This is a genomic window from Nocardia sp. NPDC003482 (assembly GCF_053588115.1).
In genome coordinates, this window is the sequence record NZ_JBSFPI010000017.1 from 1 (window position 1) to 189566 (window position 189566).

Consider the following 189566-nt stretch of genomic DNA (forward strand, 5'->3'; position numbering starts at 1 on the left):
TTTGAAGGATCACGCGGTGACCACCCTCTACTCGGCTACGACACGCCACCACTTCGCTGGCGTCCGGTCGTACACCATCCTGCTGGACACAACCTCGACCGACCCCGAAGGCGGCCAACCCACAGGGTATGGTCTTGACCAGTGCTTGTCGCGCACGTCGCTCGGCAGTACTGCAGCTCTTCGAAGGGCCGACGCGAGCTGCGCCTGAGATGGGCTCTGTACGCAAATGAGGTTCCCCGATAACCACAACTCCTGGAATCCTGTCGAACTGGCCCGACACAAGTGATATCTGGCGCAACCATCCCTGAGATTCTGCCCTCGCACGGCAAGTGACCGAGCCAGATTTTGCAGCCAGAGTCGGGAAGCTTCAGATTTGGCAACCCCTAGGGGCCTGCGTATTGCTGTTTTGCACTTTCCGTCTGGCGTGACTCTAGCATCTGATGGACACAATCGAATAGCAACCCATCAGCATTGACAAGGCGTTCCATATAGCGCGCACTGTCAGGAGTCTTCACCAGTTTATGTTTCCATTCTCGGTACGCCAAGGGTAAAGTCCAATGTACAAAACTGCATCATCTAGGGAAATAGAATATTCAACCGCAAGAGCTTTGAAATGATAGACTTCGACCCGCTTCACTAGTGAAAACTCTTCGAGTCTAAGCCATTCCCTGATCATTACATCTTGACGACTGATCCTGAAATCGATACGCCCCACCTCTTCCAGGCAGTATTCTCGAACATAATCGGGACTGAACGTCAATATCTTTACAACCATCTCCGGGTGTGGATTGCCGTCAAATACAGCCTAATCGACTGCGCAAATCCGAAGGAATATCCAGATATCAAGAGGTTGGGCAGCTTAGTCTCGCGGCTCTTTATTTCCGCGATGACATCGTCAATATGATAGCGTTTTTTGCTCTTATGCCAAAGAAATTTACGACGGTACATGAGCGCGTCTACTAGCACTGCCGCCAGAATGACCGCCAGGAATACCGCCACTCTCAAAAATAGCGACGCCCACACCACAACTGTTGCGGGGTTGGCGACATCTGCGTTAGCCAGCGTCACTATAAATTTCACTGCAGGCTCAAAATCGCTGAAAATGAATGCAGCGATTCCACTTATTGTAACAGTCGAAGCAAGGAGAGCCCTCTTGCGGTTCATGCCTTTGATATACCCCTTGCGTTACATAGTGTTACTTGCAGCCGATCGAACTGACTCAGCCAGCGACTACACCCATGGATAGGTCTACCCGTAGCAGATTCGAGCCCATCTGTCCTTCCTGTCCATTTTTTAGACTCCCTGGGACGACCGCGTCTAGGCCCCACTCGCTCGTGGTCGCGCATCGGCCTTCGGACCCGGAATCAGTTTCGTCAACACGCCGCGCTCGCGGAATCGGTGCGGGACCGCGATCGATGGATGAAGAGGGGCACGTGAGGCAAATCGAGCACATCACCCTAAGGCACTGGCAGAAGGCACTCGCCTCGACCGACACAGGGCTTCACGTGGACCATGCGCAATCCACGAATAGCCTGGACAAGCGGCCTGCAATACTGATCGCGATAACTGAGCTGGCTGACCGGACGGTCGGCCTGACAAGAGGTCTTTGTGTCAAGCCCTATCGGCAGGAGTCTCACGAACTCGACAGGCTGCTTAACAAACTGTCACCCCAGCATGCACCGACCCCCATCGGTGGGCGCGGTGAAGTACTTGCGCAGCGTGAGCAGGTAGGCAATGGGACACTCCTGTGCGTTTGATTCTGCGAGTGCGCCTAACTCGAATTCATGCCCCGGCTCCGCCTCAGACCAACTGCAACTCCGCCATGCGGACGTCCAGTTTCCGAGCCACCTCCGACCCCGGTGCCCGAACATGGATCAACGTGCGCGCACTCTGCAACTGGCCCGACACCCGAGCAGAGCCCTCCGCCGCTCCAACCTCCACACTGTCGAGAATCGCGCTCAGTCCGGCATCCATGTCACCGGCGTCCACATAGATTCTCCCGAGCAGGATGTATGAAGCCGCTCTGTCACGAACTGCGTGCAATCGCAACGACTCTCGTGCGGCGTCGATGGCCGCGTCCAGGTCACTGATCTGGTGCAATGCCTTTGCGCGCATCCGAGCGATGTGCCCTGCCATGCAGAAGTAGGCCAACGACTCCTGCGGCGTGCGCGGAGTCGACACGTCGAAACGCTCTGCCCGAGCGATCGCCTTCCGGGCGTCGGCTCGATACCCGGCCTTCGCTTGCGCGAGCGCGGTGATGCCCGCGGTGTGCGCCCGTAGCAACGGATCTCCAGAACGAGCCGCACGCATCTCCGCCGCCGCTGCCTGATCGACCGCCACGGCGGGCTTGCCGACCTCTTCGGTCATGCCGGACCACTCGGCCATGGCCATCGCGGCCGCCGCGTCGTCGCCGATCTCGTCGGCCAGGCCTCGCGCGGTCTCGAAATGCTCCTCCGCCGAGGCGGTGCGCCCGAGGTCGAACAGCTGCCATCCCGCCGACGTAGAGATCTTGCTCTGCAGCGACTTCAGTCGGCGCTCCAGCAGATCGTTCGGCCCGGCCACCAGAGCCTGGACGATGTCGACCTGGGCGAGAATCGTCCGGATCGCCGCCTGCGGGCCGAGCCGATCATCTTGCAGCCGCGCCTGATTCAGCATCGTCTCGATATTGTCCAGGACCGCAGCGTCGGCGCGGCGGGGAGCTGCGACCGCGCGGATCGTACGTTCGACCTCGTCGGCGCTGAGCGCCGCGGTGATCGCGGGCGCCGCGGCCGTGATGATGGCGATGGCTCGCATAAGCTCTCGACGTTGCACTTCGTCAACCTCCTCGCCGTCCTCGTTCCAGCGTAGGGCAGTCTCGATACCCGTACCTTCGCTTCTGGGCCGCGAGCCTCGCCGCAGCTGTATCTCGCCCGCATACAGGGGGCATGGCCGAACAGGCCTCAGATTCGTTGGTACCCAGCGGCATTCCTTCGACCATGCGGATCGGGTGTTTGGTAGGTTTGCCCGGATAGCAGAATCTCCCTGTTTTGCACTGCTTTTCGCCATCGGTGTGCATAATTCTGTTGTGGCCCAGGTTCCGCGTGAACTCGATCCCCAATCCTCCGCTGCTGCTGCCTTCGGGGCCGAACTGCGCGATCGGAGGGTGGCGGCTGGGCATTCTCAGCGCGGGCTGGGGAAACTCGTTTTGGTGAGCGGTGCGTTGATCGAGAAGATCGAGAAGGCACAGCGGCGTCCCCATCCTGATCTTGTGGGTCGTCTCGACAATGCACTCGATGGCAACGGTGCGTTGGTCAGGTTGGCGACGGAGTTCTTGGAAATGGATGACGCCCTGAATCTTTCGCGGTTCGAGGACTTCTCGCCGGACAATGCCGAGGAGCGCCTGCGTCGCTTGATTGTCGAGGTGCGGGCCGCCGATCATACGATGGCGACCGACAGTATCCGCGACGTGGTGGCCTGTGCGGAATCGGCGGAAGCGATAGCACAAAGGGTGTCATCGCGTGAGCGCGTACAGTTGCGGCGGACCGTGGCCGAAGCTCAGCAGCTGGCCGGTTGGATGATGTTCGATCGTGGTCGGATTAAAGTCGCCGATGATCTCTTTGCGCGAGCTCGGTTTTCCGCTGAGCCGGCACAGGCGTTCGATCTGATCGCGTACATCGTCGGCCCGAATCAGGCGTTCATGCACACCTGGAGCGGGGATGCAGCCAAGGGCGCGGAACTCGCCTACGGGGCATTGCCGTGGGCCTACCGTAGCGGCAACAGGAGGCTCAGTGCCTTCGTCGCGACGATGGCGGCACGGGCTCACGCCAAAATGGGCGAATCCGCACTATGCGAGAACATGCTGTCCACGGCAGAGGCCGAACTCGAACAGCACTCGGGTGAAGACGAGGATCCCTACTGGCTCACAGTATTCGATCACGCGGCTTTGGCCGGACACCGCGGGTCCTGTTTGCTGGCACTCGGTGATCCCGCTGAATCAGTGCAGGCACTGCGGGAGCAGGAATACAGCGGCCCGGAGGCTTTCGTCAGGAACAGAATTATCTGGCAGCTCGAAAGCGCTATCGCCAGCTCGAGAATCGGTGACGCCGATGCCGCTCTTGCCGGGATAGACCGTGCGCTGGACTATGCGCGGCAGGGCTCGGTCACTCCCCGCGTGATGCGGGTGTTCCGCGCAGCCGATCACCAGTTGCATGCGGTGGTGCGCGGGTCGGCCGTCACCTCGGATACACACGATCGGCTGCACCGATTCATTGCGGTATCCGAGTGAGAAGATAAGTGGCCCAATGCAATTCGATACGTCCTTCCGTTCGCGTCACCAGCAGTAGCTCACCTCGAAATCGTCCGGCGACCGCGCGGAACCGGCCCGGCCCTTCCTCGGCGAAATGCGTGTCTGTAGCGGCGGGATCGGACGCGAGATGGGCATGTAGGCCATCGCCGCGCCAGGTGAAGACCGTCTCATCCGACTCCATCCACCAACTGCCGAGAAGTTCCGCCATTTCCGGTGGGCACGGCGGTGCGGGCGTCCATACCGCGGGCGATGGGCTCGGCTGTGTCGCGATCGCGTCGAACGTGACCTCGGCCGCGAGTGCCGCGAGATCCATGCTCCGTGTCGCGTTCGCCAGCGCGACAACGACTGTGCGCGTTGCCCTATCGAGGCTGAGTGCGGCCTGAAAGCCGGGCATCGAGCCAGTGTGTCCAGCCAAGACGTGATCCCCGTGCCGATCGAGGATCAGCCCTAGACCCCACCCTCGTTTCCAGGAAGCCGCATCGACCATGACCTGTAGCTGGTGCATCGCGTCAACCACCTCCGGCGGCACGACGTCGGGTTCACCTCCGCACAAGGCGTGTCCCCACCGCAGAAGGTCCTCACCTGTGGACCAGAGCTGTCCGCCCGCGCCCACCGCCGCTTGGTCCATGGTCGGCTCAGGGGTGATGGCGTCAGCATAGGGATCGAGTCGGTAACCGACGGCCGCCCCGGGCGGGCACGTCCACCGCGTGTCAGGTAATTCCAACGGCCGCAATAGGATTCGGTCGATAAGCGTTTCGTACGCTTCCCCTGTGACCCGTTCGATGATCTGACCGAGCAGCGCGTAACCGAGATTCGAGTAGTGCCATCGTTCACCCGGCGATGCGAGCCGCTCGACGTCGCCGAGCGCGGCCATCAACTCCGTCGCCGACGGTCCTTGCATGCTCTCCCACATCGACCCGGGAACTTCTCTTTGCAGCCCGCTGCTGTGCGACAAGAGAGTGCGGAGCGGCACATCCGCGAAGTCCAGTCCGGGCAGATATCGGCCGATCGGCGCGTCCAAGGACAAATCACCCTGGTGCCACAAGGACAAGACCGCGGCTGCCGTGAACGTCTTGGTGATCGAGCCGATTCGATAAGGAGTAGCGCTGGTCGTCGGGATTCGACCCGCGACGTCGGCGAATCCCGCCGTTGCCGAGGCGAAGCGAACGCCTCCCACGCCGACGGCGACGACCAAGCCCGGCACCCGGTGGCGTGCCTGGTCGCGGGCGACCCGTGCGTTCAGATCCGACTGGAAATCGGTGTCCATAAGTCCCTTTCCGCCTTACCCAGCATCCCATAGCTCCATGCCGACAACTCACCTGTCGGCATCGGCGCCCTACCGTCGGCCCTGGCTCTGGACCACCCTGAGAAGGGCCAAGACGCTCGTTCGATCAATTGTTGGAAAGAGGTTTTCCATGTCTCGGACTGCTTCCTTCTCATGCTTTCGACAGACCGTCACGCCCATGTGACCATCTCGTGCAATGCCACCTCGCCGTCGACTTCGGTGTCCCCGGAATACCGATACAGCACTACCGAGCCGAGGAGCACGCCGCGCGAATCTTCGCGGCCGAGGCCGAACGACAGCAGCTGGCACACGTAACGGTCGACCACGCCGTGACCTCCGACCTAAAACCCCTTCCCTACCAACGACTCTTCCTCTTCGACCCGTCGGAAATCACACGATGAAAACTGACGAACCATATTCGAATCAGAAAGGAACACAATGCCCGCACAAGGATCGACACTCGCGCTCCGAGCGCTCGGCCGACGGTTGTACACGCTGCGGAAGAAAGCCGACATCAGCCAGGCATACGCGGCGAGCATTCTCGGGATATCACCCCAAACCATGGGCAGGGTCGAAGAAGGACTCTCGGCACGCTCGGCGAGCGACCTCTACATGAACACCCTCTGCGATCTCTACAGCGCACCACAAGACGAGCGCCGACTCATCCTCGCCCTGGCACACGAAGTCCGGGTCATCGCCAAACGCGGCGGCGGATGGTGGCGAGCGCACCTGGACCGAGGCCCGGTCGAATTCGACCCTTACACCGTCGTCGAGGGCGCGGCCAACCGACTGACGACCTGGGCGGTCATCGTCCTGCCCGCTATCGTCCGCACCCCCGACTACACCCGCGCGATGACCTGGACCCGATACCCCAACGAACCGACCGACCAGGTCGAGGAACGCATCCAACGCACCCTCAAACAGCAACGCAGCCTTGACGATCCGGACGTCACCATCGAGATCATCCTGTCCGAGGCCGCACTGCGCGAAGAATGGGGCGGCCCCGCCGTCATGACCGAACAACGCCGCCACCTCGCCGAGATCGCCCAACGCCCCAACGTCACGATCCGAGTGGTCCCCTTCACCACCCGCCACCACCTCGGACCCCTGATCGGCCCGTTCTCCCTCATGGAATTCCCGCCGATGTCCAAATCACGGATGACCCATCCCCCGATCGTCCACATCGAGGGATACGCCGGAGACCTCTACCTCGAACGCCACGAAGAGATCACCCGCTACAAGGCCGCGATCCCCGAACTCCGACGCGCAGCCCTGACCGAAACCGACTCCAGGGCACTACTTCTGCACGAGAACTAACCCCAGCCGCACCCTTTGTTCGGATCCGCACCCCTTTCAGGGCCACAGAACGGGTGCGGATTCGAATAAAGGGTGCGGCTGGGTTGCCGTACCTGGGGGTTGGGTTGCCGTGCCGGGGGTCAGGAGGCTGCGGGGATGGGGTCGGGGACGATTTCTCGGGTGGGGCCGGTGCCTACCGCTGTGGCGTGGGCATCGATGTCGACGGTCTCTTCGCCGCGGATGGCGGATTCGCAGCGGCGGGCCAAGTCGTGGCGGTCGGAGCCAGGCTGTTCCAGGGGCAGCAGAACGACCTCGGCCACAACGCCTTTCGAGCGCAACACTCGGCGGGCCGAATCGAGGAAGGTGTCCACGCCGACGAAACCAGGGACAGTGGACAACTCGCCGTCAGCGTCGAGGTAGCGCAGCCGAATCGGCTGAACAGGCACCCCAGCATCCACCGCCGCCTGAAACAACGCAGGCCGCGCACGCCCATGCGCCCGCCCACACCACGTCGTCCCCTCGGGAAACATCGCCACCCGCTCCCCCGCACGCAACCGAGCAGCCATCTCCCCGATCACCGACGGCAACTGCCGCAACCGCTCACGTTCGATCGGAATGACCCGCATCCGCCGAGCAAGCCCACCCAGCACCGGCCACTCGATCAGATCGGCACGCGCCACGAAACCCATCGGCCGTACCGCCGCCAGGACGATCACATCCGTCCACCCGACATGCGGGGCAACCGTCAGCACCCCACCCTCACCCACGTCCGACGCCCCACGCTCATCGATCACCCGCAACCGAATCCCACAGAAGCGCAGCACCGCCCGCGCATAGCGGCGATGCAGCCAGGGCCGGAAACTCCGGGGAGTGGCGACGTTGACGACGGGAAAGCTCACGAACAACCCGATCACGCTCAGGATGCGGAAGCCCGTGCGAAGGCTCCCCGCCGCCGCGTCGATATCGACACAGGAAGGCCCGCACGGGCTCGACGGCATCCAAGCGTGCACCGGCGCCGCCGGTGGACACGACAGCTTCCCGGAACCAGGTAACGACTGCACTGCGAGGGTCATGATCACCGTCCGTCGAAAGTGTTTGCGGCGCTCTGCAATCGATCGAGATAACGAGTGTTGATGGTGGACAGCCCGAGCAACGCGACGAAGTCCGCGACGGCGAAGTCGGGATCGTGCGCGGGCTCGCCGCAGATCTCGGCGTTGAGCCGCAGATAGCCACGCAACAACGGCGGGATCTTCGGCCGCGCAGGCGGTTCCAGCTCGTCGAGAGTCAACCCGTCCACCACCACGGGGTTGTACGGCCGCACCCGCTGCGCCGGATCGCACGCGTGCCGGGCCATGACGAAATCCCGCACCCCGCGCACGTTCACCCCGGGCGCGTCGGCCTCGGTCTCGCGCATCGGGACCGACACGCACCCCATCACCCAGTCGTAGCCGGTGAGCTGGATGTAGTGCAGAATGCCCGCCCACATGAGGGTCAGGACCGAGCCGTTGCGGTGGTCGGGAACCACGCAGGCCCGGCCCATTTCGACGATGCGGCGGCCCTCGGGGTCCATGTCGGTGAGGTCGAATTCGGTGGCGGTGTAGTAGCCCCCGGCCGCGCGCACCTTGTCCGGCGGCAGCATTCGGTAGCACCCGACGAACTGGTCGGTCAGTTCGTCGCGGACCAGCAGGTGGTCGCAGTGCTCGTCGAAGCGGTCGGCGTCGAGGCCGTCGGCGTTGACCGGGATGTCGAATCCCGGCTCCGACGCGAACACCTGGTAGCGCAGCCGCTGTGCGGCGGTGCGATGTTCGAGATCGGAGGAGACCACCAGCGAGTACTGCGACCGGCCCGCCCCGGCGTCCGCGCGGCCCGCGGTCAGCACTGACGTAGATGTCATGACCCGATGAAGCCAGTCCGAGTCGGCCCGGGAGCGACCGCCGAGTGTCGCCCCGATGCCAGTCCGGTGAACGAGACGGCCGTCACACATACCGTTCACCGGCTCGACGATTCGGGTTCGCCCGGTCTCCCTCAGGCGTTTTCGCGAGCGAAGCTGCGCGCCCCGATCACGATCAACACCACTGCCACGGCCGCGGTGAGCCCGGTGCCGAGATACACCTCCGAGGCGGTGAAGTCGCCGCGGAACAACGCGCGGGCCGCCTCGACGGTGTGCTTGAACGGATTGACGTCGGACACCACGCGCAACCACGTCGGCCCCAGGCTCATCGGCAGCAGAATGCCCGACAACAACATGAGCGGCACCGCCACGGTGTTGAGGATCGAGGCGAGCACGTCCTCCGCCCGCGCCCACAGGGCCAGCGCGTACGAGCCCGACGCCAGCCCGGCGGCCATCACCGAGATCAGCAGCACCGAGGCCAGCAGCCCGAACACATTGGGCCGCAACGAGAACGCGATCGCCGCCACCGCGACCAGCACGAGCGCCTGCACGATCAGCACGACCATATCCTTGAGCACCCGGCCCAGCAGCAACGCGCCGCGCCGCGCGGGGGTGACCCGTTGCCGTTCGATCACCCCGGCCCGCAACTCGCCCACCATGCCGAACCCGGCGAACATCGAACCGAACAGCCCGACCTGGATGACCAGCGCCGGGGTGAGGACCTTCCAGGGGTCCGCGCCGCCGCCCAGCGACGGCGCGATCGCCTTCACCAGCGGACCGAACAGCACCAGATACAGCACCGGCTGGCTGAGCCCGATGAAAACCCAAGCGGGATTGCGCAATTGGACGCGCAGCTGCGACCAGAAGATCAGGCCGGTCTCACGGAGAAAGGTCATCGGTCCTCCTCCCGGAGTGAACGCCCGGTGACGGTGAGGAACACGTCGTCGAGGCTGGGTCGTTGGACGGTGAGCGAGCCCGGGGTGATGCCGTGCTCGTCGAGGGCGCGCAGCAGCGGCACCACGGCCGCGTCGCCGCGCGCCACGGTGAGGTGCACGCGCCCGTCGGTGTACAGCTTCGAGCGCGGCGCGACCGTCTGCTCCGCGATCCGGATCGCGAGTTCGGCGTGCGCGTCGGCGATTTCGAGGCTGATGACATCGCCCGAGATGCGCTGTTTGAGTTCGTCGGGCGTCCCGGCCGCGACGATCTCGCCGTGGTCCATCACCAGGACGCGGTCGCACAGCGCGTCGGCCTCCTCGAGGTAATGGGTGGTGAGCACGATGGTGGTGCCCTGGTCGCGCAGCCGCCGGATGTGCCCCCACAGATTGGCCCGGCTCTGCGGGTCCAGTCCGGTGGTCGGCTCGTCCAGGTAGATCAGGCCGGGCCGGTGCACCAGGCCGAGGGCGATATCGACGCGGCGGCGCTGCCCGCCGGACAGTTCGCGGCATCGGCGCGGGCCCAGGCCCTCCAATTCCAGTGCGGTCAACAGGCTTTCGGCGCTCGCCACCGCCTCGGCCCGGCTCATGCCGAAAAGCCTTGCCTGCAAGACCAATTGGTCGATGACCAGCTCCACGTCGGCGGTCATGCCGCCCTGTGCCACATAGCCGATGCGCGAGCGCACGGTGCGGGGGTCGGCGCGCAGATCGGCCCCGGCGATCGCCGCCTCCCCCGCGGTCGGCGCGAGCAGCGTCGCGATCATGCGCAGGGTCGTGGTCTTGCCCGCGCCGTTGGGGCCGAGCAGCCCGACGATCTCGCCGTCGCGCACCTCGAAGTCCACGCCGCGCACCGCCTCGACCGGGCCCGTTTTCGTTCGAAACGTTCGCGCCAGCCCCCGAACCCGGATGACCGAGGTTCGGGTGCGGTCACGAACGGTTGCCGTCGTTTCCATACCGAGAACGGTAGGAACGACGGCTCGAATAGTCAAGCTTTAGTATTCAGACTTGATTAGCTACGCTGGGGCGGTGCCCTCCTCCGTCCACGGCGGGATCGTCCACACGTTCAGCTCACCGGATTCGATGCGCCGCAAGGTCTTTCGCGACCACTCCAGATCAGCCCGGGTGTGGTCGGCGGCCAGTTGCAGGTTGTCGGCCACGTGATACGGCTCGGCCTCGGCCGGATGCCCGGACCCGGCGAGCACGCGCGCCACCTCGCGCTCGAGATGCAGCAGATCGGCCTCGAACTTGAGGATGCGGCTGCGCAGCGCGGCCACCACCTCGTCGCGCGGCGCGGCCGGGAACAGCGCGATCGCCGCGTAGTAGGGATGCTTGGGCTGCTCGGTCGACCACAGCGCCTCGCGCACCAGGTCGCCGAACACCTTCTCGCCCTCGGCGGTCATCCGATAGGTCGTGCGCTCGGGCCGCGCCCCGTCCTGGCCGACCTCCTCGACCGCGATCAGACCCTCCCGGTGCACGGTCTTCAACGCGCCGTAGACGGAACCGGGCTTCACATTGGCCCAGTCGTCGGCGTGCCAGGACAGCAGTTCCCGGCGCACGTCGTACCCGTGCACCGGTTGCAGCATCCGGACCACCGCCAGCACCAGCATTCGCGTCGTGGGGACAGCCATGCCGGAGATTCAATCAGAGCGGGTTGCCCGGATCCCGTTCCGGCAGCGGCCGTTCGACGATCTCGGGGCGCCCCAACGGATTTCGCACCCGGCGCTTGGCGGCCTGGTAGACCTGGATGGTCTCCGCGGCCACGACATCCCAGGCGAAGTCCTCGGTCAGCCGCTCGCGCGCGGCGTAGGCGCGGTCCTGGGTGGCGGCGGGATCGGCGAGTACGGCCGTGACCGCGTCGACGAGGCCGTTCACATCGGCGGGTTCGAACGACGCCCCGGTCACGCCGTCGAGCACGAGTTCGCCCAGCCCGCCCGCGGTCGAGGTGATCAGCGGCGTCCCGGCGGCGGCGGCCTCGAGGGCGACGATGCCGAACGGCTCGTAGCGGCTGGGCAGCACGATCGCGTCGGCTCCGTGCAGCCAGCCCAGCAGTTCCACGTGATCGAGGCGGCCCACGAAGTTCACCGCCCGCGCGACCCGATGCACCCGGGCGCGCTCGCGCAGCCAGTCGAACTGGGTGCCGACCCCGGCCACGGTGAGCGTGGTCCCCGGATGCGCGCGACGCACGCGCGGCAGCGCGGCGATCGCGTCCTGCACGCCCTTCTCGTATTCCAGCCGCCCCACGTACAGCAGCCGCGGCGGTCCCGAGCGCGGCGCGCGATCGCGAAAGGTCCACGCGCCCACGTCGATTCCGTTGCGGATCACGGTGATCGCCGCGAGGTCGGGGCCGTAGAGCCGCTCGACCTCGTCCTGCATCGACGCCGAACACGTGATGAGCGCGTCGGATTCGCGGGCCAGCCACCACTCGACCGAGTGCACCTGCTTGTTCACCCGGCCCGACACCCAGCCGCTGTGCCGCCCGGCCTCGGTCGCGTGGATCGTCGACACCAGCGGCACGTCGTAGTGCTCGGCCAGCGCGATCGCGGGATGCGCGACCAACCAGTCGTGGGCGTGCACCACGTCGGGGGTCCAGCCCTCGGCGATACCCGGCTTGCTCAGCCCGATTCCGGCGCGAACCATGGCGTGGCCCATGGCGAGGGTCCAGGCGAGCATGTCCTCGCCGAAGTCGAAGCAGGGCGGATCCTCGGCCACCGCGACCACCAGCACGCGGTCCTCGATGTAGGAGTGGGTGGGGTGGGTGGCCGCGTCGGTGCCCATCGGACGGCGGGCGAGCACGACCACCTCGTGCCCGGCCGCGGCCAGTTCGGTGGCCAAATGGTGTACGTGCCGACCGAGCCCGCCGACCACCACCGGTGGGTACTCCCACGACACCATCAAAATTCTCATGCTGGTCCTTCGAGGCGGCGCGCGTCGAGCGCCGGAAAGAGTCCGTCGGCCGCGTACCATCCTGCCGCCAACTGCCCGGCTTTGGCGAGTTGGCCGGACGAGACGGCGGCGGCGATCTCGCGCACGGCGTGGGCGTGCTGGTGGGCGCGGTCGCGGGCGTACCCCGCCGCCGAATCCTTGCTGACCATGAAGGCCCAGTCGCTGGAGACGGTCAGAATCGCCTCGCGCAGCAGCTGATCGGCCACCGGATCGCGCGAGCCGTCGGCCTGCACCCGCATCTTGTCGAGGATGTCCAGGGTCAGGCGCACGATCTCGTCGTCGAGTTCGACCAGATCGGCGACCTGCTCACCCGCCCACACCCGCCAGTCCTTGCCCGAACCCCAGGACGAATCCGCCAATTCGACCGGGGCGCCGACGAATCCGCGCGCGCGGGCGTCGGCGAGCGTGCCGACGGTGACCCCGGCCTCGGGCAGCGCGCGCAGCACCTGTTCGAGCCAGAGCGGGCCCTCGTGCCACCAGTGCCCGAACAGTTCGGTGTCGAACGCGGCCACCACGAGCGCGGGACGGCCGATGCGCTCGGATTCGGCGATCAACCGCTCGCGCACGGTCCGCACGAAATCCGCGACGTCGCGGGCGACCGCGGCCGCGGCGAGGTCGGGATCGTAAGGAGCCTTGTCGGGTCCGGCCACCTGTTTGCCGGTGACGCGCGCGGGTTTCAGGCCCGTGGCGTGGTCGTAGTGATGGAAGTCACGGTAGTGGGCGTGGCCCGGATAGCCGGACTTCGGCGACCACACGCGATAGCTGACCTGGAGATCGCGGCCGAAGGCGAGCACCGGCGAATCCCACACGGGGCGGCCCAGACTCGTATCCCCGCGCAGGGCGGGACCATCGACCATGAAATGCGTCACACCCGCGGCGGCGTAGGTCGTCTCCATGCCGGGGGTGAAACCGCATTCGGGCGCCCAGATTCCGGTCGGCGCGTGCCCCCAGCGCTGCCGCGCGTCGGCGAGTCCCTCGGTGAGTTGGAAGGACCGCAGCCGCGCGTCCAGCAACGGCTGGAACGGATGCGCGAGCGGGCCGCCGAGCAGCTCGATCGCCTCGGCGTCGATCAGCTCCCGCCACACCGGGGAACCGCCGTGCCGCCAGCGCAGCTCGAAATCGGCGAGCGCCTCGGTCGCGAGCCGATGCTCGTAGCCGCCGAGCGCGCGATTGCCCGCCAGCGCCGCCTCGTCCGCGCGCAGCCGCCAATTGCCCAGCCAGTGATGCATTCCCGACAGGCAGTGCGGATCGTCGAGCTGGGCGGCGAGCACGGGCGTGATGCCCAGGCTCAGCAGATGCGAACGGCCTTCGGCCGCAAGGGTTCTCAGCACCCGGACGAGGGGTAGATAGGAGGCGGCCCAGGACTGGTAGAGCCACTCCTCGCCCACCGGCCAGCGGCCGTGCCGGGCCAGCCACGGCAGATGGGAGTGCAGCACCAGGGTGAACTGGCCCGGGACCACGCTGTCGCTCAAGGGTTCACCGAGCTTCGGGTTTGACCGCGACCGCCACCAGATCCAGGCTGGCGTCGATATCGGCGGTGCGCAGCACGAAATCCTCGGTGCGCACGGCCGCGACATCGGCGGCGAGGTCGGCGGGCCACGGCTCCCCGGCCAGCGCGCGGCGGATCTGCGCGTCGATGATCGAACCCTCCCATTTCGCGTCCAGCGCGAGCAGGTCCGGGCCGTGGTGCACGCCGGTCATCAGTTCGACGCGAAAACCGGCCGCCACCAACAACTCCGAGAGTTCGGCGGCGTTCAGCTCGCGGGTGTGGAAGGGGTTCAGCGGCGTATCGCGGCCGGGCGAGAAGGTGATCCGGTTGGGGGTGCTGATGAGCAGCGTGCCGCCCGGCCGCAGCACGCGCAGGCATTCGCGCAGGAATCCGGCCTGATCCCAGAGATGTTCGATGACTTGGAAATTCACCACCACATCGATCGTGCCGTCGTCGACGGGCAGGTCGGCGAGATTGCCCTGGATCATCTCCACCCGCGGGTAGGCCGCGCGCACGTGCTCGACCGCGCCGGTGTCGTAGTCCACGCCGATCACCCGCGCGGCGACCCCGGCGATCATGTTCGCGCCGTACCCCTCGCCCGAACCGGCCTCGAGCACGACCCGCCCCGCGCACCGATCGAGCAGCCGGGCGTAGACGATCTCGTGGCGGCGGAACCAGTAGTTCTCCTCGGGGATCCCCGGAACCGTCCGCTCACCGGTCAGCGGCAGGGTGTCGACGGGTGGCTCGACGGGTACGGCCTCACTCATTCACCCGACGTTAGCGGTTGCCTGTATCACACCCGGACTCGGAGGTGGTGATGCAGAACATCACACCCTAAGTTACCCATGAGTAACTTAACGTAGGGTAATGTCCCAGCACGAGCTATTCGTGGACGTACGGCCCGGTCGTGCGACCCCACCCCCCGTGCCATAAGAACAGGAGGTCGACGAAGACCAATGCCGAATATCGTCGTACTGATCAAGCAGGTTCCCGACACCTGGTCCGAGCGCAAGCTGTCCGATGGCGACTACACCCTCGACCGCGAGGCCGCCGACGCGATCCTGGACGAGATCAACGAGCGCGCCGTCGAGGAGGCGCTGTTGATCAAGGAGGCCCAGGGCGGCGAGGTGACCGTGCTCGCGATGGGTCCGGAGCGGGCCACCGAGGCCATCCGCAAGGCGCTGTCCATGGGCGCCGACAAGGCCATCCACGTCAAGGACGACGCGATCCACGGCTCCGACGCCGTGCAGACCGCGTGGGTGCTGGCGGGCGCGCTGGGCCAGATCGAGGGTGTCGAACTGGTCATCGCCGGTAACGAGGCCACCGACGGTCGCGCGGGCGCGGTGCCCGCGATCATCGCCGAGTACCTGGGCATCCCGCAGCTGACCCACCTGCGCAAGCTGGCGGTCGACGGCGACAAGATCACCGGCGAGCGCGAGACCGACGAGGGCGTGTTCAAGCTCGAGGCCAACCTCCCGGCCATCGTCTCGGTCACCGAGAAGATCAACGAGCCGCGCTTCCCGTCCTTCAAGGGCATCATGGCCGCGAAGAAGAAGGAAGTGCAGACCTTCAGCCTGGCCGACCTGGGCATCGACCCGTCGACGGTCGGCGTGGGCAACGCGGGTTCCGCGGTCACCGGTGTCACCCCGAAGCCGCCGCGCACGGCGGGCGAGAAGATCGTCGACGAGGGCGAGGGCGGCCAGCAGATCGCCCAGTACCTCATCGGCCAGAAGATCATCTGACGCCGCGCCCCGAGCTACGACAGGAGAGAGAACAATGGCAGAAGTACTCGTGCTCGTGGAGCACGCCGAAGGCGCGCCGAAGAAGGTCACCAACGAACTGCTGACCGCGGCCCGCACCCTGGGCACCCCCGCCGCCGTCGTGCTGGGCGCCCCCGGCACCGCCGACAAGCTGGCCGACGCGCTGACCGCGGCCGGCGCGGAGAAGATCTACGTCGCCGAGTCCGACGACGTCGACGGCTTCCTCGTCACCCCGAAGGTCGACGTGCTGGCCGGACTGGTCGAATCCGCCTCGCCCGCAGCGGTTCTCGTGGCCGCCTCGGCCGAGGGCAAGGAGGTGTCGGGCCGCCTCGCCGCCCGCATCGGTTCCGGCCTGCTGGTCGACGTCATCGACATCAAGGAGGACGGCACCGCCGTGCACTCCATCTTCGGTGGCGCGTTCACCGTGGACGCCAAGGCCACCGGCGACCTGCCGGTGATCTCGGTGCGCCCGGGCGCGATCGAGGCCAAGGCGCAGTCCGGCGCCGGGGAGAAGGTCACCGTCGAGGTGCCCGCGCAGGAAGAGGGCGTCACCAAGGTGACCTCCCGCGAGCCCGTCGCCGGTGGCGACCGCCCGGAGCTCACCGAGGCCACCATCGTGGTCTCCGGCGGCCGCGGCGTGGGCAGCGAGGACAACTTCCACAAGGTCGTCGAGCCGCTGGCCGACGCGCTCGGCGCCGCGGTCGGCGCCTCGCGTGCCGCCGTCGACTCGGGCTACTACCCGGGCCAGTTCCAGGTCGGCCAGACCGGCAAGACCGTGTCCCCGCAGCTGTATGTCGCCCTGGGCATCTCCGGCGCGATCCAGCACCGCGCGGGCATGCAGACCTCGAAGACCATCGTGGCCGTCAACAAGGACGAAGAGGCCCCGATCTTCGAGATCAGCGACTACGGCATCGTCGGCGACCTGTTCAATGTCGCGCCGCAGCTGACCGAGTCGGTCAAGGCCCACAAGGGCTGACGCGCTTTTCGGGATGCCCCGGCCGATCCTCGGCCGGGGCATCCCCCGTTTTCTACCGAAAATGCCTTGCCCCCAACGATTCCGGACGGAAGGGTAGGCGGATGCCCATCACCGTGCCTCCCTTCGTGGCCGCGACGATTCGGACGAACTTCCCCGACCGCGGCGCGCGATGGCTCGCCGATCTGCCCGATTTGGCGGAAAGACTCACCGTCGAGTGGGAATTGGAGATCATCGGCCCGGCCTTCGAGGGCGGCACCCATTCCTTCGTCGCGCCCGTCCGGCGCGCGGACGGTTCGCTCGCCGTCCTGAAGATCCCGATCGTCGACGAGGAGAATCGGGCCGAGGCCACCGGGCTGTTCGCCTACGACGGTGACGGCGCGGTCCGGCTGTACGGCTACGACCCCGCCTCGGGCGCGCTGGCGCTGGAGTGGGCGCGCCCCGGGACGCCGCTGCTCGAACAGCCGGGGTTCCCGAGCCTCGAGGGCCGCGCCGAGAACGCCGACCGAATCGAGCTGGCCTGCGGCCTGTTCCGGCGACTTCGCCGCACACCGGTGCCGGTTCCCGCCGAGTGGCCCGAGCTGCCGCGCGTCGCGGATATCGTGGCGGACTGGACCAACCGGTTCGTCGAGTCGAAACCCGCATGGACCCAGGCCCTTCCGGCCCGCCTGCTGGACCGCGCCGCCGCCGACTGCGCCGACCTGGCCGTCCCCGACGGCCCGCCGCTGATCGTCAACCGGGACACCCACCTGGGCAATATCGTTGCCGCCGAGCGCGAACCGTGGCTGCTCATCGATCCCAAACCCTGCCTCGGCGAGGCGGCCTTCGACGGCGGATTCCTCGTCATGATCCAGGTGCAGGCCGATCCCACCCCCGCCCACGCGGCGGCCGTCGTCGAGCGGACCGCGAACGCTTTGTCCGTATCGCCCGAACGCGTGTGTAAATGGGCCTTCCTCCGCGCATTGGAGGAAACTTTCTGGTCGGTAACAGACGGGGACGAGCGGTTGCGGGCGCTGCACCTGCGGGTAGCCCGCGCACTTTCGGCAACCTGACCGACCGGTTTCGAGAACGGCTCGAGGACAAGGCATTTCCCTTGCCACCGACGAGACACCGTTGGGTCGCGCTCTCGTAACGAAAAGGTCGCTGCCACCCAGAAATGCTGATACTGTTTGCCGTCGAGCGCCGGGGCCGGTGATTATCTCCACCGTGCCGAGCCCGGCCCTTGGGACGTTGGAGTCATCCGGCCGAGTGGTGACGTGTGGTCGGCGAAATGAGGAAGGACGGACGGCCGGGCTGCCGGCGACGAGGGAACCTGATGAATCAATCTACCGCCGTGACGATTTCGTGGATCCTCGCCGTTGTCGCCTTACTCGCCGTATTCACGGCGTTGGCGGCGGCCTACTACGCGGCGCAGCAACGCACCCGGGTCGCCCGGGCCGAGCGAGCGGCGCAGACCCGCGCCACCGAAGCGGAACAGACGCTGCTCGCCCGCGAGGAGGACTTCGCCCACGCGCTACGCGCCCGGGAGGACGAGTTCGAACGCGCCCTGCGCACCCACGAGGACGAGCTCGAGCATTTCACCACCAGCACAACGAGTTTCATCGCCGACGCGGTGCGCCGCGGCGAACCGCGCGTGGAGTTGCAGCTCGGCGGCGGCGACCGTTTCGCCCATCTGCTCCAGGGGCTGGCCGATCGCTACGGCGAGGAGTTGCGCACGCTGGTCGCCGAGACCGAGCAGCGCGTCCGCCTCGAGGCCGAGCAGGCCACCCAGCAGGCGGTCGCGGCGGCCCAGCAAGCGGGACGCACCGAACAGGACCGGGTCGCCAAGGAGGCCACCAGCGCCGCGGTACGCGCGTTCGGCACCGCGGTCGTCAGCCTCGGCGCCGACGTGAGCCAGGTGGTCAGCAGCGCGCTGCGGGTGCACCGCGGCGACGAGGTGTACGAGACCCTCACCCGCATCGACCACAGCGTGCAGCAGATGATCCGTCAGGCGCAGTCCTACGTGATCGTCTGTGGCGGTCTGCCCGGCCGGCGCTGGCCGCAGCAGACCCTCACCGACGTCGTCGGCGGCGCGGTCGGCCGCGTCCGCGACTTCACCCGGGTGCGGCCGAACCAGCTCGACCGCATGGTCATCAGCCGCGCGGTGGAACCGCTCGTGCACACGCTGGCGACCTTGCTGGACAACGCCCTTCGCTACTCGCCGCCCACCTCGTTCGTGGACGTGACCTTCCAGGAAGGCCACCACGGCGTCACCGTCATCATCGACGACGCCGGTGTGCGGATGAACGCCGAGCAGATGGAGGAGGCCCGGCAGGTACTGGCGGGCGAGAAGGTCGTCGACATCCACGGCCTCGGCCCCGCCCCGCGCGTCGGCTTCCCCGGTATCGCCGCCCTGGCCCGCCGCTACGGGTTCACGGTCTACATCGACGGGCCCAACACCTACGGCGGTATGCGCGCCATGGTCTACATCCCGGAGGCCCTGCTCGCCCAGCCCGTGACCGACACCCCGACCGAGAACGCTCCCGCCACACCGGATCAGCCCGCGCTGCCCAGCCGTGCCGAGAGTCGCAGCGAGGTCGCGGTTTCCATCGTTCCCGCGGCCGTGGAGTCGGCTCCGGTCCCGGCGGCGCAGCCCGCCGAGATCGCCCCGCCCGCCGCGTTTTCCGCCCCCGCGGAGCTCACCAGGCCCACCGCGGTCCCCGATCCGGCGCGCGAATCCGCGCCGGCGGCCGCCTCCGCTTCCCTCGCACCCATCAGGTCCGCGTCGGAAACCACCTCGGAGGAGCCGGAACACGAGTCGACCGTGCACGACATCACCCCCGGCGGACTGCCCCGGCGTCGACGCCGTACCGTCGCCGTTTCCACCCTGACGCGTGGCCCGCGCCCGGACAGCGAGACCGAATCCGATAGTGATCTTCCCCGAACCGATATCGCAGCCGCCTGGCACAGCGGCTCCCGGAGCGGCCGTGCCGCCGCATACGAAAACACCGAAGGGATGACATCCTGATGGGCACACCCGTGACGACCGTCGCCGACGGCACCAACAAGTTGGCCTGGTTGCTCGAGGACCTCACCGTTCCCGGCGTCCGATTCGCCGTCCTGTTGTCCGAGGACGGTCTGCGGATCGCGCATCACGGCCAGATCGACGTCGACGACGCCGAGCGCTTCGCCGCCGCCGCGTCGGGTCTGCGGTCGCTGGGCAAGGCGCTGGGCGAGTTCGCCGGCGCGGCGAATTCGGTGCGGCAGAACATGACCGAGTACGACAACGGGATGATCTTCATCACCGCCGCGGGCGAGGGTGCGCTGATCGGGGTGTCGGCCACCGGGGACGTGGACGTCAGCCTGGTCGCGCACCGCATGAACGAACTAGCCGCGCGGGTCGGCCGCGAACTCGGCGCTCTGCCGCGCCAGCGGTAGCCGCGGCCATGCGGCACCGACGTGATCCCGATCTGGTCCGGGCCTATGTGCGCACCGGCGGCCGTTCGCGGGCCAGCCGGGAACTGGACCTGGTGACTTTGGTTCTGGCGGCGAGCAATCCGACGCTCGGCATCGGCCCCGACGCCCGCCGAGTCATCGGAGTGTGCAGCCGACGCGGCGCGTTATCGATCGCCGAGATCGCCGCCTATCTAGACCTGCCGCCGTCGGTGGTGAAGATCCTCGCATCGGACCTCCTCGACAGCGGCCACCTGGTCGTCCCCGCTCCGGCCGAACCGACACCGGAGCTGGCCCTGCTCGAGGAGGTACTGAATGGGCTCCGCGCTCTCGCCGTCTGAGCGCCCGATCGCCCCACCCGAACGCACCGTCGACTATGTTCCCGAGACCGTCACCCGGTCGGTGAAGCTGTTGGTGGCGGGCAACTTCGGTGTCGGCAAGACGACCTTCGTGTCCAGCGTGTCGGAGATCCGGCCGCTGCGGACCGAGGAGACGATCACCGAGGCCAGCGTCGGCGTCGACGATATGGCCGGGCTGCCCGGCAAGGTGACCACCACGGTCGCCATGGATTTCGGCCGCATCACGCTGAATCCGACGCTGGCGCTGTACCTGTTCGGCACCCCGGGCCAGCAGCGGTTCGTCCCGTTGTGGGAGGAGCTGGCCCGCGGTGCGCTCGGCGCGCTCGTCCTGGTCGACACCCGCCGCATCGAGAAGGCGGACGAGGTGCTGGCCACGCTCGAGGAACGCGGCGTGCCGTATTCGGTGGCGGTCAACGAGTTCGAGGGCGGGCCGCGTTTCCCGCTCGAGGAGATCCGCGACGCCCTCGACCTCGCGCCCGACACGCCGCTCACCACGCTCGACGCGCGGGAGCGGCTGGGCTGCGTGGAATCGCTCATCACCCTTGTCGAATATCTCTTCCGACGCTCGGAGGCTCGTCTTTGACCTTGCCCGACCCGACACTCAACCGAACGCCGCACGGCTCGCCGATCGACAATGACGGCCCGCGGATTCCGCTGTTCACAGATGAATTCACGGCCGACCCGCACTCGATCTACCGCGAGATGCGGCGTCGGTTCGGGTCCCTGGTCCCGGTCGAGCTGGCCCCGGGGGTGCCCGCGACGCTGGTGATCGGCTACCGCACCGCGGTGCAGATCCTCAACGATCCCGAGCACTTCCCGGCCGACCCCCGCATCTGGCAGAAGACCGCGCCGACCGACAGTCCGGTCCTGTCGATGCTCGAGTGGCGGCCCAGCGCGCAGCGCAGCGCGGGGCTGGAACACTCCCGCTATCGCGAGGCCGACGTCGCCGCGATCGACGCCATCGACCTGCACGCCCTGCACTCGCTGGTCGAACGCCTCGCCGTCCCGCTGATCAACGACTTCTGCCAGGCCGGGCAGGCGGATCTGGTGGCGCAGTACACCGCTCCCCTGTCGGCGGGGGCGATCAACGCGCTGCTGGGCTGCCCGCCCGAGATCGGGCAGCGCATCGTCGAGGGGTTCGGCACGCTCGACGGCGACCAGGGCGACCGCGTCATCGACGAGGCGGCCGCGGAACTGGTGCGGCTCAAGCGAACTCAGCCCGGCGACGATCTGGTGTCGCGGCTCATGGCGCATCCGGCGCGGCTCACCGACGAGGAGATGCTGCATCAGATCGTCACGCTCTACCGCGCGGGCATCGAGCCCGAGCAGCACCTCATCACCAACACCCTGCGGCTGATGCTCACCGACGAGCGGTTCGCGGGCGGCCTGCTCGGCGGCGCGCTGCCCAGTCGCGACGCGCTGGACGAGGTGCTGTTCACCGATCCGCCGAGCGCGAACTTCTGCGTGAGCTATCCGCGGCGACCGGTCCTCATCGACGAGGTCTGGTTGCCCGCGCATCAACCGGTGGTCGTGAGCCTGGCCGCCTGCAACAACGATCCGGCGGTCGGGGCGCGCCAATTCGCCGACAACCGGGCGCATCTCGCGTGGAGCATCGGTCCGCACGCCTGTCCCGCGCGGTCGGCGGCCTATCTCATCGCCCAGGACGCCATCGACCAGCTGCTCGACGCGTTGCCGGAAATGCGTCTGGCCGTACCGGTTTCGCAGCTGAAGTGGCGGCACGGGCCGTTCCTGCGGGCGCTGGAGACGCTACCGGTGGTCTTCACGCCCAGTCCCCCACTGCCCCTTCTGTTCTGAGCCTCGCGGCCGCCGCGGCCTCACCGCTGTGCAACGCCGCCAGCGGAAGGCCGGAACCTCGTGCTGCGCAACGCCGCCAGCAGAGGGCCGGGGGCAGACCTCACGCGCTGTGCAACGCCGACAGCAGAGTCTCCAGGATCGGGGAGATCCGGGCCTCGCTGCGCAGTACCGCCGACACGGGTACGCGCAGCGGGCGCCCGGCGAGCCGGAGCGTCGCGATGCCCTCGGTCTGGCTGTCGGCGTAGAGGATGGTCCAGGCGTCGGGGCGGTTGATCAGTTCCATGGTGGCGGTGTGGTCGGGCGGGATCGGCGGGCCGAAGGTCGGCCGGATGGGCAGGTCCGCGAACGCCTTGCGCACGACGTTGTGCAGCAGCACCTGTTCCTGTTCCGGCGGGAGCAACAGCGGGAAGTCGCCGAGCCGAGTGAGCGTCACATCCTCCCGGCCCGCCAATGGATGCGCGGTCGAGGTCGCCACCACGAGGTCCTCGACCCACAGTTTCTCCACCCGCAGACCGGGCTGATCGACGCTCCCCCGGATGAGAGCAAGATCACAGTCGCCGTCGGCCACCGCGGCGATGCGCTGCCGGAACGGCTTGATCACGAATTCGATCTCCGCACCCGGATGCGCCTCGCGCGCACCGGCTATCGCGGACAGCGAACGGTTTGCGAAGGACATGTTGGCGGCCAGGCGAATTCGCGGCCCGGACGTGCGAACAGCTGCGCGAATGGCGGATTCGAGGCTCAGCATCTGCTTCGCAAGGGGAAGTAGCCGCGTGGTAGCGTCGGTCGGCACCACCGATCGGGTGGAGCGCTCGAAGAGCTGCACACCAAGATCATGTTCCAGCCGCGCGATTTGGTGACTGATAGCGGATTGCGATATATAACATCGCGTGGCGGCGCGGCTGAAGCTCAGCTCCTCGCAGACCGCGACGAAATAGGACAGCTGCCGCAGTTCCATCGTGATCTCCATTCATGACCGATCCAGATAAGAGTCATCTGAATTATGCGCCCTGATCCCAGGAACACCGGCATTCCGAATCGCGGTTACTAATGACAGAAGGAGGCTGTCATGGACAACGTGGACGCGGGAATCGAAACCGCTGATGTCGTCATCGTCGGATCGGGCTTCGGCGGTCTCGCCGCCGCGAAGCAGTTGAACAAGTCGGGGGTGAACTACGTGCTCATCTCGAGCACGCCCGAGCACTTGTTCCAGCCGTTGCTCTACCAAGTAGCGACGGGTGTGCTCCCCGCGGCCGACATCGCCCCGCCCATCGCCGCGGTGCTGCGCCGGCATCGCAACGCCGATGTCCGGGTCGGCACCGTCGTCGACATCGACGCCGACGCCGCCGTGCTCACCTACGAAACCCCGCAGGGCCACCGCAAGATCCGGTACGGCTCGCTGATCGCCGCGACCGGCGCCAGCCAATCCTATTTCGGCCGGGACGATTTCGCGGACAAGACGTTCTCGCTCAAGACCATCGCCGACGCCGAGCGGTTGCGCGCGCAGATCGAGCGCGTGTTCGCCGAGGCGGCCACCGCGGACGCCAAGACCCGCGAGCGGCTGCTCAGCTTCGTGGTCGTCGGCGCGGGCCCGACCGGCGTCGAGGTCGCGGGCCAGCTGAAGGAACTCGCGAAAAGGCATTACCACCAGGAGATCTCGGTCACGCTGGTGGAGGGCGCGGCCGCGGTGCTGCCCCCGTTCGGCGGCAATCTGTCGGAGTACGCGCGGGAGTCGTTGCGCCGCAACGGGGTCGAGGTTTTGCTCAACACGTTCGTCACCGATATCGAGGCGGGCAAGGTCACCGTCAAGGGCAAGGACGGCGTCGAGCACGGCATCAGCGCGGAGACCGTGGTGTGGTCGGCCGGTGTGCAGGCGGGCGGCTTCGCCGAACTGCTCGCCGAGGCGACCGGCTGCCCGACCGACCGCGCCGGGCGCCTGCTGATCAACCCCGACTGCACCGTCGGCGGCCACGCCGACATCTTCGCCATCGGCGATATGACCTCGCTCAACGGCTATCCCGGGCAGTCGCCGACGGCCATGCAGGAGGGCCGTCACGTCGCCGACATCATCCGGGGACGCACGCCCGCGGGCACCCCGTTCGTCTACTGGGACAAGGGCTCGATGGCGGTGATCAGCCGCTTCAGCGCCGTCACCAAGCTGAACGACAATGTGAAGTTCACCGGCACCCTGGCCTGGTTCACCTGGCTCGCGGTGCACCTGTTCTACCTGGTGGGCTTCCGCAACCGCTTCATCGCGGTGCTGTCCTGGCTGGTCGCCTTCATCGGCACGGGCCGCCCGGGCTTCGCCGAGGTGAACAAGAAGCACGAGCGCCCCGCGGAACTCGAAGAGCGCCGAGCAGCCTGATCACGAGCCTCCGGTGCTCGGACACCGGAGGCTCGGCCGGTGTTCAGGCCGCGCGTTCGACCGCGGTGTCGGTCGTGGCCATCTCGAACAGCGTCTCCGCGAGTTCGTCGGGATGCACCCGGGCGACCGCGTTCGGCTCGACCTCGGCGTAATGCCCGGAGTCGAACAGCCGTTGGGCCGCGCTGCGCTCGATGAGCCTGCTGATCTGGAGGCTGCCCACCCGCACCCCGCGCGGCCGCGCCTCCCGGTCCACGGCGTGCAGCAGATTGAGCAGCCCCGATTGCGGCACGCTCACACTGGCCAGCGCGGGCTGCGGGGTCCGGATGGCGTCGCCCTGCGCGAACAGGACCGCGCCCGAACCCCGTTCGACCATGCCCGGCAGCAGGGCGTGCAGCAGCCGCACCGGGGTCAGCAGATGCAACGGCAGCCAGGTCCGCAGGGTGTCCGCGTCCAGGGCCAGCGCGGACACCGGCAGGCGGCTCACATCACCGGGGGCGTAGAGCGCCACGTCCGGAATCCCGTGCCGCGCCACCAGTTCCGTGAGCGCGGCGTCGACCTGGGCGTCGTCGGTCAGATTCGCGTGCAGCACATCGGTTTCCACGTCGGCCCCGGCCAGCGCGCGGCGTAGTTCCGCCGTCGTGTCCGGATTGCGCGCGACGAGCGTGACCGTGTATCCGGCCCGGCCGAACCGCAGCGCCGCCGACAGGCCGAGCGCGGGTCCCGCGCCGAACACCACGAGATGAGGCATGCCGCCTCCCTTCAACTCGAGAAGGCACTCAATTTGAGTACCCCCTCAATTTAGCCCGAAGTCGAGGACCCGTTCAACTTGTTAGGCTGAGACCATGGTCGTGGCCAACGAATCGACGCAGCGGCCCCGTCGCAGGGACGCCCGGGACAACCGGGAGCGAATCGTGACGGTCGCGCGCCAACGGTTCGGCAGCGACGGACTCGACGCCTCGCTCAACGCGATCGCCCGCGAGGCCGGGGTGAGCATCGGCACGCTCTACAACCACTTCCCCACCCGCGAGGCGCTCATCGAGGAGATCTTCCTCGAACTGGCCCAGGCGTCGGTGCGCAGCGCCGAGGCCGCGCTCGCCGCCGAGGATCCGTGGCAGGGCTTCGTCGAGCACCTGCTCACCATGGCCGAATTGCAGGCCACCGACCGGGGTTTCACCGATCTGTGCGTGCGCTCGCTGCCCGCCGACAATCCCGTCGAGCGGGTGAAGGCGCAGGGGCAGCGGCTGTTCCACGAGCTGGTCGCCCGCGTGCAGGCCGCCGGGGAGCTGCGCGCCGACGTCGACGTGACCGATGTGGGCCTGCTGCTGTGGTCGACCGTGCGGGCCACCGAGGACATCCGCGCACAGGCGCCGCGGGTGTGGCGGCGGCACGTGGCCGTCCTGCTGGACGGATTCCGCAGCAGCGCGGCCCATCCGCTGCCGGAGCCGCCGATCGAGGACCAGTTGGTCCGCACGGCAATGACATTGGAACACTGACACCGGTCGGTACTGTTAGTCTGAAGCAATCGTCGAGCGCGCGGACGGCCCGTCGTCGCGCGCGTCGTCGAAATCGCTTGTCGCGCAGGAGGTGCAGAGGGGAACAGTGGTCGATCCGCGCCCCGCCCTTCCGTCGCGTCGCAATCTCGCCGAACCGTCTTGTCCCGTCTGGAGTTTCGTTCGTTGACCACGCCTTCTTCGTCCGCGCCGCCCACCGGCACGCTGAGCGCCTGCCCCGTCAACCACGGCTCACCCTTCGATGCCGACGGTCCGCGAACCCTCATAGACACACCCGAATTCGCGGCCGATCCCCACGCCTTCTACGCGGCCATGCGCCGCCGCCACGGCTCGATGGCGCCCATCGAACTGTCCCCCGGCGTGCCCGCCACCCTGGTGCTCGGCTATCACACGGCATTGCGGATCCTCAACGATCCCGAGCACTTCCCCGCCGACCCGCGCACCTGGCAGCAGACCGTGCCCGAGGACTGCCCGGTGCGGCCGATGATGCAGTGGTATCCGAACGCCCTGCGCAATTCCGGTGCGGCCCATGCCCGATACCGGCAGGCGTACGTGGCCGCCGTCGACGGCGTCGATCTGCACGCGTTGCACAGCACGGTCGAGAAGATCGCCATCCCGCTCATCAACGCCTTCTGCGAGTCCGGCGCGGCGGATCTGGTGACGCAGTACGCCTTTCCGCTGGTGTTCGAGGTGCTGAACCGAATGGCGGGCTGCGACACCGACATCGGCAACCGGGTCGCCACCGGAATGGCGGCGCTGTTCGACACCGTCAACGCGGCGTGGGGGATGCAGACCCTCAGCGAGGCGCTGCTCGAGCTGATCGCGATGAAGCGCGCCGACCCCGGCGACGACGTCACCTCCCGCATGGTCCACCACGAGGCCCGGCTCACCGACGAGGAGATGCTGTACCAGCTGGTCAGCTTCTACGGCGCGGCGCTGGAACCGCAGCAGAACCTGATCACCAACACGCTGCTGGTCATGCTCACCGACGAGCGGTTCGGCGGGCACATGGTCGGCGGCAGCATGTCCACCCGCGACGCGCTGGACGAGGTCCTGTTCAACGACCCGCCGATGGCGAACTTCTCGATCACCTACCCGCGTCAGCCCACGCTGATCGACAACACCTGGCTGCCCGCGCATCAGCCGGTGGTGATCAGCCTGGCCGCGTGCAACAACGATCCGACCATCGCGGGCGGCGACCGCACCGGCAACCGCTCCCACCTCGCGTGGAGCGCCGGGCCGCACGCCTGTCCCGCCCGGTCGGTGGCGTACCTGGTGGTCCAGGACGCGATCGACCAACTGCTCGACGCGATTCCGGAGATGCACCTGGCGGTGCCGCGCGCGGAACTGACCTGGCGTCCCGGTCCGTTCCACCGCGCCCTGGCCTCCCTGCCGGTCACCTTCCCCCAGGCCCCTCCGTTGAACATCGTGTAAGGAGGCTGTCGGATGCAGCACGAACCGTTGGTCCTGGACCTGGCCGGGACCGACATTCAAGGGGAATCCGCCCGGATCCGCGAACGCGGACCGGTCACTCTGGTGGCGTTGCCCGGCGGGGTGCCCGCCTGGTCGGTCACCGACTTCGCCGTACTCAAGGCGCTGCTCGCCGATCCGCGGGTGTCGAAGGATCCGCGCCAGCACTGGGCGGCGTTCATCAACGGCGAGATCACCGAGACCTGGCCGCTGCTGCCGTGGGTGGCGGTGGACAGCATGTTCACCGCGTACGGCCCCGAGCATCGGCGGCTGCGAAAGCTGGTGTCCCCGGCCTTCACTCATCGCCGCACGACCGCGATGAAGGCGCGCATCGAGGAGATCACCCGCGAACTGCTCGACGGGCTGGCCGCCACGCCCGCGGGTGAGCCGGTGGATCTGCGCGACCGCTACGCCTATCCGGTGCCGATCCGCGTGATCAGCGAATTGATCGGGGTGCCGGACCATCTCGGCCCGGCCATGCACAAGTGCGTCGACGGCTTCTTCGACGGCTCGTTCACCGCCGAGCAGGCCCAGGCCAACTATCTCGAGATGTACGGTCTGGTCAGCGAAATGGTGTCCTACCGCCGGGAGCATCCGGGCGAGGACATCACCAGCGTGCTGATCGCCACGCGCGGCGAGGAGGACGGTTCCCGGCTCACCGAGAAGGAACTCGTCGACACCCTCATGCTGGTCGTCAACGCCGGGCACGAGACCACGGTCAACCTGCTCGACCAGGCCATCACCGCCCTGCTCACCCACCCCGACCAGCTCGCGGCGGTGCGCTCGGGCGCGGTGGAGTGGACCGACGTGGTCGAGGAGACGCTGCGTTACCAGGCCCCCATCGCCCACCTCCCGCTGCGCTACGCCGCCGAGGACATCGAGATCGAGGGCTGCCGAATCCCCAAGGGCGACGCCATTCTGGCGTCCTACGCGGGCGCCAGCCGCGACCCGAAGATCCACGGCGACACCACCGACGAATTCGACGTCCGCCGCGACACCCGCGACCAGCACGTCGCGTTCGGCCACGGCGCGCACCACTGCCTGGGCGCCCCCCTGGCCCGCCTGGAGGCGGCCATCGCCCTCCCCGCCCTGTTCGAGCGGTTCCCGGAGGTGCGGTTCGCCGTCGATCCGAGCGAGCTCGAGCACATCGGCAGTTTCATCTCGAATGGACACACGAAACTGCCTGTGCTGCTTGGGTAGTCCCGCTGCCCGTGGTCCCAGCCGCCTCCGGCGGCTGGGAACATGGGGTCGTAGGCAGCGGGGAACAGGGGCCGAGGGCGAGGACTCAGATCACCGCACCAACGTCCTTGGCCACCAAGCGATCCAGGGCGCGCTCGGCCAAGGCGGCGATGGTCATCGACGGATTGCAGGCGGCGGTGTTGCCCGGCATGAGGGCGCCGTCGAGGACGTAGAGGCCGCGCTGGCCCAGGACGCGGCCGTCGAGGTCGCATACCGAGCCCATGCTCGCTCCGCCGAGGCCGTGCCAGGTGGAGGGGAAGGCGAGGTTGGTGTCGAGGAGGAGGCTGTCGTTCCCGGCGATGGCTCGGGTGGTCGGGCCGATGTGGTGCTCCTGGATATAGGCGTCGCCGTCGAGCGGCCAGTGCAGTTTCGCCTCGTCGCTGGCGGGGTCGTAGGCGAAGTGGCCGCGGCCGTCGCTGACGCCGTAGCCGACCATCATGGTGCTGTGGGCGTCCATCGACAGCGGCGGGATCGATGCCTGGATGACGGTGTGCGCGGCGTGCGGGTCGGACCAGTTCAGGCTGCCGTAGACCACCGGACCACCCTGTGCGACACCGAAATTCGCCGCCGGGTCGGTCCACACGTAGATGCGGTCGGCGTTGGTGCCCCAGCCCGCGCCCACACCGTCGGGCAGATCGGGGATGCGGCCCGTGGCCCCGGCGCGCACCAGCAGCTTGGTGGTGTTGAGGCTGCCCGCCGCGAGCACCAGCGTGCCGGTGGTGAGGATCTTGTTCTCCCGCACGGTCCCGGTGGTGTCGATCCGGTCGACGTGCACGACCCAGCGGCCGTCGGGGGCGCGTTCGATATCGGTGACCTGATGCAGCGGCAGCACCCGCGCGCGTCCGGTCGCCTCCGCGGCGGCCAGATAGGTGACGTCGACCGAATGCTTGCCGCCGTTGTTGACCCCGAGCGAACCGTCGCCGTTGGTGTAGGACGGCTTCATCTCGCCGCGCAGTTCGGCCAGCGCGTAGTTCCAGTCGATGGGCATCGGGATCTTCGACACCGGGAGGCCCGCGCGGCGCGCCTGATCGGCGAAGTAGCGGGCCGCCGCGTAGTTCGGGCTCGCGATCAGATCGTCGGGCGCGACCTCGAGGCCGAGCATGCGCGCCACGCGCGGGTAGTAGACGCGATCCAGCGCGGCCCAGTCCAACCCGTCGGGAAAGTGCGTGGTGAACACCGCCTCGCTGGGTTGCAGCGACATGCCTTGGTAGATCAGCGATCCGCCGCCGACGCCCGCCGCGCACAGGGCGGTCATGTTCTCCCCCGCCACCGCCTCGACGAGTCCGGTGTAGGCGTCGAACGGCATGGGCTTGCCGAACACCACCGGACTCGACCGATACCAGAGCATGCGCTTGTCCGGCGTCGCGGGCCGCGGGAAGGTGTCCGCGTTCGGCCCGGTCGGCCAGCGCATTCCGCGTTCGAGCACCGTCACCGGCACCCCCGCCTCGGCCAGGCGCAGGGCGGTCACGCCGCCGCCGAATCCGGAGCCGACCACGACGACCCGATGCTCCTCGCGGGTCAGTGGGATATTGGTGGCCGGGGCGCCGGTGGCCCGCACGCCAATAGGGTTGTGCGCGTTGGCGACTCGCGTTCCGGCCAGTAGCAGACCAGCCGAGGCGGCTCCGGTGAGCAGCGCACGGCGAGATAACGATGACATGAATATCCTCGGTTGATCAGGCCCCGACCGTCGAATGCTGGTTCGCGGGCGGGGTGTAGACATCGGGAGACAGCTCGAGAGCCTGGAAACCGTTGTCGGCGCAGGTGACCCAGAGCTGGTTGCCGCGCCACTCGGGGGCGGAGAAACACCAGTCGGCCGACAGGTCGCCGAAGGCGATGTCACCGCTGCGCGGGCTCACCGCCCGAGCGGGATCGAACACCCCCTGCGCCAGCGCCTGCATCACCGACGGCGCGCTGAGCACCGGCACGCCGATCAGCGAGGCCAGCGCGTGCGGGGAGTTCGACAGTTCGGCATTGTGCCCGGTCAGGGCAGGCGGGTTGTAGTAGGCGATCTCCCGTACCCGCCCCGGATCGCGGACGTCGAAGACCCGCACCCCGGAGGATTCCCACCCGCAGGCGAGCGCAGTGGGATCGACGGCCCGGTCGGCCGCGCAGTAGTGCGGGTCGTAGGCGAACAGCGAACCGCCCATGCTGGAAGCCAGTGCGGCGTCCTGATTCTCGGGCAGATTGATGGCGAGTTTGATCGACCCGATCAGCCGCGGCCGGGCCGGGTCGGCGACATCGATGAATTTGACTCCGCCGGAACCGGCTTCGTCGACGGTGAACAGATAGGGCTTGCCGCCGTAGGTGACCGGGATGCTGTGCTGGGTGGCCCAGCCGTCGGTCCAGCTGGTCTGCGACAGCACCGGCACGACCGGGTTCGGATCGCGGCGCTGTACCGCACTGGTGTCGAGAATGGTGATGCCGCCCATGTTGTTGGACAGGTACAGCCGATCGCCGTCGGGACTCACGCCCATGCCGTGCATGGACAGTCCGGGCATGCCCTGCCAGATCACGTGCGGATTCGCCGGATCCGTCAGATCGATGGCGCTGACGATGCCGGGCGCGGTGCCCGAGGACCAGTAGGTGTTCCCGTCCGGCGAGAATCCGCCCTCGTGCGCGGTGATCGGCAGCGGCATGGCGAGACTGCCCGGCCCGGGATTCAGCAGCCGCGGGTGCGCGCAGTCGGACACGTCGTAGACCGCGATGAGCCCGACGCCGGTGAGCGCGGGAACGCCCGTGCCCACCAACAGCTTTCGAGTCGTATTGACCTTGAGGCTCTCCCACGTGCCCGCGAGCATCGCCGGTTCGGTGAGAGTCGTTGTGAGCACCGGGTTTTCGGGATCGGCGACGTCGAGGACCTGCACGCCCTGCGCGGGGCCGAGCAGATCGCCGGGGAAGAAGCTGCCGACATAGGCGCAGTGGTCGAAGCTGGTCGAGGTGATGCCCCCGCCGCGCCCGGGATAGCCGCCGAGCCGGGTGAGGTTGCAGTGGTAACCCCGTGCGCTGCGGCCGTTGTCGCGATCGGCGGCGGGCACATCGCCCTGGAGTCCGGTCTCGGGGTCGGAACCCGGTCCGCACGCGGGAGGCGGTGCGGCCGTGGCGAATACGTCGGTGATCTGCTGCACCGGCCCGGCCGGGGCCTGCGCGACGGCCGGTCCGGCGGCTCCGCACGCGCAGACCGCGGCGAGCGCGACCCAGCGCCGAATGCGTGAAGTGGTCATGATTCGCCCTCGACGGTGAGGGTCCTTCCTGGTGGAACGGAGCGCGGTGCCAGCAACCGGACTTCATGGTCCGGTTACTGCGCGTAGTTTGGCCGACCCCCGACCTCGGCGTCAAGAGCGGCCGTCGGTTCCTCGTACGGGCCGACGGCGGACACGCGGCCATGAGCCGGGTCTATACAGTTGAGCGATGATCACCGAGCGGCGCGTCAATCGAGGCCCGGCCGCCGCACGCGAGAATCGGGCGGCGCTGGTGGCGGCGGCGCGAGAAGTGTTGGCCGAGTACGGCACCGACGCCCCCTTGGCCCTCATCGCGCAGCGCGCCGGGGTCGGCAAGGGCAGCCTCTACCGGCACTTCCCCACCCGGGACGCGGTGGTGGTGGCGGTCTTCGAGGACAATGTGACCGAACTCGAGGAGCTTGCGGCCCGCCCCGAGGCGACCGCCGAGACGGTGATCGACGCGATCATCGGCCAGATCACCGAATCCATGGGCTTCATCGCGGTCCTCAACCCGGCCACCATGTCCGACGACCGCCTCCAGGGGCCGCTGAGCCGGGTGATGCAACTGCTCACCACGAAACTCGCCGACCCGGGCAGCCGCGGCGGATTGCGCGCCGACCTCACCGTCGAGGACGCGTTCGTGGCCATCGCCATGCTGGGCGCGTTGCTGCACAAGACCGCCGAGCCGGATCGCCCGGCGGTGCTGGAGCGGGCTCGGAGGCTGTTGGATCGGGCGTTGCGCGCGTAAGGCGTTGCGCTTCTTATAGTTCGGCGAGGACCTTCCGGACGACGACCCCCATGGACCTACAGCTTGGCCAGAACCTTCCGGACGACGCCCCCACGTACCTATAGCTTGGCCAACACTTTCTGAACCGTGAGCCAGGTACGCGTGGTGATGTCCTTGCCGTAGATGCTCTCCAGCCAGGACATGTGATTGGCGGTGGTCGGGGTGATGTTGTCGATCACCGCGAGCACGGCGCGGGCGCGCTCGTCGTAGCCCGCGATGCGCACGGCGGCGGTCAGCGGTTCGGGCAGCGGGCCGGGCGGGCCGAGTTTGCCGCCGTCCTTGATGAATGTGGCCGTCAGATAGGTGCCGCGGCTGTGCTCGAGGCCGTCGAACGGATCGCTGTCGACCAGTTCCCGGAGCTCGTCGCGGCTGCGGATGATGGTGCCGCCGCCGATGCCCAGCTCGGCGTTCAGGGCCTGCTGGATCGTGGATTCCAGTGTGGGAACATCGGTTTCGTCGCTGGTGAAAAGGATGTTGCCGCTGGTGAGCAGCGAGCTCACCGATTCGAAGCCGAGCCCCTCGAACACGCCGCGCAGCTTCTCGTTGCGCATGTTCGGGTTGCTCGGCATGATGCCGCGCAGCCAGGCGGCGTACCTAGTCATGGGCGGCGACGCCGTTCTTCTTGCGCTCGATGTCGGCCAGCGCGGCGAGGTGGCGGGCCCGCGCCTCGGCGGCCGCGTCCCAGGCGTCCTTGCGGTTCTTGACGACCTTGGCGGGCGCGCCGACGGCGATGCTGAAATCGGGGACCTCGCCCTTGACCACCGCGTGCGCGCCGAGCACGCAGCCGCGCCCGACCCGGGTGCCGCGCAGCACGGTCACCTTGGCCGCGATCCAGGTGTCGGGGCCGATGCGGACCGGGCTCTTGACGATGCCCTGATCCTTGATCGGCAGCGTGACGTCGTCCATCTTGTGGTCGAAGTCGCAGATGTAGCACCAGTCGGCCACCAGCGTCGACTCGCCGATCTCGATGTCGAGGTAGGTGTTGACGACATTGTCCTTGCCGAACACCACCTTGTCGCCGATGCGCAGCGAACCCTCGTGGCAGCGAATGGCATTGCCGTCGCCGATGTGCACCCACCGCCCGATCTCCATGCGGCTGAATTCGGGGGTCGCGTGGATCTCGACGCGGCGGCCGAGAAAGACCATGCCGCGCAACACGATGTGCGGATTGGCGAGCCGGAATTTGAACAGCCGGTAGTACCGGACCAGATACCACGGCGTGTACGCGCGATTGGCGAGGACCCACCGCAGCGAGGCGAGCGTCAGAAACCGCGCCTGCTCGGGATCCCGGCGGCGCGACCCGCGCCAACGCGAGCGCAACGGTGCGCCCCACATACTCGTCACGAACCTGCTCCTCGAGGTGTGTCGGTCGTTGACGTACCAGGGTACTTATCGCGAGGCGAGGGATTACGGCGGAGGGCGAGGACCCAGTGTCGTGGGGGCGGGGTGCGGAAGGGAGGGGTGCGGGGCGTCTCGCGCAGGCTGGTACACGGGCGGGAGGACCGGGGGTTTAATCTCGTGCAGGCCCGTACGAGCAGAGGGGAGTACCGTGCACGACCTGAGCGGAGTGGCCGGGAACCACCGGACGGCGGTGCGGCGTACCGCCGTGCGGCTGGCCGCGACGATCGGCGCGGTCGGACTGCTGGTGACCGGATGCGGGGGCACCAAGGCCGACGACATCACGGTGGGGCCGGGCAAGGGCTGGCCCACGGCGTTCCACGACGCGCGCAACAGCGGGTCGAGTCCGGTCACGGGTTCGCGGCACCTGAAGCTGTCGTGGTCGCGCCCGATCGGCGGCCCCGTCGCGCTGGCGACGACCGTGGGTCCGGACGGGCAGTTGTTCCTCACCACCCGCACCGACGTGGACTGCGTCGGCAAGCCCGGCCCGACGGGTCTGATCTTCTCCTTCCAGATGGCCACCGGCCGCAAACGGTTCTGTAATGCCTTGGGCCCCGCCGCGATCGGCGCGCCGACGGCCGTGGACGGCTCGACGAACGTCTACCTCGGCGACGACGCCTTCGACGTCGGCGGCGTCGGCTCGTTCAACGCGCTCGGTCAGCCGCGCTGGCGCACACCGGTCGCCGGGGTGCCGGTGTCGTTGCAGTTCACCGGGGACGGCAATGTGCTGTCGGTGACACAGTTCGGTCAGGTCGATGTGCTGAGTCGCCAGACCGGCGATCGGGCGGCGCCGACGTTTCAGGTGCTCGGCGAGCCGGACTTCCTGAAGCAACCCGATCTGCCGCGCCCGCCCGCCGGGTTGGGAATCGGCGATTGCGTGGCCGGCGGCCCGCAGTGCCCGATCGCGAATGTGTCTGCGGTGGACCAGGATTCGGGCCGTTTCTTCGTGACGGCGTGGCGACCCGGCGTCGGGGTGGCGTCGCTGGTGGCGCTGCGTTACGCGGACGGCCGCATCACGCAGGAGTGGAGCGCGGACGTGCTGACCGAGGGCAGCGCGACGAGTCCGACCCTGTCCGGGGACGGCAAGACGGTCTACGTCGGGGACAACAGCGGGCGACTGCTGGCGGTCGACGCTTCCGACGGTCGCACGAAATGGGTTCAGCCGCTTGGTTTTCAGCCGCGGGGCGCGGTGTCGCTGCGGGACGGTTTGCTGATCCCCGGCGGTGACGACGGCCATCTGCTGGCGCTGCGCGACGACGGCGACAAGGCCGAGATCGCTTGGGAGCGTAAGGATTTGCTCGTTCGCGGTCAGGTCGTGCAGACGGCCGGGGACACCGGCTACACGGTCGCGCCGATTCGCGACGAGCTGAATCTGGTCACGTTCGAGACCAAGAACGGGAATACGGTCGCGTCGACCGCGCTCGCCGGGGCGCAGGGCGCGGCCTCCGGGATCGCCGTGGGGGCGAAGGGGGAGGTCGTGGTGACCAGTCGGATCGGGGAGCTGTTCGCGTTCGAGCCGGAGTAGTCAGTTCGGTTGCGGCGCATGGGTTTCGACATTGTCGGCGATGCGGCGCAGCAGGGCGGTGAGGGTGTCGTAGTCCTCGGGGGTGAGGCCGTCGAGGATGGCTTCTCGCTGGGTCTTGATGCGCTCGAAGAGGGCTTCGTGCGCCGCGTGGCCCTGGTCGGTGAGGGCGTACTCGCCCGTCTCCTTTCGGTCGACCCAGCTCCTGGCGATCATACGGTTCAGGTACGGGACCACCGTCGGATCGGTGTCGTCGAGGAACGGGGCGACGGCCTGATCCAACTCCTCGAGGGTGCGGGGATTGTCGGCCAGGGTGTGCAGGACCTGCCATGAGCGGCGCACCAGACCCTCGTCCGCCAGGAGCGCGGCGAAGTTTCGCTCGATGCCGCGATCGATCTGCTTGAGCCAGTAGCCCAGGGGCTTGGACATCGATACCTCCATGTCTTCTTACAAGTACTTGTAACTTAACATGTATTTGTAAGATGACAACCATGAAGGACGAGGAGGCCGTCGCGGCCATCGAACGAGCCATGGTCGCCATCCGGCGCAGCCAGTCCCGGCGCAACCTCTCCCGCCTGCACGAATCCTCCGTTGACCCCACCCTTTTCCTCGTTCTGGACGCGGTGGAATCCCACGACGACGCGGCCACTGTCACCGATATCGCCCAAGCCCTGTCGGTCGACCAGCCCCGGGCCAGCCGGTTGGTGGCCCGGGCGGTGTCGGAGGGGTTGTTGCGTCGGGAGGCCGATCAGTCGGACGCCCGGCGGGTTCTGCTGCGGTTGACGCCCGTGGCGCGGAGAGCGCTCGAGCAGGGGCATCGGGTTCGGCGGGAGGTGTTCGCTCGAAGTATTGCGGGGTGGTCGTCGTCGGAGCGGGTTCAATTCGCGCGGTTGTTGACGCGGTTCGTGGGGGATTTCAGTCGGGAGTTGTAGTCAGAAGTCTTGCGGTGGAATCGGTTTCGGTCAGTGCTACGCGACGGAGTTCGGCGAGGGCGGCCTGGTAGCGGGAGACTTCTTCCGGTCGTTCGAGATAGAGGGTGCCGACGTGTTCTTCGATGCGGACGAGGGGTGGTTCGACGAACTTGGTGTGGGGCAGGAGAGGGAATTCGAGCAGGGTGAATGGGCCGACCAGGGCGCCGAGGTGGCTGCGGGCGTCGAAGGGGACGATGCGGATCGAGACATTGTGGCGCTCGGATGCTTCGGCGAGGTGGCGGCGCTGCTCGGCTATGACGGCGGGGCCGCCCCATTCCTCGCGGAGTCCGGCTTCAGATATGAGGAACTCGAAGGTGCGATTGGAATCATTCAGTCGGCGTTGATATTTGACGGATTTCGAGACACGTTCCTCGATGTCATCGGTCGGCGCATAGGGCGATTCGGCCCAGGCGACGGCCCGGCTGTAGTCGACTGTCCGCACGAGCTTCGGCACGAGAACGGTCGACCACACCGTCGTCCGCGTGGCCGCCTCCTCCGCCGAGGCGTAGGGGTCGAAATCTCCCGTCTTATGATCCATATGCGCTCGCCACCACCCTCCGCCGTACTTGGCCGTCGCCCGTACTTCCGTCGCCAGCGCCAGAATGGTCCGGCGAGTGTCGTCGTCCACGCCGTAGTGGTCGCACAGCGTGTTCATGTAGAGATCGCTGGCCGAGGGCACCGAAAGCCCATCCTCCAGGCGGCTCATCGTCTGGCATGAGATGCCGAGGATGCGAGCTGCTTTCGTTTTGCTGAAATTTGCCTTTTCACGCAAGACATTCAGTTGTCGACCGAGTGCTCGTCGTGCGAGCGTGGAACCCACGAGGGGCATTTCAGTTCCTTTCTCTATTACTGACCGGAAGCCGTCCGGTGTTCCATACGGACCGCCTCCCACAGGCACTCCTCGTATTCGGGGAGGAGGTCGATGGCGACGGCAAGAGTCGGGTAGTTGCCGGGCCCGAATTCGATGTAGCCAGGCCGACATTCCGGAAGCGGTGTGTGCGGCCACCGAAGGGCAGGACGGTCGGTGATGTTGTCGTTCACTGACAGAATTCGCGGTATTCCGTCCTCACCCACTTCCCACAGCGCCCATTTGTCCCCGATGTCGGTCCTGTGTATATTCCTACCTTCGGAATTCTCGACGAGCATCGATCACACCCCTCCTGACGATGACCGCGGCCGAGTGTCAGCACTCAGCGCAACTGTCTGTAGCTTCCACCTATCGCGACAGCTGAAGTAATAGGAAACTAATAGTTCGCTGATCGTGTGGACCCGAGCTTCCGAGGCTCGTTACCCTGGAGGGCGACAAGGTCTTCCAGCGATCTGAGGTTCTTCGTCATGGCAACCGAGACAAACGGATCTGGTAAGCGAATCGCCGCACTGCGGCGGTTGGCGAAGATGACGCAGGATCAGTTGGCCGTCAAGGCGGGCTACAGCGTGCATGCCGTGCGTGCGGTGGAACAGGGGCGCGATCCCGCGTCGCCCGGATTCGTCACGGCGGTGGCCGCCGCGCTCGGCGTCGAGCCCGAGCAGATCTATGGCACGCCGTATCAGGACGCGATCGATGAGGACGGCACGCTGGACGGTCTGGCCGAGTTGCGTGCGATCTTGTCGGAAGGTGAATACGTCTGCGGCGCGGATCCGTCGCCGCTCGATCAGCTTCGGGCGGAACTGAAGTCGATCAATGACGACGACCGCGCGGGTCGGAGCCGTCAGGCGCTCGCGCGGCTGCCGAAGCTCATTCGCGAACTGTACGGCGCGCTCGCGGACAATTCGGATCCCGAGGTGTACGCATTACTGGCCGACGCCTACAACGCGGCGGATCGGATATGCCGTCGTTTCGGACACATGGCCCTCACGATCCCGGCCGTCGACCGTTTCGACTGGGCCGCAACACTTTCCGGTGACCCGTTGAACATCGCGCACGGAAAGATCATGCGCACCCGGCTGCTCATGTACCACAACAACACCGACCTCGCGCTGCGCTTGGTGGACGAAGCGATCTCCCTCATCGAAGGAGAAAGCGAAGGGGCGCTTTCCGTTTGGGGCGCGGCGCATCTCGCCGGGGCCGTGGCCGCCGCCCGCGGTCGTCGCCTCGACACGGCTCGCGACCACATCGCAGAGGCACGAACCATCGGCACCCGCCTCGGCCACGAAACCCGCGCCTACGAAACTCTCATGGGCCCGGGCAATACCGAAATCCACGCCGTCGGAGTGGAACTCGAGGCCGGAGACCCCGGGAAAGCCGCCACGATCGGTTCGGAACTGTCCCTTCCACCGACGATCACCCATTCCCGCGCGGGCCACCTCTGGCAGGACGTCGGCCGCGCCTGGCTCCTCGTCGGCAAGCCCGACAAGTCGTTGAAGGCATTACAGCAGGCCCGAAAGGTCTCCCCACAACAAACGAAACTGCATCCCAGCGTCCGCGAAACGCTGTACGGAATCGCGGCGGCCGAACGCCGCCGCAGTGAATCATTGGGAGCCTTTGCCAACTGGGTCGGCATCACCGTGTAGCGCGAGGAGCTCAGGATGAGCATGCGGGCTACCCGGAACACGGCGCGAATGACTTCGAATCATGAGCATCTGCTGGGTATCGCCCGGCACGCGGCGGCCCGAGGTGGCGTACTGCTGAAGGAGACAGCGCCGGGCCGGATAGAGCAGAAGGGCGACCGCGATTTCGTCACCGACCTCGATCGTCGTATCGAGCAGGAGATCCGCGACTGCCTTCGAGAGATGACACCGGGAATCGACTTTCTCGGCGAGGAGCTCGAGACCCCCGCCCACCCGGAGACGCTGAAAGCGGTGTGGGTTCTCGACCCGATCGACGGCACATCGAATTTCATTCACGGACTGCCCTTTTCGGCTGTATCGCTGGCCCTGGCACAAAAGGGAACCGCGACAATCGGCGTGGTTGTCGCGCCATTCCTCGGACTCGAGTATTACGCAGCTTCCGGAACCGGAGCCTTCTGCAACGGCCAGCCCATCTCGGCGAGCCAACCATCCTCCCTTGCCGCCGCCATAGTCTCCCTGGGCGATTACGCGGTCGGAACGGACGCCGCCGAGAAAAACCAGCGACGTTTCGCCCTTACCCACACGCTCGCGCACTCCATCGAGCGAATCCGCATGTTCGGATCAGCCGCGCTGGACCTCACCTGGGTCGCGTCGGGCAAGACCGACGCGTGCGTCATGCTGTCGAACAAGCCCTGGGATACCTCGGCCGGGGTCGTCATCGCCCGCGAGGCGGGAGCTGTCGTGACGGATCTCGCGGGCACGCCCCACACATTGTCGTCGGCCGAGACGGTGGCGGCCTCTCCGTCTATCGCCGAGGAGTTGCGGGCGCTGCTCGGAGGAACCTCATGAGCACAAGACGTGACTACTACCGCGATCCGAATGCCCCGCGACCGAACAGCCTGGTTCCCGGCGGGTCCGCCCTCGTCACCGATCCCGAAGGCCGCATCCTGATGCAACGCCGTGGGGATTCCGGCAACTGGTCGCTCCCCGGGGGAGCTATGGAACTCGGTGAAACCTTGCCGCAGTGCGTGATTCGGGAGACGAAAGAGGAGACCGGCCTCGACATCGAAATCACCGGCCTCCTCGGCATCTACACCGACCCGCAGCACGTCATCGAGTACGAGGACGGCGAGATTCGGCAAGAGTTCGCTATCACATTCTACGGGCGGGTGATCGGCGGCCGGATCGCCGTGAGCGACGAGTCGACTGCCGTTCGATTCCTCGGGTTGGACGAGCTTGCGGAATTGCCGGTGCATCCGACTGTTCGGCTCCGCCTTGGACATCATGCCGAACGGCGGTCGCAGCCGTACCTGGGATGAGAAAGGGCATGGCAATCGACAGCGGCCTTCCCGGGCGAGAGGCATTGGCGGCGGCATGCGCCGCATTCGGCCTCTCCGGACGCGTTGCGAAAGCTGTTCTGCTGCACCAGCGTTCCAACGCCGTGTGGTTGCTGCCCGAGCATGACGTGGTAGTCCGCCTGGCCCCCGATACCGAGACGCGGCGCGAACGAGCGCGGGCGGCCGTCGAGGTCACCCGATGGCTCTCGAACACCCATCCGCCAGTAGCCCTGGCCCCGCTTCCCGGCCCCCAACCCATCAATGTCGCCAACGCTGTCGCCACCTTCTGGCCCTACCGCCCCACCCCGGACGAGGCCACCGCATCCGAACTCGGCCACCTGCTCCGACGTTTACACGATGCCGGAGAGCCGCCAGCCGCAGTGCGCCTTCCCCGCTATCGACCGCTCCGGCGCTTGTCGGAGGCCCTCGAAATAGACAGGGGGCGTGCCGTTCCCGCGCTCGACCCCACCGATCACGAGTGGCTACGGCAACAAGCCACCCGGCTCATCGACAGATTCGACCGCACGGAATTCCCGCTCGGAATAGGACTGATCCACGGCGACCCACACACCGAAAACGCACTCCGCGACAACGGCCAATGGGTCCTGATCGACTGGGACAACACAGCACTCGGCCCCCGAGAACTAGACCTCGTCAGCCAACTACCCGACCACTTCCACGAATCTCACAGCACCCGAGCGAAATTCGCCGACGCCTACGGCTACGACCTACTCGCCTGGCCAGTCTGGACGATGCTCCGAGACATCACCGAACTGCACTCCCTCGGCAGCTACCTCCGACTCGCCCCCGACAAACCCGCAGCCGCGATCGAGCTACGTCGCCGGGTAAATTCACTGCGAAATGACGACCGGTCGGTGGTGTGGCGAGCGATAGGGTGCCCTACGGCGTCTCACATACGAAAACCATCGGCGTCTGGCCGATTCGAGTAACCACCAGGGTATGCGGCACCGCCCCACGCGGTTTGAGGCGGGCGCGAAGGGCGTCCGGGTTGACGTCCACACCGCGAGCCAGGATCTCGAGAGGCCCGCAGTCCCGGCGGTGGAGTTCGCCGCGCAGCGTCTTCTCTCGGAAGGGAAGGCTGTCCAGCACCCGGAACGCTCGAACACCCGGCGGCAGAGCATCGCCGGTGAGGTAGGCGATGCGCGGGTCGAGTTGCCAAAGACCCTGCGCCGCAGCGTAATGCCGGACCAGACCCGCGCGCACCACTGCGCCGTCAGGATCGATGATCCAGTCGCCGGGCGCGCGGGTAGGAATGTCGTCGGGGTCGGCGTCGGTGACGGTCCAAGAATCGCCGGAACCCGACAGGACCGTGGCGCGGCGAGTGACACCGGGCTCCGCGAGCGCCGCAGGCCACAGGCAGACCTCGCGCACCGAGCCGTCGAGGGAGACCACCTCGGCTTCACCGTCCCAGGTGAGATCGGGATGCCCCGCCTGTTTGCCTCCCCGCCCGGTGCCGCCCGTGACGAAGCTGTCGAAATCCAAACCGGGAGCGCATTTCACGACCAGATCGCGGCTGCGGTAGGCGGCGATCAAATCCGGAAGCGGCGGTTGAAGTTTCGCAGGGTCATGGGTACGGCGGCCGTCCGCGCGACGGGCCGGATCGGCGATGACCACCGTATCGGTACTACAGGGTACGAGCGCATCAGCCTTGGCCAGCAACACATTTCGCACACCGGACAGATTGTGCGCGGCCATCGCCAACCGCACCTCGTCCAGGTCACTACCGATCACGCCGGGGCAAACACCATGCAGCGCAACGAGTTCCGCACCGATCGAACACGTGACATCATGCACGAACCGCCCCGCCAACCGCAGCGCCCGATGCCGCGCCACCGCCGTCGGCGTCGCCTGCTGCAACGCGTCGTCGGTGAACAGCCACTCCCCCGCCCCGGCGAGCTTCGCCCCGGCCCGCCGCCGCAGCCGCACCGTCTCCACCAGCACGCCCGCACGATCCCCGTACTCGCCCCGCACCCGGCCGAGATCACGCACCAGCGACGCCTCGGTCAACTCCAGCCGAGCCACCTCGGCCAGTGCCGCCCGACCAGCGGCACCGGCCAGATAGTCGACGTCCTCGCGGGAGAACCGGTATCCCACAACGATTTACGAGCGCGTCACTTCGCCGAGGGCGTGGGCTTCACGCCCGTGATCATGGCGTTGTAGAAGAACCGCCGCGGCACGACGTGCTTGAGGACGTTCTCGTCGAGCCAGCTCAGGCCCAGCCACGCGCGGTACTGCGCGATGCGGTAACCCCAGGTCAGCTTCTCGGTGGGCACGGCGGCCTCGAAGGTGCGCACGGGCCAGCCCCACAGGGCGGCGGCGAACTCCTCGGTCTCGGCCCGTACCCCAACCGCACCGGCCGAGCGCGCGATGGCCTCGAGCTGCGCCGGATCGAAGGTGTGCAGATCCACCACGGCCTCGAGCGCCGCGGCCCGCGAGGACTCGTCCAGTTCCTCCTGCGGGCGCCGCCACTCGCGCAGGAACGGCAGCTTGGTGACCTCGGTGGTGGCCTTCCAGGTGATCTGGCCGAGCTTGCGGGCGTACAGGTTGCCGACCGTGGTCGGCTCGCCCGCGAAGACGAACCGGCCGCCGGGCTTGAGCACCCGCAGGCACTCCTTCAGCGCCAGCTCCACATCCGGAATGTGGTGGAGCACAGCGTGTCCCACAACCAGATCGAAGGTGTCGTCGTCGTAGGGGATGGTCTCGGCGTCGGCGACCCGGCCGTCCACCTCGAGCCCCAGGTGCTCGGCATTGCGCAGCGCCACCTTGACCATGCCGGGCGACAGATCGGTGACCGAACCGCGCTTCGCCACCCCGGACTGCATCAGGTTCAGCAGGAAGAAACCCGTACCGCAGCCGAGTTCGAGGGCCCGCTCGTAGGGCAGCGGGGCGTTCGGGGCGACGGCGTCGAAGCGGCCGCGGGCATAGGCGATACAGCGCTCGTCGTAGGAGATCGACCACTTGTCGTCGTAGGTCTCGGCCTCCCAGTCGTGGTAGAGGACCTGGGCGAGCTTGTTGTCGGCGAGCGCGGCCTGGACCTCCGCCTCGGTGGCGTGCGGGTTCGGCGCGGGGTCGTCAGGACGGACGGTCATGGTCGCAAAGCGTACTCGAGGTCGGTTCGGCGCGCCCTCAGCGGGCCACGAATTCCGCCGCCCCCGGACCGTCGGCGAGATAGGAACGTGTTCCTATACTGCGGTCCTCGGTCGCGAACAGCTCGGACCACTCCGCGCGAGCTCGGTCCTGGCCGTGCGGACCGGCCTCGAAGACGCGTTTGGCCGCCGCGAGGGCGAGGCCCGGACGGCCGATGAACTGTCGCGCCCAGCGCATGGCGGCGTGGTAGACGTCGTCGGGGGCGACGACCTCGTCGACGAGTCCGATGGCCGCGGCCTCGGCGGCGTCGAGGAGGCGTCCGGTGTAGACCAGGTCTTTGGCCCGGGCTGGGCCGATGAGCAGGCTCGCGCGGCGGATTCCGGCCAGCGGGATCAGGCCCGTGTGGATCTGCGGGAGCCCGAGTTTCACGTTGTCGCCGACGATGCGGCGATCCGCGCCCAAGGCCAGTTCCAATCCCGTACCCAAGGCGTACCCGGTGATCGCGGCGACCGTCGGCCGCGGAATGCGGGCCAGGCAGCCGAGTGCCGCTTGCAGATCGTCGACCATCGCCCGCGCCTGTTCGACCGTCAGTCGCTCGAGTTCGGCGACGTCGTCCCCCGCGCTGAAGATCCGCTCGTCGCCGTAGACGACCACGGCCGCGACCGCCTCGTCCCGCCCTATCCCCTCCGCCGCTGCGGCCAACTCCGAGGCGACCTGGAGATCGATCGAATTCATCGGCGGCCGCGCGAAGCGCAGCACGGCGATCCCCGCCTCGGGTCGGTCCACGGTCACGAATTCGGCCACGACGCAGGAGCCTACTGGTCGTGGCTTCGGCGGGATCAGGGGAGCTGGGACGAGGCCGGGATCACGGAGCGGGCTACGGGAACGGGAGTACCCGACTGCGGGCCAACGAGAGGACGACCATGCGGGCGGCCCGGAACCAACCAGAACCGGGCTGACAGCGAACGCTACCGCGACCCGCGCAGGCGGGACGGATCCGGCAGGTCGGCGAAATACCGCTCGTTGTGCGGGAATTCGAGCCGCGATCCGCCCTCGGCCGGGAGCACCGGCATGATCGGCTCGATCTCGGCCTCGGCCGCGAAAATCTCTGCGGTGGAATCGAATTCGGACAGCGCCACCAGTTGGGACCAGGTGGGCGGCAGCAGGACGTCCAGCCCGTCGCGCCAGCGGTCGAGGGCCTCGGCGGGGGTACACCAGCGGACCTCGCGGGCCTCGGACGTGGCGCCGTCGGCGAGCTGGCCCTGCGGGAGGACGGCGACGAAGAAGCGGGTGTCGTAGCGGCGCTGCTCGATCACGGGGGTGATCCAGTTGGCCCACGGGCGCAGCAGATCGGCGCGCAACACCAGGTGCTCGGCGGCCAGGAACTGGCTCAGCGACACCTCGCGGCGCTCGAGCCGCTCGCGCGCGGAGTGATAGACGCTCGTGTCGGAGACGACCGTGTCGGCGGTCGGCCCGGCCAGCAGCACCCCGCACTCCTCGAACGTCTCGCGCACCGCCGCGCACACCAGCGCTTGCGCCCGCCCGGGATCGGTGTCGAACCGCGTGCCCCACCACGCGGGATCCGGTCCCGCCCAACCGATTTCGGCCTCGGCGTCGGAGGCGTCCACCCCGCCGCCGGGAAAGACGGTCATCCCGGCCGCGAAGGCCATGGCGTCCACGCGCCGTTGCAGGAACACCTCGGGCCCGTTCGCGCCGTCGCGCACCAGCATCACCGTGGAGGCATCCCGGGGCGCGGGCACCGCATCAGTCTCGCTCACAATCCGCACCCTAACGCTCGCTTGGGACGGCAGTACCAGCACCCGCCCTCCGCATCCCCCACGTCCGGCAACCCAGCCGCACACCTTATTCGAATCCGCACCCGTTCCAGGGCCCCACAAGGGGTGCGGATTCGAATAAAGGGTGCGGCTGGGTTGCCGAAAGCTGGGTGCGTCAGCCTCGCTTGTGGCGGTGGCGGCCGAAGCGTTGGGAGCGGCGGGCGAAGTAGCGGCCGTCGATGCGGTCCAGGGCGATGGACTGGCGGAACGCCTCGCTCAGGTTCTCGGCGGTAAGGACGTCGTCGAGGAGGCCCTGGGCGACGATGCTGCCCTCGTTGAGGAGCAGGGCGTGGGTGAAGCCGGGCGGGATCTCCTCGACGTGATGGGTGACCAGGACCGTGGCGGGGGCGTCGGGGTCGGCGGCGAGGTCGCCGAGCTTCTCGACCAGCTCCTCGCGGCCGCCGAGATCCAGTCCGGCGGCGGGCTCGTCGAGCAGGAGCAGTTCCGGGTCGGTCATCAGGGCGCGCGCGATGAGGACGCGTTTGCGTTCGCCCTCCGACAGGGTTCCGTAGGCGCGGTCGGAAAGATGTTCGGCGCCCAGGCTTTCCAGCATGTCGATGGCACGGTCGGTGTCGACGTCGTCGTACTCCTCGCGCCAGCGGCCCATCACCGCGTAGCCCGCCGACACCACCAGATCGCACACCTTCTCGTCGAGCGGCACGCGCGCGGCCACCGCCGCCGAGGACATGCCGATGCGCGGGCGCAACTCGGAGATGTCGGTGCGGCCCAGCGTCTCCCCCAGCAGGTTGGCCACGCCGTTGGTCGGGTAGAGCTCCGCCGCGGCCATGCGCAGCAGGGTGGTCTTCCCGGCGCCGTTGGGGCCCAGGACGACCCAGCGTTCGTCCAGCTCCACCTGCCAGGAGAGCGGGCCCACCAGGGTGTGGCCGGAACGCCGGACGGTCACGTCGGTGAAATCGATGAGCAGATCGGGATCGGGTTGCGGCACGGGCTCCATCTTGGCCCACGCGCGCGAACCCGTGCCAATTGTGGCGGTCGCTCGATTCGTGTCACCGACCGCCGGGGTGCGGGCCCGGCGTGAATTCGTCGTCGTAGCGGCGCGATTCGCCGTGTTCCGGCGGGCGCGGGCGCGGCGACCGCAACATCCGGCCGAGCAGCAGCGCCACCGGTATCGAGCACACGATCCACACGCCGAGCACTATCCACAGTGTCGTCATCTCCGTGCACCTCCGGAAATCGTCCCCCGATCCTCCCGCAGCCCGGTCGGCGAGTCGACCGTGCGGCGCAGGTACGTCACCACGTATCGGGCGCCGTGGCGATCACCGTCATCGAACCGGGCGCCACTTCCGTGAAGCCCGCGTCGCGCACCGCGGTCGCCGAGCCGTTCCGGACCCGGTCGCACAAGGCCGACCACCGCTCGGATCCGGCGTCGCGCACCGCGCACCGGTAACCGCGCAGCGACCACGCGTACACCTGTCGCACCGGCAGCGCACCAGCGAGCAACATGCTCGCGTGCCCCACCTGCGCGGCTGCCTTACCCACGGACATACCCAATTCCGCGTTCACCCACAGCACCGGAAATTCCGGATCGGGCGGTCCGGGCGTGTCGGGTTCGAGCTCGGTGCCGCCGATCTGCAATTTCCTGATGCGCGGGTCGACATCGCCCACCGGTCCGGGCACGAGGGCTCGCGCCTGCGCGCCGTCCCTCGACACGGTCAGTCCGTCGACCTCGTTCGCGGCCAGCCACTGCGCGCCGCGAGCGCGGCGGGCCACCTTGCGAATTCGCGAACGCTTCCAGGTGAGGAACCGCTCCTCCCACTCCCCCTCCGGACCGACCCGCGGATCCAGGCACAGCGCGACGACCGCCGTCGCGGCCGCCGCCAAGAGCGTACTCCGTTGCGGCGGTTCGTTTTTCGGGATGTGCAGCACCATCTGCATGGCCTGCACCCGCGCCGGATCCGCCGGATCGCCGCCACCTCCGTACCCGCGCGCCAATTCCGCGTGGCGCGCACGGAATCCCGCGTCCAGGCCGGTCACCGCCTCCGAAGTCACCGAACCAGCCTAGCGTTCTGTGGGCGAACACCTCGTTACCTTGGGTTGCCGACGATCGAGACCTCAGGCATCTGCCAGGGCAGGACCGCGGCAACGGGCCTCATAGGCCGACGACGACGGTCACTCCGAAAGTCTGATCAGGGTCGCTCCCGGCCTCCCAGGGCCGCTGATATCCCATACTCAGTGGCGTGGTGCCCGGCGCGGCGGCGGTGAAGGTCCACACCGACGAACCGCCCACCCCCACAGTCGCATCCGCACGGGAGTCGGGCCGGAAGTCCGGATCGTCGTTCTGCGCGACGATGGCGCGATCGAGTTCGCGGATCCGCCAGAGGAATCCAGTGGTCGGCTCGGCGGGCAGGGAGACGATCAGCCGCTGCCCCACCGCGAGCGCCACCCGCGTCCCATTCGCCGCCGAATCCACCGTCACCGCCGCGGGCACGGCGACCGGCCCCGCGGCCCGCGTGGAATCCCCTGTCCCGCAACCCACCAGCGTCAGCCCCACCACAACCGGCACCAAGCGGCCGCGCATCGGACTCCTCTCGATGGCCGGGCGAATTCCGAGCACAGCATGCCGCACCCGATGCCCGAGAACCGACGCGCCGAATCCCGCCCGACCTCCCCAGGACTGCCAACCCAGCCGCACCCTTTATTCGAATCCGCACCCCTTGTAGAGCCCTGAAACGGGTGCGGATTCGAATAAGGGGTGCGGCTGGGCTGCCGAACCTGGGGTCAGCGGACCGGGGGATTGGGCGCGCCCTGGAGTGCCGAACCTGGGGTAGCGGGCCCGGAGGCTGCGCCGAACCCTGGGCTTCCGAATCTGGAATGGCGGGCCCGGAAGGCTGCGCCGGACCCGGGCTGCCGAACCTGGGGTAGCGGACCTGGAGGCTGGCGGGGCCTGGAGTGCCCAACCTGGGGATTACGGACCTGGAGGTTGGGCCCGGCCCTGGATGCCGGACCTCGGGGTTGCGGGCCTGGAGGCTGAGCCGGGCCCTGGATGCCGAACCTGGGGTGGCGGGCCTGGAGGCTGAGCCGAACCTCGTTCAGTTCAATGGCACTCGGCGGAGGAGGCCGTCGCGGGCGTCGGCGGCTTCTACCTCGTCGCGGGTGACGCCGAGGATGAAGAGGATGGCGTCGAGGTAGGGGTGGGAGAGGGCCGCGTCGGCTACCTCGCGGAGGGCGGGTTTGGCGTTGAAGGCGATGCCCAAGCCCGCGGCGTTGAGCATGTCGATGTCGTTGGCGCCGTCGCCTACGGCTACCGTCTGTTCCATCGGGACTCCGGCCTCGGCGGCGAAACGGCGCAGGGCCACGGCCTTTCCGGGGCGGTCGACGATGTCGCCGACGACCTTGCCGGTCAGTTTGCCGTCGACGATCTCGAGTGTGTTGGCCTGCACGAAGTCCAGTTCCAGCTCGTGGGCGAGGGGCTCGATCACCTGGCGGAACCCGCCGGACACGACGCCGCAGCGGAAACCCAAGCGCCGCAATGTCCGGATGGTCGTGCGGGCACCCGGGGTGAGGGCGATGGCGTCGGCCACCTCCTCGATGACGGTCTCGTCGAGCCCGGCCAGCGTCGCCACGCGCTGGCGCAGCGATTCGGCGAAGTCGATCTCGCCGCGCATGGCCGCCTCGGTGACCGCGCGGACCTCGTCCTCCACCCCGGCGTGCGCGGCCAGCATCTCGATGACCTCGCCCTGGATGAGCGTGGAGTCGACGTCGAACACGATGAGCCGCTTGGCCCGCCGGGCCAGACCCGCGCGCTCGACCGCGATGTCCACATTGACCTTGGCCGCGACCTCGGCGAGCGTCGTGCGTAGGCGGGTCTCCGCGAGTTCCGACGGCGGCGCGGTCACCATCAGTTCCAGACCCGTGACCGGATAGTCGGCGATGCCGCGAATGGCGTCGATATTGACGTTCTGCTCGGCCAGCTTGCTCGCGATCTTGCTGACCGCCTTGGCCGTCACCGGGCTGCCCAGCACCACCACCGCGTGCGTCGAAAGTCGCGCTCCCGTAACGGAATTCGCGCCGATCTCGACGTCGACCTGCATACCGACGGTGGCCATGGCGTCCTCGAGCTGATCCTGGAGTTCCTCGGGATCGGTCGGGCGCGTCACCAGCACGCCGAGGGTGAGGCGGCCGCGGATCACGACCTGCTCGACGTCGAGCAGGCTCACGCCGTTGCGCGACAGCGTCGCCAGCAGCACCGAGGTCACACCCGGCTTGTCGGGGCCGGTGACCGTGATCAGCACCGTCGTCTCGGACGTGCCCACAGCGAGAACTCCCATTCTGTCGTGCGCGGGAAATCCCGCCCATTGTCGCAGGTGGTCGAAACCGAACGCGGCGGCCATCTCGAAAGACGGCCGCCGCGCCGGAGGTGATCGGAAACGCTAGCTCGACACCTTCTCGAGCTCCTGGACCTGGTGGGACTTGGAGCCCCAGCCCACGTGCGCCTCGGCTCGCATCCGCTCGACCATGTGCGGGTAGTGCAACTCGAACGCCGGACGCTCCGACCGGATGCGCGGCAGCTCGTAGAAGTTGTGCCGCGGCGGCGGGCAGGTGGTGGCCCACTCCAGCGAGTTGCCGTAGCCCCACGGATCGTCCACGGTCACGACCTCGCCGTAGCGGTAGGAGGTGAAGACGTTCCAGATGAACGGCAGCGTGGACGCGCCGAGGATGAACGCGCCGATCGTGGAAATCGTGTTCAGCGTGGTGAATCCGTCGGTCGGCAGGTAGTCGGCGTAGCGCCGCGGGAAGCCCTCCGCACCCAACCAGTGCTGCACCAGGAACGTGGTGTGGAAGCCGACCATGGTCGCCCAGAAGTGCCACTTGCCCAGGCGCTCGTCCATCATGCGGCCGGTCATCTTCGGGAACCAGAAGTAGATGCCCGCGAAGGTGGCGAACACGATGGTGCCGAACAGCACGTAGTGGAAGTGCGCGACCACGAAGTAGCTGTCGGACACGTGGAAGTCCAGCGGCGGGCTGGCGAGGATGACACCGGACAGACCACCGAAGAGGAACGTCACGATGAAGCCGACCGAGAACAGCATCGGCGATTCGAACGTCAACTGGCCGCGCCACATCGTGCCGATCCAGTTGAAGAACTTCACGCCCGTCGGCACCGCGATGAGGAACGTCATGAACGAGAAGAACGGCAGCAGTACCGCTCCCGTGGCGTACATGTGGTGCGCCCACACCGCGATCGACAGCGCCGCGATGCCCAGGGTCGCGTAGACCAGCGTGGTGTACCCGAAGATCGGCTTGCGGCTGAAGACCGGGAAGATCTCCGACACGATGCCGAAGAACGGCAGCGCGATGATGTACACCTCGGGGTGGCCGAAGTACCAGAACAGGTGCTGGTACAGGATCGCGCCACCGGTCGCCGGATCGTAGATGTGCCCGCCGAGGTGCCGGTCGTAGGCCAGACCCATCAGCGCGGCGGTCAGCAGCGGGAAGGCCAGCAGCACAAGCACACTGGTGACGGCGATGTTCCAGGTGAAGATCGGCATCCGGAACAGCGTCATACCCGGGCAGCGCAGGCAGATGACGGTGGTGAGCATGTTGACGCCACCGAGGATGGTGCCCAGACCGGAGACGGCCAGACCCATGATCCACAGGTCGGCGCCGACGCCCGGGGAGTGCACGATGTCCGACAGCGGGGTGTAGGCGGTCCAGCCGAAGTCGGCAGCGCCGCCGGGGGTGATGAAGCCCGCGGTCGCCATGGTCGCGCCGAACAGGTACAGCCAGTAGCTGAAGGCGTTCAGGCGGGGGAAGGCGACGTCGGGGGCGCCGATCTGCAGCGGCAGCACGATATTGGCGAAGCCGAACACGATCGCGGTCGCGTAGAACAGCAGCATGATCGTGCCGTGCATGGTGAACAGCTGGTTGAACTGCTCGGGCGAGAGGAACTGCAGATTCGGCCGCGCCAGCTCACCGCGCATGAGCAGCGCCATCAGGCCGCCGATCATGAAGAACGTCATGGCCGTCACGAGGTACATCACCCCGAGCACCTTCGGGTCGGTCGTGGTGACGGCCTTGTAGATGAACGAACCCTTCGGACCCAGACGCGGCGGATAAGGCCGAGTCGCTTCCAACTTGGGGACTGGCTGGGGCTCTACAGCAGTCACTGATCCTCCTGAAGGTGTGCCTTCTGGTCGTTGTCGTACGCAGGGCTTCCGGCGCACGGCGAACGACGGGTGGCTTGCGCTACGACAGATCGTAATCGTTGCCGCGGCAGGCATCGCGTCCGGTCCTACTCTGTGTCGTAATCGACCCGCGCGCGGGCATGTGTACCCTTCCTCGCATGCCGGTGCCCGAGGTCGAACCCACCCGCGACATCCCTGCTGGCGACCGTGTCCGCGCGCGGCGCTTACGGGTCGGGGGGCTGGTGTCGGTGGTGCTCGTCGCGCTGCTCAGCGCGTGTGCGCACGGGAACGATGACGATGCGAGCATCGTGCGGACGACGACCAATATCGCGGGGGCCTCGGTGGTCGGGGTCGAACGGGATACCCGGACGGCGTGTCCGTTGCCGACCGCGCCGAATCCCGGTGGGTCGCATGTCGTTGCGGGGAGCCAGGTTCCGGCCGATCCGCAGCGGATCGTCGTGCTCGACACCACCGCGCTCGACGCGGTGTGCGCGGTGGGGCTGTGGGAGCGGGTGGTCGGCGCGGCGACCCTCGCCGGTCCCGTACCGCAGCCGTCCTATCTCGGTACCGGGGTGGTGAAGATTCCGAGTGTGGGCGGCATCGGGTCCGCGGATCCCGCGCGGATCGCGGAGTTGCGGCCGGATCTGATCATCGGTACCGCCGCCGCGAACGCCGACGCGCTGCGCGGTATCGCCCCGACCGTGCTGGTCGGCACGACCCCGTGGCAGACGCAGTTCACCGACCTCGCCGACGCCATGAACCGAGGGGACGCGGCCGAGCGGATCCTCGCCGACTACCGCACCGAGGCCCGCGATACCGGCACCGCGATCGCGGCGAGTTTCTCGCAGGCGTCGGTGATCCGCTTCTCCGGCAACGACATTCAGGTGCTGGGCACCGACAGTTTCGCCGGGCAGGTGCTCGCGGACGTGGGCGTGCAGCGGCCGGGCGCGCAACGCGGGCCGACCTTCACGGTGTCCGGGGTCGGGAGCGAGGACGAGCGCGATCGGGTCGAGGGCGACATCATCTACGTCATGTTCGACGGGCCCGACGGCAAGAGCCGGGGCGAACGGGTGCTGAAGTCCAAGGACTTCAAGAAACTGGGGGCGGTGTCGGATCGACGCGAATTCGCCGTGGACGACGTCATCTGGCACGGGTCCGGCATCACGGCCGCCCGCGCGATGGTCGACGACCTGCGCAAGACGCTCAACGGTTTCGTCACGGACTGACTACCCTGAAGGCGATGCGGCGGTGGGGCTCGCCGCTCCGAAGATCGGAACAACCGTGGCGTTCGGGCCACCGACAGTCCCTACCCGATCTGATGCGAATCGAGTGGGAGACGCGCGTGTCCGAGGAACTGGCCCGGGAGCCGATCGATCCCGACCTCGAACCGGATCTCCCACGGCCGCAACCGGATTCGGCGCGCGAGCGGGCTGTGCTGATGGGCGTCATCGCGATCGGGGGAAGCCTGGGCGCGCTGGGCCGCTACGGTCTCGCCCAGCTGTGGCCGACCGCTCCGGGCGGATTCCCGTGGGCGACCTTCGTCACCAATGTGACCGGGTGTTTCCTCCTCGGCGTGCTCATGGTGCTGATCACCGATGTGTGGAGCGCGCACCGGCTGCTGCGGCCGTTTCTGGGCGTGGGGGTCCTGGGCGGGTTCACGACATTCTCCACCTACGCCAGCGAGACACGAAACCTGTTGCAGCCCAACTCGATCGGCGTGGCCTTCGGCTATCTGGCCGGAACGCTGATCTGCGCGTTGCTCGCCACTCTGCTGGCGGTCCGGATCACCCGCGCGGCCTGTCTGCGCGGGGACGGGAGGGCGACCGCATGACCGTGCTGCTGATCGCCCTCGGCGCCGCGGTCGGCGCGCCGCTGCGCTATCTGCTCGACCGGGCCGTGCAGTCGCGGCTGCGCACGACGTTTCCATGGGGCACGCTGCTGGTCAACATCACCGGCTGCCTGATCCTCGGCGCGTTGACGGGCGCGACGACCTCGTCTCCTCTTTTCGCCCTCGCCGGAACGGGGTTCTGCGGGGCGCTCACGACCTACAGCACGTTCGGGTACGAGACCGTCCGGCTGGCCGAGGAACGCAAATACCTCTACGCCGCACTGAATGTCGCGATCAGCGTGTTCGCCGGGCTCGGCGCGACGGTGCTCGCGTACACCACCGCCCACGCCCTGGTCACCTGACCCCCATCGGCCCCGGCCGCGGCCGCAACGCGTATGCCGGAACCAGCTGATCGGTCAACTGCAACGGCGTCCGCCCATCCGCGTACGGCACCGAGAAGTTCACCCGCCCCATCCACTCCCCGTTCAACGTCGGCACCCAATGCGTGAGCGTCCCCGGCCGCTCCCCCGTCATATCCAGCCCCGCCCCGTTCACATGCCGAGGCGTCCCAGGATCCCGAATGAGAATGGCGTCGAGCCGCACCCACACCGGCTTCGGCGGATGCACCAACGCCCGGTAGTAGTACCCCTGCTCATTGGGATACTGCAACTCGGGCGCGGTGCCCTCGGTCCGAGGTACCTCACCGTCACCACTCGAACTCATGTTCGAATATTACCGATACTGACACGTCAAGCGTGCTGGCAGGGGGGCGTTTCGCTTGAGGTTGCAAGCGGGTTGTGGGTCGGGCCCTCACAGGCCCAACTGGTCGCGCATCGCGTCGGTGTCGAGCAGGACCCAGTGCTCGACGATGAGGCCGCTTCGGACGCGGACCATATCCATGACGAGGACCTCGTAGCGTCGGCCGGAGTCCGTGTGGGTGCCCCGCATGGTGTAGCGGTTGACGGAGGTGTCACCGGAGACGACGTTCTGTTCGATCGTCAGCGAGACGTCGTGGAACGCGCTGTCCGCGCTCAGCCGCTCCCACTTCTGCCGCCAGGCGTCGCGTCCATGGTGATCGCCCTGGGTGCCGCCCCGGTGGTCGACGATCTCGGGGTCGATCAGCTTCAGCGCGTCCTCCAGGTGACCTTCCAGGATCTGCGCGTAGCTCTCACTACAGCGCCGATGAATCTCTCCCGGGTGCGCGGTGTCTGCCCCCTGCGACATTCGGACTCTCCTCTAGCGGGGATACAAACGGGGAACTCCCCACTTGTGGTGTCCGACTACCGTAACCGGGGAAGTCCCCGATTAGCAAGGAGGGTCATGCCATCCCAGAGCGCCGGACCCGCGCCGGGTTCGGAACCCCAGCGTCGTCGTCGCGCGGACGCTCAGCGCAACTACGACCAGCTCGTGGCCGCGGCCAGGGCCGTCTTCCACGACCACGGCGTCGACGCCCCGCTGGACGACATCGCCCGCCGGGCCGGCGTCGGCAATGCGACGATGTATCGGCACTTCCCGACGCGTGGCGAACTGATCATCGCCGTGTATTCCGAGGAAGTGGCCGAGCTGTGCGCCGCGAGCCGGTCCCTCCTGGCCGAGGATCCTCCCGACGACGCCCTCTTCGACTGGCTTCGGAACTTCATCGCACACGTGACGACCAAGCGGGACCTGGCCCTGTCGATCACCGATGACAGCACCGGCCAGCGCCCCGCGTTGTTCGACCGCTGGCACCACTCGATGCACGCGGCGGCGTCCGCGCTGTTGACCCGAGCGCAGAACGCGGGCACTGTCCGCGCCGACCTCACCGCGTCGGAACTCCTCGCTCTGGCCAACGGGATCGCCCTGACCACCACCGACGCCACTCAGGCGGAGCGACTCGTCCTCCTGATCAGACAGGGCACGGACACTCCCTCGACCCCGCCGCCCAGGGAGCTCAGAACTCCCAGTCCTCGTCCTCCGTATTGACGGCCTTCCCGATCACATAACTCGACCCCGACCCCGAGAAGAAGTCGTGGTTCTCGTCCGCGTTCGGCGAAAGTGCCGACAGGATGGCTGGATTGACGTCCGTTTCGTCCTTGGGGAACAGGCCCTCGTAGCCGAGGTTCATCAAGGCCTTGTTGGCGTTGTAGCGGAGGAACTTCTTGACGTCCTCGGTGAGGCCGACCTCGTCGTAGAGGTCCTGGGTGTACTCGACCTCGTTCTCGTACAGCTCGTAGAGGAGTTCGAAGGTGTAGTTCTTGAGTTCGTCGCGTTCGGCGGGGGCGAGTTGTTCGAGGCCCTTCTGGTACTTGTAGCCGATGTAGTAGCCGTGGACGGCCTCGTCGCGGATGATCAGGCGGATGAGGTCGGCGGTGTTGGTGAGCTTGGCGCGGGAGGACCAGTACATCGGCAGGTAGAAGCCGGAGTAGAACAGGAAGCTCTCCAGCAGGGTGGAGGCGACCTTGCGCTTGAGGGGTTCGTCGCCGCGGTAGTACTCGAGGACGATCTCGGCTTTGCGCTGGAGGTTGCGGTTCTCCTCCGACCAGCGGAAGGCGTCGTCGATCTCGCGGGTGGAGCACAGCGTGGAGAAGATCGAGCTGTAGCTCTTGGCGTGCACCGACTCCATGAACGCGATGTTGGTGAGCACCGCCTCCTCGTGCGGGGTGAGCGCGTCGGGGATCAGGCTCACCGCGCCGACCGTGCCCTGGATGGTGTCGAGCAGCGTGAGGCCGGTGAACACGCGCATGGTGAGCTGCTTCTCCTGCGCGTTGAGGGTGGCCCACGAGGGAATGTCGTTGGACACCGGAACCTTCTCGGGCAACCAGAAGTTGCCGACGAGGCGATCCCACACCTCGGCGTCCTTCTCGTCGGGCACCCGATTCCAGTTGATCGCAGACACTCGATCGATCAATTTCACGCCCGCTCACTCACCCTTCCCGCTTCGCCGGTCATTGTACGCCGAGACACTACTCCTAGTGGACGAGGCTTCCGCGCAGCACAAGGGCTTGTGTCTCCCGAACCCTGGTGAAATGCGTTCGGGGGTGGGAAGTTCCACAACGCGGCCGCGCGCGCATGACCGTCGCGCGGCGCCCGCGCCGGGGCTCGGCGGCGGGCGCGGCAGCGACGCCGGGAGTTTGCTGTCACCGGTCCAGCAGGAGCGCCGCCACGGCCTGCGGGGCCTCGTGCATGACGTCGTGTCCGGTCGGGAGCTCGTGCACCCGCCACCCCGGATCGGCCGCGAGCCGAATGCGCTGCTCCGCGAACGGCGTTCGGTCCTCCCAGCCCGAGCAGTAGACGAACTCCCGCCGCGGCACCCGAGCGAATTCGCCGGTGAGCCGGACCGTTTGCATGAACGCGGCGAACGGATGGGGGCGGCGGCGCGGATCGCCGTCGCCCGGCGGGCGGACGGCGTAACCCGTGGTCTCGGCTCCGTCGGCGATCACTCGGCGGAAGTGGTCGTTCATTGCGGCCCAACAGGATTCGCCGTCGCGGGGAACGTACGCGTCGAGATGCACCACGCGCGCGATCCGGCCGCCCGCGCGATCGGCCGCGGCGGCGACCACCATTCCGCCGTAGCTGTGACCGACCAACGTCACGTCGGTGAGGTGAGCCCGATCGAGCAGTCGCAGCACGTCGTCGGCGTGGGTGTCGAGGTTGGCGGTCGCGACGGTCGCCGGATCGTCGTCCGGCCGCAGACCGGTCAGGGTCAGGGCGTGGACGGTGTGCCCGGCCCGCTCGAGCAGCGGAATCACCGCCTCGTACGCCCAGGATCCCTTCCAACCGCCGGGCACCAGCACGAACGTCGCCATGATTGTCTCCCTTCCGGCAACCGCGGCGTCGGATCACGCCGCGTGGAGACGAGTCTCATCCGCTCGGGAGATGGCGGGCCACCGACGGAAGGCCATCCGATACCCGTTGGCCGCCAAGCGCGTCAGATGCCCAGGACGAGCTTCGCGGTCATGAAGTAGATGATCAGACCGGTCGCGTCGACCAGCGTCGTCACCATCGGTGCGGAGATGACCGCCGGATCGATCCGCAACTTCTTGGCCAGCAACGGCATCGTGCCGCCGATGGTCGCGGCCCAGCCGCAGATCACCACGAGCGTGATGCCGACGACGACCGCGATCTGCGCGCCCACGAAGATCGCGCCGATGAGCATGCCCACCGCCGCCAGCATCGCGCCCAGCACGAGTCCGACGCGCAGCTCGCGCCAGATGACGCGCAGCAGATCCGACACCCGCACCTCGCCCACGGCCAGCGCGCGCACGCACGAGGTGGCCGCCTGCGCACCGGCGTTGCCGCCCGCCCCGATGAGCAGCGGGATGAACAGCGCCAGATGCGCGGCCCGGGCGAGCGTCCCCTCGAACGCGTCGGTGACCGTGACCGTCAGCGTGGCCGCGACCAGCAACAGCAGCAGCCACATCGCGCGGTAGCGGGCGAGCTGAAAGACCTTGGCGGCCATGTAATGTCCGGCCCACGGCTGGGTGCCGGCCTGACGCGCGACGTCCTCGCTGTCGGCGGCCTCGATGACCTCGACGGCGTCGTCGATGGTGAGCAGGCCCACGAGCCGGTCCTCGCTGTCGACCACCGGCAGGTTGAGGACATTGGTCTCGCGCATGAGCCGCGCGGCCTTCTCCGCGGAGTCGGTGGCGCGGGCGAAAACCGGTTCGGTGACAACGAGATCCGCGACCATCGTCTCCGGCTCGCTCAGGACGAGTTCGCGCAGTTCGACGATGCCGATCAGGCGGCGGCCGCCGTCGACCACGGGCAGGGTGTAGACGGTCTCGGCGCTCGCGCCCTTGGCCCGCACGGTGCGCAACGCGCGGTCGACGGTCAGATCACGCGGCAGCGCAACGACTTCCGGCGTCATGTACCGCCCGGCCGAACCCTCCGGATAGCCGAGCAGGGCCGCGGTCATCCGCCGTTCGCGCGGGCTCAGCCCCGCCAGCACCTTCTTGGCGACCTTGGCCGGGGCCTCGCGCAGCATGCGGGCGCGGTCGTCGGGATCCATCCGCTCGACGAGTTCGCGAAAACTCTGGTCCCGCAGGCTGGTCAGGATCTGCTGCTGGTCGACGGGTTCGAGTTCCTCGAACACCGCCAGCGCCCGGTCCTTGTCCAGCAACCGGAACGCCATCCCCGCGTGCAGCGCGTCCATGCGCGCCAGCTCGTCGGCGATCAGATGCGGCGGCCGATCGTCGAGCCACCGCAGGGTCGCCTCGACCCCGAGCGTCTCGACGACCTCGAACAGCGATTCGGTGGGCGCGGCCTCGACGGGCAGCGTGGGGACGGCAACAGACACTTCGGTCGGCGACATGGCGATTCCTCGGCACAAGCGAGCGATGAACGGGGGCGATCGAGATCTCGAATCACACCGCGAGGCACCGACCCCGCCGCCGACAAACTACTACCGGCAGAACACCAGGGCGGCGCCGCGCGGCCTTCGACTCGGGGGTTCGCTACGCACAGCTCCCCACCTCCTCGACTCGGCCTTCACAGGTATGCGCCGCCCGGCGCACGACTCTTCCGTAAGTAGCTTACCGCTCAACGACCTCCGACACGCGGGGGGTACGCCGGATCTACAGCATGCAGCTGACGCAGCCCTCGACCTCGGTGCCCTCCAGGGCCATCTGCCGGATCCGGATGTAGTACAAGGTCTTGATTCCCTTGCGCCAGGCGTAGATCTGGGCCTTGTTCACGTCGCGGGTGGTGGCGGTGTCCTTGAAGAACAGGGTCAGGGACAGGCCCTGGTCGACGTGTTGGGTGGCCGCGGCGTAGGTGTCGATGATGCGTTCGTAGCCGATGTCGTAGGCGTCCTCGAAGTAGTCGAGGTTGTCGTTGGTCATGTAGGGGGCCGGGTAGTAGACGCGGCCGATCTTGCCTTCCTTGCGGATCTCGATCTTGGAGGCCACCGGGTGGATCGAGCTGGTGGAGTGGTTGATGTAGGAGATCGAGCCGGTCGGGGGGACGGCCTGGAGGTTCTGGTTGTAGATGCCGTGGGCCATGACCGAGGTCTTCAGGTCGCGCCAGTCGTCCTGGGTGGGGATGTGGACGCCCGCGTCGGCGAACAGCTGGCGGACCCGGTCGGTCTTGGGCTCCCACGCCTGGTCGGTGTACTTGTCGAAGTACTCACCGGAGGCGTACTTCGACTCGGGGAAGCCGCCGAACGCGCGGCCGCGCTCGATGGCCAGCTTGTTCGACGCGCGGATCGCGTGATAGGCGATCGTGTAGAAGTAGATGTTGGTGAAGTCCACACCCTCCTCGGACCCGTAGTGGATCCGTTCCCGGGCCAGATACCCGTGCAGGTTCATCTGTCCCAGCCCGATCGCGTGAGACTCGTTGTTGCCCTGCTCGATCGAGGGCACCGAGGAGATGCTGGTCTGATCCGACACCGCGGTGAGCGCCCGGATCGCGGTCTCCACGGTCTTGCCGAGGTCGGGCGAGTCCATGGTCTTGGCGATGTTGAGCGAACCCAGATTGCACGAGATGTCCTTGCCCACAACGGCATACGACAGATCGTCGTTGTAGACCGAGGGCGTGGAGACCTGGAGGATCTCCGAGCACAGGTTCGAGTGGGTGATCTTGCCCGCGATCGGGTTGGCCCGGTTCACCGTGTCCTCGAACATGATGTACGGGTAGCCCGACTCGAACTGCAACTCGGCGATGGTCTGGAAGAACTCGCGCGCGTTGATCTTCGACTTGCGGATGCGCTTGTCGTCGACCATCTCGTAGTACTTCTCGGTGACGTTCACATCCGCGAACGGCTGCCCGTAGATGCGCTCGACGTCGTAGGGCGAGAACAGGTACATGTCCTCGTTCTTCTTCGCCAGCTCGAAGGTGATGTCCGGGATCACCACGCCCAGGCTGAGCGTCTTGATGCGGATCTTCTCGTCGGCGTTCTCGCGCTTGGTGTCGAGGAAGCGGTAGATGTCGGGGTGATGCGCGTGCAGGTAGACCGCGCCCGCGCCCTGCCGCGCGCCGAGCTGGTTGGCGTAGGAGAACGAGTCCTCCAGCAGCTTCATGATCGGGATGACGCCCGAGGACTGGTTCTCGATCTTCTTGATCGGCGCGCCGTGCTCGCGAATGTTGCTGAGCAGCAACGCGACTCCGCCGCCGCGCTTGGACAGCTGCAACGCGGAGTTGATCGAGCGCCCGATGGACTCCATATTGTCCTCGATGCGCAGCAGGAAGCAGCTGACCGGTTCGCCGCGCTGCTTCTTGCCGGAGTTGAGGAAGGTCGGGGTGGCGGGCTGGAAGCGGCCGTCCATGATCTCGTCGACCAGCTCTCGGGCGAGGATCTCGTCACCGTCGGCCAGGGTGAGCGCGACCATGCAGACGCGGTCCTCGAACCGTTCGAGGTAGCGCTTGCCGTCGAAGGTCTTGAGCGTGTACGAGGTGTAGTACTTGAACGCGCCGAGGAAGGTGGGGAACCGGAACTTCTTGGCGTACGCCTGCTGGAACAGCTTCTTCACGAACGCCCGGCTGTAGCGGTCGAGGACCTCGGGCTCGTAGTAGTTCTCCTCGACGAGGTAGTCGAGCTTCTCGTCGAGGTTGTGGAAGAAGACGGTGTTCTGGTTGACGTGTTGCAGGAAGTACTGCCGCGCGGCCTCGCGATCCTTGTCGAACTGGATCTCGCCGCCCGGACCGTACAGATTGAGCATCGCGTTGAGGGCGTGGTAGTCCAAACCCTCGGTGGACGCCTCACTGCTCACCGGGCGCTCCAGGCGGGCCGTCTTTCCGGCCGGTGCTGTTGTCGTTGCCAAAACAATCCCAATCCCTCTCGGACGCGCTCGACGTCCTCGGCGGTTCCCATGAGTTCGAAGCGGTACAGGTACGGCACCCCGCACTTGCGCGAGATCACTTCTCCCGCATAGCAGTACGTGTCGCCGAAGTTGGTGTTGCCCGCGGCGATGACGCCGCGCAACAGCGCACGATTGTGCGGATCGTTGAGGAACTTCGCAACCTGTCGGGGCACGAAGTCCTTGTCCGATCGACCGCCCCGGCCCGCGGCGTCGAAGACGCTCTTGCCGCCCCCGTAGGTCGGGCAGATCAGGACGTAGGGCTCGTCGACGCGCAACGAGTCGGCGGTATGGAGCGGAATGCGCTCGGCCGGGAGGCCCAGCCGCCGCACGAAGCGATGGGTGTTCTCCGACGCGCTCGAGAAGTAGACCAGGTTCGGCACCACTCCCCCTTTCATCGGATTCCCTTTGTCAAGGGCCACAAGCACTTTCGCGAAGAGGTTCCCTACCCGGCGCCCCGGGCCACCCTCACCGAGTGCCCCGGCCGCTTCCCCTACCGAGTGCCCCGGCCACGCTTTCCGGCCGGGGCCTCCGCGCGAAGGTCAGGCCGCGACGGTCGCCAGGGCCTTGATGCGGTCGGGGCGGAAGCCGGACCAGTGGTCGTCACCGGCGACGACGACGGGGGCCTGCAGGTAACCGAGGGCCATGATGTAGTCGCGGGCCTCGGAGTTCTCGGAGATGTCGACGACCTCGTAGTCCACACCCGCCTTGTCGAGAGCGCGGTAGGTGGCATTGCACTGAACACAAGCGGGCTTGGTGTAGACGGTGATGGTCATTGGTGTCCCTCTTCTCCTTGCCTAGTCCGGTATGCAGTGCACGACTGTGAAGAGCCACATCCTGTGGTACTGCGCAAACCCCTGGAACCGGCTGCGGATCCCCAGGTCGCCGAGGCTTGACCGGCGCGGAGCCCGCTTCGTTCTCCAGTGCCGTAGACACTACACCTAGTGGCCGACAGATTCCTACAACACGACATGTTGCGAGTCCCAAAGTTGTAATTCGATCGTCGTAAGTACCTGGACAGCCGATTCGCAACCCGACACGGCAGTGGCGCAGATCACGATTTCACGACTCAGCTCTTTCCCAGCAAACCCAACCGCCCCACCGGTCTCGTTCGTTCCCATCAGCCTCCCGCACCCCGCTGATCACCCTCGTTCACATCCCGTTCACGCCGAGGGCCGCCCGTCCGCTACCGGCCGGGCGGCCCTCTCCCCGCGTCGTGTCAGCCCTGGCGAGCCTTGAAGCGCGGGTCCTTCTTGTTGATCACGAACGTCCGCCCGCGCCTGCGCACGACCTGAGCGCCGGGCTTGTCCTTCAGAGACTTGAGCGAGTTACGCACCTTCATCTGGGTCACCTCCGGTTAATGAAAACGGTTTTCATACTGTATCCATTCCGTTCCCTGGAGGCAGAGAGACCCTGGCCCCGGCGCTGGGGCGCCGGGGCCAGGGACAAGGGAGCTGGCGCTGGGGCCAGGGGTAAGGACGGGAAAGCGTTCGAGAGGGGCACCCCGGAATGGCGAGCCCCTCCCAGTCCCTGGTCCCGGCGCCCAGCGCCGGGGCCAGGGCAGAACTCAGGCGTTGACCCGAACCTGAACGGCCGCAACCAGATCCGCGACGGCGGCGGAGAGCTGGGTGAGGGCCTCGGCGTCCTCGCGGGGGTGGGCGGCGGCGAAGCGCTCGCCGATGGTGCCGAAGTGGAGGTGGGCGCTCTCGACGACGGAGGCTCCGGCGACGCCGAGGGCCTTGACGGTGTCGGCGTGCGACCACTTGGCGGCGTTGGAGCTGATGGAGGCGCTGATGACGGCTGCGGGCTTGTCCTTGATGGAACCCTGGCCGTACGGGCGGGAGGCCCAGTCGATGGCGTTCTTCAGGGCGGCGGGGATGGTGCCGTTGTATTCGGGGACGAAGAAGATCAGGCCGTCGGCCGCGGCGACCGCCTCGCGCAACGCGACCGCGGTGGCGGGCACGCTACCGGGCACGTCGAGGTCCTCGTTGTAGAAAGGGATGTCGGCGAGACCGGAGAAGATGTCGACCTGCACGCCCTCGGGCGCGGTCTGGGCGGCCGCCTCGGCGAGCTGCCGGTTGATCGACCCGGCGCGCAGGCTACCGACGAGAGCGAGAAGGCGAGTCTGGGACATGATCACTCCTTGTGCTGCACAGGGCGGGGTGTTCCGCCGTCATGTCACAATAACCGGACCCCGGTCCGCTTCATTCCCGGCCCCTAGGTAGACCCCTGTGAACCACGACACATCGAAATCCTTACCGATAGAGCCGGTCTCGGTGCCGCTACCCCCGTTCGACCACCTCGAGCCCCTCCCGGTCGCCGAACATACCGAGCGCAGCGACGCCGCCCGCAACCGGCAGCTGCTCTTGGACGCCGCCGAGGAGCTGGTCCGCGAGCACGGCGCGGACGCGGTCACCATGGACGCCGTCGCCAAACGCGCGGGCGTCGGCAAGGGCACGGTCTTCCGCCGCTTCGGTAACCGCGCCGGGCTGATGATGGCCCTGCTCGACCACTCGGATCGAAAACTCCAGGCCGCCTACATCTTCGGGCCGCCGCCGCTGGGTCCGGGCGCCCCGCCGGTGGAGCGACTGGTGGCGTTCGGGCGCGCCCGGCTGGCCGATATCGAGGTCGCGGGCGAGGTCCGCCGGGCCGCCGACGATCCGGGCCGCTTCGCCACCCCGCCCTACAACGTCGTGAAAACCCATGTCTCCCTGCTGCTTCGGCAGGCCGGAACGCCCGGCGAGATCCCGCTGCTGGCCGACACCCTGCTCAACGCGCTCGACGCCACCCTGGTGCTGCATCAGACCCGCGTCCTGGGCTACACCCTCGACCAGATCGGCGACCACTGGGAGCGGCTGATCCGCGCCCTGGTCCCCGCCGCCTAGAGTGACGACCATGCGCGAACAGATCATCGCCGAACTGGGCGTCCGACCGCGGATCGACCCGAAGGACGAGATCCGCCGCCGGGTCGAATTCCTGAAGGACTACCTGAGATCAACGCCCGCAACGGGTTTCGTGCTCGGGATCAGCGGCGGCCAGGATTCGACGCTGGCGGGTCGGCTGGGTCAGCTCGCCGCCGAGGAGCTGCGCGCCGAAGACCGCGCGGCCACCTTCGTCGCGGTCCGGCTGCCCTACGGCGTGCAGGCCGACGCGCACGACGCCCGCGTCGCGCTCGACTTCATCCGGCCCGACCGGGAGATCGAGGTGAACATCAAGCCCGGCGCCGACGCCGTGGCCGCGGAATCGGCCGCGGGCCTGCGCGACTTGCTCGGCGGTGAACCGCGATTGCGCGATTTCGTGCGCGGCAACATCAAGGCCCGCGAACGCATGGTCGTCCAATACTCGATCGCCGGTCAGCTGAACCTGCTGGTCGTCGGGACCGATCACGCGGCCGAGGCGGTGACCGGCTTCTTCACCAAGTACGGCGACGGCGGCGCGGACATCACCCCGCTCGCCGGCCTCACCAAACGCCAGGGCGCGGCCCTGCTGCGCGAACTCGGCGCACCCGAGAGCACCTGGCGCAAGGTGCCGACCGCCGACCTCGAGGACGACCGACCCGCCCTGCCCGACGAGGTCGCCCTCGGCCTGAAGTACGCCGATATCGACGCCTACCTCGAGGGCGAGGACGTCGCGCCGGAGATCGCCGAGCGCATCGAGTCGATCTACACGACGACCCGACACAAGCGCGCACTTCCGGTGTCACCCTTCGACACCTGGTGGCGAAACTGACGCACTCGAAACACCTGATGGCCGAACGGGATTCAGTCCCGCGCTGCCCTCGAACACCTGCTGCCAGAACGGGATTCAGCCCCCCGCGAACGGCGGCAGCACATCCACCCGCGCGGCCAGGGGCGCGGTGTCGTCGCGGGTGAGCTCGTCGCCGATGAGGAACGCGCAAACCTTCAGCATCGGATCCAGCTCCGGCCCGTAGGCGCGCGCGAGGACGCGGCGCAGGTCCGCGACGGTGGCCTCGCCGGGGAGGTCGAGCTGTTCGCTGGCCTTGCCGACCGCGTCGGCGATCGCGGCGAAATAGCGGACCTCAACCACCGATCGCTCCCATCGTCCGTTCGGGGGGCACGAATCCGGCGGCGTCGATGCCGTGCCCGGCCCACTTGTTCCACATCGCGCCGCGCCACAGCGTGGCCAGCTCGTCGTCGCTCGCGCCCGCGCGCAGCGGCGTGCGCAGATCGTATTCCTGATCGCTGAACAGGCACGAGCGGATCATGCCGTCGGCGGTGAGACGGGTGCGGTCGCAGTCGCCGCAGAATTTGCGGGTCACCGAGGCGATGATGCCGACGGTCGCCGGGCCGCCGTCGACCAGCCAGTTCTCCGCGGGCGCGGACGGGTCCGTCCGGCCGACCTCGGTGAGGGTGAAGCGGGCGCCGAGCGCGTCGAGCAGGTCGGCGGCGGTGACCATCTCGGCCCGCGCCCATTCGTGATCGGCGTCGAGCGGCATCTCCTCGATGAAGCGCAACTCGCAGCCCTCGTCCAGGCACCAGCGCAGCAGATCGCTTGCGCCGGACAGGGTTTCGCGCATGAGCACGGCGTTCACCTTGACCGGCGCGAGACCGGACCGCTGGGCCGCGCGAATTCCGGCCAGCACCGCGGGCAGCCGATCGCGCCGGGTGAGGGCGGCGAACGCGGCACGGTCGGCGGTGTCGAGGGAGACGTTGACCCGGTTCAGACCCGCCCGAGCCAGCCCGGCCGCGCGATGCTCGAGTCCGACCGCGTTGGTGGTCATGGCCAGCGGCGTCGCGGGCAGTTCCGCGCGGCAGCCCGCCACGATGCGCTCCAGATCGCGGCGCATGAGCGGTTCCCCACCGGTGAAACGGACCTCGTTCACCCCGAGCTCGCGCACGGCTAGCGCCACGACCCGCACGATCTCCTCGACCGAGAGCAACTCGTCGGCCGGGATCGCGGGCAGCCCCTCCTCGGGCATGCAGTACGTGCAGCGCAGCGAGCACTTCTCGGTGATGGAGACGCGCAGATCCCGCGCCACCCGCCCGAACCGGTCGACCAGGTATGGCGTGTCGGGCCTGCCGTCCAACGTGGGGCGCTTGCCCCGCACGGCGGGAATGCCCATCACAACCACGGTCACGGCTCCCATTATTGCCACCTCCCGAGGGGACGGACAGCCGAAGGCCCGTGGCCTGGCGGTTCGGCCCATGCTACGTTTGTACGCGTATATACGTACAATATGGAGGTGTCATGGCGATCTCCTCGCCGATCCGCCGGTGGTGGCGGATCCTGTGGCCGACCGCGCTGGCCGTCGTTCTCGGCGTCGTTGCGGGCGTAGCGGTTTCGCACGCGGACGCCGGACCGGTTCCGTCGGCCGCACCGGCGTGCGCGGCCGGAGAGGAACCGCGCAGTCCGGGCTACGACGCGGCGACCAGGGACGATCCGGCGTTCACGAGCGCGTTCCGGCACTGCTTCACGACCGTGGACGGGGTGCAGATGCACTACGTCATCGGCGGAACGGGCCCGCAGCCGCTGGTGCTGCTGCACGGCTGGCCGGAGAGCTGGTACGAGTACCACGAGGTCATGCCGAGGCTGCTGCCCGGCCGCACGGTGATCGCGATCGACCTGCCGGGCCTGGGCGACAGCACGGGAGAACTCCCGTCGTACACGAAAACGACCATGGCCCGGTATGTTTCGGGCCTGCTGACCAGAATCGGCGTCGAGCGCGAAACCCGCGTCGTGGCACACGATTTCGGCGTCGGGGTCGCCTACGCGCTCGCCGCCGAGCATCGTGATCAGGTGGCCGGGCTGTTCCTCATGGACTTCCCGCTGGTCGGGCGGAATCTCACCTTCGCGTCCGTACAGCCCCTGTCCTGGCACTTCTCGTTCAATGTGCAGAACCCCTTGGCCGAGAAGCTCGTCACCGGCCGCGTCGGCACCTTCCTGGACTACTTCTTCCGCCACAGCGAGGTCTCCGAGCAGGCCCGCGCGAGCGCCACCCACGAATTGCCCGTCGCCCCAGCGTCTTTGGCCGAGTACGTCCGCGTCTACTCCCGCCCGCAGGTCCTGCACGCGGGCTTCGAGCTGTATCGCACCTGGAGCGCCGACGAGGCCGAGAACGCCGCGCTGCAACAGTCGCCGCTGCGCCAACCGGTCCGGATGCTGACCCAGGACGGCCTGAGCGAGGTGATGCTCCCCGCCGTCCGCGACGCCGCCCCCGACGCCTCCGGCGACGAGGTCTCCGGCGCGGGCCACTGGCTGGTGGACCAGCAACCCGACCGCATCGCCGCCGAGATCGACGCCTTCTATCCGGCGTCCTGACCGCGAGCCTCGGCCGCCTCGGCGCCCGCGAGCACGGCGTCCTGACCACGGGCCTCGTCCACTTTGGTACCCGCGAGCGCGGCCTCCGGACCGCGGACCTCGTCCACCTCGGTGCCCGCGAACACGGCCTCCCGACCGCGGGCCTCATCCACCTCGGCGCCCGCGAGCACGGCGTCCAGCAGGCCCGGGTAGCGGGCGTCGAGGTCGGCGCGGCGCAGCTCCAGCAGAAACTCTCTGCCGGAAGCGGTTTGGCGGATGAGCCCGCTCTCACGCAGCACCCGCCAATGATGGGTCATGGTCGATCGGGCGGTGATGCCGAGGACGTTCAGCACGCCGGTGCAGTTGTACTCCCCGCCCGCGTCGAGCACGCGCAGCACCGCGAGTCTGATCGGATGCCCCAGCGCCGACAGCACGGTCTCGATGCGGATCTGATCGCGGGCGGGATGGACGAGCGGCATTGTTCGATTGTACGTGGATCGGCGTAGTCGTCAGTGGTCCTCGCGCGGCACCCGCAGATGCGTGGTCAGCAGCACGTGGTCGAAGGCGCCCACGGTCTCCGCGGAGGCCGGGGGCACCATCGGCAGGTCGTTCATGAGCTGGGCGGCGAGGACCCGCAGTTTCACATTGGTCTCCTGCGACCGCCAGACCAGCACCCGGAACGCCTGGTCCGCGCTGATCCGATACATCCGCATGAGCACGCCCTTGGCCTGCTCGATCACCGCCCGCGCCTCGGCCAGCTCCGAGACGGCCGCGGTGACCGCCGCGTTCTCCGCCTCGGCCAGGGTCGAGGTGAGATCGATGTAGAAGCCGGTCGTGCCGACCGCGCCGCCCTGGGCGTCGAGGATCCGATCGGCCACGACCATCACCTGATGTTCGCGGCCCGCGGTGTCGAGGAACCGGTGCCTGCTGGAGAACGGTTCGCCGTGCTCGACCGCGCGGGTGATCAGCTCGGCGACGTGTTCGCGATCGTCGGGATGTTTGTGCTCGAGCAGCAGTTCGGTGGTCGGCTCGATCTCGCCGGGCACGTACCCGTGCATTCGGTACACCTCCGCCGACCACTCCCACCGCCGGGTGGCGAACCAGAAGCGGAAGCTGCCCGCCCGCGGCGCGGCGCCCTCGGCATCCGCCAACACGGCATCGTCGGATTCGGTCGTTCCCGGCTCACTCACCCGATCAGTATCCTCGCCCGCCGCCGTCGCGCTGTGAAAAGCCCCCATCCGGCACCGGTCCGGTCACGAATACCACACAGCGGCGGGATGACCATCCACGGAAGCCGACGCAGGAGGGGAGCCATGGCAACCGACACCACCAACCACGCGGCCCGACGCTTGCTCACCGCCGTCCTCGCCGCCGGTTACCACTCGGTCGAGGACTTCATCCGCCACCTGCACGCCGACCCCCTCGCCGACACCGTCGTGCTCCCCCCGCGAATCGTGGCCGCCGAATCCCGCCGCCCCAAACACGCCCGCGAGGATTAGCCGGGAACCGTCCGGTCCGGGATGACTACTCTGACCTCATGACGATCCGGCCCACGACCTCGGCGCGCTCGGTCGACGAGCACCGCGAGCACGTCGAGCAACTGCTGCGTCCGCTCGCCCTGCGCGATGTCGCGGAGGTGTCGATGACCGAGGTGCTGGGTCGGGTGCTGGCGCGGGACGTGCGGTCGCCGCTGGATCTGCCGGTGTTCCGCAATTCCGGGATGGACGGGTACGCGGTGCGGGCGGAGTCGGTGGCCGTCACGCCCGTGACGCTGCCGCTGGCCGGGGTGGTGGCCGCCGGGCAGACCGGGCAGACACCGCTACCGCCGGGCGCGGCGATGAAGGTGATGACGGGTGCGCCGATCCCGCCGGGCGCCGACTGTGTGGTGCCGGTGGAGGACACCCGCGTCGACGGCTCCGAGGTGATCATCGAAAAGGGCCGTCGCGCAGGGGATTTCGTGCGCGAGGCGGGTACCGACGCGCGGGCCGGCGATCTGCTGGTGCCGGCGGGGACGCTCGTCGCGCCCCGGCACGTCGCGGCGCTCGCGGCCGTGGGCCTGGCGCGGCTGCCGGTCTTCCGGCGGGTGCGCGCGGCGGTGCTCACCACCGGCGACGAACTCGTCTCGGCGGGCGCGTCGTTGCGGCCCGGCCAGATCTACAACTCCAACGGGATCGCGCTGGCGTCCGCGCTGGCCGTCAACGGCGTGGAGGTGGTCTCGGTCGAGCACAGCCGCGACGACGCGGGCGAGTTCCAGAACAAACTGGGCCGCGCCACCGAGGTCGCGGATGTGGTCTTCACCTCCGGCGGGGTGTCCAAGGGCGACTTCGAGGTGGTCAAGGACGTATTGTCCACGCGCGGAGGCGATTTCGGCACGGTGGCGGTGCAACCCGGCGGGCCGCAGGGCGTCACGGTCGTCGACGGCGTGCCGGTGCTGAGCTTCCCCGGCAATCCGGTGAGCACCGTGGTGTCGTTCGAGGTGTTCGCCCGTCCCGTCCTGCGCGAGCTGTCGGGGCTGCCGCCCGTTCCGAAATGCGAGGTGCCGCTGCTGGATTCGGCGCGCTCCCCGGCGGGCCGCCGCCAGTATCTGCGCGGGCGCATGGAGATCGACGGGGTGGCGCTGGCCTCGGGACCGGGTTCGCACCTGGTGGCGACCATGGCCCAGGCCGACGTCCTGATCGACGTGCCCGAGGAGGTCACCGAGCTGGCGGCCGGATCGCTTGTGACAGTGTGGGAGCTATGAGCGAGCTGTCGCATCTGGATTCCGAGGGCCGCGCCCGCATGGTGGACGTGAGCGCCAAGGCCGACACCACGCGCGTGGCGGTCGCGGCGGGCGCGCTGCGCACCACCCCCGAGGTGATCGCGCTCGTCCGCGCGGACGACATGCCCAAGGCCGACGTCCTCGCCACCGCCCGCATCGCCGGGATCGCGGGCGCGAAGAAGACCTCCGAACTCATCCCCCTCTGCCACCAGCTGGCCCTGTCCTCGGTCCGCGTCGAATTCGCCTTCACCGCCGACGCCATCACCATCGAGGCCACCGCGAAGACCAAGGGCCCCACCGGCGTCGAGATGGAGGCCCTCACCGCCGTCGCCGTCGCGGGCCTCACCCTGCACGACATGGTCAAGGCCGTCGACCCCGCCGCCGTCCTCACCGACATCCGGCTAGTCACCAAGGACGGCGGCAAACACGGCCACTGGGAGCGCCCGAAAACACCTGCCGCCCAGGAAGATTCCCAGCCCGCCCCGGTCGGGGCGGCGAATGTCGCGCACCGGGCGGCTCGAGACGCGAACAGCGCAGGCTCCCGCGCGACGAACCACGACGCGCCCGCCGAAGGGTCCGACGCTAAGGGCACCCACCTCGCGCCCGCCGAAGGGACCGGCATGAAGGGCGCCCACCCCGCGCACGGGACCGGCACCACGCACGCCCACCCCCCGCGCGCCGAAGGCTCCCGCACGGCGGCCGTCCTCGTCGCCTCGACCGGCGTCGCGGCCGGAACGCGGGTCGACAAGACCGGCCCCGTTCTCGCGGAATGGCTGGCCGCGCAAGGTTTTTCGGTGCGCGGCCCCCTCGTGTACGCCGACGCCGATATCGCCGCCGGGCTCGCCGACGCGCTCACCGGCGCGCCGGGGCTGCTCGTCACTACCGGCGGCACCGGGGCCTCCCCGACCGACGCGACTCCCGAGGCGACCCGGGCCGTCCTCGACCGGGAACTGCCGGGGGTGGCGGACGCGATCCGGGCGCGCGGCACCGCGACGTTCCCCCTGGCCGCTCTCAGCCGCGGCGTCGCGGGGCTGGCCGGACGCACCGTCGTGGTGAATCTGCCCGGCTCCCCCGGTGGCGTGCGCGACGGGATGGCGGTGCTGGAACCCCTGTTGGATCATCTGCTGGCGCAGGTCGCCGGAGGAGGCGGACATGAGTGAGCTGGTGCGGCTCACCGCGATCGTGGACACCCCGCTGGACCCGGACGCGGTCGAGGCGGCGGTGAGCGGACCCGAGTACGGCGCGGTCGTGGTGTTCACCGGCAAGGTGCGCGATCACGATGGCGGACAGGCGGTTTCGGCGCTGGAGTACTCCGCGCACCCGCAGGCCGACCGCTTCCTGCACACGATCTGCGCCGAGGTCGCCGCCGCCGCGAATCTGCCCGTCGCGGCCGTGCACCGGATCGGCGCCCTCGGCGTCGGCGACCTGGCCGTGACGGTGGCCGTCGCCGCGCCGCATCGCGCCGAGGCATTCGGCACCTGCGCCGAACTCGTCGACCGCATCAAACACGAGGTGCCGATCTGGAAGCGACAGCGCTTCGCCGACGGCATGTCGGAATGGGTGAACGCCTGCGGCTGAACGCTATTCCTCGCGGGTGAGGTTGCGTTCGATCGCCCGCAGGCTCGCCACCAGGAACGCGCGTTCGCCGGGATTTAGGGTCGCCAGCGCGCGGGCGACCAGCCGTTCGCTCTCCGCCTCGATGGCGTGCTCGAGCTCGCGCCCCCGCTCGGTGAGACGCAGGCGCACGAGCCGCCGATCGGTGGCGTGCGGTTCGCGGCGGAGCAGTCCCGCAGTCTCCATGCGCGTGGTCGCGCGGGTGACCGTCGGCGTCGACAGATTCAGCCGTTTGGCGACCTCGCCCGGCGTGAGCCCGTCCTCGGCCCACAGGCAGCGCAGGATGAACTGCTGTCCCTCGTAGACGCCGTGCTGGGCGTAGGCGGTGGCGGCGGCGTTCATCATCGCGTGTTTGGCCGCCCAGAACGCGTTCTGGAATTCGGCCTCGGGCTGGTCGGTCATGGTGGACTCAGCGTAGGGTATTGAATTCGTTAGTCGGCTCACGATAGTGTCATTGTCCGGCTAACAACTTAAGGGTGTGCGCGATGAAGCTGGGTCTTGCCTTCTCCGATTTCTCCTGGGACGTCCCCACCGAGCGGCTCGGTCCGCTCCTGGCCGACCTCGCCGGTCGGGCCGACGACGCGGGCTTCGACAGCCTGTGGGTGATGGACCACTTCTTCCAGATCTACCTGTCCGGGCGGCCGCCGGAGTCACCGTTGCCGGAAGCCTATGCGACACTGGGCTTTCTGGCCGCGCACACGCGCCGCGTCCGGCTCGGCACCCTGGTCACCTCGGTGGCCTACCGGCATCCGGGCGTCCTGCTCAAACAGGTCACCTCGCTGGACGTATTCAGCGGCGGCCGAATGTATTTCGGCATCGGCGCGGGCGCGCACATCGATCCGGAACCCATGGGACCGGGAACGCGATGGGAGGCAGAGGGGCTGGGCATCCCGTTCCCGCGCCTCGGCGAGCGGTTCGAACGGCTGGAGGAGACGTTGCGGATCGCCGAGCTGATGTGGAGCGAGGACGAGAGCGTCTACGAGGGAAGGCATTACACGCTGATGCGAACCCTCAACTCGCCCAACTCGATTCAGCGCCCGCACCCGCCGATCCTGGTCGCGGGCGGCGGCGAACGCAAGACGCTGCGAATGGTCGCCCGCTACGCCGACGCCTGCAATATCTCGGACATGCCCGAGATCGGCCTCGGCAACGACGTCGCCCACAAGCTCGACGTGCTGCGCAAACACTGCGCGGATCTGGGCCGCGACTACGCCGAGATCGAGAAGACCGTGGGCATGCGCTACGACCCCGAGCGGGTGGACCGCTTCCGCGACCGCGTCCACGAACTGGCCGAACTCGGCTTCGACCACGCCATGCTCGCCCCGACGGTCCCGTGGACCGCCGAGAGTCTGGCGGATCTGGCCGAGCTGCTGCCCGAGATCCACGCGCTCTGATCCCCGCGACGGCCTCACCCGGACGACCCGTCGAGAAACCGACCCGCGAGCACGCCGAACCGCCCCCAGGTCGACGACGGGGCACGTCGAACGGCTCACGCGGTGACGGCGTCAGGGGTATCTCCCGCGGCGGTCGGGCGGACGATGGCGTCCCGGCGCGCGATCGCGCCGACGCGGGTGTGGTTGAACACGAGGTTGAGCGCGAACGACGTGACGGCGGCCAGGGTGATTCCACTGTTCAGCAGGATCTGCGCCGAGGAAGGGAATTTCGTGAACATGTCCTTGGTCAGCACCGGGATAAGCCCCACGCCGATCGACACCGCGGCGATGGTGAAGTTCACCCGGTCGGTCAGATCGGCCCGGCGCAGGGTGTCGACGCCGACGACGGTGATGGTCGCGAACAGCACCAGCCCCACCCCGCCCACCACCGGCCCCGGCACCGCGGCCACCACCGCGCCGAGGCGCGGAACCAGGCCCAGCGCAACGAGAATCGCGCCGCTCACCGCGGTCACATAGCGGCTGTGCACGCGGGTGGTGGCGACCGCGCCGACGTTCTGGTTGAACACGGTGTCCACGAACGAGCCGAACACCCCGGCCAGCACTGCCGACAGCCCGTCCCCGGCCAGCCCGCAGGCGATGTCGTTGCGGCTCAGGCGTTTTCCGGTGATCTCGCTCACCGCGAGCAGGCTCGCGGTCGATTCGGCGAACACCACGGCCACGACGACGCTCATCGTCACCACGCCCGCGAGCGGGAACTCCGGCGCGCCGAAGCGGAACGGCCGCGGCAGCCCGAACCACGCCGCGGCCGAGACGCCGTCCAGATGCAGCAGCCCCAGCGGAATCGCCAGCGCCACACCGGCTATCAGCGCGATCAACACCCCGAGCCGCGACCACACGCCCCGGCCCAGGCACGTCAGCACGGTCGCGATCACCAGCACCACCGCGGCCAGCGCGAGCCGCGCGGGCGCGCCGAACGAGTCGGCCTTCGGATCGCTGCCCACGATCAGCCCGCCCGCCACGCCGATCAGCGAGACGCCGACGACGGTCAGCACCGTGCCCGAGACCAGCGGCGGGAAGTAGCGCACGATCATCGCGAACGGCCACGCCAGCGCCAGCCCGACCAGGCCCCCGATCAGCATCGAGCCGTACACCGCGGGCAGGCCGTATTGCTGGGCGATGAGGATCATCGGGGTGAGCGCCACGAATGTCGCGCCGCACACGATGGGCAGCCGCGCGCCGAGCACACGCCCGACCCCGAGGCTCTGCACGACCGTGATCACCCCGGCGACCAGCAGATCGGCGCTGATGAGCAGCCCGATGGTGGCCCGGTCCAGTCCGGCCGCCGCGCCGAAGACCAGCGGTACCGTGACGCAGCCGGTGTACATGATGAGCACGTGCTGAACCCCGAACAGCGCGAGCTGCCCGAGCGGCAACCGGGTGTCGACGGATTGCGGTGTGGTCATGGGTGACTCCGTGACGGGTAGCTCCGGCGGACGCCGGATGACGAGAATCCAACGGTAGAGCCGCCGCCGCGCGGTCCGGCTCGTGCGCGCGGCCAGAAAGCCGGGTGCGGGCGGGGTACGGATTTGTGCGAAGTACAGGACCGGGCGCGGGCGCGGTGCGCCAGAGTGAGGGCATGACCGCTATGTCCGGCAAGATCGTCCTCGGCCCGAACCGGTACGGCAAGGCCGAGAACCGCGTGGTGCGCGTCTATCGGGACACCGACCGACACGAGATCCGCGATCTGAACGTATCCACCTGTCTGCACGGCGATTTCGACGCCGCGCACGTGTCCGGCGATCAGGGCGCCGTGCTGCCCACCGATTCGCAGAAGCAGACCGTCTACACCTACGCCAAGACCCACGGCGCGGGCAGCGTCGAGGACTACGGGCTGGCACTGGCCCGGCACTTCGTCGACGACATCGCGCCCGTGCGGTCGGCCCGAATCGAGATCGAGGAGTACGCCTGGGAGCGGGTGCTCGTCGAGGGCCGCCCGCACGAACACACCTGGACCCGTACCGGACCCGAGGTGCGGGTCGCGGCGATCACCGTGGCGGGCCGCGCGTCCGACCGCCGGGAGTGGGTGATCGGCGGGGTCAAGGATCTGGTGATCCTGAAATCGACGGGTTCGGAGTTCGGCGGCTTCCTGACCGATCCGTTCACCGTGCTGGAGCCGACCACGGATCGGGTGCTGGCGACCAGTCTGGACGTGCGCTGGCGCTTCGCCGCCGCCCCGGACGATTGGGATGCCGCGTACGCGGGCATCCGGGCGGTGCTGGTGGAACGGTTCGCGGTCCTGCACTCGAAGGCGTTGCAGCAGACCCTGTTCGAGATGGGCCGCGCCGCCCTCGAGGCGTATCCGTGTCTGGCCGAGATCCGGCTGTCGGCCCCGAACAAACATCACTTCTCCTACGATCTGGGCCGGTTCGGCATCGACAACGCCAACGAGGTGTTCCACGCCGACGACCGCCCGTACGGCCTCATCCAGGCGAGCGTGCTGCGCGAGGACGCGCCCGACGCCGGGATCGCCTGGGACCCCTACACGGGTGCGGTCTGAGCGCCGTACGCCCGCACGGCCAGATACAGGTCGAGCCGGTCGTCGAGCCGCCCCAGATCGCGTCCGGTGAGCTCCTCCACCCGGCCGATCCGGTAGCGAATCGTGTTGAGGTGCAGGTGCATTCGATCCGCGGCGGTACGCCACGATCCGGCGCAGTCGAGGAAGACCTCGAGGGTGCGCAGCAGTCCGGTTCCCGTACGACGGTCGTACTCGAGGAGCGGGCCGAGCACCCGGGCGGCGAAACGGCGTTGCAGGTCGTCCGGTACGGCGGTGAGCAGGCCGACCGCCGAATCCACCTCGGCGATCCGCACGATCACCGCGGCGTCCCCGAGGGTCGAGGCCGCGGCGGCCGCGGAAGCCACCGCACCGGAGGGCGATTCGCCGGGGCGGGCGGCGCTGACGCCGACGCGCAGGGTGAATCCGCGCACGGCCGGGCGCAGTCGGTTCAGGTGCCGAGTCAGCCGGGTCGCGACGTCCCGTTCGGATCCCGTGGTCCAGGCCACCACGCGCCCGTACCGGTCCACCTCGGTGGTCGCGCCGGGCAGGATGTCGTGCACGAGTACGCGGAGTTCCTCCGGGGCGAGCCGCGGCCGGTCGGATTCGGGCGGGATTTCCCGGTCCTCGACTCGTCGCGGGGCGGTCGTATCGGCCACGACGGCGACCGCGGCGTCCGCGTCCGGGATCGTGTGGTCGCTCAGTTCCCAGCGGAGCCGGAGGCGTTCACGATGGCGCATTCGGTACAGTTCGGCGATGGGGGCGAGATCGGAGCCGATATCCTCGGTGTCGGTCTCGGCGCGAACCACCAAGTACCACAATGTGATTCGATCGCCCAGGCGACTGCCGACGGAATGGATCGTGTAGCCGCCGGACGTGGTGAGGGGCAGCCGGGGCGCGGCGGCGGCCGCGGCGATCAGGGTGTCGATCTCGGTGTCGGCGAGCGGGGCGGTGCCCGCGACGAGCGCACCCGTGGCGGTCAGCAGCCACGCGGAAGCCGTTCGGTCCGTGGCGAATTCGGTGAGCAGGTGGCGGGCGTCGCCGCCGTCGGCGACCGCGGCGAGCAGGCGACGCTGGCGGGCGAAGCCGGATTCGACACGGCGCAAACGAGTTTCGGCCCGGCGGGCGGCGAGGTGTTCGATGATGCGGCTGAACGGCAGCGACCGCGGGGCCTCCAGCAGGGGCAGGCCGTGCGCGCGGCAGGCGGTGATCACATCGTCGGGGACGTGGCCGTGCAGCGTCCGCCCGGCCGCGATCGCCGCCGCCCCCGCCTCGGCGAGCAGGCCGATGTAGGGGTCGCTGTCGCGGGGGCCGCGGCGCCACACCAGGCCGGTGCAGACCAGCGCGCCGGGGGTGACGAACGGGGCCGGGTCGGGCATATCGGTGACGCAGGCACGGTCGACGCGCCGATCGAGCGCGTGCTCACCGTGCAGCAGCCGCAGGCCCAGCGGCTCGGCCAACATCTCGCGCAACTGCACGGCGCACCTCCGGTGAACAAGAGACCAATCTGAGGTCACGGTAGAAGCGCGGTGTTGCCGGGCTGTTTCGCCGATGTCACGGCGGGCGGGATCACTCGGGCACGTCGGCGTAGGCGAGGGCGTCGCTCAGCTCGCGCGGGACGTGATGCCACACGCCGAGCAGGGTCCGGGCGTCCAGGGGCTCGGGATCGGGGTGGACGGTGTCGCGCAGGCGGGCGGTCGCCGCGTGCGCGTCGAGGCCGGAACCGATGAGGACGATGTCGGTGCCGCCGCGGGCGGCGGGGTCGGGTTCGAAGACGATGTGGCGGCCGACGACGTGGAAGAGGAAGCGGCGCTGTTCGCCCTCGACGGCGAAGTCGGCGTGGCCCTTCGCCCGGAACAGGCCCGAGGGCGGGTTCTCCAACAGGGCGACGAGGCGGCGGGGGTCGAGAGGCGTTGCGCTGCTGAAGGTTACGGTGTCGTAGCCGTCGTGCAGGTGGTGGTGGTCGTGGTCGGGATGGTCGGGTTCGGTGAGCAGTGCGTCGAGGCTGAGTTGTTCGGCGACGGTGGGCTCCGGGCGTTCGGGAACGTCGAACAGCAGGTGCGGATCGATCCGGCCGCGTGTGGTGGCGTACACCGGCGCGGGGGCGACGAGTTCCGCGATCTCGCCGCGCAGTCGGTCGAGCCGCTCGGCCGGGACGCGGTCGGCCTTGTTGAGCACCACGAGGTCGGCCAGGCGCAGATGCGTCGCCAGCTCCGGATGCCGGGCGCGGCTGTCGTCGAAATGCTCGGCGTCGACCACCTCGAGCAGGCCGCCGTAGTGAATGCGCGGATTGTCGCTGCCGACCACCATGCGAATCAGATTGCGCGGCTCGGCGAGTCCGCTGGCCTCCACCACGATCAGGTCGATCCGGTTGCGCGGCTGCGCGAGTCGCTCGAACATCTCGTCCAGCTGGTCCACATCGACCGCGCAGCACACGCACCCGTTGCCCAGCGACACCATGGCGTCGACCTGTCCGGCCACCAACATCGCGTCGATGTTCACGGCCCCGAAGTCGTTGACCACCACCCCGATCCGCGCATCCCGCCCGCGCAGCAGGTGGTTCAGCAACGTCGTCTTCCCGGCCCCGAGGAACCCGGCCACGATCAGTACAGGAATACCCCGACCCATCCGAGCAACCTTACCGCCCTACTTCACCCACGGACTGATGAGCGTCGCCACCAAACTGTAGGCGAGATTGACCAACTCCGAATCCACGGTCCCGTCCCCCACCCCCAACGCCTTGGCCAACGGCGCCAACAACCCCAACGCCGCCGTAACCAACGGCCCCACCTGATCCCCGGCCCCGGCCTGCCCCTGCCCAGGCTGCGACTGCGCCCCGGGAGCCTGAGTCCCTGGCTGAGCCTGAACCCCAGGCTGCTGGGTCCCCGGATTGGACGGCGCCCCAGAAGGCCGAACCGCCTGCGGCTGCGTGCCCGGCTGCTGGGTCCCAGGCTGCGGCTGCGCCCCCGGCTGTTGAGCCCCCGACTGCGGCTGAGCCCCAGACTGCTGAACCCCAGGCTGCGGCTGCGCCCCTGGCTGCTGAATCCCGGGCTGCGGCTGCGCCCCCGGCTGTTGAGCCCCCGCCTGCGGCAGAGCCCCGAGCTGCTGAGCCCCCGGTTGCGGCTGCGCACCAGCCTGCTGGGCCCCCAGCTGCGACTGAACCCCAGACTGCTGAGTCCCAGGTTGTGGCTGAGCTCCCGGCTGTTGGGCCCCCAGCTGCGGCTGAGCCCCAAGCTGCTGAGTCCCCTGTTGCGGCTGCGCCCCGGACTGCTGAGCACCTGGTTGCGGCTGAGCTCCCGGCTGTTGAGCCCCGAGCTGCTGCGTCCCCGGTTGCGGCTGAACCCCGGGCTGTTGAATCCCAGGCTGCGGCTGCGAGCCCGACTGTTGGACTCCGGGTTGAGCCTGCGCCCCCGGCTGCGGTGAAACACCGGGCCGCACTTGCTCACTCGATTGCGCCTGCTCTCCCGGCTGCGGCCGCGCATCGGTGCCGGAGTGCCCGGGCGATGGTTGCGGTCCCGGGGCGCTCATCATCCCGGACGGAGGCGTGCCATGAGACGGCTGTGTTCCCGGCTGCCCACCGGGCACGCTCTGGCCGGGGGCCCGACCCTCAGGGGCCGTTTGCGATTGGCCTCCGGCCGAGCCCTGCTCACCCGGACGCGACTGCGGACCGGCAGGTGCTCCCGGAGAGGCCGGAGTCCCCGAGGGGGGCGTCTCCTGAGACGGCTGCGTACCCGAATCTCCCCGGGGCGCAACTTGTTCCGTGCCGGAAGCCTGCGGAGCGGCAGGTATTTCCGACCCCTGCACGCCGCCCGACTGCGCCCCGGGCGCAACCTGTCCCGCACCGGATGCCTGCGGAGCGCCGGGCACAACCTGTTCCGCACCGGGAGTCTTCGGGGCGGGTTGAGCCGGGGCCCCGACCGAGCCCTGCGCTCCCGGCGACTGTGTGCTCGGACTCGGCTGTCCACTCGGAGCGGGCCGTGTCCCGGGCGTGACCGGGGAGCCATCGGGCTTGGTGCGCAACCAATCTCGCGAATCGTGCGGGGCGTCGGGCTGGACGCTGGCGGCCGCCTGGGGGGACGGCGCGGAGATGGAGTCCACCGGGATGTTCAGCAGGTAGCTCACCAGGCCGGTGGTGATGGCGACGGCGTGCTGGAGGCGGCCCTCGGGCGATTCGAGGAGTTGCGCGTCGTCGGGGTTGGCGCCGTTGCCCATCTCGAGGAAGACCTCGGGCACGTGCGTGAGCGCGGGGCCCGCGATGTCGGCGCGGGTCTGTAGACCGTCCACGGCCCCGGCGTAATTCGCGGTCGGGAATCCGGCGTGCAGGTAGGCCGCGCGCATGGTCCGGGTGGCGGCGAGGCCGGTGGAGGACTGGACCCGATCGGCCTCCGGGTCGGGGATCGGCAGCTGCGGGACGATGAGGTGGAAGCCACGATCGGAGGCGGGGGCCCCGTCGGCGTGGATGCTCATGGCGAGATCGGCGCCGGAGGCATTGGCGGCGGCGGCGCGTTCGTCGACGCACCCGCCCCACCCGGAATCGTCCTGGCGGCTCAGCACGACCCGCGCGCCGAGCGCCTCGAGCGATTGCCGGACCATCTGCGCGACGTTCCAGGTGATGGTGTGCTCGGGCACGCCGTGCAGGGTGGTCATGCCGGTGGTCTGACACGCCTTGGTGCCGCCGCGGCCGTCGTTCACCGGGCGATCCAGATTCTCGGCGTGCTCGGACCCTTGATGGCCCGGATCGAGGAAGACCGTCTTGCCCGCGAGCCGCGCGGACAGGACGGACGGCGGATTCTGTGGCGCCGGCCCGGCATGGGCGAGCGCGGGGACCGCGGCGGCGAGGACCGTCGCTCCGACGGCGAGGCAGAGACCGGAACCGAAGACGCTTGGCTGTTTCATGTGCGGACGGCACGCCGCGACGGCGCACCCCTCCCTTCCCACTAGTAACACCAAACCCAGTGGTTAACTCTGACCACGTCAGTATCACACAAGCAAGACCAGTTACTGAACCGTTACCCACATCGCGAGCCACACAGACCGCCGATCCGGCCGGTCGAACCCGCAAAATCCGATCTCGAACCCGCGCGTCGGACCACGACACGCGCCCACCGCCTCCGATCGAGGCATCCGGGCATCACAACCAGCACATTGTCGGCTATCGAACGCCACCCGCGCCGCGAAAGCCCGAAACAGCCCGCCCCCCAGCCGATTTCACGCGCCGATCGGCAACCGCCGCAACGACCGCAACGCGTAGTGCACCCGAGTCTTGACCGTCCCCACCGGAACTCCGAGATCCTCGGCCACGTCCTGATACGCCCGATCCTTGATGATCACCTGCACGACCGCGTCCCGCTGCGCCGCGGGCAGCACGTCCAGCAACTGGGTGACCAGCAGGCCGTCCGCCAGCGTGTCGGCGAAATCCGGTCCGGCCCAACGGCTCTCGGCGTCGACGAGTTCGTCCCAGCTGGTCTCCGAGGGCCGCACCGCGCGCATGCGGCAGATGTCGGTGAGCACATTGCGTTCGATCGACAGCAGCCAGGTCCGCACACTGCCCTTGTCGGGGTCGTAGCTCGCGCACTTGCGCCACGCGCGCAACAGCGTCTCCTGGACGGCGTGTTCGGCCTGTCCGGAATCGCCGAGCCGGCGGACCGCGCGCCAATGCAGCAGTCCCTGATCGGCGGCCAGCACGGCCGCGAGACCCTCGTGGGTGCACAGGCGCGCACAGCGCGCGCGGCACGGGTCGTTGTCCTGAGTGACGGGCCGGAGAACTCTCATGCAGAGATATCGCGGCCCGGACCCGGAACGACATCCATCCCACGCATTTTCCCCCGGATCACAAATTTCGCCGATTTCGACCAAACGGTCCGCTCTGGTCTGATAGACCCGAGTCCCGGAAGCCGCGGGGGCCTTCCGAGGGCCCGACCACCGAAGCCCGGAACAGAGTTCGAGGAGGACCGTCGTGCAGGGACGCACGTTCGTCATCGCGGGGGCCGCGGCCGCCGCGGCCACCATGCTGGGTTCGGGGACCGCGGTCGCCGATCCGGCGACCACCATTCCCGCCGACGGGGTGTACCGCGTGGGCGTGGACATCCAGCCCGGGATCTACGAGACCCCCGGGCGCCCCGACCCGAACACCGGCTGCTTCTGGCGGCGGTTGCGCGAGATCCCGGGCCCCGACGACCATCGCGACCCCAACTCGTTGTTCCTCGACAGCAACTTCACCTACCTCACCCCGGTGCGCGTGCTGATCAAACCCACCGACGTGGGCTTCGCGACGACGAATTGCGGGACGTGGACGCTGGTTCCGCCGCCCCCGAACACGGGCTCCTACGGACCGGGCGGATTGTTCGGCAGCGAGTACTGATCCCGGGACTCCGGGAGCCGGGGCGGCCCCGAGGGCGCCCCTCCGGGGAACGCTGATGTGAGCGCTCACATCGGTGCGGTACTGTGACGCGGTGATCATCACGCGCCGCAGGCTCGCCGACGGCAGGGAGATTCTGTACTTCGACGCCGAGCCGACGACCCGCACCGCCGTCGACACCCGCGACCTGCCGCGAACCACCACGCATTCGCAGGCGCGGCTGGATCCCCTGCTGGGCGAGTGGGTGGTGATCGCCTCGCATCGGCAGACGCGCACCTTTCTGCCGCCCGCCGATCTGTGCCCGCTGTGCCCGTCGACCCCGGAGCGCGCCACCGAGGTGCCCGAATCCGATTACCAGGTGGTCGTTTTCGAGAATCGCTTCCCGTCGTTGTCCACCGCGGCCGATCCCGCCGCGGTCGGCACGGTCGAGGGCTCGCCGCTCACGCCGCTGCGCGACGGCTTCGGGCGCTGCGAGGTCGTGTGCTTCACCAGCGACCACGACAGTTCCTTCGCCCGGCTCGACGACGCGCGCGCTCGCCTGGTCGTGGACGTGTGGGCCCAGCGCAGCGCGGAACTGGCCGAGATCGACGGCGTCGCACAGGTTTTCTGCTTCGAGAACCACGGCGAGGAGATCGGCGTGACGCTCTCGCATCCGCACGGCCAGATCTACGCCTACCCGTTCGTCACCCCGCGCGTCGCGAAGATCACCGCGAATCTGGCCGCGCATCGGAAGGCCCACGGCGGCAACCTGTTCGGCGATCTGCTCGCCGCGGAGCGCGAGGCCGGGCTGCGCGTGGTGGCCGCGAACGAGGAGTGGACGGCCTTCGTCCCGCCGTTCGCCCGCTGGCCCTACGAGGTCCAGCTGTTCCCGCATCGCCGGGTCGCCGACCTGCCCGATCTCGACGACGCCCAGCGGGACGCCTTCGCCGTCCTCTACCTGGACATGCTGCGCCGCTTCGCGCGTCGCTTCGACACGCCCATGCCCTACATCGCCGCGTGGAATCAGGCGCCCACCCCGAAATCCGGTGCGCCACGCGAGGATTGGTGGCTGCACCTGCAACTGTTCTCACTGCGCCGGGCCGCGAACAAGCTGAAGTACCTGGCCGGTTCGGAGTCGGGCATGCAGGTGTTCATCAGCGACACCACGCCCGAGACGGTCGCGGCGGAACTGCGGGAGCTGCGGTGAACCAGGGGGTGTGGGCCGCGCCGGGCCGGGTGAACATCATCGGCGAGCACACCGACTACAACGGCGGCTACGCGCTGCCCATCGCCCTGCCCCAGGTGGTGACGTGCCGGGCCCGCGCGGGTTCGGACGGCCTCGTGCGCGTCACCTCGCGTCAACATCCCGACGAGCAAGTGGCCCAGGACATTTCGGCCCTCGCGGACGCCGAGGTGGCGGGCTGGGCCCGCTATCCGCTGGGCGTGGTGCACGAGTACGTCCGGCGCGGGCATCGGATCCCCGGCGTGGTCCTGGATCTCGACGGCTCGGTGCCGGTCGGCGCGGGCCTGTCGTCCTCGGCGGCGGTGGAGTGCTCGGTGGCCGTCGCGCTGCGCGACCTGTTCGAGCTGCCGGTCTCCGACGACGATCTGATCGATATCGGCCGCGCCGCCGAGAACGACTACGTGGGCGCCGCGACCGGAACGCTGGACCAGTCGGCGTCGGTGCTGTGCCGGGCCGGACACGCCCTGTTCCTGGACTTCCGCACCGGCGAGCGCGCCCAGGTGCCGTTCGATCTCGCCGCCGCCGGGCTGGAACTGCTCGTGATCGACACCAACACTCCGCATCAGCTCGCCGACGGCGGCTACGCCCGCCGCCGCCGGGAGTGCGAACGGGCCGCGGCCGCACTGGGTGTCGCGTCGCTGCGCGAGGTCGCCGACGTCGCCGACACCGAGCGCATCGACGATCCGGTGGTGCGCCGCCGCGCCCGGCACATCGTCACCGAGAACGCCCGCGTGCTCGATGTGGTGGCCCGCCTGCGGGAAGGCCGCGATCCGCGTGCGATCGGACCCGTCCTCACCGCCGGGCACGCCTCGCTGCGCGACGATTTCGAGATCTCCACCCCACAGCTGGACACCGCCGTGGCCACCGCGCTCGCGGCCGGGGCGTACGGGGCGCGCATGGTGGGCGGCGGATTCGGCGGCAGCATCATCGCCCTGACCGACGCCGACCGCACCGAGTCGATCGCGGCGGCCGTCACGGACCGCTTCGGCGAGCGGGGTTTCGACGCCCCGCGCACGTTCGTGGCGGTGCCCTCGGCGGGGGCGCGCCGCGTGCCGGACGCGGACTGAATCGTCCGCGAATTCGTGGTCGCAAACGATCGATCAGATGAATTTTCGGCGACATGACCCCTTTCTGTCGCGAATGCGCCACGGCCGCAACGAAATATCGCAACGGATCTTGTGAATCCGCTGAACGAGCCACAATCGGCGAAAACCGCCCGGTATGGTGGAAAGTCGATCAATCGCTGGAGGTAGACCGATGAGCGATATGGGTTGGCGCAAATCGAGTTTCAGCGGGCCGGACGGCAACTGCGTGGAATGCGCCCGGCTGGCCGACGGTTCCGTGGCGGTCCGCAACAGCAGGCATCCCGACGCGGCGGCCCTCGTGTTCACGCCCGCCGAGTGGCGGGCCTGGCTGCTCGGCTGCCGCGCGGGCGAATTCGACGACCTGACGACCTGACCCCCGGGGCGGGCGTTAGGGTCGTGCCATGACCAGGCGCAGGATACTCATCACCGGGGCGAGCTCCGGACTCGGCGCGGGTATGGCCCGTGAATTCGCCGCGCGGGGACGCGATCTCGCGTTGTGCGCGCGGCGGGTGGAGTTGCTCGAGGAATTGCGCGACGAGCTGACCGCCGCGCATCCGGAAATCACGGTCGCGGTGCGCGCTCTGGACGTCGACGATCATGCCGCGATTCCGGCCGCGTTCGCCGCCCTGCGCGACGAGCTCGGCGGTCTGGATCGGGTCGTCGTCAATGCCGGAATCGGCAAGGGCGCGCGGCTGGGCACGGGCCGCGCCGACGCGAATATCGCCACCGCGACCACCAACTTCGTCAGCGCCCTGGCGCAGGCGGAGGCGGCGCTCGAGATCTTCCGCGAGCAGCGCGGCGGGCATCTCGTGCTCATCTCCTCGATGAGCGCGGTGCGCGGGCTGCCCGGCAAGAAGGCCGCGTACTCGGCGAGCAAGGCCGGATTGTCCGCGCTCGGTGACGCTTTGGCGACGGAGTTGCGCGGCGGGCCGATCCGGGTGACGACCGTGGAACCCGGGTTCATCGCGACCGACCTGTCCGCCTCGGCCGGGGACGCGAAACTGCTGGTCCCGCTGGACAAGGGGGTCGCGGCCATGGTGGCCGCGATCGAACGCGAGCCGGTGCGCGCCTGCGTGCCCGCCTGGCCGTGGCGGCTGCTGGACGTGGTGCTGCCGCGCCTGCCGCGTGCGGTGGTGGCGCGGGTCAGCTGATTACCCGCGGGGTAATCGACTCGGCCCACGCCGTCGGCCACACTCGACACCATGATCGATTCCGAGGGCACGAAGCTGTTCCACACGACCATGCCGTTGACCGAGAAGCTGGGCGTCGAGGTGCTCGAGCACGGCCCGGAGGTGGTGCGCAGCCGGATCGCGTGGGACGAGAGCCTGTGCACGCTCGGCGGTGTGCTGCACGGCGGGACGCTCATGGCCTTGGCGGACGCGACCGCGGCGGTGTGCGCCTTCCTGAATCTGCCCGAGGGCAAACAGGGGACGACGACGGTGGAGTCGAAGACCAACTTCCTGCGCGCGGTCCGTTCGGGCCACGCCACCGCCACCGCGCGCCCGCTGCACACCGGCCGCAGTTTCATCGTGGTGGAGACCGAGATCCGCGACGACGCCGACAAACTCGTCGCGAAGGTGACCCAGACCCAGGCGGTGCTGTGACCGATCCGATGATCGCCGCGCGGCAGCGGTTCTTCGGGACCGAGGTCGTCGATCCCGATACCGGGCGGGTGCGCCCGGATCGGGTGGTGGTCTCGTGGTTCGGGTGCGCGAGTTTCGCGGTCGCCCTGGGCGGCACGGTGTTCCTGCTCGACGCCTGGGTGCCGCGCGGGCTGACCGCGGGCTACGTTCCCACCACGCCCGCGGAGGTGGCGGCGCTGCGCCCGGCGGCGATCTTCCTGGGGCACGGGCATTTCGATCACGCGGCCGACGCGGGTCCGATCGCGCGGGCCAGCGGCGCGGTGGTGTACGGGACGGCCGAGCACTGCGCGGCGGTGCGGCGGCGGGTCGGCGATGCCGAATTGTGTTGTGTGGAGCTGGGTTCGGCGGCCTCCGCGCCCGGGGACCGCCTCGATCCGGAGTTCGCCGACGGGATCGCGGTGACGGTGGTTCGTCATCTGCATTCCGCGCCCACGGCCAAGGACCGGACCCCGCGCGGTTCGACGGCGCTGCGGCCGCGGCCCTGTCCGTGCGATATCGCCGCGTATCGTCCGGGGCGGGCGGAGGTCGGGCATCTGGCGCGGCACCTCGCCGATACCGAGGGCGGGACGCTGCTGTACCAATTCCGTACGGACGCTTTCACTTTGACGTGGCACGATTCGTCCGGCCCGCTATTGGATCGCGCGCCGCGGGTGCTGGAGGTGCTGCGTTCGCTGCCCGCGAGCGATCTCCACCTGGGGGCGGTCCAGGGCTTCAATCAGTACACCAACGGGCTGCGCGATCCCCGCAGCTATATCGAGGCGCTGCGCCCGGCCGTCTTCGCGCCGAGCCACCACGACAACTGGTTTCCGATCATGACGACGCGCGGTGCGGCGTATCGAGAACCGTTGCGGGAGGAGCTTTCCCGCATTCCGGCCGAGCGGCGACCGGAGTTGCGGATGCTGCTCGACCGGGACGATTACCTCGCGCCCGCGCGGCTGACGTTCACCGTGTGATTCCGTCGACTCGCGTTACGCCACGGCCCGATTCACCGCGTCCACCAGCGCGGGTGCGCGCGGGTCGAGGGCGCCCTCGACGATGTGGTTGGTCACGTAGGCGAAGGACAGACCCCGGGTGGGGTCGGCGAAGGCCAGGGAGCCGCCGCGCCCGGCGTGGCCGAACGAGTTCGGTCCGCTGAGCGGGAAGGTCTCGGTCGGCAGCATGAAGCCGGAGGCGTAGCGGTCGGGCAGGCGCAGGACGAGGTCGATGCCCGACGCCTGCTCGCGGACCGCGTCGGCGAGGGTCTGCGGCGTGAGCAGCCGCGTGCCATCGACCGGGCCGATGAGCGCGGCGTAGAGCCGGGCCAGTCCGCGGGCGGTGCCGATGCCGTTGCTCGACGGGATCTCGGCGGCCCGCACCTCGGGGGAGTTGAAATCGGGATCGGCCGGATCGGTCACGGCGAAGGCGCGATTGGTGAGCGAGTCCGGATCGAGCAGGGCCGCCACCATGTCTCGCATCGGCTCGGGGATCTCGTCGAGCGAGACGGCGGACAGGTCCGGCTTGGGCGCGAACACCAAGCGCGCGACCCGCGACCGTTCCGAATCGGGCAGGCCGATGTGGAAGTCGACGTCCAGCGGACCCGCGATGTCCTCGGCCAGGACCGTGCCGACGCCGCGGCCCACGACCCGGCGGATCACCTCGCCCACGAGCCAGCCGAACGTGCGGCCGTGATAGCCGTGCGCGGTGCCCGGTTCCCATTCGGGCCGTTGCCGTTCCAGCGCGCGCACCATCGGATCCCACGCCAGCGCCTGGGCCAGCGGGACCGGCTCGTCCAGGGTGGGCAGTCCGGCGCGATGCGAGAGCAGCCAGCGCACCGGGATCTCGCCCTTGCCCGCGGCCGCGAACTCGGGCCAGTAGCGGGCGACGGGCGCGTCGAGATCGAGGAGGCCGCGCTGGGCGAGCAGATGCGCGATCGTGGCGGTGACGCCCTTGGTGGCCGAGTAGACCAGCGTCATCGTGTCGCGCGCCCAGGGCTTTCCGGTGTCCGGATCAGCGACGCCGCCCCACAGGTCCACCACCGGGCGGCCGTCCCGATACACCGTCACGGCCGCGCCGACATCGCCGTACTCGTCGAAGTTGGCGGCGAAGACCTTCCGCACATCCTCGAATCCGGATTCCACCGTTCCATCGATCGTCATGGTTCGATCCTTCCTCAATGGTGATGCTCGTGCCCGGCCTCGGGCGCGCCGCCCATCATGCGCAGCATCGACACCCCGCCGCTGCGGACGAACCGCACCACCAGCACCGCGGCCAGCGCGAGGAACACGATGTTCAGCCAGGTCGTGTAGTTCCAGCGGATGCCCTCCTCCATGACCATGGCGTTGCGCTGCTCGGGGATGAGATGTGTTGCGCCGAACAGGATTTCGACCGCGTAGCCCGCGACGACCATGGCGGCGTAGAAGGTGGCGAGGATGGTCAGCATCATGCGGGTTCCGTAGTACTTGCGGTAGATGTTGAGAATCGGCAGGATCAGCAGGTCGGCGAAGATGAACGCGGTCACGCCGCCGAAGCTGATGCCGCCGTTCCACAGCACCGCCGCCAGCGGCACATTGCCGATCGAGCAGACGAACGCCGCGATCGCCACCACCGGACCCACGAGCGGCCCCCACACCGCCGACAGCACGGGATGATCGGTCAGGAAGAAGCCCTGCCAGAACGTATTCGGCACCCACGCGCCGATGGCCCCCGCGATCAACAGGCCGATCACCAGATCGCGCAGGATCGCCGCCCACTCCATCACGAACACGTGCGAGACGGCCGTGAAGCCGCGCCCGGACGCCAGCCGCCGCAGGAACGACCCCTCCCCCGTCACCGACATGTCCATGGCCGCATGGCCTTCCATCGATCCGGCGAGCCCGCGATCGGCCTGCTCCCGCGCGGCGTCCACCACCCGCGCCCGCACGAAGATCCGGAACAGCACCGCCACCAGCACGATCATGATCGGCCCGCCGATGAACTCGGCCGCGGTGAACTGCCATCCCATGAGCAGCGCCAGGATGATCCCCAACTCGACCACGAGATTGGTGGACCCGATCTCGAACGCCATGGCCGCGGTGAAGTTCGCGCCCTTGCGGAACAGCGACCGCGCCAGCGCCACCGCCGCATACGAGCACGACGACGAGGCCGCCCCCAACACCGACGCCACCGCCAGCGTGCGCGGCCGATCATCCCCCAACACCCGCACGATCGTCGACTTGCGAACCACCGCCTGCACCACGGCCGACAACGTGAAGCCCAGAATCAACGCCCACAGAATCTCCCAGGTCATCGACCCCGCCAAGGCGAGCGCATGCACGATCGGGTCCATCCCGGCCTCCTCTCACCGCGCGGCCCCACACCACGCACCCGAGCGAAGGTATACCCCCTGAGGGTATAGATCAAGGAGGCGCGCGGTGTGATCCTCATCCGCGCGCGACGAAACCCGCGGCCAGCGCGGCGACCGTGCCCAAGGCGATCGCGAAAATACCTGCGCCCCAAGCTATTCCGATGGCGTCGCCCAGGTATCCGGCGGTTACGGGGAGGGCGGCGGCCGGGATGTAGCCGCCGATATTGAGGGCGGCGTTGGCCTCGGCGCGGCGGGTGTCGGGGACGCCGGTGAACAGCAGTGTCAGGCCGCCGAATTGGCCCAGGCCCTGGCCTGTTCCGGCCAGGATCGCGGCGATCAGCAGCCCGGCCGCCTGATGGGTGGTCAGCGTGAGGGCCAGCGCGCCCATCGCGGCCACGGTCGCCAGCGCGCCCAGGAGCAGGTCTCGCCGGGTCGGCCAGGGGCGCGCGAGGAACTGCGCTCCCGTGGCGGCGGCGAACATGGCGAAGGCCATCCCTCCGGCGATGATGCGATTGCTCGTGCCGAGGAGGCCGACCAGCAGCGACGGGCCGAGTGAGAGCACGAAGGACGTGGCGGTGATCCCGGGCGCGAAGACCGCGACACCGAGGGCGAGAGCCCGGCGGTTCGCCCGCGGCACACCCGGAATACGAACCCAGCCAACGCCTTTCGTCGTCACGGCGGGCAGCGGCAGCCAGTACACGACCGCGGCCGCCGAGACCAGCAACCCCGCCTCCACCACGAACACCACCACCGTGGGCCCCGGCACCAGCTGCGCCAGCACCCCCGCCAGTAGCGGTCCCGTACCCGCGCCGCACACCATGGCCGTCGAGGCGGCCAGGGCGGCCAGCCCGGACCGCCGCTCGCCCGCCACATCCGCGACCGCCGCCATTCCCGCCGACACCGCCGCGCCGACCGCGATACCGGTCAGCACGCGCGCGATCCCCAGCGCCAGCACCGAATTCGCCGTCGCGAACAGTACGCACGCCACCAGCGCCAGCGCGATTCCGGGAAGCAGCACGGGCCGCCGCCCGATCCGATCCGACAACACGCCCGCCGACAGCAGCGCCGCGATCAGCCCCACGATGTATCCCGCGAAGATCACCGTCAGCGTGCCCGACGAGAAGCCCAGCCGCTCGCGCCACAACGGGTACAGCGGGGTCGCCGCGTTGGAGAGCACGAACACGGCCACAACGGGCCAGGCCGCCAACCAGATTCGGCTCGCCGGGACGGAAGCGGGCGCATCCGGGTGCGCCGAGGTCACAGTGGTCATCCGATCCTCCACAGTCTGTACGAATTTTCTCGTACCAGTACGAGTGGAATCGAACTGTAGCAGCAGTACGGAAAATCTCGTACTGTGTGAGACATGACCGCCACGTCGACCCGCGCCGCCTGGGCGCGTCACCCCGAACCGCCCGGCACCCCCGACCCGCTGCCCGAACCCGCGGCGGACGCGCTCCGACTGGAGACGGTGCTGGCCGCGCTGAGCGATCCGTTGCGGCTGGGCATCGTGCGCACCCTGCTGCTCGACGCCGAGGATTTCGACCATCCGTGCGGCTGGTTCGGCATCCCGCGCCCGAAATCCTCACTGACACATCACTTCCGGGCCCTGCGCGAGGCGGGCGTGCTGCGGCAGCGGCAGTACGGGCTGGAACGACGCAGTCAGGTGCGCATCGACGATCTCGAGGCCCGCTTCCCCGGCCTGCTGAATCTGGTAGCCGCCTGGACGCCGGACGAGTGATACTGACGCCCATGGCGATCTCGACTGCGGACCGGCTGGCGATCCACGAACTGCTCGCACTGCACGGTCACCTGAGCGACGCCGGGGACTTCGACCGAATGGGCGAGGTCTTCGTGGCGGACGTGGAGTACAACCTGACCGAACTGGGCGGTGAGGTGGTACACGGCCGAGACGCGTTGCGGGACATGGCGATCGAACTGGGCGACGGCAACCCCCTCGCCCACCACGTCACCAATATCGTCGTCTCCCCCCTGGACGCCGACGCCGCCCTGGTCCACTCCAAGGGCCTGGGCATCGGCGCGGGCGGCACGGTCGCCAGCGTCACCTACGAGGACATCGTCCGCCGCACCCCCGACGGCTGGCGCATCACCCACCGCCGCATCGTCCCCCGCCGCACCCCACTCCAACCCTGACCGCGCCGCACCCCGCCTGGCGCTGGCCACCCCTGCGCATCGCGCAACCCACCCGGCGCTGATCACCCCTGCGCATCGCGCGGCGACCCACTCGGCGCTGGCCACCCCTGCGCATCGCGCCGCAACCCACTGGGCGCTGATCATCCCTGCGCGGCGCACCGCACCCCGCCCGAGCGCCGATCAGGCGAATTCGGCTCGGTGGGCGGTGACCCAGTCGGCGAAGGTGTGGGGTGGGTGGCCGGTGATCTCCTCGACGGTGGGAACGACTCGGGCGGTGAACGATTCGAGGGCGCCGGCGCGCAGGGCCATGACCGCGTCGGCCATCTCGACGGACAATCCGGCCGCGAGTAGGGCCTCGCGGGCGTCGGCGGGGGTGGTCTCGATATAGCGCAGGGTGCGGCCGAGGACCTCGCCGAGGATTCGGGTCTGGTCTTGGGGGGTGAGCGCCTCGGGTCCGCTGAGCAGGTACGCGCGGCCGTCGTGACCGGGTTCGGTGAGCGCGCGCACGGCCACGGCGGCGATGTCGGCGGGGTCGACGACGGCGATACGGCCCTGGCCGAAGGGCGCGCGGACCGTGTCGTGCTCGCGGATCGAGTGCGCCCAGTGCAGCGCGTTGGACATGAAACCCAAGGGGCGCAACATGGTCCATGCGAGTCCGCTCTCGCGGATCGCGCGCTCGCCCTCGCGATGCCACCGCGGGATGGGGTCGTCGGCGGTCTCGTCGGCGACCCGGCCGGAGGACAGCTTCACGATGTGCGCGACCCCCGCCGCGCTCGCCGCCTTCGCGAGCGCGGCGTCGTGGCGCGGGATGAGCGGGCCGTCGGCGACGGCGAAGACGCGGTCCACTCCGGTGAGCGCCGGGATCAACGTGTCGGGTTCGTCGAGATCCACGCGGACAACCTCGGCGGCGTCGGGGAGGTGAGCGGCCGTGGGTCGTCGGGTGGTGGCGCGCACGGGAACGCTTCGCGCGCACAATTGCTCGACCACAGCTCGTCCGACGGTTCCGGTGGCACCGGTCACGAGAATCATCACCACTCCTCGGTTCAGCGACGGCGGGGCTGTCCCGCGTCACTGTCAGCGTGTGGCGGGGTGACGATTCGAACCATTCGATGTGGGCGGCGCGTTCGAAACCTCCATGAAATCACTCGAATCGACCGCATCCCGTTCCCCGAGGCCCGACGGTCGCCGGGAATCCGATGCGCGAGTCGAACGCGACCGCCGTGGCGGGCCGGAGGCGAAACCGCTCAGCGCGATTCGCCGTGCAGGACTGGTGCGCGGTCGAACGCGAATTCCGTTGCGCGCATGCCCGATTCCGCATCGAACGAGACCGGCCGCGCGGTGTGCCGCTGGACGAGCCGATCCAGGGCTGCGGCGAGATCGCCGGTCGACCGGGCCCGAATCGGGATCTCGATATCCGGAACGGCCGTGCCGAACTGCTCGGTGTGCCAGCGCGCGCCCCGGTACCACAGCCGGGTCGGCACCGGCCGCACGCTGCCGAGCCGATGCGGCAGCGGCGTCCGGACCACGACCCGGGCCAGATTGCCCGACACGAGAATGATCACCCCGAGCGCGGCGGTGAACACCACGACCGCCGAGACGAACATGCTCTCGGTGTAGTGGTGGATGTCGGCGCGCACACTGCCCGCCGGACCGGGCGTCGGGAAGACCGCCACCAGCGGCGCCAGCGTGCTCACCCCCAGCGCGTAACCCACTTGCGCCACACCGAATTTCGCGGCGGCCACCGCACCGGCCTGCGCGGGCGACGCCGCGGACATGATGAGTACCGACTGCGCGTTCTGCGCCCCCATCAGCCCCACGCCGACCAGCGCGCCCGCGGCCGCGTGCACCCACAGTTCGGTGCGCTCGCCGACGAAGACCAGGATGAGCAGCCCGAGCCCGCAGCACATCAGGCCCGAGGACAGCACCGCGCGCGCCGACACGCCGTTCTCCTGCGCCTGCCCGCCGAGCACCGCGCCGAGCAGCATCCCCAGCGACAGCGGCACCACCGCGAGGGTGATGGTGAGCACCGGGCCGTCGACGTAGTCGGCCAGCAGGGTCGCGGTCTGCCGCAGGTAGACCACCTCGGCGAAGGCGAACACCACCCCGGCCAGGCAGGCGGCGGCGAACGGCAGCGAATCCAGCAGCGCCACCGGGAAAGCGGGCCGCCCGCGCCGCCGCTCCCAGCGCACGAACACGGCGAAGGCCAGCACCGCGAAGGCCAGCGTCCCGAACACCCCCGGCTCGTCCCACGAATGATCGGCCGACCGCCCGACGGCGAGCAGCGCCGCCACCAACGCCACCGCCGCGAACACGGCCCCGCCCACATCGAGCCGCCGCGACCCGCCCGCACGCCCGTCGGGAACCGTGCACCACGCCGCCGCCCACAACGCGACGGTGATCCACCCCGTCACGAGATAGCCGTTGCGCCAAGGGCTTTCGGTACTCGCCAGCTGCCCCGCCAAACCCCCGCCCAGCACGCCGACCGCCTGGATCCCCAGCCACAACCCGAACACCCACGGCAACTCGTGCCGAAAGAACAACGCGGGCAGCAACGCCAACGCCGTCCCCGCGACCGCGGCCACCCCCACCCCGGTGAGCGCCCGCCCGATCAGAAACGACATCGGTCCGCCCGCGTACGCGGTCAGCACATCGCCTGCCACCAGAATCGCCGCCCCCGCCAACAACACTCGCCGCCGCCCGGTCCGATCCCCGAGCATCCCCACGAACAGGATGCTCGCCGCCGACGTGAGCAGCGCGACCCCGCCCGCCGCGGTCGCGACCTGCCCGGACATTCCCAGTTCCGACCGCGCCGCGGGCAACGCGTACGAGTGCACCGCCGCGTCGATCCCGGGCACACCCGCCAACAGGGCCAGCACCACCAGCGCCGGGGTACGCCGTTCCCGCCACGCCCGCACCGCCTTCGGCCAGAACTGCCGCGTGGGAGTCTCGAACGTCGTCACAAGCACACCCCTTCCCCAACCAAACGCTGTTGCTCCAATTTTGCCCAGGTAAACGGCGAATCCCCGACAGGCGTGCGGGCGCGTCCGGAATTTCCCACGACGGCACTGGAAAGCCGCGCCGCCACTGGGAGGTCCGCGCCCGAACCGCATCGCACGCGAACGGCCTTGCGGCACGGCCCGTAAGCAACCTCCGCGAGGCCACTCAGGCGGAGCCGCATGGACGCGAACTCCGACGAGCCGCGCGCACAGCCAAGCGGCCTGGCCCACAACCAGCATCCGCGAGGGTGTTCACGCGGAGCCGCGTGGACGCGAACTCCGACGAACCGCGCGTACAGCCAAGCGGCCCGGCTCGCAACCAACATCCGCGAAGGTGTTCACGCGGAGCCGCATGGACGCCATGTTCGACGAGCCGCGCGTACAGCCAAGCGGCTCGCAACCAGCGGCTGCGAGGGTGTTCACGCCGAGCCGCGGGACGCGATCTCCGACGAGCCGCGCGAACAGCCAAGCGGCCCGGCTCGCAACCAACATCCGCGAAGGTGTTCACGCGGAGCCGCGTGGACGCCATGTCCGACGAGCCGCGCGTAGGGCCGGGCGGCGCGGCCCGCAACCAGCATCCGTGGGGCCGCTCACGCGGGGCCGACTCCGCCCCCGTGCAGCGCGCCGGGCCGGTCCCGCGGTGGCGATCCCCGTCGTAAACCTGCCCGGCCCCGATACCGACAAGTGGGTGCGCGCCACGCTGGCCGAGGAAGGGAACGCCACCTCTGTGCCGGACCGTTGCCGCATGGACGCATTGAACCTGAGGCGCACGCGTGGTGCCGCCGCGGTGCTGACCCGTGGGAACCAGCGGTCAGCGCGGGTGCAGTCGGCCCGCGGCGACCAGGACGCGGTACGCCGCGGCCTTGCGTTCGCAGGCGGCCACCGTGCAGTCGAGGTGTTGTTGCATGGTGCGGTGGGCCTCGGGAAGGGCGAGGGGGTGGTCGGGGGCGGCGTGCGGAGTGGTGGATTCGGCGAGGATGCGGTCGCTGATCTCGGCCACGGTGCGGCCGTGGAGACCGGGTCGCGGGCGTACGGTCAGGACCACGACGGTCGACGCGGCGACGACGAGCATCGTCAGCGCGAAAACCTGCCAGGCACCCATTCTTCCACCTCCGGAGACTAAACCGCTTCTGTCGCTGGGACTTACGCGAAGATCGGGGAAGCGAAACCCCTTCTGCCATAGGGGCTTACGCGAGGATCGGGGAAACGAAACCCCTTCTTTCATAGGGACTTACGTCAAGGTGGGAGAAACGAAACACCCTCTTTCGTAGGAACTTACGCGAGTATCGGAGTCGAACCGCTTCTGTCACAGGGTCTTACATAAAAGTCAGGGGACTAACCGCTTCTGCCACAAGGCTTTACGCAAAAATCGGGGGAACCAGATGGACGGCGACATCGTTGTGCCCGACACGAGCGGCAAGCAGTCGGCCCGCGACATACGCCGCGACCGCTTCGTCGGCGGTCCACACGCTGACCGACGGCCCGCACGTCTCGTTGGCGGCGGACACGGCCCGCTCGACGTCGGCGACCCGGACGACCGGCAGGATCGGGCCGAGGGTCTGCCGGGTCAGCACCTGCGCGCCCGGCGCGACATCGGTGAGCACGGTGGGCGCGAAACGTTGTCCGGCCCCGGCGCCGCCCGTGCGCACGGTCGCGCCGCGAGCGAGGGCGTCGCGCACCTGTTCGCCGAGTTGTTCCACGTGGGCGGCCGAGATCAGCACCTCCGCACCGGTGTCGTCGGGCTCGTCCGCGCCGAACGCGAGCACCTCGGCGGTCAGCCGTTCGACGAATTCGTCGTACACAGAGGCCGCGACATACACCCGCTCGACGCTGTGACAGTTCTGCCCGGATTCGGCCAATCCGCCCAAAGCGATTCCCACCGCGGCACATTCGAGATCCGCGTCGGAAAGCACGATCGCCGAGGATTTGCCACCGATATCCAAACGGCACGGAATAAGCCTGGCGGCGGCACGCAACGCGACGATCTTGCCCGACTCCGGCGAACCGGTGAAATGCACCGAGTCGACCGTGTCCACGATCGCGGGACCGGCCTCGGGACCGACCGCGAACGCCAGCACCGGCGGCGCGCCGACCGCGGCCCAGCCGTCGAGCACGGCCCGGGTGGTCAGCGGCGTCGCCGTCGAGGGCCGCACCACCACAGCCGATCCGGACAGCAGCGCGGGCACCGCGGCGAACAGCGCGGTCGCCAGCGGATAGGACCATCCGGCCAGCACCCCGGTCACCGCGCACGGCCGATGCGCCAGCGCCAGACTCGGCGCGGCGTTCGGCACCCCGGGCGGGCGCGTCCACTGCGCGCCGAGGAAGTCGGCGCCGTGCGTGCGGTGATAGTCGACCGCGTCGATGGCCAGCCGGAACTCGCGCACGACCGCCGCGGCCGAGCGGCCGGTCTCGGCGGCGAGGAGTTCCACCAGATGATCGCGGTTGTCCAGCAACCAGTCCCGGAATCGGGTCAGCCAGTGCACCCGGCCCACGACACCCGATGAGCGCCAAGGGGGTTGGTCGCCGCGCAGCCGATCCACCAGCGCGTGCACGGCGGCCGCGGGGTACGGCGAGACGACGCCCAGCGGGCGGCCGTCCACGGGAGCGGAGACGGTGATGGCGGGGGAACTGGCGAAATTCGAACGAGCGGACAGCATTCGGGGCTCACTCCGGCGCGTCGATGATTCAGTTGAACCGCACCGCGACCGCGCAGCACCCGGACGAAGTGGACGAAAGCCCGGGTGGAATGGGGTCGCCGATCGCGATGCGGCATGAGAGAAACCGTATGGCTAACTCCGTCGGGCGACCAGTGCGCATTGGGCCACAAATCGGCGAATATGGGACGCGCGGGCACCCGATTCTGCGACGATTTCCGTGTGGACGATGACAGAGCAACGGACGAGCCGCTCCGACTCCGCTCCATCGCCGGTGCGGCCCTGCTGGCCGACTTCGCCGAGACCCGCGGAATGTCGATGCCGGATGTGTTGCGCGACACCGGAATCGGAGTCGAACAACTGCGCGATCCCACCTCCGAGCTCACGCTCGGTCAGGAGATCACGTTGACCCGCAACGTCGTTCGCGGCGTCGACGACGAACCCGGTCTGGGCCTGATGGCCGGACTGCTCTGTCACGCACCGAACTTCGGTGTGCTCGGCTTCGCGGTGATGAGCTGCGCGACGCTGCGCCAGGCGGTCGAGGTCGGCCTGCGCTACGCCGATCTGTCCTCGACCCTCGGCCGGCACTGGATCGAGAGCCACGGCGACGAGGTGTGGGTGCTGCGCGAGGACCGGTTCATCCCCGAGGATCTGCGCCGGTTCGTGCTCGAACGGGATGTGGCCGCGGTGGCCACCATTCAGCAGGACCTGCTGCCCTCGCGCATCCCCACCAAACGGGTGGAGCTGTCGATCAGCGCGCATCCCATCTACGAGATGTTCGGCACGCTGCTGGCCGTCGACACGATCGTGTTCGACCGGGACCGCTCGCTCATGATCTGGGACGCGAGCACGCTGAATATGCCACTGCCGCAAGCGAATCCGTCCACGCAGCGGTATTACGAACAGCAGTGCGCGGACCTGATCCAGCATCGGCGCGGCCGGGCGGGGGTGAGCGGGCGGGTGCGGCAGTTGCTGATCCGCCGCGGCGGGCTGGCCGATCAGGCGCGCATCGCCGCCGATCTGGACATCAGCGTCCGCACGCTGCGCCGCCGACTCGCCGACGAGGGCACCACGTTCCGCGAACTCAGCAACGAGACAGTCGGCATGCTCGCCGAGGAACTGCTGGTCGCCGGGCTGACCGTCGAGCATGTGGCCGAGCGGCTGGGATATTCCAGCGTCTCGGCGTTCACCGCCGCGTTCCGGGCCTGGAAAGGTCAGCCGCCCGGCCAGTTCGCGCGCGCCAATAGGGGTAGGGCCACCGCGCGCGTGTAACGAACACGACCGAGATGTCCCGATCTTTCGGCGCGGGAGTCCTATTCTTCGAGGATGGCAACCAGCGATAGCGTTTACGAGGGTCCGCTGCACCAGCTGGCTCGCAGTGCGTGGCAGTCGTTGCTGGTCATCGGCATTCTGTCGGTGATCGTCGGCATTCTGGTGCTGGCCTGGCCGGGGCCGACACTGGTCGTGGCGGGCATCCTGTTCGGGATCTACCTGTTGGTCTCGGGCATTCTGCAATTGGTCGCGGCGTTCGGGCCGCACGTGAGCACGGGCTGGCGGGTGTTGACACTCATCAGCGGTGTGCTGTCCTTCATCCTGGCGTTCTTCTGTTTCCGCAGCATCGGCGACGCGCTGGTGCTGCTGGCGTTGTGGATCGGCATCAGCTGGATGTTCCGCGGCATCACGGCCCTGATCGCCGGGGCCGAGGGCGCGCCGGGCCAGACCGGACGCGGATGGTCGATCTTCCTCGGCGTCATGCTCATCATCGGCGGCATCGCCCTGGTGGTATGGCCCATCCACTCCATCGCCGCGCTCACCTTGGTGGTGGGGTGGTGGTTGATCTTCATCGGTGTGATGGACGTGGTGTACGCCTTCGGCGTGCGGTCGGCCGCTCGGAACGCTCCGCAGAACGTTTGAGTCGGATCTGTTCGATCGCGCCCCGGGCCTTGGGTCCGGGGCGCGGTCGTTTTGGGCTTCGGGGCGAATTCCAGGTACCTCCGCACCCGAGGCGAGACCGTTCGGGGTGCAGCTCGACTCGCGGCCGAATCCTCGAGACCCGCGCGCCCCAGGCGAGACCGTCCGGCGCACGGCCCGACTCGCGGCCGATTCTCGAGACCTATGCGCCCGAGGCGAGACCACCCGGGGCACAGCACGACTCGCGGGCAATTCTCGAGACTCTCGCGCCCGAGGCGAGACCAACCGGGCACGGCTCGACTCGCGGGCGGGTTCCGTGGGCCGGGCGTTCAGGCGCGATCGCCTTCCGGGTGAAGTCATCTGGCTCAGGGTCCATCAGCAGTGTCCATGGGGCTTCGGTCCGACGGCGGAGGCGACGGCCGGGGTCGGCGGTGTGGTGTTCCGGCGGGTCCTCGGTGATTCGAGAACGACTGCGACACAAACACACCGGGGGTCCGGTAGTCCTGCTACCTTCGGTATGCCCGAATCCGCCTGCCTCGAGGAGCGAACGTCATGGGCAGCATCATCGTGATGATCATCATCGGACTCATAGCGGGAGCGTTGGCCCGCCTGATCGTCCCCGGCAAAGAGGACTTCGGCATCCTCTGGACGATCGTCCTCGGCATCGTCGGCGGCTACGTCGGCGGCACCCTGGGCAGCCTCGTCTTCGCCCCCCACAAATTTGACGTCCGCCCACCGGTCAACCACGCCATCCTCGGCGCGATCATCGGCGCGGTCATCCTCCTGGTGATCTACAAGGCCGTCCGCGCCCGAGTCTGACCGCCACCTCCAGGTACACCAACCCAGCCGCACCTTTTATTCGCCGTCGCACACCTTGCAAGGTGTGCAGATGGGAATAAGGGGTGCGGCTGTGTTGCCGCACCACTCATGTCCTCGTGCACGACGCGGCACGCCTTCGAGAGTCGCCCTTGTTCCCCCGCCGAGGCCGCCTGGCGGCCGAGGTGGGGACACCGCGCTCACCCTCCGAAGTAGCGCTTGCCGTGGAGGATTGTCATCGCCTTCTCGATCAACGCGTCGGTTTTGGGGGTGCGGTCGAAGGTGGTCAGTTTCATCAACGGGCCGAAGCGTTGGCGGGCTACGGCGTGGGCGAAGGTGAACTCGCGCAAGCCGTCCGGGCCGTGGATGCGGCCGAAACCGGAGTCGCCGACGCCGCCGAACGGCAGGGAGGCGATCTGGGGGAAGTTGAAGACGGCGTTCACGCTGACCATGCCGACGCGCAGTCGCTCGGCCAGTTCCTTGCCGCGGGCCTTGGAGTACACCGCGGCCGACAGGCCGTAGCGGCTGGCGTTGGCCCGCTCGATCGCGGCGTCCATGTCGTCGACGGCCGCGACCGTGAGCGTCGGCCCGAAGGTCTCCTCGGTGACGGCGAGCGCGTCCTCGGGCACGTCCACCAGCACCGTCGGCTGCACCACTTGGCCGAGGATCTCGCCGATGCCGCCGGTCAGCACCCGGCCCCCGCGCACGATGGCGTCCTCGAGATGACGCCGAATCACATTGACCTGCTTGGGCATCGTGATGGGGCCGATGGGCGCCTCGGCATCGATGCCCGCCCGCAGCGAGCGCGACCGGGTCACCAGCCGATCCACGAACTCCTCGTACACCGCCCGATGCACGTAGACGCGTTCGGTCGCGACACAGGATTGTCCGGCATTCGACATCCCCGCCCACACCGCCGCCTCCACGGCGTCGTCCAGATCCGCGTCGGCGTCCACGAGCAGCACATCCTTGCCGCCGCATTCGGCGACCATAGGCGTGAGCGATTCCGCGCACACGGCCATGACCCGCTTGGCCGTCTCGGTCGACCCGGTGAACGCGACCTTGTCCACCCCGGCTCGGCACAACGCGGCCCCGGTCGCGCCGTCCCCGGTGAGCAGTTGCAGCACCGGCTGTTCGGGCACCACCTCCGCGAACATGTCCACCAGCCATTTCCCGACGCCGGGACTGAACTCGCTCGGCTTGAACACCACCGCGTTCCCGGCGGCCAGCGCGTAGACGATCGATCCCAGCGGCGTGAACACCGGATAGTTCCAAGGGCCGATCACCGCGATGACGCCCAGCGGCTTGTACTCCACCGAGGCGGCCTGATCGAAGGTCAGCAAGCCCACCCGAGAACCCTTGCGCCCCAAGACCTTCTCGGCATTGCGCCCGGCCCACTTCAGATGTTCCAACGCCAGCGCCGGTTCCAGCGCCGCGTCCGAATACGGCTTACCGGTCTCGTCGTGGATGAGCGCCCCGATCTGCCCCAACCGCCGAGCCAGCACCCCGGCATACCGCGAAAGCCGTTCGGCCCGTTCGCGATAGCCGATCCCGGACCACCAGACGAACGCGGTGCGCGCCCGCTCGACGGCGGCGAGCGCGTCCTCGGCCGTGTGCACCGGATAGGTGCCGACCAGATCGCCGGTCCCCGGATTGCGCACCTCGAAGGTGGAATGCGTAGCGGCGGAACGTGTTTCGCTGGTGGTGGTCATCGACCGGCCTCCTTCGCGGCGGGGACGGCCGCGATACCGGTATCGCGGCCACGAATCAGATCGGCGGCCTTCTCCCCGATCATGACGACGGGTGCGTTGGTGTTGCCGCGCGGGATCCGCGGCATGACCGAGGCGTCCACCACCCGCAGGCCCTCGACCCCGTGCACGCGCAGTTCCGGATCGACCACCGCCGTCTCCCCGGTGCCCATGGCGCAGGTGCCGACCGGATGGAACAGCGTCTGGGTCCAGCGCTCGATGTGCGCGCGCAGCCGGTCCTCGTTCAGCGCGTCGAGGGCCTCGGGCAGGAACGGGCGGGCCAGGTACTTCGCCAGCGGCTGCCGGTGCGCGATGTCGACGAGGATCCGGATCCCGGCCACCAGGGTGTCCATGTCCCGGGGGTCGGACAGGTAGGCCGGGTCGATCTCCGGTTTCCACAGCGGATCGGCCGACCGCAACCGCAGCCGTCCCCGGCTGTGCACCTGGACCAGGGTGGCTCCGGCCGTGAACGCCGGGGCCTGGTTCTCGTGAAATCCGTTGTCGTAGAAGGCCGTTGGCGCGACGTGGAACTGCATGTCCGGCGCGGGCAACGCCGGATCGGTGCGGGTGAAACCGCCGCCCTCGCCGACATTGGAGACCAGCGGCCCGCGCCGCAGCGCCTGCCACTGCGCCAGCCGGGCGGGCGTCTCGAACTGGGCCAGGTCGGTGGTGTCGCGGGTGTGCCAGAGCACCGGGGTGACCGGATGGTCGTGCAGGTTCTCCCCCACCCCGGGCAGGTCGGCGACCACGTCGATCCCGTACTCGCGCAGTTGCGCACCCGGACCCACCCCGGACAACAGCAGTAGCTGGGGTGAGTTCACGGCTCCGCCGCAGAGCAGCACCTCGGCCTCGGCGAAAACCGTGTGTTCTCCCGTACCGTTCCGGTACTCGACGCCGACCGCGCGGGTGCCCTCGAACCGGATGCGGGTCGCGTGCGCGCGGGTGCGCACGGTGAGATTGGGACGCGACAGCACCGGACGCAGATAGCCGTCCGCGGTGGACCACCGCCGACCCCGCTTGTGGGTCACCTGGTAGCGGCCCACGCCGTCCTGCTCGGCGCCGTTGAAGTCGTCGGTGCGCGGCAGCCCGGCGGCCGCCGCGGCGGACACCCAGGCGTCGGTCAACTCGTGCGCGTAGCGCAGGTTCTCGACGTGCAGCGGGCCGTCGGTGCCGTGGTACGGCGAGCGCAGCCCGGTGTTGGTCTCCGCCCGCACGAAGTAGGGCAGCACATCCTCGTAGGTCCATCCGACCGCGCCGAAGTCCCGCCGCCAGTCGTCGTAGTCGGCGCGATTGCCGCGGATGTAGATCATGGCGTTCATCGACGAGCATCCGCCGAGCGCCTTCATCCGCGGCCAGTACGACCGCTGTCCGCCGAGATGTTTCTGGGGGGTGGTCTCGTAGCGCCAATCCCATTGCGTCCGAATGAGTTTCCCCCACGCGGCGGGAATGTGGATCTCGTCGGCGTCGTCGGCGGGCCCGGCCTCGAGCAGCAGCACGCTGACCGACGAGTCCTCGGTGAGCCGGTTGGCGAGCACGCACCCCGCGCTGCCCGCCCCCACGACGACGTAGTCGAACGATTTCCGGTCGGTCATCACGAGCTCCAATGCAGTCGAACGGGGTCGGCTCCATTGTCCCGCCCGGGGCGGGTGGGTTCGCTCGATTCGTCAGATAGGCGGAGGGGGAAGATCTCCGGGGGCCGTCCCCGCCGCCTCGTCGTCGTCGCGCGCCAGCATGGAGGTCATCCGTCCTCGTATCGGGAAACGACTGTTTCTCGAAGGTAGGATCCTGGGACGAGTGTCGGCCGGGGGCACATGCGCGAGGCGGCGACGAAGCGAACGTAGGCGGGGGTGCCCGCGGTCGTCGAGGCAATCGTGAACTTCTTCCTCGCCGACCCCGCCCGCGGCCGCTTCCTGTCCACCAGGACCTACGCCCACCCCGGCATCGCGCGCCGTCGCTCGGTTCGCGCGGAGGATTACGTGGAGTCCTTCGCCGAGGTACTGCGGGTGCATCAGCCACCCGATGCCTCCCCCGAAGGGTCGACCTCACCGAGCGGTTTCTGGTGGCGGGGTTCGGGGAGACGGTGGCGGCTTGGATTCGGGATCCTGAGGGTTATCCGCGAGATGAGTTCGTGCGGGATAATGTGGGGTTGTTCTTGGCGAGTTTGGTTGCGGTGGAGCGGGTCTCATTCGGAGAGGGTTGATCGCAGCTCAGGATCAATGCGCTGGAGTCGCTTTCACTCAGCGCCACTCGACGAAGTTCAGTGAGGACGGACCGGTAGCGGCGGACTTCGGCGGCACGTTCCAGATACAGATCTCCGACGTATCCCTCGACGTGGACGATAGGCGGCTCAGTGAGCTTCGATTGGATTCGCATCGGGAATTCGAGAAAGGTGAACGAGCCCGCCACGGCTCCGATCTGGCTGGGGGCGTCGAGGGGGACCACACGTACCGACACATTGGGTCGCTGAGCGACCTCCATCAGATACCGACGTTGTTCACTCATCACGGCCGGGCCCCCCAATTGGGCACGGACAACGGCCTCGCACAACAGAATCTCAACGGTGAAGCCGGGATGCTCGAGCCGTTTCTGCCGCGCCATCGACTTTTCGATTCGTTTCTCGATCTCCTCGGTCGGGTGGTTGGGGCACAGCGCCCACTCGATCGTGCGCCGATAGTCCGGCGTCTGCACGATCTCCGGCACGAGCATCACTTGCCAGACCGTCAGTTGCGTGGCGGCCTTCTCGAGTGACGCGCGATGATCGAAGCCGTTCGAGCCCACATCGGCATGCGCCCGCCACCAACGTCCCCCATGCGCCGCGATCGACCGAACCTCTTGTGCCAGCGTGAGAATGACCAGACGTTTCTCATGCGTCACGCCATAGCGGTCGCACAGCGTGTTCATGTACAGGTCGGTGGCCGAACGCTGCGACAGTCCCTCCTCCAACCGGCCCATGGTCTCCGGCGAAATTCCGAGCCAGCGAGCAGCCTGCGCCTGACTGATGTCGGCCCGTTCTCGCAACTCACGCAGCTCTCGACCGAGCGCGCGGATTGCCAGCGTGGAACCCTCGGCCACCATATCGTTTCCTTTCGTTCGAAGTATCAGTGCCACAACCGAGCGCACGGCAACTGCGGGAGATCCTCGGTCACGAATTCATCGACGGTCACCGAGACGCCGAAGGTTCCCCGGCTCAACTGTTCGGCAACGCTCCGCGCCTGTGCGGGACATGCGCGATAGTCCAGAGTCAGAGCGCCGCTTTCGATATGAATGTGACATGCCTGTTGCCCGATCATCGTTGCCTCCCTGGGCATTTCGTCGATGAAACGTCGCCTTCGGGTAGAAGCTTGATATCGGGCCACGCGAGAAGCCATACCGCCTCAGCACGGCACCATATGCACGCGACGCATGCCCGCTCGGTACCTAGATTCCCGCCATTGCCCGGCACGATCTGCTTCACTGGGATCGTGCCTCCGCTCAGCAGCGCCACCACCTTTCGAACTCTCGACGGCCTGCGCCTTTCCGGAACCCTCGTCTTCCCTTCGCGGCATCGATCTTCGGCGGCGGTATTGGTGCATGGCGGCGGCGTGACCAGGGAAGAGGGCGGCTTCTTCACTCGCTTGGCGGAGGGACTGGCCGACAGTGGGGTCGCTTCGCTCCGCTACGACCTCCGTGGCCACGGGGAGAGCGAAGGCCGGCCGGAGGAATCGTCACTTGCCGCGCACCTCAACGACATTCGAGTCGCAATCGCGCATCTGTGCCTCGAGACGGATGTATCGGCGATCCATCTCATCGGCACCAGTTTCGGCGGTGGTCTGGCCGCCTACTACGCCGCCAAACGGCCCAGCGAGTTGGAACGGCTCGTGCTCCTGAATCCACAGCTCGACTACAAGGACCGTTACATCGACCAGAAGCCGCACTGGGACGGCGATCACCTGACCGAGGAGGCGGCGGCGTTACTCAAGAAACAACGGTATCTGGAACACCGCTACCCTGTCCTGCACAGCCGGGCATTCCTCAACGAAGTGTTCTGGATCCGACCCGATCAGGCAGTCGCCGAGATCGTTTCGCCCACGCTCATCGTGCAAGGCACAGCGGACACCTTCGTACCGGTGGAGTCCGCTCGAAAAGCGGCCGAACATCTGCGGGTGGAACACCGCCTGGTCGAAATCGAAGGTGCACAGCACGGATTCGCGGTCCACGACGATCCGCTGTACCTGAATCCCCAGAGCCAGAAGTGGCAAGCCTTCGTCATCGAGAGCGTGCGAGGCTGGCTGGCGAACTAGCCGTGGTCGGGCGACAAAGCCTCGCGTAATTCCCTCGGCCCTGGACGATGTCGCCATCGTTCCATCGCCTCGACCGCGCGCAGCAGTTCTTCTCTGGTACGAACGGATTGCTTCTCGGTGGCTCGGCGCATGGCGGCAAGCCCTTCGGCCGCAGCGCCATCCGGCTCGCCACTGAGCGCCAGGGCGGTGGCTCGCCGAGCACGAAAATAGCCTTCGTCGCGGCCCGACAAATCGGTGCTCTCGAGGACGGTCGCGAAGAGGGCGGCTGCCTTCGCGGGCTTCCCCGCTTCGAGGTAGCAGCTGGCCGCGCGTAACAGGTGGGTGTGGACATCGCCGCCTTCGGAACCGGACGGCCGCGCGGCGCGCAGCTCGTCGGCTTCGTCGAGCTTCCGCGCGATGACATCGAATGTCGCGCCCTGCATGGCCAAGCCGCGAGCTTCTTGTTGCACGACCTCCGCTCTGATGGTGATCGGAAGACGCCACGGGCCGCGGTCGGCCGCCTGTGCGAAGGTGAGCACACGGACGCTGTCGCGGTCGTCGTACGCCATCTGCGATTTTCTGAGAAGTACATAGCCCTGCATAGGCAGATCCCCTGCCTCCTGGGCCATTTCGATCGCACGGTCGTACCAGTATCCGGCAGCAAGAGGTCGCCGGAGGTCCCGGTAGAGCCAGCCGATGAACTCGGCGCCGTCGGCACCCAACGTCAGGAGCGACGGACGAGCATCGGGCTTCGCGTCTCCTGTCTGTCGTCGGGTAGCGGCCACGATGTTGAGCGCACGCGGAAGCGCGGCCGTTGGGCCGTGCGCGCCATCGATCCGTTTGCAGAGCGCCAGTTGCTCGCGCAGGAAGTCGACGATCGGGCCGTCGAAACAGCGGTAGGCATCAGCGAGCTTCGCTCCGATCTCACCGAAATCGCTATCTGACGAATCGTTTTCGGACCCGGTGAGTAACGAGTGCGCCAGCCGGATCTCCGACTCGTCGTCACGCTCGGGTGCCCTCGCCGCCTCGATGGCCGTCGACTTCGGCAGCGCGAACCACAACAGCTCGCCCGGAATCCGAAGGACTTCCGCCCAATGGACGAGTCGGGAAAGCTGTTCCGGCGCCGCTTTGTTCTCGACCCGACTGAGCTGAGCCTGCGTCATGCCGAGCCAGGTCGCCACCAACTCCTGTGACAACGGCCGCGAGTGCCAGGGATGTCGGCGGTAGACAGCGATGACACGACCGATATGCCTGCTTCGGAGCGCATCGCGCATCTGATCGGTCTGCCAGAATTCGCGCGGGACCCGAGGCGGGTGAGCCGTCTCCGCGCGAGACGCGGCATCACAAGCAGCGCAGGTGGTTTGGGCATTGTAACTACTGAGCCGGGTACCACAACGGATGCAATAGCGATGCGTTTTCGATCCCCGCGCCATAAATGCCCCCGAAGTCGGCTAGTGCACCCCTTTGCTCTGATCAGAGGGGACCGTATCAACATTGTTTTCCAAAGGCTATACGCCTTCCGTATAGGAGCAACAACCGCTACGAGCGACGTTTGAGGTGCGCGTTCTGTGTCGGTTGCCCGTGCATCCCGCTTGCCATACTGGTGGTGGAGTCGAACGAGGAGGCGGATGTGGACCGTCGCAACTTCCTACGGGCGGGCACCTTGGGGGCGGTGACGACGGCTGCCGGGGGCGCGGCCGCCGCCTCGACCTCCTCCGCTGGTGTTCGGATCGGCGCCGGGGACGTGGCCGAAATCGCGGCCGGTACCAACGAGATTCATGAGCTGGACCTTCTCGTCGGCGGTGATCGGCTGTGTCCGCTGGCGGCCAGCGGTGTGCGCTATGTTGAGCGATTGCTCGACACCGCCAGCTGCACCGAGGCGGTCGGGCGGTCGCTCCACAGCGCCGCCGCCGAGATGATGACGGCGGCGGGCTGGGTTCACTACGACGCGGGCCGCCTCGACAAGGCTCGCCGGTACTACGCGAGTGCGGTTCAGGCCGCCACGGCGGCGGGCGATGGCATCGCCACCGCCCATGCCCTCGGCAACGCCAGTTGTCTGCTGAGCGAATGGCACGGGGGCGTCGGCGCCGGAACCAACCAGGCCGTGCAATACGCACAGACCGCTTCCCGGGCCGCCATGAGCCACGGCGGGCCGAAACTGCGGTCGCTCATGGCGATTCGAGAAGCGGACGCCCTGGGCATGCATGATCCGCAGGCCAGCAAGTCACTCATCACCGATGCGCTGAGCCGCGCGCATCGCGCGTACGGGTCCACGCGCGGCATCGATCCGGAGTGGGTCTATCTCCCCGAGGCGCTACTCAGCGGAATGACGGGCATCGCCCACATGTATCTGGGTGAACACGCCGCCGCCTCCCGTGGCATCCGCGCGGCCATCGAGGGCTCGTCACCCTGGCCCCGCGAACAAGCCGAGTGGTACGTACAACTCGCCCGAAACCTGATCCGCGCGGGCGAGATCGCCGAGGGCTGCCGACTACTCACGGACAATTTCGCGCTCATCCGACACATCACCTCCACCCGAATCACCCACAAACTCGACGCCATGGCGACCGAGGTGCAGCCCCACGTGTCGGTGCCGGAAGTGGCGGAGTTCCTGGGGATGATGGCCAGGAACTGAGCCAGCCGCAGGTCGATCTGTGGAGTAATTCACGGAGGCTCTGTGCGCCCACTGTTGCCCGACCTCTGGCGGGGGGGGCATAGAGCTCGTGCATCTCAATTCGAATCACTCATCCCTCGAATATGACGCACGTCACAAAAGCCGCAGGGAACCAAACACACCATCCCTTGCGTCGAAGCGAGTGTCGGCAATTTTGAATTCCCCGGGGGGACTCGTCTCAAATGAACGTCGAGTAGAGGAATACAGCCATGCTCATTCGCAAATTCGCCACGTACGCCGCCTCCCTGGCGGCCACGGGCGCATTGCTCTGTGGGGCAACGGTGAATGCCTGGGCCGCACCGTTAGATGCCTCCCCTACGTCAAACACGCTGGCATCCAGCGTTTTCGATGATCACAAGACTTCCGTCGGCGCGGAGCCCCGGTTCATCGACGCACCGCCTCCGGAGCTCTTCAGCAGCAAAGAGGCCTGCGAAAACTGGATCACCTGGCGGGAATTCACCCACCCGTGGGAGGTAGGCCAGTGGCGCTGCACCGAGGTCGGGCCCAATGGGGTGACATCCCTTTACAATAGGGCTTGATCGATCAGGCTGAGGCCGTGGGTGGTGGATCTACCCATCCCGCCGGGGCATTCGGCAGAATCCGGCGGGATGGGCCATCGATCGACGGGCGCGCCTTCCGGGCAAACTAGGACTGCGTTCGGTAGAACATCTCCTTGGGCTGGCCGTCGAAATCGGCGGGCGGCTCTTTCGGCAGGCTATCGGGTCGTTTTGCCAGCTTCGTGTATTCGGCCGCGGGCATGAGTTCGATGTGCACGCGGGCTTCGGGATCCCAGGCCAGGCCGCCCGCCGCCTCGAATGCCTGGAATATCTCGAGGACCTGATCGGGATCATTTAATCCGAGGATGGCACGAGCGTTTTCGATGGTGGCGGTCATCTCGCCGCCGTTGTACATCCGGACCCGGAACGGTGAGGCGTAGAGCTCGGCTCGCACGGCATCCTTTTCGGCGTCGTCGGCGGCGGCAATCCGTGAATTGTATTCCCATACCGGGATTTTCGGCTCAGTCACCACAGCCCTCCCTTCCGAACGTTTCGGGTCGATCCTACCGCGACCCGAAGGGGCCAGCGTCTTGTCCGGCACGATACTGACCAACCCAGCCCCCTCCCGGTGCACCGGCCGCAACACCCCCACCCACCAAAAGTCGGCTCTTCGAACGATTTACACCGGAACTATCCGAGGCCATAGTCGACACATGGCCCGCTCGACCGTGCCGCGCTCCACGTTGTGTGTGAACCCGATTGTCAGACACCACGTAGCAATCTCGGTCGAATGGCCTGTCCAGCCGGTGCCGGGAGCGGATCTCGAGTATCGTGCTGGCGGTGTTGATCGCGTTAGGGGCGGTGTTCGCCCGCTGGGGGGTAGTACCGGATGGTTCGTGACGAACTCGGGGGCGAGGGGGCCGAAAGCGGGGGCAGGCGGGGCGAATCGGACGCTCGGCTATCGGCTGGCGATCCGCCCTCCGGGCGGGCGGTGCTCGCTGTGGATCTGGGGAAGACGAGCTGTCGGAGTTCCCTGCGCGTCGGCGGGCGGGAGGTGCGGGCCACGACGGCGGCGGGGACGCGGGGGCTCGCCGATGCGGAGGGTGGGCCCGCGGCGTTTCGGGCGATCGAGCGGATCATCGCGGGAATCGACGGGGCGCCAACGGGTTTGACCGTGGCGGTGGGGGCGGCGGGGGCGTGGTCCGCGCCGACGGCGGCGGTGGAACTGGCCGATCGGCTGGTCGAACTTCCGGGCGTGGCGGCCGTCGCCGTCGCCTCCGACGCCGTCACCGCCCACGTCGGCGCGCTCGGCGGACATCCGGGGGTGGTATTGACCCTCGGCACCGGGGTGGTCGCCACGGTCGTCGGCACGGGCGGGGAACTCGTGCGGATCGACGGATGGGGTCCGTTTCTGGGCGACGAGGGCGGCGGGGCGTGGATCGGGTCGGCGGGGCTGCGCGCCGCGCTGCGGGCCTTCGACGGGCGCGGTCCGCACACCGTGCTGGCGGCCGAGGCGGTCGAGGAGTACGGCGTACCGCTCACCGAACTGCCGTATGTGCTGGGCCGCCACGACAATCCGCCCCTGCTCACCGCCCGGTTCGCCCCGGTCGTCGCGGCCGCCGCCGATACCGACGCCGTGGCCGCCGACATCATGACCACGGCCGTCGGCCATCTGACCGCCACCGTGCACGCCGCCGCCGAGCACTGCGACCTGGACCCCGTGCCGTGCGCGATCATCGGGGGTCTCACCAATCTCGGTGCGCCGCTGCTGAACCCGCTCGACACCGCCATCGCGCGGCGGGTGCAGCGCCGCGAACCGCTCGGCGCGCCCATCGACGGGGCCGCGCTGCTGGCGCTCGACACCGCGACCGCCGTGGAGAAATTGGTGATCCGGCGTGACAATTATTGACAGAACACATAGTTCAAATGAGAATTACCCAGCAGTCTGTTCTGCCACCGGGGAGTCACGATGAACGCACTCAATGTCGCCGTCATCGTCGTCTACCTCGTCGTGGTGGGCTGGATCGGGTTGCGGCGGTCGGGGCGGCAGCGGTCCAGCGGGGACTACTTCGTCGGCGAGGGCCGGATGCCGTGGTGGGCGGTGTGCTTCTCGGTGGTCGCCACCGAGACCAGCGTGCTCACCGTCATCTCCATCCCGGGCGGGGCGTACACCGATCAGGGCTTCGGGAATGTCGAACTGGCCCTGGGCTATATCGTCGGGCGCACGATCGTGGCCTTCGCGCTCATCCCGCTGTACAAGCGCGGCGGATTCGTCAGCGCCTACCAATACCTGCGGCTGCGGTTCGGGCGGTATCTCCAGGGCGTGGCGTCGGTGACCTTCGTGTTCACCCGGCTGCTCGCCGAGGGCGTGCGGCTGTTCGCCTCCGCGATCCCGCTGCACCTGTTGCTGGCCGAATTCGGGGTGCGGCTGGGCTACGACGTGATCATCGCGGCGCTGACGCTGGTGACCGTGCTCTACACCTACCTCGGCGGCATCAAGGCGGTCATCTGGACCGACGCGGTGCAGATGGGGCTGTACCTCGTCGGCGCGCTCATCGCGATCGGCGTGCTCACCGGGCACGTGGGCGCCGCCGGCTGGGCCGACGCCTATCACGCGGGCAAGTTCCGCGTCTTCGACACCGATTTCGCGCTCGGACACATCCTCACCAGCAGCTTCGCCCTGCCCACGGCGATCATCGGCGGCGCGCTGTTCTCGATGGCCTCGCACGGGTCGGATCAGCTCATCGTGCAACGCATCCTGGCCACCCGCTCGCTCGCCGACAGCCGCCGGGCCATGATCGGCTCCGGGGTCTTCGTCGCCGTGCAGTTCGCCGCCTTCTCCCTCGTCGGCGCGCTGCTGTGGGCCTACAACGGGGGCCGCACCCCCAAGGAACTCGGCCTGGCCACCGCCGACAACCTGTACCCGGACTTCATCCTGCACGGGCTGCCCGTCGTGATCTCGGGCCTGCTGGTCGCCGGAATCCTCGGCGCGGCGATGGGCTCATTGTCGGCGGCATTGAACTCGATGGCCAATTCGACCGTCGCCGATATCGTGCACAGTTTCTCGACCCGCGAGCTCCCCGACGCCACCATGCTGCGTCTGGCCCGCGTCATGACGCTGGTGTGGGCGGTGCTGATGGCCGTGTTCGCCATGGCCTTCAGCACCACCACCGGCAACGTCTACCTGACCGCGCTCGCCATCGCCGGATACACCTACGGCGCGCTGCTGGGCGCGTTCGTGCTGGGCCGATTCGTCAAGCGCGCCAACCAGATCGACGCCATCGCGGCGTTCGTGGCGACCGTGCTGGTGATGACGTTCGTGGTCCGGGTGATCAAGATCGAGGTCACCGTCGACGGGGTCGCCACGCACAAGGCGATCGCCGCGCAATGGCTGGTACCGATCGGGGTGGCGGTCACCCTCGCGGTGGGCGGGCTGGCCAGCCGACTGCATCCCGCTCCGACTCCCGCGCGACCCGTAGAGGCAAACTGGTGAACCATGGCTGAGGATGACGACGTCCGCACTCGCCTGTTGACGGCGATGCCGCGGCTGACGCCGACCGGATTGCGCGTGGCCCGCGTGATCCTGGACGACCCGCCCGGCGCCGCGCAGCTCACGGTGAACCAGCTCGCCGAGCGCGCCGACACCAGCACCTCCGCGGTGGTGCGCCTGGCCAAGACCCTGGGCTACGACGGCTATCCCCAGCTCCGCCTGGCCCTGGCCGCGGTCGGCGGCGAGGGCGGGACCCCGGTCTTCGCCACCGATATCGTCGCCGACGACCCGCTGGGCAAGGTGCTGCACAAGCTCAGCGCCTTCGAGACCGAGGGCATGGTGGCCACGGCGGATCTGGCCGATCCGGCGACCCTGACGGCGGTGGTGGAGTCGCTGGTCGCGGCCCGCCGGATCCAGTTGCTCGGCATCGGCGCGTCCGGGCTGGTCGCCACCGATCTGGAGCAGAAGCTCACCCGCATCGGAAAGTGGTGCCGGGCAAGCACTTCCGAGGACGACGCGCTGGTGCAGACCAGCCTGCTCGACGCCGACGACGTGGTGATCGCCTTCTCCCATTCGGGCGAGACCGCCGCGATCGTGGAGGCCGTGCGCCGCGTGGGCACCCGGGCCCGGACGGTCGCGGTCACCGCGAGCCCGCAGTCGCGGCTGGCCCGCGCGGCGACGCACGCGATCCTGGTCGCCGGGCGCGAGGACGGTTTCCGCTCGGCGGCCATGGCCAGCCGGATGAGTCAGCTGCTGGTGGTCGACGCGCTGTACATCGGTGTGCTGCAACGCACCCCGGCCGCGGGGCTGGCGCTGCGCCGCACCCACGACGCCGTGATCGACCGCCGGAGCAGAGAACCGTAGCCGAACCAGGAGGCCCCCTTGTCCGAGTTCGCCACCCTCGACACCGAGGCGACCGATCCGTCGACCGCGGACCTGGACACCATGCCGGTCGAACGGTTGCTGCGCACCATGAACGCCGCCGACGCCTCGGTGCCGGAGGCGGTGGCGGGCGCGATCCCGCGGATCGCGGCCGCGGTGGAGCGGATCGTCGCGGCCCGGCGCGCGGGCGGGCGAATGCTGTACGTGGGCGCGGGCACCAGCGGGCGGATCGGCGTGCTCGACGCCGCGGAGTGCGCGCCGACCTTCGGCACCGATCCGGGTGAGGTGGTCGGCGTGATCGCGGGCGGGCCCACCGCGCTGATCCGCTCGGTCGAGGGCGCCGAGGACGACGCCGAACTCGCGGTGCGCGATCTCGCGGCGATCGAGTTGCGCCCGGACGACGTGGTGATCGCGTTGGCCGCGAGCGGGCGCACGCCCTACGCGATCGGCGCGTTGCGGTACGCGCGGTCGGTCGGGTCGGGCACGGTCGCGATCTCCTGCAATCCGGACGCGGAGCTGAGCGAGCACGCCGACGTGGCGATCGAAATCCCCACGGGCCCAGAGGTTCTCACCGGTTCCACCCGGCTCAAGGCGGGCACCGCGCAGAAGCTGGTGTGCAATATGATCTCCACCGCGGTGATGGTCCGCTCCGGCAAGGTGTACGGCAATCTCATGGTCGATCTGCATCCGTCCAACACCAAGCTGCGCGACCGCGCGCTGCGCATCGTGGCCGAGGCGACCGGCGTCGACGCGGCGACGGCCGCGGCCCTGCTCGACGCGGCCGACGGCAACTCCAAGACGGCCATCGTCATGCAGCTCACCGGCTCCGACGCCGAACGGGCCCGGCGACTCCTGCGCGATGCCGACGGCTTCGTGCGGGACGCCGTGCGACAGTGAACCCATGACGTGGAAGATCTGTAGCACCTGCGCCGTCGAGCACGAGGAGGCGGCGCGCGTGTGCCGCATCTGCGCCGACGAACGGCAGTGGATGCCCGCCGACGGCCAGCACTGGAGCACGCTCGGCGACGTCGTCGCGGCCGGGCACCGGGTCCGGGTGGGCGAACTCGAACCCGACCTGTTCGGACTGACCGTCGAGCCGAAGTTCGGAATCGGCCAGCGCGCGCACCTGATTCGCACGCCCGCGGGGAATCTGCTGTGGGATCTGCCCGGGTCCGTCGACGACGCGGCCGTCGCGCGGGTGCGCGAACTGGGCGAGGTGGTGGCGATCGCGCCCAGCCACCCGCATCACTTCGGTCAGCAGATCGAGTGGAGCCGGGCGCTGGGCGGGGTACCGGTGCTGGTGGCCGAGGCGGACACCGAATGGATCGCCCGGCCCGATCCGGTGATTCGGCCGTGGTCGGGCCGGGTGGAGGTGGCGCCCGGCCTGACGCTGCGTCAGGTGGGCGGGCACTTCCCGGGCAGCGCGGTCGCGCACTGGGCGGCGGGTGCCGGGGGGCGCGGCGCGCTGTTCAGCGCCGACACCATCCAGGCCAATCCGGATCACACGTCGGTGACGTTCATGCGGAGCTATCCGAACCGAATCCCGTTGTCGGCCGGTGTGGTCGAGCGGGTGACCCGCACGGTGCTCGAGCTCGACTTCGACCGGCTCTACGACAATTTCGCGAATGTCGTGGACGCCGACGCCCGCGCGGTCATCCGCCGCTCGGCCGACCGCTACATCGGCTGGGTCCGTGGCGATTTCGACCATCTGACCTGATCAGAGCCCGAAAACGACTCCGGCCCTCGGCATTTCGCCGAGGGCCGGAGAGGGGGTCACCTATTCGTCGTCCCCGGCGCCGTTGGTCGCCCCGGCGCGCTGTTGCTTCTTGGCGCGGGCGCGGCGGCGTTCGGCACGCAGTTCGGCGAGCTCCTGTTCCAGGGTCTCCGCGATCCGGAACTGGCCCGTGTCATAGAGATTCGACGGGTCGTCGGCCTCGGCCTCCGCGCTCGGCTTGGGCTTCTTACCGCCCGTCTTCGGCGCGTCCTTCAGGTCCGACATCCAGCTCTTGGCCGACGAATTGTCCGCCGACGACGAGGATTTCGGCAGCCAGATATCGGGTTCGACCATGGGCTCGACGGTTTCGGCGTCGCGCACATCGGCCTTGCCGGGCTCGGCGGCGGCCTGCTGCTGTTGTTGCGGCTGCTCGCCGGGGGCCGTGGGCAGCGCGGGCAGCGGGGTGGACGGCCGGGTGTCCGGCGCGGCCTGGCGGATGAAGCTGACGAAGGTGGGCAGCGTGCGCCGGATCTGCTCGGCCGGATCGGGCAGGTCCTGCACCTGATCGGTGGCGCGGGCGATGGCCTGCCCGTAGCGGTTGCTGGCCGAATCGTGCACCAGCAGCGCGACACCGACCATGATCGGGGCGACCGCGTGCACGCCGACGTCGTACCACGAGCCGGAGCGCAGATACGGATAGGTGTTCAGGCCCACGGTCAAGGCCAGCAGCGCCAGTTCGGCGACGACGATCTGCCTGCGGCTCTCCAGGATTCCCCACTCGGAGACCTTGTTGGTGCCGATCATGATGATGACCAGACACACGCTGATCATGGCCTCGAGCAGGTAGCTGAACCAGTAGAGCGGGTCGGTGGGGCCGCCGGGCGCGATGTTGTGCTGGACGTTGACGGCAGACCACAGCATGCCAGCCATCACCACGCCCGCGAGGGCGCGCTGTGACCAGGCCCGATGCCGATACAGCGAGGCCAGCTTGGCATGTGGGCTGGACTCGCGCCGCTGCGCGGCGATCGCCTTTCGAGCCATCAGGAGATCTCGCATGTCGGCCTTCGCGATCTCTTCGGATGTCTGCCGTGCGCGATCGGACGCCGAGGCCGCCGCCTGCACGTTCTTCCAACGCTGTTCGCGTTCCTGTTCGCGAATCCGTTCGGCGAGTTCGCGTTCGGCCTTGAGCTCGTCCTCCGACAGCGCCTCGGTCAGCGACGGGTCGAACTGGAAGGCCATACGCCCGCGGGCCTTCTCGACCCGCCTCGCCAGCTGCGTGACCTCGTCTCCCATGGGGTGTTCGACGGTCACCTCGACCACCGCCCGGTGAGATGCGGTGGCACACACGTGATCACGGGTGGAAACGACACACGACATTAATAGTCGATTCGACCCGCGAGCGAAACTGCAGATTTGCCAAAACGCGTGTCGCGTCGGCGTGGCGCGCACGACACGCCGATAATGGCTCATTCAAACAGGCTGACCACCACGACAATTCACCATTTTCGGGATGTACTCAAACCTCACCATCCCGACACTCCCACGATGTGAGACGGACGCGGCCCGTCAGGCCGCCCGCGCGGCGGCCGACACCAGGGTGCGGAGCACGGCCTCGGGATCGTCCACGTCGACCACGAGCCGGGTCAGATCCGAACCGGACAGGTCGATGCGCACCGCGCGCCCGTCGAACAGGGTGTCCCAGAACTCCTTGCGGCCCTTGCCGCGGAAGGTGCCCGCGGCGATCACGCCCGGGAAGAACGTGCCCGGCGTGCGCACCCAGGGCGGACGCCGGTCCACCTCCGCGCGGCCGACCCCGGTGACCTCGCTCAGGTCGAAGGTGATCTGCTCGCGCAGGCCCAGGAAGCGGTGCGCGCCCAGCACGTGCACCGTCACCGTCGTGCCGGAGACCTCGATTTCGACCATCGTCCGCACCTCCTGTCGCCGAGTACCTGTACTGGTTCCAGAGTGACCGTCGAGCCTGGCGCGATCCTGTGCCGTTCCTATGATTTTCCGCTGATTCTCACAGGTTTACGCGCATGTGGGCCTTGCGCAGGGCCGCGAGTTCGTCGCCGCGCGGGTCGGCGACCGTGCGGGACTCGGGGAAGTCGAACGTGCGCACGAGCCGCGTGTCGGGGGTGTAGCGCGGCCAGCCGGGATCGCCGTGGGTGGCGAACGCGACCCAGGCGGCGTGAACCTCGTCGGCCAGCGCCTGCGGCGGGGTGGGTCCGGTCAGGTCGTGCGCGGCGGCGAGTCGATCGAAGACGAACGGGATCTCGAGGACGTGACACGCGCCCAGGTCGGGAACGCCCGAGCGCCAGGCGAATTCGTAGGCGTGCGCGTCCGGATTGGCCTCGGCCATGCGGGTGGCGTCGTCGCGGAAGACGGCGTCGGTGATGATCGCGGCGAACACGTCGGCGGCGCTCGCGCCGGGACGGTTGGCGCGGTAGTCGTCGGCGACGGCCGGATCGAGGCCGTAGCGCGGCAGCAGCAGCGGGAGGGTCTCGTCGGTGATGCCCGCGGCCAGGCCGGTGGGGAAGGTGAAGAAGCGGAACTCGTCGGTGTTCCAGCCGATCAGCAGCGGTACCGCGGAATCACCCTGGGCCGCCACGACATCCACGGGCCGATCGGGGACCAGCTCGCCGTCGACGACCGGGAAGAACCCGAGGATGCCCAGCCCGTTGGCGACGATCGAGGCGCCCCAGCGGGCGGGGTCGGGGTTGAGCATGAGGTCGAGGGCGATCGCGTTCTGCCCCTCGATCAGTCGCGCGGGGGTCAGCTCGCCGAACGCGGCGGCGCTGGCCTCGAGGCCGAGCCGCTCGGCGAGCAGGCCGCCGAACCGTTCCGCGTCACCCGCCTCGCACACCGCCGATCCGTTGCCGCTCTGCACGACGGCCCGGCGGAACAGTCCGCGCGCGGGCGGCGCGGCCAGCAGGGTCGCCACGCTCATGCCGCCCGCGGACTCGCCGAAGACGGTGACGTCGTCCGGATTCCCGCCGAAGGCCGCGATGTTCTCGCGCACCCAGCGCAGCGCGGCGATCTGATCGTGCAGACCCCGGTTGTGCGGGGCGCCGGGAACCGCGGCGAAGCCGGACGCGCCGAGCCGATAGTTGATGGCCACGGTGACCACGCCGTCGCGGGCGAAGGTGCCGCCGTCGTAGATCGGGCGGGCGTTGGAGCCGCGGCTGAACGCGCCGCCGTGGATCCAGACCAGCACCGGCAGCCCCGCCGCGCCCGGATCCGGGGTCCAGACGTTGACGTTCAGGTATTCGTCACCCGGGATGCCGTCACTGCCGATGAGCGCGTGGATGGGCGCGGGGTACGGCGACTGCGCGCAGGTGCCGCCGAATTCGGTGGCCGCGCGCACGCCGTCCCAGGCCGGAACCGGTTGCGGCAGTTGCCAGCGCGCGGGTCCCACCGGCGCGGCCGCGTAGGGGATGCCGAGAAAGACGGATACGCCGTCGCGGACGAAGCCGCGCACCCGGCCACCGGTCACGGTCACGATCGGTTCCATGTTCCACCTCCATGTTTCCCCTCGATTATGCGGGTCGCCGCGCCGCGAACCAGTCCAATAGGTCCGGATCGTCCACCGCGCCGCGGGCGACGACGGTGTCGGGGTCCGCGCCTTGCAGCAGTCGCTTGATCGGCACCTCGAGGCGTTTGCCGGTGCGGGTGTGCGGGATGGCGGGGGCGGGGATGATCTCGTCGGGGACGTGCCGCGGCGAGACGTGGGTGCGGATCACCTCGGTGATGCGCTGGCGCAGTGCGGCATTCGGCTCGACGCCCGCCGCGAGGACCACGAACAACGGCATCCAGTACTCGCCGTCGGGCCGTTCGACCCCGACGACGAGCGATTCGACGATCTCCGGAAGCTGCTCCACGGCCTGATAGATGTCGGCCGACCCCATGCGGATCCCGTGCCGGTTCAGCGTGGAGTCCGAGCGCCCGTGCACGACGACGCTGCCGCGGTCGGTGATCGTGATCCAGTCCCCGTGCCGCCACACCCCCGGGAACATGTCGAAATAGGCCGCGCGATAACGCTTTCCGTCCGGATCGCGCCAGAAGCCGACCGGCATCGACGGCATGGGCGCGGTGATCACCAGCTCCCCCATCTCGCCGCGCACCGACCGGCCCGCGGGATCGAAGGCGTCGACGGCCGCGCCGAGGTAGGGCGCGGACAGCTCCCCGGGCCACACCGGCACGGTCGGGGTCGCGCCGAAGAACGCCGACACCACGTCGGTGCCGCCGCTGATCGAGGCGACCTGGACGCGCGCGCCGATGTGTTCGCCCAGCCAGAGCGACGACGACGGCGGCAGCGCGGAGCCGGTGACGCCCACCGCGCGCAGCCGGGACAGGTCGAAGTCCGCGCGCGGCACGGCATTCGCCTTGACGCATCCGAGTACGTAACCCGGGCTGGTGCCGAGGACGGTGGTGCCGGTGCGCGCGGCCAGCTCCCACAGCGCGTCGGGACGCGGGCGGGCCGGGTTGCCGTCGTAGCAGACGATGGTGGCGCCGGTGAGCAGGCCCGCGTTGCGGAAGTTCCACATCATCCAGCTGGGGCTGGTGTACCAGAAGAAGGTGTCGTCGCGCCCGATGCCGAAGTGCAGCGCGACCGCCTTGAGGTGTTCGAGCAGTACGCCGCCGTGGCCGTGCACGATGCCCTTGGGCAGTCCGGTGGTGCCGGAGGAGAACAGCACCCACAGCGGATGGTCGAAAGGCACGGGCTCCGGGCGCAATTCGCCGCCGCCCGCGCTGGCCTCCGCCCAGTCGAGCGCGTCCTCGACCGGGGTCGCGCCGAGCCGCCGCACGACGACGGTGGCGCGCAGGCCGGGCAGTCCGGCGCGCAGGGCCGCGATCTCGCCGGTCCGGTCGTGCGCGCGGCCGCCGTAGCGGTAGCCGTCGGCGGCGACGAGCACGACCGGTTCCAGCTGGCCGAGGCGGTCGAGGGCGGCGCGCGCGGAGTAGTCCTGGCCGCAGGCGCTCCAGATCGCGCCGAGGCTCGCGGTGGCGAGGAACGCGATCACGGCCTCGGGGATGTCGGGCAGATATCCGGCCACCCGGTCGCCGGGACCGACGCCGAGCGAGCGCAGGGTGCGGGCGAAAGCGGCGGCGCGACCGAGTGTTTCGGCCCAGGACAGTTCGACGGTGGGGGCGTCCTCGCCGAGGCCGACGATCGCGGGGCGGTCGGTGCGGGCCTGGGCGATGACCCGGTCGACGTAGTTCAGCCGGGTGTCCGGAAACCATTGCGCGCCCGGCATTTCCCTCGAGGTCAGCACCCGTTCGGGTGCGGGGCCGAAGCCGAGGAACTCCCACAGCGCGCCCCAGAATTCGGCCACGTCCGCGACCGACCAGCGCCACAGGGCGTGGTAGTCGGCGAATTCGTGGCCGGTCCGCGCGGTGACGAAGCGCGCGAAGGCGGTCACTCGCGCGGCGGCGATCTCGTCGGGGGTCGGCTCCCACTGGCTGTCGGTCATCGGGCCGTCCACCCGCCGTCCATCACATAGGACGCGCCGGTCACCATGCCCGCGGGCGCGGAGACGAGCCAGCCCACCAGGGACGCGACCTCGTCCGGTTCGATGAGCCGTTTCACCACGCTCTCGGTGAGCAGCACCTGCTCCACGACCTCGCGTTCGGGAATGCCGTGGGCGGCGGCCTGGTCGGCGATCTGCTTGTCCACCAAGGGGGTTCGCACATAGCCCGGGTTGACGCAGTTGCTGGTGACGCCGTGCGGGCCGCCCTCGAGCGCGGTCACCTTGGACAGTCCCTCGAGCGCGTGTTTGGCGGTGACGTAGGCGGCCTTGTACGGCGAGGCGCGCAGGCCGTGCACCGAGGAGATGTTCACGATCCGGCCGTAGCCGCGCGCGTACATGTGCGGCAGCGCGGCGCGCACCAGCAGGAACGGCGCCTCGACCATGAGGGTGAGGATGTGCCGGAACCGCTCCGGCGGGAAGGACTCCAGCGGCGAAACCGTCTGCACGCCCGCGTTGTTCACCAGGATGTCGATCTCGAGCCGCAAATCCTCGAGCCCGGCCACGTCCAGCAGATCCACCGCCCACGCGCGCCCGCCGAGTTCGGCGGCCAGCTTCTCCGCGCCCGTCGCGTCCACGTCGGCCACGGTGACCGTCGCCCCGCGGGCGGCGAGTTCGCGGGCACAGGCCGCCCCGATCCCGCTCGCCCCGCCCGTCACCAGGGCCGCCCGTCCGGTCAGATCCGTCATCGCGCGTTCACCTCCACCTTTCCCGTCCGCGCCCCCGCGTCGGCGCGATCCACCGATTCCAGTGCCAGGCCCCGGGTTTCGCGGGCGAACCCGACGGCCACCGCCGTGACGACCGCGGCCGCGGCGAGGTACCACGCGATGGGCACCGACGAGCCGAACGAGTCCAGCAGTCGCACCGCGATGATCGGGGCCAGCGATCCGGCCACGATCGAGGTCACCTGATAGCCCAGCGACACACCCGAATACCGCATGCGGGTCGGGAACATCTCCGCCATGATCGCCGGTTGCGGCGCGTACATGAAGGCGTGGAACACCAGCCCGATGATGATCGCCAGCAGGATGACCGCGTTGTGCTTGCTGTCCATCATGGGAAAGGCGAAGAAGCCCCAGGTTGCCGCCGCGACCGTGCCGAGCAGGTACACCGGCCGCCGCCCGATCCGGTCGCTGAGCCGCCCGGCCAGCGGGATGACCAGGAAGTGCACGGCGTGCGCGATCAGCAGCCACCACAGGATGTGCTTGGTATCGGCCTTGACGTGCACCTTCAGGTACGTGATCGAGAAGGTGACCACCAGGTAGTACATGATGTTCTCGGCGAAGCGCAGGCCCATGGCGGTGAAAACCCCACGGGGATAACGCATCAGCACCTCGACCACACTGAACGACGTCGCCGCGCGCTGTTCCATTTCGCGCTGCGCCTCCACGAAGATCGGCGCGTCGGTCACCTTGGTGCGCACGTAGTAGCCGACCAGCACCACGACCGCCGACAGCCAGAACGCCACCCGCCAGCCCCAGCTCAGAAACGCCGCGTCCGAGAGCGTGGAGGTCAGCACCAGCAGCACGACGGTGGCGAGCAGATTGCCCATCGGCACCCCGGCCTGCGGCCAGCTCGCCCAGAATCCGCGCCTGCTCGCCGGACTGTGCTCGGCGACCAGCAGCACCGCCCCGCCCCATTCACCGCCGACCGCGAAGCCCTGCACGAAGCGCAGGATCACCAGCAGCGCGGGCGCCCAGTATCCGACCTGGTGAAAGGTGGGCAGGCAGCCCATGAGAAACGTTGCGGCGCCGACCAATACGAGGCTGAACTGCAACAGCTTCTTGCGCCCGTACCGATCCCCGAAGTGCCCGAACACCACCCCGCCCAGCGGCCGGGCCGCGAATCCGACCGCGTAGGTGACGAACGCGGCGAGGATCGCGTCCAGATCGCTCGAGCTCGCGGGGAAGAAGACCTTGCCGAACACCAGCGTGGCCGCGGTGCCGTAGAGGAAGAACTCGTACCACTCCACGACGGTCCCGGCCATGGACGCGGCCACGACCCGGCGCAGACCGCGCGGGGCCGGTGCGTCGGGCGGGTTCGGCGGTACTGCGCTGGACGTCATGGCACTGCTCCTTCATGACCTCGGCCATATCGCGAACGAATTGTGATGGCCGACACAAAAACTCGATGTGCCCGAGTATTGGTGCAGATATCGCCGCCCGCAATGCCCAGATCCGCAGTCCGCGTCTGCGAGAATGCAGATATGCCCGACCTCGGCCGCCGCCCCAGCGCGGACGATCTGCTCGTTCTGCTCGCCGTCGGCCGCTCCGGCCGATTCGTCTCCGCCGCCGATGAACTCGGCCTCAACCACACCACGATCTCCCGGCGCATCGCCGCGCTCGAGCACGCGCTCGGCGGGCGGGTGCTGACCCGAGTGACCGGCGGCTGGGAGCTGACCGAACTGGGCCGCGAGGCGCTGGCGGCCGCGGAGGCGGTGGAGTCGGCGGTGCGTTCGCTGGCCGCCGACGCCGACGGCGCCCGCACGCTCGAGGGTATGGTGCGGATCTCGGCCACCGACGGTTTCAGCGCCTATATCGCGGCGCCCTCGGCCGCGCGCGTGCAGCGTCGGCATCCGCGCCTGGCGGTGGAGATCGTCGCGGCGACCCGGCGCGCGTCGGTGCAGCGCTCCGGCGTGGATCTCGAGGTGGTGGTCGGGGAGCCTAAAGTGTTGCGCGCGCAGGCGATTCGGCTGGGGGACTACTGTCTGGGGCTGTACGGGTCGCGCGACTATCTGGGCGAGCACGGGATGCCGGGGACGATCGAGGAGTTGGGTCGTTATCCGCTGGTCTACTTCATCGAATCCCTGTTGCAGGTCGACGATCTGGATCTGGCGTCGAACTTCGCGCCGATGATGCGGCAGTCGGTGTCCTCGACCAATGTCTTCGTGCACGTCGAGGCGACGCGGGCCGCGGCCGGGTTGGGTCTGCTGCCGTGTTTCATGGCCGACCGGCACGCCGATCTGGTCCGGGTGTTGCCCGAGCGGGTGGCGGTGCGGTTGACCTACTGGCTGGTGGCGCGGGCGGAGACGCTGCGCCGTCCGGAGGTCGCGGCCGTGGTCGAGGCGATCCGGGAGACCGTGCGCGAGCAGCGCGAGGCCCTGCTCGGGCTGCCCACGACGGGATGAGTCAGCCGCGCAACTTCACGGGCAGTTCGTTCATGCCCCGGATGAGGAAGCTGGACTGCCAGTGCGGGGCGAACTCCGGATCGGCGAGCGTCAGGTCCGGAAAGCGGTGCAGCAGAGCCGAGAACGCGATGTTCGCCTCGAGCCGGGCCAGCGGCGCGCCCACGCAGAAGTGGATGCCGTGCCCGAAGGCGAGGTGCCCGCCCGCGTCGGCGGTGATGTCGAGGCGGTCGGCGCCGCTGTAGCGGCTCGGATCGTGATTGGCCGCGGCCAGCGCCACGTACACGATCTCGTCGGCGGGGATCTCGCGGTCGGCGATGCGCACCGGTTCGACGGTGTAGCGCAGGCTGGCCCAGCCGACCGGGCCGTCGTAGCGCAGGAATTCCTCGATCGCGGCGGGGATGCCCTCGGGATCGGTTCGCAGCGCGTCGAATTGGCGGCGGTCGCGCAGCAGCGCGTAGGTGCCGTTGCCGATCAGGTTCACGGTGGTCTCGTGGCCCGCGACCAGCAGCAGGAACGCCATGGCGACCAGTTCGCCCGCGCTGAGCTGATCGCCGTCGTCGCTGACCTGCACCAGCGCGGACAGCAGATCCTCGCCGGGGTGGGCGCGTTTGTCCGCCACCAGGGATTCGAGATAGCCCTGCATGCTCGTGGCCGCGGCGGAGATCTCCTCCGGGCTCGACGGCGCCGCGCCGAGCAGGACCTTGGTCCAGCTCTGGAAGCCCTCGCGGTCGATGAAGGGGACGCCGAGCAGTTCGCAGATCACCGTGACGGGCAAGGGAATCGCGTAGGACTGGAGCAGGTCGACGGTGTCGTGGCGATCCATCGCGTCCAGCAGGCCGGTGGTGATCTCCTCGATGCGCGGGCGCAGTTCGGTCATCCGGCGCGGGGTGAAGGTCTTGTTCACGAGTTTGCGCAGCCGGGTGTGGTCGGGCGGATCGCTGTTGAGCATGTGGATCGACAGGCTCACCGATCCCGAATTCCAGCGCGGCGGAACGCCTTTGCGGTCGAACAGGGCCCGCATTCCGCGCGCGTCCTTGCGCAATCGCGGATCGGCCAGCGCCGCACGGGCTTCGGCGTACCCCGTGACGACCCAGGCGGGCAGCCCGGCGGGAAAGCGCACCCGGTGCACCGGCCCGCGCTGCCGCCAGCGCTCGTAGTACTTGTGCGGATCCTGGTGGAAATCCTCGCCGACGAATTCGGTCCGATCCACCGCCTCGGCCTGGACCATGTCCCACTCCCCTTCACGGCCGCACCCCTGCGACCCTTACCCACCACGCTACCGAAGCGGTGGGGTTGATCGGGGTGCGATGAGGGGGCCGATATCCCCGCGGTGGGCCGGTCCGGCGAAAGTGCTTGCGCTGCCGAAGCGATGGGACCGTTCGGGCCGAGGGAAGTGCCTGCCGCGCTACCGAGGGACGTGCCTGCCGCGCTACCGAAACGGTGGGGCCTACGAGGCTCCGGATAGGGGTGGGGCGGACATTGCCGGTTCGTCGGCGGCGAGGGGGGCGGTGCGGAACGCCGCCCGGACGCGGCGGCGGTAGTCCGCGATGTATCCGCCGTAGGCGAGCAATACCGCCGTGGCGAGTACGCCCAATACGGCAGCGATCAGCGGCACCCACGATGCCAAGGGTCTCCTCCGTCCGTTCGAGTGGCCTCACGGCTATTACCAACCGGGAACCAGTCAAACATCACGAAGTTCTACACATTCAGACAGAACCGCGCGGAACCCGTGCTCAACAGGCAGTTGAACGGATTCGGGACGATGTCGTAGGGGGACCAAACGGGCGCGAGCGCCAGCAAGGCGACACACGCGGCATGAGCGACGAAGCGACGACCCGGCATCTCGGCCTCCTGTGGCAACGCTGCGGACGCGTACGCCGGGGAGATACCCCACGGCCGTTCGGTCATGCCGAAGGTCACACCTGTCGCGCACCCTGATTGGACGCACCCACCGGGGGTATGACGGGGACGAAGGCGTCCGCGCCTTCGCGGCCCGAGTCTGGGCAGGTCAAGCGCTCAGGAGGACAGTGTGATCGACCAGAGGAACACCCAGCAGGATTCCGGCACGGCGGAAACGTCGGTGGTCTGGCCGGACCCCAGCCCGCTGAGTTCGTGGTGGGACGCCGTGATGCGGGGGGACAGCTCCACCCCGCGGGTCTCGCGCAGCGTGGGCTGAATTCGAGTCGACGGGCGTCCCCGCGCTCGGGGTGGCCGCGGGGGCGCCGTCACGGCCGCGGAACATTACGCAAATTGGTCCGGGCCAGTTCGATCATCTTGCCGACACCGCCGTCGAGGACGGTCCGGCCGGCCGCGAGCGCGAAGCCGCGGACCTGGGCGGCGGTGATCTTCGGGGGGATGGACAGGGCGTTGGGGTCGGTGATCAGTTCGATCACGGCGGGGCCGGGGCGGTTCAGATGGTCGGTGAGGGCCGGGCGGATCTTCGCGGGGTCCTCGACCCGGACCGAGGGGATGCCGCATCCGGCGGCGATGGCGCTGAAATCGATTGGCGGACTGTCGGTTCCGAAGTCGGGGAAACCGTCGACCAGCATCTCCAGTTTGACCATGCCCAGCGACGAGTTGTTGAAGACCACCACCTTGACCGGCAGATCGTAGGTGGCCACGGTGAGCAGATCGCCCATGAGCATGGACAGCCCGCCGTCACCGGAGATGGAGACCACCTGCCGCCCGGGGTCGGCGAAGTGCGCACCGATGGCGTGCGGCAGCGCGTTCGCCATACTGCCGTGCCGGAACGAGCCGATGACGCGGCGGCGGCCGTTGGGGGTGAGATACCGTGCGGCCCAGACGTTTCCCATGCCGGTGTCGACGGTGAAGACGGTGTCGTCGGCGGCGACGTCGTCGAGGATCGCGGCCGCGTACTCCGGGTGGATGGGGGTGTGGTGTTCGATGTCGCGGGTGTAGGCGTCGACCACCTTCTGCAACCCGCGCTCGTGTTCGCGCAGCATCCGATCCAGGAACGAGCGATCCGAGCGCGGCCGCAGCCGCGGCAGCAGGGCGTGGATGGTCTCCCCCACGTCGCCGTGCACGGCCAGATCCAGGGCGGTATGCCTGCCGAGCCGACCGGGATCGATGTCGACCTGGATGGTGCGGGCCTGGGGCAGGAAGTCGTCGTAGGGAAAATCGGTGCCCAGCAACAGGATTCGGTCGGCGGCGTGCATGGCGTCGTAGCAGGCGCCGTAGCCGAGCAGCCCGCTCATGCCGACGTCGTAGGGGTTGTCGTACTGGATCCACTCCTTGCCGCCGAGCGAGTGGCCGACGGGGGCGGCCAGCGTCTCGGCCAAGCGCATGACCTCGTCGTGCGCGTCGCGACACCCCGCGCCGCAGAACAGCATCACCTTCTCGGATTCGTCCAGCAGCCGGGCCAATTCGTCGATCCGGTCCGGCGGCGGCACGACGGGCGCGGGGGTGGCGATGGACACCGCGCGGGGAGTGGGGTGCGCGGCGTCGCGGGCGGCCACGTCGCCGGGTAGGGCGAGCACCGAGACCCCGCCGCGGCCCACGGCCGTCTGCATGGCGATGTTCAGCAGCCGGGGCAGCTGTTCGGGCTGGGACACGAGTTCGCAGTAGTGGCTGCACTCGACGAACAGCCGCTCGGGATGGGTCTCCTGGAAGTAGCCGGTCCCGATCTCCTTCGACGGGATGTGCGAGGCGATGGCCAGCACGGGCGCGCCGGAGCGATGCGCGTCGTAGAGGCCGTTGATCAGATGCAGATTGCCGGGCCCGCAGCTGCCCGCGCAGACGGCGAGCCGCCCGGCGATCTGCGCCTCGGCCGCGGCGGCGAAGGCGGCGGTCTCCTCGTGCCGCACGTGCACCCAGTCGATTCCCTCCGTCCGGCGGATGGCGTCGACGATCGGGTTGAGGCTGTCGCCCACCACCCCGTACACCCGCCGCACCCCGGCCCGCACCAACATCCGCACCAACTGATCGGCGATCGTGGTCATGGAGATGATCTTGACCGAATTCGGCGAGCGAAAACCCACGAGTGCCGAGGCGATCGTTTGCCGCCCGGGCACCCGGGTAGCCGGTGCCGGGGACCATCTCTCGGAGGGAGGCACGCGTGCAGATCGGATACAAGCTCGCCGCGGAGGCGTTCGGGCCCGCCGATTTGATCCGGCAAGCCGAGCTGGCCGAACGGGCCGGATTCGACTTCGTGGAGATCAGCGACCATTACCACCCGTGGCTGGACAATCAGGGACATTCGCCGTTCGCGTGGACGGTGTTGGGCGCGATCGCCGCCCGCACCGAACGCATCGGCCTGGCCACGGGCGTCACCTGCCCGACCGTCCGCTACCACCCGGCGATCATCGCGCAGGCCGCGGCCACGCTGGCCCTGGTCTCGGACGGCCGGTTCACCCTCGGCGTCGGCGCGGGCGAACGCCTCAACGAGCATGTGGTCGGCCCCGGCTTCCCGGAGTCGGTGCACGGCCGCCACGAGCTGCTGCGCGAGGCTCTGGAGATCATCCGGTTGTTGTGGCAGGGCGGCTATCAGTCCTACGACGGCAAATACCTCAAGCTCGCCGACGCCCAGGTGTTCGATCTGCCCGCCGAGCCGCCGGTGATCGCGGTCGCCGCGGGCGGTAAGCAGGCCGCCGAACTCGCGGCCGAGCTGGGCGACGGCCTGTTCGCCACCGAGCCGCGCGGCGACATTGTCGAGCAGTACCAGCAGAGCGGCGGCAAGGGCCCGCGCTACGCCGAGGTCCCGGTGGCATGGGCGACCGACGAGAACGCCGCCGTGCAGGCCGCGTTGGAGACCTCCCGCTGGGCGTTGACCGGCTGGAAGGTCATGAGCGAGTTGCCCAATCCGGTGAACTTCGCCGCCGCGTCGAAGACGGTGCGCCCGGACGATATTCGCGAACAGTTCACCTGCGGCAACGACCCGTCCGCGTTCGTGGAGGCGGTCAGCGAGTACACCAAGGCCGGATTCGACCACATCGTCCTCCAGAACGCCGGACCCGACCCCGAGGGCTTCATCGACTTCTTCGCCTCGGAGCTGGCCGGGCGGCTACGCGCCTGACCCCGACCGGGCCGCATCGATCTCGGCCATGTGCTCCTCGGCCCACGTCCGCAGGCTCGCGAGCGGAATCTCCAGGGAGCGGCCGAGATCGGTGAGCCGGTAGTGCACCCGCGGTGGAACCGTGGGCTCGACGCGCCGCGCGACCAGGCCGTCGGCCGTCAGATTCTGCAAGGTCGCCGACAGCATCTTCTGCGAGATGCCCGGGATGCGCCGCCGCAGTTCGGCGAACCGCAGCTCGTCGGGTTCGGCCTCGGCGAGCAGCTTCACGACCATCGACACCCATTTCGTGCCGACCCGGTCCAGCAGGCGACGGGTCGGGCAGGCCGGATCGAAGACGTCGCCGCGTGCGGTCACCTCGAGCTCACCACCTGTTCGGAAAGTGCCTTCTTGGCACGGCGAGTGCCGTTACCTAAGTTCTCATGGTAACCGATGGTTACCAGCAGTGAGGTGCGGCAATGTCTTTCGAACCGGTTGTGCGACGCGTCGCGACCAATGGGGTGGAGCTGAATGTGGCGGTCGCGGGACGGGGGCCCGCGGTGGTGCTGTTGCACGGGTTTCCGCATACGTGGGAGTTGTGGCGAGGGGTGATGGGGGCGTTGGCTCCGCGGTATCGGATGATCGCGCCGGATCTGCGGGGGCTGGGGGCGAGTTCGCGGCCGGAGGGCGGGTACGACGCGGGGACCGTGGCGGCGGATGTGGTCGGGCTGCTGGACGCGTTGGGCGAGCGGGACGCGGTTGTCGTGGGCATCGATGCGGGGGCGCCTCCGGCGTTCCTGACGGCGTATACGGGGCGGGTCCGGGGCGTGGTGCTGATGGAGTCGCTGTTGGGGGGATTGCCTGCGGCGGAAGGGTTTTCGGGTGGTGCGCCGTGGTGGTTCGGGTTCCACGCCGTTCCCGGGCTGGCGGAGACGGTGCTGGTCGGGCACGAGGACGAGTACATCGAGTGGTTCCTGCGGGCCGGGACGTTGGGGCGTGGGGTGCCGGAGCCGGTGCGTTCGGCGTTCCTGCGCGCCTATCGCGGAAGTGCCGCCCTACGAAGCGCTTTCGAGTACTACCGAGCCATGCCGGAGAGCGCCCGGCAGATCGCGGCGGCGAGTTCGGCACGCCTCACCGTGCCCACACTGGCGATCGGCTCCCATCCGGTCGGGCGGACGCTGGGAGACCAATTGCGTTCGCTCGCCGATGATTTGACCACCGAGGTGATTCCGGATTGCGGTCATATCATCCCGATCGATGCGCCCGAGACCTTGGTGGCGTTGCTCTCGGAATTCCTTGCGCGCGCATCGGTTACAGCGGAGCCGTGAGGGCGGAGGTCAGGCCGCCGTCGATCGTGAGGTCTCGGCCGTTGACATAGGCGGCCTCGGCGGAGGCGAGGAAGGCGACGGCGGCGGCGATGTCGTTCGGGGCGCCGAGGCGTCCGGCGGGAACCGTTGCGGCGGCGCGGGTTTGGGCCTCGAGGGAGGTGTCCGCGCGGAACGCCGGGGTGTCGGTGTAGCCCGGGCTGATCGAGTTCACGCGAATGCGGCGAGGAGCCAGTTCTGTCGCGAGGGTGCGGGCCAGGCTGTGGACGGCGGCCTTGGTGGCGGAGTAGAGGGCGGCCGAGGTCGTGCCGCGGTGGGCGGCGAAGGAGGCGTTGAGGATGATCGCGGCGTGGTCGGGCAAGAGGGGGAGCATCCGTTGGACGGTGAAGAAGACGGACTTGACGTTACCCGCGACGACGCGGTCGAAGTCGCGCTCGGTTACGGTGTGGAACGGCTGGAACGCGCCGATGCCCGCGTTGGCGAAGACGATGTCGAGACGGCCGTACCGGTCGCGAATCGTCGCCGCGAGGGCGTCGAGGTCGGTGAGGTCGGCCGCGTCCCCCCGGACGGCGAGAACATCGTCGCCCAGTTCCCGCGCCGCCGCCGCGAGCCTCGACTCGTCCCGGCCCGTGATCACGACCCGCGCCCCTTCGTCGCGCAGGCGGCGCGCGGTGGCGAGCCCCATTCCGCTGGTCCCCCCGGTGATCAGGGCAGTCTTGTCGTGGAAACGAAAAGCATTGGCTGTCATGGGTTCAGCGTGCGCGCGGGCGGCGGGAGGAAACAGTGCGCGGTGATCGTGGGTGTGGCACCACCAGGCTCGGGTCGCCCGGCCCGCGCGCGCGGCGGCGTCGGTCACGCGGATTGCCGAAGCTCGAGGGTTTCCAGGCGGGCGGCGGTCTCGGTGCCTGATCGCGGGGTGTAGAGGACGAGCCGCCGGGTGGGGTTGTCGGCAGGGGTCAGGGTGGTGGCCGTGAAGCTCAGGAGACCGGCCACCGGATGGTGGAGGGTGTTGGTCGCCCGCGCCGGGACGCCTACCTCGTGACGGTCCCAGAGTGTGGCGAAATCAACGCTCGCGGAACGGAGTTCATCGATCACCCGGGTGAAACCGGGATCGTCGGGTGCGTGGGCCGCGTCGGCGCGATAGGCCGCCACGACCCCGGGCGCCGCCGCCCGCCACTGTTCGGGGACGGTCAGGTAGCGCGGATTGGTGAAGAAGGTGATCAAGCAGTTGTCCGGCCCGGCCCCGAAACCGAACACCTCGCGCGCGAAGTCGTTGTAACCCAGCACATTCCAGTACAGGTCCCGCAGTACCGCGGGACGCCGCTCCCCGTCGAGGATCTCCCGGACCTCGACGTCGATCTCGGCCGTGAACTCCGGGACGACCGGTGGCGGGTTCACGCCCGCCAGCAGATACAGATGCGCGCGCTCGGCGTCGCCGAGCGCCAGCGCTCGCGCCACCGCGTCCAGCACCTCCACCGACACGGTGATGTCGCGGCCTTGTTCGAGCCAGGTGTACCAGGACACCCCCACCCCGGCGAGCACCGCGACCTCCTCCCGCCGCAGGCCGGGCGTGCGCCGCCGCCCCGATGTCGGCAGACCGACCTCGCCCGGGGAGAGCCGCGCCCGTCTCGTGCGCAGGAAGTCACGCAGCAGGGCGCGGCGGGCGGGTATCGAGGCGGTGGTCATGATCGGAGTCAACCCGCCGGGCGGCGCGAATAGTCCGCCCGCTCAGGGCAATTCCCACGGTAACTCGGCGAGCGCGTCCAGGTCGGCCGCGGTGCACATGCCCCGGACGCCGGGCAGTCGCGCGAGGTAGTCGACGACCCGGTCGTGGTCCCAGCCGTGGGATTCGCGCAGGCCCGCGGCGATCATGCCGAGGTAGGAGCGGGAGGGGCGGGTGAGGTCGGCGGTGGCGTGGTCCCAGGGAGCGGTGAAGGTGACGATCGGGTAGCCCTGGGAATCGCCTACATGCAGTACGGTTTCGTAGCGGCCGGGGCCCAATTGCAAACGGCCCGTTGCCAATACCTCGTCGATATCCGGTTCGGGGGCCTCGCCCGGTACGCGGTACATCTCCTGGTGGAGCAGGTCGGCGAACTGGGCCCGGGTGAGCAGGTAGCCGCGGGCCGCCGCGCCCACCGGCCAGCCCTCGTGCGGTTCGTCGGCGTAGAAGGCGACGCCGCCGCCCCAGATCTTGCTCTGCCAGGCGAAGTAGATCGTGCCCGGGAGGGTGAGGGGCTGGGTTTGCAAGGGCGGGGTGGGGTCGCGGAAACCGGGGTAGGTGTGGGCGGTCCACGGCGGGGTGCCGCCCTGGATGTAGTACGCCAGGCGACCGGCGTGCAGGTTGGAGCCGTAGGCGGCGTACCAGATGTGGGAGGCCGACGGGGCGGTAACGGTCACGATCGCTCCTTCCGCTCAGCCTGTGGTGTGCCCGCTCGGGGCGAGTTCCACACCGTCATACGCGTCACGCGCGGCGAGCACCTCGTCCATGTGCTGTTCGGCCCAGCCCTTGATAGCGGACATCACCGGGAGCAGCGAGCGGCCCAGCGGGGTCAACTCGTAGTCGACCCGTACCGGAACCGTGGGAGTGACCGTGCGGGACACCAGGCCGTCGCGTTCCAGATTGCGCAGGGTCTGGGTGAGCATCTTCTGGCTCACGCTGGCGAGTCTTCGGCGCAGGTCGGTGTAGCGGCGCGGGCCGTCGGCGAGGGCGGTGACGACCAGGCTCACCCACTTGTCGGCGATCCGGTCGAGCAGCTGGCGAGCCGGGCATTCGGCCAGGTACGCGTCGTAGGCCGCCACTTCGTCGGCGCGACGGTCGGCCGCGGTGCGCGTGGTCATGACTCTCCTCACGGTGCGATGGGCACTTTCGAGTGCCTACTTCCCGATAGAGAGTAACAGCCCATACGTTGTGCGGTATGAGCGCAGAGCAGAGCATGCGGGCGGTCGTGGCCCGCGGTTACGGCGGCCCGGACGTGCTGGAGCTGGTGGAGTTGCCCGTCCCCGAGCCGGGTGCGGGCCAGGTACGGATCAGGGTCGAGGCGGCGGCCGTGAATCCGGTCGACCTGGCGACCCGTTCGGGCGCACTGGTCGACGGGGGTCTGATGGCGGCGCGCCCGATCACCGGAATCGGCTGGGACGTCGCGGGCACGGTCGACGCCCTCGGTCCCGGCGCGACCTCGTTCACCGTGGGCCAGTCCGTGATCGGACTGCGCGACCTGCTCGACGTCTCCGTCGGCGCGTACGCCGAATACCTCGTCCTCGACGAATCCGCCGTCGCCCCCGCCCCCGTCGATGTCCCCGCGTCCGCCGCGGCGACCCTTCCGCTCAACGGTCTCACCGCCGCCCAGGCCCTGGACCGCCTCGCCCTCCCCGCGGGCGGCACCCTGCTGATCACCGGCGCGGCCGGGGCCGTGGGCGCCTTCGCGGTCGAACTCGCGGCCCGCCGGGGCGTGCGCGTGGTCGCGCAAGCGAACGCCGCCGACGAACCCTTCCTCCGCGACATCGGCGCCCACTGGTTCCTCGACCGCGAAAAACCCGACCTCCCAACGGAAGTCCGCCGCCTGATCCCCGCCGGAGCGGACGCCGCCCTCGACACCGCGGGCCTCGGCATCCGTGCCCTCGCCGCCGTCCGCACGAACGGCTCCTACGCCACGGTCGTCGGCGGCCCTCCCCCACTCCCCTTGCGCGGCATCACCGTTCACCAGATCTGGATCAAGGCCGACGGCCCCACCCTCACCACCCTCGCGACCCACGTCCCGACCCTGCGCGTGGCCGGAACGTTCCCGCTGGACAAGGCGGCCCTGGCCCACCGACGCCTGGCCGAGGGCCGAGTACGCGGCCGCTTCGTCCTCACGCTGTGACGGCTCTCCGTCAATCCATCCCCCGCCGCCCCGGCGTCCAGAACGGCTTGGTGAGGATCGCGCGGCGGGGCCAGCCTCGGTCGTGGACAAGGTGTTTCGTGATGCGCTGGATGGTGCGGGCCTCGCCTGCCAGGTAGGCGATGCCCGGGGTGGTGGGGAGGTCGAGGGTGCGGATGGCGTTCAGGAGGGTGGTGGAGTCGGCCGCCGAGGTGGTGCCGCGGAGGGGGCGGGTGAGGGATTCGGATCGAGGGAGGGGGAGGCGGTCTTCCGGGGTGGCGGTTTCGATGGCGCCGTGGACGGGGGTTTCGTCGGGGAGGGCGCGGAGCATGGGGCCGAAGGCCACCGAGGCGGTTTCCTCTCCGGCGAACAGGTGGTAGGGGGCGTCGGGGCGGAGGGTGAAGGCGCCCTCGGGGCCGCGGAAGCGGACGGGGGCGCCGACGGTGGCGGTGCGGCCCCAGCGGGCGCCGGGGCCGTCGCCGTGGTCGAGGACGCACACGTGCAGTTCGCCGTTCTCGCGGTCGAAATGCCAGACCGAGTAGGTCCGCAGGTCGCCGAGGCGGGCGAAGACGCCGTCGGCGTCGGGGTCGCCGGTGGCGATCCGAACCTGTTGTCCCGGAAGCCAATCCAGGTCGCGTAGGTCGGGGCCGCCGATGCGGACGCGGGTCATGCGGGCGGCGATGCGTTCGGTCTCGAGGACGCGGCCGGTGCTGAAGAACCGGTCCAGGAGCCGGTCACCGAGGCCACGGGAGGGTCGATTGTCGGTGTGCGCCATGGGAATACCTTCGATTCGCGGAATTCAATCGGTGTGTCGGCCCCGTCGCCGACGGTGATGCCGACGTTTCGCGTCGGATTTCAGTTGCTGGAGTTCGCGGGTGGTGTCCCGCAGGATGTCGCGCACCTGGTCGACGACGACCGGATCGCCGTGCGCGTGCGCCACCGCCGAGACCGCCGCCTTGAACAAACGCAGTGCGGGACCGATGATCTCGGCGGCCTCGGGATCGCGGAACATCCCCCACTCGCCGCGTTCGTCGGCCCGCGCCCAGATCCGCTCGATCGTCGCGCGCTGCCGGTCGACCTCGTCTTGCCCGGCGGGGTCGATGTGGAAAACCTTTCGCCCGCCGGTGATTTCGAGGGTGACCAGCCCCTCGTCCTCGAGCTGTTGCAGCGTGGGGTACACCGCGCCCGCGCTGGGCCGATACGCCCCGCCGCAGCGCTGCTCGAGCCGGGACATCAGCTCGTATCCGTGGCCGGGCCGCTCCGCGATCAGCGCCAGCAGCGCCAGCCGCAGCTCACCGGCGCCGAAGAAGCGCCCACTCCCCGGCCCCACCCCGCCCAGATCGGCGAAACGTCGCGGATTCACCGTCTGACGATATATCGTAAGATATAGCTACAGCAAGGCTTCCGGGCATGAACTATCGTCGAGTCATGAGGACGCGGCCGCTGCGATTGATCCGGGACGAACTCGTGGATTACGACAAGGCCCTCGACCGCATGGCCGAGCTGGTCGAGGCGCGCCAGCGCGACGCCGTACCGGATACGTTGTGGCTGCTCAGCCATCCGCAGGTCTACACCATCGGCCGGCGCACCCCGGCCGAGCACCTGCCCGACCCCGCCCACCACATCCCCGTGATCGAGACCACCCGCGGCGGCCAGCTCACCTACCACGGCCCCGGTCAGCTCGTCGGCTATCTCATCGTCCGGCTCGGACCGGGCGAAGGCGTGGTCGACTACATCCGAGAGGTCGAGCACCGCCTGGTCGCCGCCCTCGCCGACCTCGGCGTCGCGGCCGAAAGACGCGACACCCCACCGGGTTCGGAGCTGCTGACCGGCGTGTGGACCACCGCGACCGGCCGCAAGATCGTCTCCATCGGCATGCGCCAGAGCCGCGGCGTCACCAGCCACGGCTTCGCGCTCAATGTCGACGGCGACCTCGAACCGTGGCGCTGGGCGGTGGCCTGCGGCCTCCCCGAGGTCGACATGACCTCCGTGAGCCGCGAGATCGGCCCCACCACCATGGATCAGGCCCGCGCCGCCGTCGCCGCCGCCTTCGAGGCGAGCGAACGGGCCTAGGCCGTCTCCTCGCTCCCGGGAGCCAGATATCGCACGAGCATGGTGCCCAACTCGCGCTCGAACCGCACCAGATCCGCGGTGCCGTGTTTTCGTGAAGGTGCTCGACGAACGCACCCTCGCGATTCCGGACCGGCCCGGCAACAAGATCGGCGACTCGTTCGGCAATCTCGCGCAGAACGACGGCATCGGGCTGCTGTTCCTTATCCCGGGTATGCGAGAGACGTTGCGCGTCAACGGCCGTGGGTACGTCACCGACGAACCCGAGGTGCTCGCGCGAATGCGGACCGAGGCGAGCGAGCCGGTGCTGGCGATCGTCGTCGAGGTGGAGCAGGTCTATTTCCATTGCGGGCGAGCGCTGGTGCGCTCCCGGCTGTGGGATCCGGCCAGTCAGGCCCTGGCGGCGGAGATGCCGTCCGCGGGTGAGGCGGCGGTCGCGCAGCTGGGGATCGATATCGATCCGGCGCTGATCGATCAGGGTCTCGAGGCGTCCTACCGGAAGTTGTACTGACCGATGCCCGCCACCCAGCGCGCGGTGCTCGACCGGATCGAGCCGATCGCCGAAGACGTTGTCGCCCTGACCTTTCGCGGGGATCTGGCGCCCTGGCAGCCGGGCGCGCACATCGACCTCACGTTACCCAACTGGCTCACCCGCCAATACTCGCTCTGCGGCGATCCGGCCGACCCCGCGCCCTACCGCATCGCCGTGCGCTACGACCGGCTCAGCCGCGGGGGGTCGGAGTACATCCACCGTCATCTGCGAGCGGGCCGCGAGCTGGATATCTCGTTGCCGCGCAACAACTTCCCGCTCGTGCGGGCGCGCGAGTACCTGTTCCTCGCCGGGGGTATCGGGATCACGGCGATCCTGCCGATGCTGACCCGGGCGCGGGCGGCCGGGGCGGGCGTGCGGCTGGTGTACACCGGGCGTTCCGAATCGACCATGCCGTTCCTGGACGAGATCCGCGCGGTCTGCCCGGACCCCGCCACCATCGTGACAACCAGCCGTCACCCTCGGCCCGATCTCCACGCCCTCGCCGCCGACCTGCCGCCGGACGCCGCGGTCTACTGCTGCGGCCCGGCATCGATGCTCGCGGCGGCCGAGGCGGCCTTCGGTCCCGGCCGGGCGCACATCGAACATTTCCGCCCGCGCCGAAAGACGTTCGCCCCCAATACGTCCTTCACCGCCGAATGCGCGCGTTCGGGCCGGACGATCGAGGTCCCGCCGGACGAATCCCTCCTCGACGCCTTGAACCACGCCGGAAACTCGGTCCCCGCCGGGTGCCGCGAGGGCGTCTGCGGCAGCTGCGTCGTCCGAGTCCTCGACGGCGAACCCGAACACCGCGACGATATCGGCGCGGCCCCCGGGGAGATCTTCACCTGCGTATCCCGTTCCCGCTCACCGCGATTGGTCCTCGACCTCTGACTCCAGCGCCGCCAACACCTGACGGGCGGTGTTGGCGTGGCTCGCGGCATTGGGGTGCAGGGGTACGACGGCGTCCGGGGAGGCGGGCACCGCGCCCACCATCCAGCTCTGGCCGGGGGCGGCGCAGGCGTCGTGGCCCCGGGTGGAGGCGGTCAGGCTGACGAAGGTCGCGTCGTGGGCGGCGGCCTGGGCGGCCATGACGGCATTGAGTTGGTCGATCTTGGCCTGGAGGTAGGTCGCGTCGGCGGGCCAGGCGGGTTGCACGCCGGGACAACCGTTCTCGCGGATGCCCTGGGGGTAGCCGACCAGGACGATGTGCGCGAGGGGGGCGCGCTGGCGGATCTGCTCGATGATGGTGCCGTAGGTGGGGGCGAAGGCGTCGATGTGTTCGCCGACGACGTCGCGGCCGCCCGCGGTGTTCGCGGCGGCGCAGGATTGCCCGTAGGGCTCGGGGAGGGGATTGATGCAGGACACCCCGAGTTGCACCAGCCCGATGTCGTTGCCGCCCATGCCGATCGTCACCAGCGTGGTGTCGGGGGTGAGCGCGTCGTACTGCGGGGCGGCGGGACCGGTGAGATCCGGCTGTGTCCCGGCGAGGTCGGCCGAGGTCGCGCCGCCGCAGCTGACATCGCGGAAGACCTTGGCGTGCAATGCCTTCGCCACCAGCTTCGGGTAGTTCACGGTGCTCTGACTGCACAACCCGACGACCCCGTTCACCGTGGTCACCGGCGCGATCCCGACCCCGGCGGCATAGGAGTCGCCCATCGCGACGTAAACCGCCTCGGCGGTGGTGGATTCGGCGGACGCGGTGCCGGTGGCGGCGGCAGCGGCCAGCCCGGCGGCCACCGCGACGGTGCGGAGGCGACGAGAAGTGGACATCGTATTCCGATCTCAGATCCGGTTACTCGCAAGTAGTGTGGACCGGGTCACGCCGCCGGTCAATGGGTTCCGCGGCCCGGCGACGCTCCCACCAGCGGGCCAGCAGTTCGGTGGCGACGACGTAGACGACGCCGAGCAGTACGTCGACCACATAGTGTTCGCCGCCGTAGACGAGGGTGAAGGCCATGGCCGCGGGGAAGGCGGCGATCGGGACGCGCAGCCACCAGCGGTGGACGAGGGGCCACAGGGTCACGGCGACCAGCACGGCGAAGGCGGTGTGCAGCGACGGGAGGGCGGCGACGTAGTTGCCGTGTTCCTCGAGCCAGGCCGCGCTCACCCGCGGATCGACCGCGCCGAGGCCGAATCCGGAGATGCGCCGGACGTTCTCGCCGAGCGCGCCCACCCGGCCCGCGTACCACGGCGGCGCGGCGGGCAGCAGGATGTAGGTGAGCAGCGCCAGATAGGACAGGATGAGAACGCGCCGCATGTACCGCGCCCACAGCGGCCGCGAGCGCACGTAGAAGATCGCGGCGAGCGCCCACGGGACGATGAAGTGCGTGGTGTAGACGACGCCGATGATCGGCGTCCACCACGGCTGTCCGTGCGCGGCGAGGTGGTCCTGCAACCACACCGTCGGGATGGTCCCGCCGAACAGCCACCGCTCGACGCGGACGATCTCCTCGATCCGCACCGGCATGCCGAGCGTGTCGGCCAGATCGCGGGTGTAGTCGTAGATCAGCAGCGCGCCGATGAGCGGCAGCCAGTCGAGGACGACGCGCACGTGGTCGCGCCAGGGCCGGTCGATGGTGAAGGCGACGATCCCGGCGAGGATCCACGCCGCCTCCTGCACCCGGCCGCCGGGCAGCGCGCCGGACGCGATCGCCCCGACCAGCGCGATCAGGTAGAGCACCCGCGCGAGGGCGCGGATCGACCGGTGTCCCGGACTGGGGTCGCCGGTGCTCGAGGTCACCGTGCCGGACGACGTCGCTGACGACCCTGTCATTCACTCAGTGTTTCACGGGCGTTCACCGGGCTGGACACCGCCGGTCCTTCCGCGATCTCTCAGCTAACCACCGTCGTGCCGGTCGGATTCCCGCGATCGCCGCATAGGCGGTGAATTCGACTGTATTCCAAGGCGATTCAACGGCGAATCCGGCACGCCCGCGTCACCGACCGTGTAACCGAGTCGTTATCGGGTAGCCCGCCGAATGCGGCCCGAAAGGAAGGATGTGCATGACCGCGACCGGAGAACCGATGCGGGCGGTGACCTCGTTCCCGCAGGAGATCACCGTCGAGGAACATCTGTGGATCCCCATGTCGGACGGGATCCGGCTGGCGGCCAAGGTGTGGCGGCCCGTCGCCGCGGAGGATCGGCCCGTGCCCGGCGTCCTCGAGTACATCCCGTATCGGAAGCGGGATCTCAGCGCGGTGCGGGATTCGATCCATCATCCGTATCTGGCGGGCCACGGATACGCCTGTGTCCGAGTCGATTTGCGCGGTACGGGCGAGTCGGAGGGGGTGCTGGCCGACGAATATCTCGAACAGGAGCATCGCGACGCCGAGGACGTCATGGCGTGGATGTCCGCACAGCCCTGGTGCAACGGGCGGATCGGGATGATGGGCATCTCGTGGGGCGGGTTCAACGCCTTGCAGATCGCGGCGCGCAAGCCGCCGGGGCTCGAGGCGATCGTCATCTCCTCGTTCACCGACGACCGCTACTCCGACGACATGCATTACATGGGCGGGGCGCTGCTGTCGGACAATATCGCCGAGTCGGCGACCATGTTCGCCTACAGCACGCTGCCGCCCGATCCGGCGCTCGTGGGCGAGCGCTGGCGGGAGATGTGGCTCGAGCGGCTGGAGAATTGCAGCCTGTGGGCGGCGAACTGGCTCGAGCACCAGCGCCGCGACGAGTACTGGCGACGGGCCTCGGTGTGCGAGAACTACACCGACGTGCGGGTGCCCGTGCTCGCCTCGAGCGGGTGGGCCGACGGCTATTCGAACGCCGTGGCGCGGCTGCTCGCCAATCTGGACGTTCCCCGCAAGGGGTTGATCGGCCCGTGGAGTCACAAGTACCCGCATCTGGGCGAGCCGGGTCCGGCGATCGGCTATCTGCAAGAGGTGCTGCGCTGGTGGGATCACTGGCTCAAGGACGAAGACAACGGGGCGATGGACGGGCCGATGCTCTACACCTGGATGCAGGAGAGCGTGCCGCCGTCGACGTCCTACGAGGAGCGGCCCGGCCGCTGGGTGGGCGAACCCTGTTGGCCCTCACCGCATGTCGAGCTGATCGAGCATCCGCTCACCCGATACCGGATCGCACGGCCCGGCGAGGACGCGCCCGCGGCGGATCTGCCGGTCGAATCCCCGCTGTCCGTCGGTCAATTCGCGGGCAAGTGGGCGTCCTACAGCGCCCCGCCGGATCTGCCCTACGACCAGCGTGAGGAGGACGGCGGCTCGCTGGTGTTCGACACCGACGAACTCACCGAACGCTGCGAGATCCTGGGCACGCCGGAACTCATGCTCGAGGTGTCCGCCGACCGGCCGGTGGCCATGGTCGCGGCCCGGCTGTCCGATGTGGCCCCCGACGGGCGCGCGACCCGGGTGACCTACGGCCTGCTGAACCTCACCCATCGTGACGGCCACGAACAGCCGCGTCCGTTGGAGCCGGGCGAGCGGTACCGAGTCACGGTGCGGCTCAACGCGTTGGCGCAGGCGTTCCCGGCCGGGCATCGCATCCGGCTGTCGCTGTCGACCTCGTACTGGCCGCTGGCGTGGCCGCCGCCGGAACCCGCGCGGCTGACCGTGCACACCGCGGGCAGCGGCCTGCGGCTGCCGATCCGGCCGATCGCCGAATCCGACGAGATCCCGCCGCAACCGTTCGGGCCGCCCGAGGGCGCGCCGCCCATGCGCACGACCCAGGTCACCCCCGGGCGGCAGCAGTGGACCGTCACCCGTGATCTGATCGACTACGACTCCTCGTTGAATGTGGTCAAGGACGCGGGAGTGGTCCGGTTCGACGAGCACGATCTGCTGGTGGACCGCCGGGTGCGGGAGAACTACGGGTGGCGTGCGGACGAGTTCTGCTCGGCCACCGCGGAGACCTCGTGGTCGATGACGTTCTCCCGCGGCGACTGGGTGTGCCGCACCGACACCCGCACGCGGGTGACCTGTACCCCCACCGATTTCGTGGTCCACGCCCAGCTCGACGGGTTCGAGGGCGAGCGGCGGACGTACTCGCGGAACTGGTTCCGGACCATCCCCCGTGATCATGTCTGACGCGCGACCGAGCCTGCGCGCCCGCGCGCGGATCGCCGCGCTCCGGTTGACCGGCGCGAAACGGACGTTCGCCGATCCCCGGGCGCTGGACGAGAGCATCCGCCGGAGTCAGCGTCCGGAACGGGACCGGCCGCCGAGGGCGCTGTACCGGCGACACGAGGTGACGCGCCGGGAGATCCACGGGCGTCCGGTCTACACCATTCGCCCACGCGGACAACGCGGTTCGCGCCACGTCCTCTATCTGCACGGCGGCGCGTACGTCCATCAGATCCAGCGCGATCACTGGAAGTTCCTGTCCCGCTTGGTGAATCGAGCCGGGTGCACGGTCACCGTGCCGCTGTATCCGCTCGCGCCCGACCATCACTGCGACGACACCATCGCCATGATCGTGGCCACCCACGAGGCGGCCTTCGCCGACACCGCACCGGCGGAAGCGGTGCTCATGGGCGATTCGGCCGGGGGCGCACTGGCTCTCGTGCTCGCCCGCGCGCTCGCCGCGCGGGGCGAGGCCGGGCCGAAGGAGGTGGTGATGATCTCGCCGTGGCTCGATGTCACCATGAGCGATCCGGCGTCCGCGGCGATCGACCCCGCCGATCCGTATCTGAGTGTGCCCGGACTGCTCGAGGCCGGGCGCCTGTACGCGGGCGAGCGGGACCGCACGCATCCGGCGATCAGCCCGCTGTACGCGCCCGCCGCGACGCCCGGGGCGCTGAGCCTGTTCATCGGCACCCGGGACGTGCTGCTCGCGGACGCGCGCCGATTCCGCGATCGCTGCGCACGCGAGGGCGTCGAACTCGGCTACTTCGAATACGCGGACATGTTCCACGCCTGGCCACTGGCCAACATCCCCGAGGCCCGCCAGGCGACAACGGAATTGGCACGGCTCGTGTGCCGCTGACGAAGGCCGCGAGGCCACAACGCAATCGGCACGGCTCGTGTGCCGCTGATGAAGGCCACAAGGCCACAACGCGACTCCGACCGATATCGGGAAGGACAAGTGAGGTAATGGTGGATCGACGGGATATCTTCGTGCTCGCGCTGGACGAGGGCAATCTCCGTACGCTGCAACAGGTTCCGGGGGCGGAGCGGTTCCGCTACCATGGCCTGCTGGGCATCGAGGAGACCCAGGAGGGCGAGATCCCGATCGAGGAGCTGCTGCACAAGGCGCGGCGCGAACTCGAGGCGTTCGACGGTGAGATCGCGGCGATCGTCGGCTATTGGGACTTCCCGGTCACCGCGCTGGTTCCCATGCTGTGCGAGCGGTTCGGGCTGCCGAGCGCGGACCTCGAAGCGATCGCGAAGTGCGAGCACAAGTATTGGAGCCGCCTGGAACAGAGCGAGGTCGTCGACGACCTGCCGAAATTCGGCATCGTCGATCTCGCGGGCGAACCTCGGCTGCCCGAGGGCATGGCGTATCCGGTGTGGCTCAAACCGGTGAAGTCGTTCTCCTCGGAGCTGGCCTTCCACGTCCACGACGATCGCGAATTCGCCGAGGCGGTCGACCGGATCCGCGAGGGCATGGGCCGGGTCGGCAAGCCGTTCGAATTCGTGCTCGACCGGCTCGACCTGCCCGCGGAGATCGCCGAAATCGGCGGGCAGGCGTGCCTGGCGGAGGAGGCGCTGACCGGCGTGCAGGCGGCCACGGAAGGCTATGTGTATCAGGGCAAGGTGGTGGTGAACGGGGCGCTGGATTCGATCAACTATCCCGACACCCCCTGCTTCCTGCGCCATCAGTATCCGTCGCAGCTGCCGCCGGAGATCGTGCGCCGCATGACCGAGATCTCCGAACGCGTGATCGAGCGAATCGGCCTGGACAACACCATGTTCAGCATCGAGTTCTTCTGCGAGCCGGACACCGGGCAGGTCACCATCCTGGAGATCAATCCCCGGCACTCCCAATCGCACGCGGATATGTTCCTGGCGGTCGACGGCGTCCCCAATCACCACTGCATGCTCGCGCTCGGCCTCGGCGAGGATCCCGCCATGCCGCGCGGCGAGGGCCCCTACGAGATCGCGGCCAAGTGGTATCACCGGCGCTTCGCCGACGCCGTCGTCCGCCGCGTCCCGACCGCCGCCGAGATCGAGCGAATCCAGCGCGAAATCCCCGGCGTCACCGTCGAACTCGTCACCGCCGAGGGCGCTCGCCTGTCCGACGCGCCCGCCCAGGACAGCTACAGCTTCGAACTGGCCGACATCTTCGTCGGCGCGGACAGCGAGGCGGAGCTGATCCGCAAGTACGACAAGTGCGTGGCCGCACTGCGTTTCGAGTTCGAGGAGGTCGAACAGTCAGCGGGCGCGGCGCGCTAGGTAGCGGCCGCCGGGGGTGTCGGTGATCTTCCCGTCGCCCAGGATGTGACGGCCACGCAGGAAGACGTCGGTCACCCGGGCGGACATGGCGAAACCCTCGAAAGGCGAGTATTCCTGGGCGGATTCGGAGTCCGCGGCGCGCACGGTCCAGCGCGCGTCCGGGTCGACGAGGGCGATGTCGGCGTCGTAGCCGGGCGCGATATCGCCCTTGGTGGTGAGGCCGTAGCGGCGGGCGGGGTTGGCGGCGGTGAGTTCGGCGACGCGGGACAGCGGCAAGCCACGGCGGATCGACTCGCCGACGAGGCCGGGCAGCAGGTACTCCGCGCCGCCGAAACCGGAGCGGGCGGCGAAGACGTCGTCGCGATCGGGGCCGAACTTCTGTTCGTCGCGGCAGCACGCGTGATCGCTGACGACCCAATCGATCTCGCCCGCGAGCAGATGCCGCCACAGCGCCTCCACATCGGCGCGCTCGCGCAGCGGCGGGTTGACCTTGCCGCCGACGCCGTGCGCGGTATCCACGTCGGCGAGCAGGTGGCCGATGGTCACCTCGCGCCGAAAGTCTATGTGCGGGAATGCCTTCGCCATGGTCAGCGCGGCGGCGACGGCCTTGCCCGAGGACAGGTGCAGCAGATTGATCGCGGGCAGGCCGGTCTCGTGGGCCAGGTAGGACGCGATCGTGATGGCAAGGCCCTCCGAATGCGGTGGGCGCGACGCGCTGTAGGCGCGCAGGCCGGTCAGGTCCGGATCGCGTTCGACCAGGGCGGTGTAGGCGGCCATGATCTCGGCGGTCTCGCAGTGCAGCGACAGCGAGATCCGCGGGCCGAAGCGGTCGCGGGCGCGCTGGACGCCGCGCATGACGAATTCGAAGTGCGCCAGATCGTAGCGTTCGCCGGGCGGGAGCATGAGGAACTCGCTCTGGTCGGCGGACCGGCCGTGCAGGCCGTGACCGCCGTAGAACATGAAGATCTTGAACGACGTGATGCCGAATTCCTCGACCAGGGAAGGTATCTCGTCGATGTGCTCGGCGCTCATCGGCGCCAGATGCAGGCCGTGATCGATGTGGGCGCGGCCACGCAGACGGTCGAAGACCTCGGGCAGGAAGTCCCGGTAGGGGCCGCCGCGGTCGAGGTAGTAGCGGCCGGTGCGCAGGTAGGTCAGGGCCGTGGTGACCCCGCCCTGGGCGCACGCGCGGCTCTCGGATTCGGTGTCCGCGCCGAGCTCCCGGTAGATCCCCCAGTGCTGGTGCGCGTCGACGACGCCCGGGAAGGCCAGCAGCCCTTCGGCATTGGTCACCCGGGCGCCGGGGCGGGACAGGCCGGGACCGACCTCGGTGACGATGCCGTCGGCGACGGCGATATCGGCGAACTCGGGGTCGCGTCCGGGCCGGACCACTCGGGCGCCACGGATCAGCAGGTCGGTTGCCGCCACGATTCGCTCCGGTTTCTCTCTGCGAAACAGCTTTACAGTACGTGGGATCATCGCAGTAGGATGCGCTGGTAGTCAACGACCCTGTGTTTCACTCAGGGAAACAGTTGACGGAGAGGAGGTCGGGCGATGACCGACGCACTGGCCGGGATCCGGGTTCTGGACGTGGCCACCCTGTTCGCCGGGCCGATGGCGGCCACCCTGCTCGGGGATTTCGGCGCGGAGGTGATCAAGATCGAGCATCCGCGCGGCGATCCGGCGCGGGGGCACGGGCCGCAACGGGACGGGGTGGGGCTGTGGTGGAAGATGTTGGGGCGCAACAAGAAATCGGTGACGCTGTATCTGGGGTCGGCGGCGGGGCAGCGGCTCTTCCGGCGGCTGGTCGCCGACGCGGACGTGGTCGTCGAGAATTTCCGGCCCGGCACGCTGGAGCGCTGGGGGCTGGGGTACGAGGCGTTGCGGGAGCTGAATCCGCGGCTGGTGCTGGCGCGGGTGACCGGCTTCGGGCAGTTCGGGCCGTACGCGCGGCGGCCCGGGTTCGGAACCCTCGCCGAGGCGATGAGCGGATTCGCCGCCCTGACCGGCGAGCCCGACGGGCCGCCCACGCTGCCGCCCTTCGGTCTGGCCGACGGGGTGGCGGCGCTGACGACCGCCTACGCGATCATGACGGCGCTGCGGGCGCGGGAGCGCGACGGGGTCGGGCAGCAGGTGGATCTGGCCATCATCGAGCCGATCATGGCATTGCTGGGACCACAGTTGATCGCCTACGACCAGCTCGGGGAGCTGCCGAAGCGGTCGGGCAACCGGTCGGCCCACAATGCCCCGCGCAATGTGTACCGGACCGGGGACGGCGGCTGGGTGGCGGTGTCCACGAGCGCGAATTCCATTGCGGCACGGGTCATGCGGCTCGTCGGGCGGCCCGATCTGGTCGAGCGGCCGTGGTTCGAGACCGGCGCCGGGCGGGCCGCGCACGCCGACGAACTCGACGCGGCGGTGAGCCGGTGGATCGCCGCGCGCGGCGTCGAGGAGGTGGTCCGCGAATTCGAGAAGGCGGAGGCGGCCGTCGCGCCGATCTACACGGCCGCCGATATCGTCACCGATCCGCAGTACCGGGCCCTGGAGACGGTCACGGCCGTACCCGATGACGAGTTGGGGCGGGTGCGGATGCAGAACGTGCTGTTCCGCTTGTCGGAGACGCCGGGCCGGATCCGCTGGGCCGGGCCCGCTCCGGGCGCTCATACGGCGGAGGTATTGGGGCGATATGGGATCGATGCCGAGGAGTTGGCTCGGCTGCGCGCGGCGGGAGTGGTGGGATGACGGATCCCTTGCTGGCGGCGGTGCGGGACGGGGTGCGCCTGATCGAGTTGGGGCAGCCGTTCTTCACCGGGATGCCGTGTTCGCCCAACCATCCGGGCTTTCGAATGACCTTGGCGCGCAGGCACGGCGACGCGGTGCGCCCCGACGGCGGTTCGGCCGCCAACGAGATCATCGTGACCGGCGGCCACGTGGGTACGCATATCGACGCGCTGAGTCACGTCAGCCACGACGGGCGTCTGCACGGGGGCGTCGACGCCGCCGAGGCCCAGCGCGGCGGCGCGTTCACCGCCCATGGCGCCGAACATCTTCCCGGGCTGCTGTGCCGCGGGGTGCTCTTCGACATCGCCCGGCTCCACGGCGCCGACGTCCTGCCGGGCGGGTACGAGATCACCGCCGACGATCTGCGCGCCGCCGCCGAATCGAGCGGCGTCACACCGCGATCCGGCGATGTCGTCCTGATCCGCACCGGCTGGTCCCGGCACTTCTCCGACCCGGCGGCCTATCTCGGCGCGCACACCGGTGTGCCCGGCCCGAATGTCGCCGCGGCGCGGTGGCTCGCCGCCCACGGCATCGTCGCCACCGGGGCCGACACCACGGCCTACGAACACATTCCGCCCGGCACCGGCCATCGCGTCCTTCCCGTGCATCGCGCCCTCCTCGTGGACGCGGGCATCCACATCATCGAACACCTCGCCCTGGAGGACCTCTCCGCCTGCGGCGCAACGGAATTCACCTTCGTCCTGGCCCCTTTGCGCATCGTCGGCGGCACCGGCTCCCCGGTCCGCCCACTCGCCGCGATGAGCGCCCGACCCGCCGAATCGGAGGCGATCCGATGAGCGCGCCGACGGTCGTGCAGACGCTGGCGGCGTTCGCGGAGTCGGCGGGGCGGAACGGGATCGGGGCGGAGTTGCGGGAGGACGCGGCCCGGCGCGTACTGGATGTCCTCGGCAACAGTGTGGCGGCGCTGGATCTCGCTCCGGCGCAAGCGGTTCGGGGGTTGATCGCGGGCTGGGGCGGGCATCCCCGGGCGACGGCGCTCGGGATGCGCGACCGGGCGCCCGCGGCGCACGCGGCGCTGCTCGGCGGGACGGTGGCGCACGCGCTCGATTTCGACGACACGCATCTGCCGTCGGTCCTGCATCCGTCGGCGTCGGTGGTTCCGGCGGCGCTCGCGGTGGCGGAGGCGGGCGGGGCGAGTGGGGGCGCGTTGCTCGACGCGGTGGGGATCGGGGTGGAGATCACGGTGCGGTTGGGGTCGGCGGGATACGATGGGACGCTGCGCAATTCGGTGTTCTTCGAGCGCGGGCTGCACGCGACCGCGATCTGCGGGGCCGTCGGCGGGGCCGCGGCGGCGGGCGTGCTGGCGGGGTTGGACGCGGCGGGGATCGCGCACGCGATGGGGATCGCGGCCAGTATGGGCTCGGGGCTGCTGGAGGCCAACCGCACCGGGGGGACGGTGAAGCGGGTGCACTGCGGGTGGGCCGCGCACGCGGCGGTGACGGCGGCGGAGCTGGCGCGGGCGGGGCTGACCGGGCCGCCGACGGTGATCGAGGGGAGATTCGGTCTGCTGCGCGCCTTCTGCGACGACCGATACGACCTGGCGGTGATCACGGCGGGCCTGGGGAGCGAATGGGAGCTGCCCCGGGTGTTCTTCAAACCGTATCCGTGCAACCACTTCACCCATGCGGGCATCGACGCGGCGATCCGGTTGCGCGCGCGGGGCGTCGACCCCGGCGATATCGTCGAGCTGGAACTCGGCGCGCCCACCCCGGTATTGCGCACCATCGGCGAACCGCCCGCGGCCAAGGCCGAACCCGAATCCGGTTATCACGCGGCGTTTTCGGGTCCGTACACGGTGGCCGCCGGGCTGCTGGGCGGGGGCGGGCTGGGCGTGTTCCACGAGGACTTCACCGACGCGGCCGCCCGCGATCCGCGTCGGCTCGCGCTCGCCGCCAAGGTCCGCTGCGTCCCGGATGACTTGTGCGACAGCATTTTTCCGCACCAGTTCCCCGCGGTTCTCACCGCGCGGCTGCGCACCGGCGACACGCTCACCGAGCGCGTCGACACCAACCGGGGCGGGCCGGAGAACCCTTTGTCCGCCACCGAACTCGCCACCAAGTTCCGGCTCAACACCGAGGGCCGACTCAGCGGCGAACGCGCCGACGCCCTCGCCGAAACCGTCTACGCCCTGGCCCGCCTCGACGACCTCACCGACCTCACCGCACCCCTACGCCGGGAACTTGCCCGCCCGTCCTAACAGCGCCGGAACCGGCGCGCCCAGCACCTCCCCCAGCCACCGGCCCGTCTCGATGAGCCGATCCAGATCCAGTCCGGTGTCCAGCCCCATCCGGTCCAGCGCGTACACCAGATCCTCGGTGGCGATATTGCCCGTCGCCGCCGGGGCGAACGGGCACCCCCCGGTCCCGCCCACCCCCGCGTCGAGCACATGAGCGCCCACCTCCACCGCCGCGAGCGCGTTGGCGTAGCCGGTATTGCGGGTGTTGTGGAAATGGCAGCGCACCAATGCGTTCGGCGCGAGCGCCGCCACCCCGGCCACCAGCCGGCGCACCCGATCGGGCGTCCCCACCCCGATGGTGTCGGCCAGGGCGATCTCCTCCGGACCCGCCGCCGCCACCCGCCGCACCAGCTCCAGCACCCGGTCCTCCGGCACCTCCCCCTCGAACGGACAGCCGAACGCCGCCGCGATCGTCACGGTCCGCCACAGCCCGGCCTCCCCCGCCCGCCGGGCCAGCGCGGTCCAGCGGTCGATGCCCTCGGCGGTCGAACAGTTCTGGTTGCGGCGGCTGAACGTATCGGTCGACACCACCACCACATTGATCTCGTCCACTCCCGCCGCCACCGCGCGATCCAGCCCGCGCTCGTTGAAAACCAGTCCCGCATAGGCGATTCCGGTTCCGCGCGGAACCTCGGCCAGCACGGCCTCCGCGTCGGCCAGCTGCGGAACGGCCTTCGCGCTCACGAAACTCACCGCCTCCACCCGGCGCGCGCCCGCCGCCACACACCGGCGGATCAACTCGACCTTGGCGGCGGTCGGCACGAGCCTCGGCTCGTTCTGCACACCGTCCCTGGGCGCGACCTCGACGACGATCGGGTTCACGAATCCTCCCGCGTACGATCTTGTTACACGTTTCGCTGTGGGATACATTGTATCCATTCTGCGGCAGAAGAGGGAGTGACCGCATGGCAGACCGGAGTACGGCACCACTGGCCGATCTACGGGTCATCGAGATGGGACAGCTGCTGGCGGGGCCGTTCTGCGGCCAGCTGCTCGGCGATCTCGGCGCGGAGGTCATCAAACTGGAGTCCCCGGGCCGGGGCGATCCGATGCGGGAGTGGGGGCGGGAGAAACCACGCGGGCGCTCGCTGTGGTGGCCGGTGGTGGCGCGCAACAAGAAGTCGGTGACCTGCGATCTGCGCACGAGCGAGGGGCAGGGGCTGGCGCGGGCGCTCATCGCGCGCTCCGACATCGTGGTGGAGAACTTCCGGCCCGGCACCCTGGAACGCTGGGGGCTGGACTACGAGACCCTGCGCGCCGACAACCCCGGCCTGATCCTGGTGCGCGTCACCGGTTACGGACAGCACGGCCCCTACGCCCCGCGCGCCGGATACGGGTCGATTGGCGAGGCCATGGGCGGAATCCGGTACATCACCGGCGATCCCGGCCATCCGCCCGCGAGAACCGGTATCTCCCTGGGTGATTCGCTGGCCGCGGTCTTCGCGACCATCGGCGCGCTGGCCGCGGCGCATCATCGCGGCAATACCGGCCGCGGGCAGATCGTGGACTCGGCCATCTACGAGGCGGTGCTCGCGATGATGGAGTCGCTGCTGCCGGAATGGGCGCTGACCGGGTATCAGCGCGAGCGCACGGGCGCGGTGCTGCCGAATGTCGCCCCCAGCAACGTGTATCCGACGGCCGACGGCGAGATGATCCTCATCGCCGCCAATCAGGACAGCGTGTTCGGCCGCCTCGCCGCCGCCATGGGCCGCCCCGAACTCGCCGCCGCGCCGCGGTTCGCCGACCATGCCGCGCGCGGGGAGAACATGGCCGAACTCGACGATCTCATCGCCGCCTGGACCGCCACCCTGGCCGCCGAACCGCTGCTCACGCTCCTGCACGCGGCCGGGGTGCCCGCGGGCCGCATCTACACCGCGCGGGACATGTTCGCCGATCCGCATTTCGCGGCGCGCGAGGCGATCGTGCGGCTGATCCATCCCGAACTGGGCGAGTTCCCCATGCAGAACGTCGTCCCCAAACTGAGCGAAACCCCCGGCGCGATACGGCATCTCGGCCCCGAACTCGGCGAACACACCGGCCAGGTCTACCGCGAGCTGCTCGGCCTGGACGACGAGCGGCTCACCGCCCTGGCCGACCGCGGCGTGATCTGACATGTCCGATCTCGCCGACGACTACCGCCGTCACGGCTTCGCCGCCACCCTCGGCCCCGGCCGATCTCCCGCGGTCCTGGTGGTCGACGTCTGCGCCGCCTACCTCACCGACGGATCACCGCTGCGCGCCCCGGTCGAGGACGCGGTGGCCGCCGCCCTCGCCCTGGTCACCCGCGCCCGCGAGCGCGGGCGGCCGGTCGTCTTCACCCGGGTGTCCTATCGGCCCGGCACCGCGGACGGTGGCCTGTTCCGGCGCAAGGTGCCCGCGCTGGCCGCTTTCGAAGAGGGCAATCCGATGGGCGCGTTCCTCCCCGCTCTCGCCCCGGCGGCGGGCGAGGTCGTGATCACCAAGCAGTACGCGAGCGCCTTCCACGGCACCTCACTCGCCGCCACCCTCACCGCCGAGGGCATCGACACGCTGTGCGTGGCCGGGCTGACCACCAGCGGCTGCGTCCGCGCCACCGCCACCGACGCGCTGCAACACGGCTTCCGCCCGCTGGTCGTGGCCGACGCCTGCGGGGACCGCGATCCCCGCCTGCACGAGGCGAATCTGCTCGACCTCGGCGCGAAGTACGCCGATGTCGTCGACCTCGCCGCCGCGCTCGCGGTCCTGGACTGAAACACTCACCGACACAAGGGATATCGTTATGGGACCGCATCCGCACGGCTGGTGGATCCTGCTGCACCTGATGCTGTTCGTCTTCTGGCTGGGCGGAGACCTGGGGGTGTTCTACTCCAGCCGGTACGTCATCGATCCGGCCCGCCCGCCCGCAGCGCGGGCCACCGCGCTGGCGATCATGAGCGGACTGGATCTGGCGCCGCGGATCTGCCTGGTGCTGTTCCTGCCCAGCGGCGTCACGCTCATGGCTCTCGACCCGCACGGCGCGCACGCGTTCGGAATCGCCTTGTTCCCTTGGTGGTTCGTGGTCGCGGTGTGGCTGATCGCCGCCGTGTGGCTCGCGCTGACCGTCGCCGCGCATCGCACCCACGGCCGCTTCCCGGCCGTGGTCCGCGCCGATCTGGCGCTGCGGCTGGCGGTCGTCGCGGGTATGGGCGTCGCCGGGATCTACACGCTGATCGCCGACGAACCGTTCGGGGTGACGACGAATCCGCGCTGGCTGGGCGGCAAGATCCTGCTCTACACCGTCGCCATCACCGCCGGACTCGGCATTCGAATCACCCTGCGGCCCTTCGGGTCCGCGTTCGAACGGCTGATGTCGAGTGGCTCCGACGACGGCGTCGAACGCGTCCTGCGCGGCAGCGTGAACGGCTGCCTGCCCTACGTCTGGGTGATCTGGGGCAGCGTCCTGGCCGCGGCGGCGCTGGGCGTGCTGAAACCCGGCGCGCATCTGTGAGCGCGGCCGCACCGGAGATCAACCGCTGTAACCCAATTGGGCCGACAGCGCCCCGGCCGCCTTGAGCAGTACGGGAACATACTCGCGCAGCCGCGGCTCGAAGCGCGACAACGGCCCGCACACGCTGATGGCGGCGACGACACAGCCGTCGTGGTCGAGGATCGGCGCGGCGATCGACGCGGCCCCGATCTGCCGCTCCCCCAACGAGATCGCGTACCCGCGCTCGGTGATCTCCTTCAGCTCCGCGCGCAGCCGCCGCACCTTGGTGATGGTGGCGTCGGTGAGCGGGGTCAGCTCGTGCCGGGACAGGTACTCGTCGATCTCCTCCTTGCGCAGGAAGGCCAGGATCGCCTTGGACGAGCTGCCCGCGTACAGCGGATACGGCTGTCCGAGGGCGACCTCCATCCGCAATTCCTGGTCCGGCACAACCTGATCCGCGTACATCCTGGTGTCGCCGCGCCGGATCGACAGCGTCGCCGTCTCCCCCGTCACCGCCGACAGCCGCCGCAGCTCCGGCGCCGCCATCACCCGCAGATCCGTGCGCGCGAGATACGCGCGCCCGAGCGCGATCGCCGCGTGCCCGAGCGCGTAGCGGCGGGTGGTCGGTTCCAGCACGATCAGATCGCGGCTGCGCAGCGCGGTCAGGATGCGATGCACGGCGGCCTTGGTGATGTCGAGTTCCGTGGCGATCTCGGTGACGCCGAGATCGGGACGGCCGCTGCGGCCGAACAGCAGCAGCACATCCATCGCGCGCTCGACCGCCGCGATCGAACGGCTCTGGGTATCGGATTCGGATTCGGGCACGCAGCCAGTTTAGGCGGCGAATTTCGCTAGGGGAAACACCATCCCACTTGCGGAGGACCTGCGGCAACGTTACCTTGAGCGTAACAGCGTTTCCACTATCGAAACGGAGGCCGGTGTGGAACCCTCTGCCAGCACGATGATCGGCGAACGGCTCGTCGAGGACATGTCCGACGCCGAACGCGAACGGGCCGAACGGGTCGAATCGGTGCTCCCCGCCCTGCGCGCGGCCGCCGAGGAGGCCGACCGCACCGCCACCTTCCCCGCCGGGCATGTCGCGTTGCTGCGCGAGGCGGGCCTGCTGGGCCTGGTGGTCCCGGAGAAGTTCGGCGGGCTGGGCGGCTCGTTGCGCGATCTGGCCGCGGCCACCTTCGCGATGGGAACCGCCTGTCCGTCAACGGCTTTGGCGTACTTCTTCCACAACACCAGCGCCTCGCGCGGACTGCTGCCGCTGGAGGCGGTCGACGCGGGCCTGTTCGACGCCGCGGAGATCCCGGTGGTGCGCGCCTTCGCGGAGAAGGTGCTGACCCGGATGGCGAGCGGCGCGTGGCTGGCCAACTTCGCCTCCGAATCGGTGAAGACGGAGAAGGCGAACATCACCATCGCCACCACCGCCCGCAAGGTGGACGGGGGCTGGATCCTGTCCGGGGAGAAGTCCTTCGGCTGCGCCACGGGCGTCGCCGACTACTACCTGACCTCGGCGAAGCTGGAGAACTACGACACCGCCGAGGGTCTGGCGACCTTCTTCGTGCCGCGCGACGCGCCGGGCGTGCACACGCGCGCGCCGTGGGACGGGCTGGGGATGCGGGCCACCGCCAACAACGGTATCCGGCTGGAGGAGGTGTTCGTGCCCGACGACGAGGCGCTGGCCGTGCCGGGGGCGTTCACCAAGATGCTGCGCATGAGCCGCGGCTCGTTCGTGGGCAATCAGCTCGCGATCGCCGCGGTCTACACCGGGTGCGCGCAGCGGGCCTACGACGAGACGCTGACCGCCACCACGCGAAAGACGTTCGCCGACACCGGGAAACCCATCGCCTCCTCGGACGTGCACCAGCTCATCATCGGCGAGATGACGCGGCAGCTGCACACCGCCTATCTGTGGTTGCGCTATCAGCTGGCGATCGAGACGTGCGAGCCGCCGCTGAAGTCGAAGCAGGAGGTGTTCGCGCAGTGGCGGCTGGGCAAGGGCGCGGTGACCGAGGCGTGTTTCCAGGTCGCGCTCGGGGCGTTCAAGGCGGGCGGCACATCGGCCTCGGCCATGAGCGGCGTGGCGGGGCGGGCGCTGCGGGATCTGGCCATGGGACTCGTCATGACGTTTCCGGCCGAACGCGGCATGCTCGAGGTGGCCCGCATCGTCACCGACGCCCGGGCCAACGAGCTGTTCACCCCCGCGCCGGAGGGCCGCCCATGACCGTCGAACTGCCGCCGATCACCGATCTCGTCGACGGGGAGCGGGGCACGCCCGAGCTGGATCTCGCTGTGACACTGGAGGATCCGGCCACCGGGGCGGTCGTGGGGCGGGCGGCGGCGACCGCGCCGGAGCGGGTGGAGCGGGCGCTGGCGGTGGCCGAGCGGGCCGCGGCGGAGATCACCCCGGAGACCCTCGACGCGATCGCGGACGCGCTCGAGCCGCGGCTGGACCGGATCGCGGAGCTGGACGCGGCGAGCACGGGGGTGCCGATCGCCCAGACCCGGCTGCTCACCGCGATCGTCACCGGCGCGTTCCGGTTGGCGGCGGCGCAGATTCGCGCGGGGGCCCGGCGCTCGGATCGGGACGGGGTGCGGGTGCTGCGGCTGCCGCTGGGTCCGGCGCTGTGCCTGGTGCCGTGGAACGCGCCCGCCCCCATGGCCGCGCACAAGGTGGCCGGGGCGCTGGGGGCGGGATGCCCGGTGATCCTCAAGGTGAGCGAGTTGGCGCCCTACAGCGCGGTCGTGCTCGCCGAGGCGATCGCCGACCACGTGCCCGGGGATATGTTCCAGCTGGTGCAGGGCGGTCCGGCGACGGGCGCGCGGCTGGTGTCGGATCCGCGGATCAAGGCGGTGTCGTTCACCGGCGGGGTGGGCGGCGGGCGGTCGGTGGCCGCGGCCTCCGCGCCGCTGCTGCGGCCGTGTCAGCTCGAATTGGGCGGGAACAACCCGCTTCTCGTACTGCCCGACGCGGACACCGATATCGCGGCGCGGATGGCGGCGGATCTGCTCACCACGCTCAACGGGCAGTGGTGCCGGGCGCTGGGCCGATTGATCGTGCCCGCCGATCGGCGCGCGGAGATCGTCGAGGCGGTGGGGAAACGGTTGGCGGCCTTGCGGATCGGGCCGCCGCTGGCCGAGGGGACCGAGTTCGGGCCGCTGATCCATTCCCGGCATGTGCGCACGGTGCGCGGGGCGCTCGGCGCGGGGGCTCGAAGTTTCGGTGTCGCACCGGAATTCGGCAACTACGTCCTGCCCACGCTGCTGGACGGCGATCTCGCCGACGAGGTGTTCGGACCCGTCGCGGGGGTGGTCGGGTACGAGACGGTGGAGCAGGGGGTGGCGGCGGCGAACGCGACGCCGTACGGGCTGGAGGCGTACGTGTGCGGGGGCGACGAGGAGTCCGCGCTGGCCGTCGCGCAGCGGATCCGGGCCGGGGAGGTGAAGGTCAACGGATCGTCGATCATGAGCCTGCACCTGATGACCCCGCGTCCGGCGTGGGGGGTGTCCGGGCTCGGCGAGGAGGGCACGGCGGAGACGTTGCGGTTCTTCACCGGCGCGCGGGTGGTGGGCGTCGAGGGCCGGTTCGCCCTGCACGGCTCATGACCCGGGTGGTGGTGGCCGGGGCGGGGCCGGTCGGATTGTCGGCGGCCCTGACCCTGGCCCGGCGCGGGGTGGCGGTGACGGTGCTCGAGCAGGGGGCGGGGCTGGCGGCCGAATCGCGGGCGTCGACGTTCCATCCGCCGACGCTGGAGCTGCTGGCGCGGCTCGGGGTGGTGACGGAGTTGCTCGCGGCGGGGATCGTGGCGGCGACGTTCCAGTACCGCGAGCGCGGGGGTGCGGCGGTCGCCACGCTCGATCTGGGGGTGCTGGCGGACGATACGCCGTATCCCTATCGGGTGCAGTGCGAGCAGAGCACGCTCACGCCGATCCTGTTGCGCGCCTTGCCCGCTCACGCCGAGGTGTGGTTCGGGCATCGGGTCGAGGGGGTGCGCGCGGACGGCGACGGGGTCACGGTGTCGACCACGCGGGGCCGGGTGCGGGCGGACTGGCTGATCGGCGCGGACGGCGCGCATTCGGTCGTGCGCGCGGCCGTCGGGGCCGGGTTCGACGGCTCCACCTATCCGGAGCGGTTCCTGGTGGCCTCGGTCGACGAGGACCTCACCGCCGCGCTGCCGGGGATCGCGCCGATCAACTACGTCTTCGATCCGGTCGAGTGGATGGTGTTGCTGCGCACGCCCGAACAGTGGCGGGTGCTGCTGCCGACACCCGGCGACATCGACGACGCGACCGAAATACGCCGTCTCCCAGAACGATTGACCGAGGTGGCCGACCTCGGCAGGCCGTGGCGGTTGTCGCACGCCTCGCTGTACCGGGTCCATCAGCGGGTGACCGAGCGGTTCCGCCACGGCCGCGTGCTGCTCGCGGGCGACGCCGCCCACGTCAACAATCCGCTCGGCGGGCTGGGCATGAACAGCGGCATCCACGACGCGGTCACCCTGGCCGAGGCGCTGGCCGACGTCCTGTCGGGCGCTCCCGAATCCCGGCTGGACGCCGCCGCGGCGCATCGGCACCGCGTCGCCGTCGAACACGTCCAGGCCACCAGCGACGCCAACTATCGCCGAATGCGCGGCGATCTCACCGCCTTTCGCGATCAGGTCCGCCGGTTGGCCGCCGATCCCGCCGCCGCCCGCGACCATCTGCGCCGTGCCTGCCTCATCGATACCCTGCGAGTTCCCGGAGCCGAGCGACTGCCATGATCGAGCGGGCGAATCCGGCGCGGCCGGGAGAGATCGTGGGGCGGGTGCGGGCGACGGCGGTCGCGGAGATCGATGCGGTCGTGGCCGCGGCGGACGAGGATTTTCGCGAGTGGTCCCGCGTGCCCGTGGCGGATCGGGTGCGTGAGATCGCCACGGCCGCAGTGGTTCTCGACGATCGGCGGGAGGAATTGGCGGCGCTGCTGGCCCGGGAGTCGGGGAAGCCGGTGGCGGACTGCCGGGGGGAGATCGGGTTCGCCGCGGCGTATCTGCGGTGGGTGTGCGCGCGGGCGCCGGAGTTGTGCGCGGACAGCGTCATCGATGACGAGCAGGGCCGAATCACGGTGGGGCAGCGGCCGTTCGGGGTGGTGGCGGCGATCACGCCGTGGAACGCCCCGATCATTCTGGCGGCGATCAAGGTGGGGCCCGCGCTGGCGGCCGGAAACACCGTGGTGCTCAAGCCCTCTCCGCTCGCGCCCCTCGCGGTGAGCCGGTTCGCGGAGCTGCTGCCGCGGGTGCGGGTGGTGCACGGGGGCCCGGAGGTGGTGCGGGCGCTGGCCGGGCATCGGCTCGTGCGGAAGGTGGCGTTCACCGGGGGCGAGGCGGCGGGGGCGAGTATCGCGGCCGAGGCCGGGCGGGCGCTGACACCGGTCGTGCTGGAATTGGGCGGGAACGATCCGGCCGTCTTCCTCGACGATTTCGCGCTCGGCCCGGCGGATTACGAGCGGCTGGTCCTCGCCTCGTTCGCGACCGCCGGGCAGGTGTGCATGGCGGCCAAGCGGCTGTACGTCCCGCACGCGCGGGCGGCCGAGTTCACCGACGCCTACCTGGCCGCCGCGAAACGTGTGCTGCGCGTGGGTGATCCGCTGGACGAGTCGGTGACGATGGGACCGGTGGTGGATCGCGCTGCCGCCGAACGCATTACGGCCCTGATCGACGACGCCCGCCGCCGCGGCGGCCGCGTCCACGAACTCGCCCCGAGCCCCGGCGGGCCGGGCTGGTTCGTCGCCCCGGCGCTCGTCATGGGCCTGCCCGACGACGCCGATCTCGTCCGCCGCGAACAGTTCGGTCCCGCCGTGCCGCTGCTGACCTACCGGGACGAGGCCGAGGTCCTGACCCGCGCCAATGCCGGGGAACTGGGCCTGGGCGCGTCGGTCTGGTCCGCCGACGAGGATCGCGCGTTCGCCTTCGCCGCCGGATTCGAGGCGGGCTTCACCTTCGTCAACACCCACAACCGCACCGGCATGTCCCTGCGCGCCCCGTTCGGCGGCGTCAAACGCAGCGGCTACGGTCGCGAATACGGCGACGAGGGTTTCCGGGAGTACGTGCAGACCACCGTGATCCACGCCCCCGCCGCCTTCCGCCCGGGCGGCGCCGGGATGCCCGCCCGCGCGTACCCCCAGCCCTGAGCCCCGGCGTCAGCCGCGATAGTCCACCACCGCGCGGGCGGCGAGCCGGGGCGCGAGCCACGCGGCGACCTCGCGATGGGCCGGATGGGCTTGGTAGCCGGTCAATTCCGTTTCGGAGTCGTGGGTGGTGGTGAGGCAGAGGTCGTAGGAGACCGGCGTGGCCAGTTCGTCCAGGGCCAGGTGCAGGATGCGGATCTGGGGGACGCGGGCGGGGAGGCCGCCGAGGAGTTCGGCGGCCTCACGCGCGTCGGCGCGGTCGGTGAATTTCATCAGGACCACGTGCGTCAGGGTCATCGAGATCGGCTCCGGCGCACCAGGATCAGGCCGACGACGGCCGCGAGGATCACGACCGCCACGATCACCCCGATCACGATCGGCAGCGTCGAGTCGGAGTCGTCCGATTTCTCCGCGGCGGCGGTCGCGGCGGGGGTCGGTGTCGCGGTCGCCCCGTGGCCGAAGGTGAGGGGTACCGAGGTGAGGATCTGGGCGGGATTCACCAGGCTGGTGACGGCGAGGGTGCAGGCGCCCGGGGCGGCGGTGCAGTCGACGCCGCCGACGTCCGCGACCAGGGTCACGGTGGCGCCCGCCATCGGCCGCCACACGCCCTTGTCGTCAGCGTTGCCGAGCAGCGATCCGGTGAGGTTGCAGTCGCCCGGGGTGGCGATCCGCGGTTTGCACTGGCCGACCGCCACCTGCGGCATATTCGGGGGCAGGCCGTCGAGGGCGATCGAAACCGATTGCCCCACGGTCACATTGTCGACCTGGCCGGGTCGCAGCAGCGGGTCCGCGGAGGCGGCGGGCGCCGTGGCGACCAGCGCGGTGAGGAGCGCGCCGCCGAGGGCGGCGCGGACAGCGGTGCATCGCATGGTCTACCCGAAGGTCAAGGGGACGGAGGTGAGGATGTTGCCGGGATCGGTCAGGCTGGTGACCGCGATGACGCAGGCGCCCGGCGCGGCGGCGCAGTCGACCCCGCCGATCGATCCGACCAGCGTGACGGCGCTGCCGCCGCGCGGCTGCCACACGCCGTCGGCGTCGGCCTTGCCGAGCAGGCTGCCGGCCAGATTGCAGTCGGCGGGGCCGGAGACCTGCGCCTTGCACTGGCCGACGGCGACCGAGTCCAGATTCGCGTCGAGCCCGGACAGGCTCACGCCGATGGTCTGCCCCGCCGAGACGCCGTCGCTCGCGCTGAGCGACAGGTCGGCGTAGGCGTGTGCCGGGGCGGCGGTCACGGCCGCCGTGACGGCCGCGGCCGCGAAGATCCCGGAACGGATCGTGGTTCGAATCATGTTTTCCTCCTGGTGATTTCCCGAAACGGTGGGTCAGAGCCGACGCCGCCGATCGGCGAGGGTGACGGCGGCGAGGACGATCAGCAGCGCCGCGGTCAGCGACCACAGCGGCGTCGAGGGACCGCGGGTGTCGGTCGGGGGCGCGGCCACCGCGACGGGCGCCGCCGTGGCCGAGGGCAGGTGCGAACCGGCGAAGTCCACCGCGACCGCCGCGGAATTGGCCGCGATGACGGCGGGCGGTTCGGTGCCGGGCAGCGGCGCGGCGGCGATCACGCAGCGCTGCGCCGTGCAGTCGATCTGCTTGAAGGTGGGATGCGCGATGAGCTCGACCACGGGGAAGGTGCCGTCGTCGCCGATGTTCACGAATGTCGCGCCGCCGTCGAGATCGCAGTCGCGCAGCCCGTTGCTGAAGTTCTCCCGGCACAGTCCGACCGCGACCGCCGCCAGTCCGGGCCGGAAGCCGTTGCCGCGCACGGTGATCCGTTGTCCGTCAGTAAGCCCCTGGGCGGCGCTGACCTGGAGGCTCGCGGGTTCGTCCGGGGCGGCGTCGGCGCGTCCGGGCAGGACGAGCAGTGCGGCGAGGAGGCAGCCGATTCGGTATCTCATGATGTCCTTCCGATCAGCCGGTCGGCGGCGACCGCGGCGAGGGCCACCAGCGCCGCGCCCACGGTCAGCGCCGAACCCGTTCCCCACCAACGGCTCAGCCCCGCCGCCGTCCCCAGTCCCGTCAGCGCGCCCGCCGACCCGGCCAGCGCGGTCGCCGCCGAGACCCGAATCCCGGCCCCCGCCAACGCCGTATCGTCCAGCGCGGCCAGGGCTCGCCCGAGCGCCGCGACAGTCACGGCGAGTCCGACGACGAGGGTCCACACGCCCGGGGCCGTCGCGATGAGGACCGCTCCCCCGGCGGCGAGCAGCAGCAGCGGCGCGACCGCTCCGGAGCGGCGGCGCGGCAGGACCAGCGGCGGCGCGGGCGCGGCGGCGAGGGCCAGCCATCGCCACTGTTCGGCGTCGAGCACATTCCAGCGGAACAGCAGCAGATGCAGGGTCGGCAGGACCACCAGCCCGGCCGCGGCTCCCGCGGTGAGGTAGGCGGGCAGAAACGGCCACGGCACGGTCGCGCGTTCCGGATTCCGGCACGGTGTCTTTCGTCGAAAACCGTTTATCACCAAGGGAATCGAGGTCACCAGCACGACAGCGCCGGTGATCGACAACGCGTATCCCGGATGCCGCGCGCACGCCCCGGCCAGCACCGAGCCGCCCACCAGGCCCGCCGCCATGACGGCGTACCAGATCCCCACCGCCCGCTCGCCGGTCAGCACCGCGACCCGACCCGCGATCAGCAACGGCCCCGTCGCCGCCCCCGTCACGAGCACGCCGACCGCGAAGGCCGCCACCGCCTGCCCCGAACCGGCCGTCACCAGGCCCACCCCCGCCAGCAGCCCGCACCCGGCGCGGAACAGCCGCGGCACGCCCCGCCGCACGAGCAGCATCGCGGCGCCCGTCCCGCCCGCCAGCACGAACGCCGTCACCGCGAGGTAGAGGCTCACCACACCCGGAATCCCCGCCACCCCGGCCAGCGGCTTGGCCAGCAACACCAGGGCGATGCCCGCCACCGGCCCCGCGCCCACCCCGGCCGCCACCGCGGACCAGTCGCTCGGCGTCGCCGAATGCGGTGCGGGACAGCTGGATTCAGCCGTCGTGTCGGAGGTGGCCGGACTCGGCCCCGGATCGATTCGGATGCGCATCGGATCGCCATCCCTATCTTCGGCATCCGTTTCTCTAGAGGAAACGGAGTTTCACAGTTGCCCTATTGAACCCGGCGCACCCACCCGCGTCAAGGCGGGACGCGACCGTAACTACCTGGAAACACGCTCGATTCAGGATCGGTCGGGAACCGGACGGATCTCGGGGATCGCTGGACAGATCGACGGCCCGGGTACAGAATCACGACTAACAGGAAACGCTGTTTCGTTCTCCGAAACACAGGAGAGGAGGTGACGCCCATGGTCCGGATCGCGGCCGCGCAACTCGCCTCGGGCACCGATGTCGCCCGGAATCTGGACGCCTGCCTCCGGATGATCGACGCCGCCGCGGCGGCCGGGGCCGAGCTGGTGGTCCTGCCCGAGTTCTGTAACCACCTATCGTGGTACGCCGACCGCGCCCACGCGCACAGAATGGCCTGCGTGCCCGGGGATTTCTTCCTCACCGCCATCGCCGAACGCGCCGCGCGGCACGCGATGTTCGTCAAACTCGGCGTCACCCTCGCCCGGCCGGACGGGCGCACCACGGCGACCAGCCTGCTGTTCGGTCCGGGCGGTGAACTTCTCGGCGAGTCGGACAAGCAGATCCTCATGGGCGCGGAGAACGACCACCTCGATCCCGGCCTTGCCGATTCGCCGGTGCTGGACACCCCGCTCGGCCGCATCGGCATGTACGCCTGCATGGAGGGGGTCATCTCGGAGGTGACCCGTTCGCTCGCGGTGCGCGGGGCGCGACTGCTGCTCAACAGCCTCAACTCGTTCGCCACCGACGAGGCGGATCTGCACATTCCGGTGCGCGCGGCGGAGAACAAGGTGTGGGTGGTGGCCGCCAACAAGGTCGGTCCGCTGCTCCCCGAGGCGCAGCTGCCCGATATCGCCGCCCGGCTGGGCGTTCCGGCGGATCGGCTGCACGGGGCGGGCGAGAGCCAGATCGTCGCGCCCGACGGCACGGTGGTGGCCAAGGCGCCGGTGTCCGGCGAGGCGCTCGCGGTCGCCGACATCGAGGTGAGCGCCGCCGACGACAAGCTCCGCCCCGACGGGACCGACGTGTTCGCGGCCCGTCGCCCCGAGTTGTATCGGCCGATGGCCGCGCCGGCGCGGCGTACCGCGCCCGCGGGGGCCGAGTCGGTGGAGGCGGCGGTGGTCGCCGACGCGGCCGAGGTCGCCGCGGCGGCCGCCGCCGGGGCGCGGCTGATCGTGCTGCCCGAACTCGCCGCACCGGTCACGGATGTGGTTGCGGCGCTGTGCGATTCGGACGCCTACGCGGTGCTGACGGTGCGCGCGGACGACCGGCACATCGGCCTGCTGCTCACGGCGGAGGGGATCGTCGGGCGGCAGGATCAGTTGCACCGCACCGAGCGACATCCGTGGCTGCGCGAAACCGGTTCCGAACTCACCGTGTTCGCGCTGCCCTGGGGCCGGCTGGCGATCGTGGTCGGCGACGACGCGATCTTCCCGGAGACCTTCCGGCTGGCCGCCATCGCCGACGCCGATGTCGCCGCGGTCTGCTGCGCGCCCGCCGAGGACTGGGAGCTGACCCTGGGCCTGCCCGAGCGCGCCGCCGAGAACCGGCTCAATCTGGTTGTGGCGGCATCGGATTCGCGCGGCGGGCTGGCCGGCGCGATCCACGCCCTGAGTCCCGACTTCACCCTGTGGACCGCGTGGCGCGGACCGTTCACCGGGGTGATCAGCCAGCCGGAGAGCACGCTCGTCCCGCCCGGGGCGACGCGTGTCCACGCCGAGATCCACCCCGCCGAGGCCGTCAATCGCGCCGTCTCCCGGGGCACCGATCTGATCGCGGGACGGCCACCGGCCGCGCTGGCGAATCTGACGAGAGAACTGGAGTTGCGATGAGCGAGACCGTCCAACACGTCGAGGAGATGGTCGATTCGACCGCCCGCGCCGACGTGACCGAGACCTTCGAGGAGTGGCAGCGCCTGCTGCGCACCCTCGCCGACCGCATCGGCGAACGCTTCGAACTGCACCGCGACCCCTCCACCGCGGATCTGGAGTCCTACGGCGATCCGAGCACCGGCCCGTCGGGGCGGCTCGCCGCCTACGCCGGGCCCGAGATCGACTGGCTGGTGCACTCCTGGATCGGCGATCCGAGTACGGGTTTCGTGAACATGCACCTGACCGCCTGGCTCGGCCCGCGGATCCGGGTGCCGCATCTGGGCTGCGCCCTGTTGCTGTGGCCGGAGGGCTGGTTCTACATCGACGCCATTCCGCGCGGGGATCTGCTCGGCGAACCCGACTACTACGACCGCTACTACCTCGACGCCGACGAACCGTGGCTCACGTTCAAGGCCGAGCACCCGGACTTCCGGTGGTTCACCAGCCGCACCGGATTCATCCGGGCGAGCCTGTCCCCCACCGCCTACTGCTACTCCTTCCCCACCACCCGCGCCAATCTCGACACCGTCGCAGCGCTGCTCACCGACCGCGTGGACCGCTGGCTGGGCTGGGTGGACGCGGCCGAACCGGTCGCGCCCGGCGAGCGGGCGCCGCTGGCGGCGCGGGATCTGGCCGTGCGCCGCAATATCGCCGAACGCGATCCCGCGAACGTCATGGGCCGCCGCATGTTCGGCGACGAGCTCACCGACCGCCTCGTGCGCGCCCTGTGGGGCGGCGACCGGGTGCTGGAAAGGCCGAGCGCGTGACCGTCGTCCGATCCCTGTGGTGGTCCGCCCGCACCGACGGCGTCGCGCCCTTCGACACCGCCCACCTGAAGGTCTACTATCCGGCGGCGGTGTCGGGGGACGACACCGAGCGGCTCACCGGCGTGTTCGCCCCGGATCCGGCCGGTGCGCCGTATCCGGTGGTGCTGTTCCTGCCCGGGGTGAACGTGGCGCAGGACAGCTATCGCCGGTTCGCCACCGCGCTGGTCGAGTCCGGGTTCGTGGTCGTCACCTTCGATCGCGTGGCCGAGTTGTTCGGCGGCCGAATGGGTTTGACGCCCGGCGTCGATCTGGCGGCGGCGCGGCCCGAGACCTACGGCAGCCGCCCCACCTGTCCGACCATCGGCACGATCCTCGACGCGGTCGCCGCATTGAACGCGGCCGGGCCGCTGTCCGGCGCGCTGGACACCGAACGCGTCGGCCTGGGCGGGCATTCGGCGGGCGGGACGGTGGCATTGCAGTCGGCGCGGTACTTCCCGGCCGTGGGCGCGGTGTTCGCGTGGGGCGCACACACCATGGTGGCGACCATGCTGGGCTGGGATCCCGGTACGGTCCTGCCCGCGCAGGTGACGTGCCCGGTGCTGCTGGGCGTGGGCACCAACGACGGCGTCATCCGGGGCAGCGCCGACCGGTACGGCGAGGACGGCGAGGATCGGCCCGATCCGGTGCGGCGCACCTTCGACGAGGCGCTGCCCGACGGGGAGCATCTGCTCGCGATCGTGCCCGGCGCCAACCACTTCGGCATCGCGGACGCGGACCCGACCGCGGCGCGCGCCTTCCTCGACGGGCCCGCGGACGCCTCGGCCCTGACCCCCTTCGCGCGGCTGACATCGGCGTTCCTGCGCACCCACCTGCTCGGCTCGGCGGCCGCGCGGGACGAGCTGAACGCCTTCGACGACGGCGTGCTGCTGAAGCGACGATAGGAGATCGCCCGTCATGCTCAAGAACTTCTGGTACGCGGTGGAATTCGCCGATCGCGTCGATCGCACGCCGCGGCGCGTGACGTGCCTGGGCCAGGATTTCGTGCTGTACCGCACGGAATCCGGTGCGGCGGTGTGCCTGTCGGATCTGTGCGTACACCGCGGCGGCGCGCTGTCGATGGGCAGCCTCACCGGCGATCACATCACCTGCCCGTACCACGGGTGGCAGTACGGGACCGACGGCGCGTGCGTACGGATTCCGGCCAATGCCGAGGAGCGGACCATTCCGCGCAAGGCCCGGGTGGACGCCTATCCGACCACCGAGCGGTACGGGATGGTGTGGGCGTTCCTCGGCGATCTGCCCGAGGCGGACCGGCCGCCGATCCCGGCGATCCCCGAGCACGACGACGCGAGCTTCACGGCCGTGCAGTACGAGATGGTCCTCGACGCGAATTACGAACGGACACTGGAGAATGTGGTCGACGCCGCGCATACGCCGTTCGTGCACGGCACCTCGTTCGGGAATCCGGCCAAACCGCAGATCCCGGATTTCGGTGTGCGGCAGACGGATTGGTCGGCCGAGGCGGACATCCTGCTGAGCCCGCCGCCGCCGAAGGGCCTGTGGGGGCTGCTGTCGCGCCGGCGGCCGCGGCCGGAGTACGTGACCGTCACCAACGGGTGGTACCTGCCGAACCTGGTGAAACTGCATGTGCGGCTGCCGATCGGGGATCTGATCCTCTACGACTTCAACATCCCGCTGTCGCAGGAGCGGACGCTGATCAAGATCCTGGGCTACCGCAACTTCTTCACCGGATCCTGGGCCGACGGCAACACCCGCCAGCGCATCGAGAAGATCCTGTTGCAGGACCGGCCGATCGTGGAATCGCAACGGCCCGAACTGCTTCCGTTCGATCTGTCCGACGAACTGCACGTGCGCAGCGACGCGCTCCAGGTCGCCTACCGCCGCCGCCGCGCGCAGCTGCGCAAACAGGGTTGGTGGGTCGGCGACGACGACATCGTCACCGGCGACGCGCCGCGCCGGACCGCCACCGTCATCGCCTCCCCCGCGCGCCGCGACAATCCGGAGCTGGCCAGCGCGTGGGTGCACAAGGCCCGGACCGGAGGGGAACCGCGATGAGCCTGCCCGCCGCGCTGTGTGAGCGCACCGTCGAAACCATCACCGCCGCATACGATCTCGCGGTCGCCGTGGATCTCGAGCTGACCGGCGAGTTGTCGCCCGATCCGGTCGGGCGGCTGCGGGTGTTGCGCGGTGATCCGCTGGCGAAGGTGGTGACCGTCGATCTGGTGGTCCCGCCGATCGGACTGGACAGTCACATGATCTTCGCGTTCCTGCCCGGCGACAGCGCGATTCCGCATTTCACGCTGGATTCGGTGGCGGCGAACGGCTACTTCGCCATGCATCTGGATCTCATTCCCCGGACGGATCTGGCGGTGTCGCTGGACTATCTGGACGCGGCCTTCCTGCCGCTCACGCCGTTGCTGGAGGCGGCCTGGCGGATCGAGGGGGTCTCGCCCGCCGCGGTCGGGCCCCGGCAGCGGGCCATGATGTCGCCGTGGATGGTGGTGTGCCGCGCCACCGAGTCGGCGTTCGGCGAACTCGGCGGGACGGTGGAGGAGTATCTGCGGCACTGGCTCACGCTGGTGGACAAGGGTGTTCCCCCGGTGGACATCGACCTCGCCGCGCGTGATCGCCTCAATCGGGCCAACCTGTTCAGCCCGCGGGTGGATCCGGTGTGGGCGCAGGTGACCCGGCTGCTCGGCGCGGAACAGGCCGAGCGGGTGCGCGGGGAGTTGCTGTCGTGACCGCCTCGCCCGCCCCGAGCGTGTGGCAGCGGCGCATCGCGGGGGAATGGGTCGGGCGGCCCTCGCTGTTCGACGCCGCGGGAACCTGGCTGGGCTTCGAGGACATTCGCCGCTCGTCGGTGTTCGCCGACGGGGTCACCACCTATTACATGGACGGCGGGCTGAGCGGCGGCGGGCCGCTGGCGGCGCGGTTCGCGCTCGGGGCGCCGTTCGCCTTCGGCGTGGTCGACTCCGACGCCGACCGCCTCTACACCGGGCCGGATTTCTACGGCGCGGGTCAGCCCTACGGCGGATTCGTCGACGCGCACTACTACGGACCCGGATGGCAGGTGTCGCTCAACACCTGGAATCAGACCCTCGGCGACACCCAGGTGTACTCGTCGGTGCTGTACCAGGGCCCCGCCATGGTCGGGGTGTTCAATGGCGTGTACACCCGGGACCCGGAGCTGGTCGACGAGCGCGTCGAGACCGAGACCCGGTGCGGCGCGGCCTGTTTCGTGCTGCCGACCAAGGACCGGAGCCGGTATCGCGGCGAGCTCGAGGTCTGGGGGGCCGATCAGCGGCCGCGGGGCGGCGCGCGGATGGTCCTCGACGTGACGCCGACCGGGCTGCTGACGGCCGACCATCACCTCTCGCTCACGGGCGAGGTCGAGCTGGACGTCCGCGCCGGCGTGCGGCGGGACGGCACGCGATGGTTCCACGAGGGGCCGGGGCTGTGGGGGAACGCGACCGCCTACGGCCGGGCGAGCTATCCGCGCCTGCACCTGCCCGACGGACGGCGAATGCTGGGACGGGAGTTCATGATCGACGCGGAGCCGGGCATGGGCGCGGGGTCGACGCTGGCAGTGGTGTACGAGCTGTTCGAGCACAACGCGCTGACCGCGGTGCTGCACGGCGTGCTGGAGCGGTCGTGAGCACGGTCGTCGTGACCGGCGGCACGCGCGGGATCGGGCTCGGCGTCGCGCGCGCCCTGCTCGATCGGGGCCATCGGGTCGCGGTGTGCGGCAGCGACTCCCGGCGGGTGGCGCGGGTGCGGGAGGAGCTGCCCGGCGAGGCGCTGGTCCGCGCCGCCGACGTCACCGACCGCGCGCAGCTGCGGGAGCTGTGGGACGCGGCCGTGCACCGGTTCGGCTCGGTCGACATCTGGATCAACAACGCCGGGATCGGCCACGCCCGGAACCCGTTGTGGCGGTTGCCCGTCGACGAGGTCGAGGCGGTGGTGCGGACGAACCTGCTCGGGGTGATCAACGGGTGCGCGGTCGCGGTGGCCGGTATGGCCGAGGCCGGGGGTGGCCACATCTGGAACATGGAGGGGCTGGGCAGCGACGGGCGCGTGGTGCCGGGGCTGGCCGTGTACGGGACCAGCAAGCGCGGGGTCACCTATCTGACCGAGGCGCTGGCGCGGGAGGCGCCCGCCGGGGTGTCGGTGGGCCTGCTCAGTCCGGGCATGGTCGCCACCGACCTGCTCAGCCACGGCTACGCCGATCCCGCCGAATGGGCGCGCGCCCGAAGGGTTTTCGACATTCTCGCGGATCGGGTGGACACGGTGGCGCCGTGGCTGGCCGAGCGGGCGGTCACGCGGGCCCGCAACGGCGCGCACGTGCGCTGGCTGACCGGTCCCAAGATCGTGGGCCGGTTCGCGCTGGCCCCGTTCCGCGATCGACACGTCTTCGACAAGGAGGGTTCCGATGCCTGACGTTCTCGGCTGGCGGGCCAAATTCGGGGTGCTCGCCCCGTCGACCAATACCGTGGTGGAACCGGACTTCGCCCGGATGGGGGTGCCCGGGGTCACCGCGCACTTCGGCCGCATCCACATTCGCGACCAGGATATGAGCGACGACGCGGGCATGGACCGGCTGCTCGACCAGATCCGCGCCGAACTGGCGGCCGCCTGCCAGCGGGTGCTCACCTGCGAGCCGGACTACATGGTCATGGGCATGTCGGCGGAGACCTTCTGGGGCGGCGTCGAGGGCAATCGCCGGTTCGTCGCGCAGATCCACGAGCTGACCGGCCTCGAGGTCGCCACCGGGGCCGAGGCGTGCCGGCGCGCGCTGGAACTGTTCGGGGCCGAACGCATCGGCGTCGTCACGCCCTACCAGGCCGTCGGCGACCGGAACGTGGTGCGGTTCTTCGGTGAACTCGGCTTCGAGGTGAAGGCCATCGAGGGATTGCGTTGCCCCACCGCCGTTTCCATCGCCCACGTCACCGAGGACGAACTGCGGGCCGCGCTGCGCGCGGTCGACGGGGACGGGGTGGACGCGCTCGTGCAGTGCGGGACGAACCTGTCCATGGTCCGCCTGGCCGACGAGGCCGAACGCTGGCTGGGCAAGCCCGTCATCGCGATCAACGCGGCGACGTGGTGGATGGCATTGCGGGACAACGGGATCGCCGATCGGGTGGAGGGGGCGGGCACGTTGCTGCGCGACCACTGACGGTCAATCCTCGAGCAGGCGACGGGCGGCGCGGATCACGGCGAGGTCGATCATGCGGCCCCGCTCGTCCAGCACGGGCGCGCCCCGGGCGTTCTCGAAGCGTGCGACGAGAGCGCGTGCGGCGGCCAAACGCGCGGGACCGGGGGTGAAGACGTCGTTGACGATGGGGACCTGGGCGGGATGGACGCAGGCGCGGCCCCGAAAACCCATGCGGGCCAATGCCTTCGTGGTGACGCGGAGGGCCTCGGGATCGGCGAGGTCGGTGCGGACCGGGGCCAGGGGCGGGGCGATTCCGGCGGCGGCGCTGGCGAGGACGATCCCGGTGCGGATGGCGAGGAGTTCCAGGTCGTCGGGGCCCGGGTCGATGCCGGTGTCGGCGCGCAGGTCGGCCTCGCCGAGTTGCAGGCGACGGACGCGGGGGGCGGCGGCGATCTCGCGGGCGGCGAGCACGGCCGCCGCGCTCTCCAGCAGGGCGCAGACGGCGACGGAGTCGGGGCGGGGTTCGTGAGCGCTCAGGAGGGCGTCGGCGGCCCGGATCTGTTCGGGGGATTCGGATTTCGCCAGACACACCGTCGAGACCCCCGCCGCGGCCACGGCGCGCAGATCCTCCGCGGCGAGTTCACCGGAGTTCACCCGGACCCAAACGCGTTGGGGGGCAACGTTCGTCGCGCGCAGCCAGGCCGTGACCTCGCGACGGGCGGCCGCCTTGTCCGGCAGCGGGACCGCGTCCTCGAGGTCGAGCAGCAACACGTCGGCCGGACCGGCCAGGGCCTTGTCGAACAGTTCGGGACGATTGCCGGGAACGTACAGCGCCGATCGCACCGGCCCTCCCAAGATTTCGAAACATTGTTTCCCTATGGGGAACGTAATGGGCGTGAAGCCCCGTTGTCCAGCCCGAACGCCGACCGGTTTCGAGTTGACAGCGGGGCCGCCGTGGGCGCTAATGGAGGTTCACAACCTTATGAAACGCCATTCCATCAGTGGAAACGGCCCTGCTTCCGGAGTCGCCATGCGCCCGAAGGGACCGGTCCTGGCCGCCTTGGCCACCGCCGCCGCACTCGCCCTGTCCACCAGCCCGGCCGCCGCCGACGCCCTGCCCGGCTCCGTCGAGATCCCGTGCGCCGCAGACGTTCTGCGGCAGAGCGCCGACTGGTACCTGCCCGCCGGGCCGCCGCGCGGGCTGATCTGGCTGCAACACGGGTTCGCCCGGACGAATGCCAATGTGGCCGACCTGGCCCGGACCTTCGCCGATGCCGGATACCTCGTATTCGCGCCGAGCCTGCCGTTCGTGAACCTGTCCGGCTGCACCATGCAGAACCTCGGCGACAACACCGCCTTCCTGGACAATGTCGCCGCGCTGCTGTCCGGCGACCCGACCGGGGCCCTCGGCGTCAGCCTGGCCGCCGCCGTCGGACCCGGGCGGGAGGTTCCGGCGATCCCGAAGGAGTTCGTCTTCGTCGGGCATTCGGCGGGCGGCGAGGTCGTCGAGTACGTGGCGAACCACCTCCGCACCAATGCCCCGGGCGTGTGGGCCGGGCTGCGCGGGCTGGTCCTGCTCGACCCGGTGAAATCCTTCCTGGGCGAGAACACCGACCGGGCCCTGGCCGGGCTCGACCCCACCCCGCTGCCTATCCTCACCGTCTCCGGTCCGCCGTCCTGGTGCAACAACTTCGGCAGCGGAACGGCCGCGCTGCGCGCCCACCTGCACCGGCCGTTCGTCGGCGTGCTGCTCACCGGCGGGGCCCACACCGACGCCGAGGGCGGCAGTTCCGACGCGGTGGGCGAATTGCTCTGCGGCACACCGCAACCCGCGAATGTCGCCGCACTGCACCGGCTCGCGGTCGGCTGGGCCGACGACTTCTTCTCCGGCGACGTCACCCCCGACCTCTACCCCACCGCGGCTTCCCCCACCACCGCGGGCACGATCCCCGCCGCCATCGGTGCGGTGGCCGCCGCCCCGGGCGCCCAGGTCCTGTCCGGTTCCTGACCCAGGCGCGCGCGGCCGGTCAGTACTCGCGCAGGAGGCGTCCCGCACCCTCGACGCGATCGGTGATGCCGTGCTCGCGCAGGGCGTGCCAGAGGGTGGCGGCGTTGATGGCGATGACGGGTTTGCCGAGTTCGCTCTCCAGGCGGTCGGCCTGGGCGACGAAGGAGAGGTTGGTGCCCACCTGGACGATGGCGTCGACGTCGGGAGCGTCCAGGGCGGTGACGGTGTCGCGGATACGCTCGGGGGTGACGCGGGCGATGGCCATGGCGGTGGGGCAGCGCAGGCCGGTGATCGCGGCGACGTCGAACCCGGCCTCGGTGAAGAAGCGGCCGACCTCCACATCGGCGACGGGCTGGTAGGGCGAGAAGACGGCGATGCGGCGACATCCCAAGGCGCGCAGGGCGGCTCGGCAGGAGCCGGCCCCGGTGGTGATCGGCAGGCCGGTGCGGTCGCGCAGGCGCTGTTCGAAGGCGGCGTTGCCCGCGACGCCGCCCCAGAACGTCTCCGCGGACATGCCCATGACCATGCGATCGGGTTCGGCGGTCAGCACGTCGCGCACGGCGGTGTCGATGGACGCGCGGATCTGGCCGAGCAGGGCGGTGAAATCGCGGTCGTCGGCCATCACCGGATCCGGGATGTACATCGACCCCGCGCGATAGGCCACGCCGGGCAGCCCGGCACGCCAATAATCGTGTTCCACAACGGTATTCGTGCTGGGCACGATCACACCGAAGACGGCCCGGGGACCCACCACATTGGTCATCTCGACTCCTTCGACAGCACCTCGTCCACCGCCCGGTGCGCGCGTTCGCGGTCCACGGGACGATCCAGCAGCAGCACGTCCACCAGCAGCGGCGCGACGATCGCCAGCGCGGCGTTCTCGACCCGCTCGCGGCCCTCCAGCCCGATCGCGGTCAGCGTGCGGCGGAACGGTTCGAGCAGATCCATGACGTAGCGGTGCCGCAACGGCACGCACGCGGGATCGGCGGACGACGCGGTCACCAGCGCGCGCAGGAACACCCCGACCGGCTTGTCGCGCAGGCGATCACACAGCAGATCCACCTCGCGCCGCAGATCCGCCACCGGATCGCCCGTGGGCTCCGGCGCCGGATGCGGGGCCACCGAGATCAACGCGGCGAGAACGTCTTTCGGGGTGGGCCAGTGCCGATAGATGGTCGTGCGGGCCACGCCGGTGCGGGCGTGCAGGCGCTGCGCGGTCAGGGCGCCCGCACCCTCGGAGAGCACGAGTTCGAGCGCCGCCGTGAGCACCAGTTCCTCCGTCTCCGTCGCGGGTCCCGCCGGTCGTCCGGGTCTGTTCACGAGAATAAACGATACAGGTTGTTTTGGTTGCTAGTTTGCAGTACATTTTGTAGCGAAAAGTTGTTCCTCCCTTCAGGAGACCCCATGCGTCCGCATGTAGAACTCATCGACGAACGCGATCTGCTCTGGCACCCCGCCGAATTCGAGCACGCCACCGGCTCCGCCGAACAGCGCAACCTCAGCTACGACGAGGAGGACGGCTCGGCCTCGCTCAAGGTGCGCTTCACCACCGACTGGTCCCGCCCCGCGGGCACGCACCACGCCGACACCGAATGGTTCGCGCTGTCCGGCCGAATCCGCGTCGGCGACACCGACCTCGGCCCCGAGGGCTATTGGATGGCGCCCAAAGGCGTTCGGACACCGGCGATCTCGGTGACCGAGGGCACGGAGATCCTGCTGTTCCGCGAGCAGGGCGACTGGCGGTTCGAACCGGACGGGAGTGACCCCGGCGGGGACGGGGGTTTCCTCGTCCTCGACGCGGCGGCCATGCCGTGGATCGATGTCAAGGACGGCAGTCCGATGCGGTTCGATCTCGGCGGTACTCCCGTGCCGGGGCTGTACATCAAACTGCTGTACCGCGATCCGGAGACCGGCTTCTACACCCGATTGATCAAGGCGAAGCCGGGGTGGCGGGAGGAGCCGCTGGCCCATCATCCGTGCAGCGAGGAGGCGTACTGCCTGGCGGGTGGGTTCGACTACAACTACGGAAGGATGTGGCCGGGAACGTATTTCTGGCGGCCCGCGCTCATCCGGCACGGCGACTTCACCGCCGACGCCGAGGAGGGCTGCACCTGGATCATCCGCTCCGACGCCGATCTGGTCGACTGGTACACCGACGAACCCGCGGTGGTCATGTCCGGCCGACCGCGCAACTGGGGGCCCGACTTTCCGCAAACCCTCGCGCCGCGTTTCATCGAACCGGTGCGTTCCCGATCGATAGGCCCGTGGGTCGACCCGTCCTATCAGTGAATCGACCCGCACCGACCGGGACCCGAGCATTCGAGCGGCGAACATAGTTCGGCGCGGGCGGGGTAGATCGTTCGGGATGAACGAGTTCATGCCGACCATCGGGGTCGAGGAGGAGTACCTGCTGCTCGATTGCGAGACCGGGTCACCGGTCTCGGGCAATCGCGCGGTGGCCCGCACGGCCGAGCGGATGGGCCTGGATCTCCAGCTGGAGCTGTCCGGCTGCCAGGTGGAGGCGGCGACGGGGGTGCATCGCGGCGTCGAGGACCTGTTGGACGAGCTGCGGCGCCTGCGCCGGGACGTCGCGGCGGCGGCGAAGGAGAACCGGACGATCGCCCTGGCCGCGGGCGTCTCCCCGACCGATCCGTCGTCGGTGGCGTTGACCGCCTCGGATCGGTACCGCCGCATCGGCGACTCCTTCGGGCTGCTCGCGCGCGAGGAGGTGGTGTGCGGGTGCCACGTCCACGTCGAGGTGCCCGATCGCGAGGTCGCCGTGCAGGTGAGCAATTTCCTGCGGCCGTGGTTGCCGGTGCTGTTGGCATTGACGGCGAACTCGCGGGTCCACCACACCCGCGACACCGGGTACGCGAGCTGGCGCAACATCCTGTGGCACCGCTGGCCCAGCGCCGGGCCGCCGCCGTACTTCACCTCCGGCAACGAGTACGACACCCATGTGGACGTGCTGCTGGCGGCCGGGGTCATCCTGGATCGGAAGATGATCTATTGGGATGTGCGGCCGTCGATCTCGTTCCCCACCGTCGAGGTCCGGGTCAGCGATGTGCCCGCCACCGTCACCGAGACCGCGTTGCTGGCGAGTCTGGTCCGCGGCCTGGTGGTCACCGCGCGAGAAGCCGTGCGGCACAACCACGCCGCGCCCGCCGTCTCCCCCGAACTGCTGCGCGCGGCCTATTGGAAGGCGGCGCGGACCGGACTCGATGGCGACAGCATGGATCCCGCCGACGGCGGCCTGCGCCCGATGGCCGAACGCGTGCGCGAACTCGTCGACCACGTCGGGCCGGTGCTGGACCGCTGCGGCGAACGCGACTTCGTGGAGACCACGATCCGATCGGTCCTCGCCGACGGCAACGGCGCGCAGCGGCAGGCGCGCGCCCTCGCCCGCCGCGGACGGGTGGACGATCTCGTGGACGAGCTGGCCGAGACCACGCTGACCGGCTGCCATTGAGCCGCGAAAGGCGCTGACCCGCGCCGGGTTTGGCCCGTCCGGTTCCGGGAACATCGGCGGTAGCCGAGAGATTGCCTACAGAGAGGGCGAACGATGGACGAGTGGCCGACGGCGAAGTCCTCGGTGAGCGCGCGCCCGGACGGGGTGTCGGACGAGACGGTGCGCGGGCTGGGCAAACTGTCCGAGGCCCTGGAGTTCGTGGAACGTGCTCGCGGACATCTGTATTCGCTGCACCAGCTCATCGGCGGCGCCGATCTGGCCCTGTCGGAGGCCGCCGACCTGCTCGCGGAGGCGGGCCACGACGGATGGGCCGAGCGCGTGCGCACCGACCTCATCGGCCTCAATGTGCTCGACGGTCGCTGGACCTTCCAGGTGGTCGAGGAGTTCGACGACGGCTACTGGTCCACCTTCCGCTCGCTCGAGCGCGCCGCGCGCGAGGAGTTGGCCGACGGTGTGCGGCACATCTTCGAGGCGGAGATGAAGGAACAGCGCCGCACCGACGGCGCGCCGGGCCACGAGCCGGTGCCCGACTCGGCCTGACCGCTCAGCCCCGGCGCACCACCGGACCGAGCAGCAGCCCGCCCGAGGCGTCGACACATTGTCCCGTAACCCAATTCGCGTCCGGCGAGGCGAGAAACGCCACCACGCCCGCGATGTCGTCCGGCTCGCCCACGCGGCCGAGGGCCGCCCACCCGGCCGCCTGCGCGCCGAGTTCCGCGTCCGCCAGCCAGGGCGTGATGTCGGTCCGCACGATGCCGGGTTCCACCGCGTTCACCGTGATGCCGCGCGGGCCGAGTTCCAGGGCGAGCGTGCGGGTCAAGGTGTTCAACGCGCCCTTGGTCATCGAGTAGGCGATGGTCAGGGGCGTGGCGATGCGGGCCGCGCCGGAGGAGACGTTGACGACGCGGCCGCCGTCGCGGAGCCGGGACAGGCCGTGTTCGAGGAGGAAGAACGGCGCCTTGGCGTTGACCGCGAACACCTCGTCGAAGTCGTCCTCGGTGACGGTGTCGATGGTGCCGTAGACGGCGACGCCCGCGTTGTTGACGATGATGTCGACGCCGGAAGTGTCGGCGTACCTTGCGATTTCGGTGTCGAAGCGTTGCCACAGCTCGCGCGCGTCGCCCGGCCGCCCGAGTCGGGTGCCGATCGCGAACGCCAGCCCGCCCTTCGCCTCGATCGCCGACACCACCTCGGCGGCGGCCTCGGCGCTGCTGCCGTAGTGCACGGCCACGAGCGCCCCCTCCGCGGCGAGGCGTTCGGCGATGGCGCGCCCGATGCCGCGGCTGGCGCCCGTGACCAGGGCCGTCTTGTTCGCGAGAGTCCCCATGGGTGTCCCACCCTTTTCCTAGTGATCGCTAATCAAACAGCACCCTACGGCATTTTTTTAGCGGTCGCTATAGTTGCGGCATGGCCACTTCCGGACGTCGGGGCCGCCCGTACGCGTTCGATCGCGAGGCGGCGCTGGACAAGGCGCTGCACATGTTCTGGGAGCACGGCTACGAGGCGACCTCCATCGCCGATCTGACCGCCGCGATCGGCATCGCGCCGCCGAGCCTGTACGCGGCCTTCGGCAGTAAGCACGAGCTGTTCGCGCGGGTGGTCGAGCGGTACGGGCAGCGGTACCGGACCTATCTGGCCGAAGCGATCCGGCGCGAACCCACCCTGCGCGCCGGAATCGAACGATTGCTGCGGGAGGCGGCGGCCGCGTACACGCTGCCGGGACATCCGGCGGGCTGCCTGATCATCACGGCGACGGTGAACTGCGCCACGCCGGACGCGCGAGAGCTGTTGCGGGAGTTACGCAATGGGAGCCTGGATCAGCTGGAGCGGCTCGTCGAACGGGCCATCGCGGCGGGCGAGTTGCCCGCGGACTGCGACGCGCACGCGCTCGCGGTGTTCACCGGGGTCGTGATGCAGGGCATGGCGTATCAGGCGCGCGACGGCTCGTCCCGGGCCGTGCTCGAGGCCGCGGCGGGGATCGCCGCCGCGGCCTGGCCGTGGGTGGAACCGGAGTGAGTCCTCAATTGTGTTGCGGCCCTTGGCCCTCGAGCCATGTGACGGTCTGGGCGGAGACGAGATCGAGCAGATCCCGCTGGGCGATATCGATGTCGAGCAGGTGCAGGCCCCAGGTGGCGTCGGGGATGGTGGGCAGCGCCGTGGCCGGGGGCGCGCCGTCGCCGCCGCCCTCGATCATCAGCACGTGCGGCGCGGAGGTGGTGCAGTGGCCGCGGTAGGCGTCGACCGGGCGACCGTTGAGGACGCCGCGCAGACCCGTGTCGGCGCCGGTGTCCAGGGCGGCCGGGTCGGTGCAGAGGACGTCGTAGTCGGGACCGTAGGGGAATCCGCCGCGCGTGCCGCTGGTGTTCGGTTCGGTCGGCGCGAGCCCGAAGCGGGTCTTCGGCGGCGGGGTCGCGGCGAAGGTCGAATACGCGATGACACAACCGATTTCGCCGGTTCGGGTGCACGCCGGGATGGCGTCGAAATCCCCGCCGATCCCGGTTCCGCGCCGGACCAGGACATTGGCCCCCGGCAGGATGGCCGAGACCAGCAGGCGCTGGTCGGGGGTGCCGTCGATACGCGTGCGCAGCAGCGTCCGCAGCATGACCGAGCCCTGCGAATGCCCGAGGAATACGACGCCGCGGCCGTGGTTGTGGTGGGCGAGGTAGTCCGTCCAGGCACGGTCGATGTCCTCGTAGGCGAGGTCCAAAGCCGGGGAGCGTTTCGCGCCGGGCGAGGCGAACAGCCCGAGCAGGGTGCCCTGCCGGTACATCGGCGCCCAGACATTGCAGCGGCCGTCGAAGGGGGCCGCCTGCTGGCGGGCTACCGTCCGCTGTTCGGGGCCGGGCGTGCGGTCGGCGTTGGCGGTCGGTTGCAGCGACACCGTGGGATAGACGTAGAAGCAGTCGACGGGGGCGTCCGTGGTTGTGCCGCAGGGGTTCTCGGCCTGACCGGGGCGGCACAGCCAGATCGTGCCGGGGTCGTCGTCGGCGGCGGCGGTCGGGCACAGCCCGAGCATCGCCACGAAGGCGACGGCGACGACGGGGACCAGATGGCGCAGGCGGGACCGAACGGGCATGATCGAAGAATAGGGCCGCCCGAGGACGACCGGGCGTCAATTCCCCTCCATCACAATCGGTGGCACGGCCGCATGGGACGCGGCGGCGTGGGCCTTCACCCCGCCCACGAGAGCCGCCAGGGCCATGGCGACGATCAGGAGACGAACCAGTCCGCGCAGCACCACGTCCTGCGCGAACGCGGCGCGCAGCCGCGACGACGCCCGGCGGCGATCTCGTCGTCCGGGTAAAGCGTTGTGGCGCTTATTGATTCGCCGTATCGCGGTCCGCGTCGCGGGCGACTTCTGGTCCTCCGTGGACGGCTGCATAGCGGCAGGCTAACCGACAGCAACCGAATATCGTCACACCTCGCGGGTGATTTCGGCCCGCTGGTCTTCGGCCGGGCGGATCTCGACGCAGCATTCACCGGGTGCCGGGGCGAGGACGGCGCGCGTCGAATCGGCCCCGAGCCCGGCGAGCAGCCCGGTCAGATACGAGTGGTTCAGGGCGCAGACCAGGTCGGGGGCGCGGGCGGCCAAGGGGTGGAAGGGGCAGTTGCGCAACCGGATACCCCCCGGCGCGGTGTCGGCGGGCTCGAAACCCCGCTCCGCCAACGCGTTTCGCAGCAGGGCTCGCTCGCCCGTCCCCGTCCCCGGCCGCAACTCGCGGCCGGTCGCCGCACCGCGCTCGGCGGCGGCGCGGACGGCCGCCGCGCGCCCCGACTCGCCGTCGCGCTGGTCGAGCACCGCGTCGACCAGGATGTCGGCCAGCACCTCGGGTCGCCGCTCGGGGATGCTGACCCGCACGTCGGCGTCCACGGGCCGATACACCTTCGGCGTCCGGCCCACCCGGCGGATGCCGCCGACATGTTCGTAGTGCGCCCGTAACAGCCCGACATCGACCATCTTGTCCAGATGGAACGCGGCCAGTTTCCGCGAGATCCCCACGTACTCGGCCGCCTCGTCCCGGGTGACCGGGCGGCCCGCCTCCCGGATGAACCGGTACATGCGGCGGCGCAGCTCGTCGTCGAGCGCGGCGACGGCGCCGATGGCCGCATCACTGGTCACCGGTCCACGATAACGCCGGTCGTGATATCCGAACCGGAACGGGTACGACGCGCCCGTACGGAACCTTGACCAGCTCAGGCGATTGAACCAAACTTTATTGGCGTAATCGCGGGACACCTCGAGGAGGTCGTCGTGACCGAGGACATGCGGCAGGCCAAGCGTCCGGTGAGCGCGGCACTCGCCGGGCCCTACGGGCATCCGTTCCATCCGATCCTGGTGACGGTGCCGATCGGCGCCTGGATCGCCAGCGTCGTGTTCGATATCGGTTCCCATATCGTCGACGAGCCCGCCACGCTGGCTCGCGGCGCGCAATGGCTGATCGCGATCGGCGTGCTGGGCGCGCTGGCCGCGGCGGCGATCGGGTTCCTGGATCTGTTCGCCATCCCGGGCGGGACGCGCGCGTTCCGGATCGGGTTGATCCACATGAGCCTGAATCTCGTCGTCACGGTCGTGTTCGCGCTCGGATTCTGGTGGCGCACAGCGGGAACCGGTGTCGACGGCGCGGTCGGGGCGGGGCCGTTGACGCTGTCGATCGTCGCCCTGGTCCTGTTGGGCGTCTCGGGCTATCTCGGCGGCATGCTCGCCTACCACTTCGGTGTGCGGGTCGCCGACGAGAACACCCAGGCCGAGGGCTTCCGCCGCTGATTCCGCGTTCCATCCCTTCCCACCTCAGGAGACATCATGGGCATCGCGGCACTGATCCTCTGGCTGCTCACCGCGGGCGGCGGCTTCTTCATGCTCGCCACCTGGATCGCGAAAGGCGGTGCGCGGCAGCCCAGTTCGAGCCATCTTCCGATTCCGGTGGTGTTCGGGCACTTCCTGCTCGCGGCGGCGGGGCTGGTGGTGTGGATCGTCTATCTCGTGGCCGACACCGACGCGCTGGCCTGGGTCGCCTTCGCCCTGTTGGTTCCGGTCGCGCTGCTGGGCCTGGTGATGCTGCTGCGGTGGCTGCCGGTGTACCAGGGCCGGGCGACCGCCACCGATCCGCAACCGGCCGAGCGGCACTTCCCGGTCGCGGTGGTGGCCGCGCACGGCGTGTTCGCGGTCGCGACCGTCGTGCTGGTGCTGCTCACGGCCTTGGGCGTCGGGGAGAGTTAACGCTCGACGAGCAGGACGTCGAGGGTGCGCGGGCCGTGCACGCCCTCGACGCGGTCGAGTTCGATATCGCTGGTGGCGCTGGGCCCGGAGACGAAGGTCAGGGGGCGGTTCGGGTCCAGGGCGGCGAATGCCTGCGGGACGGTGTCGACGATCTGGTCGGTGAACACCACGCAGAGGTGATGGTCGGGGACGAGGGTCAGGGCCCGGCGGCCTTGTGCCGCACCGGAATCGAGGACGAGGGTGCCCGTCGCGGCGATCGCCAGGGCGCAGCCGGTGAGCACGGCGTCGGCCCCGTCCAGGGCGGCGATCGGGAGCGGATCGGAATCGGGTACGGCCGTGAGTGTTTCGATCCACGCGGCGGGGATGTCGGCGGGCACCACGACGCGGGCCGCCGCCCCGCACAGCCGGATCACCGTCGCGGCGATCGCGTGCTCCTCGATGCGATGCACGCGGGCGTGGTACCGCTCGACGGCGGCGGCGAAGCGGTCGGCGTCGCCTCGGCCCTGGAGCGGATGCCGGTCGTAGTCGCGGGGCACCGGCACCGGATCGGTTCCCGAGACGGACAGCGCGGACCGGATCCGGTGCAGCACCTCGCTTTTCGCGTCACTCATCGCGGCCTCCCCGAGTACGGGCCCACCACTGGCGGAAGGTTTCGGCGGGCGGGGCGGGTAGGTCGCGGCTCGCCGTCCAGCGCGAGCCGGGCCACGGCAGCGCCGAGATCCGCCGATCCGGGCCCGCGACCACGCGCCCGACGCCCAAAGCCTTTGCCGCCGTGGCGAATCGGCGTTCGGAGCCCATCGCCCAGGCCGCGCCCTTCATCGCGAGATCCTGTCCGCCGGGTAGGCCGTGCCGCTGGGTGTCGACGTGTTCGGCGCGCAGGTGGACCAGGATCGAGGGGATATCGATGCGCACCGGGCAGGCGTCGAAACACGCCCCGCACAGCGTCGACGCGTACGGCAGCGACGCGTTCGGATCGTCGGCGCCGCCGATGCCGGTCAGCTGCGGGCTCAGGATCGCCCCGATCGGGCCGGGATAGATCGAGCCGTACGCGTGGCCGCCGGTGCGCTCGTAGACCGGGCACACATTCAGGCACGCGCTGCACCGGATGCATTTCAGGGCATCGCGGCCCACGACGTCGCCGAGTACCCGGGTGCGGCCGTTGTCGAGCAGCACCAGATGGAACTCGGCCGGACCGTCGCCAGGGTGCACACCGGTCCACATCGAGGTGTAGGGGTTCATCGGCTCGGCCGTGGACGAGCGGGGCAGCAGCTGGAGGAACACCTCGAGGTCGGTGAACCGCGGCACCACCTTCTCGATGCCCATCACCGTGATCAGGGTGCGCGGCAGGGTCACGCACATCCGGCCGTTGCCCTCGGATTCGACCACGGCGAGCGTACCCGTCTCGGCCACACCGAAATTCGCGCCGCTGACCGCGATCCCGGCGGTGAGGAACTTGCCGCGCAGATACGCGCGGGCGGCCATGGCCAGCGCGCGCGGCTCGTCGGTCACCGCACCCGCGCCGGGCATCGCGCGGGCGAAGATCTCCCGGATCTCGGCGCGGTTGCGGTGGATGGCGGGGACCAGGATGTGGCTGGGCGTGTCGTGACCGAGTTGCACGATCAGTTCCGCGAGATCGGTTTCGACCGCCGCGATGCCGTGCCGCTCGAGGTGTTCGTTGAGCCCGATCTCCTGGGTGGCCATGGACTTGACCTTGACCACCTCGTCCGCGCCGCGCTCGCGGATCAGGCCGGTGACGATCTCGTTGGCCTCGGTGGCATCGCGCGCCCAGTGCACGACTCCGCCGCGGGCGGTCACGTTGCGTTCCAGTTCCTCGAGCAGTTCGGGCAGCCGGGTGAGCACCTCGTGTTTGAGCGCGCTGCCCGCCGCGCGCAACTCCTCCCAGTCCGGGCATTCGGCCACGGCCGCAAGCCGTTTGGCGCGGATGGTGGCGGTGGCGTGGCCGAGGTTGCGGCGCAGCTGGGTGTCGCGCAGGGCCTCGCGGGCGGCGGCCGGGAACGATTGCGCGCCATGGAGATTGCCGGTGCCCGGGATGCCGAGGAACGTCATGCGCGTGCCGCCGTCGTGTCGGTGGCGGCCAAAATCTCGGCCAGATGCACCGTGCGCACCCCCGAGCGCAGGCGGCTCAGTCCCCCGCCGATATGCATCAGGCACGACGAGTCACCCGCCGTGCACACCTCCGCGCCGGTACCGATCACCCGGGTCATCTTGTCGGCCAGCATGGCGGTGGAGGTGTCGGCGTTCTTGATCGCGAACGTGCCGCCGAAACCGCAGCACGAGTCCGCGTCGGCGAGTTCGAGCAGGGTCAGCCCGCGCACGTGCCGCAACAGCCGCAGCGGCTTGTCGCCCACCCGCAACATGCGCAGCGAATGACAGGTCGGGTGGTAGGTGACCCGATGCGGGTAGTAGGCGCCGACATCACCGACACCCAGCACATCGACCAACAGCTCCGACAACTCGTAGGTGCGGGCCGCGACCGCCTCGGCGCGCGCGGCCAGCCGCTCGTCGCCGAATCTCCGTGCCACAGCGGCATGTTGGTGCCGCACCGAACCCACACACGACCCGGACGGGGCCACCACCACGTCGCAGCCCGCCTCCTCGAACACCTCCACATGCCGCCGCACCAGACCCAGGGCCTCACGCGCGTATCCGGTATTGACATGCATCTGGCCGCAGCAGGTCTGCCGCTCCGGAAACACCACCTCGTGCCCGAGCCGCTCGAGCAGGGTGACCGTCGCGATCGCCGCGCGCGGGAACATGGCATCCGCCAGACATGTGACGAACAGGGCGATGCGCATGGCGGACTCCTCACGATCGGTTCCGGCCGAGAAGAACATGCCCCGAGACTAGACAGCCGTCCCGGCGGTCAACGGCTTCTGACCATCTAGTCAAATTACCGACCGAATGGTAAGTTGGTCGGCGTGGAGTCGAAGAATCAGGCGTTGACCAGGACACAGCGCGCGCGGCGGGAGGACATCGTGGCCGCCGCGATCGATCTGATCGATGCCCGGGGGTTCGCCGCGGCCTCGGTGGATCGGATCGCGCAAGAGGCGGGGACGATCAAGGGGACGGTGCTCTACCACTTCAAGACCAAGGACGCGATCTGCGCGGCCGTCATCGCCGAGTTGTACACGCGCGGTGCGGCTTTCCGGGCCGAGCGGCAGCGGGATACGGAGTCGGTACGGGAACGGCTCGCGCACTATCTGCGCACCAACCTCGAGTTCATCCAGCTGCACGCCGTGCACGTGCGGGCGGTGCAACGCATCCTCGAGAACGCCCCGGGCCATCGCGAACACATCCCCGACCTGCTCACGCCGTTGGCCGAACTGCTGCGGGACGGACAGCGCGCGGGCGAATTCGCCCGCTTCGACCCGGTGATCGCCGCGGCCGCGATCCGCGCGCTCGTCGACGCGTCCGCCCAGTACCTCGCCAATGGCGGCGACACCGATATCGACCACTTCTTCACCGAGGTCATGCACTTCGTGGACCGGGCGACCCGCGCGCCGGCCACGGGAAACGGGGAACTGTGAACACCTCGCCCACCGTCACGCGTCTCACCGCCGCCTACACCCTGCTCAGTGCCGCGACAGTCGTTGCGCTGCTCATCCTTTCGGCACTCGCTCCCGACCTGGTCACCGATCAGGCGTGGGTGCGCGGGGTGATCGTCGCGGCCACCTCGCTGCTCACCTACGCGTTCGCGCGCCGGGCCGAACGCGGCGAACCCCGGGCCCTGCTCCGGCTGCGCATCGTGGTCACCGTCCTGGTGATCGCCTTCGCCGCCGTCCTGATCTTCCTGCCGCTGCCGGGGTGGATGGTCGTCGAGCAGGTCATCGGCCTGGCTCTGCTCGTGGTCATCGCCGGGCTCGTCTTCCGCGGCCGGAGGCCGAGCGAGGTCACCGGTCGGTCGTAGCGGGGTCCGGCCCGGTCAGCAGGGCCGCCGCCACCGTGTCCACATACCAGGCTTCGAATCGGGTCGGGGGCCAACCGCGTTGGCGGACAAGGTAATCGAAGTTGTGGACGTCCATCGCGAGCCACAGGACATCGACGATCTCGTCGCGGGAGTAGTCGGGGCGGAGTTCGCCGGTCGCGGCGAGATCGGCGGCGAACATCGACATTCCGGCGCGGCGTTCGGCGCGGTTCTTCTCCCAGATCTCGGCCGCGTCGCCGTCCACGAGGGCGGCACCGGCGACGGCGAGCATCACCTCGGCCTGTCGGGTGTGCGTTTCGACGAGATGCCTTGCGTACCTTGCCAATTTGGCGCGGGCGTCGGGCAGGGCGCGGATATCGGCGACGAATCGGCGCTGGGCGAGTTCGGTCGGTTCGTCGTCGCCCGCGATCGCGACGTCCACCAGTTCCGACAGCAGGGTCTTCTTGTTGCCGAAGATCTTGTAGACCGTCTGCACCGCCACCCCGGCCTCCTCGGCGATGGCCGCGAGCGTCGTCCCGCCGTAGCCGGACCGCACGAACAGCGTGCGGGCGGCGTCCAGCACGGCCCGCCGCGTGCGTCGCGCCTGGTCCTGCCGGTGGGTGGACTCGTATCGCCGCTTGACAACCACGCCGATAGTGTAGTGATCTATTAGATAGAGTCTTACTCTATCGAAAGTGAGCCGTCATGGCCGAGAACTCCACCACCGAGCGCGGCGCGCGGGTCGTCTACATTCCGCCGCCGCTGTACTACGCCGCCGCGCTCGCGGGCGGCATGCTCCTGAACGCCGCGTTCGCCCTTCCGGTCGGCGGGCGGCCCGCGACGGCGATCCTCGGGGCCGCGGTGGCCGCGGCGGGGCTGGCCTTCGCGTGGGCGGGGGTCGCCGCGGTCGTGCGGCACCGGACGACGATCGTCCCGCACCGCCCCGTGGCCAGGCTGCTGACCGGCGGCGTCTATCGAATCTCTCGCAACCCGATGTACACCGGATTGGCTACGGCCACAATCGGTTTCGGCCTGCTCGCCGGAAGCTGGTGGCCGATCCTGCTGCTACCGGTCAGCCTGCTGCTGGTCCTCCGCCTGGTCATCGAGCCCGAAGAGCGTTATCTGACAGAGCGATTCGGCCGGAGCTACCTCGACTATCGCGCGCGGGTGCGACGCTGGCTCTGATCGCGGCCGCCCGCCGGAACCGGAGTGTCTCCGGACTCGTCCCGATGCGAAAAGCGTTGCGGCGGTCACGCTTCCGCTCCGACCGGATCGACCAGTCTGCCGTCGGCGACCAGCCCGCCGGACTGCTTGACGACGCGACCGAACGGCACGACCTCCATCGTGACGATGCCCTCCGCCGCACCGGCGTACCGGGTGCTGAATTCGTAGAGTTCGGCGAGGTCCCGGCAGCACACCGCGATGATCAGGTTGTGGCGTCCGGACAGGGCGGCGACGAAACCCACGGCCGGAAGCCGGGCCATGGTCTCCCCGACCTCGTGCAGTCGGGACGGGCTGACCGCGCAGTACAGCTGCGCCCAGGTGGTGTAGCCCAGCGCCTCGTGCGCGAGATCGACGTCCAAGACGAGCGAGCGGGTGCGCACCAGGGTGTCCAGGCGACGGGCGGCCCGGCCCGGACTGATCCCGGCGGCCTCGGCGAGTCGCGCGGTGGTGGCGCGGCCGTCGGCGGCCAGGACGTCGAACAGCGCGGCGTCGTGGGGCTCGGCCGGGATGTCGACGATCTCCCCCGCGGGTGGGTGCTCGGCGGTCAGCCGCGCGATCTCCGCGGGGGTGAGCAGCGGATCGAGCTGGGACCAACCGCGGGAACCGAGTCCGAGGAAGACGTGCAGGACCACGCTGGCCTCGATGTCGTGGACCTGCGCGGACCGTGGGAGCAGCCGGGTGAGCAGCAGATCCCGCTGTCGCGCCGACAGCGACCGGACCGAGAACGACACCTCCGATCCCGGCGCCGACACGCCCATCCAGGCGATGTCGGCGCGGGCGGCGAGGGCGGTCGCCAGGCCCTGCGCGGCGTCGGGCCGGCACCGCAGCCGCACCTGCCAGAGCTGATGGCCGACGGCCAGCGGATTGACCATGCCGACGATGCGAACGACGCCGGCCCGGCGCAGTCGCCGATAGCGGCGGGCGACCGTGCGCTCATGGGCGCCCAATATCCCGGCGAGCGTGGCGAACCCGGCCCGGGGCGCCAGTTGCAGCGCGCGCAGGAGACGCAGATCTTCGACGTCCATCGGCTCCCTTGTGTCGGAAAGTGCCGTCCGGGTGGGCATTTCGAGCGGAAATCTCCACCGCGGCCCCTACACACGCATCCTACGAGCCACGCCGCGGCTATAACAGCAGCATGACCGTTCAGCTCAACCACACCATCGTCCACTGCACCGACAAGCACGCCTCGGCCCGGTTCTACGCCGACATCCTCGGCCTGGCCGCCCCGGCCGAATTCGGACCGTTCGTGGTGGTCCGCACCGACAACGACGTCTCCCTCGACTTCGCCGACGGCCGCGACACCCCACGCCCCCAGCACTACGCCTTCCTCGTCTCCGAGGACCGCTTCGACGCCATCCACGCCCGCATCCGCGCCCGCGGCCTCACCTGGTGGGCCGACCCCCACCACACGCTCGAGAACCGCGTCAACACCAATGACGGTGGGCGCGGGCTGTATTGGGACGACCCGGACGGGCACGGGCTGGAGATCCTCACGGTGCCGTACGGCGGGTGGCGGCGCTGATGCCGGAGCACGCGACCGACTATCTGGCCGCGCCGACATTCACTCGCGCCGAGGTTCTGGCCAGGCCGAGTCCCGTACCCGGCACTCCCGGCGTCTACGGATGGTGGTTTCGCGCACTGCCCGCGGACATCGATACGTCGGGCTGTGCCACGAAAGATGGCCTGACGCTGCTGTATACGGGCATCAGTCCGACGAAGCCACCGGTCAACGGTCGCCCGCCCAGTCGACAACACCTCCGTAAGCGGATCGCCACCCACTACGCCGGAAACGCGGCGGGGTCGACATTGCGGTTGACGCTCGGATGCCTGTTGGCGGACGAACTGGGGATCGAGCTGCGACGCTACGGCTCGGGTCGGCGATTCCATTTCGGTACGGGCGAGGCGTTGCTGTCGAAATGGATGCACACGAACGCCCTCGTCTCGTGGATCACCGCACCGAAACCCTGGCAGATCGAAGACGAGTTGATCGCCTGCCTCGACGTTCCCCTCAATCTTCAGGGCAACCGGCACAACGCTTTTCATCCGCGGCTCACCGCGATTCGCAAGGCCGCACGCGTCCGAGCCGCTGCGCTGGAGGTACTCCCGAATCCGGGGAGGGGCGGAAAGTACAGCCCGTAGGGGTCGGGGATCGTGGCGAACTCGGGGTTCGGCGAGGAGACTGGCCGTAGGACACCCCCTACGTCAGGAGTATGCGATGGCGGGTAATGGGCCTTTCGGGATCGATCCCGAGGACGTGGAGCGCGCGCTGCGGGAGGCGGGTGTGGAGTTCCGGGATCTGGCGGGGCGGATCGGGGGGTATCTGGGGCGGGTGGATCAGGCGACCATGGGGTCGGTGGTGAGTCTGTTGGGGCAGTTCGCGCAGCCGGAGCGGACGCGGGCGCCGGAGGGGGAGACGACCGGGGAGAGCGGCAGCGGGGTGTGGGCGATCTACACGGTGGACGACGACGGGGCGGCCCGGGTGGATCAGGTGTTTCCCAGTGAGCTCGAGGCGTTGCGGGCGCATCGGGACAATACCGACGCTCGGCGGCGGGTGCGGTTTCTGCCGTACGGTGTGCCCGCGAGCGTGTTGGACGCGCCCTGAGGCACGGCTTTAGCGACGCCGTTCGGGAGGCGTCAGTGAACGATCGTGCACATTTTCGCTCGGTTACTTCCGGCGGCGACGGCGGTCGGCTCGGGCGCGGAGGGCGCCCCGGGTCAGGTCCGCGATCTCCCGATTGAGTTCGTAGAGTTCGCCTTCCACATCACCGGCGGCCCGGCATGCGGAGCGGTTCGCGCGCCGGAAACGGTCCGCGGCTGCCCTGCCAACCTCGCGCGCCAGTTCGGACACCCAGGCCGCTTCCTCGTTCGCCGAGCGCCGCCACTGCCGCCGGAGGCCCGACCAGGGTTCTTCATCGATGATCCGCCGCCGAGCCATCTTTCACGCTCCAGTCGAGAGTTGGGTGCACGAACGTTCACTGATTCAGAAGAATATCGGCACTTCCGGTACCAGGCAACGCTCCGGTGCGTGGTGGACGTGACGCACGGCTGTCGCTGAACATTCGCCAACTCCGTACACGGGCCGTATCGGCGCAGTAGAGTACGGCATTCGCGGCTCCGTTTTCCTGGTACGGGAGGTCATGGTGGCCAAGGTTGCCGGGGGGTTGGTGGGAGCGTTGGTCGGTGTCGTGGTGTTGTGCGGCGGATGCGGGTCCCCGTCGACGCCGTCCGGTACCTCGGTCACGTCGGCGGCGGCCGTCCATCCGATCGACGCGGCGGCGTTGGGTGATCTGGTCCGCTCGACCGCTCGGGACTTCCTGGTGCCGGGTGTGGTCGCGCTCGTGCGGACGCCGTCCGGGGATGTCACGAGTTCCTACGGCACCCGGACATTCGGCGGCGGTCCCGCGGTGACGGCGGCCGACCACGTGCGCGTCGGCTCGATCACCAAGACATTCACCGGCACGGTCGTTTTGCAACTGGTCCAGGAGGGCAAGCTCGGGCTCGACGATCCGGTGTCAAAATATCGTCCGGACGTCCCGAACGGCGGGGCGATCACCATCGCCCAACTCCTCGATATGCGCAGCGGGCTGTTCAACTACAGTGAGACCCTCGAACTGGCCGAGGCCATGGACGCCGATCCGGCGCGCGTCTGGCAACCCGACGAACTACTCGCCATGGCCTACGCGCATCCGCCGTACTTCCCGCCCGATCAGGGCTATCACTACTCGAATACGAATACGGTACTGCTCGGGCTCATCGCGCAGCAGCTGGATGGCAAACCGCTGGAACAGATCCTGCGCGATCGCCTGTTCGGTCCACTCTGAGGTGCCCGACGGTTCTCGGACAGTGGCCCCAGGTAGAATTGGGGTTCATTGATAGGAGTTGTTGTGGCGCGGAAGAATTCGCGGCCGCGGTA

202 protein-coding genes and 1 pseudogene are annotated in these 189566 nt (G+C 69.3%); 99 read left to right on the forward strand and 104 right to left on the reverse strand.

Annotation, left to right across the window (positions count from 1 at the left end):
- Positions 1–208, forward strand: a 208-nt coding sequence (locus ACWDSJ_RS24985) for a hypothetical protein (RefSeq protein ID WP_450034647.1), incomplete at its 5' end; no start/stop codon positions are given.
- 557 nt (positions 209–765) lie between these two features.
- Here ACWDSJ_RS24985 and ACWDSJ_RS24990 read toward each other — a convergent pair.
- Both ACWDSJ_RS24990 and ACWDSJ_RS24995 read right to left on the reverse strand, forming a co-directional pair.
- Positions 766–1164 carry a hypothetical protein gene (locus tag ACWDSJ_RS24990; RefSeq protein WP_450034649.1) on the reverse strand — a complete coding sequence of 133 codons (399 nt, stop codon included), beginning with the start codon at positions 1162–1164 and terminating at the stop codon, positions 766–768.
- Positions 1165–1800: 636 nt separating this feature from the next.
- Positions 1801–2793, reverse strand: coding sequence for a hypothetical protein (locus ACWDSJ_RS24995; protein WP_450034651.1), 993 nt, complete (start codon positions 2791–2793; stop codon positions 1801–1803).
- Between the two features lie 271 nt (positions 2794–3064).
- On the opposite strand from ACWDSJ_RS24995, the gene ACWDSJ_RS25000 reads away from it, so the two are divergent.
- Complete coding sequence (locus tag ACWDSJ_RS25000; protein ID WP_450034652.1) at positions 3065–4264, forward strand: helix-turn-helix domain-containing protein; 1200 nt, start codon at positions 3065–3067, stop codon at positions 4262–4264.
- On the opposite strand, the gene ACWDSJ_RS25005 is transcribed toward ACWDSJ_RS25000, so the two are convergent.
- On the reverse strand, positions 4245–5552 hold the full coding sequence (locus ACWDSJ_RS25005; protein ID WP_450034653.1) for a serine hydrolase domain-containing protein: 1308 nt from the start codon (positions 5550–5552) through the stop codon (positions 4245–4247). The genes ACWDSJ_RS25000 and ACWDSJ_RS25005 overlap by 20 nt on opposite strands.
- 188 nt (positions 5553–5740) lie before the next feature.
- Positions 5741–5896: a hypothetical protein gene (locus ACWDSJ_RS25010; RefSeq protein ID WP_450034654.1), complete on the reverse strand. Its 156-nt coding sequence runs from the start codon at positions 5894–5896 to the stop codon at positions 5741–5743.
- Between the two features lie 112 nt (positions 5897–6008).
- Here ACWDSJ_RS25010 and ACWDSJ_RS25015 point away from each other — a divergent pair, with 112 nt between their 5' ends.
- A complete protein-coding gene (locus ACWDSJ_RS25015; protein ID WP_450034655.1) occupies positions 6009–6887 on the forward strand; it encodes a helix-turn-helix domain-containing protein in 879 nt (292 codons plus the stop codon).
- A gap of 119 nt (positions 6888–7006) precedes the next feature.
- Here ACWDSJ_RS25015 and ACWDSJ_RS25020 read toward each other — a convergent pair whose 3' ends face one another.
- The 8 genes from ACWDSJ_RS25020 to ACWDSJ_RS25055 all read right to left on the reverse strand — a co-directional run bounded on the left by ACWDSJ_RS25020 (position 7007) and on the right by ACWDSJ_RS25055 (position 14888).
- Positions 7007–7864: a lysophospholipid acyltransferase family protein gene (locus tag ACWDSJ_RS25020; RefSeq protein ID WP_450034892.1), complete on the reverse strand. Its 858-nt coding sequence runs from the start codon at positions 7862–7864 to the stop codon at positions 7007–7009.
- Between the two features lie 77 nt (positions 7865–7941).
- A complete protein-coding gene (locus ACWDSJ_RS25025; RefSeq protein WP_387369992.1) occupies positions 7942–8760 on the reverse strand; it encodes a GNAT family N-acetyltransferase in 819 nt (272 codons plus the stop codon).
- A 131-nt stretch (positions 8761–8891) separates the two neighbouring features.
- Entirely contained in the window at positions 8892–9653 is a 762-nt protein-coding gene (locus ACWDSJ_RS25030; protein ID WP_450034657.1) for an ABC transporter permease, read from the reverse strand.
- Positions 9650–10642, reverse strand: coding sequence for an ABC transporter ATP-binding protein (locus ACWDSJ_RS25035; RefSeq protein ID WP_450034658.1), 993 nt, complete (start codon positions 10640–10642; stop codon positions 9650–9652). The genes ACWDSJ_RS25030 and ACWDSJ_RS25035 overlap by 4 nt, the downstream gene beginning before the upstream one ends.
- 60 nt (positions 10643–10702) lie before the next feature.
- Positions 10703–11317: a PadR family transcriptional regulator gene (locus tag ACWDSJ_RS25040; RefSeq protein WP_450034660.1), complete on the reverse strand. Its 615-nt coding sequence runs from the start codon at positions 11315–11317 to the stop codon at positions 10703–10705.
- 13 nt (positions 11318–11330) lie between these two features.
- On the reverse strand, positions 11331–12593 hold the full coding sequence (locus tag ACWDSJ_RS25045) for a glycosyltransferase family 4 protein (protein ID WP_450034662.1): 1263 nt from the start codon (positions 12591–12593) through the stop codon (positions 11331–11333).
- On the reverse strand, positions 12590–14104 hold the full coding sequence (locus tag ACWDSJ_RS25050) for a 1,4-alpha-glucan branching protein domain-containing protein (RefSeq protein ID WP_450034663.1): 1515 nt from the start codon (positions 14102–14104) through the stop codon (positions 12590–12592). The genes ACWDSJ_RS25045 and ACWDSJ_RS25050 overlap by 4 nt, the downstream gene beginning before the upstream one ends.
- Before the next feature lie 4 nt (positions 14105–14108).
- The gene (locus ACWDSJ_RS25055) at positions 14109–14888 is read right to left on the reverse strand and encodes a class I SAM-dependent methyltransferase (RefSeq protein ID WP_450034664.1); all 780 of its coding nucleotides are present in this window, start codon (positions 14886–14888) and stop codon (positions 14109–14111) included.
- Between the two features lie 189 nt (positions 14889–15077).
- On the opposite strand from ACWDSJ_RS25055, the gene ACWDSJ_RS25060 reads away from it, so the two are divergent.
- From ACWDSJ_RS25060 to ACWDSJ_RS25095, 8 genes are all read left to right on the forward strand, one after another.
- Complete coding sequence (locus tag ACWDSJ_RS25060; protein WP_387369978.1) at positions 15078–15863, forward strand: electron transfer flavoprotein subunit beta/FixA family protein; 786 nt, start codon at positions 15078–15080, stop codon at positions 15861–15863.
- A 34-nt stretch (positions 15864–15897) separates the two neighbouring features.
- A complete protein-coding gene (locus ACWDSJ_RS25065) occupies positions 15898–16857 on the forward strand; it encodes an electron transfer flavoprotein subunit alpha/FixB family protein (protein WP_387369976.1) in 960 nt (319 codons plus the stop codon).
- 101 nt (positions 16858–16958) lie between these two features.
- On the forward strand, positions 16959–17906 hold the full coding sequence (locus tag ACWDSJ_RS25070) for an aminoglycoside phosphotransferase family protein (RefSeq protein ID WP_450034665.1): 948 nt from the start codon (positions 16959–16961) through the stop codon (positions 17904–17906).
- Between the two features lie 263 nt (positions 17907–18169).
- Positions 18170–19861, forward strand: a complete 1692-nt coding sequence (locus ACWDSJ_RS25075) for a sensor histidine kinase (protein ID WP_450034666.1) — start codon at positions 18170–18172, stop codon at positions 19859–19861.
- Positions 19861–20271, forward strand: a complete 411-nt coding sequence (locus ACWDSJ_RS25080; RefSeq protein WP_450034667.1) for a roadblock/LC7 domain-containing protein — start codon at positions 19861–19863, stop codon at positions 20269–20271. The genes ACWDSJ_RS25075 and ACWDSJ_RS25080 overlap by 1 nt, the downstream gene beginning before the upstream one ends.
- An 8-nt stretch (positions 20272–20279) precedes the next feature.
- Positions 20280–20627 (forward strand): DUF742 domain-containing protein, encoded by a 348-nt coding sequence (locus tag ACWDSJ_RS25085; protein ID WP_387369968.1) that lies wholly within the window; start codon positions 20280–20282, stop codon positions 20625–20627.
- Positions 20602–21228: a GTP-binding protein gene (locus ACWDSJ_RS25090; protein ID WP_387369966.1), complete on the forward strand. Its 627-nt coding sequence runs from the start codon at positions 20602–20604 to the stop codon at positions 21226–21228. The genes ACWDSJ_RS25085 and ACWDSJ_RS25090 overlap by 26 nt, the downstream gene beginning before the upstream one ends.
- Entirely contained in the window at positions 21225–22460 is a 1236-nt protein-coding gene (locus tag ACWDSJ_RS25095) for a cytochrome P450 family protein (RefSeq protein WP_387369964.1), read from the forward strand. Before ACWDSJ_RS25090 ends, ACWDSJ_RS25095 begins: the two co-directional genes overlap by 4 nt.
- Before the next feature lie 100 nt (positions 22461–22560).
- Here ACWDSJ_RS25095 and ACWDSJ_RS25100 read toward each other — a convergent pair whose 3' ends face one another.
- Entirely contained in the window at positions 22561–23418 is an 858-nt protein-coding gene (locus tag ACWDSJ_RS25100; protein ID WP_387369962.1) for a LysR family transcriptional regulator, read from the reverse strand.
- A 111-nt stretch (positions 23419–23529) separates the two neighbouring features.
- On the opposite strand from ACWDSJ_RS25100, the gene ACWDSJ_RS25105 reads away from it, so the two are divergent.
- Complete coding sequence (locus ACWDSJ_RS25105) at positions 23530–24825, forward strand: NAD(P)/FAD-dependent oxidoreductase (RefSeq protein ID WP_450034670.1); 1296 nt, start codon at positions 23530–23532, stop codon at positions 24823–24825.
- A 43-nt stretch (positions 24826–24868) separates the two neighbouring features.
- Here ACWDSJ_RS25105 and ACWDSJ_RS25110 read toward each other — a convergent pair whose 3' ends face one another.
- Entirely contained in the window at positions 24869–25573 is a 705-nt protein-coding gene (locus ACWDSJ_RS25110; protein ID WP_450034671.1) for an SDR family NAD(P)-dependent oxidoreductase, read from the reverse strand.
- Between the two features lie 163 nt (positions 25574–25736).
- On the opposite strand from ACWDSJ_RS25110, the gene ACWDSJ_RS25115 reads away from it, so the two are divergent.
- From ACWDSJ_RS25115 to ACWDSJ_RS25125, 3 genes are all read left to right on the forward strand, one after another.
- Positions 25737–26318: a TetR/AcrR family transcriptional regulator gene (locus ACWDSJ_RS25115; RefSeq protein ID WP_450034673.1), complete on the forward strand. Its 582-nt coding sequence runs from the start codon at positions 25737–25739 to the stop codon at positions 26316–26318.
- A 183-nt stretch (positions 26319–26501) separates the two neighbouring features.
- Complete coding sequence (locus tag ACWDSJ_RS25120) at positions 26502–27770, forward strand: cytochrome P450 (RefSeq protein ID WP_387369955.1); 1269 nt, start codon at positions 26502–26504, stop codon at positions 27768–27770.
- 12 nt (positions 27771–27782) lie between these two features.
- Positions 27783–29006, forward strand: a complete 1224-nt coding sequence (locus ACWDSJ_RS25125) for a cytochrome P450 family protein (RefSeq protein WP_450034675.1) — start codon at positions 27783–27785, stop codon at positions 29004–29006.
- Positions 29007–29091: 85 nt separating this feature from the next.
- Here ACWDSJ_RS25125 and ACWDSJ_RS25130 read toward each other — a convergent pair whose 3' ends face one another.
- The gene (locus ACWDSJ_RS25130; protein ID WP_450034676.1) at positions 29092–30702 is read right to left on the reverse strand and encodes a GMC oxidoreductase; all 1611 of its coding nucleotides are present in this window, start codon (positions 30700–30702) and stop codon (positions 29092–29094) included.
- A 16-nt stretch (positions 30703–30718) separates the two neighbouring features.
- Positions 30719–32266: an LVIVD repeat-containing protein gene (locus ACWDSJ_RS25135; protein WP_450034678.1), complete on the reverse strand. Its 1548-nt coding sequence runs from the start codon at positions 32264–32266 to the stop codon at positions 30719–30721.
- Positions 32267–32453: 187 nt separating this feature from the next.
- On the opposite strand from ACWDSJ_RS25135, the gene ACWDSJ_RS25140 reads away from it, so the two are divergent.
- The gene (locus ACWDSJ_RS25140) at positions 32454–33011 is read left to right on the forward strand and encodes a TetR/AcrR family transcriptional regulator (RefSeq protein WP_387369947.1); all 558 of its coding nucleotides are present in this window, start codon (positions 32454–32456) and stop codon (positions 33009–33011) included.
- A 98-nt stretch (positions 33012–33109) separates the two neighbouring features.
- On the opposite strand, the gene ACWDSJ_RS25145 is transcribed toward ACWDSJ_RS25140, so the two are convergent.
- Positions 33110–33652 (reverse strand): DUF1697 domain-containing protein, encoded by a 543-nt coding sequence (locus tag ACWDSJ_RS25145; RefSeq protein WP_450034679.1) that lies wholly within the window; start codon positions 33650–33652, stop codon positions 33110–33112.
- Positions 33645–34385, reverse strand: coding sequence for an acyltransferase (locus tag ACWDSJ_RS25150; RefSeq protein ID WP_450034893.1), 741 nt, complete (start codon positions 34383–34385; stop codon positions 33645–33647). The genes ACWDSJ_RS25145 and ACWDSJ_RS25150 overlap by 8 nt, the downstream gene beginning before the upstream one ends.
- Before the next feature lie 214 nt (positions 34386–34599).
- Between ACWDSJ_RS25150 and ACWDSJ_RS25155 the strand changes: the two genes are divergently transcribed.
- Positions 34600–35973, forward strand: coding sequence for an outer membrane protein assembly factor BamB family protein (locus ACWDSJ_RS25155; protein ID WP_450034680.1), 1374 nt, complete (start codon positions 34600–34602; stop codon positions 35971–35973).
- On the opposite strand, the gene ACWDSJ_RS25160 is transcribed toward ACWDSJ_RS25155, so the two are convergent.
- Positions 35974–36399 (reverse strand): MarR family winged helix-turn-helix transcriptional regulator, encoded by a 426-nt coding sequence (locus tag ACWDSJ_RS25160; protein ID WP_450034681.1) that lies wholly within the window; start codon positions 36397–36399, stop codon positions 35974–35976.
- A gap of 62 nt (positions 36400–36461) precedes the next feature.
- On the opposite strand from ACWDSJ_RS25160, the gene ACWDSJ_RS25165 reads away from it, so the two are divergent.
- Positions 36462–36902, forward strand: coding sequence for a MarR family winged helix-turn-helix transcriptional regulator (locus ACWDSJ_RS25165; protein WP_387369938.1), 441 nt, complete (start codon positions 36462–36464; stop codon positions 36900–36902).
- On the opposite strand, the gene ACWDSJ_RS25170 is transcribed toward ACWDSJ_RS25165, so the two are convergent.
- Positions 36886–37770, reverse strand: a complete 885-nt coding sequence (locus ACWDSJ_RS25170; RefSeq protein ID WP_450034682.1) for a helix-turn-helix domain-containing protein — start codon at positions 37768–37770, stop codon at positions 36886–36888. The two genes, ACWDSJ_RS25165 and ACWDSJ_RS25170, sit on opposite strands and share 17 nt — an antisense overlap.
- Before the next feature lie 506 nt (positions 37771–38276).
- Here ACWDSJ_RS25170 and ACWDSJ_RS25175 point away from each other — a divergent pair.
- The 4 genes from ACWDSJ_RS25175 to ACWDSJ_RS25190 are packed head-to-tail and all read left to right on the forward strand — an operon-like array spanning position 38277 to position 41736.
- Complete coding sequence (locus ACWDSJ_RS25175) at positions 38277–39452, forward strand: helix-turn-helix domain-containing protein (RefSeq protein ID WP_450034894.1); 1176 nt, start codon at positions 38277–38279, stop codon at positions 39450–39452.
- Between the two features lie 15 nt (positions 39453–39467).
- Positions 39468–40298: an inositol monophosphatase family protein gene (locus ACWDSJ_RS25180; RefSeq protein WP_450034683.1), complete on the forward strand. Its 831-nt coding sequence runs from the start codon at positions 39468–39470 to the stop codon at positions 40296–40298.
- Positions 40295–40768 (forward strand): NUDIX domain-containing protein, encoded by a 474-nt coding sequence (locus ACWDSJ_RS25185; protein ID WP_450034685.1) that lies wholly within the window; start codon positions 40295–40297, stop codon positions 40766–40768. The genes ACWDSJ_RS25180 and ACWDSJ_RS25185 overlap by 4 nt, the downstream gene beginning before the upstream one ends.
- A gap of 8 nt (positions 40769–40776) precedes the next feature.
- On the forward strand, positions 40777–41736 hold the full coding sequence (locus ACWDSJ_RS25190) for a phosphotransferase (RefSeq protein WP_450034687.1): 960 nt from the start codon (positions 40777–40779) through the stop codon (positions 41734–41736).
- Here the strand turns inward: ACWDSJ_RS25190 and ACWDSJ_RS25195 are convergent.
- From ACWDSJ_RS25195 to ctaD, 10 genes are all read right to left on the reverse strand, one after another.
- Entirely contained in the window at positions 41687–42901 is a 1215-nt protein-coding gene (locus ACWDSJ_RS25195) for a THUMP-like domain-containing protein (RefSeq protein WP_450034688.1), read from the reverse strand. The genes ACWDSJ_RS25190 and ACWDSJ_RS25195 overlap by 50 nt on opposite strands.
- Positions 42902–42918: 17 nt before the next feature.
- Complete coding sequence (locus ACWDSJ_RS25200) at positions 42919–43896, reverse strand: class I SAM-dependent methyltransferase (RefSeq protein ID WP_450034689.1); 978 nt, start codon at positions 43894–43896, stop codon at positions 42919–42921.
- A gap of 37 nt (positions 43897–43933) precedes the next feature.
- Positions 43934–44698, reverse strand: a complete 765-nt coding sequence (locus ACWDSJ_RS25205) for an enoyl-CoA hydratase-related protein (protein ID WP_450034691.1) — start codon at positions 44696–44698, stop codon at positions 43934–43936.
- Positions 44699–44862: 164 nt separating this feature from the next.
- Positions 44863–45675 carry an NUDIX hydrolase gene (locus tag ACWDSJ_RS25210; protein ID WP_450034896.1) on the reverse strand — a complete coding sequence of 271 codons (813 nt, stop codon included), beginning with the start codon at positions 45673–45675 and terminating at the stop codon, positions 44863–44865.
- 169 nt (positions 45676–45844) lie between these two features.
- Positions 45845–46684, reverse strand: a complete 840-nt coding sequence (locus ACWDSJ_RS25215; RefSeq protein WP_387369914.1) for an ABC transporter ATP-binding protein — start codon at positions 46682–46684, stop codon at positions 45845–45847.
- Between the two features lie 52 nt (positions 46685–46736).
- The gene (locus ACWDSJ_RS25220; RefSeq protein ID WP_450034693.1) at positions 46737–46904 is read right to left on the reverse strand and encodes a hypothetical protein; all 168 of its coding nucleotides are present in this window, start codon (positions 46902–46904) and stop codon (positions 46737–46739) included.
- 76 nt (positions 46905–46980) lie between these two features.
- A complete protein-coding gene (locus ACWDSJ_RS25225) occupies positions 46981–47739 on the reverse strand; it encodes a peptidyl-tRNA hydrolase (RefSeq protein ID WP_450034695.1) in 759 nt (252 codons plus the stop codon).
- Positions 47740–47839: 100 nt separating this feature from the next.
- Complete coding sequence (locus tag ACWDSJ_RS25230) at positions 47840–48268, reverse strand: protease inhibitor I42 family protein (protein WP_450034696.1); 429 nt, start codon at positions 48266–48268, stop codon at positions 47840–47842.
- A 511-nt stretch (positions 48269–48779) separates the two neighbouring features.
- Positions 48780–50003, reverse strand: coding sequence for a phosphoserine phosphatase SerB (gene serB, locus ACWDSJ_RS25235; RefSeq protein WP_450034697.1), 1224 nt, complete (start codon positions 50001–50003; stop codon positions 48780–48782).
- A gap of 117 nt (positions 50004–50120) precedes the next feature.
- The gene (gene ctaD / locus ACWDSJ_RS25240; RefSeq protein ID WP_387369904.1) at positions 50121–51857 is read right to left on the reverse strand and encodes an aa3-type cytochrome oxidase subunit I; all 1737 of its coding nucleotides are present in this window, start codon (positions 51855–51857) and stop codon (positions 50121–50123) included.
- Between the two features lie 176 nt (positions 51858–52033).
- Here ctaD and ACWDSJ_RS25245 point away from each other — a divergent pair, with 176 nt between their 5' ends.
- The 3 genes from ACWDSJ_RS25245 (at position 52034) to crcB (ending at position 54065) form a co-directional block, all read left to right on the forward strand.
- Positions 52034–53101, forward strand: a complete 1068-nt coding sequence (locus tag ACWDSJ_RS25245) for an iron-siderophore ABC transporter substrate-binding protein (protein ID WP_450034698.1) — start codon at positions 52034–52036, stop codon at positions 53099–53101.
- A 116-nt stretch (positions 53102–53217) separates the two neighbouring features.
- Positions 53218–53706: a fluoride efflux transporter FluC gene (locus ACWDSJ_RS25250; RefSeq protein WP_450034699.1), complete on the forward strand. Its 489-nt coding sequence runs from the start codon at positions 53218–53220 to the stop codon at positions 53704–53706.
- Entirely contained in the window at positions 53703–54065 is a 363-nt protein-coding gene (gene crcB / locus ACWDSJ_RS25255) for a fluoride efflux transporter CrcB (RefSeq protein WP_450034701.1), read from the forward strand. The genes ACWDSJ_RS25250 and crcB overlap by 4 nt, the downstream gene beginning before the upstream one ends.
- Here crcB and ACWDSJ_RS25260 read toward each other — a convergent pair.
- The gene (locus tag ACWDSJ_RS25260; RefSeq protein ID WP_387369896.1) at positions 54058–54426 is read right to left on the reverse strand and encodes a hypothetical protein; all 369 of its coding nucleotides are present in this window, start codon (positions 54424–54426) and stop codon (positions 54058–54060) included. The two genes, crcB and ACWDSJ_RS25260, sit on opposite strands and share 8 nt — an antisense overlap.
- A gap of 87 nt (positions 54427–54513) precedes the next feature.
- A complete protein-coding gene (locus tag ACWDSJ_RS25265; protein WP_450034703.1) occupies positions 54514–54927 on the reverse strand; it encodes an ester cyclase in 414 nt (137 codons plus the stop codon).
- 96 nt (positions 54928–55023) lie between these two features.
- On the opposite strand from ACWDSJ_RS25265, the gene ACWDSJ_RS25270 reads away from it, so the two are divergent.
- The gene (locus ACWDSJ_RS25270; RefSeq protein WP_450034704.1) at positions 55024–55665 is read left to right on the forward strand and encodes a TetR/AcrR family transcriptional regulator; all 642 of its coding nucleotides are present in this window, start codon (positions 55024–55026) and stop codon (positions 55663–55665) included.
- Here ACWDSJ_RS25270 and nrdF read toward each other — a convergent pair.
- From nrdF to ACWDSJ_RS25310, 8 genes are all read right to left on the reverse strand, one after another.
- Complete coding sequence (nrdF, locus tag ACWDSJ_RS25275) at positions 55634–56596, reverse strand: class 1b ribonucleoside-diphosphate reductase subunit beta (RefSeq protein WP_387369890.1); 963 nt, start codon at positions 56594–56596, stop codon at positions 55634–55636. The genes ACWDSJ_RS25270 and nrdF overlap by 32 nt on opposite strands.
- A 223-nt stretch (positions 56597–56819) precedes the next feature.
- The gene (locus tag ACWDSJ_RS25280) at positions 56820–57488 is read right to left on the reverse strand and encodes an alpha/beta fold hydrolase (protein ID WP_450034706.1); all 669 of its coding nucleotides are present in this window, start codon (positions 57486–57488) and stop codon (positions 56820–56822) included.
- A gap of 122 nt (positions 57489–57610) precedes the next feature.
- On the reverse strand, positions 57611–58993 hold the full coding sequence (gene mgtE, locus ACWDSJ_RS25285; RefSeq protein ID WP_450034707.1) for a magnesium transporter: 1383 nt from the start codon (positions 58991–58993) through the stop codon (positions 57611–57613).
- A gap of 262 nt (positions 58994–59255) precedes the next feature.
- The gene (gene nrdE / locus ACWDSJ_RS25290) at positions 59256–61337 is read right to left on the reverse strand and encodes a class 1b ribonucleoside-diphosphate reductase subunit alpha (RefSeq protein WP_387370012.1); all 2082 of its coding nucleotides are present in this window, start codon (positions 61335–61337) and stop codon (positions 59256–59258) included.
- A 47-nt stretch (positions 61338–61384) separates the two neighbouring features.
- Positions 61385–61858: a class Ib ribonucleoside-diphosphate reductase assembly flavoprotein NrdI gene (gene nrdI / locus ACWDSJ_RS25295; protein ID WP_450034897.1), complete on the reverse strand. Its 474-nt coding sequence runs from the start codon at positions 61856–61858 to the stop codon at positions 61385–61387.
- 159 nt (positions 61859–62017) lie between these two features.
- The gene (locus ACWDSJ_RS25300) at positions 62018–62251 is read right to left on the reverse strand and encodes a redoxin NrdH (protein WP_387369884.1); all 234 of its coding nucleotides are present in this window, start codon (positions 62249–62251) and stop codon (positions 62018–62020) included.
- A 443-nt stretch (positions 62252–62694) separates the two neighbouring features.
- Complete coding sequence (gene ykgO / locus ACWDSJ_RS25305) at positions 62695–62817, reverse strand: type B 50S ribosomal protein L36 (RefSeq protein WP_387369882.1); 123 nt, start codon at positions 62815–62817, stop codon at positions 62695–62697.
- 225 nt (positions 62818–63042) lie between these two features.
- Positions 63043–63609, reverse strand: coding sequence for an NAD(P)H-dependent oxidoreductase (locus ACWDSJ_RS25310; RefSeq protein ID WP_387369880.1), 567 nt, complete (start codon positions 63607–63609; stop codon positions 63043–63045).
- Between the two features lie 142 nt (positions 63610–63751).
- Here ACWDSJ_RS25310 and ACWDSJ_RS25315 point away from each other — a divergent pair, with 142 nt between their 5' ends.
- Complete coding sequence (locus ACWDSJ_RS25315) at positions 63752–64360, forward strand: TetR/AcrR family transcriptional regulator (protein WP_387369878.1); 609 nt, start codon at positions 63752–63754, stop codon at positions 64358–64360.
- A gap of 10 nt (positions 64361–64370) precedes the next feature.
- Positions 64371–65204 (forward strand): ammonia-dependent NAD(+) synthetase, encoded by an 834-nt coding sequence (gene nadE, locus ACWDSJ_RS25320; protein ID WP_450034710.1) that lies wholly within the window; start codon positions 64371–64373, stop codon positions 65202–65204.
- Between the two features lie 75 nt (positions 65205–65279).
- On the opposite strand, the gene ACWDSJ_RS25325 is transcribed toward nadE, so the two are convergent.
- Complete coding sequence (locus tag ACWDSJ_RS25325) at positions 65280–65522, reverse strand: MoaD/ThiS family protein (protein WP_387369874.1); 243 nt, start codon at positions 65520–65522, stop codon at positions 65280–65282.
- The gene (gene moaA / locus ACWDSJ_RS25330; RefSeq protein WP_450034712.1) at positions 65515–66573 is read right to left on the reverse strand and encodes a GTP 3',8-cyclase MoaA; all 1059 of its coding nucleotides are present in this window, start codon (positions 66571–66573) and stop codon (positions 65515–65517) included. Before moaA ends, ACWDSJ_RS25325 begins: the two co-directional genes overlap by 8 nt.
- Before the next feature lie 110 nt (positions 66574–66683).
- Here moaA and ACWDSJ_RS25335 point away from each other — a divergent pair, with 110 nt between their 5' ends.
- Complete coding sequence (locus ACWDSJ_RS25335) at positions 66684–67754, forward strand: alpha/beta fold hydrolase (RefSeq protein WP_450034714.1); 1071 nt, start codon at positions 66684–66686, stop codon at positions 67752–67754.
- Here the strand turns inward: ACWDSJ_RS25335 and ACWDSJ_RS25340 are convergent.
- The gene (locus ACWDSJ_RS25340) at positions 67739–68212 is read right to left on the reverse strand and encodes an ArsR/SmtB family transcription factor (RefSeq protein ID WP_450034715.1); all 474 of its coding nucleotides are present in this window, start codon (positions 68210–68212) and stop codon (positions 67739–67741) included. The two genes, ACWDSJ_RS25335 and ACWDSJ_RS25340, sit on opposite strands and share 16 nt — an antisense overlap.
- 30 nt (positions 68213–68242) lie before the next feature.
- Positions 68243–68923, reverse strand: coding sequence for a PAS and ANTAR domain-containing protein (locus tag ACWDSJ_RS25345; RefSeq protein WP_387369866.1), 681 nt, complete (start codon positions 68921–68923; stop codon positions 68243–68245).
- 123 nt (positions 68924–69046) lie between these two features.
- On the opposite strand from ACWDSJ_RS25345, the gene ACWDSJ_RS25350 reads away from it, so the two are divergent.
- The 4 genes from ACWDSJ_RS25350 to ACWDSJ_RS25365 are packed head-to-tail and all read left to right on the forward strand — an operon-like array spanning position 69047 to position 72069.
- Complete coding sequence (locus ACWDSJ_RS25350; protein WP_450034717.1) at positions 69047–69232, forward strand: hypothetical protein; 186 nt, start codon at positions 69047–69049, stop codon at positions 69230–69232.
- Positions 69233–69270: 38 nt separating this feature from the next.
- Positions 69271–70473, forward strand: coding sequence for a molybdopterin molybdotransferase MoeA (locus tag ACWDSJ_RS25355; RefSeq protein WP_450034718.1), 1203 nt, complete (start codon positions 69271–69273; stop codon positions 70471–70473).
- A complete protein-coding gene (moaCB, locus tag ACWDSJ_RS25360; protein ID WP_450034720.1) occupies positions 70470–71651 on the forward strand; it encodes a bifunctional molybdenum cofactor biosynthesis protein MoaC/MoaB in 1182 nt (393 codons plus the stop codon). The genes ACWDSJ_RS25355 and moaCB overlap by 4 nt, the downstream gene beginning before the upstream one ends.
- Entirely contained in the window at positions 71644–72069 is a 426-nt protein-coding gene (locus ACWDSJ_RS25365; RefSeq protein ID WP_450034721.1) for a molybdenum cofactor biosynthesis protein MoaE, read from the forward strand. The genes moaCB and ACWDSJ_RS25365 overlap by 8 nt, the downstream gene beginning before the upstream one ends.
- Before the next feature lie 3 nt (positions 72070–72072).
- On the opposite strand, the gene ACWDSJ_RS25370 is transcribed toward ACWDSJ_RS25365, so the two are convergent.
- Positions 72073–72507, reverse strand: coding sequence for a MarR family winged helix-turn-helix transcriptional regulator (locus ACWDSJ_RS25370; protein ID WP_450034722.1), 435 nt, complete (start codon positions 72505–72507; stop codon positions 72073–72075).
- Between the two features lie 83 nt (positions 72508–72590).
- Between ACWDSJ_RS25370 and ACWDSJ_RS25375 the strand changes: the two genes are divergently transcribed.
- The gene (locus ACWDSJ_RS25375; protein ID WP_450034723.1) at positions 72591–73499 is read left to right on the forward strand and encodes an LLM class F420-dependent oxidoreductase; all 909 of its coding nucleotides are present in this window, start codon (positions 72591–72593) and stop codon (positions 73497–73499) included.
- A 95-nt stretch (positions 73500–73594) separates the two neighbouring features.
- Here the strand turns inward: ACWDSJ_RS25375 and ACWDSJ_RS25380 are convergent, their stop codons facing one another.
- Positions 73595–74962 carry a nucleobase:cation symporter-2 family protein gene (locus ACWDSJ_RS25380; RefSeq protein ID WP_450034725.1) on the reverse strand — a complete coding sequence of 456 codons (1368 nt, stop codon included), beginning with the start codon at positions 74960–74962 and terminating at the stop codon, positions 73595–73597.
- Positions 74963–75135: 173 nt separating this feature from the next.
- Here ACWDSJ_RS25380 and pucL point away from each other — a divergent pair, with 173 nt between their 5' ends.
- A complete protein-coding gene (pucL, locus tag ACWDSJ_RS25385) occupies positions 75136–76056 on the forward strand; it encodes a factor-independent urate hydroxylase (RefSeq protein ID WP_450034726.1) in 921 nt (306 codons plus the stop codon).
- Here pucL and ACWDSJ_RS25390 read toward each other — a convergent pair.
- The 3 genes from ACWDSJ_RS25390 to ACWDSJ_RS25400 form a co-directional block, all read right to left on the reverse strand.
- Entirely contained in the window at positions 76038–77528 is a 1491-nt protein-coding gene (locus ACWDSJ_RS25390; protein ID WP_450034728.1) for a helix-turn-helix domain-containing protein, read from the reverse strand. The genes pucL and ACWDSJ_RS25390 overlap by 19 nt on opposite strands.
- 91 nt (positions 77529–77619) lie before the next feature.
- Positions 77620–78678, reverse strand: a complete 1059-nt coding sequence (locus tag ACWDSJ_RS25395; RefSeq protein ID WP_450034730.1) for a CobW family GTP-binding protein — start codon at positions 78676–78678, stop codon at positions 77620–77622.
- A gap of 18 nt (positions 78679–78696) precedes the next feature.
- Positions 78697–78831: a hypothetical protein gene (locus ACWDSJ_RS25400; RefSeq protein ID WP_450034906.1), complete on the reverse strand. Its 135-nt coding sequence runs from the start codon at positions 78829–78831 to the stop codon at positions 78697–78699.
- Between the two features lie 192 nt (positions 78832–79023).
- Here ACWDSJ_RS25400 and ACWDSJ_RS25405 point away from each other — a divergent pair, with 192 nt between their 5' ends.
- Entirely contained in the window at positions 79024–79473 is a 450-nt protein-coding gene (locus tag ACWDSJ_RS25405) for a hypothetical protein (RefSeq protein ID WP_450034908.1), read from the forward strand.
- A gap of 759 nt (positions 79474–80232) precedes the next feature.
- Here ACWDSJ_RS25405 and ACWDSJ_RS25410 read toward each other — a convergent pair.
- Both ACWDSJ_RS25410 and ACWDSJ_RS25415 read right to left on the reverse strand, forming a co-directional pair.
- A pseudogene (locus tag ACWDSJ_RS25410) lies at positions 80233–80946 on the reverse strand (N-acetylmuramoyl-L-alanine amidase); the annotation flags it as partial.
- 312 nt (positions 80947–81258) lie between these two features.
- Positions 81259–81822: a sigma-70 family RNA polymerase sigma factor gene (locus ACWDSJ_RS25415; RefSeq protein WP_387369842.1), complete on the reverse strand. Its 564-nt coding sequence runs from the start codon at positions 81820–81822 to the stop codon at positions 81259–81261.
- Between the two features lie 184 nt (positions 81823–82006).
- Here ACWDSJ_RS25415 and ACWDSJ_RS25420 point away from each other — a divergent pair, with 184 nt between their 5' ends.
- From ACWDSJ_RS25420 to ACWDSJ_RS25450, 7 genes are all read left to right on the forward strand, one after another.
- Entirely contained in the window at positions 82007–82411 is a 405-nt protein-coding gene (locus ACWDSJ_RS25420) for a hypothetical protein (RefSeq protein WP_450034732.1), read from the forward strand.
- Positions 82412–82502: 91 nt separating this feature from the next.
- Positions 82503–83594 carry a galactose-1-phosphate uridylyltransferase gene (gene galT, locus ACWDSJ_RS25425; RefSeq protein WP_450034733.1) on the forward strand — a complete coding sequence of 364 codons (1092 nt, stop codon included), beginning with the start codon at positions 82503–82505 and terminating at the stop codon, positions 83592–83594.
- Entirely contained in the window at positions 83591–84697 is a 1107-nt protein-coding gene (gene galK / locus ACWDSJ_RS25430) for a galactokinase (protein ID WP_450034735.1), read from the forward strand. The genes galT and galK overlap by 4 nt, the downstream gene beginning before the upstream one ends.
- 190 nt (positions 84698–84887) lie before the next feature.
- Positions 84888–85088 carry a DUF397 domain-containing protein gene (locus ACWDSJ_RS25435; protein WP_387369834.1) on the forward strand — a complete coding sequence of 67 codons (201 nt, stop codon included), beginning with the start codon at positions 84888–84890 and terminating at the stop codon, positions 85086–85088.
- A gap of 28 nt (positions 85089–85116) precedes the next feature.
- On the forward strand, positions 85117–85866 hold the full coding sequence (locus ACWDSJ_RS25440; protein ID WP_450034737.1) for an SDR family oxidoreductase: 750 nt from the start codon (positions 85117–85119) through the stop codon (positions 85864–85866).
- A gap of 51 nt (positions 85867–85917) precedes the next feature.
- On the forward strand, positions 85918–86319 hold the full coding sequence (locus ACWDSJ_RS25445) for a PaaI family thioesterase (RefSeq protein WP_450034739.1): 402 nt from the start codon (positions 85918–85920) through the stop codon (positions 86317–86319).
- Positions 86316–87311: an MBL fold metallo-hydrolase gene (locus tag ACWDSJ_RS25450; protein ID WP_450034741.1), complete on the forward strand. Its 996-nt coding sequence runs from the start codon at positions 86316–86318 to the stop codon at positions 87309–87311. Before ACWDSJ_RS25445 ends, ACWDSJ_RS25450 begins: the two co-directional genes overlap by 4 nt.
- 15 nt (positions 87312–87326) lie before the next feature.
- Here ACWDSJ_RS25450 and ACWDSJ_RS25455 read toward each other — a convergent pair whose 3' ends face one another.
- From ACWDSJ_RS25455 to ACWDSJ_RS25465, 3 genes are all read right to left on the reverse strand, one after another.
- The gene (locus tag ACWDSJ_RS25455; protein ID WP_450034742.1) at positions 87327–88493 is read right to left on the reverse strand and encodes a serine hydrolase domain-containing protein; all 1167 of its coding nucleotides are present in this window, start codon (positions 88491–88493) and stop codon (positions 87327–87329) included.
- Between the two features lie 14 nt (positions 88494–88507).
- Complete coding sequence (locus ACWDSJ_RS25460) at positions 88508–89662, reverse strand: permease (protein ID WP_450034744.1); 1155 nt, start codon at positions 89660–89662, stop codon at positions 88508–88510.
- 94 nt (positions 89663–89756) lie between these two features.
- Positions 89757–90950, reverse strand: coding sequence for an MFS transporter (locus ACWDSJ_RS25465; RefSeq protein WP_450034746.1), 1194 nt, complete (start codon positions 90948–90950; stop codon positions 89757–89759).
- A gap of 93 nt (positions 90951–91043) precedes the next feature.
- Between ACWDSJ_RS25465 and ACWDSJ_RS25470 the strand changes: the two genes are divergently transcribed.
- On the forward strand, positions 91044–91418 hold the full coding sequence (locus ACWDSJ_RS25470; protein ID WP_387369820.1) for an ArsR/SmtB family transcription factor: 375 nt from the start codon (positions 91044–91046) through the stop codon (positions 91416–91418).
- Positions 91419–91429: 11 nt separating this feature from the next.
- Positions 91430–91831, forward strand: a complete 402-nt coding sequence (locus ACWDSJ_RS25475) for a nuclear transport factor 2 family protein (protein ID WP_450034749.1) — start codon at positions 91430–91432, stop codon at positions 91829–91831.
- 180 nt (positions 91832–92011) lie between these two features.
- Here ACWDSJ_RS25475 and ACWDSJ_RS25480 read toward each other — a convergent pair whose 3' ends face one another.
- The 4 genes from ACWDSJ_RS25480 to ACWDSJ_RS25495 all read right to left on the reverse strand — a co-directional run bounded on the left by ACWDSJ_RS25480 (position 92012) and on the right by ACWDSJ_RS25495 (position 97484).
- Positions 92012–92860 (reverse strand): NAD(P)H-binding protein, encoded by an 849-nt coding sequence (locus tag ACWDSJ_RS25480; protein WP_450034751.1) that lies wholly within the window; start codon positions 92858–92860, stop codon positions 92012–92014.
- A gap of 215 nt (positions 92861–93075) precedes the next feature.
- Positions 93076–94791, reverse strand: a complete 1716-nt coding sequence (locus ACWDSJ_RS25485; protein WP_450034752.1) for an MFS transporter — start codon at positions 94789–94791, stop codon at positions 93076–93078.
- Between the two features lie 847 nt (positions 94792–95638).
- Positions 95639–95929 (reverse strand): hypothetical protein, encoded by a 291-nt coding sequence (locus tag ACWDSJ_RS25490; protein ID WP_450034753.1) that lies wholly within the window; start codon positions 95927–95929, stop codon positions 95639–95641.
- A gap of 256 nt (positions 95930–96185) precedes the next feature.
- Positions 96186–97484 (reverse strand): aldehyde dehydrogenase family protein, encoded by a 1299-nt coding sequence (locus ACWDSJ_RS25495; RefSeq protein ID WP_450034755.1) that lies wholly within the window; start codon positions 97482–97484, stop codon positions 96186–96188.
- Positions 97485–97703: 219 nt separating this feature from the next.
- On the opposite strand from ACWDSJ_RS25495, the gene ACWDSJ_RS25500 reads away from it, so the two are divergent.
- The 3 genes from ACWDSJ_RS25500 to ACWDSJ_RS25510 all read left to right on the forward strand — a co-directional run bounded on the left by ACWDSJ_RS25500 (position 97704) and on the right by ACWDSJ_RS25510 (position 100211).
- Positions 97704–98753: an AraC family transcriptional regulator gene (locus tag ACWDSJ_RS25500; RefSeq protein WP_450034756.1), complete on the forward strand. Its 1050-nt coding sequence runs from the start codon at positions 97704–97706 to the stop codon at positions 98751–98753.
- A gap of 54 nt (positions 98754–98807) precedes the next feature.
- Complete coding sequence (locus tag ACWDSJ_RS25505; protein WP_387369805.1) at positions 98808–99395, forward strand: HdeD family acid-resistance protein; 588 nt, start codon at positions 98808–98810, stop codon at positions 99393–99395.
- 549 nt (positions 99396–99944) lie between these two features.
- Positions 99945–100211 (forward strand): GlsB/YeaQ/YmgE family stress response membrane protein, encoded by a 267-nt coding sequence (locus tag ACWDSJ_RS25510; RefSeq protein ID WP_387369803.1) that lies wholly within the window; start codon positions 99945–99947, stop codon positions 100209–100211.
- 197 nt (positions 100212–100408) lie between these two features.
- Here the strand turns inward: ACWDSJ_RS25510 and ACWDSJ_RS25515 are convergent, their stop codons facing one another.
- From ACWDSJ_RS25515 to ACWDSJ_RS25530, 4 genes are all read right to left on the reverse strand, one after another.
- Complete coding sequence (locus ACWDSJ_RS25515; RefSeq protein WP_387369801.1) at positions 100409–101920, reverse strand: aldehyde dehydrogenase family protein; 1512 nt, start codon at positions 101918–101920, stop codon at positions 100409–100411.
- Positions 101917–103548, reverse strand: coding sequence for a GMC family oxidoreductase (locus ACWDSJ_RS25520; RefSeq protein WP_450034758.1), 1632 nt, complete (start codon positions 103546–103548; stop codon positions 101917–101919). The genes ACWDSJ_RS25515 and ACWDSJ_RS25520 overlap by 4 nt, the downstream gene beginning before the upstream one ends.
- Before the next feature lie 517 nt (positions 103549–104065).
- Entirely contained in the window at positions 104066–105031 is a 966-nt protein-coding gene (locus ACWDSJ_RS25525) for a helix-turn-helix domain-containing protein (RefSeq protein WP_450034759.1), read from the reverse strand.
- Between the two features lie 23 nt (positions 105032–105054).
- On the reverse strand, positions 105055–105246 hold the full coding sequence (locus ACWDSJ_RS25530) for a hypothetical protein (protein ID WP_450034761.1): 192 nt from the start codon (positions 105244–105246) through the stop codon (positions 105055–105057).
- A 141-nt stretch (positions 105247–105387) separates the two neighbouring features.
- Between ACWDSJ_RS25530 and ACWDSJ_RS25535 the strand changes: the two genes are divergently transcribed.
- Positions 105388–106236, forward strand: a complete 849-nt coding sequence (locus tag ACWDSJ_RS25535) for an alpha/beta hydrolase (RefSeq protein ID WP_450034762.1) — start codon at positions 105388–105390, stop codon at positions 106234–106236.
- Here the strand turns inward: ACWDSJ_RS25535 and ACWDSJ_RS25540 are convergent.
- A complete protein-coding gene (locus tag ACWDSJ_RS25540; protein WP_450034764.1) occupies positions 106233–107396 on the reverse strand; it encodes an XRE family transcriptional regulator in 1164 nt (387 codons plus the stop codon). The genes ACWDSJ_RS25535 and ACWDSJ_RS25540 overlap by 4 nt on opposite strands.
- Before the next feature lie 425 nt (positions 107397–107821).
- Between ACWDSJ_RS25540 and ACWDSJ_RS25545 the strand changes: the two genes are divergently transcribed.
- Together ACWDSJ_RS25545 and ACWDSJ_RS25550 are read left to right on the forward strand one after the other, a co-directional pair.
- Positions 107822–108850, forward strand: coding sequence for a hypothetical protein (locus ACWDSJ_RS25545; protein ID WP_450034765.1), 1029 nt, complete (start codon positions 107822–107824; stop codon positions 108848–108850).
- Between the two features lie 248 nt (positions 108851–109098).
- Positions 109099–109428 (forward strand): hypothetical protein, encoded by a 330-nt coding sequence (locus ACWDSJ_RS25550; protein WP_450034767.1) that lies wholly within the window; start codon positions 109099–109101, stop codon positions 109426–109428.
- A gap of 106 nt (positions 109429–109534) precedes the next feature.
- Here ACWDSJ_RS25550 and ACWDSJ_RS25555 read toward each other — a convergent pair whose 3' ends face one another.
- Positions 109535–109915, reverse strand: coding sequence for a hypothetical protein (locus tag ACWDSJ_RS25555; RefSeq protein ID WP_450034769.1), 381 nt, complete (start codon positions 109913–109915; stop codon positions 109535–109537).
- A gap of 471 nt (positions 109916–110386) precedes the next feature.
- Here ACWDSJ_RS25555 and ACWDSJ_RS25560 point away from each other — a divergent pair, with 471 nt between their 5' ends.
- The 5 genes from ACWDSJ_RS25560 to ACWDSJ_RS25580 are packed head-to-tail and all read left to right on the forward strand — an operon-like array spanning position 110387 to position 115475.
- The gene (locus ACWDSJ_RS25560) at positions 110387–111295 is read left to right on the forward strand and encodes an N-acetylglucosamine kinase (protein ID WP_450034771.1); all 909 of its coding nucleotides are present in this window, start codon (positions 110387–110389) and stop codon (positions 111293–111295) included.
- A 60-nt stretch (positions 111296–111355) separates the two neighbouring features.
- Positions 111356–112879: a sodium:solute symporter gene (locus tag ACWDSJ_RS25565; protein WP_450034773.1), complete on the forward strand. Its 1524-nt coding sequence runs from the start codon at positions 111356–111358 to the stop codon at positions 112877–112879.
- Between the two features lie 3 nt (positions 112880–112882).
- The gene (locus ACWDSJ_RS25570; RefSeq protein ID WP_387369788.1) at positions 112883–113740 is read left to right on the forward strand and encodes a MurR/RpiR family transcriptional regulator; all 858 of its coding nucleotides are present in this window, start codon (positions 112883–112885) and stop codon (positions 113738–113740) included.
- 18 nt (positions 113741–113758) lie between these two features.
- A complete protein-coding gene (murQ, locus tag ACWDSJ_RS25575) occupies positions 113759–114655 on the forward strand; it encodes an N-acetylmuramic acid 6-phosphate etherase (RefSeq protein ID WP_450034775.1) in 897 nt (298 codons plus the stop codon).
- 4 nt (positions 114656–114659) lie between these two features.
- Positions 114660–115475 (forward strand): hydrolase, encoded by an 816-nt coding sequence (locus tag ACWDSJ_RS25580; RefSeq protein WP_450034777.1) that lies wholly within the window; start codon positions 114660–114662, stop codon positions 115473–115475.
- A 60-nt stretch (positions 115476–115535) separates the two neighbouring features.
- Here ACWDSJ_RS25580 and ACWDSJ_RS25585 read toward each other — a convergent pair whose 3' ends face one another.
- The 6 genes from ACWDSJ_RS25585 to ACWDSJ_RS25610 form a co-directional block, all read right to left on the reverse strand.
- Positions 115536–116783 (reverse strand): hypothetical protein, encoded by a 1248-nt coding sequence (locus tag ACWDSJ_RS25585; RefSeq protein WP_450034778.1) that lies wholly within the window; start codon positions 116781–116783, stop codon positions 115536–115538.
- A 255-nt stretch (positions 116784–117038) separates the two neighbouring features.
- Positions 117039–117395, reverse strand: coding sequence for a hypothetical protein (locus ACWDSJ_RS25590; protein ID WP_450034780.1), 357 nt, complete (start codon positions 117393–117395; stop codon positions 117039–117041).
- Positions 117396–117492: 97 nt separating this feature from the next.
- Positions 117493–118983 (reverse strand): carboxylesterase/lipase family protein, encoded by a 1491-nt coding sequence (locus ACWDSJ_RS25595; protein ID WP_450034782.1) that lies wholly within the window; start codon positions 118981–118983, stop codon positions 117493–117495.
- 25 nt (positions 118984–119008) lie between these two features.
- The gene (locus ACWDSJ_RS25600; protein ID WP_450034784.1) at positions 119009–120943 is read right to left on the reverse strand and encodes an acetoacetate--CoA ligase; all 1935 of its coding nucleotides are present in this window, start codon (positions 120941–120943) and stop codon (positions 119009–119011) included.
- The gene (locus ACWDSJ_RS25605) at positions 120940–121686 is read right to left on the reverse strand and encodes a 3-hydroxybutyrate dehydrogenase (protein ID WP_450034786.1); all 747 of its coding nucleotides are present in this window, start codon (positions 121684–121686) and stop codon (positions 120940–120942) included. Before ACWDSJ_RS25605 ends, ACWDSJ_RS25600 begins: the two co-directional genes overlap by 4 nt.
- On the reverse strand, positions 121683–123062 hold the full coding sequence (locus ACWDSJ_RS25610) for an MFS transporter (RefSeq protein WP_450034788.1): 1380 nt from the start codon (positions 123060–123062) through the stop codon (positions 121683–121685). The genes ACWDSJ_RS25605 and ACWDSJ_RS25610 overlap by 4 nt, the downstream gene beginning before the upstream one ends.
- Before the next feature lie 141 nt (positions 123063–123203).
- Between ACWDSJ_RS25610 and ACWDSJ_RS25615 the strand changes: the two genes are divergently transcribed.
- Entirely contained in the window at positions 123204–124124 is a 921-nt protein-coding gene (locus ACWDSJ_RS25615; RefSeq protein ID WP_450034790.1) for a LysR family transcriptional regulator, read from the forward strand.
- Position 124125: 1 nt separating this feature from the next.
- Here the strand turns inward: ACWDSJ_RS25615 and ACWDSJ_RS25620 are convergent, their stop codons facing one another.
- The 3 genes from ACWDSJ_RS25620 to ACWDSJ_RS25630 all read right to left on the reverse strand — a co-directional run bounded on the left by ACWDSJ_RS25620 (position 124126) and on the right by ACWDSJ_RS25630 (position 126032).
- On the reverse strand, positions 124126–125352 hold the full coding sequence (locus ACWDSJ_RS25620) for a cytochrome P450 family protein (protein ID WP_450034792.1): 1227 nt from the start codon (positions 125350–125352) through the stop codon (positions 124126–124128).
- A 219-nt stretch (positions 125353–125571) separates the two neighbouring features.
- Entirely contained in the window at positions 125572–125751 is a 180-nt protein-coding gene (locus ACWDSJ_RS25625) for a hypothetical protein (RefSeq protein ID WP_387369765.1), read from the reverse strand.
- Between the two features lie 71 nt (positions 125752–125822).
- Positions 125823–126032: a hypothetical protein gene (locus ACWDSJ_RS25630; protein ID WP_450034795.1), complete on the reverse strand. Its 210-nt coding sequence runs from the start codon at positions 126030–126032 to the stop codon at positions 125823–125825.
- A gap of 121 nt (positions 126033–126153) precedes the next feature.
- On the opposite strand from ACWDSJ_RS25630, the gene ACWDSJ_RS25635 reads away from it, so the two are divergent.
- Complete coding sequence (locus ACWDSJ_RS25635; RefSeq protein WP_387369761.1) at positions 126154–126300, forward strand: hypothetical protein; 147 nt, start codon at positions 126154–126156, stop codon at positions 126298–126300.
- 49 nt (positions 126301–126349) lie between these two features.
- Here ACWDSJ_RS25635 and ACWDSJ_RS25640 read toward each other — a convergent pair whose 3' ends face one another.
- Positions 126350–128089, reverse strand: coding sequence for a pyruvate dehydrogenase (locus tag ACWDSJ_RS25640; protein ID WP_450034899.1), 1740 nt, complete (start codon positions 128087–128089; stop codon positions 126350–126352).
- Between the two features lie 110 nt (positions 128090–128199).
- Between ACWDSJ_RS25640 and ACWDSJ_RS25645 the strand changes: the two genes are divergently transcribed.
- Positions 128200–129156, forward strand: a complete 957-nt coding sequence (locus ACWDSJ_RS25645; protein ID WP_387369759.1) for a TIGR03557 family F420-dependent LLM class oxidoreductase — start codon at positions 128200–128202, stop codon at positions 129154–129156.
- Here ACWDSJ_RS25645 and ACWDSJ_RS25650 read toward each other — a convergent pair.
- Positions 129145–129510: a winged helix-turn-helix transcriptional regulator gene (locus tag ACWDSJ_RS25650; protein ID WP_450034798.1), complete on the reverse strand. Its 366-nt coding sequence runs from the start codon at positions 129508–129510 to the stop codon at positions 129145–129147. The genes ACWDSJ_RS25645 and ACWDSJ_RS25650 overlap by 12 nt on opposite strands.
- 101 nt (positions 129511–129611) lie before the next feature.
- Between ACWDSJ_RS25650 and ACWDSJ_RS25655 the strand changes: the two genes are divergently transcribed.
- A complete protein-coding gene (locus tag ACWDSJ_RS25655; RefSeq protein ID WP_450034800.1) occupies positions 129612–130460 on the forward strand; it encodes an alpha/beta fold hydrolase in 849 nt (282 codons plus the stop codon).
- Here ACWDSJ_RS25655 and ACWDSJ_RS25660 read toward each other — a convergent pair.
- The 4 genes from ACWDSJ_RS25660 to ACWDSJ_RS25675 form a co-directional block, all read right to left on the reverse strand.
- Complete coding sequence (locus tag ACWDSJ_RS25660) at positions 130444–131205, reverse strand: glucose 1-dehydrogenase (protein ID WP_450034802.1); 762 nt, start codon at positions 131203–131205, stop codon at positions 130444–130446. The two genes, ACWDSJ_RS25655 and ACWDSJ_RS25660, sit on opposite strands and share 17 nt — an antisense overlap.
- A 104-nt stretch (positions 131206–131309) precedes the next feature.
- Complete coding sequence (locus ACWDSJ_RS25665; RefSeq protein WP_450034803.1) at positions 131310–132143, reverse strand: helix-turn-helix transcriptional regulator; 834 nt, start codon at positions 132141–132143, stop codon at positions 131310–131312.
- A 42-nt stretch (positions 132144–132185) separates the two neighbouring features.
- Positions 132186–132854, reverse strand: coding sequence for a histone deacetylase (locus ACWDSJ_RS25670; protein WP_450034804.1), 669 nt, complete (start codon positions 132852–132854; stop codon positions 132186–132188).
- Between the two features lie 15 nt (positions 132855–132869).
- Positions 132870–133295 carry a winged helix-turn-helix transcriptional regulator gene (locus tag ACWDSJ_RS25675; RefSeq protein WP_387369084.1) on the reverse strand — a complete coding sequence of 142 codons (426 nt, stop codon included), beginning with the start codon at positions 133293–133295 and terminating at the stop codon, positions 132870–132872.
- A 77-nt stretch (positions 133296–133372) separates the two neighbouring features.
- On the opposite strand from ACWDSJ_RS25675, the gene ACWDSJ_RS25680 reads away from it, so the two are divergent.
- Positions 133373–134317, forward strand: a complete 945-nt coding sequence (locus ACWDSJ_RS25680) for an NADP-dependent oxidoreductase (protein ID WP_450034805.1) — start codon at positions 133373–133375, stop codon at positions 134315–134317.
- Between the two features lie 10 nt (positions 134318–134327).
- Here the strand turns inward: ACWDSJ_RS25680 and ACWDSJ_RS25685 are convergent, their stop codons facing one another.
- Together ACWDSJ_RS25685 and ACWDSJ_RS25690 are read right to left on the reverse strand one after the other, a co-directional pair.
- Complete coding sequence (locus tag ACWDSJ_RS25685; protein WP_450034806.1) at positions 134328–135089, reverse strand: siderophore-interacting protein; 762 nt, start codon at positions 135087–135089, stop codon at positions 134328–134330.
- 24 nt (positions 135090–135113) lie between these two features.
- On the reverse strand, positions 135114–135677 hold the full coding sequence (locus tag ACWDSJ_RS25690) for a PadR family transcriptional regulator (protein WP_450034807.1): 564 nt from the start codon (positions 135675–135677) through the stop codon (positions 135114–135116).
- Positions 135678–135742: 65 nt separating this feature from the next.
- Between ACWDSJ_RS25690 and lipB the strand changes: the two genes are divergently transcribed.
- From lipB to ACWDSJ_RS25705, 3 genes are read left to right on the forward strand one after another with little or no spacing between them, the layout of a single operon-like run.
- Entirely contained in the window at positions 135743–136387 is a 645-nt protein-coding gene (lipB, locus tag ACWDSJ_RS25695; protein ID WP_387369091.1) for a lipoyl(octanoyl) transferase LipB, read from the forward strand.
- 28 nt (positions 136388–136415) lie between these two features.
- Positions 136416–136895 (forward strand): pyridoxamine 5'-phosphate oxidase family protein, encoded by a 480-nt coding sequence (locus ACWDSJ_RS25700; protein WP_450034901.1) that lies wholly within the window; start codon positions 136416–136418, stop codon positions 136893–136895.
- A gap of 3 nt (positions 136896–136898) precedes the next feature.
- A complete protein-coding gene (locus ACWDSJ_RS25705; protein ID WP_450034808.1) occupies positions 136899–137807 on the forward strand; it encodes a PDR/VanB family oxidoreductase in 909 nt (302 codons plus the stop codon).
- Here ACWDSJ_RS25705 and ACWDSJ_RS25710 read toward each other — a convergent pair.
- Complete coding sequence (locus ACWDSJ_RS25710) at positions 137781–138686, reverse strand: SGNH/GDSL hydrolase family protein (protein WP_450034809.1); 906 nt, start codon at positions 138684–138686, stop codon at positions 137781–137783. The genes ACWDSJ_RS25705 and ACWDSJ_RS25710 overlap by 27 nt on opposite strands.
- Before the next feature lie 22 nt (positions 138687–138708).
- Positions 138709–139689: a phosphatase PAP2 family protein gene (locus ACWDSJ_RS25715; RefSeq protein WP_450034811.1), complete on the reverse strand. Its 981-nt coding sequence runs from the start codon at positions 139687–139689 to the stop codon at positions 138709–138711.
- A gap of 230 nt (positions 139690–139919) precedes the next feature.
- On the opposite strand from ACWDSJ_RS25715, the gene ACWDSJ_RS25720 reads away from it, so the two are divergent.
- The 3 genes from ACWDSJ_RS25720 to ACWDSJ_RS25730 all read left to right on the forward strand — a co-directional run bounded on the left by ACWDSJ_RS25720 (position 139920) and on the right by ACWDSJ_RS25730 (position 144272).
- Complete coding sequence (locus ACWDSJ_RS25720) at positions 139920–141965, forward strand: CocE/NonD family hydrolase (protein ID WP_450034812.1); 2046 nt, start codon at positions 139920–139922, stop codon at positions 141963–141965.
- Positions 141958–142863: an alpha/beta hydrolase fold domain-containing protein gene (locus tag ACWDSJ_RS25725; protein ID WP_450034814.1), complete on the forward strand. Its 906-nt coding sequence runs from the start codon at positions 141958–141960 to the stop codon at positions 142861–142863. Before ACWDSJ_RS25720 ends, ACWDSJ_RS25725 begins: the two co-directional genes overlap by 8 nt.
- Positions 142864–142970: 107 nt before the next feature.
- Complete coding sequence (locus ACWDSJ_RS25730; protein ID WP_450034816.1) at positions 142971–144272, forward strand: ATP-grasp domain-containing protein; 1302 nt, start codon at positions 142971–142973, stop codon at positions 144270–144272.
- Here ACWDSJ_RS25730 and ACWDSJ_RS25735 read toward each other — a convergent pair.
- Positions 144252–145700 (reverse strand): dihydroorotase, encoded by a 1449-nt coding sequence (locus ACWDSJ_RS25735; RefSeq protein WP_450034818.1) that lies wholly within the window; start codon positions 145698–145700, stop codon positions 144252–144254. The two genes, ACWDSJ_RS25730 and ACWDSJ_RS25735, sit on opposite strands and share 21 nt — an antisense overlap.
- Positions 145701–145826: 126 nt before the next feature.
- On the opposite strand from ACWDSJ_RS25735, the gene ACWDSJ_RS25740 reads away from it, so the two are divergent.
- From ACWDSJ_RS25740 to ACWDSJ_RS25750, 3 genes are read left to right on the forward strand one after another with little or no spacing between them, the layout of a single operon-like run.
- Complete coding sequence (locus ACWDSJ_RS25740; protein WP_450034820.1) at positions 145827–147014, forward strand: CaiB/BaiF CoA transferase family protein; 1188 nt, start codon at positions 145827–145829, stop codon at positions 147012–147014.
- A complete protein-coding gene (locus ACWDSJ_RS25745) occupies positions 147011–147850 on the forward strand; it encodes a cyclase family protein (RefSeq protein ID WP_450034822.1) in 840 nt (279 codons plus the stop codon). Before ACWDSJ_RS25740 ends, ACWDSJ_RS25745 begins: the two co-directional genes overlap by 4 nt.
- A complete protein-coding gene (locus ACWDSJ_RS25750) occupies positions 147847–149271 on the forward strand; it encodes an MmgE/PrpD family protein (protein WP_450034824.1) in 1425 nt (474 codons plus the stop codon). The genes ACWDSJ_RS25745 and ACWDSJ_RS25750 overlap by 4 nt, the downstream gene beginning before the upstream one ends.
- Here ACWDSJ_RS25750 and ACWDSJ_RS25755 read toward each other — a convergent pair.
- A complete protein-coding gene (locus tag ACWDSJ_RS25755; RefSeq protein WP_450034826.1) occupies positions 149242–150180 on the reverse strand; it encodes a hydroxymethylglutaryl-CoA lyase in 939 nt (312 codons plus the stop codon). The genes ACWDSJ_RS25750 and ACWDSJ_RS25755 overlap by 30 nt on opposite strands.
- 35 nt (positions 150181–150215) lie before the next feature.
- On the opposite strand from ACWDSJ_RS25755, the gene ACWDSJ_RS25760 reads away from it, so the two are divergent.
- Genes ACWDSJ_RS25760 through ACWDSJ_RS25770 form a run of 3 tightly spaced genes read left to right on the forward strand, consistent with a single transcriptional unit; the run spans position 150216 to position 152776 of the window.
- Complete coding sequence (locus tag ACWDSJ_RS25760) at positions 150216–151421, forward strand: CaiB/BaiF CoA transferase family protein (RefSeq protein WP_450034828.1); 1206 nt, start codon at positions 150216–150218, stop codon at positions 151419–151421.
- 1 nt (position 151422) lies between these two features.
- Complete coding sequence (locus tag ACWDSJ_RS25765) at positions 151423–152040, forward strand: isochorismatase family protein (RefSeq protein ID WP_450034829.1); 618 nt, start codon at positions 151423–151425, stop codon at positions 152038–152040.
- 28 nt (positions 152041–152068) lie between these two features.
- Positions 152069–152776 (forward strand): hypothetical protein, encoded by a 708-nt coding sequence (locus ACWDSJ_RS25770; RefSeq protein WP_450034831.1) that lies wholly within the window; start codon positions 152069–152071, stop codon positions 152774–152776.
- Positions 152777–152794: 18 nt separating this feature from the next.
- Here ACWDSJ_RS25770 and ACWDSJ_RS25775 read toward each other — a convergent pair whose 3' ends face one another.
- Positions 152795–153580: an IclR family transcriptional regulator gene (locus ACWDSJ_RS25775; RefSeq protein WP_450034832.1), complete on the reverse strand. Its 786-nt coding sequence runs from the start codon at positions 153578–153580 to the stop codon at positions 152795–152797.
- 115 nt (positions 153581–153695) lie between these two features.
- On the opposite strand from ACWDSJ_RS25775, the gene ACWDSJ_RS25780 reads away from it, so the two are divergent.
- From ACWDSJ_RS25780 to ACWDSJ_RS25795, 4 genes are read left to right on the forward strand one after another with little or no spacing between them, the layout of a single operon-like run.
- On the forward strand, positions 153696–154988 hold the full coding sequence (locus tag ACWDSJ_RS25780) for an acyl-CoA dehydrogenase family protein (RefSeq protein WP_450034834.1): 1293 nt from the start codon (positions 153696–153698) through the stop codon (positions 154986–154988).
- Positions 154985–156370, forward strand: coding sequence for an aldehyde dehydrogenase family protein (locus tag ACWDSJ_RS25785; protein ID WP_450034835.1), 1386 nt, complete (start codon positions 154985–154987; stop codon positions 156368–156370). The genes ACWDSJ_RS25780 and ACWDSJ_RS25785 overlap by 4 nt, the downstream gene beginning before the upstream one ends.
- Positions 156367–157524, forward strand: coding sequence for an FAD-dependent oxidoreductase (locus ACWDSJ_RS25790; protein ID WP_450034836.1), 1158 nt, complete (start codon positions 156367–156369; stop codon positions 157522–157524). The genes ACWDSJ_RS25785 and ACWDSJ_RS25790 overlap by 4 nt, the downstream gene beginning before the upstream one ends.
- Positions 157521–158930 carry an aldehyde dehydrogenase family protein gene (locus ACWDSJ_RS25795; protein WP_450034838.1) on the forward strand — a complete coding sequence of 470 codons (1410 nt, stop codon included), beginning with the start codon at positions 157521–157523 and terminating at the stop codon, positions 158928–158930. Before ACWDSJ_RS25790 ends, ACWDSJ_RS25795 begins: the two co-directional genes overlap by 4 nt.
- Before the next feature lie 9 nt (positions 158931–158939).
- Here the strand turns inward: ACWDSJ_RS25795 and ACWDSJ_RS25800 are convergent, their stop codons facing one another.
- From ACWDSJ_RS25800 to ACWDSJ_RS25820, 5 genes are read right to left on the reverse strand one after another with little or no spacing between them, the layout of a single operon-like run.
- Complete coding sequence (locus ACWDSJ_RS25800) at positions 158940–159224, reverse strand: Dabb family protein (RefSeq protein ID WP_450034839.1); 285 nt, start codon at positions 159222–159224, stop codon at positions 158940–158942.
- Positions 159221–159796, reverse strand: a complete 576-nt coding sequence (locus ACWDSJ_RS25805; protein WP_450034841.1) for a hypothetical protein — start codon at positions 159794–159796, stop codon at positions 159221–159223. Before ACWDSJ_RS25805 ends, ACWDSJ_RS25800 begins: the two co-directional genes overlap by 4 nt.
- Positions 159797–159799: 3 nt before the next feature.
- Positions 159800–160216 (reverse strand): neocarzinostatin apoprotein domain-containing protein, encoded by a 417-nt coding sequence (locus ACWDSJ_RS25810; protein WP_450034842.1) that lies wholly within the window; start codon positions 160214–160216, stop codon positions 159800–159802.
- Between the two features lie 33 nt (positions 160217–160249).
- Entirely contained in the window at positions 160250–160822 is a 573-nt protein-coding gene (locus ACWDSJ_RS25815) for a GPS-CTERM domain-containing protein (RefSeq protein ID WP_450034843.1), read from the reverse strand.
- A complete protein-coding gene (locus ACWDSJ_RS25820) occupies positions 160819–161961 on the reverse strand; it encodes a hypothetical protein (protein ID WP_450034844.1) in 1143 nt (380 codons plus the stop codon). The genes ACWDSJ_RS25815 and ACWDSJ_RS25820 overlap by 4 nt, the downstream gene beginning before the upstream one ends.
- Positions 161962–162219: 258 nt before the next feature.
- Here ACWDSJ_RS25820 and ACWDSJ_RS25825 point away from each other — a divergent pair, with 258 nt between their 5' ends.
- The 8 genes from ACWDSJ_RS25825 to ACWDSJ_RS25860 are packed head-to-tail and all read left to right on the forward strand — an operon-like array spanning position 162220 to position 169830.
- Complete coding sequence (locus ACWDSJ_RS25825; protein WP_450034903.1) at positions 162220–163830, forward strand: nitrilase-related carbon-nitrogen hydrolase; 1611 nt, start codon at positions 162220–162222, stop codon at positions 163828–163830.
- Positions 163827–164636, forward strand: coding sequence for an oxidoreductase (locus ACWDSJ_RS25830; protein ID WP_450034846.1), 810 nt, complete (start codon positions 163827–163829; stop codon positions 164634–164636). The genes ACWDSJ_RS25825 and ACWDSJ_RS25830 overlap by 4 nt, the downstream gene beginning before the upstream one ends.
- Positions 164633–165577 carry an alpha/beta hydrolase family protein gene (locus ACWDSJ_RS25835; protein ID WP_450034847.1) on the forward strand — a complete coding sequence of 315 codons (945 nt, stop codon included), beginning with the start codon at positions 164633–164635 and terminating at the stop codon, positions 165575–165577. Before ACWDSJ_RS25830 ends, ACWDSJ_RS25835 begins: the two co-directional genes overlap by 4 nt.
- Positions 165578–165590: 13 nt before the next feature.
- Complete coding sequence (locus ACWDSJ_RS25840) at positions 165591–166712, forward strand: aromatic ring-hydroxylating dioxygenase subunit alpha (protein ID WP_450034849.1); 1122 nt, start codon at positions 165591–165593, stop codon at positions 166710–166712.
- Positions 166709–167398 (forward strand): hypothetical protein, encoded by a 690-nt coding sequence (locus ACWDSJ_RS25845; protein ID WP_450034851.1) that lies wholly within the window; start codon positions 166709–166711, stop codon positions 167396–167398. The genes ACWDSJ_RS25840 and ACWDSJ_RS25845 overlap by 4 nt, the downstream gene beginning before the upstream one ends.
- Positions 167395–168312, forward strand: a complete 918-nt coding sequence (locus ACWDSJ_RS25850; RefSeq protein WP_450034853.1) for a hypothetical protein — start codon at positions 167395–167397, stop codon at positions 168310–168312. Before ACWDSJ_RS25845 ends, ACWDSJ_RS25850 begins: the two co-directional genes overlap by 4 nt.
- The gene (locus tag ACWDSJ_RS25855) at positions 168309–169094 is read left to right on the forward strand and encodes an SDR family oxidoreductase (RefSeq protein WP_450034855.1); all 786 of its coding nucleotides are present in this window, start codon (positions 168309–168311) and stop codon (positions 169092–169094) included. The genes ACWDSJ_RS25850 and ACWDSJ_RS25855 overlap by 4 nt, the downstream gene beginning before the upstream one ends.
- A complete protein-coding gene (locus tag ACWDSJ_RS25860) occupies positions 169087–169830 on the forward strand; it encodes a maleate cis-trans isomerase family protein (RefSeq protein WP_387369149.1) in 744 nt (247 codons plus the stop codon). Before ACWDSJ_RS25855 ends, ACWDSJ_RS25860 begins: the two co-directional genes overlap by 8 nt.
- A gap of 3 nt (positions 169831–169833) precedes the next feature.
- Here the strand turns inward: ACWDSJ_RS25860 and ACWDSJ_RS25865 are convergent, their stop codons facing one another.
- A complete protein-coding gene (locus ACWDSJ_RS25865; RefSeq protein WP_450034858.1) occupies positions 169834–170652 on the reverse strand; it encodes an HpcH/HpaI aldolase/citrate lyase family protein in 819 nt (272 codons plus the stop codon).
- Positions 170653–170839: 187 nt separating this feature from the next.
- On the opposite strand from ACWDSJ_RS25865, the gene ACWDSJ_RS25870 reads away from it, so the two are divergent.
- The gene (locus tag ACWDSJ_RS25870; RefSeq protein WP_450034860.1) at positions 170840–171817 is read left to right on the forward strand and encodes an alpha/beta hydrolase; all 978 of its coding nucleotides are present in this window, start codon (positions 170840–170842) and stop codon (positions 171815–171817) included.
- Between the two features lie 19 nt (positions 171818–171836).
- On the opposite strand, the gene ACWDSJ_RS25875 is transcribed toward ACWDSJ_RS25870, so the two are convergent.
- Together ACWDSJ_RS25875 and ACWDSJ_RS25880 are read right to left on the reverse strand one after the other, a co-directional pair.
- Positions 171837–172580, reverse strand: coding sequence for a maleate cis-trans isomerase family protein (locus ACWDSJ_RS25875; protein ID WP_450034862.1), 744 nt, complete (start codon positions 172578–172580; stop codon positions 171837–171839).
- Positions 172577–173137, reverse strand: coding sequence for a TetR/AcrR family transcriptional regulator (locus ACWDSJ_RS25880; RefSeq protein ID WP_450034864.1), 561 nt, complete (start codon positions 173135–173137; stop codon positions 172577–172579). The genes ACWDSJ_RS25875 and ACWDSJ_RS25880 overlap by 4 nt, the downstream gene beginning before the upstream one ends.
- Before the next feature lie 84 nt (positions 173138–173221).
- Between ACWDSJ_RS25880 and ACWDSJ_RS25885 the strand changes: the two genes are divergently transcribed.
- The 3 genes from ACWDSJ_RS25885 (at position 173222) to ACWDSJ_RS25895 (ending at position 175826) form a co-directional block, all read left to right on the forward strand.
- The gene (locus ACWDSJ_RS25885) at positions 173222–174106 is read left to right on the forward strand and encodes a DUF4437 domain-containing protein (RefSeq protein WP_450034865.1); all 885 of its coding nucleotides are present in this window, start codon (positions 173222–173224) and stop codon (positions 174104–174106) included.
- Between the two features lie 76 nt (positions 174107–174182).
- Positions 174183–175286 (forward strand): carboxylate-amine ligase, encoded by a 1104-nt coding sequence (locus tag ACWDSJ_RS25890; protein WP_450034866.1) that lies wholly within the window; start codon positions 174183–174185, stop codon positions 175284–175286.
- A gap of 93 nt (positions 175287–175379) precedes the next feature.
- On the forward strand, positions 175380–175826 hold the full coding sequence (locus tag ACWDSJ_RS25895; RefSeq protein ID WP_450034868.1) for a hypothetical protein: 447 nt from the start codon (positions 175380–175382) through the stop codon (positions 175824–175826).
- Between the two features lie 4 nt (positions 175827–175830).
- Here ACWDSJ_RS25895 and ACWDSJ_RS25900 read toward each other — a convergent pair whose 3' ends face one another.
- Entirely contained in the window at positions 175831–176613 is a 783-nt protein-coding gene (locus ACWDSJ_RS25900) for an SDR family oxidoreductase (protein ID WP_450034870.1), read from the reverse strand.
- Between the two features lie 80 nt (positions 176614–176693).
- Here ACWDSJ_RS25900 and ACWDSJ_RS25905 point away from each other — a divergent pair, with 80 nt between their 5' ends.
- Positions 176694–177302 (forward strand): TetR/AcrR family transcriptional regulator, encoded by a 609-nt coding sequence (locus ACWDSJ_RS25905; RefSeq protein ID WP_450034871.1) that lies wholly within the window; start codon positions 176694–176696, stop codon positions 177300–177302.
- A gap of 4 nt (positions 177303–177306) precedes the next feature.
- Here the strand turns inward: ACWDSJ_RS25905 and ACWDSJ_RS25910 are convergent, their stop codons facing one another.
- Genes ACWDSJ_RS25910 through ACWDSJ_RS25920 form a run of 3 tightly spaced genes read right to left on the reverse strand, consistent with a single transcriptional unit; the run spans position 177307 to position 179406 of the window.
- Entirely contained in the window at positions 177307–178362 is a 1056-nt protein-coding gene (locus ACWDSJ_RS25910; RefSeq protein WP_450034872.1) for a DUF3089 domain-containing protein, read from the reverse strand.
- Positions 178363–178398: 36 nt separating this feature from the next.
- Positions 178399–178668, reverse strand: a complete 270-nt coding sequence (locus tag ACWDSJ_RS25915; protein WP_450034873.1) for a hypothetical protein — start codon at positions 178666–178668, stop codon at positions 178399–178401.
- 33 nt (positions 178669–178701) lie between these two features.
- On the reverse strand, positions 178702–179406 hold the full coding sequence (locus ACWDSJ_RS25920; protein WP_450034875.1) for a helix-turn-helix transcriptional regulator: 705 nt from the start codon (positions 179404–179406) through the stop codon (positions 178702–178704).
- Between the two features lie 132 nt (positions 179407–179538).
- Between ACWDSJ_RS25920 and ACWDSJ_RS25925 the strand changes: the two genes are divergently transcribed.
- Positions 179539–180051: a DUF2231 domain-containing protein gene (locus tag ACWDSJ_RS25925; protein ID WP_450034876.1), complete on the forward strand. Its 513-nt coding sequence runs from the start codon at positions 179539–179541 to the stop codon at positions 180049–180051.
- 36 nt (positions 180052–180087) lie between these two features.
- A complete protein-coding gene (locus tag ACWDSJ_RS25930; RefSeq protein WP_450034878.1) occupies positions 180088–180504 on the forward strand; it encodes a hypothetical protein in 417 nt (138 codons plus the stop codon).
- Here the strand turns inward: ACWDSJ_RS25930 and ACWDSJ_RS25935 are convergent.
- Genes ACWDSJ_RS25935 through ACWDSJ_RS25945 form a run of 3 tightly spaced genes read right to left on the reverse strand, consistent with a single transcriptional unit; the run spans position 180501 to position 183320 of the window.
- On the reverse strand, positions 180501–181115 hold the full coding sequence (locus ACWDSJ_RS25935) for a LutC/YkgG family protein (RefSeq protein ID WP_450034880.1): 615 nt from the start codon (positions 181113–181115) through the stop codon (positions 180501–180503). The genes ACWDSJ_RS25930 and ACWDSJ_RS25935 overlap by 4 nt on opposite strands.
- Positions 181108–182571: a lactate utilization protein B gene (locus ACWDSJ_RS25940; RefSeq protein ID WP_450034881.1), complete on the reverse strand. Its 1464-nt coding sequence runs from the start codon at positions 182569–182571 to the stop codon at positions 181108–181110. The genes ACWDSJ_RS25935 and ACWDSJ_RS25940 overlap by 8 nt, the downstream gene beginning before the upstream one ends.
- A complete protein-coding gene (locus ACWDSJ_RS25945) occupies positions 182568–183320 on the reverse strand; it encodes a (Fe-S)-binding protein (protein ID WP_450034904.1) in 753 nt (250 codons plus the stop codon). The genes ACWDSJ_RS25940 and ACWDSJ_RS25945 overlap by 4 nt, the downstream gene beginning before the upstream one ends.
- Positions 183321–183443: 123 nt before the next feature.
- On the opposite strand from ACWDSJ_RS25945, the gene ACWDSJ_RS25950 reads away from it, so the two are divergent.
- Together ACWDSJ_RS25950 and ACWDSJ_RS25955 are read left to right on the forward strand one after the other, a co-directional pair.
- Positions 183444–184052 carry a TetR/AcrR family transcriptional regulator gene (locus ACWDSJ_RS25950; RefSeq protein WP_387369182.1) on the forward strand — a complete coding sequence of 203 codons (609 nt, stop codon included), beginning with the start codon at positions 183444–183446 and terminating at the stop codon, positions 184050–184052.
- A complete protein-coding gene (locus tag ACWDSJ_RS25955; RefSeq protein ID WP_450034882.1) occupies positions 184049–184432 on the forward strand; it encodes a hypothetical protein in 384 nt (127 codons plus the stop codon). Before ACWDSJ_RS25950 ends, ACWDSJ_RS25955 begins: the two co-directional genes overlap by 4 nt.
- Here ACWDSJ_RS25955 and ACWDSJ_RS25960 read toward each other — a convergent pair.
- On the reverse strand, positions 184416–185078 hold the full coding sequence (locus ACWDSJ_RS25960; protein ID WP_450034883.1) for a TetR/AcrR family transcriptional regulator: 663 nt from the start codon (positions 185076–185078) through the stop codon (positions 184416–184418). The genes ACWDSJ_RS25955 and ACWDSJ_RS25960 overlap by 17 nt on opposite strands.
- 56 nt (positions 185079–185134) lie before the next feature.
- On the opposite strand from ACWDSJ_RS25960, the gene ACWDSJ_RS25965 reads away from it, so the two are divergent.
- A complete protein-coding gene (locus ACWDSJ_RS25965; RefSeq protein WP_450034884.1) occupies positions 185135–185614 on the forward strand; it encodes a methyltransferase family protein in 480 nt (159 codons plus the stop codon).
- A 65-nt stretch (positions 185615–185679) separates the two neighbouring features.
- On the opposite strand, the gene ACWDSJ_RS25970 is transcribed toward ACWDSJ_RS25965, so the two are convergent.
- The gene (locus tag ACWDSJ_RS25970) at positions 185680–186678 is read right to left on the reverse strand and encodes an Lrp/AsnC family transcriptional regulator (RefSeq protein WP_450034886.1); all 999 of its coding nucleotides are present in this window, start codon (positions 186676–186678) and stop codon (positions 185680–185682) included.
- Positions 186679–186788: 110 nt separating this feature from the next.
- On the opposite strand from ACWDSJ_RS25970, the gene ACWDSJ_RS25975 reads away from it, so the two are divergent.
- The 3 genes from ACWDSJ_RS25975 (at position 186789) to ACWDSJ_RS25985 (ending at position 188255) form a co-directional block, all read left to right on the forward strand.
- Positions 186789–187175, forward strand: coding sequence for a VOC family protein (locus ACWDSJ_RS25975; RefSeq protein WP_450034887.1), 387 nt, complete (start codon positions 186789–186791; stop codon positions 187173–187175).
- Positions 187175–187792, forward strand: a complete 618-nt coding sequence (locus ACWDSJ_RS25980; RefSeq protein ID WP_450034889.1) for a GIY-YIG nuclease family protein — start codon at positions 187175–187177, stop codon at positions 187790–187792. The genes ACWDSJ_RS25975 and ACWDSJ_RS25980 overlap by 1 nt, the downstream gene beginning before the upstream one ends.
- Positions 187793–187868: 76 nt before the next feature.
- Complete coding sequence (locus tag ACWDSJ_RS25985; protein WP_387369197.1) at positions 187869–188255, forward strand: hypothetical protein; 387 nt, start codon at positions 187869–187871, stop codon at positions 188253–188255.
- Positions 188256–188318: 63 nt separating this feature from the next.
- On the opposite strand, the gene ACWDSJ_RS25990 is transcribed toward ACWDSJ_RS25985, so the two are convergent.
- Complete coding sequence (locus ACWDSJ_RS25990) at positions 188319–188588, reverse strand: hypothetical protein (RefSeq protein ID WP_450034890.1); 270 nt, start codon at positions 188586–188588, stop codon at positions 188319–188321.
- Positions 188589–188790: 202 nt separating this feature from the next.
- On the opposite strand from ACWDSJ_RS25990, the gene ACWDSJ_RS25995 reads away from it, so the two are divergent.
- A complete protein-coding gene (locus ACWDSJ_RS25995) occupies positions 188791–189474 on the forward strand; it encodes a serine hydrolase domain-containing protein (protein WP_450034891.1) in 684 nt (227 codons plus the stop codon).
- Positions 189475–189566: the final 92 nt, after the last annotated feature.

Coding starts and splice junctions, on each gene's coding strand:
- ACWDSJ_RS25770 (WP_450034831.1), top strand. CDS start 152,069: ATGGGACCGCATCCGCACGGCTGGTGGATCCTGCTGCACCTGATGCTG.
- ACWDSJ_RS25975 (WP_450034887.1), top strand. CDS start 186,789: ATGACCGTTCAGCTCAACCACACCATCGTCCACTGCACCGACAAGCAC.
- ACWDSJ_RS25440 (WP_450034737.1), top strand. CDS start 85,117: ATGACCAGGCGCAGGATACTCATCACCGGGGCGAGCTCCGGACTCGGC.
- ACWDSJ_RS25005 (WP_450034653.1), bottom strand. CDS start 5,552: ATGGACACCGATTTCCAGTCGGATCTGAACGCACGGGTCGCCCGCGAC.
- ACWDSJ_RS25135 (WP_450034678.1), bottom strand. CDS start 32,266: ATGACCACTTCACGCATTCGGCGCTGGGTCGCGCTCGCCGCGGTCTGC.
- ACWDSJ_RS25910 (WP_450034872.1), bottom strand. CDS start 178,362: ATGCCCGTTCGGTCCCGCCTGCGCCATCTGGTCCCCGTCGTCGCCGTC.
- ACWDSJ_RS25985 (WP_387369197.1), top strand. CDS start 187,869: ATGGCGGGTAATGGGCCTTTCGGGATCGATCCCGAGGACGTGGAGCGC.
- ACWDSJ_RS25945 (WP_450034904.1), bottom strand. CDS start 183,320: ATGCGCATCGCCCTGTTCGTCACATGTCTGGCGGATGCCATGTTCCCG.
- ACWDSJ_RS25110 (WP_450034671.1), bottom strand. CDS start 25,573: ATGCCTCATCTCGTGGTGTTCGGCGCGGGACCCGCGCTCGGCCTGTCG.
- ACWDSJ_RS25475 (WP_450034749.1), top strand. CDS start 91,430: ATGGCGATCTCGACTGCGGACCGGCTGGCGATCCACGAACTGCTCGCA.
- ACWDSJ_RS25520 (WP_450034758.1), bottom strand. CDS start 103,548: ATGACCGACCGGAAATCGTTCGACTACGTCGTCGTGGGGGCGGGCAGC.
- ACWDSJ_RS25070 (WP_450034665.1), top strand. CDS start 16,959: ATGCCCATCACCGTGCCTCCCTTCGTGGCCGCGACGATTCGGACGAAC.
- ACWDSJ_RS25675 (WP_387369084.1), bottom strand. CDS start 133,295: ATGACCACGCGCACCGCGGCCGACCGTCGCGCCGACGAAGTGGCGGCC.
- lipB (WP_387369091.1), top strand. CDS start 135,743: ATGAGGACGCGGCCGCTGCGATTGATCCGGGACGAACTCGTGGATTAC.
- ACWDSJ_RS25590 (WP_450034780.1), bottom strand. CDS start 117,395: ATGGTCGAAATCGAGGTCTCCGGCACGACGGTGACGGTGCACGTGCTG.
- ACWDSJ_RS25845 (WP_450034851.1), top strand. CDS start 166,709: ATGAGCCTGCCCGCCGCGCTGTGTGAGCGCACCGTCGAAACCATCACC.
- ACWDSJ_RS25840 (WP_450034849.1), top strand. CDS start 165,591: ATGCTCAAGAACTTCTGGTACGCGGTGGAATTCGCCGATCGCGTCGAT.
- ACWDSJ_RS25180 (WP_450034683.1), top strand. CDS start 39,468: ATGAGCATGCGGGCTACCCGGAACACGGCGCGAATGACTTCGAATCAT.
- ACWDSJ_RS25885 (WP_450034865.1), top strand. CDS start 173,222: ATGCGTCCGCATGTAGAACTCATCGACGAACGCGATCTGCTCTGGCAC.
- ACWDSJ_RS25680 (WP_450034805.1), top strand. CDS start 133,373: ATGAGCGCAGAGCAGAGCATGCGGGCGGTCGTGGCCCGCGGTTACGGC.
- ACWDSJ_RS25395 (WP_450034730.1), bottom strand. CDS start 78,678: ATGGGTCGGGGTATTCCTGTACTGATCGTGGCCGGGTTCCTCGGGGCC.
- ACWDSJ_RS25260 (WP_387369896.1), bottom strand. CDS start 54,426: ATGAGTTCGAGTGGTGACGGTGAGGTACCTCGGACCGAGGGCACCGCG.
- ACWDSJ_RS25715 (WP_450034811.1), bottom strand. CDS start 139,689: ATGACAGGGTCGTCAGCGACGTCGTCCGGCACGGTGACCTCGAGCACC.
- ACWDSJ_RS25300 (WP_387369884.1), bottom strand. CDS start 62,251: ATGACCATCACCGTCTACACCAAGCCCGCTTGTGTTCAGTGCAATGCC.
- ACWDSJ_RS25655 (WP_450034800.1), top strand. CDS start 129,612: ATGTCTTTCGAACCGGTTGTGCGACGCGTCGCGACCAATGGGGTGGAG.
- ACWDSJ_RS25340 (WP_450034715.1), bottom strand. CDS start 68,212: ATGCCGCTCGTCCATCCCGCCCGCGATCAGATCCGCATCGAGACCGTG.
- ACWDSJ_RS25745 (WP_450034822.1), top strand. CDS start 147,011: ATGACGGATCCCTTGCTGGCGGCGGTGCGGGACGGGGTGCGCCTGATC.
- moaCB (WP_450034720.1), top strand. CDS start 70,470: ATGAGCGAGCTGTCGCATCTGGATTCCGAGGGCCGCGCCCGCATGGTG.
- ACWDSJ_RS25525 (WP_450034759.1), bottom strand. CDS start 105,031: ATGGTGGCCGAGGGTTCCACGCTGGCAATCCGCGCGCTCGGTCGAGAG.
- ACWDSJ_RS25445 (WP_450034739.1), top strand. CDS start 85,918: ATGATCGATTCCGAGGGCACGAAGCTGTTCCACACGACCATGCCGTTG.
- mgtE (WP_450034707.1), bottom strand. CDS start 58,993: ATGTCGCCGACCGAAGTGTCTGTTGCCGTCCCCACGCTGCCCGTCGAG.
- ACWDSJ_RS25380 (WP_450034725.1), bottom strand. CDS start 74,962: ATGACCACACCGCAATCCGTCGACACCCGGTTGCCGCTCGGGCAGCTC.
- ACWDSJ_RS25220 (WP_450034693.1), bottom strand. CDS start 46,904: ATGACGACACTGTGGATAGTGCTCGGCGTGTGGATCGTGTGCTCGATA.
- ACWDSJ_RS25665 (WP_450034803.1), bottom strand. CDS start 132,143: ATGACCACCGCCTCGATACCCGCCCGCCGCGCCCTGCTGCGTGACTTC.
- ACWDSJ_RS25825 (WP_450034903.1), top strand. CDS start 162,220: ATGGTCCGGATCGCGGCCGCGCAACTCGCCTCGGGCACCGATGTCGCC.
- ACWDSJ_RS25160 (WP_450034681.1), bottom strand. CDS start 36,399: ATGTCCAAGCCCCTGGGCTACTGGCTCAAGCAGATCGATCGCGGCATC.
- ACWDSJ_RS25080 (WP_450034667.1), top strand. CDS start 19,861: ATGGGCACACCCGTGACGACCGTCGCCGACGGCACCAACAAGTTGGCC.
- ACWDSJ_RS25765 (WP_450034829.1), top strand. CDS start 151,423: ATGTCCGATCTCGCCGACGACTACCGCCGTCACGGCTTCGCCGCCACC.
- ACWDSJ_RS25015 (WP_450034655.1), top strand. CDS start 6,009: ATGCCCGCACAAGGATCGACACTCGCGCTCCGAGCGCTCGGCCGACGG.
- ACWDSJ_RS25040 (WP_450034660.1), bottom strand. CDS start 11,317: ATGGCTGTCCCCACGACGCGAATGCTGGTGCTGGCGGTGGTCCGGATG.
- ACWDSJ_RS25055 (WP_450034664.1), bottom strand. CDS start 14,888: ATGAGTGAGGCCGTACCCGTCGAGCCACCCGTCGACACCCTGCCGCTG.
- ACWDSJ_RS25140 (WP_387369947.1), top strand. CDS start 32,454: ATGATCACCGAGCGGCGCGTCAATCGAGGCCCGGCCGCCGCACGCGAG.
- ACWDSJ_RS24995 (WP_450034651.1), bottom strand. CDS start 2,793: ATGCGAGCCATCGCCATCATCACGGCCGCGGCGCCCGCGATCACCGCG.
- ACWDSJ_RS25870 (WP_450034860.1), top strand. CDS start 170,840: ATGCGCCCGAAGGGACCGGTCCTGGCCGCCTTGGCCACCGCCGCCGCA.
- ACWDSJ_RS25020 (WP_450034892.1), bottom strand. CDS start 7,864: ATGCCGTCGAGCCCGTGCGGGCCTTCCTGTGTCGATATCGACGCGGCG.
- ykgO (WP_387369882.1), bottom strand. CDS start 62,817: ATGAAGGTGCGTAACTCGCTCAAGTCTCTGAAGGACAAGCCCGGCGCT.
- ACWDSJ_RS25045 (WP_450034662.1), bottom strand. CDS start 12,593: ATGAGAATTTTGATGGTGTCGTGGGAGTACCCACCGGTGGTGGTCGGC.
- ACWDSJ_RS25810 (WP_450034842.1), bottom strand. CDS start 160,216: ATGATTCGAACCACGATCCGTTCCGGGATCTTCGCGGCCGCGGCCGTC.
- ACWDSJ_RS25530 (WP_450034761.1), bottom strand. CDS start 105,246: ATGATCGGGCAACAGGCATGTCACATTCATATCGAAAGCGGCGCTCTG.
- ACWDSJ_RS24990 (WP_450034649.1), bottom strand. CDS start 1,164: ATGAACCGCAAGAGGGCTCTCCTTGCTTCGACTGTTACAATAAGTGGA.
- ACWDSJ_RS25490 (WP_450034753.1), bottom strand. CDS start 95,929: ATGGGTGCCTGGCAGGTTTTCGCGCTGACGATGCTCGTCGTCGCCGCG.
- ACWDSJ_RS25980 (WP_450034889.1), top strand. CDS start 187,175: ATGCCGGAGCACGCGACCGACTATCTGGCCGCGCCGACATTCACTCGC.
- ACWDSJ_RS25470 (WP_387369820.1), top strand. CDS start 91,044: ATGACCGCCACGTCGACCCGCGCCGCCTGGGCGCGTCACCCCGAACCG.
- ACWDSJ_RS25610 (WP_450034788.1), bottom strand. CDS start 123,062: ATGACGTCCAGCGCAGTACCGCCGAACCCGCCCGACGCACCGGCCCCG.
- ACWDSJ_RS25310 (WP_387369880.1), bottom strand. CDS start 63,609: ATGTCCCAGACTCGCCTTCTCGCTCTCGTCGGTAGCCTGCGCGCCGGG.
- ACWDSJ_RS25990 (WP_450034890.1), bottom strand. CDS start 188,588: ATGGCTCGGCGGCGGATCATCGATGAAGAACCCTGGTCGGGCCTCCGG.
- ACWDSJ_RS25465 (WP_450034746.1), bottom strand. CDS start 90,950: ATGACCACTGTGACCTCGGCGCACCCGGATGCGCCCGCTTCCGTCCCG.
- ACWDSJ_RS25900 (WP_450034870.1), bottom strand. CDS start 176,613: ATGGGGACTCTCGCGAACAAGACGGCCCTGGTCACGGGCGCCAGCCGC.
- ACWDSJ_RS25480 (WP_450034751.1), bottom strand. CDS start 92,860: ATGATTCTCGTGACCGGTGCCACCGGAACCGTCGGACGAGCTGTGGTC.
- ACWDSJ_RS25930 (WP_450034878.1), top strand. CDS start 180,088: ATGGGCATCGCGGCACTGATCCTCTGGCTGCTCACCGCGGGCGGCGGC.
- ACWDSJ_RS25860 (WP_387369149.1), top strand. CDS start 169,087: ATGCCTGACGTTCTCGGCTGGCGGGCCAAATTCGGGGTGCTCGCCCCG.
- ACWDSJ_RS25600 (WP_450034784.1), bottom strand. CDS start 120,943: ATGACCGACAGCCAGTGGGAGCCGACCCCCGACGAGATCGCCGCCGCG.
- ACWDSJ_RS25215 (WP_387369914.1), bottom strand. CDS start 46,684: ATGGAGCCCGTGCCGCAACCCGATCCCGATCTGCTCATCGATTTCACC.
- ACWDSJ_RS25785 (WP_450034835.1), top strand. CDS start 154,985: ATGACCGTCGAACTGCCGCCGATCACCGATCTCGTCGACGGGGAGCGG.
- ACWDSJ_RS25605 (WP_450034786.1), bottom strand. CDS start 121,686: ATGACGGATCTGACCGGACGGGCGGCCCTGGTGACGGGCGGGGCGAGC.
- ACWDSJ_RS25085 (WP_387369968.1), top strand. CDS start 20,280: ATGCGGCACCGACGTGATCCCGATCTGGTCCGGGCCTATGTGCGCACC.
- ACWDSJ_RS25495 (WP_450034755.1), bottom strand. CDS start 97,484: ATGCTGTCCGCTCGTTCGAATTTCGCCAGTTCCCCCGCCATCACCGTC.
- ACWDSJ_RS25035 (WP_450034658.1), bottom strand. CDS start 10,642: ATGGAAACGACGGCAACCGTTCGTGACCGCACCCGAACCTCGGTCATC.
- ACWDSJ_RS25375 (WP_450034723.1), top strand. CDS start 72,591: ATGAAGCTGGGTCTTGCCTTCTCCGATTTCTCCTGGGACGTCCCCACC.
- ACWDSJ_RS25710 (WP_450034809.1), bottom strand. CDS start 138,686: ATGTCCACTTCTCGTCGCCTCCGCACCGTCGCGGTGGCCGCCGGGCTG.
- ACWDSJ_RS25815 (WP_450034843.1), bottom strand. CDS start 160,822: ATGAGATACCGAATCGGCTGCCTCCTCGCCGCACTGCTCGTCCTGCCC.
- ACWDSJ_RS25185 (WP_450034685.1), top strand. CDS start 40,295: ATGAGCACAAGACGTGACTACTACCGCGATCCGAATGCCCCGCGACCG.
- ACWDSJ_RS25740 (WP_450034820.1), top strand. CDS start 145,827: ATGACCGACGCACTGGCCGGGATCCGGGTTCTGGACGTGGCCACCCTG.
- ACWDSJ_RS25935 (WP_450034880.1), bottom strand. CDS start 181,115: ATGAGTGACGCGAAAAGCGAGGTGCTGCACCGGATCCGGTCCGCGCTG.
- ACWDSJ_RS25245 (WP_450034698.1), top strand. CDS start 52,034: ATGCCGGTGCCCGAGGTCGAACCCACCCGCGACATCCCTGCTGGCGAC.
- ACWDSJ_RS25200 (WP_450034689.1), bottom strand. CDS start 43,896: ATGACCGTCCGTCCTGACGACCCCGCGCCGAACCCGCACGCCACCGAG.
- ACWDSJ_RS25510 (WP_387369803.1), top strand. CDS start 99,945: ATGGGCAGCATCATCGTGATGATCATCATCGGACTCATAGCGGGAGCG.
- ACWDSJ_RS25755 (WP_450034826.1), bottom strand. CDS start 150,180: ATGTATCCCACAGCGAAACGTGTAACAAGATCGTACGCGGGAGGATTC.
- ACWDSJ_RS25805 (WP_450034841.1), bottom strand. CDS start 159,796: ATGCGATGCACCGCTGTCCGCGCCGCCCTCGGCGGCGCGCTCCTCACC.
- crcB (WP_450034701.1), top strand. CDS start 53,703: ATGACCGTGCTGCTGATCGCCCTCGGCGCCGCGGTCGGCGCGCCGCTG.
- ACWDSJ_RS25630 (WP_450034795.1), bottom strand. CDS start 126,032: ATGACCGAACGGCCGTGGGGTATCTCCCCGGCGTACGCGTCCGCAGCG.
- ACWDSJ_RS25100 (WP_387369962.1), bottom strand. CDS start 23,418: ATGGAACTGCGGCAGCTGTCCTATTTCGTCGCGGTCTGCGAGGAGCTG.
- ACWDSJ_RS25105 (WP_450034670.1), top strand. CDS start 23,530: ATGGACAACGTGGACGCGGGAATCGAAACCGCTGATGTCGTCATCGTC.
- ACWDSJ_RS25940 (WP_450034881.1), bottom strand. CDS start 182,571: ATGACGTTCCTCGGCATCCCGGGCACCGGCAATCTCCATGGCGCGCAA.
- ACWDSJ_RS25125 (WP_450034675.1), top strand. CDS start 27,783: ATGCAGCACGAACCGTTGGTCCTGGACCTGGCCGGGACCGACATTCAA.
- ACWDSJ_RS25615 (WP_450034790.1), top strand. CDS start 123,204: ATGCCCGACCTCGGCCGCCGCCCCAGCGCGGACGATCTGCTCGTTCTG.
- ACWDSJ_RS25875 (WP_450034862.1), bottom strand. CDS start 172,580: ATGACCAATGTGGTGGGTCCCCGGGCCGTCTTCGGTGTGATCGTGCCC.
- ACWDSJ_RS25060 (WP_387369978.1), top strand. CDS start 15,078: ATGCCGAATATCGTCGTACTGATCAAGCAGGTTCCCGACACCTGGTCC.
- ACWDSJ_RS25685 (WP_450034806.1), bottom strand. CDS start 135,089: ATGGCGCACACCGACAATCGACCCTCCCGTGGCCTCGGTGACCGGCTC.
- ACWDSJ_RS25800 (WP_450034839.1), bottom strand. CDS start 159,224: ATGACCCTGACGCACGTGGTCCTGATGAAATTCACCGACCGCGCCGAC.
- ACWDSJ_RS25145 (WP_450034679.1), bottom strand. CDS start 33,652: ATGACTAGGTACGCCGCCTGGCTGCGCGGCATCATGCCGAGCAACCCG.
- ACWDSJ_RS25565 (WP_450034773.1), top strand. CDS start 111,356: ATGAACGCACTCAATGTCGCCGTCATCGTCGTCTACCTCGTCGTGGTG.
- ACWDSJ_RS25025 (WP_387369992.1), bottom strand. CDS start 8,760: ATGACATCTACGTCAGTGCTGACCGCGGGCCGCGCGGACGCCGGGGCG.
- ACWDSJ_RS25335 (WP_450034714.1), top strand. CDS start 66,684: ATGGCGATCTCCTCGCCGATCCGCCGGTGGTGGCGGATCCTGTGGCCG.
- ACWDSJ_RS25580 (WP_450034777.1), top strand. CDS start 114,660: ATGACGTGGAAGATCTGTAGCACCTGCGCCGTCGAGCACGAGGAGGCG.
- ACWDSJ_RS25515 (WP_387369801.1), bottom strand. CDS start 101,920: ATGACCACCACCAGCGAAACACGTTCCGCCGCTACGCATTCCACCTTC.
- ACWDSJ_RS25460 (WP_450034744.1), bottom strand. CDS start 89,662: ATGGACCCGATCGTGCATGCGCTCGCCTTGGCGGGGTCGATGACCTGG.
- pucL (WP_450034726.1), top strand. CDS start 75,136: ATGACCGCTATGTCCGGCAAGATCGTCCTCGGCCCGAACCGGTACGGC.
- ACWDSJ_RS25550 (WP_450034767.1), top strand. CDS start 109,099: ATGCTCATTCGCAAATTCGCCACGTACGCCGCCTCCCTGGCGGCCACG.
- ACWDSJ_RS25905 (WP_450034871.1), top strand. CDS start 176,694: ATGGCCACTTCCGGACGTCGGGGCCGCCCGTACGCGTTCGATCGCGAG.
- ACWDSJ_RS25750 (WP_450034824.1), top strand. CDS start 147,847: ATGAGCGCGCCGACGGTCGTGCAGACGCTGGCGGCGTTCGCGGAGTCG.
- ACWDSJ_RS25150 (WP_450034893.1), bottom strand. CDS start 34,385: ATGTGGGGCGCACCGTTGCGCTCGCGTTGGCGCGGGTCGCGCCGCCGG.
- nadE (WP_450034710.1), top strand. CDS start 64,371: ATGCGCGAACAGATCATCGCCGAACTGGGCGTCCGACCGCGGATCGAC.
- ACWDSJ_RS25065 (WP_387369976.1), top strand. CDS start 15,898: ATGGCAGAAGTACTCGTGCTCGTGGAGCACGCCGAAGGCGCGCCGAAG.
- ACWDSJ_RS25725 (WP_450034814.1), top strand. CDS start 141,958: ATGTCTGACGCGCGACCGAGCCTGCGCGCCCGCGCGCGGATCGCCGCG.
- ACWDSJ_RS25435 (WP_387369834.1), top strand. CDS start 84,888: ATGAGCGATATGGGTTGGCGCAAATCGAGTTTCAGCGGGCCGGACGGC.
- ACWDSJ_RS25830 (WP_450034846.1), top strand. CDS start 163,827: ATGAGCGAGACCGTCCAACACGTCGAGGAGATGGTCGATTCGACCGCC.
- ACWDSJ_RS25265 (WP_450034703.1), bottom strand. CDS start 54,927: ATGTCGCAGGGGGCAGACACCGCGCACCCGGGAGAGATTCATCGGCGC.
- ACWDSJ_RS25350 (WP_450034717.1), top strand. CDS start 69,047: ATGGCAACCGACACCACCAACCACGCGGCCCGACGCTTGCTCACCGCC.
- ACWDSJ_RS25175 (WP_450034894.1), top strand. CDS start 38,277: ATGGCAACCGAGACAAACGGATCTGGTAAGCGAATCGCCGCACTGCGG.
- ACWDSJ_RS25455 (WP_450034742.1), bottom strand. CDS start 88,493: ATGACGATCGATGGAACGGTGGAATCCGGATTCGAGGATGTGCGGAAG.
- ACWDSJ_RS25165 (WP_387369938.1), top strand. CDS start 36,462: ATGAAGGACGAGGAGGCCGTCGCGGCCATCGAACGAGCCATGGTCGCC.
- ACWDSJ_RS25130 (WP_450034676.1), bottom strand. CDS start 30,702: ATGTCATCGTTATCTCGCCGTGCGCTGCTCACCGGAGCCGCCTCGGCT.
- ACWDSJ_RS25415 (WP_387369842.1), bottom strand. CDS start 81,822: ATGAGAGTTCTCCGGCCCGTCACTCAGGACAACGACCCGTGCCGCGCG.
- ACWDSJ_RS25760 (WP_450034828.1), top strand. CDS start 150,216: ATGGCAGACCGGAGTACGGCACCACTGGCCGATCTACGGGTCATCGAG.
- ACWDSJ_RS25170 (WP_450034682.1), bottom strand. CDS start 37,770: ATGCCCCTCGTGGGTTCCACGCTCGCACGACGAGCACTCGGTCGACAA.
- ACWDSJ_RS25965 (WP_450034884.1), top strand. CDS start 185,135: ATGGCCGAGAACTCCACCACCGAGCGCGGCGCGCGGGTCGTCTACATT.
- ACWDSJ_RS25795 (WP_450034838.1), top strand. CDS start 157,521: ATGATCGAGCGGGCGAATCCGGCGCGGCCGGGAGAGATCGTGGGGCGG.
- ACWDSJ_RS25720 (WP_450034812.1), top strand. CDS start 139,920: ATGACCGCGACCGGAGAACCGATGCGGGCGGTGACCTCGTTCCCGCAG.
- ACWDSJ_RS25030 (WP_450034657.1), bottom strand. CDS start 9,653: ATGACCTTTCTCCGTGAGACCGGCCTGATCTTCTGGTCGCAGCTGCGC.
- ACWDSJ_RS25915 (WP_450034873.1), bottom strand. CDS start 178,668: ATGCAGCCGTCCACGGAGGACCAGAAGTCGCCCGCGACGCGGACCGCG.
- ACWDSJ_RS25660 (WP_450034802.1), bottom strand. CDS start 131,205: ATGACAGCCAATGCTTTTCGTTTCCACGACAAGACTGCCCTGATCACC.
- ACWDSJ_RS25075 (WP_450034666.1), top strand. CDS start 18,170: ATGAATCAATCTACCGCCGTGACGATTTCGTGGATCCTCGCCGTTGTC.
- ACWDSJ_RS25730 (WP_450034816.1), top strand. CDS start 142,971: ATGGTGGATCGACGGGATATCTTCGTGCTCGCGCTGGACGAGGGCAAT.
- nrdE (WP_387370012.1), bottom strand. CDS start 61,337: ATGCTCAATCTGTACGGTCCGGGCGGCGAGATCCAGTTCGACAAGGAT.
- ACWDSJ_RS25895 (WP_450034868.1), top strand. CDS start 175,380: ATGGACGAGTGGCCGACGGCGAAGTCCTCGGTGAGCGCGCGCCCGGAC.
- ACWDSJ_RS25790 (WP_450034836.1), top strand. CDS start 156,367: ATGACCCGGGTGGTGGTGGCCGGGGCGGGGCCGGTCGGATTGTCGGCG.
- ACWDSJ_RS25270 (WP_450034704.1), top strand. CDS start 55,024: ATGCCATCCCAGAGCGCCGGACCCGCGCCGGGTTCGGAACCCCAGCGT.
- ACWDSJ_RS25820 (WP_450034844.1), bottom strand. CDS start 161,961: ATGCGCATCCGAATCGATCCGGGGCCGAGTCCGGCCACCTCCGACACG.
- ACWDSJ_RS25970 (WP_450034886.1), bottom strand. CDS start 186,678: ATGGACGTCGAAGATCTGCGTCTCCTGCGCGCGCTGCAACTGGCGCCC.
- ACWDSJ_RS25890 (WP_450034866.1), top strand. CDS start 174,183: ATGAACGAGTTCATGCCGACCATCGGGGTCGAGGAGGAGTACCTGCTG.
- ACWDSJ_RS25595 (WP_450034782.1), bottom strand. CDS start 118,983: ATGGAACCGATCGTGACCGTGACCGGTGGCCGGGTGCGCGGCTTCGTC.
- ACWDSJ_RS25230 (WP_450034696.1), bottom strand. CDS start 48,268: ATGCGCGGCCGCTTGGTGCCGGTTGTGGTGGGGCTGACGCTGGTGGGT.
- ACWDSJ_RS25370 (WP_450034722.1), bottom strand. CDS start 72,507: ATGACCGACCAGCCCGAGGCCGAATTCCAGAACGCGTTCTGGGCGGCC.
- ACWDSJ_RS25090 (WP_387369966.1), top strand. CDS start 20,602: ATGGGCTCCGCGCTCTCGCCGTCTGAGCGCCCGATCGCCCCACCCGAA.
- ACWDSJ_RS25190 (WP_450034687.1), top strand. CDS start 40,777: ATGGCAATCGACAGCGGCCTTCCCGGGCGAGAGGCATTGGCGGCGGCA.
- ACWDSJ_RS25705 (WP_450034808.1), top strand. CDS start 136,899: ATGCCCGCCACCCAGCGCGCGGTGCTCGACCGGATCGAGCCGATCGCC.
- ACWDSJ_RS25995 (WP_450034891.1), top strand. CDS start 188,791: ATGGTGGCCAAGGTTGCCGGGGGGTTGGTGGGAGCGTTGGTCGGTGTC.
- ACWDSJ_RS25505 (WP_387369805.1), top strand. CDS start 98,808: ATGGCAACCAGCGATAGCGTTTACGAGGGTCCGCTGCACCAGCTGGCT.
- ACWDSJ_RS25620 (WP_450034792.1), bottom strand. CDS start 125,352: ATGGTCCAGGCCGAGGCGGTGGATCGGACCGAATTCGTCGGCGAGGAT.
- ACWDSJ_RS25280 (WP_450034706.1), bottom strand. CDS start 57,488: ATGGCGACGTTCGTGCTGGTGCCCGGCGGTTGGAAGGGATCCTGGGCG.
- ACWDSJ_RS25355 (WP_450034718.1), top strand. CDS start 69,271: ATGACGATCCGGCCCACGACCTCGGCGCGCTCGGTCGACGAGCACCGC.
- ACWDSJ_RS25365 (WP_450034721.1), top strand. CDS start 71,644: ATGAGTGAGCTGGTGCGGCTCACCGCGATCGTGGACACCCCGCTGGAC.
- ACWDSJ_RS25570 (WP_387369788.1), top strand. CDS start 112,883: ATGGCTGAGGATGACGACGTCCGCACTCGCCTGTTGACGGCGATGCCG.